Consider the following 224,538-nt stretch of genomic DNA (forward strand, 5'->3'; position numbering starts at 1 on the left):
TCGGCGAAGCCGAGGGCGATGAGGGCGTCGTCAAGGAAGCCGAAGCGGCGCTGAAGACCCTCAAGAAGGAAGTTGCCCGGCGCGAGCTCGAGGCGCTGCTGTCGGGCGAGGCCGATAGTTTCGATTCCTATCTCGAAGTGCATGCCGGCGCCGGTGGCACCGAGAGCCAGGACTGGGCGCAGATGCTGCTTCGCATGTACTCGCGCTGGGCCGAAACTCACGGCTTCAAGGTCGAGATGCTGGAAGAGTCCGAGGGCGAAGAGGCCGGCATCAAGTCCGCGACCATCCAGGTCTCCGGCCACAATGCCTATGGCTGGCTCAAGACCGAGGCCGGCGTGCACCGCCTGGTGCGGATATCGCCGTTCGATTCCAACGCGCGGCGGCACACCTCGTTCTCGTCGGTGGCCGTGTTTCCCGTCATTGACGACACCATCAAGATCGACATCAAGGAATCCGACGTCCGCGTCGACACCATGCGCTCCGGTGGTGCCGGCGGCCAGCACGTCAACAAGACCGAGTCCGCGGTACGGCTGACGCATATCCCGACCGGCGTCGCCGTGGTCTGCCAGGCCGGCCGCTCGCAGCACAAGAACAAGGCGCAGGCCTGGGACATGCTGCGCGCCCGGCTTTATCAGATCGAGCTGAAGCGGCGCGAGGAGAAAGCCGCCGCCGACCAGGCGGCCAAGACCGACATTGGCTGGGGCCACCAGATCCGCTCCTACGTGCTGCAGCCCTACCAGATGGTGAAGGATCTGCGCACGGGTGTGCAGACCTCCGACACATCAGGCGTGCTCGGCGGCGATCTCGACGACTTCATGGCCGCGACCCTGGCGCAGCGCGCCTTCGGCACTCCCGGCGCCGACATCGAGGACGTGGACTGATGCCCCGGATCGCCTTCATCGGGCTTGGGCGGATGGGCCATGGCATGGCCGGGCGCTATCTCGATGCCGGCTTCACGGTGACGCTGTGGAATCGCAGCAAGGCCAAGGCGGAAGACCTGATTGCGCGCGGCGCGCAGTGGGCAACCTCACCTGAAGACGCGGCGATCGACGCCGATGCCGTCGTGACCATGGTCGCCGATGACGAGGCCTCGCGCGCGGTCTGGCTCGGGCCCAAGGGCGCGGCCAAGACGGCGAAGGCCGGCACCATCGCGATCGAATGCTCCACCGTCTCCTATGACCATGCGCGCGAGATGGGCCGCGAAATGAACGCGCGCGGGCTGATCTATATCGACTGCCCCGTGACGGGATTGCCGGATGCGGCAGCCAGCGGAAAGCTGACGCTGCTCGTCGGCGCCGATGCCGCCGATCTCGAACGCGCGCGGCCCTTTCTGACACCGATCGGCTCGACCATCCGCCATTTCGGCGCGGTCGGCGCCGGCACGGTCTACAAGTTGATCAACAATCTGATGGGTGCGATCCAGATCGCCGGCCTCGCCGAGGGGCTTGCCATTGCGGAGCAGGCCGGGCTCGACATGAACCTCGTGCTGGACTCGATCCAGGCTGGCGTTGCCGCGAGCCCGCAGGTGCAGCGTCACTCCAAGCGCATGGTCGCCCGCGATTTTTCCGGCGCGACGTTCACGGCGGCGCTGCGGCACAAGGATGCCGCTTACGCGGTGAAGCTTGCCGAGAGCCTGCTGGCCGACAAGCCGCTGGTCGCGCGCGCCGCCGTTGAGGCCTACGCGCAAGCGAAGGCCGCGATGCCTGACGACGACGAAGGCAAGATGATCGAGCTGGTGTCGCGGCCGAAGAAGCCGTCTTAGCGGATCACATCGACATAGGCAGTTTCGTTCGCCTCGTTCGAGCATCGGTTTTGTAAACCGGTACGTCATCGGAAATCGGGTGGCGCTGTTCGCCGCGTTGTCCTAGGCGGCTGTCTCCCTGCCGACATGAGATGCCATGCCCCCGAATGACAAACGGATCGACGCGCGCGACTGGTCGCTGCTCGCTGTGCTCTCGGTCCTCTGGGGCGGCTCGTTCTTCTTCAATGGCGCGGCGCTGCGGGAATTGCCGCCGCTCACGCTGGTGCTTTTGCGCGTTGCACTCGGATCGGCCATTCTGCTGCCGCTGCTCCGCATGCAGGGCATCAGTTTCCCCCGGGGCATAGCCGGCTGGAAGCCGTTCGTCGCGATTGGGCTCCTCAACAACGTCATCCCGTTCTCGCTGATCGTGATTGGGCAGACTTTCATTCCAGGCGGGCTGGCGTCGATCCTGAATGCCACCACGCCGCTGTTCACGGTGATCGTGATGGCGGCGGCAGGCGAAGAGGCCTTACGGCTGCGCCGCGTGGCCGGCGTAGCCCTGGGGCTTGCCGGCGTGATCATCCTGCGCGGATGGGGCGTTGAAACACGGGCAGGGCAGGGGCTCGGCATCCTGCTCTGCCTCGGCGGCGCCTTCAGCTATGGCTTTGCGGCGCTGGCGGCGCGGCGGCTGTTGAAGGACGCAGCCCCGCTGGGGACGGCAGCATTTCAACTGATGGCTTCCACGGTGATGATGGCGATCGTCGCCGGCGCAATGGAGCAGCCGTGGCGTCTCCCGATGCCGGGCGTGACGACATGGCTCGCGGTGCTTGGCCTTGCCGGCCTGTCGACGGCGCTCGCCTATATCGTCTTCTTCCAGATACTGCGGCGCTCGGGCGCGACCAATGTGATGCTGGTGACGCTGCTCATTCCCGTCACCGCCGTTCTTCTGGGATGGCTTGTGCTGGGCGAGCCGATCTCGATGCGCGAGATCGCGGGCGCTCTTGTCATCGGCAGCGCATTGCTGGTGATCGACGGGCGCCTCGCGAACCTGCTACGGCGCAGCACATAGTTCCGGAGCCGCCGTTTCGCCTCACGGAAAATCGCGGCGCTTGCCAGCCGCAGGCGGCCTTGCGACACTCTCGGCAAAACAAGACTACAATACAGGGGAGAGAACGATGCCGGGTCGTCGCAATAACCTTGCTGCCCTCGCGATTCTTGCTGCCGGCGTGCTCGTCACGACACCGGCCCTGGCGCAGAAAAAATACGATCCCGGCGCCACCGACACAGAAATCAAGCTCGGCAATATCATGCCCTATAGCGGGCCGGCATCGTCCTATGGCGTGATCGGCAAGACCGAGGCCGCGTTCTTCAAGATGATCAACGATCAGGGCGGCATCAACGGGCGCAAGATCAATTTCATCAGCTATGACGACGCCTATTCCCCGCCGAAGGCGATCGAGCAGGCGCGCAAGCTGGTGGAGAGCGACGAGGTGTTGCTGATCTTCCAGCCGCTCGGCACACCCTCGAACTCCGCGATCATGAAATACATGAACGCCAAGAAGGTACCGCAGCTCTTCGTCGCCTCCGGCGGCACCAAGTTCGGCGACCCCAAGAATTTCCCATGGACCATGGGATTTCAGCCGAACTACCAGAGCGAGGGGCGGATCTACGCGAAGTACATCCGTGACAAGTTTCCGAACAGCAAGATCGCGGTGTTCTGGCAGAACGACGACGCCGGCAAGGACCAGTTCAAGGGCCTGAAGGATGGGCTCGGCGACAAGGCCAATATGATCATCGCCGACAAATCCTATGAGGTCAGCGATCCCTCGATCGACTCGCAGATCGTTGCGCTTCACGATTCCGGCGCCGACATCTTCTTCTCATGGGCCGCGCCGAAAGGCTCGGCGCAGGCAATCCGGAAGGTCGGCGAGCTCGGCTGGAAGCCGAAATTTTTTCTCGCCAATACGGCTACGTCGATAGCCTCTGTGCTCAAGCCCGCCGGGCTCGACTATTCCAAGGACATCATCTCGACCGCATATCTGAAGGATCCGACCGACCCGACCTGGGACAAGGATCCCGCGGTCATCGCGTGGCGCACCTTCATGGACAAGTACTATCCCGAAGGGGACAAGACCAACGCCAACAACCTTTACGGCTACGTCCAGGCGGAGGCGATGGCGCAGGTGCTGAAGCAGTGCGGCGACAACCTCACGCGTGACAACGTGATGAAGCAGGCCACGAACCTGAAGGATTTCCACACCGACCTGATGCTGCCCGGCATCATGGTCAACACCTCAGCCGACGATTATTTCCCGATCGAGCAGATGCAGCTGATGCGTTTCAACGGGCAGGCTTGGGAGCTGTTCGGCGACGTCATCACCGGTGAGGTCGGCCACGAGCGCGGACAGTAGTCAACCTCATTTTCGGCGTCCCCCCGCTTATTCGGTGACGAGATCGGCGGCGCGTTTCGCCTTCTTGCCGGTATTCTTGACCGTCTCTTCTCCGACCTTTTCGGCGTTGGCGCGAAGCTCACATTTGGTGCGGATCTCGTCGAGCTCATCATCGGTCAAATGCTCAATCCCGACGAAGGAATTCTGCACCGCGCTCACCCGGATCAACTCGTCGAGCTTCACCTGGATCGCCGCGCTATCGCGATTCTGAGAATTCTGAATCAGGAAGACCATCAGGAACGTCACGATGGTGGTGCCGGTGTTGATCACCAACTGCCATGTGTCGGAGTAATGGAAGATGGGACCGGTGACCGCCCAAACCAGGATGATGCCGGCTGCAATCATGAATGTCAGCGCGCGCCCGGCCGCTTGAGATGTTCGGTTAGCAATATCGCTGAAGAGTTGAGCCGCGCTGTTACGTGGCTGGTCCGCTTTGCCCTTGGCCGGACGAGCTTTCGTATCGGTCTGTTGCATCAAATGCTAACGCAGAGGGAACTCCGAAGTTCCGGCATGTAAACCGGGACGAGGCGAGCGCTCTCTCAACGAGCCTAGCCCGCGCTGAGCCGCACGCCGGCGCGCAGGAATTTCTGCGGATCGACTGCTTCGCCGTCGATGCGGGTTTCGTAGTGCAAATGCGGGCCGGTGGAACGGCCGGTCGAGCCGACGAGACCGACGACCTGGCCGATCTTCACGATCTCGCCGACCCTGACATTGATCTCGGAGAGATGGCCATAGCGGGTCGCAAGGCCATTGCCATGATCGACCTCGATCATACGGCCGTAGCCGCCGGACCAGCCGGCCGAGACGACCTTGCCGTTGGCGGTGACGCGAACGGGATCGCCGCTCGCGGCGCGGAAGTCGAGCCCGGTGTGCATCGCGGGCCGGCCGAGGAACGGATCGCTGCGCACGCCGAAGCCCGACGTGAACTCGACCTCGCCGATGACGGGCTTGCGATAGGGCACCAGTGCGAGCGTGCGATTGAGGCGGTCCATCTCGGCGCGGGTGCTGTTGATGCGATAGAGCTGCTTCTCGAACGGTCCCGAACTGGCCGTGAGCTTCACGGGTACGAAAGGCCCGCCCATTGCCGTGCGCGGCACGGCAGCTTCGAGATTTGCGAGGTTCAGGCCGAGATCGCTGACGACGCCGCGCATCCGGCGCATGCGCGAATCCATGCCTTCCTCGACCGCGTTGAGCGCCGCCATCTGGCGACGCTCGACCTGGTCCAGCGAGGTCGTGAGCCGAACGACGACGTTGTCGAAGCCCTGGTTCTTGGCGAATTGATTGACGGGCGGAGCTGCGAGGGTCGGCGCGCGCGACTCGAGCCGCGCTTCGCGATCCGGCGGCGCCACGAAGATCACGGTGTCGCTGATCGGCGAGGGCTTTGGGGTACCCTGCGTCGTCTGGCTGGCATCGCCACGCTGCTGGCTGGAACGGGGAATCGATCCGGTCACGTCCGGCATGGACCCGAGCGCCGTGGCACGGGACTCCAGCGCCGTCTGGCGCTTCATGATCTGGTCGAGCTTCTGGTCGAACTGCTCCTGGTCGAGCAGCTGCCGACTGGTGGTGCGGTCGACCTTGGCACGGAGCTCGGCGATGCGGTCCTCATAGGCGTATTGCATCTCGGCCTGCCGGGCGATCAGCCGGGTGAGGACGTCGTCGCGGAAGGCGAAATAGGTCGCGGTTGCGGCCGACCAGAGCCCGAGCAACACGACGGTGCCGACCACGATCCAGAACACCACAGGCCCCAGGCGAACCTGCTTGCCGTGATGCACGATGGTGTAGGCGTCGTCGGTGTCCTGAAGGGGAAGCGCGGTTGCCACCGCGGCAGCGCCGCGATGAAAGGCTCGTCCGTGGTCGTGGGGGTGATGTTGGGGGTACTGCGAGAACTGGGCAGAACTTTTCGACATCGGCACTCCCGCGCCGGTCGGATGAGTCCGCACGGCCTAATTGCCGCGGCAATCTGGGCCAGTCATGGTTAATTTTCCGGAAACGGAACCGCTTGAATTTAAAGGATTGGTTAAAGGCTCCTTGCGGCTTCCAGCACCTCGTCGGCGTGGCCGTCGACCCGGACATTGCGCCAGATCCGGGTGATCCTGCCGTCGGCGCCAAGCAGCATCGTGGTACGAAGAACTCCCAGGAAGCTCTTGCCATACATGGACTTTTCGCCCCAGGCGCCGTAGGCCTCCAACATCGCGTGCGTCTCGTCCGAGATAAGGGGCACGCCGAGACCGTGCTTGTCGCGGAACTTCTCCTGAGCCTTTACGGGATCGGCGGAGATACCGAGCACGGCAGTGCCAGCCGTGGCGAAGGCGCCGGTCAGCCGGGTGAAATCGATGGCCTCCCTGGTGCAGCCCGGCGTGTCGGCGCGCGGATGGAAGAACAGGACCAGCTTCTGGCCGGTATAATCCGACAGCGCGACGAGACCGCCACCGTCGCAGGGCAGACGGAAGGCGGGAGCCTTCTGACCCTCGGCCAAGCCGGCCTTCGCCGCCGTTTTGGGCGCGGATGCAGATTTGGAAGAATTTAACCGTTTCGGTGCGGCCTTATGCGATGCTGTCTTTGCTATGGTCCCAGTTGATTTGCTCGCCGGTGTCCGCTGTGTTTTCGGGGACTTGGTTTGAGTCGCAGCCCGCGCTTTCACGGGCGTCTTTTTAGCCGTCGGACTGCCGGAGGGCGTTTTGGACGATTTCTTTTGGGATTTCTTGGACATACGCCTTCCTTTCGTCGCTTTCGGCGGGTCAACCAAAGCGGTATTGCAGCCCTTTTCCGCTATGCCGGAATCGTGCCCTCGGCAGGGCGAGTCTGACGACGCCGGAGTCTGGTTACAAGGAATTCCACGCACCACCCCACTGCTCGTTGAACGCGCTCCCGGGGCGAAATGACGAACAGAAGGAATATTCGAGGTATGGCGGCAATTCCGGCGCAGGAAGCTTCGCTTCCTGTCGACGGTTGCGGCCCCGGCGGCGCTCAATCCCATGACGGGCGCCTGTATCGAGAGGCAATGGCAAGGAATACGTCGCCCCAGGAATACAATCGGGATTTGGATCGGCGCGGCAGCCAACCAGAGTCGCAGCAATGGGACGACGCCGATTGGGATCCGGATCAGGAAGCGGCGGCGGGCTATCGGGCGCGCCGGCTGTTGTCGCGTTCCAATTCGGGCTTCCATCGCTTCGCTGACGGGTTTGGGCCGCTGCGCCGCTGGCTGGGCGGCGGTCGCTGGCTGAAGCGCGTGGCCGTGGTCGTCGGTGCCCTGGTCGTCATCTTCGTCGGCTGTTTCGGCGCGCTGTGGTGGCGGCTCGGCGCCGGGCCCATCAATCTCGACATTGCGACGCCGTGGCTCGCGGCCGCGATCGAGGACAATATCGGTCACGGCAACACCGTGGAGGTCGGCGGCACGCAGATCGAACGGGCCGGGCGGATCCGAATCGCCGTGCGCATCCGCGATATCGTCGTGCGCGACCACGATCACGTCATTGTCGCCACCGCACCGAAGGCCGAGGTGAAGCTGTCGGGTGCAGGCCTGCTGATGGGGCATCTGCGCGCCGAAAGCCTCAACCTCGTCGATGCCGAGCTCGCGATCCGGATCGCGCCTGACGGCACCGTCACTGTGTCGGCCGGCGACACCGCCAAGCCGCTCGCAACCGGCGTCGCCTCCAAGAAAGACGCGGGGCTGCCGCCGACTTTCCCGCGCAACGGTGTGCCACCGCCGCCATTCGCCACCGGGCCTGCGACCCCCGACGCATCGCAAGCCGCGACCCAGGCTACGGCACCGACCGGCATTCTTCAGGGCCTCGATTGGCTCGACAGCCTGAGCATGACCGGCCTCGACGGCCAGAACCTCAACGAGATCGGCCTGAAGAACGGCAATCTGATCGTCGACGACCAGCAGCGCGGCAGCAAATGGACGTTTGAGAACATCACGCTCAGCCTGCGCCGACCGAGCCGTGGCGGCGTCGCGCTCACCCTCGGCGAGGAGGGCGCGCGTCCGTGGTCGCTGCGTGCCACGATCGGCCCCACCGAGAACGGCGTGCGCTCGGTCGATATCCGCGCCGACAAGGTCTCGACCGCCAACATCCTGCTGGCGCTGCGGGTGAAGGACCTCACCTATACCGCCGATCTGCCGCTGACCGGCGAGCTCAAGGGCGAACTCGGCCGCGACGGCGTGCCGACCTTCTTCCGCGGCAAGATCGCGGTCGGTGCGGGCAACATCATCGACACCGATACGCCCGACTATCCGATGGCGATCGACTCGGCCGAGATCAATGTCGAGTGGGACGCCAATCGGCGGGTGCTGGTCGCTCCCTTCAAGGTCCTCTCGGGCGCGAACCGTCTGACGCTTCTGGCTCATGTCGAGCCGCCCAACGGCACCGTCAATGACTGGCAGCTCGGTTTCAGCGGTGGTTCGATCCTGCTCGGCGGCATCGACAACGAGCCGCCGCTGGTCTTCAACCGTATTGCGATTGGCTTCCGCTTCGACACCGACCACAAGAGGCTGCTGTTGACGCAGGCCGACGTCTCCAACGGAGAGATCGGCGTCGCCGGCACCGGTGCCATCGACTATTCGGGCGAGCCGCGGCTGACATTGGGTTTTGCGGGAACGCCGATGTCGGCCTCCGCGCTGAAGCGGATGTGGCCGACGCTTGTCGTTCCCGAGTTGCGCGAATGGGTGATCGAGCGGATCGAGCGTGGAATGCTCCAGCGCATCGAGATCGGCGTTAACTCGCCGACGAAGAATCTTCCGCGCAAGGGCCCACCCATTCCCGACGACGGCCTGTCGGTCAATATCGTGGCGAGCGGAGTCACGGTTCGCCCCGTCGATGGCCTGCCGGTGGTGCACGATGCCGATTTGAAGGCGCGCGTGACCGGCCGCACCGCGACCGTGAATATCGGGCAGGGCATTGCCGATACGCCAGCGGGCCGCAAAGTCACGATTTCCGACTTCGTCTTCGAGGTGCCCGATATGGCGCCCAAGCCGTCGCCGTCGCGGACCCGGTTCCGGGTCGAGGGTCCGGTGCCTGCGGCCGCCGAAATGCTTTCCAACGATCGCTTGAGCGATCTGTCGTCGACCGTCATCGATCCCAATACCAGCAAGGGGACGTTCTCGGCGAACGTCCAGCTTGGGTTGCCGGTGAAGGGTGAGCTGACCAAAGCCGACACCACCTACAGCGTTACGGCCGATCTCAACGGTTTTGCTGCCGACAAGCTGGTGATGAACCAGAAGCTGGAGGCCAACAACCTCAAGATCGTCGCGAGCAACCAGGGCTATCAGGTCAAGGGCGACGTCAAGATCAACGGGCAGGCGGCCTCGCTCGACTACCGCAAGCCGGCCGAGGGCGATGCGGACGTCAAATTGCAGACCACGCTGGACGATGCGGGCCGCGCGCGCCTCGGGTTCGATTTGGGCCCCGCCGTCAGCGGATCGGTGCCGATCAAGCTGTCGGGCAAGATCGCGGGGGGACCCGATCAGACGACGAAGCTCGGCATCGAGGCCGACCTGACCTCGATCAAGCTCGACAACATTTTGCCCGGCTGGGTCAAGCTGCCGGGCAGAGCGGGCAAGGCCAGCTTCAAGGTGGTGCCGACGGCGCAATCGACGCGTCTGGAGGACATCGTCATCGAAGGCGGCGGCGCCTCGATCAAGGGGTCGCTCGAGGTCGATGCCAACGGCGATCTCATGAACGCGAACTTTCCGACCTACGCGCCGTCCGACGGCGACAAGGCGTCGCTGAAGGTGGAGCGCAGCCAGGACGGCGTGGTGAAGGGCACAATGCGCGGCGACGTATTCGACGGCCGCGGTTTCCTGAAGTCGGCGATTTCAGGCAATTCCAAGGACGATTCCAAGAGCAAGACGAAGAACGTCGATTTCGACATGGACGTGAAGCTCGGCGCCGTCATGGGTTTCAACGGCGAGGCGATGCGCAGCGTCGAGGCCAAGATGTCGCGGCGCAACGGTGCGGTCAAAGCCTTCACGCTGAGCGGCAGGATCGGAAAAGACACGCCTGTGGCCGCCGATTTGCGCGGCGGCCGTGCCCAGGGCAATCGCGAGGTGATCTATCTCCAGACCAGCGATGCCGGCAACTTCCTGCGCTTCACGGACACCACCAACAAGGTCTTCGGAGGCCAGATGGTGGTGGCCATGGAGCCGCCGACGTCAGAGCCTACGACACGGGAAGGCCTGATCAACGTGCGCGACTTCTCGGTCAAGGGAATGGATCAACTCGATCGCGTGGCGGCGGGCGCTCCCAACGGTGCGCAGAGCGGCGTAGCCTTCACGGCGATGCGTGCGGAGTTCACGCGGCAGAACGGCGCGCTTACGATCCGCGACGGTGTGGTCAAGGGCCCGATGATCGGCGCCACCATCGAGGGCTCAATCGACTTTCCCGGCAATCAGGTCTGCATGAGCGGCACCTTCGTGCCGATGTATGGCGTCAACAACATTTTCGGCCAGATCCCGTTGTTCGGCATCTTCCTCGGCGGCGGCAACAATGAAGGATTGATCGGCGTGACCTACGAGGTCGTCGGCACGCCGGCCGCGCCCGTGATGCGCGTCAATCCGATTTCGGCGATGGCGCCCGGTCTGTTCCGCAAGATCTTCGAATTCAACACCGGCAAACAGAACTCGCCGTTCGAGGAATTCCCGTCGCAGTCGAACGATGGCTCGACCGGAACGACGCGCCAGCTCTCGAGCGGCTGCACCCTCGCGCGACGATAGCGGTGGTTTGCGCGCGGCCATCCTTCGAGACGCCCGCTCCGCGGGCTCCTCAGGATGAGGTCCTGTTCCACGGATAGACCCTAGGTCCTCATGGTGAGGAGGCCGCGGAGCGGGCGTCTCGAACCACGAGGCCCGTGCGCCGCCTTACGCTGCGCGCACGCCTGCCAGGAAGGTCCCGACTTCGCCGGAGAGCTGCTCGGCCTGCTTGGAGAGGTTTGACGCAGCTGCGAGCACCATGCCTGCGGCATTGCCGGTCTCGTTCGCTGCCGTGCTGACGCCGCCGATATTGGTGGTGACTTCCTGAGTCGCCTCCGCCGTCTGCGAGACGCTGCGGGCGATCTCGGCGGTGGCGGCGCCTTGCTCCTCGATCGCAGCGCCGATCGAGGTGGCGATCCGGCTGACCTCCTCGATGGTGGCGGTGATGCCGCCGATGGCGTCTACCGCTTCCTTGGTCGCGCCCTGGATCTGGGCGATCTTTTCGCCGATCTCGCGGGTGGCTTCCGCGGTCTGGCTCGCCAGCGACTTCACCTCGGAAGCGACGACGGCGAAGCCCCGTCCGGCTTCGCCGGCACGTGCGGCCTCGATGGTCGCGTTGAGCGCGAGCAGGTTGGTCTGTGCCGCGATGCTGGAAATCAGCTCGGCGACATGCTCGATCTGCTGGGCGCCATCGGAGAGCGCGCGCACGATGGTGTCGGTGCGGCGTGCGCTGTCCACAGCGCGGCCGGTGACCACGGCGGATTGCGCGACCTGACGGCTGATCTCGGTGATGGAGGAGGAGAGCTCCTCGGCGGCGGCCGCGACCGTCTGGACGCGCTGGCTGGCTTCGGTGGCAGCCGAGCCCACGACGGCGGCGCGGCGGTTGGTGCCTTCCGCGGTCGATGACATCGACTTGGCGGTAACCTCCAGCTCGCCGGAGCCCGAGGCCATCAGGCCGACGAGCTGGCCGACGGAGGCATCGAAGCGGTCGGCAAGCGAGATCAGCGCGTCACGCTTCTCCTGCTCGCTGCGGGTCTTGGTTGCGATCTGCTCGGCCTCCAGCTTGCGCGCCGTCAGCGCGGTCTGCCTGAGCACTTCGAGGGTCTCGGCCATGCGGCCGATCTCGTCGCCGCGACCGGTCTCCTCCACCGCCGTGTCGATGGCGCCTTCGGAAATTGCCTGCATGCGGTTCTTCTGGCGGTCGAGCGCGCCGAGTACGTCGCGGGCGATCAGCCAGGACAGGGTCGCCATCAGCAGCATCAGGCCGATGCCGATCGCACCCAGCTCCAGCGTCAAGGCTCGCACGTCGGCGTCGATGTCGTCGACATAGAGGCCGTAGCTGATCGTCGCGTTCCAGGGCGCGAATTTGCGCGCGAAAACGGTCTTGCGGACGGGCTCCGTCTGGCCGGGGCGGGGATAGAGATATGAGGTTACGCCGCCCTGAGCAGCCTGATTGCCGGCACTTACGATCGCATCTGCGATGAGGACACCGTTGGAGTCCTTGGCGCCCGTGATCTTGCCTTCGAGCTGCTGGTTCGCACCGTTGATCAGGATCGAGGTGTCGGCGTTATAGACCACCGGATAGCCTTGGCCGCCATTGAAGCTCATGCGGCGGCCGCGCAGATGGAACTGGACCTTCGCTTCGGCCGGCGTCAGCTTGCCGGCGCCGACCTCCTCCTCAAGTGATTGGGCGAGGTTGTGGAGCATATCGACCGCGGTCCGCATCTGCTGGACGCGGTCCTCCAGCATGCGGCTCTTGCTGAGTACGGACGACACCCCGATGATGGCCGTGACCGTGAGCGCCGAAAGACAGACCATGCTGGCGAGCTTGGTGCGGATCTTGAGGTGACTCAGCAGCTTCATCACGGCCTCGACGGAATGGTTATTGTTGCTCGCGTCGGTAGCATGAAATTCTTACCAATCATGAATGGACGCGTGCGACGGCTGCCGCGCAAGCGGCGTCCGCGAGCCGCATGCGCAAACATGCAGGTCGTCAGGCGCTTCTCGGGCGCATGGCGCGTCAACTCGGAGAAGAATTGTGGGGGTCTTTAGTCGCGACCGAATCCGGTGGGAGCGGAAATGAACCGATTCGTTCACCGCCTCATCATGTCGATGCTGCTGGTCGCGGTCCTCGTCCTCGTCTGGAACGTGCTGGGCTCGCGCTGAGATGGCACCCGTAAATGTACTGGTGCCATCCCATTATTTGCGAATCAATCGCTGACGCCCCAGCGCCGCGCGAACGCGGCGCTGGTTGTGCCGCTAGTCCTTGCCCATCGCAGCATCGGCGCTAACCGAGCCGCCGCCGGCGGCCGCGAGGTAGAGGCAGGCGAAGCAGAACAGGATCGCCGCGGTGCCACCATTGAGCAGCGGCAGGAAAACCGGCGTCTCGCCCTTGAACATGTGGCCCATGAAATAAGCGAAGGCCATCTCACCCGAGAGGATGAATGCCGCGAGGCGGGTGAACAGGCCGATCATCAGCAGCGCGCCAAGCACGAGCTCAAGCGTACCGGCTGCGTAGATGAGCGGCGGAATGTTTGCGAAATAGGGAAGCACCGGAAACTTGAACAGCTTGGCGATGCCGTACTGGAGCAACAGAAGTCCAGTCATGAAGCGAAACAGGCTCAAGAGAACCGGTTGAAAGCGAACGAGATAAGGAAAGTTCATTGGTTTGTGCCCTCCATCCAATGCTTGCGACTAGGACCGCATTCAGTTCTGCCCTGCAAGCCGCCCAAGGACAATTTGCGCTGACATTTTTGTCATGTCGGACAAAACACCGCAGCCGGGACGTTCAGCCGTGCGCAATCCGCATTTTTTGCAGCTATTTGCGCCGTGCCCATCCGTAATTTCCCGGTGACGCGAATGCGCTCAAGTTACCTTCGGGAGACCTACCGCCGCAAGGCGGGCACGACCAGGAACGGGATCATCCCGAGCACCACGCTCGCAAGCGCGAAGGCGAGCAGCGCGTTGTAGCCATGGGTCGCGTCATGGATCAGGCCGCCGCTCCAGGAGCCGAAAGCCGAGCCCAGTCCGCTGCCGATCGAGATGGTGCCGTAGATGGTGCCGACGCGCTTGCCCCCGAAGATCTTCATCGCGGTCGCCGTGATCAGCGGTCCACGTGAGCCCATCATGCTGCCGAAGCAGACCACGAATCCCGTGAGCAGGAGGAGATTGGCGGAGTATTGCAACAGCCACAGCAGGAAGATGCCGAGGATCGAGATCGCGTAGCTGAGCAGCACCGACGGCCGGCGTCCGATCAGGCCGTCGAGCGCGGACACGCCGAGCATCCCGAACACCAGCACGACGCCGGAGAAGCCCCAGGCCGTTGCGGCTTGCAACGGTGGAAAGCCGGCATCGATCAGATAGGCCACGATCTGTGCGGCGATCGCATACATGCCGACCGAGGTGAAGAAGAATGTCGAGAACAGTGCCCAGAAGGCGTGATGGCGCATCGCGCTCGGAAGGGTCCAGCCGTGATCGACGAAATCCGGATCGGTCTTCTTCGCGATATGCGGCGAGCCCGAGGCGAACAGCCGCCATGGCAGCAGCATGAGCGGTACCAGCAGGCCGAGCGCGGCGAAGCCGAACAACTGGTAGGTTTCGCGCCAGCCGAGATGATCGATCAAAAGCTGCGAGGCCGGCAGCAGCGCCAGCACGCCGCCACCCATGGCCGAGTAGACCACCGCCATCGCGGTCGGCAGCTTTGGGCCGAACCAGCGGCCGAGCAGGATCGAGTTCGGCACATTGCCGATGAAGGCGACGCCGACGCCGACGCAGAGTCCGATCGAGAGCTGGAATTGCCAGAGCGACTGCGCGTGGCTTGCAATCAGGAAGGCCGAGCCGAGGAGCAGGAGGCCGAGCGCATAGACAATGCGCGGTCCGGAATGATCGAACAGGCGCCCGACCAGCGGCGCAGTCAGTCCACTGACGAGCCAGGTCAGCGAATAGATCGAGACCACCTGGGCGCGATCCCAGCCGAAGTTTTCCGAGATCGGCTTCAGGAAGACGGTGAAGCTTTCGCTGAGGCCGCGTCCGAGCACGGCGAGCGTGAAGCAGAGCGCGAGCACCACGAGCGCGGTGCGCACGACGCCCTGCGGCGTCGCCGTGACGCGTTCCCTGGTTGCTTGCTTGGACTGTTCCTCTGGCGTGTTCTGGTCCATTGCCGATCAGGGAGCGCGCTTCGGCGCGCCCTGACAAGCAGCGAAAAGCTCATACGCCTATGCGGGCCTGAGGAGGATGTGCTTCTTCTTGCCGAAGGACAGCTTGATCACGCCCTCGGGCGTCAGGTTAGCCGTCGACAGCGTCATCTTCTCGTCGGTCACGGGCTCGTCGTTGACGCGCAGGCCGCCGCCCTTGATCTGGCGCCGTGCCTCGCCGTTGGAGGCGACGAGGCCGGCCTTGACGAAGGCGTTGAGCACGCCGAGGCCCGCGTCGAGTTCGCCGCGCGGAATTTCCACGGTCGGCAGGCTCTCGGCCAGCGCGCCTTCCTCGAAGGTGCGGCGCGCGGTCTCGGCCGCATCGTTCGCTGCGTCGCGACCATGCAGCAGCGCGGTCGCCTCGGTCGCGAGCACCTTCTTGGCCTCGTTGATCTCGGAGCCGCCCAGCGCCTCAAGCTTCCTGATCTCGCTCATCGGCAGCGTCGTGAACAGCTTCAGGAATTTGCCGACGTCGGCGTCTTCGGTGTTGCGCCAGTACTGCCAGAAATCATACGGCGAGAACTGGTCGGCGTTGAGCCAGACCGCGCCTTGCGCGGTCTTGCCCATCTTCGCGCCCGACGCCGTCGTGAGCAGCGGCGTCGTCAACGCGAAAAGCTGATGCGTACCCATGCGGCGGCCGAGATCGACGCCCATGATGATGTTGCCCCACTGGTCGGAGCCGCCCATCTGCAAGCTGCAGCCGGTCCGCCTGGCGAGCTCGACGAAGTCGTAGGCCTGGCAGATCATGTAGTTGAATTCGATGAAGCTCATCTCCTGCTCGCGCTCGAGGCGGAGCCGCACGGAATCCATGGTCAGCATGCGGTTGACCGAGAAGTGCCGGCCGACGTCGCGCAGCATCTCGATCCAGTTGAGCTTGGTCAGCCACTCCGCATTGTCGAGCATGATGGCGTCGCTCTTGCCCTCGCCATAGCGCAGCACCTTTGCGAACACGCCGCGGATCGAGGCCTTGTTGGCCTCGATCTCGGCGACGGTGCGGATCGCACGCGTCTCGTCCTTGCCGGAGGGATCGCCGACCATGGTTGTGCCGCCGCCCATCAGCGTGATCGGCTTGTTGCCGGACTGCTGCAGCCAGTGCAGCATCATCATGGTCAGGTAATTGCCGATATGCAGCGAGCGGGCGGTGCAATCGTAACCGACATAAGCCGTCGCCTCGCCCTTGGCGGCGAGGGCGTCCAGCCCCTCGAAATCGGAGCACTGGTGGATGAATCCACGTTCCTGCAGCGTATTGAGGAAATCCGATTTGAATGCGGTCATTTGTCGGCGCGCCTGACAATTCTTGGTTTACTGTTTTGGGAGCAATTTAAGGGTCTTCCGTGGGAACTCGGTTGCTGCCCGCTACTTTGGCCTGTGGCATTATAAGATGTGTCCCTCTGGCACAAGATCGGCATGCCGGGGGGCTCTTGAGGACGCTGATCCATGATGTTGACGGCACTCGGTTTGATGAGCGGCACCTCGCTGGACGGGGTGGATGTTGCGCTGATCGAAACCGACGGAAAGCAGGTGAAGGCGTTCGGGCCGTCCGGCTATCGGCCTTATAGCCCGGCGGAGCGCGACCTGCTGCGCCAGGCGCTGAGCGAGGCCGTGCAGCTGTCGCAACGCGATGCCAGGCCGGGAGTTCTGGCCGAGGCTGAACGTGCAGTGACGCTCGCGCATGCCGAGGCGGTGGCCGCCTTCGTCGCCCAGAACCGGATGAAACCGGAAGACATCGACATCGTCGGCTTCCACGGCCAGACCGTGCTGCACCGCCCCGAGAAGCGGCTGACCGTGCAGATCGGCGATGCGCCGGCGCTGGCCAGGGCGATCCATATCCCGGTGATGCATGATTTCCGCGCCGCCGACGTCGAGGCCGGCGGGCAGGGCGCGCCGTTCGTGCCGGTCTATCACCGCGCGCTCGCCAATTCGCTGGAGCGCGAAGGGCCGATCATCGTGGTCAATATCGGCGGCGTCTCCAACATCACCTATATCGACGGCAACGACACGCTGATTGCGTGCGACACAGGCCCTGGCAACGCGCTGCTCGACGATTTCATGTACCGCACCATGAACCAGGCGTTCGACGCGGACGGAAAGCTCGCCGCGCTCGGCAAGGCGGACGAAGCCTGGATCGCGCGGGCGCTGGAGCTGCCGTTCTTTGCAAGCCCACCGCCGAAATCGCTCGACCGCAACGATTTTGCCGCATTGAAGATCGGCGAGGTGCTGCCGGCCGACGGCGCCGCAACGCTGACCGCCTTCACCGCGGCGGCCATCGCCCGCATCATCCCGCTGCTGCCACGCAGGCCGCGGAGCTGGATCGTCTGCGGCGGCGGCGCCCGCAACCGGACCATGCTCCAGATGCTGCGGGAGCGCGTCGGGTCTGCCGCGGTCGAGGCCGCCGAGACAGTCGGCTGGGCCTCCGACGCCATCGAGGCGCAGGCCTTCGGCTTCCTCGCCGCGCGCGGCCTGAAGGGCCTGCCGCTGTCGTATCCCACTACCACGGGCGTGCCGATGCCGATGACGGGCGGGGTGATCGCGAGGCCTTGAGGCCCAATCCCGCGCACGATGCCGGTCGATGCAAGTGCATTGATCTTGACGAGTGCATGCAAATGCATCTATATTGGATGCAGTTGCATCCAACCGCCGGGATCATTGCCATGACCGCCTCACTCAAACTGATCAGCCACAAGCTTTGCCCCTATGTGCAGCGCGCAGTGATCGCGCTCAACGAGAAGGGCGTGCCGTTCGAGCGGATCGACATCGATCTCGCCAACAAGCCCGACTGGTTCCTGAAGCTGTCGCCGCTGGGCAAAGTGCCGGTGCTGGTTGTGAGGACGGAGAAGGGCGAGGTCGCGCTGTTCGAGAGCAACGTGATCTGCGAGTACATCGAGGAGACGCAAGGCGGGATGAAGCTGCATCCAGAGGATGCCTTGAAGCGTGCCGAGCACCGGGCGTGGATGGAGTTCGGTTCAGCAGTGCTCGGCGACCTCTGGGGCCTGGAGACCACGACCGATCCGGCGACCTTCGAGAGCAAGCGCCAGGCGCTCGTCGCGAAGTTCGCGCGTGTCGAGGGCGCGCTAAGTGCAGGCCCATTCTTCGCCGGCGATGCGTTCAGTCTCATCGATGCGGTATTCGCCCCCGTGTTCCGTTATTTCGACGTGTTCGATGAAGTGACCGAACTGGGCATCTTCAAGGATCTGCCGAAGGTGCGGGCGTGGCGCGCCGAACTGGCCAAGCGTCCTAGCGTCCGTACTGCGGTGGGCGCGGACTATCCGCAATTGCTGCGCGCCTTCCTGGTGCGCCACGACGCGCATCTACTCAAGCTCGCGGCCTGAGCCCACGCCGATGTCGCAGTCCATGGCCTGGCTGATGCTGGTGATCGCAGGCCTCCTCGACGTCGGCTGGGCGATCTCGATGAAATATGCGGAGGGCTACACGCGTGTGGGCTGGAGCATCATCTCGCTCGTGCTGCTCGCAGCCTTCGTTGTCCTGCTCGGGCGTGCCTTGAAGGTGCTCGAGGTCGGCGTCGCCTATTCGGTCTGGACCGGCATCGGCGCCGCCGGCACCTTCGTCATGGGCGTCGTGCTGTTCGGCGAGACCTTGAGCGCGATGAAGCTTGCGGGCATCGCGCTCGTCTTGATGGGAATCGTCGCGCTCAAGCTGGCTTGAGCCGTGCCCCTTAGCGCACGTTGGCGAGGCGCATGTCGAGATAGGCGGTTATGGTTTCCATCAGGGGCTCGAGCTTGGCGTCGAAGAAATGATTGGCGCCGGGGATGACCTGCTGGTCGATCACGATGCCCTTCTGCGTCTTCAGCTTCTCGACTAGCGTGTTGACGTCCTTGGGCGGCACTACCGCGTCCTTCTCGCCATGCACGATGAGCCCTGAGGACGGGCAGGGCGCGAGGAACGAGAAATCGTAGAGGTTGGCGGGCGGTGCGATCGAGATGAAGCCCTCGACCTCGGGGCGGCGCATCAAAAGCTGCATGCCGATCCAGGCGCCGAAGGAGAAGCCGGCAACCCAGCAGGCGCGCGCTTCGGGATTGATGGTCTGCGCCCAGTCGAGCGCCGCGGCCGCGTCCGACAATTCGCCGGTGCCGTGGTCGAACGAGCCCTGGCTGCGGCCGACGCCGCGGAAATTGAACCGCAGCACCGAGAAGCCGCGATGCGCGAACGCGTAGTAGCACTGGTAGATGATCTGATGATTCATCGTGCCGTGGAACTGCGGATGCGGATGCAGGACCATCGCGATCGGCGCGTTCTTCTGCTTGGCCGGATGGTAGCGGCCTTCGAGACGGCCGGCGGGGCCGGTGAAAATAACTTCAGGCATGATGATCTCTTGATTGATCCCTTGAAGACGCTCTTCAACAATCAACCGATTGTGCGGATTTCATCGGCTGCTGGGCCGATCAAGCCGCGAATGGAAGGGTGGAGCGGCGCCCTCGGATGATGCGCGAGCGGCGCGCGGCGAACTGACGCGCGCGTTCTAGCATGAGGCGAGGGTCAAAAAGCAAGCATCTTGAACATCGCCCAATGAGCTCAAGATGTTAGCGTGCCATACCTGCCTCGTCGCGCGATCGGGATTCGGAATCGAGATTGCCAAGTGCTCCATGGGCGCCCATGTCCGGTACCAGCGATGGCGCAACAACCACATCAGTAGGTAATATAATACTCTATGCCGACCCGCGTCTATCTCGACTGGAATGCGACCACGCCGCTTCGCCCCGAGGCGCGAAGCGCAATGCTTGCCGCCTACGAGCTGGTCGGCAATCCGTCCTCGGTTCATGCTGAGGGACGCGAGGCGCGTCGGCTTGTCGAGGAGGCACGGACAACGCTAGCGATGGCCGTGGGAGCGCTGCCGCGGAACGTCGTCTTCACGTCCACGGGAACCGAAGCCAACGCGCTGGCGCTGTCACCGGGCCTTCGGGGGCCGTCTGGCGGGCCTGTCGAGCGGCTCCTGGTCTCGGCCGTCGAGCATGCGTCGGTGCTGGCGGGCGGCCGGTTCCCGGCGGATAAGATCGGTCAGATCCGGGTTACGCGCTCCGGCGTAATGGACCTCGATCATTTGAAGGCGCTGCTCAGCGACGGCCCGCCGGCGCTGGTCTCCGTCATGGCCGCAAATAACGAGACGGGCGCGCTGCAGCCGGTCACCGACGTCGCGGGAATCGTTCACGAGGCCGGCGGCCTCCTGCACGTCGATGCAATCCAGGCGCTTGGAAAAATCCCTTTCGATATCAAGACTATGGGCGCGGACCTTGCGACCCTTTCTGCGCACAAGATCGGCGGCCCCAAGGGGGTCGGCGCGCTGGTCGTGGCCGAGGGCGTGGCCGGACTTGAGCCGGTGCTGCGGGGCGGCGGGCAGGAGCTGAACCGGCGCGCGGGAACCGAGAATGTCGCCGGCATTGCCGGCTTCGGGGCAGCGGTGCGGGTTGCCCTTCAGGCTTTGCCGGAGGATGCGGAGCGGACGGCAACCCTAAGGGATCATTTGGAAAATGGTATTCGCTCCATAGCCGGCGCCAGGGTCTTCTCAGATGATGTCAAGCGGTTGCCCAATACCGTTCTCTTCACGGCTCCCGGTTTGAAAGCCGAGACTGCGGTGATCGGGTTTGACCTCGAAGGTGTCGCGGTGTCCTCGGGCTCTGCCTGTTCCTCAGGCAAGGTGCAGCCGTCCCACGTATTGGCGGCAATGGGGTATGATCCAACCGTCGCCCAGGGAGCGGTGCGTCTCAGTCTGGGCTGGTCCACGGAGCCGGGTGACATCAACAGGGCGTTAGAGGCTTGGCGAAAGCTCGGTAATACCCTACTTAAGGGATAAGCGATGAAACACGGCTTGAACGGTTCTAAGCACGTGCGTCCCGCCAAGAAACATCGTAATAGTCGTCCGAGTTTGATGATCCACCGCGGTCCTTGAAACCGCGAGCGGAGGATAGAATGCCAGCCGTGCAAGAGACGGTCGAGCGCGTGAAGCGCATCGACGTCGATCAGTATCGTTATGGGTTTGAGACCCTGATCGAGTCCGACAAGGCCCCCAAGGGGCTGTCGGAAGAGACCGTCAAGTTCATCTCCGAGAAGAAGAACGAACCCGCCTGGATGCTCCAGTGGCGGCTCGAGGCCTATCGGCGCTGGCTGACCATGACAGAGCCGACCTGGGCGCGCGTCGACTATCCCAAGATCGACTTCCAGGACCTCTATTACTATTCGGCGCCGAAGCCGAAGAAGACGATCACCTCGCTCGACGAGATCGATCCGGAGATCCTCAAGACCTACGAGAAGCTCGGCATTCCCTTGCGGGAAGTCGCCATGCTCGAAGGCGTCGAGCCCAAGCCCGGCGAGGAGGATCCTAACCGGCGCAAGATCGCGGTCGACGCCGTCTTCGATTCGGTCTCGGTTGCGACCACCTTCAAGGCGGAGCTGAAGAAGGCCGGCGTGATCTTCATGCCGATCTCGGAGGCGATCCGCGAGCATCCCGAGCTGGTGCAGAAGTATCTCGGCTCCGTGGTGCCGACCTCGGACAATTTCTATGCGACGCTGAACTCGGCGGTGTTCTCCGACGGCTCGTTCGTCTACGTGCCGCCGGGCGTGCGCTGCCCGATGGAGCTGTCGACGTACTTCCGCATCAACGAGCGCAACACCGGCCAGTTCGAGCGTACGCTGATCATCGCGGACAAGGGCTCCTACGTCTCCTATCTCGAGGGTTGCACCGCGCCGCAGCGCGACGAGAACCAGCTGCACGCGGCCGTGGTCGAGCTCGTCACCCACGACGACGCCGAGATCAAATATTCGACGGTGCAGAACTGGTATCCCGGCAATTCGGAAGGCAAGGGCGGCATCTACAATTTCGTCACCAAGCGTGGCGATTGCCGCGGCAACAATTCCAAGATCTCCTGGACCCAGGTCGAGACCGGTTCGGCGATCACCTGGAAGTACCCGAGCTGCATCCTGCGCGGCGACAATTCGCGTGGTGAGTTCTATTCGATCGCGATCTCGAACGGCTATCAGCAGGTCGACTCGGGCACCAAGATGATCCATCTCGGCAAGAACACGTCGAGCCGCATCATCTCCAAGGGCATCGCCGCCGGCAGGTCGCAGAACACCTATCGCGGCCTCGTCACGGCGCATCGCAAGGCGACCGGCGCCCGCAACTTCACCGCCTGCGATTCGCTGTTGATCGGCGACAAATGCGGCGCGCACACCGTGCCCTACATCGAAGCGAAGAACTCGTCGGCGACATTCGAGCACGAGGCCACCACGTCGAAGATCTCCGAGGACGTGCTGTTCTATTGCATCCAGCGCGGCCTCACCCAGGAAGAAGCTGTCGGCCTCGTCGTCAACGGCTTCGTCAAGGACGTGCTGCAGCAACTGCCGATGGAATTCGCGGTGGAAGCACAGAAGCTGATCTCGATCTCGCTGGAAGGATCGGTCGGCTAGCGCCGGCCTCATCCTGAGGAGGCCGCGTAAGCGGCCGTCGCGAAGGATGGATATGGAAAGATTGTTGGCCTCAATCCTTCGAGACGCGCCTGCGGCGCTCCTCAGGATGAGGAGATAGATGGAAACAAGATAATGGCTTTGCTTGAAGTGAAAGACCTCAAGGTTCGTGTCGAGGAGCGTGAGATCCTCCACGGGCTGACGCTGACCGTGAACGAGGGCGAGATCCACGCGATCATGGGGCCGAACGGCTCCGGCAAGTCGACCCTGTCCCACGTCATCGCCGGCAAGCCGGGCTATGAGGTGACCGACGGCGAGATCCTGTTCAAGGGCGAAGACCTGCTCGCGATGGCGCCCAACGAACGCGCCGCCAAGGGCGTGTTCCTGGCGTTCCAGTATCCGGTCGAGATTCCCGGCGTCTCCACCATGAATTTCCTGCGCACCGCGCTGAACGCGCAGCGCAAGGCGCGCGGCGACAGCGAATATTCGACGCCCGACTTCCTGAAGAAGGTCCGCGAAGTCTCGAAATCGCTGAACATCCCCCAGGACATGCTCAAGCGCGGCGTCAATGTCGGCTTTTCCGGCGGCGAGAAGAAGCGCAACGAGGTGCTGCAGATGGCGCTGTTCGAGCCGAGCCTGTGCATCCTCGACGAGATGGATTCCGGCCTCGACATCGACGCGCTGCGGATTGCGGCCGACGGCGTCAACGCGCTGCATTCGCCCAAGCGCGCGATGGTCGTCATCACCCACTATCAGCGACTGCTGAACTACATCGTGCCTGACGTCGTGCATGTGATGTCGAAGGGCCGTGTCGTGAAGAGCGGTGCTAAGGACCTGGCGCTGGAGCTGGAGTCGTCCGGCTACGCCCAGTACGAGGACGCGTAAGGAATTTTGCGATGAACGTTGCTGTGGCAAAGACCGGAAACGGCCGCGCGGTGAGCGATCTCTTCGCCAGCGCCGAAGGCCGCCTGCCGGGTTCGCCGGCCGTGATCGCGGTGCGCCGCGAGGCGTTCGAGACCTATGAGCGTCTCGGCCTGCCGCACCGCCGGATCGAGGAATGGAAATACACCGATCTACGCGCGCTGGTCGGTGAGGTGTTGCCGCTCGCGGCTGCGCCTGATGCGGCTGCGTTGAAGCGCGCCGCGGATGCGGTGAAGGCGCATGCGATCGCCGGTGCCCGCAAGCTGGTGCTGGTCGATGGCGTGTTCGTGGCCGATCTTTCCGACGTCAAGGCGCTGGCCTCCGAGGCGGGCTTTAAGACATTGCGGGAGACGCTGGAGAAGGATTCCGGTCTGTTGAAGACCGCGGCCATCGATGCTGTGATCGCGCTGAACGCGGCGATGGCGACCGACGGCGTTGTGCTTGATATCGCCGACGGCGCGCAGCTGTCCGCGCCGATCCAGATCATCCACGTCGCGATCGCTGCTTCGGCCTCGACGTTCACCCGCTCGCAGATCGCGGTCGGGAAGGGCGCTCGTGCCACGATCATCGAGAGCTTTGTCGCGGCCGGCGCCAAGGCCTACCAAGTCAACGATGCAGTGCTCGTAAAGGTCGGCGACAACGCCGACGTCGCGCATATCCGCCTGATGGACGATTCGCCTGACGCGGTGAACATCACCTCGCAATTCGTCACGATTGGCGCGAACACGAAGCTCAATTTCTTCAACATGACCACCGGTGCTGCGGTCAGCCGCATGCAGGGCTTCATCACGCTGGCAGGCGAGGGCAGTGAGCTCTCCGTCAACGGCGTGAACCTGTTGCAGAAGACCGAGCATGGCGACACCACGCTGGTGGTCGACCACGCCGTGCCGAATTGCGTGAGCCGCGAGGTCTTCCGCGCCGTGATCGACGATCGCGCCCATTCGGTGTTCCAAGGCCGCATCATCGTTCGTCCCGACGCACAGAAGACCGACGGCAAGATGATGATCCGCGCGCTGCTGCTCTCGGACGAGGCGGAAGCCGACAACAAGCCAGAGCTCGAGATCTTCGCTGACGACGTCTCCTGCGGTCACGGCGCCACCGCCGGCGCGCTCGACGACAGCCTGCTGTTCTATCTGAAGGCGCGCGGCCTGCCGGAGAAGCAGGCCCAGGCGCTGCTGATCCAGGCTTTCGTGGGCGAGGCGATCGAGCAGATCGCCGACGACGATCTGCGCGAACACGTGATCGGCATTGCCGAGCGCTGGCTGGAGCGGCGCCAATGAGCACGCATCCGGCAGTCAAGAACGGCGCCTACGACGTCGCGCGCGTGCGCCAGGATTTTCCGGCGCTGGCCATGCAGATCTACGGCAAGCCGCTGGTCTATCTCGATAACGCCGCCTCGGCACAGAAGCCGAGCGCCGTGCTCGATCGCATGACGCAGGCCTACACCTCCGAATACGCCAACGTGCATCGCGGCCTGCATTACCTCGCCAACGCCGCCACCGAAGCCTATGAGGGCGGCCGCACCAAGGTGGCGCAGTTCATCAATGCGCCGCGGACCGAGGAAGTGATCTTCACCCGCAACGCGACCGAGGCGATCAATCTCGTCGCCTCGTCCTGGGGCGAGCCGAACATCAAAGAAGGCGACGAGATCGTCATTTCGATCATGGAGCACCACTCCAACATCGTGCCCTGGCATTTCCTCAGGGAACGCCGTGGTGCCGTGATCAAATGGACGCCGGTCGACGACGAGGGCAATTTCCTCATCGACGAATTCGAGAAGCTGCTGACGTCGAAGACCAAGCTGGTCGCGATCACGCAGATGTCGAACGCGCTCGGCACCATCGTGCCGATCAAGGACGTCGTGAAGATCGCCCACGCCCGCGGCATTCCCGTCCTGGTCGACGGCAGCCAGGGCGCGGTGCATCTGCCTGTCGACGTCCAGGACCTCGGCTGCGACTTCTACGTTTTCACCGGCCACAAGGTCTACGGTCCGACCGGCATCGGCGTGCTCTGGGCCAAGTACGACCACCTCGTCGCGATGCGCCCGTTCAACGGCGGCGGCGAGATGATCCGCGAGGTCTCGCGTGACGTCGTCACCTACGGCGATCCGCCGCACAAATTCGAGGCCGGCACGCCGGCGATCGTCGAGGCCGTCGGCCTTGGCGCCGCCATCGACTACGTCAATTCGATCGGCAAGGAGCGGATCGCCGCGCACGAGCACGATCTCGTCACCTACGCCCAGGACAAGCTGCGCGAGATCAACTCGCTGCGGCTGATCGGCACCGCGCGGGGCAAGGGCCCGGTGATCTCGTTCGAGCTCAAGGGCGCACACGCCCATGACGTCGCCACCGTGATCGACCGCCAGGGCATCGCGGTGCGCGCCGGCACCCATTGCGTGATGCCGCTTTTAGAGCGGTTCAACGTCACAGCCACATGCCGGGCGTCTTTCGGCATGTATAATACGCGGGAAGAAGTCGATCATCTGGCACAGGCGCTGTTGAAGGCGCGGGATTTGTTCGCATGAGTGACACGGCCGAAATCAAAGCCAATCCGATGGAAACCCAGTCGGCGCTGCCGCCTGAGGAGACCGAGCGCTTGACCACCGAGATCATCGCCGGGCTCAAGACCGTGTTCGATCCGGAAATCCCGGCTGACATCTACGAGCTCGGCCTGATCTACAAGGTCGAGATCAAGGACGATCGCTCGGTCGACGTGCAAATGACGCTGACGACGCCGAACTGTCCGGCCGCCGGCGAGCTGCCGACCATGGTCGAGAACGCGGTCGCCAGCGTTCCCGGCGTCGGCGTGGTCGACGTCAAGGTGATCTGGGAGCCGGCCTGGACGCCCGAGCGCATGAGCGACGAGGCCCGCCTCGTGCTCAACATGTGGTGACGCGTAACCTGCTTTCGATACCTGCTTTCGATCCTTGGCATTGAATTCGCTCGGCAACGGACCACATCATTGACATGACACAGATATCGTCGGGCTCGACACCAGCATCCACTCCGAAGCCGCGGCGGCCCCGCCCGCAGGTGATGCGGCTGACGGACGCTGCTGCCCAGCGCATCAGCGAGCTGACCCAGCGGGCCGATTCCGAGATCGTGGGCCTGCGCGTCGGCGTCAAGAACGGCGGCTGTGCCGGACAGTCCTACACTGTCGAATATGCCCATGATGTCCGCCCGACCGACGAGGTCGTTGAGGACAAGGGTGTCAAGATCCTGGTCGATCCGAAGGCCGTGCTGTTCCTGCTCGGAACCGAGATGGACTACAAGGCCGACAAGATGCAGGCCCAGTTTGTCTTCAACAACCCCAACCAGATCTCCGCCTGCGGCTGCGGCGAGTCGGTCGAGCTGCGCCCGGCGCAGATCGACGGGTAGGCCGGCTCTATCGTCTCACTCCGCCGTCGTCCTGGCGAAAGCCAGGACCCATACCGCGTGATCTCGCGGTGATCGTCGGTGCGAATACCGACGCTGGCACGACCGGCAGTCTTCGCTAAACTCCTTCCTGTGGTAATGGGTCCTGGCTTTCGCCAGGACGACGATAGGGAAACAGTTCGGCCATGGACCGCGAATTCCTGATCGACCTGTTCGCTGATTTCGGCCCCGTCGCCATCCGAAAGATGTTTTCCGGCTACGGCATCTCTGCCGACGGCATCAATTTCGCGCTGTCTCTGCGTGCCGGCCTGTTTTTCCGCGCCGACGAGATGACGATCCCGGACTTTGAAGCGGAAGGCTCAAAGCCGTTCCAATACGCGACCCGCGCCAAGACGGTGCTGGTGAACTCCTACTGGGAGCTGCCGGCCCGCCTGTTCGACGATTCCGCGGAGCTTGCGCAATGGGCGAGGGCGGCTCTCGCCGCCGCCCAGCGCGCCAAGGCGAAGAAGCGGCCCAAGGTCAAGGAGACGCCGAAGAAGGCGGTCAAGAAGCCAGCGAACAAGGTCGCCAAGCCTGCGAAAGCGGCGAAGAAAGTCGGCAAGAAGAGCCCGGTTCGGAAGCGCGCCAAGTGACTGGGGTAAGCTCAGTCAACGGCCTTTGTCAGGCCAACCCTCATGTCTTTGGCGATGTAAACGCAGACATCAGCCAGCACGCTGCGGCGCGCGTCTTCGTCGTCACGCCACCCGGTTGTGCGTCTCGACCGCGAATTCCGGATCGGCCTCGCAGATCACGCGGTTGCGGCCGTTGCGTTTGGCGGCGTAGAGGCAGGCATCCGCCCGTTCGATCAGCGCATCGGTGTCGTCGCCCTGCTTGAGCATGGAGACGCCGACGGAGATGGTGACGCGGCCGAGGATTTCGCCGGTGGACTTCTTTTTCAATTCCTTGGCCATCACCGCGCGGCGAATGTGATCGGCCACCGTGAGGGCCTGGCGCAGCGCTGTGTTGGGCAGCACGACCACGAATTCCTCGCCGCCGTAGCGCGCGGTGATGTCCTGGCCCTTGATGGTCTGCTTCAGCGACAGGCCGACCAGCCGCAGCACCTGATCGCCGGTGAGATGCCCGTAGGAATCGTTGAACGACTTGAAATGATCGATGTCGACCAGCAGCAGCGACAGCGGCTCGCCCGAGGCGAGCGCGCCTTGCACGGCCATGTCGATCATGCGATCGAAATATTTGCGGTTGCCGAGCCCCGTCAGCGGATCGGTCAGGCTCTCGGCGCGGATCGCCTCCAGGCTCTGCTGGAGGTTGCTGATCTCGCTCTTCGAGAGCGTCAACCGGTCTTCCAGCGCCTTGTTGGTCTCGCGCATCTCGCTGGTCGAATGCAGCAGCGTCTCGACGATCGACTTGACCTGCTCGCGGCTCTTGGCCGATGACAGCTTTTCGGTCGCGCCCGACAGGCTGGCATCGTAGGAGCCGGTCATCCCAAGCGCGTCGCCGAGTACCTTCATGACGTCGTCGATCTCGCCGATGACGCGCGCGCCGACCTTGTCGATGCGGTCAGTGGTTTTGATGTGGGAGAGGTAGGTCTCGTAGATCTGATCGAGATCGGCTTCGGTCAGCTTGCCGCTCCGCGCCAGTGTCTCGTTGATGATCTTGTTGAGCGGGGCGTTGTAGCCGGTGGCGTAGACGTACCAGATCTCGTAATTGCGGGGAATTGCCGTCTGCCGCAGCGATCGGATCTGACCGAGCGCTACCTCGGCGAACGCCATCGTGCGTTCGTGTTCGTCGAGCACCTTGACCACGGAACATACCTCACAGCGATCGGCGCGCCGTCGACCGCAGCAATACTTAAATTATGTTCGTAGGCTAACGGACGATCGTGAACGCCCCGTAAATATACGTCCACGAATGCGTCCGAAAAAGTGCGCGCCAGCTTATCTCAACCAAAGCCGGGCGCGCATCGGGCGTCAGGCGCCGGCGGGGGAGCGAACCGGCCGCAGCAGAAAGGCCGGCAGATGCGAGTGGTCGCCCGGCTCGCTGTCGGCCTCGCGTTGGCGGCGCGGCTCGGGACGGCCGATCGACGGCACATGCGACGGATTGGCCTGCTGGCGCGCACCGTCACGCGGCTCGGATGATGGCTTGGCTTCACGAGAAGGCCTGGCTTCACGCGGGGGCCTTGCTTCACGCGAAGGCCTGGCCTCGCGCGCGGGCCTTGCTTCGGACGCGGGTCTTGCCTCGGGAGCGGACCGTGCTTCGGGTGAAGGCTGTGCCTCGCCACGCGCTTCGCGCGGCTCCTGGCTGCGCTCACGATCGCGACCGCGCTGGGGCTTGCCGCGTCCGCCGCGTGAACGTTCACGGCCGCGCTGCTCGCGCGGACGCTCGCTCGTATCGGAAGCATCGGTGCGGACTTCGAAATCGCCTTCGGCGCGCGGAATGCTCTGGCCGATCAGCTTCTCGATCGCGACCATCGACTTCTGGTCGAGCGGCGTGACGAGCGAGATCGCCATGCCGGACCTGCCTGCGCGACCGGTGCGGCCGACGCGGTGGACATAGTCGTCGGGATGGTGGGGGACGTCGAAATTGAAGACGTGGCTGACCTCGGGGATGTCGAGGCCGCGGGCGGCGACGTCGGATGCGACCAGCAGGGGCAGCTCGCCCTTGCGGAACTGTTCGAGTGCCGCGGTGCGGGCCGACTGGTCCATGTCGCCGTGCAGCGCGCCGACGCTGAAGCCGTGCTTTTGCAGCGATTTGTGAACGACGGCGACCTCGCGCTTGCGATTGCAGAAGATGATCGCGTTCTGGAGATCCTTGGCCTCGCGCAGCAGTCGGCGAAGCAGCTCGCGCTTCTCGTGCGCCTCGCGCCCGGCCGGGACCTGACACTGCGTAACGGTGACAGCGGTGGTGGCGGGCTTCGATACCTCGATCTTCTGCGGATTGTGCAGGAAGGTTTCGGTGATGCGCCGGATCTCCGGCGGCATGGTCGCGGTGAAGAACAGGGTCTGCCGCGTGAACGGGACGAGCTTGCAGACGCGCTCGATGTCGGGAATGAAGCCCATGTCCAGCATGCGGTCGGCTTCGTCGATGACGAGCAGCTCGACGCCGGTGAGCAGCAGGCCGCCGCGCTCCGTGTGGTCGAGCAGGCGGCCGGGCGTGGCGATCAGCACGTCGACACCGCGCGTTAGCTTGGCATCCTGGTCGCCGAAGGAAACGCCGCCGATCAGGAGGGCGACGTTGAGTTTCTGGCCCGCGCCGTAGCGGTCGAAGTTTTCCTTCACCTGCGCCGCGAGTTCGCGGGTCGGCTCAAGGATGAGCGTGCGCGGCATGCGCGCCCGGGCGCGGCCCTTTTCGAGAATGGTGAGCATCGGCAGCACGAAGGCCGCGGTCTTGCCGGTGCCGGTCTGGGCGATGCCGAGCACGTCCTTGCGAGCGAGGACGTGAGGGATCGCCTGTTCCTGAATGGGGGTGGGGGTGGTGTAACCGGTAGCCGCCACTGCGGCGAGGACTTTTTCGGATAGTCCGAGATGGGTAAAAGACATTGAGCCTCTGGTCGAAACCGCCGTTCGGAATCGAGGGTAATAAGGCTGTCGCGTTCCACCCCAAAACGGCGCGCTCTCAAAGAAGCTGGGGGTGCTGACTCACGCGAACAAAGCGCCAAGCTCAGGAATCGCTCTTCGATACCGAGCCGCGTCGCCACGGAACATAGGCGGGAATCGGCCAAAGTCAATGGAGCAGCCGCGGGAAGGCCCTAAAAAACCTGAGGTTTTCGCCCAAATAGCGGGCGAGGCTGCGGTTTTCCGCCCAATCCAGCGGTCGGCCGGTGCTCTCCAAACGTCGGCTAACGCCCTTCCGGACCTTGGGCCCGGAAGCCGCCGGGGGGCATCCCATAGGCGGCGTTGAAGACACGGTAATAGGTCGCGAGGCTATCGAAGCCGCAGGCGGTCGCGATGTCGGCGACCAGCCGGTCGGGGGCTTCGCGCATCAGGCGGCGGCTCTGGTTCAGGCGTTCGTCAGTCACGGTTTGAGAGAAACTCCTCGCCGCGCTTTCGAACAGCATATGCAGGTGACGCACGGAGACACCGAGCAGGTCGGCCACCATGGTCGGCGCCAGATTTGGATCTTGCAGGTGACGCGCGATCAGGCGCCGCGCCTGCGAGAGTCGCGCGGTCCGCAGCGCAGCCTGCCCGAGGCGGCTGCCGGGCCGCAGGATGCCGCGCTCGATCAGCGCCAGATGGGCTAAAGCCTGGACGAGGGAAGCGGCATCGGCGGCGCCGTCATCACCCGCGGCGACCTCACCGAGATCGGCAAAGCAGGCGCCCAGCAGGGGCGCCAGGCTGGGATCGTCGAACGTCCGGGGCGCCAGTTCGCGCATGCGCTTGTCCTGCGTGGAGAGGCCGATCACTGGAATCTTCAGGATCCGCAGGTGGAAGCCTCCTGCGCCCAGTGGCGCGGTGCGATAGGGCTGGTCGGTATGGCTGGTGGCGAAGCCGCCATTGGCAATCGTGAAGTCGCTGCCGCGCATGCCGCCGAACCAGCCGCCGCTGCCGAGCTGCTGATAGACGCAGATGCTGTCGCCCGGCGCGTCGGCGATGTCGGTCATGCTGCGCTCGACCGTGTAATGCGAGGCCTTCAGCTCGACGAGGCCGGCTCCGCCAAGCTGGCGTAGCGAGAATTCGCCGAAGAAGTCCGCGCGGCGTTCGCGCTCGAGTTCGGCGGTGACGCCGAACAGGCCCTTGGTGCGCACCTCGCGCCAAAAGTCGAAGCGATCGTGCGGCTCGACCTCATCAGTGCACCAGCGATACACGGCGGCCCCCACTTCCAGCGGAATTGCCCACAAGAATTGACCGAGAAAAAGCAAATTCCGGTGGCATCTACTACCATAGGCTGGACGACAGAACCTGAGTCCTCAGGCTGTTGAACCAGCGCTATGTCTGGGCCGACTATCACATCAGCGACGCGGTTCCCATGAACCGCTGTTCGAGAGAGCCGGCGTGGGCCGTTCTTGAGGGATTTTCGATGACGCGTCGGCTTTTCAGAGTACTGGCAGCGCTTGGCCTCGCGGCGGAGCTCAGCGGTTTCGCGCTTCCTGCCTGTGCCGAAAAGCGCGTTGCGCTCGTCGTCGGCAACAACGACTACAGGAACGTTCCGAAGCTGCTCAAGGCGGTCAACGACGCCCGCACCATGGGCGATACGCTGAAGCAGCTCGGATTTTCGGTGATGGTCGCCGAAAACCAGAGCCGGCAGCAATTTTCGGAGACGCTGCTCGCGTTCGATCGGACGATCGAGCCCGGCGACACCGCGTTCTTCTTCTATGCCGGCCACGGCTTCGAAATCGCAGGCCAGAACTATCTGCTGCCGACGGACGTGCCGGCGGCGACGGAAGGGCAGGAAGAGCTGGTGCGTGACGCCTCTATCCTGGCCGATCGCATCGTCGAGCGGCTCCAGAACAAGAAGGCGCGAACCTCGATCCTGGTGTTCGACGCCTGTCGCAACAACCCGTTCGAGCGCAAGGGCACCCGGGCCGTCTCCGGTGGTGGCGGGCTTGCCCCGATGGTGCAGCTGCCCGAAGGCGTGTTCTCGGTATTCTCGGCGGGACCGCGCCAGACCGCGCTCGACCGCCTCTCCAACGACGACGCCAATCCCAATTCGGTGTTCACGCGCACCTTCGCCAAGGAGCTGCTCCAGCCCGGCGAGAATCTGGTGCAGGTGGCGCAGCGTACGCGCCGTCTCGTCAGCGAGATGGCCGACACCGTCAAGCACAGGCAGGTGCCGGTCTATTTCGATCAGATGGTGGACGACGTCTTCCTCAGCGGCATCGCCAAGGATGCCGCCGCGCGCCCGGCCGATCCACCGGCGCAGAAGCTCGCGGCGCTGCCACCGGTCTCGGTGCCGCGCGTGCCGAAGGAGGAGACCACCAACGCGCCGATCGCGAGCTTCTCGCGCCACAATGGCGGCTGGAGCGTGGTGTTCTCCTTTGCCGATCCGACCCTCGGCGTTTCCTGGCGCATGGCCGGCAATGGCGACTTCCGCGAAACCGGCTTCATCGATACGCTCGACCCGCGTACGCGCAAGAGAATGCCGAACCCGTCGATCGAATTGCCGCCGGACGCGCAGGCCGGGATCATCGAGGTCCGCTATGTCGACCAGTCCGGTGACATGCAGGGGCCGTTCCCGATCAGGTTCGATCCCGAAGCCGCGCTGATCCGCGACCAGCGCAAGATCCTCGACATGACCGCGACGAGCTGGCTGTCATTCCGCGAGTTCAACGGGCTGCTGGTCTACTACACGCACCTCGTCTCCTACCGCTGCGCCATCCGCGAGGTGCGCATCGGCATCGACACCGCCGTTCCGAACCAGGTGTTGAAGATGCCGGGCTGCGACATGCGCGACCCCAGCGCGATCAGCGCCGGCATGCCGCTCTACATGAAGCTCGCGCCGTCAACGCAGTTCATTTCGGTGGAGCTGACCTATCGCGACGGCAGCGTGTCGGAGATCAAGAGCTTCCGCAGCGCGAACCGCAGCAACAACTGAGGTGTGGAGCCGGCCGCGTCCGCCGGAGCTCTTCGCGGCGCATCCTGATGAAGCGCTTGACGGCCTCGATCAAGGGCAGAGGCAGCGGGACGAACGCGCCGATCGATGCCGATCGAGACGATGACGTGGCGCAGCAGGAGCTTGTCTACTCCTCGTACGGATAGCCGTTCTGTTCGATGCGCAGCCGCGCCAGCCCCGGCCTGCGCGGCGAGATCATGATCACGACGAAAAGCACGTTGATCAGGATCCAAACGCCGAGCAGTATGAGGATTGTCTGCATCGCAATTTCCTGAATCAGTCGGAATTGACGGCAAGGCTAACGGCCATTCACAACTGCGGCAAATGAATCTTGCTTGCTGCACTGCACAGAAAGCTTGGCTCATAAATGAGGACCCGGCCGTGAAATCCGATACGTCGCAGCTTCCCCAGGGCTCCTCGGTGAAAGTGCGGTGTTGTATCGTCGGCGGCGGACCGGCGGGCATGATGCTCGGCTATCTCCTCGGGCGCGCCGGCATCGATGTCGTGGTGCTGGAGAAACATGCGGATTTCTTCCGCGACTTCCGCGGCGACACCGTGCATCCCTCGACGCTCGAGGTGATGGACGAGCTCGGGCTGATCGACGGATTCCTGAAGCTGCCGCATCAGCGCTTGGAGAAGATGGACGGCCTGTTCGGCGGTACCCCCGTTCGCATCGCCGATCTCAGCCGCCTCCGCACCAAGTACCCCTTCATCGCCTTCATGCCGCAATGGGATTTCCTGAATTTCCTGCGCGAGGCCGGCCAGCGTTTCGCCTCGCTGAAGGTGATGATGAACACGGAGGCCGTCGATCTGATCCGCCGCGGCGAGACCATCGCCGGCGTGCGGGCGAATACGCCGGACGGCATCGTGGACATCGAAGCCGATCTCACCATCGCCTGTGACGGCCGGCATTCGACCGTGCGGCTGCGTTCCGGCCTCGAGGTCGAGGAGATCGGCGCGCCAATGGACGTCCTATGGTTCCGCGTCGGCCGCAAGGCGAACGAGACCGAGAACGTGTTCGCGCGCGTCGAGCCCGGCAAGATGATGATCACCTTCGATCGCGGCGACTATTGGCAGTGCGCCTATGTCATCGCCAAGGGACAATACGACGCGGTGAAGGCGAGGGGGATTGCAGGCGCTGCTCGATGACGTCGTACGCATGGCGCCGATCCTGAAGAGCGGCATTGGCGATGTGAAGAGCTTCGACGATTTCAAGCTGCTCACCGTCGCGATAAACCGCCTGTCGCGCTGGACGCGGCCGGGCCTGCTTCTCATCGGCGACGCCGCCCATGCGATGTCGCCGGTGGGCGGCGTCGGCGTCAATCTCGCCGTGCAGGATGCGGTCGCGACCGCAAACCTGCTGGCGGACAGGCTGCAACGCGGCTGCCCGTCGGAGGACGAACTCGATGCCGTGCGCCGTCGCCGCGAATTCCCGGTCAAGATGACGCAACGAATGCAGATGGTCGTGCAGAACAACATCATCAGCGGCGCCTTGCAGGGTGGCGACCGGCCGCTGAAAGTGCCGCTGATCGTGCGCCTCATCACCGCGCTGCCGTGGCTCCAGGGCATTCCGGCGCGCCTGATCGCGCTTGGCGTCCGGCCCGAGCACGTGCAGTCGAAGGCGGCGCCGGCAAGCTAGCACAGGGACCCGGTAGGGATAACGCGGCGTTAAATCGCGCTCGGAGCGTTGCCTGCGTGCAACATCGCAAACGGATTGAAGGCGCGCTGCTTGCCAATCCGACGTCTTAACTGTGTTGATTCAAATTTGAGTAAGACCTGCGTGTGAGCGTGCACCCATCAAAGGACACGGGGTGTACCATGCGTAACAAGTTGATTGCCGCCTTCGCCTGCACGACCGCTCTGGTTTCGATCGGCGCCGCTTCCGCCGCCGATCTCGGTGCACGGCCCTACACAAAGGCGCCGGCCTATATGGAGTCGATGTTCAACTGGACCGGCTTCTATGTCGGCGGCCACATCGGCGGCGCATGGACCAACGAGCGGTTCATCAACAACGGGACCGGCGCACCGTTCGGCGATCTGACCCCGGGGCAGGGCTACCGTCAGCGCAACTCCGGCATCTTGGGCGGCGCCCAGATCGGCTACAATTGGCAGGCCAACAACTACGTGTTCGGCATGGAAGGCACGATCTCGGGCCTCGACAACAAGGGCTCGTTCCTGAACACCGCGTTCGGCGCGGGTGACGACGTGTTCTCCTGGCGCGCCAATGTGCTTGCCACCATCGTCGGTCGCGCGGGCTTCGCCGTGCAGAACAACCTGTTCTACATCAAGGGCGGCTATGCCGGCGTGAACAACCGTCTGTCGGTCACCGACACGGTCGGCCCGGCCACCGGCTCTGGCGGTCAGACCCATTGGGCCAACGGCTGGACCGTCGGCGCCGGCTGGGAATACGGCATCACCCGCAACTGGATCGTCGGCCTCGAGTATAACTACGCAGCCTTCGCCAGCCAGACCTATCAACTTGGCGGCACCTCGGGCAATTACAGCTTCGATGCCAAGCCGCGCGACCTCCAGTGGGCCGTCGTGCGCGCCAGCTACAAGTTCGACGCGCCGGTCATCGCCCGCTACTAAGTGGGTCAACGGACGACCAAGCAGCCATAAAAGACGATCACTGCCCAAATTCAAAAGCCCCGGCATTGTCCGGGGCTTCTTTTTTTGTGCAGGTTTATCGCGGACGGCCTACGCCATTACCGAGAACCCGCCATCGACGGGGATCGCGGTGCCGGTGACGAAGTTGGAGGCGGACGAGGCAAGGAACACCGTGATGCCGGCGAAGTCGTCGATGTCGCCCCAACGGGCCGCAGGCGTGCGTGCCAGCACCCGCTCGTGCAATCCCGATACCTGCTGCCGCGCACCGCGGGTCAGGTCAGTGTCGATCCAGCCCGGCAGGATGGCATTGACCTGGATGTTGTCGGGCGCCCATGCATTGGCGCAGGCGCGCGTGTACTGAACGATGCCGCCCTTGCTCGCCGCATAGGCCGTTGCGAAGCTCGCCCCGAAGATCGACATCATCGAGCCGATGTTGATCACCTTGCCGTTGCCGGACGCCTTCAGCGCCGGATAGGCCAGCTTCGAGCACAGGAAGGCGCTGGTGAGATTGGTGTTGATCACCGTATTCCACTCGTCGAGCTCGAGCTCGTGCGGCGGCTTGCGGATGCTCATGCCGGCATTGTTGATGAGGATGTCGATGCGGCCGAGATCCCCGACGACGCGATCGATCATCGCGGCGATGGCCGCCTTGTCGGTGACGTCGGTAGGAACACTGATCGCCTTCACGCCGCGCTGGCTGAGATCGGCGACGGCGGCGGCGGATTTGGATTCGTTGCGTCCGACCACGGCGATGTTGGCGCCGGCATCGGCGAGGCCACGGGCCATGCCGAGCCCGATGCCGCCGTTGCCGCCCGTGACGATCGCGACCTTGCCGCGGAGATCGAACCGACTGGATGTCATGCTGCTATTCCCTGGTTTCTTCTATTGGTTGCTCTGCCAGATCAGCACCAGCCCGAAGCCGGCCATGGCTGCGCCATAGCCGGCCCATTGCAACTGGTTGACCATGAAGCTCGATCGCGGCCACGCGACGGTGCCCGTGCCCTGTCCGATCCAGAGCAGCCCGACGGCAAGGGCAAACAGGCCTGCTACAAGCAGAAATCTGCGCATGCATTCCTCCCCATTGGTCCGCTTCTGTCGTGACGCGGCTTGACGATTGCCGCGGCCCGAAAACTTGGCGGGAGACTAGCCGTAGCCGTGGTTGGGATACAATGGCTGCTGATGCAGGCCGCAGGACAGAAGCATGTCCATACGCAAGATCCGCTGCAGCACCGTACAACGAAAAAGCCCCGGCGATGCCGGGGCTTTGACGTCTGAAGATTAGGTCAGATCAGATCAGTACTTCGCGACGACCGGACCGGTCCAGTTGAAGCGGTAGACCAGCGAGGTCGAAATCGTCTGGTTCCAGCTGTTGGCGCGGATGCTGTTGGCGAGCGGAAGGTTGCCGACATCCGACAGCTCGGTCTGGGTCTTGGCGCCGTAGAAGGCCGAACGATACTCGGTCTTCATGAACCAGCCGGGCGACTGGATGCCGAACATGTTCAGGTTGTTCTCGACGCCGCCACCGATGAACCAGCCGTTACGGTTGTAGCTGCCGAGATGGGTGCCGGTGGGAACACCACCCAGCGTGGTGAAGTTGGTCTGGCCGAAGTGAGCGCCGGAATAACCGCCGTTGACGTAGGAGAGGACGTTCGGCGCGACCAGCCAGCCGAGACGAACACCAGCGGCCCAGGAGTCTTCGAGCTTCTGGCTGCCGGTCCAGCCATTGATCGGATCTTGCACCGTCGCGCGGATGCTGCCGAACTGACCGTCGGCGAACACGCCGGCGACCCAGGTGCCGCTGAACTGCCAGTCGTAGCCGAGACCGACGGTGCCGAACCAGCCCGAACCACCCTGACGCTGGGCGATGGTGAGCGGAAGTGCGCCGACCGTGGTCTGGACGCTCTGGTCAGAGTTCGAGAGGCCGCCACCGCCACCGCCGAAGATGTAGAAGCCGGTCCAGTTGGCGACGGGAGCCGCCATCGGGGCCTTCACGTAGGGGCGGGCGCCAAGGTCAGCGGCCGAGGCCGAACCGGTCATCGCGGCAACCGCGGTCAGTGCGAGCAAAATCTTCTTCATCTTAAAATCCCCAAGCTTTGGTCTGTCCGGCAGGCGCGAGCGCACTGAAGTCCGTGTGATCTGATGTCCCGGACTATACCTGCTTCTCTCCGAAATGCTGTTGCAGGGCAGGCACAGTCGCCGGGAAACGCAGCACGGCAGGGATTTTGAGGGTCGCTGTCGAAATGTAAGATAATCCAGTATTATCAACGTATTGCTTCGAATTTTGCGATTTGTATTTCGGTAACTTCTCGTTAGTGGATCCGGCTTTGTCCGAAACGGAGGCAATCCTGCATCAGCCCGGCTCGGTGAGTCGCTGGCCGAGTCGCGATGCGACGAGGCCGGGAATCAGCGAGTCGAGGTGGACCGTTGGCGGGATGGTCGGGCAGAGATCGTTGGGCAGGGATCGCCAGGAAAGGGCGGTTGTCGTCCCCAAAAACAAAAGAGCCCCGGGCTTCATGCCGGGGCTCTGGATGGGATACGACCGGCAGCGCCTGCGGATCAGACGTCCAGCAAATCGTCATTGGCGAATTCGGCCTTGTCCGAGATGAACGCGAAGCGCGCTTCGGCCTTGGTGCCCATCAGGCGCTCCACCGAATCCGCCGTGGTGTCGCGGTCGTCGGCGAGCAGAACCACTTTCAGCATGGTCCGCTTGGCCGGATCCATGGTGGTTTCCTTGAGCTGCGCTGGCATCATCTCGCCGAGGCCTTTGAAGCGATTGACCTCGACCTTGGCGTTGGCATTGAACTCGCTCTTGATCAGCGCTGCCTTGTGCGCGTCATCGCGGGCGTAGACCGACTTCGTGCCGTTGGTCAGCTTGTAGAGCGGCGGCACGGCGAGGAAGAGATGACCTTCGTCGATCAGCCGCGGCATCTGCCGGTAGAAGAAGGTGATCAGCAGCGAAGCGATGTGGGCACCGTCGACATCGGCGTCGGTCATGATGATGATGCGCTGATAGCGCAGATCCTCTTCGCGATACTGCGCGAGCATCCCGCAGCCGATCGCCTGCACGAGGTCGGCGAGCTGCGTGTTCGCGGTCAGCTTGTCCTTGCCCGCGGACGCGACGTTGAGGATCTTGCCGCGCAGCGGCAGAACGGCCTGGGTCTTGCGGTCGCGCGCCTGCTTGGCGCTGCCGCCGGCCGAGTCTCCTTCGACGATGAAGAGTTCCGAGCCGTCCAGACCGGCATCGCTGCAATCGGCGAGCTTCCCCGGCAGGCGCAGCTTCTTGCCGGCGGTCTTGCGCGCGGTCTCCTTCTCTTGCCGGCGGCGTAGCCGCTCCTCGGCGCGGTCGACCACGAAGTCGAGCAGCCTGTTGGCCTGGTTCGGATTGCCCGACAGCCAATGGTCGAACGGATCCTTCATCGCCTGTTCGACGATGCGCTGCGCTTCGGCGGTGGCGAGACGGTCCTTGGTCTGGCCCTGGAATTCAGGTTCGCGCACGAACACCGAGAGCATCACGGCTGCACCCACCATCACGTCTTCAGACGTAATGGACGACGCGCGCTTGCCCTGGCCGACGCGTTCGGCGTGGTCCTTGAGGCCGCGCAGCAGCGCGCTGCGCAGGCCGGCTTCGTGCGTGCCGCCGTCGGGCGTCGGCACGGTGTTGGTGTAGGAAGACAGGAAGCCGTCGGCATCCGCAGTCCAGGCGACGGCCCATTCGCAGGCGCCATGCGCGCCGTTGCGGCCCGACTTGCCGGAGAAGATGTCGGGATGCACCAGCGTGTCGGCATGGATCGCGGCCGCCAGATAATCCTTGAGGCCACCAGGAAAGTGGAACGTCGCTTCCGCCGGTACGTCGTCGACGCCCTTGAGCAGCTCGGGCGCGCAATTCCAGCGGATCTCGACACCGCCGAACAGATACGCCTTCGAACGCGTCATCTTGAACAGGCGCTGCGGCTTGAACGCTGCTTTTGCACCGAAGATATCGGTGTCCGGCTTGAAGCGCACGCGGGTTCCGCGGCGGTTGTTGATCTTGCCGAGATCCTCGAGCTTGCCCTTCGGGTGCCCGCGCTCGAACGTCATGCGATAGAGTTTCTGGCTGCGCGCGACCTCGACCTCGAGCAGCGAGGAGAGGGCGTTCACCACGGAGATGCCGACGCCGTGCAGGCCGCCCGAGGTCTCGTAGACCTTGGAGTCGAACTTGCCGCCCGAGTGCAGCGTGCACATGATGACTTCGAGCGCCGACTTCTTCGGGAATTTCGGATGCGGATCAATCGGGATGCCGCGGCCGTTGTCCGTGACGGTCAAAAAGCCGTCCGCGCTCAACTCGACTCCGATGAAAGTCGCATGCCCCGCGAGCGCCTCGTCCATCGAGTTGTCGATGACTTCGGCGAAGAGGTGATGGAGCGCCTTCTCGTCGGTGCCGCCGATATACATTCCGGGCCGGCGGCGCACCGGTTCCAGACCTTCGAGGACCTCGATGTCGGCGGCGGTGTAGTCGGCCTCGGCACCGCCCGCGCGCGGGGTCACCTTGGCGGCGCGGGGCTTGGGCTCATCGCCGCCGAAAAAATCGTCTTTTGCTTTGGGCTTCAACTGCTTGGACATATATCTTTATGCGTTTTGAGGGCCGCATGAGCGGCGAATCGGTTGCGCCGACTATGCCACTTCTGACCTGGAAAGGTTATCGCAGGGCGGACCGGGCGGTGGGGTTGGGAGGCAATCCCGGCGATTTTACGCCGCACCCCCATCAATTCCCGGCAATTTGACGTCTCGGTCCGGTCTGGACCGGACTTTGTGACTTGATGTCACACAAGTCCTTGGCTTACCAGTCCTTTTCATCGAGCAGCACCTTCGGGCAGGACGGAAAGGCTATTGTTGAATGGAGCAGTTTGCGCACGGGCTCGCTGATTTCGTGCGCGCTCACCAGACGTGGGCAGCTCCCATCGTATTCATGCTCGCCTTCGGGGAGTCGCTTGCCTTCATCTCGCTGCTGATCCCGGCTTGGGGCGCGTTGGTCGCTATCGGCGCGCTGATTGGCGCGAGTGGCATCAGCTTCTATCCGGTCTGGATCGCCGGTGGCATCGGCGCGGCGCTGGGCGACTGGGTCTCCTACTGGTTCGGCTACCGCTACAAGGAGAAGGTCGCGCAGATGTGGCCGCTCTCGCGCTATCCGGAACTCCTGCCCAGGGGCGAGGCCTTCGTGCGCAGCTGGGGCGTGCCGAGCATCTTCATCGGCCGCTTCTTCGGCCCCTTGCGTGCCTCCGTGCCGCTTGCAGCCGGCATTTTCGAGATGCCCTATTGGAGCTTCCAGGCCGCCAATTTCGTCTCGGCGCTGATCTGGTCGGCGGCGCTCCTGCTGTTCGGCGACGTGATCGCGAAGATCATGGAATGGATCTGGCGCGTGGTGTGACGTCCGAACCTTGACGCGAACCGCAACTGGCCCTATAGCCCCGCGCCATGATCAACGCCGCGACCATTTTGTTCGCCCGTCGCCGCCGCCGCTCTTTAGCGGTTTGGGCGGTCGATCGCGTTTGAGATCATCGTCTTTGCCGCTGGATCCGATCCGCGGCATTCTCCCTCCTGTCAGCGCGATCTGATCCGGCGGCCCCCAAGGAGGCCCAGCAGGAGACAACGATGTACACGCCACCCTTTTTCAAGCCGGACCGCGCCGCGAGCCTGAAATTTGCCGACACGCGCGGCTTCGGCACCATGTGCGCCTTCGACGGCCACAAGCCGGTCGCCTCGCCGCTGCCGTTCTATTTGACCTATGCCGCCGATGGCACGCCGCAGGTCGCCTTTCACGTCGCCCGTCACAATCCGCTGCTAAAGTTTGCGGACGGGACGACCTCCTGGCTGCTCGCGGTCAACGGCCCCGATGCCTACGTCTCCCCGGACTGGTACGTCTCGCCGGATCAGGTGCCGACCTGGCTGTACCAGTCGGTCCACCTGACCGGGCCGGTGCGGTTGTTGTCGGACGGTGAACTGGCAGTGCAGATCGACACGCTCAGCGACAAGTTCGAGAACTGGCTATTGCCGAAGAAGCCGTGGACCTCAGGCAAAATGACGGCGGGCCGGCTTGAGGCGCTGAAGAAGGGGATCGTGGGTCTGATCATGACGGTTGAAGAGGTCGAAGGCAGCTTCAAGCTCAACCAGCACAAGTCCGACGCCGACTATACGGCGATCGCCAACGCGCTTGGCGCGCAAGCCGGTGCCGACGCCAGGGAGATCGCGCAACTGATGCAGGACGTGAGGCCGGAGGCCTTCGCATCCGAAACCAACATGCTCGAAAGGAGCGCGCCATGACCTTTTCTGAAGCCAGCCTCGTTGACACGAAAAATGCCTCGAAGACGGGCGCTGCGACAAAGCCCGCCACCGTCTTCGTTGACGGCGGCTCCGGCACCACCGGCCTCGGCATCAACGAGCGGCTGAAGCTCCAGAACGACGTGGTCGTGAAGACGATTGCCGACGACAAGCGCAAGGATCCCGCGGCCAAGAAGGCGCTGATGGAGGAGGTTGATCTCGTCATCCTCTGTCTGCCTGACGATGCTGCGAGGGAAACGGTTGCGCTCATCGACAGCATGGGGCCGTCGGGCCCGAAGGTGCTGGACGCCTCGACCGCGTACCGGGTCGCACCCGACTGGGCCTATGGCTTTCCGGAACTGACGCCGGACCAGGCTGGCAAGATCAAGGCTGCGAAGAAGGTCTCCAATCCCGGCTGCTATCCGACCGGCGCGATCGCGCTGCTGCGGCCGATCGTCGATGCCGGCCTGCTGCCTGCGGACTATCCCGTCACCGTCAATGCGGTGAGCGGCTATTCCGGTGGCGGCAAGTCGATGATCGCGAGTTTCGAGGACGGCAGCGCGCCGTCCTTCGAACTCTACGGCCTCGGCTTCGAGCACAAGCATCTGCCGGAGATGCAGCTCTACTCGAACCTGACGCGGCGCCCGATCTTCATCCCGTCGGTCGGCAACTACCGGCAGGGCATGCTGGTGTCGGTGCCGCTCCAGCTCGACACGCTGCCTGGCAAGCCCAGCGGCGCCGATCTCCAGGCCGCCCTGGCAAAGCGTTACGCCGGCTCGAAATACGTCTCGGCGATGCCGCTTCAGAACGAGGCGGCCAGGGGCGGCCGGATCGAGCCGGAAGCGCTCAACGAGACCAACATGCTCGAGCTCTACGTCTTCGCCAGCGACCAATACCACCAGGCGGTGCTGGTCGCCCGGCTCGACAATCTCGGCAAGGGCGCATCCGGTGCGGCCGTGCAGAACATGCGGCTGATGCTGGGTCTTGCCGAAGAGTAGCCGATCGCACGTTGCCCGCGAGACCAGTCCGGTGGACGAAGCGACGCCGCAACTTTCTGCTCCGGCAAGACGATCCTGCGACGCCTGAAAGGAAACGTGTGATTAGTTCGAAGAAAATCGGCATTCTCGGCGCCTCCGGTTACACCGGGGCCGATGCGGTGCGTCTGCTGGCGCGGCATCCGAATGCGGAAATCACGGCACTCACCGCCAACACACACGCCGGCAAGGCCATGAGCGAGGTGTTTCCGCATTTCTTCATGCTGGATTTGCCCCAACTCGTGGAATGGGAAAAGGTCGACTGGACCAAGCTCGACGCGGTGTTCTGCGGGCTGCCGCACGGCACCACGCAGCAGATCATCGCGGCCGTGCTGAAGGCCAACCCGAAGATCAAGGTCCTCGACATGTCCGCCGATTTCCGGCTGCGCGACAAGGAAACCTACGCGCAGTGGTACGGCCACGAACATCAGGCGCTCGAGCTGCAGGGCGAAGCCGTCTACGGCCTGACCGAATTCTATCGGGAGAAGATTACCGCGGCGCGGCTGGTCGCCTGTCCCGGCTGCTATCCGACGGCAGCGTTGTTGGCGCTGGTGCCGCTGGCGAAAGCAAAACTGATCGACGTCGATGACATCGTGATCGACGCCAAGTCAGGCGTCACCGGGGCCGGACGCGGCCTTAAGCAGAACACGCTGTTCAGTGAGGCGGGCGAGGGGATTTCGCCGTATTCGGTCGGCACGCACCGGCATGCGCCGGAGATCGAACAAGAGATCGGCGTCGCGGCGGGCGCGAGCGTGACCGTCAATTTCACGCCGCATCTCATACCGATGTCGCGGGGCGAACTCTGCACGTCCTACGTCAAGCTCAACGGCGCGACGCCGGACGATTTGCGGGCCGCCCTCGAGAAAGCCTACGCGAACGAGCCCTTCGTGCATGTCGTCAAGAAGGGCGTGCTGCCGCAGACTCAGAACGTTCGCGGCTCGAACTATGTCCAGATCGGTGTCATCGCCGACCGTATCAAGAACCGCGCCATCGTGATTTCGGTGCTCGATAATCTGGTGAAGGGCTCGGCCGGTCAGGCGATCCAGAACATGAACCTGATGTTCGGATTCCCCGAGACCGCTGGACTGGAGCAGATCGCGCTGTTTCCCTGATCGGAGTGGCCGCCGTGGACGAAGGGACTCTGCAATTCTATCGGAGCAACGCCAAGCCCTATGCGGACTGGGCGAAGGCGCCCTCGACGCGGCTGCGAGGCTTTCTCGCTCTGCTGCCGTCCGGCGGCTCGATCCTCGAGCTCGGCTGTGGCGCCGGCAATCATTCGGCGGTGATGCTGGCCGAAGGTTTCGAGGTGCGCGCCACTGACGGCTCGCCTGAAATGGCCGAAATTGCGTCGCAGCGGCTCGGTCATGCCGTCGAGGCGATGCGGTTCGACCAGCTCGACGCGCACGAGGCCTATGACGGCGTCTGGGCCAGTGCCTGTCTCCTGCACGTGCCGCGCGACGAACTCGCCGGCATCCTGTCGCGAATTCATCGCGCGCTCAGGCCGTCAGGCGTGTTCTACGCCAGCTACAAGATGGGCGAGGGCGACGGCCGGGACAGTCTCGGGCGCTATTACAATTATGCGTCGCCAGAATGGCTCGAGGCGACCTACGCCAGCGCAGGTCCATGGATCACGCTGTCCTCGGACAGGAACGTGATCCAGAGCTTTGACGAGACGCCGGCGAACATGCTCCATCTCGTCGTTCGCAAGGCCTGATCTAAAACGACAAGGCCTGATCTCAAACCACCTTGAAGATCGCGACGGCCATCACGGCCTGCGCGATGAAGCCGACGGTGAAGGCCACCGCCGGGGTCGAGGGAGAACGTCTATGTCCGGGCCTCGGCCTCACCGAAGCGGCTTCGGCCGCGCATGCGCGACCAGCCCGGGCATGACGACTGCGAGGGGCGCTTTTTCAGTACTTCGCGATGATCGGGCCGCCGAATTTGTAGTTGATGCGGGCGGTGATCAAATCGACGTCCTGGCCGATGCGGTCGGTGCGTGAGAACGTGCCGACCGGCGTCAGCGCGCCGTTGGAGGTGAGCGTGACGTCGTGACGGCCCATGAACAGATGGTCGTATTCGAGGCCGACCGACCAGTTCGGGGCGAAGCCGTATTCGATGCCGATGCCGACCGTGCCGCCCCAGCGGGTGTCGTCGGCACGATCGAACTCGGCTCCGGCCAGACCACCCGTTCCGATACCGCGGTAGCGATCGCGGGTGACGGCGGCGCCGCCCTTCAAGTAAAGCAGTGCGCTATTCCAGACGTAGCCGACCTGGCCGGTGAACAGGCCGAAAGCATCGACGCGGGTGCGGTTCGCGACGCCGGCCACGGTGCTGGCGTTCCGGCCCGAGAGATCGGCCCAGTCGCCCTGCGCTTCGAGGCCGAACACGAAGGCGCTGCTCTGCCAGCGATAACCGATCTGGCCGCCGGCGACAGCGCCCGTCGCGTCATGGCAGCCTTCCGCAACGCCGGGCGCGAAACCAACAGTCTGGTCCCAGCAATTGCGTGACGAGCCATAGCCGCCGTTGGCGCCAATGTAGAAGCCGCTCCAATCATAGATCGCCGCGATCATCGGCGGCGCCTTGGTGTAGGGACGGGCGGCGAGATCTGCGGCACTGGCCTGGGTCGCGACGGCTGCGAGCGAGAGGCCGGCGAGCGCGGATGCAATCTTCAAATTCATGTTTGCCCCGAATCATCAATGCGATGGCCAAATATACCTGTGGATGGGGGATCCTTCGTGTCAGCCCAGGGATCGCATCCCTGTTTTTGTCGCACTGTCATCCTTTGGCAACACCGGCGGCCGCGGCAGGGCTTCGAGGATTTCCCCCCCTTTGTTGCCGGCGCTAAGCCATCGGAGATCCGATCAAACCACCTTGAAGATCGCGACGGCGAGCACGGCCTGCGCGATGAAGCCGACGGTGAAGGCCACCGTGCGGAACACCGGGATCCCGAGCGCATAGACGATCAGATGCGCGACGCGCGACCAGAAATAGACGGCACAAGCAAGCACCGTCCATTTCGAGGAGTAGTCGATCGCGTTCAGGATCAGCACCAGCGGCGCGAACAGCACGAGGTTCTCGACGGCGTTGTCATGCGCGAACATCAGGCGGTTCGCCCATTCCGACTGCGGCTTGTCGGTGCGCGAGGGATTGGCCATCGCGCCACCGAGACCGCGAATCTGGCAGCGGTTGATGGTGTAGGGAATCCAGAGGATTCCGGTCAGGACCACCGTCAGTGTCAGCCAGAACAATTCACGCGTCATAACCCGGTCCCCTCATCAATTTCTGCTGCAGGCGTGGAGCTTATACGAAAGCGCGGAAGATTCTGCTATGCGCGAACCCTGACATAGCTGCCGGGCGCGTCCTCGATCGGGGGAAACGCCTCGCTGCCGACCGTGCGGGCCGGGACTTCCTCGGGATCGAGTGCGCCCAGCCATTGCCGCCAGTCCGGCCACCACGAGCCCTTGTGCTCGACCGCGCCCTTCATCCACTCGGTGACGTTAGCGGACTTCGCGTTGTCGTTGGTCCAGTACTGGTATTTGTTCGAGGCGGGCGGATTGACCACGCCGGCGATGTGGCCCGAGCCGGACAGCACGTATTTCACCGGGCCGCCGAAGAACTGGGAGCCGTACAGCACCGATTCCGCCGGTGCGATATGGTCCTCGCGGGTTGCGAGATTGTAGATCGGCACCATGATCTTGGAGAGATCGAGCAAGGTGTTGTCCAGCACCAGCGTGCCGGTCGAGAGCCGGTTCTCAAGGTAGCAATTGCGCAGATAGTACGAATGGTTCGACGCGGTCATGCGCGTCGCGTCCGAATTCCAGTGCAGCAGGTCGAACGCGCTCGGCTGCTGGCCCTTGAGGTAATTGCTGACGACATAGGACCAGATCAAATCGTTGGAGCGCAGCATGTTGAAGGCCATTGCCATCTTCGAGCCTTCGAGCACGCCCGCCGCCTTCATGTCCTGCTCGAGGGATGCGATCTGGTCCTCGTCGACGAACACGAGCAGATCACCGGCATGGGTGAAGTCGACCTGTGCCGCAAAGAACGTCGCGGACGCCACGCGCTGGCGGCGCTTCTCGGCGAGCCAGGCCAGCGTGGTCGCGAGCATGGTGCCGCCGACGCAATAGCCGGCGGTGTGCACCTTCATCTCGCCGGTGACCTTCTCGATCACGTCCATCGCCGTGAGCGGGCCTTCCTTCATGTAGTCTTCCCAGCTCTTGGCACCTAACCGCTTGTCGGGATTGACCCATGAGATCACGAACACGGTGATGCCCTGGTCGACGCACCACTTGATGTAGGATTTCTCCGGCTTGAGATCGAGGATGTAGAACTTGTTGATCCAGGGCGGGATGATCAGGAGCGGCGTGCGCAGCACGTTCTCCGTCGCCGGCGCATACTGGATCAGCTGCATCATCTCATTCTGGTAGATCACCTTGCCCGGCGTCGTCGCCATGTTCACGCCGACGACGAGATTGTCCGGATTGGACTGACGGATCTTCAGCGTGCCCTTGCCGGCGGCGATGTCCTCGGCCAGCATCTTCAGCCCGCGCGCGAGATTTTCGCCACTGCTCGCCACCGTCGCGCGCAGCACTTCCGGATTGGTCAGCACGAAGTTGGAGGGCGAGATCGCGTTGGTGAGCTGCTGGACGTAGAACTCGGCCTTGCGGCGGGTCAGCGGATCGAGCCCTTCGGCGTCGCGCACAAGCTCCTGCGCAAATTTGGTCGTGAGCAGATAGAGCTGCATCAGGAAATCGAAGAACTGGTTCGACTTCCATTCCGGATCGGCAAAGCGCTTGTCGCGCGGCGAGGGCGCGATCGCGGGCGGGGCGTCCTGACCGGCCATGCGGCGCGCCGCCGAGCCCCAGAGGTCGAGATAGTCCTTGGCGAGCTTGGTCTGGAGTGCGGAGGACCGGGACGTATCCGACAGCCAGTATTCGGCGACGGCGGTGAAGGTCTTGACGACCTCGGTAAGCTCCGCCGGCGGACGATCCTGCACCTCGCCGCTCTCGCGCGGCTTCAGGTACGCGGCGAGCGCCTTGCCGCCGCTTTCCATCGCCCGCGCGACATTTATCGCGAAGGCTTCCGCATCAAACTTCATCTCAGGTTTGGGCGTATCGGTGGTGGCCATACTCATGAGCAGAACAGTAACGATTCATTCCGTATTCGTCACCGCGAAGCTCGCATGTTTGGCGTTAAACACTCTCGAAGATGTGTTGCAGTGCGATAAATTTTCTTGGTTCCGTCACAATCGAGCCGCACCGCTCGGCTTGGTGGTCCCGGGGTTGTTTTCTCGCTCGCACCATTTGGGCAGCAATGGTTTGAGCTTGGGCGTGGACTTGGGTAATGTTGCCCGGGGCCGTGCTTTGGGACGAGGTGGGGATTTCCCTGGTGTTGGCGTTGAGGGACCTGCAAAAGTCGCGACGGATCTGTGGCGTGCTGCTGATGGCGGCGCTCGCCCTGGGCGGCTGCTCGAGCCAGCTTGCGGATATGACGCCTTCCGATGCGCAAGCGCATCCCAGGGAGGCCGGTAGCTATCTGCCGGTGCACGATCTGCCGCCGGATCGCGGTCAGGTGGTCATGCCGCCGGATCAACGCGCCAAGATCGAGGCCGAGCTTGCTGCCGCGCGCGACCGCCAGGCGGTTGCCACCAAGGACGCGAAATAGGGCGCCGCAAGGTAATCGCTGGCGCGTCCGCCTCGCCGTGCTAAAAGACCTCAGTTCAGCCGAGAGTCAGGGCGAACGACTTCAGTCACCGTCGTCGATAATTGCTCTAAGTGTTTGATCTTGGGTAATTTTCGCGAGGGAGGTGGGCGCCTTTCCGCATGGCCGTTTATGGCCTGTCGATTCTGTCCTGACCGGTTGCCCGGAGCCGAGAGAGCCATGGAAGAGTTTTACCGCATCCGCCGCCTTCCGCCTTACGTGTTCGAACAGGTCAACCGGGCCAAGGCAGCCGCGCGGAATGCCGGCGCCGACATCATCGACCTCGGCATGGGCAATCCGGACCTGCCGGCGCCAGCGCATGTGCTGGAAAAGCTGAAGGAGACGCTGGGCAAGCCGCGCACCGACCGCTACTCGGCCTCCCGCGGCATCCCCGGACTGCGCCGGGCCCAGGCCGGCTACTACGCCCGCCGTTTCGGCGTGAAGCTCAATCCCGACACCCAGGTGGTGGCGACGCTCGGCTCCAAGGAGGGCTTTGCCAACGTGGCGCAGGCGATCACCGCGCCCGGCGACGTCATCCTTTGTCCGAATCCGAGCTACCCGATTCACGCCTTCGGCTTCCTGATGGCGGGCGGCGTGATCCGCTCGGTGCCCTCGGAGCCGACGCCGCAATTCTTCGAGGCGGTCGAGCGGGCGATCGTGCATTCGATCCCGAAGCCGCTGGCGCTCGTCGTCTGCTATCCTTCGAACCCGACCGCCTATGTCGCGAGCCTCGACTTCTACAAGGACCTGGTTGCATTCGCGAAGAAGCACGAGATCCTGATCCTGTCCGATCTCGCTTATGCCGAGGTCTATTTCGACGAGAACAACCCGCCGCCCTCGGTGCTGCAGGTACCGGGCGCGATGGACGTCGCCGTCGAGTTCACCTCGATGTCGAAGACCTATTCGATGGCTGGCTGGCGCATGGGCTTCGCGGTCGGCAACGAGCGCGTGATTGCGGCACTCGGCCGCGTCAAATCCTATCTCGACTACGGTGCGTTCACGCCGATCCAGGTCGCCGCGACCGCCGCGCTGAACGGACCGGACGATTGCATCAAGGAGATGCGCGACACCTACCGCAAGCGGCGCGACGCGCTGGTGGAATCGTTCGGCCGTGCCGGCTGGGAGATCCCGCCGCCGGAAGCGTCGATGTTCGCCTGGGTGCCGCTGCCGGAAGCCTTCCGCAGCGTCGGCAGCATGCAGTTCGCGACCCTGATGGTGGAGAAATCCGGTGTCGCGGTCTCGCCCGGCGTCGGCTTTGGCGAGCATGGTGAAGGATATGTCCGCATCGCCATGGTGGAAAACGAGCAACGGATCAGGCAGGCCGCGCGCGGCGTGCGCCGCTTCCTTGAAAGCGGCATCGAAACGTTGCACAACGTCGTTCCGCTCGCCACTCGGCGTTAAGTTCTCTTCCGCAGGTTTTCCAAGGCATCATGGTTGCACCCCTGAAAGTGGGCATAGCGGGGCTCGGCACCGTGGGCGCCGAAGTAGTCCGTCTGATTGAAACGCAGGCGCGCGTGCTTGCCGGCCGCAGCGGCCGCGGCATCCGTGTCGTCGCCGTCACCGCGCGCTCGAAGGCGAAGAAGCGCGGCGTCGATCTGCGCGGCATCGAATGGGTCAAGGATCCGCTTGCCCTTGCCACGCATCCCGGCATCGACTGCTTCGTCGAGCTGATGGGTGGCTCCGGCGATCCTGCGCTGTCGGCGGTCGAGGCCGCGCTGAACGCCGGCAAATCCGTCGTCACCGCCAACAAGGCGTTGCTGGCAAAGCACGGCCTCAAGCTGGCAAAGGCCGCCGAAAAGCATGGCGGCGCGCTGAATTTCGAGGCAGCCGTCGGCGCAGCGATCCCTGTCATCAAAACGTTGCGCGAAGGTCTTGCCGGAACCGGCATCAACCGGGTCTACGGCATCCTCAACGGCACCTGCAATTACATCCTGACCCGGATGGAGCAGGAGGGCCTGTCCTTCGCCGAATGCCTGAAGGACGCGCAACGGCTCGGCTATGCCGAGGCCAATCCGTCATTCGACGTCGACGGCCACGACACCGCGCAGAAGCTCGCCATTCTCGCCAGCCTCGCTTTCGGCACGAAAGTTGCTCAAAGCGCGGTCTATGTCGAAGGCATCTCCTCCATCGCGCCGGAAGATCTCCGCGCCGCTGACGATCTCGGTTACCGGCTCAAGCTGCTCGGCGTCGCGGTTCGCACCGCCAAGGGCATCGAGCAGCGCGTGCATCCGACCATGGTTCCGAAATCCTCGTCGATCGCTCAGGTGATGGGTGTCACCAATGCGGTCACGATCGATGGCGAGGGCATCCCGCCGATCACGCTGGTCGGCCCCGGTGCCGGCGGCGCGGCGACCGCATCCGCCGTCGTCGCCGACATCGCCGACGTCGCGCGCGGCATCCGCGCCAATCCGTTCGGCCGGCCGATTTCGCAGCTGCGCGATACCAAGAAGGCGCCGATGGAGCGCCACGAGGGCGGCTACTACATCCGCCTTCTGGCACGCGATTTCCCGGGCACCGCGGCTGCGATCGCAACGCGGCTCGCGGAGCAGAAGATTTCGATCGAGTCGATCGTGCAGCGCCATCCCAATGGCGGCGCTGCGCCGGCAGACGGCAAGGCGGTCCCGGTGCCCGTCATCCTCATCACCTATGCCACGCACGAGGACGCCGTGCGCCGCGCGCTCGCGGCCGTGCAGAAGGACAAGGTGATCAGCGGACGGCCGCAGGTCATCAGGATCGAGAAGAACTGACACGGTTCGAACGAACTGTGGGTGTTACGAGTTGATGCGGCGGAGATGTCCGTCCAAAACTGTTTCGAAGGAGTGAGCCGATGTCGACCCATATTTCAGTCCCGCCGCAAGCGTTGCTCGAGCGCATTCTCACGCTGGAGATCGTGCGTGTGACGGAGCGGGCGGCGGTGTCTTCGGCGCGTCTGCGCGGGCACGGCAACGAGAAGGCGGCCGACCAGGCCGCGGTGGACGCGATGCGGCGCGAGCTCAACAAGCTCCCGATCGAGGGCACCATCGTCATCGGCGAGGGCGAGCGCGACGAGGCGCCGATGCTCTTCATCGGCGAGAAGGTCGGCATGAACGCCGGCCCGCAGGTCGACATCGCCGTCGACCCGCTCGAAGGCACCACGCTGTGCGCCAAGAACATGCCGGGCTCGATCGCCACCATGGCGATGGCCGACGGCGGCACGCTGTTGCACGCCCCCGACGTCTACATGCAGAAGCTCGCGATCGGTCCCGGCTATGACAAGGGCGTCGTCGAACTCGATGCGACGCCGGCCGAAAACGTCCGCCGCCTCGCCAAGGCCAAGGGCGTCAAGCCCGACGGCATCACCGTTCTCGTGCTCGACCGCCCGCGCCATGCCAGCATCATCGAGAGCGTGCGCTCGACCGGCGCCGCCGTGCGCCTGATCACCGACGGCGACGTCGCCGGCGTGATCCACTGCGCCGACCCTGATAACACCGGCGTCGATATGTATCTCGGCACCGGCGGCGCGCCCGAAGGCGTGCTCGCGGCCGTGGCGCTGCGCTGCATCGGCGGCCAGATGCAGTGCCGTCTCATCCTCGACTCCGACGAGAAGCGGGAGCGCGCTGCCAAGATGGGCGTCAACGATCCCAAGATGATCTACGGCATCGAGGACATGGCGCGCGGCGACTGCCTGTTCGCCGCCACCGGCGTCACCACGGGCTCGCTGCTGTCAGGCGTCAAATTCCGCAAGGACGGCGTCATCGAGACCGAAACGGTGGTGATGCGTTCCGTCACCGGCACCGTGCGATACATCAAGGCCGAGCACCGCGAACTGGCGAAGTTCCACTTGGATTAAGTTCGCGATCGTCCGCGCGCGATCGTTCGGCCAGTTCAGCCGGACATCGCTGCGTATGGCACCAGGACGGACGTGATCCATCGCTTGTCCGCTAAGGCCTGCGCGGTGCGGCCGGCATGAACATGAACGCGTCGCACAAGGTCAGAGCGAGTTGGAGCGCTTCTTGAAGCCGGCCAACTTCCTCAGCCCAAGGCTGCAAAAAAGACCTCGCTGACGCAATGTCTCCGCTCGCGAGCGCGCGGCGCGCATTCGTGTCCGCCTCGGCATAGGCGTCGGTCGCGAGCATTTTGGACAGCTCCTGCGACACGCCGCCATCGAGGCTCTCGAGGCGAGTTTCCGAAACGTAGTGATCTGGCCGCAGCTCTATGAGATTTTCCGACTTCGTCGGATCGAAAAGCCCGACCTTGCCCAGCATGATCAGAAGCGGGTGATTTCGGGCGAGAGATGACGGAATGATCTGGTAGGTCTTGACCCTTCCAGCCCGGTCTTGAAGAGAAAAGAGTGAATGACCGGCCCGATCCGAAAGCGCGAATTGCGATGGAGCACCGCAACGTGATGATCGACCTCGGAGTCGGCCTCGAACACGGCACCGCTCTTGGGCCCGGCCTCAATGCCGTTTGCGATCAGGTAGGATGAAAGGCCGGCAACGCGGGCACGGCAGTGACGATGCGGGTGCTTTCTATCACACTGGGCTTCGCGGTTTCCGCCCCCTTCGCAGCAGAGCCCGTCATCGAGACGACCAAGTGCGCACGGTGCTTCCCCAGCGCCTGCAATGCCTCCGGCCATCCCGAGGAGGCCAGTTGCCACGCCGATTGATTGATCGGCGTTGGCGCGCGCATCAAAAGGACTCCCGCCAGATGATCGCCGACGCGGATCAGGAGCAGATCATCGGCTTCCGCATCTGCTGCGGCTGTGCTGATCTCCCAATCCAAGCCTGGATGACGGCGGCGTAGCGTCTCCATCAGGACCTTCTTTTCTGGAAGGCCGGCGTTCTCTAACAAGACAAATGCAACAGGGTTGGTCATGACATACGCTGCACCCCGACTGGTTGAGGCCCGTCACTTTGTTCGTCTTGCGCGTGTTTGGTGCGCCGGACTACCGCTATTGTTGCATGGAAAAGATCATGCTTTAAAGCCCTTCATCTGAGACAAAGCCACCCGGGGCGCGGGAAATCCGCGAAGCGAAGCATGACTACAACATCAGACCTCTCCGTCGTCAAAGCCCTGGTCTTCGACGTGTTCGGCACCGTCGTCGACTGGCGCACCAGCCTGATCACGGATTTCATGTGGTGGGCGAGGGGCCGCGGCATCAGCGCCGACTGGACCGCCTTGGTCGACGGCTGGCGCGGCATGTACATGGCCTCGATGGATGACGTGCGCAAACATCCAGAGCGGGGCTATGTCATGTTAGATGATCTGCATCGCCGCTCGCTGGAGAAGCTGGTCGCGCAATTTTCGATTCCAGGCCTGACCGAAGCCGATCTCGATCACCTCACCAAGGGTTGGCACCGCCTGCACCCGTGGCCGGACAGCGTCGCGGGCCTGACGCGGCTGAAGACGAAATTCGTGATCTCGCCGCTGTCGAACGGCAATGTCGCGCTGCTGACCAACATGGCGAAGTTCGCAGGGCTTCCCTGGGACCTCATCATGTCGGCCGAGCTGTTCGAGCACTACAAGCCCGATCCGGAAACCTATCTCGGTGCCGCGCGGCTGCTGTGCCTCAAGCCGGAAGAGGTGATGATGGTCGCCGCCCACAACGGCGATCTCGCCGCCGCGCAGAAGAACGGGCTGAAGACCGCCTTCGTGGCAAGGCCGACCGAATACGGTCCGTTGCAGAAAGTCGATTTCGAGGCCACCGGCAATTGGGACATCGTCGCCAAGGATTTTGGCGGGATCGCTGACAAGCTCGGGTGCTAGGGCGCGGCCCGGGCGGCGCGTGCGCCACCCGGACCTGATCAATGGATCTACAACGTCATCTGCATCGGTTCGGGATAGTAATGGAATCCCTCACCGGCCTTGGCAACGTGACCATAGCCGGGCCAAGCGAAGTGATAGGACATCACCGGGACCTTGTTCGCCGCGAGCATGGTCAGCAGTTTTACGCGCGACTCGGCCGCCTGCTTCGGGTCCGTGTCGTAGGAGAATTCCATCCGTGGCCGTTCCAGCAGCAGGACGGGATGGTGCGAGAGGTCGCCAAGGAAGGCAAAGGACTTGCCGGCCGACGAGACCATGAAGATGGTGTGGCCGACGGTATGACCGGGCGCCGCGATCGCCTGCACGCCGGGCAGGAATTCCTGGCCGTCCTTGAAGAACACGATGCGGTCGCGGACCGGCAGCAGGTTCTTGCGCGCGTGGACGACGAAATCCTTGGCGTCGCTGCCGAGCTTGCCTTCGTCGGTCCAGAAGTCAAAATCGGTCTGTGAGATGTAGATCTGCGCGTTCGGAAACAGCGGCTTGCCGCCGTCGTCCACGATGCCGCCGATGTGGTCGATATGGGCATGCGAGCAGACCACGGCGTCGATGTCCCCGGGCTTGATGCCTGCCTCGGTCATGCTCTTCTGCTGCCGGCCGGTGGTGGCGCCGAACATCTTGGATGAGCCCATGCCGGTATCGAACAGGATGAGCTTGTCGCCGGTGTTGACGATCGGCGAGTTCTGCTCGAGCACGACATTGTCCGGCGACAGGAAATTGTCGACGAGCATCTTCTTCACCTCTTCCTTGGAGACACCGGTGAAGGTGCCCGAGGGATCGCCGAGCGGAAGCGGTCCATCGGAGACGACGGTGACTTCGGCGTCGCCGAGAACGAAGCGGTGCCAGTAGGGCGTCTGGGTGCCGAGCTTGGGAGCGCGCGCCATCGCGCTGCTGCCAAGCATTGCGCTGGCACCAAGGCCAGCCCCGAGGGTCAACAAGGACCGACGTGAGACATCGATTGTCATGCGTTTCCTCTGCTTTTGTCTTTTGTTTTGCGCAATTGTTTGCGCGTTACATTCGGCCTGCGCCGACACTCGAATGCTGCGCCGGTTCGGACAAGCGAGCAAGCGGAATTGATTTGGCGATGATCGCGGCTCGTTGAAGTTGGATGCGCAATTCCGGCGCACGACAAAAGACATCCGTTGCCGACGAGCCTCGCGTCAGCACGATCCGACCAGTGCCGCCGAATGCAGTCAATGATTGTGTCGCGATTGTGTCTGCTGGTCGCGCGATACTGCGGGACCGCAAGATTTTTTCTACGTCGCGAACGCCGTCTCACGCAAATCTCGGCGCGAGCTCGCTTCCTTCCGTTTCGGCAAAGCCCGCCTGCAAAACCTCTTCGCGCTTGTGGCGCAGATGCGCACGCAGGATGTGGGCGAGGCCGACGCCGTCGCGCCTCTGCAGTGCGTTCAGGATCGCATCGTGCTCCTTCACGGCGACCGCCCAGCGCTCGGGCGTCATCGGCGTGACGTAACGCGCGCGGCGGATGCGCGCGGTCACGGACGTATAAAGCCCCGCGAGCACCGGGTTTCCGGCCGCGGTGACGATGGCTTCGTGGATGGCGCGGTTGCCGCGATAGTACTGAATGAGATCGCCATCGCGATAATGCCGCACCATGTCCCCGTGCGCGGCGGCGATCGCGTCGATCTCGGCGTCCGTGATGCGCTCGCAGGCGAGTTCGCCGGCGAGCGCCTCGAGGCCCTGGCAGACCTCGAACAGGTCGCGCATGTCCTTGTCGGTCAGTTTTGCCGCACGCGAGCCACGATGCGGCAGGAGCTGCACCAGCCCTTCGGCGGCGAGCACCTTGAGCGCCTCGCGTAGCGGCGTGCGCGATATCTGGAGCCGCTCGCACAGCTCGCGCTCGGGAATCCGCGCGCCTGGCGGGATCTCGCCGTCGAGCAGGATGGCCCGGATCCGGCCGACGACGTCCTCATGAAGCATAGGTCTAAAGTCCTTTTGCATTCAAAAATGAAGATATATTCGAAAGATTGCAAGTTCCACCTTGTAAATCGAAGCTTTTGCATTCAAAAATGTAAAAAAGCAGAAGGACATGAGGAAATGGACCAGCAGGTGGGGGCGGAAGACCTCGTTTTCGAGCGCCAGGACGATGTCGGGCGGATCACCTTCAACCGCCCGCAAGCCCGCAACGCCTTCACCTTCGCGATGTATGAGCGGCTTGCCGCGATCTGCGAGGGGGTCAACGCCGATCACGCGATCAAGGTGCTGGTGCTGCGCGGGGCCGGCGACAAGGCGTTTGCCGCGGGCACCGACATCAATCAGTTCCGCGATTTCAAGTCGCCCCAGGACGCGATCGACTACGAGAACCGCATCGATCGGGTGCTGACCACGCTCGAGCAGTGCCGCGTGCCGACGATCGCGGCGATCAACGGGTTCTGCACCGGCGGCGGCGCGGGCATCGCCGCGGCTTGTGACCTCCGCATCGGCACCCAAAGCGCGAAAATCGGCTTTCCCATTGCCCGCACCCTCGGCAATTGCCTGTCGATGTCCAATGTCAGTCGTCTCACCGCGCTGATCGGCGCTGCCCGCGTCAAGGATCTGATCTTCACCGCGCGCCTCGTCGACGCGACGGAGGCCGCCAGTGTCGGGCTGCTCGGCGAGGTCGTCGAGGATCTCGCCGCGCTCGACAGGCGCGCGGACGAGGTTGCCCGGCTCTTGGCCAGCCACGCGCCGCTGACGCTGAACGCGACCAAGCAGGCCGTGGCGCGCCTGCAAAGGCGACTGACGCCGGACGAGGGCGAAGACCTCATCCGGATGTGCTACACGAGCCAGGATTTTCGCGAAGGGCTCGATGCTTTCCTCACCAAGCGCGCGCCGCAATGGCGCGGCCAATAGGACGCCCCGATGCAAAGCGATCGCTCGGAATCAACCTCCGGCCGTTCGGGGCCGCTTGCCGGCCTCAAGGTCATCGATCTCACCCATGTCATGGCAGGGCCGACCTGCACCTTGATGCTGGCAGACATGGGCGCCGACGTCATCAAGATCGAGAAATCGCCGAACGGTGACGACACCCGCCATTCGGTGCCGCCGAAGATCGGCGACGAGGCGGCCTCCTTCCTGATGATGAACCGCAACAAGCGCGGCATCGTGCTGGATCTGAAGACCGATGGCGGCAAGCAGGTGTTGCGGCGGCTGATCGCGGGCGCCGACGTGCTGGTCGAGAACTTTGCGCCGGGCGCCATGGAGCGCCTCGGCTTCGGCTACGAAGACCTGCACAAGCAGCATCCAACGTTGATCTATTGCTCGCTGTCGGGCTTCGGCCGCACCGGACCCTACAAGCACCGCCGCGGCTTCGATCTGGTCGCCCAGGCCATGAGCGGCATTATGAGCTTTACCGGCGAACGTCCCGATGGTCCGCCCGTGAAATGCGGCCCGCCGCTCTCCGACATCACCGCCGGCCTGCTGGCGAGCATGGGCATCCTCGCGGCCTATACGCACCGTCTCAAGACCGGCGAAGGGCAGTGGGTCGAGACCTCGCTCTATGAGGCCGCGCTGGTGCAGACCTATTGGCAGTCGACCATCGCGCTGGCCGCGGGCACTGCACCGCGCGCGATGGGCTCGGCCCATCCGCTCAACGCGCCATATCAGGCGTTCGAGGCCTCGGACGGCTGGCTGGTGGTCGGCGGCGCCAACAAGAAGCACTGGCTGTTGATGCTGGACGCCCTCGGTGCGAGCGAACTCGCCTCCGATCCGCGTTTCATCAACGGCGCCGACCGCATGGCCAATCTGAAGGAGCTCGAAGCGGTGTTGAGTGAGCGCTTCCGCACCCGGACCCGCGCGCACTGGCTCGCTGCGCTGGACGAGAAGGGCGTGCCGTGCGGACCCGTGCACGACATGCTGGAGGCGCTCAGCGATCCGCAGACGCTGGCGCGGGAGATGGTCGTCGAGGTCGAGCATTCCACGCTCGGTCCCGTGAAGACGATCGGCTTGCCGGTCAAGTTTTCGGAGACCCCAGGCAAAGTGCGCACGGGCGCGCCGGTCTACGGTGAGCATACAAGCGAGGTGCTGGTCGAGCACGGGTTCGACCAGAAGCAGATCGAAGCGCTCGAAAAAGAAGGCGCAATCGTGCTGGCATCGGGAAGACGCGAGGAACGCGTCGCCTGACCGGACGTCGAAAACGACAAGAAAAGACAAAAATCAGCTGGAGGAAATCATGGGTCGGACGTCAACACTTTTGCTCTCCGCGGCCGCAACCGTGCTCGCCGGCACGATGCCGGCGCTCTCGGCCTGGCAACCCCAAAAGCCGATCGAGTTCGTTGCGACCGCCGGGCCCGGCGGCGGCACTGACAATCTCGCGCGCGCCGTGCAGAACATCATCACCAAGCACAAGCTGGTGGAGCAGCCGATCGTCGTCGTCAACAAGGGCGGCGGCAGCGGAGCGGAAGGCTATGTCTACGGCAAGGCGTCCGCCGGCGATCCCTACAAGGTGATCTTCGGCACGTCGAATGCCTGGCAGCAGCCGCTCGTCTCCAAGGTCGCTTTCAACTACACCGATCTCACTGCGATCGCGGCGATGGCGCAGGACGAGTTCCTGCTCTGGGTCAAGCAGGACGCGCCCTACAAGACGGCGGGCGACTATCTGAAGGCGGCCGCGGCGGGCGAATTCAAGATGGGCGGCGCGCAGTCAAAGGACACCGATGAGGTCCTGACCCGCATGATCGAGAAGTCCGGTCACATCAAGCTGACCTACATCCCTTTCAAGAGCGGCGCCGAGACGGCCGTGCAACTCGCCGGCGGACACCTCGACTCCCACGTCAACAATCCCAGCGAAAGTCTCGGGCAATGGCGTGGTGGAACGCAACGGCCGCTTTGCGTTTTCAGCCCCAAGCGGCTGCCGCAGGGCGCCAAAGTCACCGCGACCGAAGGCTGGGGCGACGTTCCGACCTGCGTCGAGCAGGGTCTCGACATCAAGCAGTATGAGCAGCCGCGGACAGTGTGGCTCCCCGGCAAGGTCACTCCGGACCAGGCCGCGTTCTATGTCGACCTGATGAAGAAGGTGCAGGCGACACCGGAGTGGAAGGACTACATCGAGAAGAGCTCTCAAATCGACACGTTCTTGACCGGGGACGAGTTCGACAAGTTCATCAAGGAGGACCTCGAGCGGGTCAAGCAAGTCGCAGGCGAGCAGGGCTGGTTGGTCAAGTAGGACGGGATTCTTGCATGGGTGGTGACCACGTGGGCAGGCCTTCCAGCTACATCTCGGCGTTCGTGCCACAAACTCCCCCGTCGTCCCGGCGAAGGCCGGGACCCATACCGCGTGATCTATCGAGAAGGCTTGGTCGTTGTACCGACGTGGATTTGAGCCTTCGTCAAACTCCTCCCTGGGGTCATGGGTCCCGGCCTTCGCCGGGACGACGCTTCACGGCGGGAAGAGCACGCGCGTTATGCACGACCAGCCGTCGCCCGCCGACTGAGCGGGGCCCTCAATGATATCGCGCCGCGCTCTCGAACTTGCGACTGCAATCCTCACCGGCAGCTTTGGTGTGGTCGTCGTCGTTTCCAGCCTCGATAACGGTATCGGCTGGTCGAGCGCGGGCGTGGACGCCGGGACGTTTCCGTTTCTGACCGGGATCATCATCGTGCTCGGGAGCCTCTACAACCTGGTGCGAGGTGTCATGCCGGCCGCGACGCTCGCCAGCGTCCCAATTGCCATCACATCGATCGAGCTGCGCCGGCTTGCCGGCCTGTTCGTGCCGGCCGCGATTTTCGTGGCTGCGATCCCGTTGGCTGGGATGTACGTCGCCTCAGCCCTGTACATATTCGCGGTACTGGCGATCCCCAGACAACAATCCGTGCCACGTGCGCTGACCATGGCGGCGGCGACAGCGCTTGCGCTCTACGTCGTGTTCGAGCGCATGTTCCAGGTGAGCTTGCCGCACGGCGCACTCGCCGCGGCGTTCGGCTTCTGACGGAGAGGCCGATGGACAATCTTGGCGAACTCCTTCACGGCTTCAGCATCGCGATCACGCTGCCGCATCTGGCGCTGATGGTGATCGGCGTGCTGCTCGGCATTCTCGTCGGCGTGTTGCCCGGGCTGGGTGCTCCGAACGGGGTGTCGCTGCTGCTGCCGCTGACCTTCGGCATGCAGCCGGTCTCTGCCATCATCCTGCTCTCCAGCATGTATTGGGGCGCGTTGTTCGGGGGATCCGTGACCTCGATCCTGTTCAACATCCCGGGCGAGCCGTCGTCTGTCGCCACCACCTTCGACGGTTATCCGATGGCGCGCGATGGACGGCCGACGACGGCGCTCGCCACCGCCTTCGGCTCGGCGGCATTCGGCGCGCTGATCGGCGTTATCCTGATCACCTTCCTCGCATCATGGGTGGCGCAGGTCGCACTCGCCTTCGGGCCGGCGGAATATTTCGCGGTCTATTTCCTGGCCTTCGCCAGCTTCGTCGGCATGGGCGGGGCGGCCCCGATCAAGACAGTCGTCGCGCTGGCGATCGGTTTCGCCATTGCCGCCATCGGCATCGACACCGTCTCCGGCAGCGTCCGCCTGACGATGGGCGTCGACGAACTGGTCAAGGGCGTCAACTTTGTCGTCGCGGTGATGGGTCTGTTCGGCATCGGCGAGCTGCTCGTGGCCGTCGAAGAGGAGTTTCATGCCCGCGCGGTCTCGTCGAAGATCGAGTGGCGCGAGGTGTTTCGCGCGATCGGCCGCCTGCCGCGGCATAGCGTGGCGCTGCTGCGCAGCGCTGCCATCGGATGCTGGATGGGAATCACGCCGGGCGGCCCGACGGCGGCATCCTTCATGAGCTACGGCATCGCCCGACGCTTCTCGCGCCGCGGCCGATACTTCGGCACCGGGGAGGTCGAAGGCATCATCTCGCCGGAGACGGCCGATCATGCCGCCGGCACCAGCGCACTTCTGCCCATGCTCTCGCTCGGCATTCCCGGCTCGGCCACTGCGGCCGTCATGATGGGCGGGCTGATGATCTGGGGTCTCAATCCCGGGCCGATGCTGTTCGTCGACCAGAAGGACTTCGTCTGGGGTCTGATTGCGTCGATGTATGTCGGCAATATCGTTGCCGTCGTCCTGGTGCTGCTGACCGTCCCGGTCTTCGCCGCCCTGATGCGGATTCCCTTCGTGATCATCGCGCCGCTGATCGTGATCATCTGCGTCGTCGGCGCCTATTCGGTGTCGAACTCCTATCTCGACGTCGTCATGATGCTCGGCTTCGGGATCGTCGGCTATCTCTTCAAGAAGCTCTTCTATCCGCTGGCGCCGCTCGTGCTCGCGATCGTCATCGGCGACAAGGCCGAGGACGCGTTCCGGCAGTCGATGCTGATGTCCAAGGGATCGCTCGGGATATTCTTCGCCAACAAGCTGGTGACGTGCCTGATCGTGGCCGGCATCGCGCTGTTGCTGCTTCCGCTCGTGCTGCAGCTGCCGCGTCTCTGGCGCAAACCCGCATCCGCTGCGACCGAGACAACGGCCCAAGAGGCAGCTCGAGAGAAGGTGATCATATGACCGCACAGCCGCTCATTGCATTGGCAATGGGAGATCCCGCCGGCATCAGCCCGGAATTGACCGCCAAGCTCGTGGTGCATGACGACATCCGCGCCCGCAGCCGGATCGTCGTGATCGGTGACCGCCGCATCTTCGACGCGGGCGCGCGCGTTGCCGGCGTCAAGCCGGAGCTGACAACAGTGGAGCAGGGGGCGGACTTGCGCGCGGCGAAGGGCGAGACGCTGTTCGTCGATCTCGGCCACCTCGATCCCGGCGACATTCAGCAGGGGATCGCGAGCCTTGCCGGCGGCAGGTTCGCGCTTGCCAACTATAAGCACGCGCTCGAACTCGGCCGCGACGGCCGGGTCGATGCCGTCTGCTTCACCCCGTTCAACAAGCAGGCGATGCGGCTCGCGCGCGCGGAGTATGACGACGAGATCGCGTTCTCCGCGGAAGTGGTCGGGCTCAAAACCCCCGCGAGCGAGTTCAACGTGCTGGACCGGCTCTGGAACGCCCGCGTGACGTCCCACATCCCGCTCAAGGACGTCGCCGCTCGACTGTCCGGAGAACGCATCCATCGCGCGCTCAAGCTGACGGATGCCTGCATGCGCAATGCCGGCTTCGCCCGGCCGCGCATCGCGGTCGCCGGTCTCAATCCGCATGCCGGCGACGGCGGCAATTTCGGCCGTGAGGAGATCGATGTCATCGCCCCCGTGGTCGCGGCCGGCCAGAGCGAGGATATCGCCGTCGCGGGGCCGTTCCCGGCCGACACGGTGTTCCTGCGCGCCAAGGGCGGCGCCTTCGATGCGGTGCTGACCATGTATCACGACCAGGGCCAGATCGCGATGAAGCTGATGGGCTTTGATCGCGGCGTGACGTTGCTCGGCGGCTTTCCGTTCCCGATCTGCACGCCAGCGCACGGCACCGCCTACGACATCGCAGGCCAGGGAATTGCGTCAATCGGCGCCAGCCGCGCCGCGGTGCTGCTCGCGGCAGAGATGGCGGCGCGTCACCTCACTTGATCCGGCACTACTTCGGCAGGGGCATCGTCAGTTCCTTGTCGGCTGTATCCACGACGAACACGGCAAGCAGCTTCGCGGGCTCGGTGTCGCTGGCATTGGCGCTGACGGCATGACGGTCGCCGGGCTTTTCGGAGAAGTTTTCTCCTTTGTGAAAGACCTTGGCGGGACCGTCATTGACCTGGCTGCGGATCGCGCCTTCCAGGACAGTGGCGTAGATGAAAGCCGAGGGTGCGTGGATGTGGGCCGGTGAGGACCCTCCGGGACCATATTCGACCAGCACGCCCTTCATGCTCTTGCCCAGGAGATTGGGCAGCGCCTGGTCGAACACGACCGTTACCTTGGCCGTGGGTGCCGCCGTCTCGGCGGCATGCGCCGCCAGGAATGATGCGGCATAGACAGCGGTTGCGATCAGCAATCTGCGCATGGGAGTTTCCTCAAAGTCTCGCAAGCCAGGTTGCGAGCGGCGTTTTGCCAAGCCGCGCCTCGCCGAGCGGGTTCAGCGATGTGTCGTCGATGGGCGCGCCGTAGTACGTCGCCTTTGGGTCTCCCACCACCAATCGGGTGTCGCCGGACGCCTTCAGGCGCCGTGCGATGAATTCATTGAAGGGCGCCTTCTCAGGTCCTGCGATATCGATCGTGCCGTTGAGCGGCTGGCCCATCGCGACCTCTGCGAGGCGATCGGCCACGTCGTCGGCTGCGATCGGCTGAAACAATGCGGAGGGAACGACGATCCGGCCGTCGGCTGCCCCCATATCGCCGATGGCGCTGAGGAATTCGAAGAACTGGGTGGCGCGGACGATCGAGTAGGGGACCGGAGATGCCTTGACGATGGTCTCCTGCGCCAGCTTGGCACGAAAATAGGCGATGTCGGGCGAGCGCTCGGTCCCGACGATCGAAAGCGCCACATGATGCTTCACGGCGGCGGCAGCCTCAGTCGCGGCGAGGTTTTTGCTCGAACGCTCGAAGAATTCGAGCACGGCGGCAGGCTCCCAGGACGGCGCGTTGGCAACGTCGACGACGACATCCGCGCCCGCCAGCACTGCTGCGAGGCCTTCCCCGGTCACGGCGTTCACGCCTGATTTCGGCGAGGCCGCGACCGCGTCGTGGCCTTGCTGCTTGAGCTTCGCTACGAGCTTGGATCCGATCAATCCAGTCCCGCCGATCACGACGATCTTCATGGCCTGTCTCCTCGGCACGTTGCCGGCGCGAGCGTTTGAGGGTCAACGGCGCGCGCGTCGCGAAAGCGATGAGGCGACTCTTACCGGGGAAATGGGGCAGGCTCTTGCCTGTAAACGGGCTACCTTGTCCAAAAATGCTGAAGACGTCTGTCCGATCGCCGATAGATAAAGCTGCGTATCGAAATAGTCCGACGCGCGGAGCGCACCCCTGACGCCGGCATCCGCCAGCGGCACTAGCTAGATTGCAGCACGTCCTTGTTGGCGTTCGGTCACGGAAGGCATTCGCACCACGCAGCGGAACCCGACATGGCTGGTCGAGGTATCGATCGGCTCGGCGTGCCGCGCAGCCGGGCGATATCGGCGGCAATAGTTCGGCGCGCAGAGGTGCGAGCCGCCCTTGAGGACCTTGCGCGGAATCTGGATGTCGGGGAGGCGAGGGTCGTAACTTGTGTGCTCACCGCCGCCGCGAGGATTATTGGGGATGCAGCAGGGCTTTGCAGCGTCGGCGACGTGTTTTGACGACCACCAGTCTGAGGTCCACTCCCAGACATTGCCGATCATGTCGTTGAGGCCGTAGCCGTTCGGCGGGAAGGCCATGACCGGCGAGGTACGCTCGTACCCATCCTCGCCGAGATTCTGGACGGGGAAGTTGCCCTGCCAGACATTGGCCATGTGCTTACCGCCCGGCATCAGCGCATCGCCCCAGGCGTATTCCTCCGCCTCGAGGCCGCCACGCGCCGCGAACTCCCACTCCGCCTCCGTCGGCAAGTCCTTGCCGGCCCAGTGGGCATACGCTGCCGCATCGCTAAAGGAGACGTGAACGACGGGATGGTCGTCCAGGTCCTTGATATTGCTGCCGGGACCATAGGGATGGCGCCAGTTGGCGCCGCGCAGGAAAGTCCACCACTGGCTCCAGTCGGTGAGATCGGTGATGCGCGGCAGCGGGGAGAACACCAGCGATCCCGCGTAGAGCATCTCCGCCAGCGCGCCTGGATAGTCCTTGGGATCGGGAACGACCTGCGCCTCGGTGACATGGCCGGTTGCGTTGACGAACCGCTTGAACTGCCGGTTAGTCACGGGCGTGCGGTCAATCCAGAAGCCGTCGACAGCGACGCGATGGCTCGGCGCTTCCTCGGGATAATGATGGCCGGAGCCCATGCGAAAGGTTCCGCCGGGAATGAAGACCATCTCGCCGGTCTTCAAATTATCCGGCAACCACTCGCAGTGATCCAGATCCGCTCGCAGCATGGTGGAAGCTCCGATACGCGCATTCCACCTGATGCTACTGCGCCAACTCTGGCAGACTTTGACGATAGCTCTTTGCCCGGCACGTTGGACGCATTGTCTGGTCCCCTGTTTTCTGGTGCTCGGGGGAGAGGCGAATGCTGAATTGCGTCAACATCTCTTTCCTTTGCACGCACGGTTTTCGATCACGCGGCAAATCCATGCCGCGTCCGCTCTGCCATCCGCAGAGCGCGTCCGCTCAATATCGCTAAGGTTGCAAAGGTATCGGAAGATTGGACGGCTGTGATGTGCAGTTTGTGCCAGTCTGTCCGAGCATTTGGTGAGACCTAATGTCCCATGCCGCAAATCCCTCAACGCCGAGGCATTTCAAGACAAATCTTGCGACAAATTCGGCGATGATTTGCCTCAAAACGCGAAGTCTGCTTGTCGCACCAACTTCGCGTTGTGGTGGTATTTCGCTGCTCTCTGCCGCAGAATTGTCGCGCTTCAGTAACAGGGTACAGCCATGGGGCAATTCCTTCTGGTTGATTCGCGCAAGCTGGACGGTTTCGAAGGCCTTCATCAGGCCGTCCACGGCTCGCATGTCGATGTGATGCAGCTCGGCCGCGGTCGGTTGCGCGGAACGTTGTCCCATGTCGGCATCGGCGACTTCTCGCTCAGCATTGGTGCTTTCAACGTCGGCATGCGCACGCAGCGGGTTTCCAGCGACAACAAGCTGATCATCGGGATGCTGCTCGCGGCTGAAGAGCGCGTCGCCCACTGGTCGTTCGACATGCAGCTCAACGATGTGCTCGTCATTCCGCCGCTGCTCGAACATGACGGTGTTTTTCACGGCCGCTCCGCTTACGCCGCCATGCGGTTCGACCTCGACGAGGTCGCGACGCTGTTTGGCGGAGAACCGCGGCTGAGCGATCCCGACACCTGGCGCAGCCGCGGTCATTTCCGCGCGGACCCCGATACCGGCCCGATCGCCTCGCGCCGCCTGGTCCGGGTCATGTCGCACCTGCGCGACAACAAATATGGGCTGACGCCGTCAACTGCCGATTTCTGGAAACGATCGATCGCCGAATGCATGGTTGCCAACGTCGCGTCGTCGCTGCCACCCGACGGCAACGGCTGGCTCCCTTCCGCGCGACGGCTGATCCGCAGGGTCGAGGAGTATCTCGACGACGCCGGCACGCGTCCGGTGCACGTCTCGGAAATTTGCTCGGCGCTGGGCGTATCGCGGCGCACCCTCCACCGCGCCTTTCAGGAGGTGTTCGGCCTCGGCCCGGTCAGCTTCCTCAGGCACAAGCGTCTTTGCGCTGTTCATTCCATCCTGCACCGGAGCGCACCCGGTTCGACCACCGTGACAGCCGTCGCCATGCAGCAGGGCTTTTACGAGCTCGGCCGGTTTTCGCAATATTACCTTGCAATGTTCGGGGAGCGTCCGTCGCAAACGCTCGGAATAGCGACGCTGCGGGCGGGCGACGGCGATATCGCCAGAGCCTAGCGCTCTGAGCCTGGACCGGGCACGACGCCAGGATCGCATGCATGCCGGTGTTTTGCCCGCGTGAAACCACGATAAAAAACCGTCATGAAAACAACCAGATGGCTACTGTGCATGGGGTTGTTTTCACGGTTTTGAGTTGGATAGGCAGGCCGCCTCCAGCTTCACGCCCCGCAGATGATCACGCCATACCAGCCGAGGCCGCGATAGGTCTCGTAGCCCGGCGTGGCGTGGAAGGCGATTAGCGCGCCGGTGCGGTCCTGATGGAAGCCGGAGCGCTGGCCGTCCAGCGCGAGCGGGATGCGCTCGGTGAGAATGCCCTGGCCGTCCGAGGCGGCGATCACGCGAAGACTGGAGTCGACCAGCAGCACGCGCGCCTTGTCGCTGTCGCCGACGCGCACGCCTTGCACGATGGCGCGGGCCTGTGCCTCCCAGTCGAAATGGATGGCGAGCACCCCGATCGGCGCGCCGTTGGCCTGGCCGCCGGCGCGGACGCTGGCGCAATAGGTCGCGACCTGGGCATTGCCGAGCAGCGGCTGGTTCTCGACGTCGCCGGCGACATAGTCGTCGCCGGAGCGCAGGGTCTTCGCCTCGCGAAACCATTTGGTGTGGGCGACATTCTGGCCGACGGCGTGAAAGCGGTCGGCCCGCCCGTTGGCGATGACGTTGCCCTCGAGGTCGCAGAGCCAGAGGTCGAGATAGACGGTGTAGGCCCCCAGGATCACGCCGAGACGCTGCGAAGCATGGGAAACGGCTGCGGTATCGGGCGAGGCGGCGCAATCGACCAAGGCTGAATCGGTCGCCCACCAGCGCACGTCGCAGGTCCGTTCATAGAGGTTGCGGTCGATCAGCTCGATGGCGTTGAGCGACAAATCGACCATGCGCTCGCCGCGCGAGCGCTGGCTCATCCGGTCGATCGAGGAGACGAGATCGCCGGTCCGTTTTGTCAGCTGGCTTTCGAGCTCGCGGGCGATGGTCTCGACCTGCTGGCCGACGCCGCGGACCTCCTGCGCCACCACCGCGAAGCCCGCGCCCTGCGCGCCGGCGCGGGAGCTTTCGATCAGCGCGTTCAGCGCCAGCATCTTCATCTGGTTGGTGATCTGCTGGATCGCCTTGGTCTTGTCGACCGCGATCTGGTTGACCTCCGCCGTGAGGCGGTTGATCAGCGCGGAGATGTCGGAATCATCATCAGCGGGTTCAGTTGCGATCGGCTTGGCTTTGAGACCCAGCGCAGCAGACATCGGGGGCTTCCCTTGGCAATGAGCTGATCTGCAACGAACCCGGAACAATCACTGACAGATCGAATACGAGTCTTTTTCGAAGATTCCGCCTAACGCCTGCTTAATTTGCTGTTTTGCGGAATGCTCAAATGATAGTCAATCCGCGCAGCAAAGCGGCAATCCACCGCTTTGTGCGGCGCAGACATTGCAAATCCCGGGGGATTGCGGGCCAATCATCCGGTCGACCGGGCGATGCAAGACCTCCGGCTCCCAGGTTCCTCAAACCGACCGCAACTCATGACGCCGCCCGCCATCGCCTTGCCCGTCGAAGCGCCCCAGGCGTTCCTGGGAGTGGCGCGCTCGCTCACCGACAAGCTCTGGCGCGACCGGCTGGATGCGCGCGGGGCGGCCAAGGCGCTTGCCATCGTGCAGCGCCACCAGCTGCCGGAGCTGTTGGCGCGGGTGCTGGCAGGCCGCGGTGTCGACAGCGACGCCGTCGCAGATTTCCTCGATCCAACCATCCGCAAGCTTCTGCCGGACCCGTTCACGGTGACGGAGATGGAGGCCGCCGCGAAGCGGATCGCGGATGCCGCTGCGAACGGCGAGAAGGTCGCGATCTTCGGCGACTACGATGTCGACGGCGCGACCTCGGCGGCGCTGTTGACCTGGCATCTGCGCCATTGCGGGCTTGATCCGCTGATCCACATTCCCGACCGCATCTTCGAGGGCTACGGGCCCAACACGGAAGCCGTGCGTGCGCTGGCCGCAAAGGGCGCCACGCTGCTCGTCACCGTCGATTGCGGCACCACCAGCATCGAGCCGCTCGCCGAAGCAAAACGTCTCGGCATGTCGGTCGTCGTGATCGACCATCACCAGGCCGGCACGGAGCTGCCGGAGGTCGACGCGCTGGTCAATCCGAACCGGCTCGACGATCTCTCCGGCCTCGGCCATCTCGCCGCCGTCGGCCTCGTGCTGGTGACGCTGGTCGCGGTCAATCGTGAATTACGCCAGCGCGGCTTCTGGAATGCGGGGATGCCCGAACCGGATCTGCTCGGCATGCTGCATCACGTTGCGCTCGGCACGGTTGCCGATGTCGCGCCGCTGATCGGTCTCAACCGCGCTTTCGTCGCCAAAGGCCTGATCGCGATGCGGCGGCGCGACCATGTCGGCCACACCGCGCTGATGGACGTGGCGCGGCTCAACGGCCCGCCGGAGGCCTGGCATCTCGGTTTCATGCTGGGGCCGCGCATCAATGCCGGCGGCCGCATCGGCCGCGCCGATCTCGGCGTGCGGCTGCTTTTGGAGGGCGACAGCGTCGAGGCCGCGCGGATCGCCGCCGAGCTCGACCGTCTCAACAGCGAGCGCCGAGTCATCGAGCAGGCGGCCGAAGCGCAGGCCGAGGCCGAGGCACTCGCCTCGATCGGGCTCGAGGACAAGATCGGCGTGATCGTGACGGCCTCCGAAGGCTGGCATCCCGGCGTGGTCGGTCTCGTTGCGTCCCGGCTGAAGGAGAAGTTCTCGCGGCCCGCCTTCGCAATCGCGCTGGAGCCCGGCGGCATCGGCACGGGCTCCGGCCGCTCGATTGCCGGCGTCGATATCGGCAAGGCGGTGCGGCAGGCGGTCGCCGACGGCATTCTGCTCAAGGGTGGCGGCCACGCGATGGCTGCCGGCGTCACGCTGCGGAAGGAAAAGCTCGCCGAGTTTCGCGCCTATCTCGAGCATGCGTTGGCGCGCGACGTTGCCGAGGCGCGCCACGTCAACGAGCTCTACATCGACGGCGCGGTCTCCGCGCGCGCGGTGACGACCGAGCTTGCAACGACCCTCAACCGCGCAGGTCCCTTCGGCAGCGGCAATCCGGAAGTGGTGTTGGCGCTGCCGGCGCACCAGCTCGTCTATGCCGACGAGGTGGGACAGGCGCATTTGAGGCTGCGCTTCAAGTCGGGCGACGGCGCCATCGTCAACGGCATCGCGTTCCGTTCGATCGGACAGAAGCTCGGCAACGCGCTCGTTGCCAATCGCGGCCAGCCATTGCATGTCGCGGGATCATTGTCGGTCGATCGCTACCAGGGCGCCGAGCGTGTGCAATTCCGGGTCATCGACGTCGCGCTACCCGACCAGGGACCATCCATGATTAGATAGGAAGACAAAAACAAAAATGGGAGTGAACATGGCAGGGCAGGTTGAGGGTAAAGTGGCGCTGGTGACGGGCGGTGCCTCCGGCATCGGCGAGGCCGTCGTCGAGCTGTTCGCGCGCGAGGGCGCCAGCGTCATCGCCACCGACATCGACGAACTGCGAGGTCCAGAACTCGCCAATCGCATCACCAAGGCCGGCGGCAAGGCGATTTTCCTGGAGCAGGACGTCACCAGCGAAGAGCGCTGGATCGAGATCACAGCCGAGATCGCGAAGCGCTTTGGCCGGCTCGATATTCTCGTCTCCAACGCCGGCATCGGCATTGCCGTGCCCTCGATCGTCGACATGACGCTCAGCGACTGGCGCAAGCAGAACGCGATCAACCTCGACGGCGTGTTCCTCTCGGTCAAGCATTGCCTGCCCTTGATGCGCAAGACCGGCGGCGGCTCAATCGTCATGATGTCCTCGCTTGCGGGCCTGCGCGGCGCGCCCGGGCTGTCGGCCTATTCGGCGACCAAGGGCGGCGTGCGGCTGTTCGCAAAATCGATCGCGATGGAATGCGCGGCCGCCGGCGACGGCATCCGTGTCAACTCCATCCATCCCGGCATCATCGACACGCCGATCTGGGGCAAGATCCCGACCGGCGCGACCGGCAACCACGGCAACGCGCCGATCGATCCCGAGGAGCGTGCGCGCGTGGTCACGCCGCTCGGCCGGGCCGGCCAGGCCGCCGAGATCGCCTCCGGCGTGCTGTATCTGGCCTCCGATGCCTCGCGCTATGTCACCGGCAGCGAGCTCGTCATCGACGGCGGCATGAACGCCGGCGGCGTGGCCCGGCGGCAATAGCCGCCGCGCGGGCTGCGAAGGGCAGGGTGGCGCCCGCAGGGGCTGACGCGCAGGCGCAGCCCCTGTACAACGCGGGCGTCTTCCGACCGACAGAGGTGTCCTTCCGCCATGGCGCACAGCCTTCACTCTTCTTCATCCACGCCAGCAACGTTTCGCTCGAACCGTCCGGATCTCGCGAGCGATGCGATCCGCAGCGCGCGCGAGGATCTTGCCGCCTGCTTCCGCATGGCTGCGCGCAACGGCTTTGAGGAGGGCATCTGCAACCACTTCTCGGCCGTGGTGCCGGGCCATGACGATCTCTTCCTGGTCAACCCTTACGGCTACGCCTTCCGCGAGCTGACCGCGTCAAAGCTGCTGATCTGCGATTTCCACGGCAACGTGCTCGACGGCGAGGGGGTGCCCGAGGCGACCGCGTTCTACATCCATGCCGAGATGCACAAGCGCCTGCCGCGCGCCAAGGTCGCCTTCCACACCCACATGCCCTACGCCACGGCGCTGTCGATGACCGAGGGCGATCCGCTGATCTGGGCTGGCCAGACCGCGCTGAAATTCTACGGTCGCACGGCCGTGGACCGCGACTACAACGGCCTCGCGCTCGATAACCGCGAAGGCGCGCGCATCGCATCGGCCGTTGGGGATGCCGATATCATCTTCATGAAGCATCACGGCGTGATGGTGCTGGCACCGACCATCGCGGAGGCCTGGGACGATCTCTATTATCTCGAACGCGCCGCCGAGGTGCAGGTGCTGGCGATGTCGACCGGGCGACAGGTATTGCCGGTCGATTCCGCCATTGCGGCCGAGACCTACAGGCAGATGCGCGAGGGCGATTCCGAATCCGCGCGGCTGCATCTTGCGGCGATCCGCCGCCAGCTCGATGCGGAGGAGCCGCAATACCGGCATTGAGCCGGCCTATGACCCCTGGCGCAGCTTCGCCAGCACCTTCAGCCCGCCATAGCCGTCCGCAGGCGCGATGCCCGCGCGCTGCTGAAAATCCTTGATCGCCTTCATGGTGTCGTTGCCGACGCGACCGTCGGTGCCGCCGGTGTCGAAGCCGGCCTTAGTCAGGCGCGTCTGCATCTCCTGCACCTCGGCGAGCGTCAGAGCGCGCTCGGAGCCGGGAAACGGCTGGATGAAAGGCGGGCCGCCGAGGCAGCGGTCGCCGAGATGGCAGATCGCCAGCGCATAGTTCATCGAGGGATTGTAGCTCTTCACCGCGTTGAAATTCGGCCCCAGCAGAAACGTCGGCCCGCCCGCAACCGGGGTCCATATCTGCGCGGACGCGGAGGGTTGCGGGAACGGCTGGCCGTCGGCGCGGGTGACGCCGGACGCCTGCCATGCCGCGTAGGTCCGGCTGCCGCTCATCTCACTGGGCGCGCGCACCTCGTAGCCCCAATGCTCGCCGCGGTGCCATTTGCCGCGATTGACGAGATATTTTGCGGTCGAGCCCAGCGCGTCGTCGGGCTTGCCGAACGGCGACACCTTGCCGTCGCCGTCGTAGTCGATGCCGACATTGAGCCAGACTTCCGGCATCCATTGCGAATGTCCCATCGCGCCGGCCCAGGATCCCTGCATTTGCTCCGGCGTGCTCCAGCCCTTGTCGACGATGCGCAGCGCGTTGATCAGCTCGGTCTCCCAATAGGCTTTTCGTCGCGGCTCATTCCAGGCGAGCGCGGCAAGCGAGGGAAATACCGGCGTCATGTGGTTCTGCTGCACCAGCGGATCGCCATAGGCGGACTCGACGCCCCACAGCGCCAGCAGCGTGCCGCGCTCGACGCCGAAATCGCGCTCGATGCGTGCGAGCAGCGCCTCGTTGTTCTTCAGCGCGATCTTGCCGTTGATGATGCGCCAGTCGGAGACGCGGCGGTTGATGTATTGCCAGACCTGCTCATGGAATTCGGGCTGGTTGCGCATCTGCTTGAACACGCTCATGTCGGGTTCGACCCGCGCCATCGCGCGCTGCCAGGTCGCGGCCGAGATGCCCTTGGCCATTGCGCGTGCGCGAAAACCCTCACGCCATTCCTCGAAGCCTGGAGGCGCGGCCAGGATGCGCGTCGGGATTGCGACGAGTGCGGCTGCGCCGAGCGTGGATCGAAGCAGAGCGCGGCGGCTGCGTGAGGCTATGGAATCAGCGTGTTTCATGGAGCCATTCTAGCGGGAAACATGGCGGCTGTGACCTGGTTCCTAGAACTGCAGAAACAGACGCGAGCCTCGCGTTCCCCGGAACAAACTGTCGCACTCCCGCATTTCCCCCGCATCACGATTGAGGAGGAGAAGATGAGGAAATATCTGTTTGCCGCCGCCATGGTCACCGCCATCGCCGCGCCCGCGTTTGCCGACGAAGTCGGCGTTCACGTCGGTCCGGTCGGTGCCGGCGTGACGGTCGGACAGTCTCACGAATATCGTGAGCGGGACCGCGATCGCGACCGCACCACGATCATCAAGGAGCGCGAACCCGCCGACCGCACCACGGTGATCAAGAAGGAAGATGAATTCGGCAATCGCAGCAAGACCGTGATTCATCACGACAACGACTGATAGAGTGGGCCCCGGCCGATCGCCGGGGCCCGCCGTCGCACGCCGTCCGTTCATCAAGAATTCGGGGTGGAATGAAGATACGCGCGCATGCGGAAAGTCATGTCGTCGAGCTCGACGACGGGTCGCAATGGCAGATCTTTCCCGGCGATCTCGCGACCACGCTGAGCTGGAAGCCCGAAACCGATCTGCACCTGGAGCGAAGCGGCGACCGCGTGAGTCCGCATGAGCTGGTGAACGACGCCGATCAAAGCCGCGTCCGGGTGATCGCAGCGGGCGAGACCTGGCCCGGCGGCGAGGTTAAGAAAGTATTGAAGGGCAAATAGGGCGCGCTCGTAGCAAATAGGCCACGCGCCCGAACGGATATCCCCAATTTTGAGCCTGTCGCTTTACGGTCGATTCGCTTCCGTCTGCGCACAATGCGTGGATGCAGGAACTGTTCGACATCATCCGTGCCAATCCCTGGCCTTTCGGCGCCGGGTTGTTCGTCGTCATCCTAATGATCCTTGCGGAGAACTTTGGGCGCGGTATTCAAGGCGACGGCGCCGTCAGTGACTTCTCGGATTCGGACGGTGGCGACTGCGGCGACTAGATCCCGCCAGCGGCAAGCGCGCTTCGCCTAGTCCTCCTGCAAATCGGCCGCGATGCCTGCGAGCCATCGGCGAATGCTTGCTTCGGCCTTGGCGTCGAGCCCGGCGGCAAGGCGCTTCTCCAACGCAATCACCCGTTCCCGGCACGCTTTCAAGAGCGTCGCGCCGCGCGGCGTCAGCGTCCATTGCTGGATGCGGCCGTGGACGGGATGGGGCGTCATCAAAATCGCACCGTCACGTTCGAGATTGCGGATGATGACGCCGACGGTCTGGGGCGTCAGAAAGGTGAGGCGGGCAACGTCGGCGCCCGAGAGGCCCGGATAGGCATTGAGCATGGTCAGCACCGCGAATTGCGGTGAGGTGACACCGAGATCGACCAGCGACCGCTCCATCGTCAGGCGGACAGCGGCGTGGGCCTGGCGCAGCAGATAGCCGAGATAGCCTTGCTCGCCGCGCTTGCCTTCCCCTGGGGCTGGCACGCGCACCGCCGGGGCAGCCGTGGGTGCCTTCCGCCGGAGTTGCGATCTCGTGATGTCGGCCGGCTTGCGCATCATATAAGTGCTCTTATACTGTATCAGTGCTCTTACAATACCACGAGGTGAACGGCAATGTCACACGCCCGCAGCGAATACGAGGATTTCAAGAAGATCGCGCCCGATGCGTATGAGCTGGTGCTGGCCCTGGGCCAGGTGGCGGCCAAGGCCGGCCTCGACAAGCAGCTTCTCGAACTGGTCAAGCTGCGGGCCTCGCAGATCAACGGCTGCGCCTTCTGCCTGCAGCATCACATCCTGCTTTCGGAGCGGATCGGCGTGCCCGTCGACAAACTCAATCTGGTCGTGGTCTGGCGCGAGGCGCCGATCTTTTCCGCGCGCGAACGTGCCGCGCTGGCCTGGGCCGAGGCACTGACCTGCCTGCCCGACGGAGTCGGCGAAGAGGTGTATGCCGAGGCGAGCCGTGAATTCTCCGAGACGGAGCTGACGTACCTGACCTCGGCGGTCGCATCGATCAACGTCTGGAACCGTTTTGGTGCGGCGTTTCACTGGACGCCGGCGACGCGGCCGGTCGCAGCGAATGCGGCGGCATCCTGATTGCCACGAAGGGAGGTTGTCATGACTGCAATGAATTTGGCCGCCACACAACGCCCGGTGCCATCGCGTTCGATGGCGATCGCCGTCGTCGGCGGGCTCGCCTGTGCCCTTGCGATCGGAAAGGCGCTGCCGGTGACGATGGACGCCATATCCGGCGCACTCTCGCCGCTTTGCGCCACCGCCGCCGAAAGCTCGCCGCTGGACAAGGTCGAACCGATCGGCTCCTACGCGCTGCCGAACGTACCGGGCAAGCGCGTCACCATCGTGCGTGTGTTCTATGGTCCCGGCGGGTTTTCGCGGCCGCATCGTCACGCAGGATCCGTCACCGCTTACATCACCAAGGGCGAGATCCGCTCCCAGCTCGGCGGTGGCCCGGTCGAGACGTTTGGCGTCGGCCAGTCCTTCTTCGAGCCGCCCGGCTCGACGCACCTGGTCTCGGCCAATGCCAGCACCACGGAGCCGGCGGAATTGATCGCGGTCTTCGTGGCGGACGAGGGCGCGCAACTCACGACGCTGTTGGAGTAGCTGGCACTCACAATCCGAAGCCGCTTTTGTTCAGGTCGGCTGCGATCGCTTCAGACGTTTCCATAACGGCGAAAGACCGTATGCGACGCCCGGTATCGCAGCTGCGCCGACGAGGAGCCCAACGACGCCTGAGATGGCTGCCTCGACCGACCATTCGACGATGCCGGCGATGGTGGGAAGGAGATGCACGGCAGCCTCCGTCGCGGAATGGACCGTTTGGCCGACCACTGGTGGGCCGTATTGTTCGATGCCGTGCAGGATGATGCCGCCCCCGACCCAGATCATCGCGGCGGTGCCGATGGTGCTCAGTACCGCAAGGAAGGCAGGCATGCCGCGGACGAGCGCACGTCCAAGCAGTCGGATTGCGCCGCCAATGACCGAGGCGCGATCATACCGCGCAAGGGCCAGGCCGACATCGTCCGCCTTCACGATCAGGGCGACCACGCCGTAGACACCGACTGTGATGAAAATGGCGACGAGCGCCAGCACGAGCGCCTGCGTCCAGATGCTGCCCGCGGGGACGGCTGCCAGCGTGATCGCCATGATCTCCGCCGAGAGGATGAAATCCGTCTTGATGGCGCTCGCGACCTTCTCGTCCTCGACCGACCGCGCGTTCAACGCAATCGGCTGGAGCTGAGCTTCTTCGTGGCGCGCATGATGCGGCATCGCGGCTTCGAGTACCTTCTCGACACCCTCGTAGCAGAGAAAGGCTCCGCCCAGCATGAGCAGCGGCGTGACCGCGGCGGGAAGGAAATAACCAAGCAACAGGGCGATCGGCAGCAGGATCAGCAATTTGTTGCGCAGCGACCCAGCCGCAATCTTGCCCACGATCGGCAGTTCGCGTTTCGAGGCAAAGCCGATCACGTAGTTCGGCGTGACGGCTGCATCATCGATGACCACGCCCGCCGCCTTTGCTCCCGCCTTGGCCGTCTGGCCCGCTACATCGTCGAGCGAGGCCGCCGCCACCTTTGCAATCGCCGCGATATCATCGAGAAGACCAATCAGTCCGGCACTCATCAACCCTGTTCCTTCGGCCGCCCGGCATGGGGACGAGCAGCGTCAATTCTCTTCGCCGCTCGATCCTTCGCGCTGGTCCGGCTTGATCACGTCCTCCGGCAGCGCATGCGCCACGGGCTGCGGCGTGCCTGCGATCTCCGGGCCAACCTCGCGGCCGCGGGCGCGGATCAGGCGCTCATAGGCGGAGACCAGCGTGACGTAAGGACTGACCCAAATCCAGCCGTCACGGGTGAACACCTGCACGTCAAAATGCAGGTGCATCGAGGTGCCGGCGGGATGATCGAGATAGTTCGAGACCACGCCGATCTTCTCGCCCTCCGATACGATGCGGCCATTGAGCACGCCATCTGCGTTCAGCGCCTGCGGGTTCATATGCATGTAGCGGAAACGGATGTGCTCGGTCCGGCTGTTGACTTGCAGCGTCACGGCCTGGTCCTTGGAGGCGCGGATGACCTTCGCATCGCGCACGGCGACGACGGCGCGCTGCTTGGGATCGCAGGCTTCGCGGCCTTCACCGGGCGGGGGGCACCCGGCCGCGCGGATGTCCTCGCCCTGATGGCCATAGCCGCCGCCGCATTGCCAGACCTCGAAACTGCGGGATTCGCAGAAATTGTCGCGCCAGGGATAGGCGGTCGTGCTCTCCATCTTGTCGCGCTTGGCATAGGATTGCGAGCGCACGAACGCGGGCGCCTTTTCGAGAGGAAAGCGGATCTGTGCATAGGCCATCACGTCGGGATGGCCGCCCAGCTTGCGATAGCCGGTGTTCGGGATGATGTCGCCGCTCGGCCGGTAGGTGAAGTCCGCAGAACGCCCCGCCGGACGATCGAGAATGTTCGAAGCGATGTCCGTCAGCGACCGCATGCGCTGGCCGCCGGCCACGCGCAGCGCCTTAAGGAAACGCTCGGCGACCGGATGGGCCTCCTTGCAGGCAAGCCGCCGCGGCTTGGCGACGCTGTCGAGGCATTGGATCGAGACCACATAGGGGACGCCGAAACGGGTGAAAGCGTAGCGGACATAGCCTTCCCGGATGAATTTTCGCAGGTCCGGGTAGAGCGTTGCGAGCGGTTTGACCGGCTCGCCCTTGCCGCCCGAGGGGTCGGCAATGTCATAGACGAGCGCCGAACCCGTGATCTGCACCTCGACCGGCCTTGCGAAGACCCGGCTCGGCATGCCGTCTCCGGCGCCAGGCTCGAACGAGAAGGTCGCGCTGTATCCGGCCGGGCCGGCATCGAACATGTCGACGGAATTGAAGTCGGCCTGGTAGCGCGGCAACGCGAGGGTCGCCGGCGCGCCATTGCGCCGTGCTTCGAAATAAGCGGCTGCGTCGAACGGCAGCAGCACGGGCACGGAGCTGCGGGCGATGCCGGTGAAGAATTGCGAGGAGATCGCGTTGAGCTGCACCAGCGCCGGCATCGTGCGCGGATCGTAGCGCGGCACCGAACGACGCGGTGCGAAGATGAAATCGTCCGCGGCCCGGGGATGGGCGTTGATTTCGGTGCGGAGCTGGTCGAGCGCCGCGCGCCAATCGGCGCGCAGGGCTGTGAGGGAGGGGCTGCGGAATTCATCCGCAGCAAGCGGAGAGGCAAGGAGGAGCGAAAGCGACGCCAGAAGTTGCGAGACGAAGCGGAAACTTTTCCCAACCACTGTCTCGCCCCCCGGCGGCACCTGTTGCGCTCGCTTTGGCCCCGTCAGTCCTTGGCGCGCTCGGAGTAGGAGCCGTCTTCGGTCATCACCACGATTCGGGTGCCGACGGCGATGTGCGGCGGCACCGTGGTGCGCACGCCGTTGGACAAAATCGCCGGCTTGTAGGACGAGGAGGCGGTCTGGCCCTTGGTCACAGGCTCGGTCTCGACCACTTCGAGCGTCACGCGCTGCGGCAACGCGATCGACACCACGTTGACGTCGTGCGTCGACAATTTAACCGTCATGCTCTCCTGAAGATAGGCCGCGGCGTCGCCGATGACGTCCTTGGACACCTGGACCTGGTCATAGGTTTCCGGGTTCATGAAGTGGAAACCGTCACCGTCTTCATAGAGATAGGTGAAGTTGCGTTCTTCGATCGTGGCCTTCTCGACCTGGTCGGTGGTCTTGTAGCGCTCGGAGATCTTTACCCCGTCCGAGATTCGGCGCATTTCGATCTGGCTAACCGGGGTGCCCTTGCCGGGATGGATGTTCTCGGCGGTCACGACGACATATAGCTTGCCGTCTTGCTCGATCACGTTGCCCTTGCGAATAGAACTGGCGATGACTCTCAAAGCTTTATTTCCTGCTTGCTTGGCCCGGCTCGGGCCAGGACGTGGTCAAATTGATGGGGGACCTGGGGCCCCAAATCAGACCGCGGCACCCGTTTCGGGCCGCAACATACTGGTTTTGCCGTTGGATGCCAGCATTTTGCTGGCCTGCGGGACGCCCGGTTAATGGCTGGGGACAAGCCGATGTCGCCGTTCTGGTCCCCCTCGCGGCATCTCGACCGCCGGCCCTTCCTGCAGGCCAGGGGAGCAATCACCGGGGCTCTACGGGGGTTTTTCGCCGAGCAGGGCTTCGTCGAGGTCGAAACCTCCGTTCTCCAGGTCTCTCCGGGCAACGAGACCCACCTGCACGCCCCCCGGACGGAGATCATGCGACCCGACGGCAGCCGTGTGAGCCGATATTTGCGGACCTCGCCGGAATTCGCATGCAAGAAGCTGCTGGCGGCCGGGGAGACCCGGATTTTCGAGTTCGCCCGGGTGTTCCGGGACCGCGAGCGCGGCGACCTGCATTTGCCCGAATTCACCATGTTGGAATGGTACCGGGCAGACGCCCCCTATGACGCCATCATGGCCGACTGCGTCGTCCTGATCGCCCGCGCGGCCCAGGCGACCGGGATCGGCACCTTCGCCTTCCGCGGCCGGACCGCCGATCCCTTCGCGGAGCCGGAGCTCGTGACGGTGGCCGGCGCCTTCGAGCAGTTTGCGGGAATCGACCTGCTAGCGACCATTTCCGGCGGCGAGGGCGACCGTGCAGCGCTCGCCCGGGCCGCTGCCGGCAAGGTCCGCGTGGCCGAGGACGACACCTGGTCCGACATCTTCAGCAAGGTCCTGGTCGAGCATGTCGAGCCTCATCTGGGGCAGGGGCGTTTGACCATTCTGTTCGAATACCCATCTCCAGAGGCGGCACTGGCGCGCGTGAAGGCGGGCGATCCCCGCGTTGCCGAGCGGTTCGAGATCTATGCCTGCGGTGTCGAACTCGCCAACGGCTTTGGGGAACTGACCGACGCCGAGGAGCAGCGCAAGCGCTTCACGCAATCCATGGCAGAGAAGCAACGCCGCTACGGCGAAGCCTATCCGCTGGACGAGGACTTTCTGGCCGCGGTCGCGGCGATGCCGGAGGCGAGCGGCGTCGCGCTCGGCTTCGACCGGCTGGTGATGCTGGCCAGCGGCGCATCGCGAATTGATCAGGTGGTGTGGACGCCGCCAGCAAATGAAACGTTAAGCGAAACATGACGAAGAGCAATCTTGCACGGACATTGCGCGAGCCGGCCGAACTAGTGGCCGAGCAGCTGGCGCCCGCCACAGCGCTGCCGGCGCTCGATCGCGTTGCCGCGCGCTATGCGGTTGCGATCACGCCGGCGCTGCTCGATCTGATCGACAGGTCCGATCCCGACGATCCCATCGCGCGGCAATTCGTTCCGACGGCCGCGGAGCTGGTGATGCAGCCGGGCGAGAACGCAGATCCGATCGGCGATCATCCGCACTCGCCGGTTCCCGGGATCGTGCATCGCTATCCCGACCGCGTGCTGTTCAAGCTCGTTCACGTCTGCGCGGTCTATTGCCGCTTCTGCTTCCGCCGCGAGATGGTCGGACCCGGCAAGGAGAACGCGCTCTCGGACGACGCCTATCACGCGGCGATCGACTACATCCGCTCGCACAGCGAGATCTGGGAGGTGATTCTGACCGGGGGCGATCCCCTGATGCTGTCGCCGCGGCGGATGAGCGAGATCATGGCCGATCTGGCCGGCATCGATCACGTCAAGATCATCCGCCTTCACACTCGCGTGCCGGTGGCCGAGCCCGCGCGCATCAGCGACGAGATGGTCGCGGCGCTGAAGGCCGAAGGCGCGACCACCTGGGTGGCGCTGCATGCCAACCATGCGCGCGAACTGACGGGGCCGGCGCGTGCCGCCTGCGCGCGGCTGGTCGATGCCGGAATTCCCATGGTCAGCCAGTCCGTGCTTTTGCGCGGCGTCAATGACAATTCGACCGCTCTGTCGGATTTGATGCGAGCTTTCGTCGAATGCCGGATCAAGCCCTACTACCTGCATCACGGCGATCTCGCGCCCGGCACGGCGCATCTGCGAACGACACTCGCCGAGGGGCAGGATTTGATGCGGCAGCTGCGCGGACGGGTGTCCGGCTTGTGTCAGCCCGACTATGTCATCGACATTCCCGGCGGCGCCGGCAAGTCGCCGGTGGGGCCGAATTACGTGGTGCCGATGCAAAATACCGCACCCGATGCGCGTGATGCAGATCAAGAAACGCGCTATCGTATCGTGGATTATTGCGGCGACGTTCACCTCTATCCGCCCGAGACCTGAGCGGTCGCGATGGAGATGCTGGCTCGAGGAATGGAGGGAGAGACATGAAGAAGATCATGGTGGCAGTATCGCTCGTGGTCTTGCTCGGCGGCGCGGCGGTTGCGCAGACCGGCAGCCCCAAGGGATCGACATCCGGGGGCGCGACCTCTGGATCGACGCCGTTGGCACCCGTGGGCCATCGTCAGCCGCGCGTCGCCGATGTGCCCAACGAGAAGAACCTGAGCGACCCCAACGATCCCCTCAGCAAGGAAAATCAGGCGCTCGACAAGAAGATCAAGAGCATCTGCCGCGGCTGCTAGGCGCCGGAGCAGCGGGCAGGGTGCGACAGCCTCACCCCGCCCGCGATCGTTCGTCAGGCTGAGCGCTCGTGCAGCCCTGCGCGCTTGGCGTTGCGCCGGATCTCGACCGCGTCAGCGAGTTGCTTGAGCACGGTTGCCGTGGTCGCCCAGTCGATGCATCCGTCGGTGATGCTCTGGCCATAGGTGAGCGGCTTGCCCGGCACCACGTCCTGGCGGCCGGCGATGAGATTGCTCTCGACCATCACCCCCATGATGCGGTTCTCACCGCCGGAAATCTGCCCGGCGATGTCGGCCGTCACGAGCGGCTGGTTTTCCGGCTTCTTGCTCGAATTGGCGTGGCTCGCATCCACCATCAAAAGCGGTGCCACGCCGGACTTCGCCAGATCGTTGCAGGCCGCTGCGACGCTTGCCGCATCGTAGTTCGGCGCGCTCCCGCCGCGCAGGATGATGTGACAATCCTCGTTGCCCGCGGTCGAGGCGATCGCGGAGCGGCCGAGCTTGGTCACTGCCATGAAATGATGCGGATTCGACGCCGACTTCACTGCGTCCGCTGCGATGCGCACGTTGCCGTCGGTGCCGTTCTTGAATCCGACCGGGCAGGACAGCCCCGAGGCCAGCTCGCGGTGGATCTGGCTTTCGGTCGTGCGCGCGCCGATCGCGGCCCATGACACGAGGTCCGCAATGTATTGCGGCGTCGTCATGTCGAGGAATTCGGTGCCGGCGGGCAGGCCGAGATTATTCACCGCCGAGAGCACGTTGCGCGCCAGCCGCAGGCCCTTGTTGATGTCGAAGCTGCCATCCAGATCAGGATCGTTGATCAGGCCCTTCCAGCCGACCGTGGTGCGCGGCTTCTCGAAATAGACGCGCATCACGATCTCGAGTTGGTCGGCAAGCTGTTCGCGCAAGCTCGCGAGGCGCTCGGCGTATTCGAGCGCGGCCTTGGGATCATGCACCGAGCAGGGGCCGACCACGACCAGAAGCCGGTCGTCCTGGCCATTGAGGATCGCATGGATGGCGTTGCGTGCCGCCATCACCACACGCGTCGCGGTGAGCGTGCGCGGGACTTCCCGCATCACCTCTTCCGGCGTGCTCAGCTCTTTCAGTTCGCGGATACGAAGATCGTCGGTCGTGCTCAGCACGGCGGGCTCCTGTCATTTTGAGACCCGACCGGCCAATAAAAAAGCCGCCAGGTCTGGCGGCTTGTTCGGACGTTTGCTGCAATGTTTCAGATTGAGCGCGATCCTCCTGCCGCCAGCGAGCTGTCGTAGCTAAAGTACCAAAAATAGCTGGTGACGAGGGTGATCATGGCCAGTCATATAGCGTGCGATCGGCGGGTTGTCACCCCCCAAAGGAGGTGACGGCCACGGGGGCGCCTCAACTGTTGCTTTTGCGTGCCGCCAGCGCCATGCCGATCAGCGTGGCGCCGCCGAACAGCAGGTTGATGCCGACGAGGATGCCGATCGCCCATTCCGCTGAGCTCGGCAGTCCCGTGATCACCATGAACGAGATCGCGATGTCGACGAGGCCCGAGATCAGCAGCCACGACCAGCGGCCACCCGGCTCGCGGCGGTGCTCCAGTGCGTACATGATGGTGGCGATGCCCTCGGCGAGGAAATAGGCGCCGAGCACGATGGTCAGCGTCAGCACGGCCTGCATAGGTCGCGCCAGCAGCAGCATGCCTGCGAGCACGGCGAGCGCGGCCGAAATCAACGACCACCAGAAGCCCGGCGTGCTGCGCGCCCAATAGGTCGCGATCAATCCGCCGATGCCGCTGATCAGGAACATCCAGCCGAGGAAGATCGCAATCGCAAGGCTTGCGAGCGGCGGCAGGATCAGCGCGGCTACGCCGAGCACTGCAAGCAGGATGCCTTCGAACAGGAAGGCCTTCCAATGTGCCTTGACCGTCCGGCTCATGGCGGATTGCAGCCGGGAAAAATCCTCAGGCGATGTCATGGGCGGACTCCGGATCGAGGTGTATGCGTTCAATCTAGTCTAGTACGCCCGCACCGCGCTCGCCATCCCGCGGCTCAGCCGCCGCCGTGCGCCGACGAAAAACCTTCGCCGGTGGTGCGGATGCGGTTGCGGCCAAGAACATAGATCGCGGTAGTGACGATCAGAAGTGCGAGGCCGAGCAGGATCGAGACCAGGCCGATCGGAATCAGGGCCAGCGTCAGATTGCGCTCGGGATTGATGAGCCAGTGATGGATCGAGGTCAGCACGAAGGCAAGACCGAGAAAGCCGACGCCGCCGCCCGCGAGCAGCAGCGCCCACATCCGGCGGAGCTGGCTGAGGCGCTCCCGCGCGACGTCGGTCCGGGGCGCGTGATGGCGCGCGACGCGCCGCACGAGACGGATGGCGAAGGCGATCGAGCTGAAGCCGATCAGCAGGCTCGCGCCGCCCAACCACATCCGCAGCGTCGGATCCAGATCCGGCATGCGCTGGAGTGTGAGCAGGGGGAAGTCGAAGGCCGAATGCAGGGCGAGCGGGCCTGCGAAGATCAGGAGGCGGCTGGAGAGACGGGCCCAGTCGCGATGATGGCGGTTCGCACCCAGCGCCGTGCCGGCGCGCGCGATGGTCAGATAGGCGCCGGCGATAATGCCGAGTGCGCCGTGGAACGGAACGGTCAGCACGCTGCGCAAGGCGGCCAGCGAGCGCCACATCTCGGCGTGCTGGACCAGATAGGCGAGGTTCTCGTAGGCGGCGAAGCCCAGGCCGACCGCGGCGCCATAGACTACGGTGTCCATCGGATTGGCGAAGGTCCGCCGCTTGGTCGAGGCGACCAGCACGATGGCGATCACCTTGACCGCTTCCTCCGGCAGCGCGACGCCGAAGATCGAATGCATGGCCAGCGCCGCCCACGGGTTGTCCGGGGCCGCGACCATCTTGGCGAAAGGGGCGCGGGCCAGGCCCAGCAGCGAAATGCTGGCTGCGCCGAGCAGGAACGCGGTCCAGACCTGGGCCGGCGGTCCCGGGCGTTCCTCGGCGGCAATGACAAGCCACAGCATCAGCAGCGCCGGGGCAATGGCGGCTGTTCCGATCACGGTGGGTAGCGCTTCAATCAGGTACATCGGCGCCGAAAATAGGTTCCCTTGAGCCGCTTATCTACATTCACCGATGCGACCTTGTGTCATGCGCTTGCTGTCGCGTCTCTTAACAAGCGTGACAGCCTGCGTTTATCAGGACGGTCGCCGACGTGTGGAATATGGAGCGGAATCAATTGCATGACAGAACCACTTCGTCGTCCATGACAACGGTCGCGCCCCCGTCATCGGATCGCGATTGGCAAGTCGGATCAAGGCGATGTGCAGGTTTCTTCGATTCACGATGCACGGGTCGCCGAGGCAAGTCCAGAGCCGGGATCGTCCCGTCGGGGCGACGCGCGGCCGGTCGGGCCGGCCTAGTCACGCTTCGTCGCGCGGGAGGATGATGCGACCCGGCGTGTCCGGACCTGCTCGAGTTCCCAGAAGGCGCGTATGAGGCACGTGCCAAGACAGAGCACGATGAGCAACAGCAGGAAGGCTTGGTCGACGGGAGGGATCTGAGTCATGGCAATGATAAAGCAACGCCCATGCCATCTGTTCCTGCCACGGCCCGCACCGTCAGCAACGGCGCCGGTCCGAAGCCCGCTTTGACGGTCTCAATGCCTAGTGAACGGCGGCGGCGCGTCGGGCGCGATGTCGAAGGCGCCGAGATGGAATTCCTCGCCGATGGACGCGTCCGGCTCGGAATGCTGCGCCATCAGCGTGAACGCGGCCTGCGGGTATTGCTTCCAGATATCGAGATCGCCGGCGGTGATGGTGAGCCAGCCGAAGGTGTACATGTAGCGTCCGGGCTCGGTGACCCGGCCGACCCTGTCCCAGGTGATCTTTTCGACCCTGATTTTCTCGACTGCCATTCGGTCCCCCGATCGCAAGTCTGCAGGTGATGCCCGGCACGAGGTGCGGACCTTCAAAAGCTGACCCCGGAATGGGGCTGCGATAGGGCGGCGCGGCCGGGGGATCAGGCCGATTGCAGCATGGGCGAGCGGACGATCAGCCGGACGACGTCATCCCGCGACTGTTTTTCCGCGAATTTGACCGCAAAGCCGTTTTCGAATTTGCGGATCACGCGCCCGACGCAAGCGCCGACCGCAAGCGGAGTTCCCACTGGCGGATCGTATTCGCAGGAGATCGCGACACCGGCCGTGGAGACGTCGATGATGAAGCAGGCATGGGTGCTGCCGTCGGCGAGCGTCAGGAAGGTGTGCGCGACCTGCGGCACGAAGCGTGCGTCATGCCGCAGCTCCTGGATACTGGCGTCCTTCTGCTTCTTCTCGAGCCAGGTCAGCTTTTCCGACATCCAGGCGCGGCGGGCCCGCGTCATGTCGAGCTCCATCAGGAAGCCCAGTTTCAGCGTCGCGCTGATGGTGCATTGGAATTCGCCGAAATCCTGGAAGTAGGAGGTCACGCGCTCGCCGACCTTTCCGACCACGGGAAAGTCGACCATCATGCGGAACGGCGACACGCGGCTGGTTCGGCAGGCGAAGGTGCGCAGCTTGCCCTCGCAATCGTACCAGCGCGGCAGCGAGTAGCTGCCACTCACGGTGACTTGCACGGCACGCTGTCTGAGGAACTCTGCGACGGACATGGGCGCCAATCGTGTTGCGGAGGTTTTCCGTAATTCCACGGTAGCAATCAAATTCTAAGCAAATGATACCGGCGCTCACGAGCAGGGGTAAATTTTTGGTAAATGCGCAGATCGGGATGGGCGGCATAGCGCCGCGATTAGCAGGCCCGCGATCTCACGATTGCGTCATCCGAGCAGCACCAGCAGAGCCAGCACGCCAATGGCCATGACGAGCTTGATCGTCGCGCAGGTCAGGCTGCCGGGTCCGCGCTCAAATCCGAACCACGGCAATGCATGCCGCATGGCGCGCGTTGCGAATGCTTCGACGATGACGAACAAAAGAGCGATTCCGGCGAGGAAGGACCATGATGCCTCTGGCAGCATCCATGCCGCGAGCCACGCGGGGACGGACGGCTTCAGCGACGCCAGCAGCGCGAACCATCCGAACAGCGATACGAAGCCCTTGATGATGTCGGGCCCGACCGTGTCGGGCTCGAGACGGATGCCGATCTTTCCAAGAGCGAGCTCGATGCGCTCGCCATCGGTGAAGAAGAGGAAGGCGCCGAGGTAGAGCGGGACGCGCGACTGAAACAGCAGCGCGATGATGCCGAACAGGACGGCGTAGCCGTAGGCGTCAGCGAAGATGTTGGTGCCGGCCATATGCAACGGCTGCGGCGCAGCCGTCGCCTGGCGCTGCGGAAGCGATCTGGCACGCGCCATGTGCTCCAGCATTCTGGCACGCCGCTCCGGCACGTAAGCTGCCGTACGGTGCATCCATGGCGGCGGCGCCGGCGAGGCAATTCCGGCCTGGTCGTCCGAGGGGGATTTGCGCTGCGTCATGGGGGCCTGCAACCGGTTCCAACAGGACATTGGTCGGAGCCGAGGGGCAGGGAGGTTCATGCGGGGCGGGCCAATTTCGCCGCGTCATCCAAAACGCCCGGATGATGGCGCTCCCTAGCGGAATCGAACCGCTCTCTCCACCGTGAAAGGGTGGCGTCCTAACCGATAGACGAAGGGAGCAAACCCAGGGCCCCGCCGCTTATCGCGGCACGGCCGCTGGCCGCCCGAGTCATGCCCGGCGGCTGCAGCGGGCGAACCTATAATGGCCTTTGGCGCCCTGGGCAAGCCGTTCGGGAACGGTCTTTTGGCACCGGTGGATAGCCTCCGCCCCCGGATCATTCGGGGCGAATTCAACGGTTTCTTAGGTTCCCTGAGCTAGCGCTGGGCTGGGAGAATTTGAGCCGATGCCACCGCCCAAGAAGCGCGCAGCCCGCAAGTCGCTGTCGCAGCATGCCTGGATCACGCTCGAGGGCGGATTCGCGGCGCGGCAATGCCTGGTCCAGGACATCTCCGCCACGGGTGCCAAGATCACGCTGGACGAGGATGCGAGCCAGCTTCCGGGCGTGATCCGGATGGCGTTCGCGCGCGATGCGCGGACCGGGCGGAGTTGCCAGGTGGTCTGGCGCCGCGGCAAATCGGCCGGCATTAAGTTCATCTAAAGCCCCCTGATGGCGCGCGGCGCCGGTCCGGGTTAGAACGGCCCGCATGCGTGCGCCGCTCCTCATCCTGATCTCGTTGCTGACCATGTCCGCGGCCGCGGCAGAGGACTTGCGTCTGCCACCTCCGGAGCGCCCACAGGCCGGCAAGGCCTTGCCGCTGAAGGGTGCCGGCGGAAGCGCGAAAGCGGGCTCCTGCGCCGCCTATGGCCGCGGCTTCCATCTGGTCGAGAGCACCGGCACCTGCGTCAAGATCGGCGGCTCGATCAGCGTCGAGACCACGATCAGGCGCTGAAGCCCCATGCCTCCGGACATCATGCGGCCCGAGATCATCGTCCCGTTCGTGATGTATTGCGCGCTGCTGTGGTGGATCGGCCGCGGCCTGAGCTGGACCGCGCGGCTCGCCACGGCAGCCGTCACCCTCGTGCTGATCGTAGGCGTGCTTCTGTTCGAGCGCGGCTGGCCTTAATAAAAAAAACGCGAAAACAACCCCATGCACAGTAGCCGCCCCCTCCCGGCGGCGCGCGGCGGAATGCCGATTCATCGTGCTCGTAACGGACCTTAAGCCGCGTCACCGCTCACGACATCGGCGGTGCCACAAATTGCGCGAATCCGGGCCGTTTGCCGAGCTCGGCGAGCCAGCGCGTCAGATGCGGCTGCGCGGGCCGGACGATACCCTCGACGCCGAGCCAGCGCCGCGCATAGGCGCCGATCGCGATGTCGGCGAGGGTGAACGCATCGCCGTCCATGAACGGGCGTGTGGAGAGCAGGCGGTCGGCGATGGCCCAGACCTCGGCGGCGGCATCGGCATCCTTCTGCACATGGATCATGTCGCGCTCGGCGGGCGCCGTGCGCACGATGCCCCAGAACACCGGGCGGTCGACCGGCTGCACCATCGACAGCGTCCAGTCGAGCCAGCGGTCGACGCTGGCTCGTAGCTTCGGCGCCTCGGGATAGATCGGCGTGCCGCGCCCGTGCGCGAGGCAGAGATAGCGCATGATCGAATTGGATTCCCACAGCGTGAAATCGCCCTCGACCAGCGTCGGGATCCGCGCATTGGGGTTCATCGCGAGATAGTCGGCCTCGCGGGTCTTGCCGAACGCCATGCCGGCGTCGATGCGCTCGTAAGCCAGGCCGAGCTCGGTAAGGCACCACAGTACTTTCTGCACGTTGACCGAATTGGCGCGGCCCCAGATCGTCAGTTTTTGGTCCGGCACATCATCCTCCCACGCGTTTTTCGTGTCGCAGGTGATAGCGGAATCCGCCGCCGCGAGCGATCCGCGATTGCGGCGAGCCCCTCATGCAAAAGCTCCGCACGCAAAAAGCTCCGCCTGGGGCGGAGCTTTCATTGCAAGGTCAAGCTGGTCAGGCGATCAGCGGCCGAAGAACAGCCACAGCAAGATGATCACCGGGATCGGCACACCCAACATCCACAACAAAATTCCTCGTCCCATCGCGTCCTCCTCCAATTGCATTGTCGAAGAAAGAACGCTTGGGGCAGGGGCTGGTTCCAGCAAAAAGCTCTACCAATGGCCGGTGTTGGGCATCGACGACCACGGCTCCTGCGGCGGCTTCGGTTCGCCCTTCTGCAAGATCTCGATCGAGTGCAGATCCGGCGAGCGGACGAAGGCCATGTTGCCGTCGCGTGGCGGCCGATTGATGGTGACGCCGGCCTTCATCAGCTTCTCGCACGTGGCGTAGATGTCGTCGACCTCATAGGCGAGATGGCCGAAGAAGCGGTCCTCGCCATATTTTTCCTCGTCCCAATTCCAGGTGAGCTCGACCAGCGGCGCGCCACGCGACTGCGGCTGCTTCTTCAGCGCCTCGAGATCGTCCGACGAGCACAGGAAAACCAGCGTGAACCGCCCCTTGTCGTTCTCGATCCGGCGCACTTCCTTCAGCCCCAGCGCATCCTGGTAAAACTTCAGCGCGACATCGAGATTGCGCACGCGCAGCATGGTGTGGAGGTATCGCATGGTTGTTGCTCCCTTGAACGGATGGAGGGTTTTTGGGTCGGCGGGGCCGGCAGAAGGAGGAGATAGCAGGAAATGAAGAGAAGGGGCAGGGGGCGGGCGCACGTGTGCGTGAGGGTGAAGCCGGCTGACCAAGCAGATCAGCCGGCGAATTTCAATGCACATTCACCGCAACCGAGTGCCGCACGCGCGCCACCGGCAACGTGTGCGGGCCGGTCTGCTGCCGCGGCCTATTGCGCCGCGAGGCGCTTTCCAGCCTGCTCGATCGGCGGCATGAAGAGCGATACCGCGGTGCCTTCGGGGTCACGAAACTGGAACGTCTTGTTGCCCCATGGCATCGTTTTCAGCTCATGCACCAGCGTGACCTTGTCTTTTAGGCGCTCATAATCCGCATCGATGTCTTCAACCTGAAACTCGATCACGGCGGTCCGATTGGCGCCGGGCTCGGCACTGTTTTCTTTCCAGAGCGCGACCGTCTCGGCTGCGCCGATTGCCAGGTTGGCGCCCGGCGTCACGATCTTGGCGAACACCGGCGCGAGCCATTCGGCGGAAACTCCGGTGATCATTTCGTAGAACGAAACCATGCTTTTGATGTCGGTGGCGATCAGGCGAGTGGAGGCGAACTTCATGGCATGTCCTTTGGTTGACCGCAGATTTGAGCGGCATCGCGGGGCTCGTCGCACACCGCTGCTGCCACCCTGATGTCAGCAGTCACGACGCCGCGCCGAGCGCGCGAACTAAGGGCATGAATTGCGATGGCAGTGCTCAAGCGCTAGACCACGAGCCCCTTCACGCGAAGCGCCCCACAGCGCGAACCGGGCCGTCAGAACGGTGACGCAAACCGCAGAATTGGCCACCTCACTCACGGGTGGACAGGGTTGTGTAGCCGCTCGCAGATGAACTCCGCGCGGAGATGACGCGACTAACCGCCATGGCCAATATCCTAGGCGAGCTTCTGTTTGCACTTATCCGCTCGATTGTTGCTGGATGGGCGTATGCGCTCTGGGTCAAACTGGCGACGTGGCTCGACCCGAAAATCCAACGGCGTTGGGTGAAGGTTGCCGTAGGAGGCCTCCTGGGCCTGGTAGCCTTTTTTATGATTCCGGTCGTGATAGGGCTGCTGGGTCTTTGAAGACGATGAATTCCGTTCTCATCGTCGCGTTGGCAATCGGCGCGATTGTCTCGACGGTGCTGCTCGTCATGGAGCAGCTCACCGACCAATCCATCGCTGTGATGGCGTGGGAGATGCCGGGCATCTCCGCGGCTTACCTTTTCTGGGGAGCTTTAGGCAGTTCCGTTTTGCTGGGCGTAGCCATTGCCTGGGCCGTGAATGCCATCGTTTACGGGGCGCCCGCCTTCGTCGTCCTTACAGTCGTCAAGCTGGCGATCCGCGGTTTGCCGAAATAACCTGGCAACGACCGTGATGCTGGTATTGGCCTATCCGTCAGGCTGATACGCGACGGGCCGGCGTGGAACAAGCATCGCCGCCAAGCGTAGGTTCTGCATGAGCGAGAACCTGTCCCATCTCATTGAACACTCCGTGCAGATCGCCTGGGATTACCTGGAGCGCACGGGACAAATCAGCGACGCCGCATTTGCCAGCCGCTTTCTCTCGAGGACTGTCGAAGAGATGGTCCGCAAGGGCGAGCGCCGACGCCTCATGCTGAGCAACCGGGCCATCACGGCGTTCGAACGGCTTTCCAACAGAGAGGCTGCATAGATCGGCGGCCGACTTCCGGGCGCCTTCCGGTCATCATAGCGCCCGGTGATCCTGCGATCTCCGGGGCTCCCTGCCTTCTGTTGTTGAACCCCGCCAACGGCGGCAACGACTAATCGGCATGCTTGAAAGCCTGCCCGGCGCGATCGTGGAAATACTCCTGAGTGCCGCGTGGGGCGCCATCATCAGATTCTTCGGCCTGGAAAACCTCGCCGAACTGGCGACGGCTATCTTCGGCCTGGGCTGTATCGTGATCGGCTTCACGGCCTGTTGGCTTGGCCATTGAAGAGGGAACATCGTGAAGGCGATCACACTGCTCGCGGTAGCGGCCATGCTGCTGGTGGAGACCTTCGGGACGAAGGCGAGCGTCGGCGGCTCGATGAGCTTCATGCTGGTCTTCGTGCTCGTGGTGCTGGCTGTCGCGATCTACGAGGCCTGGTCGCACCAGCGCGGCGCGACGGGATGGATCGTCAATTTGTTCGCTTCTCTCCTTGGCGGGCTGGTCGCGGTTGCCCTGATCGGAATGGGCATGGAGGCGTTGCTGCCGCACCTTCACCTCGAAGGTTCGCTCGCGTCGTCGCAGCATCCCCTGAAATATGTCCTGGTCGCAGCCATTGCGATCTGCATGGTGCTGGGATCGTGGATGCCGCTGTGGGCCGTCAACCGGTTTCGTCACTGAAGCGCATCCGGCATAGCGCTCGCTAGCGCTTTGCTTCCTGCTTGCCGCGCCTGATATCCTCGGCCTCGTCCACGAGCTTCAAGGCGGTGCCGTCGTAGCTCAGCTTCAGCCCACGGCCGACGGTCCATATCCATCCCTCCCGAGCGTCCCTGGTCGGCTGGGCGTTGAATTGGTCGGATATCGATTTGACGGCAGCGTCTTCGGGCCCCGGATTGTTCAGCTCCGCATTAACGCGCCAGATGGGATGTTTGGGGCCCACATCGTCGCTAAAAATCGTGACCTTGGCGCCGTCCACTGCGCACTCGAGGACGTAGGAATCGCGAAGCTGACGGCAGCGGTAGCGACGTTGGGTGATGAGCTTGTTGGTCTCGTCGAATGTCATGCCGGGCGAAAAGCCGAGGATGTCGGACTTCTGCACGAGTGCCAGTGACGCAGGCTTCAGAAAGCTCGGCTGGACCGCCACGAGCACGGCGGCAGCAACAACGATCACGCCGGCGACAACAATGGCAATCTTCATCAGCCCCTCGCAAGAAACGTCCGACCATACAACAGCCGGAGCGTTCTACCAGCATCGCGCTGCATGGTTCGACACGTCAGCTATCGTTGGAGGATCGCACCACCGAAAGATCGCATGGTCACATCGCCTGGTCATGAACGTGAAAACCGCCCCTGGCATGACCAGGGGCGGTTTTAGCAAACGGGGTTTTCGAAACGCGAACTAGTGACCGGTGCCGGGCTTCGTCGTCTTCGGCGGCTTGCCGTCTTCGATCCGGCCTTCGTTGCGCAAGTCGCGACCTTCCTGAGCCTTCTTCTGGCTCTCAGGGGACTTGCCGTGTTCGTTCATCTCTTCTTTGATGAACCCGGCGCCTTCCTTCACTTTACCTTCAACGCTCATGACGATCTCCTTGTCCTGGTAATAGGTCAACTCGCGCGAGACCTGACCGTTCCGGTGCGCGCACCTTTGTGAGGAGTGCAGGATTGAGGGGGCACTTTGAAGGGTGCACTTTGTAAGAGTGCACTTGCCGGGAACAGGTTAGTTGTCAGCGCGTACCGATGCGTTGATGTCGCGGGCAGAAACCGGAAAAATGCGCCGCGTCCAACATCCCCATTGCGTCCGGTTGTCACCCGGCAGTGCGTTGGACAACGCGGCTTCGGACGACAGGTTTCCATAAAGACCCGTCATGAAATGGCCGCGCCGCCTTGTGGAAAGCGACGCGGCCAAGAGGCAAGCGGTACAGGAAACTGGCTTACTTCATGTTGCTGCGGGTCTTGGTGCCGCCCTGGTCGCTGCCGGGGCCGGAGCCGCCCTGGCCGGAGGCGTCGGGCTTCACCATTCCGCCCTTGCTCATGCCATCATGGCTCATGCCGGTCGTGCCCTTGGTCATCGTACCCTTGTCCGTGTTGGTCATGCCGGGCTTCTGCATGTTGTCCGACTGCGCGGCGGGGCCGGTCTGGGTCTGGGCAAAGGCAGAGCCGCACATGAGGCCGAGGGCGGCGGTCGCAATGATGAACTTCTTCATCTCAAACTCCTGGTTGGTTGAGTGAGCCAACGGGAGCGCAGAAGCCCAGTTCCTAAAACAGGGTGTTCCGGAGTGCAAAAATTCTCGTGTGCGCGCGAACCGCTATCGACGTCGCTTGAAAGCGCTCTAAGCCGCGATCCGCTGGTCGGCCGGGCCCGTCAGGTGCTTGAGCACTTCCGCATGCTCCAGGTCGGGAACCGCGATGGCGGTGTGGCTGTAGCTCGCATGGGTCCGTGATTTTGCAATCTGGTCCAGGATCTCGCCGCCCTTGATGACGTGGAGGCCCATGCCCTCTCCGGACGGGAAGATCGCGAGCACCACGTCATAGGCCGTGATGACGGCGCGAAGCGCTTCGGCCTTGTCTTCGGCAATTTCGACGAACACGCGAACATCGGCCGCGAGTTCACGCAGCTCGTTAAAATCCAGCACTGTGGGTACTCCAACGCAACGATACTGAGAGGAGCTTGGAGGGGTTAGGTTACCGAAGTCTCAACGGCGCATGCCCCGGTCACAGGTTTCTCGACCACGCGTCCCTCGCGAGACCGATATACGAGCGGGCGTTGCCGCCTGCTCGACAAAGGCCGGCACGGGAAGAGCATCTGGAGCGGGGAGGGACGAAGCGCGCCTCGTACCCCTAAGGGCGTCACACGATGCGCGCGTGACTTATTCGCGCTTTACTTGGCGTACCCCTGGGAGCGGAGCCACGCGATCTTGCGGTCGCCGTTGATCCAGTCGTCGGCATCTGCCTTGCTGGTGAAGCCCTTGATTTCGCGCTGTTCGCTGTCCGGATAATCCGCCAGGATTTTCCAGTCGTTGTCTGCAATGCGGACGGTTTTGAAGGTCACTTTTGTTTTTGCCATGCCGCATTATGCCGGAGATGGCTGGAAAAGAGAACCTGCCTTGTGACGGTCACCCGCGTGGCCCGGGCGCAGGCCTCGGGAGCCGGCCTGATCGGAATTGCGAGGCCGGGTCCCCGGAAAAGGCGAAAGCCCCGCCTGGGGGAAGCGGGGCTCTCTGATGGGGGGTGAAGCTTGGGGACTTCAAAGAGTTAGACGCCTCAGGGAGAAAATGGTTCAACGCGAAAGCGGCGCGGGCTGCGGCATCTTTCCCACGGCGTCCGGCCGCCCACAGAACCCCCTGCTTGCGTTTTGGGCGTCGATGGGTTCTAAGCCCCGTCACTTCATGAAAGTTGGCATGAATCAGAAGCGCGTTGCGCGGTTTGACCGCGTCCTGAGCAAAGCCTGCTCGCGCGCATAGAAGGAAATTCAGACATGGCGAAGATGACCAAGACTCAGTTGATCGATGCAATTGCCGAGGGCACGCAGCTGTCGAAGAACGACGTGAAGTCGGTCATCGAGTACATGGCGACCGTCGGATACAAGGAGCTCAACGAGTCCGGCGAATTCGTCATTCCCGGCTTCGTGAAGATGTCGGTGGTGAACAAGCCGGCGACCGAAGCCCGCATGGGCGTCAATCCCTTCACCAAGGAGCCGATGCAGTTCGCGGCGAAGCCGGCGAGCAAGTCGGTCAAGGCCTCGCCGCTGAAGGTGGCCAAGGACTCCGTCTAAAGGTTCGCGTTTTCGTTGCGGCGGCTGCTTTTCGCGGAGCGCCGCAATGATTGCTTGCTTGTGCTGAACCAATAAGGAACTGTCTTAAGGAACTCTCGGCCGTCGTCGGGCTTTGCTTCCGAAAGGGAGAAATCAAATGACTGGTCTCAGCGAAGTAGAGATTCGAAACCGCGCCTATCACCTCTGGAAGGAGGCCGGCGAGCCCGCGGGCACGATGGACACCTTCTGGTATGAGGCCGAAAAGGAGCTTCTCGCCGAGCGGACCAAGCAAGGCGAAGTCCCGCCCGGGATGACCGACAATTTGCCGGTCTGACGGCGGACAGGGGCGAGCGGGCCGACAGTCTCCAAAGCAGCCACCCGGCGTAACGCCCGGGTGGCTGTTTTGTTGTTCGGGCCACCGCTTGGAGGAAGGCGCATCCGTGGAGGCGCCTCAAAGAAAAACCCCGGACCTGGGGACCGGGGCTCTTCAAGCTGGTCGGCCGCGTCGCGACATGCCGCCAGCACCACTGAATTCGGCTGACAACGCGAGACGGAAAAATTTGTTCCGGTCGTTACTCCGGCGACACGGACACGTCGATGATCGCCGGCGTATCGATCTGGCGCTCGCGCCAGACCACGAGATCGCATTTGGGATTGAGCCACTGATATTCGGACCCGCGCGCCTTCAGATGCGCAAGCGCTGCATCATGCGCGGCGGTCGGGTCCGGCGCTTCGACCATGATCTCCACGGTCTCCTCGATTTGACGAACGACTTCGACGGCGTAATATTTTCTGGTCACGGTCCCTCGCTCCGGAATGACTAACGGGGAGGGTGATGGCGCGTTCCCCAAAAGAAAAACCCCGCGCTTTCGCACGGGGCCTTCTTGGCTGGCGGCGATGGGATTTTCAGCGCCTGGCCGCCGGCCGCATTCTCGAACTTAAGGTTGAAAACCCAAAAAGCAACTGCGCCGGCGCGCGCAAGGCTCCAGGCGATGTGACCAGGGAATTTCGAGAGGAAGGGCTGGACTTTTTGTTCCTATTTTGTTCTAGTGAAGCATCTCTTTTGGTGGCGACCATTCTGTTGGAGGTGTTCATGACCGTCGAGAAACAACGCGAAGTGATCAGACTCTGGAATCAACTCAGGAAGCTCGAGGGCCCGGCCGCGGAAGAGCTCCGCATCCAGATCCTCGAATGCTTTTCGGAGAGGGACGTTTCGGAGAAGAACTTGTCGGCGAAGAACACGGTGAAGCGAGCGGCGTGATGAGCGTCGCGCGACGTCGATGATAACAGGCAATCACGCCTGCCTTCACCGATCGTTAGGAATCGTTTTGCGCTGATTCCTCGACTCCGATTCGTTCCTTGCGAACGAAATGGAGTCGGATGCAGAACAAGCCGTGCCTTCTGTGTCGATGCGGGACACGCCTGTCCTGACCAAGCCGGCGTGATGCTTCGCACAGTCCCGTCTACGCGTCCTCGCTACGAGATCAGGCGAGGAGACGCGACATGGATGCGTGCTGGTTTCTCGAGATGTTCGTCGAGATCGCAAAAGTGTTTTGGTACGACCGGCACCCGCGCTTGCGCAAAGGCAGGCCGTCGGTGCCGCAGGTGCCGCCGCGATCGAAATCCGAGGACGCGAGTTGAGCGCGCGATCGTCGGCGACTGCGCTCGTTTGCGTACGAACGAATTCTTAAGACTTGCTTCGCGCCGATTTCTGCGATTCCGATTCGTTCTTCGAGAACGAAAGGCAGGTGAAGCTGGAACAAAGCCGGATGGCGGATAGCCACAAGCTTCGGCTTCGAGCCTGAGGCGGCTCGCCGGGTTCTAAAGGCGCTTCGCGAACTCCTAACGGAAGCTTGCCGCGAAGCCGATAACCCTATTCGGTTAGGTTAAAAGCGCAATCGCGTTGCGCTTGCCGCTGCTTGCGATAGGTGTCTGGCGAAGACGCGATCCGACTTTGCCAACAAGCAATTTTGCCAAGAACGAATTCATGACACCTTTTTCAGAACCGTCCTTTTATCAGGGCGACCGCCACACCTACCGGCGCGTCGCCATCGTCGGCACGCTGTTTTGTCTGGCTTTCGTGGTGATCAGCTTTTCGCTGCGGCCGCAGCTCGAGGACACGCATGTCGCGGTCAAGGCCGACAGGCTGATGCGCACGGCGGGCCAGCCACCGCACACGAATTAACGGTCGTCGCCGGAGATCTGATGGTCGGCGCAATTGCCTGGGCACGCGGTGCCGTGTGAGGCGAGCGCGACGAAACCGGCATAGCCGGACAGGTTGAGCAGGACTTCGAGCCAAACGGGCATGTCGGCCTCTTTTCTCCTTGAAGGCTACGCCAACGTGCGCGCGAAGCGCATGTTCCCGGACAAGACGGACCGGCGCCTCAAAGCGGCGTGGTGGGGTCGAGCCGGCGGCCGAGAGCGCCTACGGACTCGCTCGACGGCTGTTCCTTCAGGAACTCGGCAATGGCCCGCGCCAGTTCTCCGTCGCTCATCGGCGTCGGCGGCGGGCGCAGCGTACCGACACCGAAACTGCGAACGATCTCGTCGTAATGCTGATCGCCGGATCTGGGAACCAGCCTGCGGATACGGGCCAGCAACGTGGATATCGGCACTTTATCCTCCTAGGCGCTCCCCGCTGGCAGCAATTGTGGAGCATTGCCAATTTGCCGTCCGTGAAACTGAAAACCCCGCCAGCATTGGTGATGCTGACGGGGTCTTCGTGCTGTTGCCTCGACCGGATGGTGGAGGGTTCCGCACTTGAACAAGCAATTCGCGGAACGCGCGCCCGTTCCATGGATGGCCGGATTTATTCCGAGCCCGGTTCCACAGGCTGAGCGCAACCATCGCACCGCGCCAGCGTTGTCTGTGCGAGATACGAAGGAGGAGATTTATGATGAGGAAGACACTGGCAGTTCTGGCTACCGTTGCGGCCGTCGGCGTGACCGCGGTGGCGGCGCCTGCGCCCGCTGAGGCGCGCGGCCGCGGCATCGGTCCGGGCCTCGCGTTCGGCCTCGCCGCCGGCGCCATCACCGCGGGCGCCGTCGCCGCGTCCCATCCTTATGGTTACGGCTACGGCCCGGGGTATGGCTACTACGGTCGCCCCGCCTATGCTTACGGCCCCGGTCCCTACGCCTATTACGGTGATGGACCGTACTACCGCCGCCATTATTACCGTCACTGGTAACGGCTGAACAAACGAAAAGCCCGGAGCAAACGCTCCGGGCTTTTTTCATGCTCGGTGATCTGGTGTCGTTACGGCCAGAGCGAGGGCCGCTCCACCTTGCGCGCGTTGTCGAGCGTCGAGACGAAATACTCGTCACGCTCGCGTTTGAATTTTTCCTGGGTGGCACGGAAGGCGGCGACACGGGCGGCGATCTCTTCGCGTTCGCGGATTTTACGTTGTTCGTCCTCGGTCATGTCAAATCCCCTCTGCACGTGAGTATGTGTCCTAGTGAACTCAAGCACTGCCGCCGCAATCACGTTGAGTCGCGTCAACACATGCATTGGCGCTTCTGATTGGGGCGTCAATGGGGAGGAGGCATTGCAGGATTGTGATAAGCGAGGGTCGGAAAAAATTGCCGACCACGTCGTGCGGGGCAGTGGATAACAGCGTCAACAATCTTGTCGCTTGCACATGTTGCAGCTAGCGCAAAAGCAAATCAGCAAGACCGATCGGCCAAGCTATTCGGCAAAGCAAAACGGGAGGCCGCGTTGATTGCATCGGATCTTCGCAGCGGCATCGAGCGTCTCGGCGACATGATCGCCGAAGCCAAACGGATCGTGCCGTTCACCGGCGCCGGCATCTCGACCGAATGCGGCATCCCCGACTTCCGCTCGCCGGGCGGAATTTGGACGCGCAACCGCCCGATCCCGTTCGACGAGTTCGTCGCCAGCCAGGAGGCGCGCGACGAATCCTGGCGCCGGCGCCTCGCGATGGAGGAGGTCTTTGCGGCGGCCAAGCCCGGCCGCGGCCATCGCGCGCTCGCCTCGCTCTACCGCGCCGGCAAGGTTCCCGGGATCATCACCCAGAATATCGACAATCTGCACCAGGCCTCCGGCGTCGCGAGCGACCACGTGATCGAACTTCACGGCAACACCACGTATGCGCGCTGCATCGGATGCGGTCAGGCCTACCCGCTCGACTGGGTGAAGCGCCAATTCGACGAGGAGGGCGCCGCGCCCAACTGTACCGTATGCGACGAGCCGGTGAAGACCGCCACGATCTCCTTCGGCCAGATGATGCCCGAGGACGAAATGCAGCGCGCGACCGCGCTGTCGCAAGCCTGCGACCTCTTCATCGCGATCGGTTCCTCGCTGGTGGTATGGCCGGCCGCGGGCTTTCCGATGATGGCGAAGAGATCAGGCGCACGTCTGGTGATCGTCAATCGCGAGCCGACCGAGCAGGACGACATCGCCGACCTCGTGATCCGCCAGGACATCGGCGAGACGCTCGGGCCCTTTGTCGGTAATTGAGGCAGCAATTTGATTCGCGGCTATGCAAGCTGTTCATAGGTTCCGCCGAATCTCTTTTTTGTCTATGCGTCGCAACCGGGAGTGTTATCTTTTGAGTCGAAAGATTCGCGTCGCGTCGAGTTGAGAAGATTCTCTAAAGACGCGTGATTCGGCGCCGCCATTCAGGCGGGTTGCATGGCATGTGTGGGGTCCGGGGTTATGGGGTCGTCGGACGGATTTGAGTCCAAGAAGGTCGGAGTTCCCGCGGTGGGCGAACACGGCGGTGGCGGTCGCGACAGCGCACTCAGTCCGTTCACCGGACTTGGTGAGAGCAGCGCCAACCTCGTCGAGGTTCACGGCGTCATCAAATGGTTCGACGCCTCAAAGGGCTACGGCTTCATCGTTCCCGACAATGGCTGGCCCGACGTGCTCCTGCACGTTACCGTGCTTAGGCGCGACGGCTTCCAGACCGCCTACGAGGGCGCCCGCATCGTCGTCGAGTGCATCCAGCGCGCCAAGGGCTACCAGGCGTTTCGCGTCGTCTCGATGGACGAGTCGACTGCGATCCATCCAGCGCAGATGCTGCCGCCGCGCACCCATGTCACGGTCACGGCGACCAGCGGGCTCGAACGGGCCCAGGTCAAATGGTTCAACCGGCTCCGCGGTTTCGGCTTCCTGACCTGCGGCGAGGGCACTCCCGACATCTTCGTGCACATGGAGACGCTGCGCCGCTTCGGCATGACCGAGTTGCGGCCCGGTCAGTATGTCCTGGTTCGCTTCGGACCCGGCTCCAAGGGTATGATGGCGGCCGAGATCCATCCCGAGACGGGATCGCCGGTCTCGTCCCACTGATCCAATTCCCGCAATCGTGAGCAGAGGCGCGCTGGCTGGCTGGCGCGCCTCTGGCTTTTCCGGCGACCGCCACGTAAGGACTGGTCCAGTCCCACGCCTCGAGAGCCATCCATGAATTTCGATCGAAAGGCCGTCTTCGCCGTTGCGAAGGGCTGGCTTGCCGCCATCCTCGTCATCGCCGGCTGTGCCGTCGCGAGCGCGCCGGTCCGCGCCGCCAGCTTCCAGCCGCTCGAGATCGTCACCAAAAACGGAGTGCAGGTGTTCTCGGTCGAGATCGCGACCACCGAGGAGGAGAAGCAGACCGGCCTGATGTACCGCAAGGAACTGGCCGATGGCAAAGGCATGCTGTTCGACTTCAATCCCGAGCAGGAAGTGTCGATGTGGATGAAGAACACCTACGTCTCGCTCGACATGATCTTCATTCGCGCCGACGGCCGCATCCTACGCATCGCCGAAAATACCGAGCCGATGTCGACAAAGATCATCTCATCCAGGGGGCCAGCGCGAGCTGTTCTGGAAGTGGTGGCTGGCACGGCACAAAAATATGGCATCCGCGCCGGCGATCGCGTCGGCCACCCGCTGTTCGGCAGCAAGTAGGCGGGAAGAGGCTATTGGCCCCCTCCTGGCGGTCTTTTGGGAAGGTTGCTCACGCCTTTGGAAGGCTTGCTGGCGCTTTGGGAAGCGTGTATCGACGGGGCTCGCCGGACATTCGGGGTATAGCGCAGCCTGGTAGCGCGGCAGTTTTGGGTACTGCAGGTCGTTGGTTCGAATCCAGCTGCCCCGACCAGTCCCGAGGTGGGCAAGACCCGCGCCTCAGAACAACAGTCAATCTGCGAGGCGCCAGGCGATCTAGGCGAGCGCAGCTCCAGCCGAGCATGGCGATCCCGGCCAAGCGCGTTCCGTGCTGACGCCCGGAGCTGCCAAAGTCCTCCTAACCCTCGGCGCTCATTCCCTGCGCAACGCGACTTCCGCGCGATTTTTCAAGGCATTGGGCGGGTCGGGCGGAGCGGAAATCGTAAAACTTGGTCGAACCTTTAGGCGTCGCCCCAGACATATAGGTGTTGGGGGATTTCAGCGCCCAATGCCTAACGGACGCCGCCAAGCGATGATATTCCGCTTGCGCGGCGTTACGCTTTTCCAACCATCAGTTCGTCGCGTACCAGCCGAACGGAAACGGCACGAACGGCCAGGCCAGCTGATTGTCGTTGGCGACCTTCCGCGGCTCTTGCGCCGGCGTCTTCGCGGGCAGAGTAGGCGGCGTCGATCGCAGCGCCAAGCGCAGACATGCACATTGCAAATTCATCGTGGTGGCCCCCGCCCATCAATCGTTTTCAAAAATTCGCGTCAGCCCGGAAATAACCGCGCGTCCTCAAAACGACGCGCTCATTCTCAAATCGTACACAGTCTAGGAAAATCGGCGACCGCTTTCAACCGGTCTTGCCACACGCTCACAGGAAGTAAGGTTGATCGGTTAGGTTAAGGGCGAGCGGTTGTTGCGGGCGACTTTGTGACTGTTATCAGATCGGTCCGGCTCGCGATGGTCTGCGTGAAATTCGTGCTCACACGGCATCACAGTTCGTCGCAGCGCTCGTATCCTGTGAGTTCTGCATCATGTCTTTCGATCGCAACGTCCGAACCATCGGTCCGCAGGCGAGCTGGACCGAGATCTGGCACCTCTGGACGGTGTTCGTGCCACGCCGCTCGATCAACGGGCAGCTCGTTTACGGCAAGGTCTGGCGCCGCCACGACGGCCGCGACTGGATCTACAAGAAGTTCACCGAGTACGACAGCGAGGCGGCGGCCTAACAGGCCGCGCCGCTTAACCCGAATGCCTCTCGCCCGCGGCCGATCCCGGCGTCTGCACACGCGGCAGCGGCAATTTGAAGTGACGCTTCGCATAAGCGACGATTTCGTTGTCGGAGGGATGATCGGCCGCCTCCACCGCGACAATCCGCTCGGCAATATCGGGCGCGTGTGCGCGAATGTGGCTGGCAAGCTCCGTCTTCCCACTCGCCGGACCGATGATCAGGATTTCGCCGGCATCGGCGAGGGCTTTGGTCACTTCGGCAAGGAACGCCTTGTCGGGCGCGGCATGACCGCTGCCAATCGCGTTGGCCTTGTGATGAAGATGACGCGTCGCCAGCTGTGGATGCAGCGTGATTTCGTCCGAGCCGCTCAGACCGAGATGGAAGATCCGGGCCTGCGAATGGTCGATCCATACCACGGCGTGAAAATGAGAGGGCATGTGCTTGGGCCTTGTCCGAGGGGGAGGGGCGCCGAAAATCGCTGCGGCGGGGTGCGTCGCGGCGACATTAGGCCGGCCTGCGCCGCCTTGGTTGAGGCAGGTCAATCCGATCCCGGGTAAGCCGAAACAGTCCAGGGGACCAGCCGGAGCCTGGAGGCCCAGGCGCCGCCGGCTCAGCCTGCCTTTGCGGCCGCAGGCTTGGGCGGCGGCGGCTTCAGCGGCTTGTCCTGCCTCTTCGACCAGGAGATGTAATAGGCCACCGTCGTCATGATCGCGATGCCGGCGACGCTGACGAAGATCTGCGCGAACAGCGAGCCCGAGCTCATCGACAGCTCGAAATGACCGACGAAGGACAGGAACACTCCGACGCAAAATACGGCGAGCGACTGCTGGCCGCACACGATGATGGGGTCGAACCCTTTCCATTCCAGGCCCGGCCAGTCCTTCGGCACGAAGCGGATCACCAGGATCACGATCACGACGAAGTGGATGAAGCGGTAGGGCGCGAGGTTGGTCTTGTCATTCGGGTTGAACGCCGAGAACAGCCATTCCGGGAACATGCCGCCGAGGACCGGGAAGCGGCCAGCCATGGTCATGACCAGCGCGAACAGCATGTAAGCCAAGCAGAACCAGAGCGTGACCGGTGCGTTGATCAGCGTCATCGAGCGCCGCGCGCCGCCCAGGGCGCACCAGGCGCCGAACACGAACAGCACCTGCCAGCAATACGGGTTGAAGTACCACTGGCCGGCCGGATAGGCGTTCAGGTTCAAGCCGAAATGGCGCGCGGTCAGCCACAGCACGATGGACAATGCCATCGTCAGGTCCGGCTTGCGCAGCATGAACCAAAGCACCGGCGGAAACAGCCCCATCAGCACGATGTAGAGTGGCAGCACGTCGAGATTGAGCGGCTTGAAGCGCAGGAACAGGCCCTGGCGCAGTGTCTCGGTGGCGTTGTCGACCAGGCCGGCGACGTTGAACTCGTTGATCATCTCGGAATCGCCGAAGCGCAGCGCCAGATAGCTGATCGAGGCGATGTAGATCACGAACAGGATGATGTGGGCGACGTAGAGCTGCCAGACCCGCTTGGTCAGCCTCGTGGCGCCGACGAGGAAGCCGCGCTCGAGCATCATCCGCGCATAGACGAAGGAGGCGGTGTAGCCGGAGATGAAGACGAACAGATCGGCGGCGTCGGAAAAGCCGTAATTGCGGGTGGTGATCCAGTTCACCACGTTGTCGGGGATATGGTCGAGGAAGATCGCCCAGTTCGCAATACCGCGAAACAGGTCGAGCCTGAGGTCACGGCCCTTCTCGGGGAGCGTGGCGTTGATGTTCAGGAAGGACATGCGACGGGAGCTTTCGGAGGGGACGGACAGGTGGGCGTCAACGAAGCACGGCGGCCGGGCGAGATCCCGGCGCGGAAGGCGGGTACGCAATTGTCACGATGCAGCATAATGATTATACCCGTCGGCGAGCCATCCCGGGGGGCCGGAATCACCGATCAGTTCCCAAAAGGTGTCTCTATACTATGCCCGCGGTTTCCACCAACTGCTACCGTGACGCATCGAAATCGAACGAAAAGACGAACAAGAGGCCGGACCATCCATGACCGCACGCATTTTCAAGCCCGCCAAGAACGCGATGCAATCCGGCCGGTCGAAGACCAAGGAATGGCAGCTCGACTACGAGCCCGAGCAGCCGCGCGCGGTCGAGCCGCTGATGGGCTGGACCTCGTCCGGCGACATGAAGCAGCAGATCACCCTGCGTTTCCACAGCAAGGAAGAGGCCGTCGCCTATTGCGAGCGCAAGGGCATCGCCTACCAGGTGATCGAGCCGCAGGAGTCGGTGCGCAGGCCTGTGGCCTATTCCGACAATTTCTCGTTCCGCCGCGGCGAGCCCTGGACGCATTGAGGGCGGGCCACGCGTCGAGACCCTCGTCATGCCTGGGCATGCCGTCTTCGCTGAAGCTTCGCCGGCCCAACACCGAATGCCTGGCGAAGCCTTGGCGGAGCCGGGTCCCGGGCGTCCACGTTTTAGCCTCCGCCTGAAAGTCCGCGGATGGCCGGGGCAAGCTCGGCCAAACACGCGGATGCTTCCCATCGTCCTGCCCTTGGCAGGCATTCCGCCCCGTGCTTCGCTGCCTCGCATGAGACGACCATGACGAGGTGGATATGGCGGGGCGTGACCAGCTCGACGGCGTCGATCTGAAAATACTCTCCGAGTTGCAGCAGGACGGGCGGGTTCGCAACAACGAGCTGGCGTTGCGCGTCGGGGTGTCCGGGCCCAACTGCGTGAGGCGGCTGAAATCGCTGTTCAGCCGCGGCGTGATCCGGGCGGTGCGCGCCGTCATCGACGAACGGCTGCTCGGCTACGAGGTGGTGTCGTTCGTCTCGATCCAACTCGGCAGCCAGGCCCAGCCGGTGCTGGCGGCGTTCGAGAGCTCGATCGCCGCGATCCCGCGCATCCAGCAGTGCTGGCGGATCTCGGGCGACACCGACTATCTTCTCAAATGCGTGGCGCCGAGCGTCGAGAGCATGCGCCAGCAGCTCCTGCATTTCGCCGCGATGCCGAACGTGAAGAACGTCCGCAGCTTCCCGGTGCTGGGCGTGGCGAAGGACGTTCCGCTGCCGTTGCAGGAGATCACGGCGGCAGGATAGCTTGGCGGCGACGGGTCCCCAAACGTGGCTCGCACAACGATATCCAAAAATCCGAAGGCGCGGAGATGATTCCCTTACCGGATACAGGTTCGGATAAGGCGGATAAAAAGTGAAGTAACTCACCTAACTGTGACATGTGATTTGGGAAGCCCTGCAATGCGGCCAGCCGTGATTGCCGGTTCGTGGCGCCGGCCTAGATGCGAGGTGTGAACCTCAGCCTGCGTCGCATGCCGAGGCCTCTTTTGTGGGACCCTGAAGCAGGAAAAGACAACATGACCTTGACCTCGAAGACGTTCGTCGCATCCGCTGCGACGCTGTTTGCATCTGCGTTTCTCATGATGACCGCACCGGCTGCCCAGGCAGAGGACTACTGCATCACCAATGGCGCCCAGGCCGCGCATGGCTGCGGCTATCCGACGATGGAGGCCTGCCGGGCCGCGGCCGGCGGCATCGGCGGCTCGTGCTCGCAGAGCGGCGGCGCCAAGACGTCGACCGACGCGCTGGCCTTCCAGCCGAAGCAGACGCAGTCGCGCACCAAGCTTCGCCCGGGCGGCCAGACCAACTCGAACTGATTGAGCCCGGTTCGAAATGGTGCGGCCTCCGAGTTGGATCTCGGAGGCCGCATCAGCATGACAGCCCGCGCGTCAGCGATACCTGCCGCGAAATTCGCGCGGTGAGGCACCGGCCCAGGTGCGGAAGGCGCGGGAAAAGCTCTTCTCGTTGCGGAAGCCCGCGATCTCCGCGATCCGCTTGATCGGGCTACGACCGCGCATCAGCTCCTGCTTGGCGAGCTCGAATTTTGCCTCTTCCTTGAGATCGCGCAGCGAGGTCGCTTCATCGCGCAGGCGCCGATGCATGGTGCGGGTGGAGAGCGCCAGCTCGCTCGCGACATCCTCGGCTCCGAGACTGCGTCCGCGCGCATTGCGGAGCACGCGGCGAACGCGCTCGACCAGGAGCCGGTCGCGCCGATAGGGCAGCACGGTCAGCCGCAGCGCGCCCTTGAGCATGTTGTCGAGGTCCGCCGCGCTCCGGGTGAGCGGCAACGACAGATAATGCTTGTCAAAGGTGATGGAAGCGCGGTCCGCATCGAAGCGGATGTTTCGGCAAAAGATGGTCGGATAGACCGAGACGTGGCCGGGCTTGGGATACGGAAATTCCGCGGCGCGGAGCGCGATCCTGGAATCTACAGCCCAGCAGGAAAACCCCAGGACATAGCGGAGCAGGGTGACCAGGCAGAATTCGCGCAAGGGTCCGAGGTCGGCCAGTTCGCGGATGGACACGACCGCGGTCTCCTCGCCGACGGCGAGATCGAGCAGCACGTCCTCGGTGAACAGACGATGGTGCCGGCACCAGCGCTTGAGCGCGACCTCCAGCGTCGGGGCGGTGATCGAGGCGCGGCACAGCATGCCGTAGGTGCCGAAGGGCAGCCGCCGCGAGAACCAGCCGAGCGCCTCGTCATCGAGTTCGCGCATGGCATGACCCGCCAGCGCCTCGAACTGGCCGGCCGTGACCCGCCCATCCGGAGAATTGACAAGGTCTGGCGTTACCTGACCCCGGCTCAGCGCCTCGGTTGGATCGCGGCCGTAGCGTTCGTAAGCCGCAACGACGCCGCGGACGAAGGCGGCAGGGGTTACGGCACGGCGCGGGATCGCGGTTGCGACTTGAAAAGGCATTGGACATCCTCTGGGAAAATCCTCGCCAAGTTTGGCGGAAAATGCAACCTTTTCGACCGCAGAAGGGCCCCGATGCCGCTAGGTTCGGTCCCCAAAATACGGAGGAATCGCCTTGAATATCCCGAGCATCGATTTCGATCTGGGCGAAGACATCAGCATGCTGCGCGACACGCTGCGCGCCTTCGTGGAGGCGGAGATCGCCCCGCGTGCCGCCGATATCGAAAAAGCCAATCTGTTCCCGGCAGACCTGTGGAAGCGCCTCGGCGACCTCGGCCTGCTCGGCATGACCGCGCCGGAGCAATATGGCGGCTCCAACATGGGCTATCTCGCCCATATCGTCGCGATGGAGGAGATTTCGCGCGGCTCGGCCGCGGTCGGGCTCTCCTACGGCGCCCACTCCAACCTCTGCGTCAACCAGATCCGCCGCAACGGCAATGATGCGCAGCGCGAGCGCTATCTGCCAAAGCTGATCTCCGGCGAATATGTCGGCGCGCTCGCGATGTCCGAGCCCGGGGCCGGCTCCGACGTCGTCTCGATGAAGCTGCGCGCCGACAAGCGCGGCGACCGCTACGTGCTCAACGGCTCGAAGATGTGGATCACCAATGGCGGCGATGCCGACGTGCTGGTGGTCTATGCCAAGACCGATCCGGAAGCGGGCCCGCGCGGCATGACCGCCTTCCTGGTCGAGAAGGGGGCCAAGGGCTTCACCCACGGTCAGCATCTCGACAAGCTCGGCATGCGCGGCTCCAACACCTATCCGCTGTTCTTCGACGAATGCGAGGTGCCGGAGGAGAACGTGCTTGGCAAGGTCGGCGAGGGCGTCAAGGTGCTGATGTCCGGGCTCGACTATGAGCGCACGGTCCTCTCCGGCGGCCCGCTCGGGATCATGGCGGCCTGCATGGACGCGGTGGTGCCCTACATGCACGAGCGCAAGCAGTTCGGGCAGCCAATCGGCGACTTCCAGCTCATGCAGGGCAAGCTTGCCGACATGTACGCGACCTGGCAGGCCACGCGTGCCTATGTCTATGCGGTGGGGCGTGCCTGCGACCGCGGCGATCACGCGCGCAGCTTGCGCAAGGACGCCGCCGCTGCGATCCTTTATTCCGCCGAGAAGGCGACCTGGATGGCGGGCGAGGCGATCCAGGCGCTGGGCGGGGTCGGCTACACATCCGAGTTTCCGGTCGGACGTCTGTGGCGCGATGCAAAGCTCTACGAGATCGGCGCCGGCACCTCGGAGGTCCGGCGCATGCTGATCGGGCGCGAATTGATGGCCGAGACGGCTTAAAACCTTCACGCAATTGGAATCAACATGCCGCTCCATTCCAGCATCGATACGTCTTCATCGGACTTTGCCCGCAATTCCGAGGCCATGCGCACTCTCGTCGCGGATTTGCGCGAAAAGCTGAGCTTGGTCGCGGGCGGCGGCGGCGAGGTCTCGCGCAACCGCCACACGTCGCGCGGCAAGATGCTGGCGCGCGAGCGCGTCGACCTGCTGGTCGATCCCGGCACCGCGTTCATGGAGCTGTCGCCGCTCGCGGCCTATGGCCTCTATGGCGGCGACGTGCATTCGGCGAGCGTCGTCACCGGGGTCGGGCGCATCTCGGGCCGCGAATGCGTGATCGTCGCCAACGATGCCACCATCAAGGGCGGCACCTATTATCCCATGACAGTGAAGAAGCATCTGCGCGCGCAGGACGTGGCGCGGCAGAACAATCTTCCCTGCGTCTACATGGTCGATTCCGGCGGCGCCTTCCTGCCGCTGCAGGACGAGATCTTTCCGGACGAGCGTCACTTTGGCCGCATCTTCTACAACCAGGCGCAGATGTCGTCGCAAGGCATCCCGCAGATCGCCATCGTGATGGGTTCCTGCACGGCCGGCGGCGCCTATGTCCCCGCGATGTCGGACGAGAGCATCATCGTGCGCAACCAAGGCACCATCTTCCTGGGCGGGCCGCCGCTGGTTAAGGCGGCGACGGGCGAGGTGGTGACTGCCGAGGAGCTCGGCGGCGCCGACGTGCATTCGCGGCAATCCGGCGTGACCGATCATTACGCCCAGAACGACGCGCACGCGATCGGCATCGCCCGCCGCATTGTCGGCACGCTGAAGCCGTCCGTGCGACCGAACCTCAACATGCATCCGCCGCGTGATCCCTTGTTTGCGGCGGAGGAGATCTATGGCGTGGTGCCCGTCGACGGGCGCAAGCCGTTCGACGTGCGCGACATCATTGCGCGCGTCGTCGACGGCTCCGAGTTCGACGAGTTCAAGAAGCTCTACGGCACCACGCTGGTCTGCGGCTTCGCCCACATCTGGGGTTTTCCGGTCGGCATCATCGCCAACAACGGCATCCTATTCAGCGAGAGCTCGCTGAAGGGGGCGCATTTCATCGAGCTGTGCTGCCAGCGCGGCATTCCGCTGGTGTTTTTGCAGAACATCACCGGCTTCATGGTCGGCAAGAAGTACGAAGCCGGCGGCATCGCGCGGGACGGCGCCAAGCTGGTGATGGCGGTCGCGACGGCGTCGGTGCCGAAATTCACCGTGGTGATCGGCGGCTCCTACGGCGCCGGCAATTACGGCATGTGCGGCCGCGCCTACTCGCCGCGCTTCCTGTGGATGTGGCCGAACGCCCGCATCTCGGTGATGGGCGGCGAGCAGGCCTCGATGGTGCTGAGCCAGGTCCGCCGCGACAATATCGAGGCGAAGGGCGATAGCTGGTCGAAAGAAGACGAAGATAAATTCCGCGAGCCGATTCGCGCGCAATATGAAAGCCAGGGGCACCCGTATTACGCGACCGCGCGTCTCTGGGACGATGGCGTGATCGACCCGGCCGACACAAGGCTGGTACTCGGCCTCGGCCTCTCGGCGGCGTCGAATGCGCCGATCGAACCGACGAAATTCGGCCTGTTCAGGATGTGATGCGATGGACCGCTCAAAGCTCTACCGCCGTTTTCGCACCCTGCTGATCGCCAACCGCGGCGAGATTGCCTGCCGCGTGATCCGCACCGTGCGCGCCATGGGCCTGCGCACGGTCGCGGTCTATTCCGAGGCCGACCGCGACGCGATGCATGTCGCGCTGGCCGACGAGGCCGTGCTGCTCGGGCCCGCACGCGCCCGCGACAGTTATCTCAATGCCGAACGGCTGATTGAGGCCGCGCGCAAGACCGGCGCGGAGGCGATCCATCCCGGCTACGGCTTCCTGTCGGAGAATGCCGAATTCGCGCAGGCGTGTTTCGACGCGGGCCTGGTCTTCGTCGGGCCGACCGCCGCGATGATGACGGCGATGGGTTCGAAGTCCGGCTCCAAGGCTTTGATGGAAAAGGCCGGCGTACCGCTGGTGCCCGGCTATCACGGCGAGGCCCAGGACGATGCGACGCTGGCGAAGGCTGCCGAGAAGGTCGGTTTCCCCATTCTGGTGAAGGCGTCCGCCGGCGGCGGCGGCCGTGGCATGCGCATCGTTCGCTCCGCGGATGAACTCGCGCCTGCGATCGTCAGCGCGAAGCGCGAGGCCAAGGCCGCGTTCGGCGACGACCGCATGCTGATCGAAAAATACGTCGATAACCCCCGGCATATCGAGGTGCAGGTGATCGGCGACAGCCACGGCAATCTGCTGTCGCTGTTTGAGCGCGAATGCACCCTGCAGCGCCGCCACCAGAAGGTGATCGAGGAAGCGCCGTCGCCGACGCTCAATGCAGCCCAGCGCGACACGGTCTGTGCCGCCGCGCGCAAGGCGGCCGGAGCCGTCAACTATGTCGGCGCCGGCACCATCGAGTTCGTCTCCGACGGCAAGGACGTGTTTTTCATCGAGATGAACACCCGCCTCCAGGTCGAGCATCCCGTGACCGAGCTCATCACTGGGATCGACCTCGTCGAGTGGCAGCTCCGCGTAGCCTTCGGCGAAGCGCTGCCGCTCAAACAAGATGAGATCAAGCTCAACGGCCATGCTGTCGAGGCGCGCGTCTACGCGGAAAACCCGACCAGGAATTTCATGCCGTCGGTCGGAAAGATCTCGACCTGGCGCCTGCCCTCCGAAACCGGGGGCCTGCGCATCGACTCCGGCTATCGGGAAGGCGATACGGTCTCGCCGTACTACGATGCGATGCTGGCAAAGATGATCGCCTGGGCGCCGACGCGGGATGTCGCGATCGAGCGGCTGAACCGCGGCCTGGAAGAGTCCGACGTCCGCGGCATCGTCACCAACATCCCGTTCCTGTCGGCGCTGATGACGCATCCGAAGGTGAGGGCGAACGCAATCGACACCGGTTTCATCGAACGCGAGCTGGCCGTGCTGACGCAGCCCACGCCGGCGCCGAGCGAGCTCGAGCTCTGCGCCGCGGTGGCCGCTGTGATCAACAGCGAACGGCAGGCTGCGAAGGCGGAAGCGAATTCGCCCTGGCAAACCTTTGGCTGGATGCCGGTCGGTCGCCGCCAGCGCAACTTTGCGTTTCGCGCCGGTCATGGTGTTCATCATGGGCCCGAGCAGAAGATCACGCTGAACTATGGCAGCGGACCATCGACGCTGGTGATCGGCGAACGCGAGCTTGCGTTTGCGGTTGCGACCCGCGACGGCGGCTTCGACCTGACGCTTGACGGCGTGAAAACGTCGGTCGCGGCCGTGATCGACGGCCATGAGCTGTATTTGCGCACGCGCAACGGCCGCTTCGATCTGCATTTGGTCGATCCGTTCGGAGGCGAGACCGAGGAGCAGGCCGGTGCGGACAAGATCGCGGCACCGTTGCCGGGCACGGTCGTCGCCGTGCTGGCGGAGGAGGGTGCCAAGCTGGAGAAGGGCGCGCCGATCCTGACGCTGGAAGTGATGAAGATGGAGCAGACGCTGCGCGCGCCCTATGCTGGCGTGCTGAAGTCCATCAAATGCAAGGTCGGCGACATCGTCCAGGAGGGCGTCGAGCTCGCCGTGGTCGAGCCTTCCGGAGAATGAGATGAGCGATCAGGTCCGCATCATCGAAATGGGGCCGCGCGACGGCCTGCAGAACGAGAAGACGGCGGTCAGCGTCGAGGCCCGCATCGCCTTCATCGAGGCGCTGGTCGCCGCCGGCCTCAATACTGTCGAGGTCGGCGCCTTCGTTTCCCCCAAGGCGATCCCGCAGATGGCGAGCTCGGACGCCGTGCTGCGCGGCGTCAACCATTTGACCGGTGCCGAATTCCACGTGCTGTTGCCGAACGAGAAGGGCTATGACGCCGCGCGCGCGGCCGGCGCAAAGATCGTCTCGGTGTTCGCCGCGGCCTCCGAGGGCTTTTCGCGGGCCAACATCAATTGCACGGTGGCGGAGTCCATCGAACGCTTCAAGCCGGTGCTGGCGCGCGCCAAGGCCGATGGCGTCAAGGTCCGCGGCTATATCTCCTGCGTGCTAGGCTGCCCCTTCGACGGCGAGATCAAGCCGAAAGCCGTCGCAGATCTCGCCAACGCGCTGTGGGAGCTCGGCTGCTACGAAATCTCGCTCGGCGACACCATCGGGGTCGGCACGCCCGATAAGGCCAAGGCGATGCTGCGCGCGGTCGGCGCCAACATTCCTGCCCACAAGCTGGCGATGCATTTCCACGACACCTACGGCCAGGCGCTCGCCAACCTCTATGCGGGGATGGAGGAGGGCGTCCGCGTCATCGACGCCGCCGCCGGCGGCCTCGGCGGCTGTCCCTACGCGCCGGGCGCGACCGGCAATGTCGCGACCGAGGACGTCGTCTACATGCTCGAAGGCATGGGCGTCAGGACCGGCGTCGATATGGACCGGTTGCTGGCGGCGACCAACGAGATCAGCGGCCTGCTCGGCAAACCGCCGGTGAGCCGCGTGGCGTCCGCGCTGAACGCGAAGAGGAAGCGAGCGGCTTCGTAGGGTGGGTTAGCGAAGCGTAACCCACCTCTTCGGTTTCTGCGCTGACAGAAGTGGTGGGTTACGCCCTGCGACTGCGCGTTGCGCAGCCGCAGGTCTAACCCACCCTACGAAACGTGCGGTCAGGCCGCCTTCAGCCCGACATCGGGCAGGCGCGGACGGCTCTTGAGGGCCTTCACCATCATCGCCTCGACCTCGGCCTTCTCCTGCGGCAGCAGCGCGAGGCGGGGCGGGCGCGTCAGCGCGGTGCCGCGGCCCATGATGTGCTCGCACAGCTTGATGCACTGGACGAGGTCCGGGCGCGCGTCGAGATGCAAGAGCGGCATGAACCATTCGTAGAGCGGCATCGCCTCGGGATAGCGTCCCGCCTTGGCGAGCCGGAACAGCGTCTCGCCCTCGCGCGGGAAGGCGTTCGACATGCCGGAGACCCACCCCACGGCGCCCATGGCGATGCTCTCGACGATGACGTCGTCGAGGCCGGCGAACAGCACGAAGCGATCGCCGACCATGTTCCTGGTGTCGATGAAGCGCCTTGTGTCACCGGAGGAATCCTTGAAGCAAACGACGGTCTCGACATCGGTGAGCGAAGCCAGGATGTCGGGGGTGACGTCGTTCTTGTAGATCGGCGGATTGTTGTAGAGCATCACCGGCAGGTCCGTCGCGGTGGCGACGGCGCGGAAATGCGCGGCGGTCTCGTGCGGCTTGGACGAATAGACCAGCGCCGGCATCACCATCACGCCGTCGATGCCGACGCGCGCGGCCTCCTTCGCGGTTTCGACCGCGAAGGCCGTGGTGAATTCGGCGATACCGCACAACACGGGCACGCGGCCGGCCGCGACGGACTTCGCCGTCTCCATGATCGCGACCTTCTCCTTGCGCTCCAGCGAGGTGTTCTCGCCGACCGAGCCGCAGACGATCAGGCCGGAGACGCCATCACGGATCAGCCCGTCCATTACCTTCGCGGTCGCGTCGATGTCGAGCGAGAGATCGTCGTGGAATTGCGTGGTGACGGCCGGGAAGACGCCTTCCCAGGAAACGCGGCGGCTCATGGTTTGACTCCAAGTGGATTTTGCCGGCGGGGGCTGGATCCGCCGGGTGTTATGAGGGGGATGGGTGGGGTCAGAGCGTGGCGCCGACCTTGCGCAGCTCGGCGAGGACAGGTGCCTTGGGCAGCCAGATCTTATCGAACTCGGCAATGACAGCTTCGGTATCGCCGGCCGGCACCTGGCGGATCGGGATCGGGGCGTTCTTGAAATTCTCGATCAGCGCGGGCTCGTTGGAGGCCAACTCGTCGATCTGCGCATCCAGCGTCGACTTGACGGTCTTGGCGATCAGCTCGCGGTCGGCGGCGGGGAGCGACTGCCAGACCCGGCCCGAGACCACGGCGGCCATCGGCATGAAGACGGCGTTCATCTGCAGGATCACCTTCGACACCTTGTCGAAGCGCTGGTTCCAGGAGAATTCGAGGTCGGCCTCGAGGCCGTCGACCTGGCCGTTGGCCATCGCGTCGAACACCTGCGGCGTCGGGATCGGCGTTGGCGCGGCGCCGAGCGAGGAATAGAAATCGCGATAGACCGGGGTCGGATTGATGCGCAGCTTCATGCCCCTGATGTCGGCGAGCGTTGTCAGGTCCTTGGACGAGAACACCGCGCGCATGCCGGTGATGCCCCAGCCGAGTCCGATCGTTCCGGTCTCTTGCGGCAGCACCTCGAACAGCTTGATGGCCGCCGGATGCCGCACGAATTTCGCGACTGCTGGCGTCGAGCGGACGATGTAGGGCGCGTTGATCGCAGCGATGTGCGGCACGCGCGAGCCGAGCTCGGCGGCCTGGATGAAGCCCATGTCGAGCGCGCCGGACTGCAATTGCTGCATCATCGCGGGCTCGTTGCCGAGTTGGCCGGAGTGGAACACGGTCAGGGTGAGGCGGCCGTTGGTAGCGGCTTTGAGGTCTTCGCCGAACTTGAGCGCTGCCTTGTTCCAGGAATGGCCGTTGGGCGTAATCAGGCCGAGGCGGAATTCCTTGGCCTGCGCGAGCGCTAGCGAGGGCGCGAACAGCGGCAGGGCGGCGCTGGCGGTGAGAAAATGGCGGCGTGAAAGCGGCATGGTTGGGCTTCCTTCTGGACGGCCTATTTGATGAGGATCAGCGAGAGCGACGGATAGAGCGAGAGCAGCACCAGCAGGACGCAGGAGATGACGAAGAACGGCAGCGTCACCATGAACATCTTGCCGGGCTTGGCGCCGGTGACGGCGGCCGCGACGAAGAAGCAGAGCCCGACCGGCGGCGACAACAGGCCGAGCACGAGGTTGATCACCACGACGACGCCAAAGTGCCGGGGATCGATGTGGTAGACGTCGGTTGCGACCGGCAGCAGGATCGGCACCGTCATGATCAGCCCGGGAATGCCGTCGATCACCGTGCCGATCACCAGCAGGATGACGTTGCAGATCAGCATGAAGCTGATCGGGTCCTTGGCGGCCGTCTGGATCCAGGCGGCGGTTTCCTGCGGCACCTTGCCGAAGATCAGCACCCACGAGAACACCGCCGCGGCGGCCACCAGGAACAGCACGATCGCCGAATAGATCGCGCTGCGCAGCATCATCTGCGGCAGCTGCGAGAATTCGAACTCTCGGGTCCAGAACTTTCCGACCAAGGCTGCGGCAACGGCGCCGACGGCGGCGGATTCCGTCGCGTTGGCGAGACCGCCGAGGATGGTGCCGACGATGACGATCGGGATCAGCAGGGTGGGCGAGGTTCGCAGGATCGTCGCCACGCGCTGCCGCGGCGTCTGATAGTCGGCGCGGGGATAGTTGTAGATGTATCCCATCAGCGCGATGACGACGCAGAACATCACGGTGAGGATGACGCCCGGCACGATGCCGGCGATCAGCATGTCGCTGACCGAGACCTGCGCCAGCACGCTGTAGACCACGAACATCACCGACGGCGGGATGATCGGACCGAGCATGCCGCCATAGGCGGTCAGTCCCGCCGCGAACGTCTTGTCGTAGCCCTTCTTCTCCATCTCCGGCACCATGATCTGGGCCATGATCGCGACCTGTGCAGTCGCAGAACCCAGGATCGAGGAGATGAACATGTTGGCGAGGATGTTGACGTAGGCGAGCCCGCCCTTCAGCGAGCCGACGAACGCCATCGCCATGTCGACGATGCGCCGCGTGATGCCGCCGCCGTTCATGATCTCGCCGATCAGGATGAAGAGCGGAATGGCGATCAGGCCGTAGCTGTCGACGCCGCCGAACAGCTGCAGAGGATAGGACTGGAACAGCACCGGATTGCCGGACGCCGCGATGTAGACGAGGCCCGCGAGGCACAGGCAAAGGCCGATCGGCACGCCGACCAGCATGATTGCGAGGAAGGCTGCTGACGTGACCATCAGTTGACTCCGTCGAGTTCGGAGAGCGCAAAGCCCCTCGGTGGCGTGCGCGGGACCAGCTCGAGATCTTCCAGCAAATTGGCGAGACCATGAACGGTCATCGACACCGCGAAGATCGGCAGCGTCAGATAGAGCACCCAGGTCGGCCAGTTCAGCGTCTGGGTGTGTTCGGTGTAGACGAAGTTGAAGGTTTCCGCCGCGAGCTTGCGGCCGTCGAACCCGGCGCGGGCCAATCCGATCGGATCCATCCAGAGCACGCAGGTGACGATCAGCGCGATGCCGAATACGACGACGAGGCCGGTCGAGATCACCTTGGCTATCTTCTGGCGGCGGGGCGAAAGACGCTCCGTCAGCATCGTGACGGCGAAGTCCAGTCGCAACCGCGTCATGGCGGAGGCGCCGATGAAGGTCAGCCAGACCACGCAATAGACCGCGGATTCATCGATCCAATAGATCGGGAAGTGCGAGTAGCGGGTGACGACGTTCACCAGGATCAAGCCGGTGAGCAGGTACATCAGGCCCATCAATGCAATGCGCTCGACGGCGAGCAGGGCGCTGGAGGCACCGACGACCATGCGTTGAACGCTGAACGCGCGCGTGGCCGGCATCGTCTGCTCGATCATGAAGAGGCCCCATTGCCTGCAAGATTTGTCGTGCGATAGCCGAATGTATAATTTATACATTTTGGCTGTCAAATGGAATTGCGGGCTGCGTGGAAGGCGTGCACGCGCTTTTTGCGGGGACGAGATGACCTCAACATGCAAGACAGGGACCGTTCCGGCCGGCCGAGTCGGAGAGGGACGGAAGATCGGATGAAAGTGCCTCTGAAGCATCGCACCCTGTCGGCTGCGATCGTCGACCAACTCCGGCAGGCAATCCTCGACGGGACCTATCCGGCCGGATCGCAACTGCGCCAGGATGCGCTTGGCGAGGCCTATGGCGTCAGCCGCATCCCCGTGCGCGAGGCCCTGTTTCAGCTCGAAGCGGAGGGCCTGGTGCGGATCGTTCCGCAGAAGGGCGCCATCGTCTCCGAGCTGTCACTGGACGAGATCAATGACGTCTTCGACTTGCGCCGGATCCTGGAGCCGCGGCTGCTGGCGCACTCGGCCCCCCGATTCACTGCAGACGATTTCGACGGCCTCGACGACATCCACAAGAGCTTCGAGAAGGCGATCAAGGCCCGCAACGTCAGCGAATGGGGGCAGCTCAATGCCGACTTCCACATGGCGCTCTATGTCCATGCCCCGCAGCCCCGCACCCGGGCGATCGTGCTGTCACTGCTCCAGACCAGCGACCGCTATACGCGTCTCCAGCTCTCCAACACCAAGGCGATGGGGACCGCCGAGAAGGAGCACGCCCATCTGATCGCACTCTGCCGCGCGGAGAAGGTCGAGGAAGCCTGCCGGTTCCTGGAGCGTCACATCGAGGCCGTGCGCAAGGATCTGTTGCAGGTGGTGGGTGGCGGCGCGATCACGCCGAAGTCGCGGCGGAACGAGAAATCGTAGGGTGGGTTAGCGAAGCGTAACCCACCATCGTCCAGCGAATGCGGGACGAAGTTGGTGGGTTACGCCTCGGGGACTGCGCTTTGCGCAGCTACGGAGCTAACCCGCCCTACCAACGTGTCACCTGCTCCCGTCCGGCCCCATCACCAGGTCCGGCAGCGCGGTGGAGATCCCCGGCACGAAGCACAGCAGCAGCACCGCGACCATCATCAGCAGCACGAACGGCAGCGTGCCCCAGATCACCTCGCGCAAGGGGATGTCGGGCGCGACGTTGCGAATGACGAAGATGTTGAGGCCGACGGGTGGATGGATCAGCCCCATCTCCATCACGATCGTCATGACGACGCCGAACCAGATGATGTCGAAATTGGCGGCGCGTAAGGGCGGCAGGATGATCGGCGCGGTCATCAGGATGATCGAGACCGGCGGCAGGAAGAAGCCGAGCACGACGACCATGACGAGGATCGCGAACAAAAGGCCCCAGCGCGGCAGATGCATCGCGACGACGGATTCGGCGGCAGATTGCGAGATGTGGAGATAGCTCATCACGTAGGAATAGAGCAGCGACATGCCGATGATCATCATCAGCATGGTCGATTCCCGGATCGTCGATTTCAGGATGGGGGCGAGGTCGCTCGGCCGCCACACGCTGTAGATCGCAGCGATCAATGCCAGCGCCAGGAGGCCGCCGAGGCCGGCGGTCTCCGACGGCGTCGCGTAGCCGCCATAGAGCGCGATCATGACGCCGGTGAGCAGCAGCACGAAGGGGATCACGCGCGGCAGCACGCTGAAGCGCTCCGCGAGCGTGTACTCGTCGCGGGCGAGGATCGCAGCTTCCGGGCCGCCGTTCTTGTAGATCGCTTCGGCCGCGGCATATTCCTGGCGGAAGCGGATCACTGCGTAGACGCCGAACAGCGAGACCAGCAGCAGGCCGGGTCCGATGCCGGCGAGGAACAGCCGTCCCAGCGATTTTTCGGCGGCGACCGCAAACAGGATCATCGTGATCGACGGCGGCAGCAGAATGCCGAGCGTGCCGCCGGCGGCGATGATGCCGGCGGCAAAACCGCCGGAATAGCCGCGCTTGCGCATCTCGGGGATGCCGGCCGAGCCGATTGCCGAGCAGGTCGCGGGCGATGAGCCCGCCATCGCCGCAAACAGTGCGCAGGCGAACACGTTGGCGACCCCGAGGCCGCCGGGGACGCGGTGCAGCCAGGCGTGCAGAGCCGAGTAGAGATCCTGGCCCGCGCGCGACTTGCCGATCGCGGCGCCCTTCAGGATGAAGAGCGGGATCGACAGCAGCGTGATCGAGGCCATTTCCTCGTAGACGTTCTGCGTCACCGTATCGAGAGAGGCGGCGGGCATGTAGATGCCCATGAACACGACCGCGACTGCGCCGAGCGCGAACGCGATCGGCATGCCCGAAAACATCACGACCAGCGTCGCGATTCCGTACGCGAGGCCGATACCGAAAACGCTCATGAACGCCTGGCTCCAGCGAAAGGCAGCGCAAGCTGCACGAGAATCTGGACGCAGAGCAGACTCATGCCAAACGCCATCAGCGAATAGGGGATGGCCAGCGGGGGCGACCACATCGAGTTCGAGACCTGGCCATCGACATAGGCTTCATGCGCCAGCGTCCAGGACTTCCAGGCGAAGAAAGCGCAGAACAGAAGCGTCACGGCATCGACCAGCCAGAGTCTGATCCGGTTCGCCAGCGGCGAGAGCAGGCCGACAAAGGCCTCGATGCCGATGTGACCGCGGTTCTGCTGCACGTAGGCGGCGGTCATGAAGGTGGCGCCAACCAGCAGGAACACCGCCGCCTCGTCCTGCCAATAATTGGCGGCCTTGAACAAGGCGCGGCTGAGCACGCTGTAGCTCAGGATGGCGCAGGCGGCGATCAGCGCAATCGCTGCGAACACGACGATGATGCTGTTGAGGATGGCGAGACCGCGATCGATCGCCGCCGCAAGGCCGGTCCTTGCGGCGGCGTTTGCCTGGTCGTCACGATCCGGAAGCGGACCGTGGCTCATGCGGCGACGTCGGTCGCGAGCTTGAGCAGGTTGGCCGAGGTCGCGGTCTTGGCGCCGTAGTCCTTCCAGGCGGTGTCGCGGGCGATGTCACGCCACTTTCCGACGGTCGCGGCATCGAGCGCGGAGACCTTGGCGCCGGCCTTCTCGTAGACCTTGGCGACCTCGACGTCGTCGTCCTGCGCGCCCTTGCGGCCGAAGGCTTCGAGCTCGGTGCCGACCGCGAGCAGGACGTCCTGCTGGTTCTTCGGCAGCTTGTCGAAGATCGCCTTCGACATCATCAGCGGCTCGAGCATGAACCAGTAGGACGCGCCTGCGCCCGAGGTCAGCGATTTCGCGACCTCTTCGAGACGGAACGAGATCAGGCTGGTCGAGGAGGTGATGCCGGCATCGCAGGCACCCGTCTGCATCGCTGCGTAGATTTCGTTCGAGGGCACCGACAGCACCGAGGCGCCGGCGGTCTGGAGCACCATGTCCATCTCGCGCGAGCCGCCGCGCACCTTGAGACCCTTGGCATCTTCGGGGGCCACGATCGGCTTGGAGCGGCTGGCGACGCCGCCGGCCTGCCACACCCAGCTGAGCAGGATGATGCCCTTGTCGGCGAGGAAGTCGGTCAGCGCCTTGCCGACCGGTTCCTTCTTCCAGCGCATGCCCTGGTCGTAGGTGGTGACGAGGCCCGGCATCAGGCCGATATTGGTCTCCGGCAATTCGCCGCCGGCATAGGGCATCGGATAGAGGCTGATGTCGAGCGCGCCCTTCCGCATCGCGGAGAACTGCGCGTTGGTCTTGATCAGCGAAGAGTTCGGATAGATTTCGGCGGCAATGTCGCCATTGCTGCGCTTGGCGACTTCGGCGGCGAACATGCGGCAGAGCCGGTCGCGGAAATCGCCCTTGTCGACGGTGCCGCCGGGGAATTGATGCGAGATCTTCAGCGTGGTCGCGGCATGCGCGGTGCCGGTGCCGAAACGGAGAATGGCGGGTGTGGCGACGGCGGTCGCGATCAGGTGGCGGCGCGTGAGCATGGTGTGATTCCCTTGGACGGTTCTTTGGACGGTTCTTTGGAGGGCTCTTGTTTGCCGTGATTTTGGATTGGTCTTTGGAGACCGTGCTGAGGCCCATCCTAGCCGGTCTTTCAGACAATGTTCTCTCATCTGATAGTTCGAGACCGAATGCCGCGGCAAGTGCCGGCCATGCTGCGTTGCACACTTCTGATTTTCTGCATCCGTCGAACGAAGGACGGCGGCGGGCGCCTGGAAATTTATCAGCCGCCGCGTAACAATGCCCAGTGGCAATCCGTCGAGATCAGATAGCGGCGTCCGTCGCTGACAAACATCATCTCGAAGGGAAGACCAGTCATGACCATTCGTACCCGCATCGCGCTCGGCGTTTCGGCGGCCGTTCTCTCGCTCGGCCTCGCACTGTCGCCGGCCGCCTTTGCCCAAGACAAGATGGGCAAGGATGACGGCATGATGAAAAAGGACACGATGTCCAAGGACGGCATGAAGAAGGACACCATGTCCAAGGACGACGGCATGAAGAAGGACACGATGTCGAAGGACGGGATGAAGAAAGACGACGGGATGATGAAGAAGCACTGATCTTCCATCGTCGAGGCGGCGCTTGCGACAGACAGACGCGCGCCAAAAATCCGGGGGCGGTCACGTAGACCGCCCCCCAGAATATTGTTTCAGTCCAAATTCAATTGAACGTGACTTGCGAGCATTAGACTTGCGAACGTTACTTGCGCTTCGCCTTGCGGGCGGCGTAGCGGGCGTCTCGCTTGGCCTTTTGATCGGCCTCGGCTTCGGCCGCCTTCGCAACGGCTTCTTCGGCTTCGCGGGCGATCCGCGCGGCCTCGAGCGCGGCAGCCTCTTCTTGGAGGCGCTTCTGCTCGGCCTTTTCCGTCTCGCGCGCAGCCTTTGCCTCGGCGCGCTTGGCCGCAAGGGCCTCGCGCTCCGCACGCTTCGCCACAACCGCGGGATCATCCGGCCCCGGCTGCGACTTGAATTTGTTCAAAAGGTTTTTGCGTGCTTCCTGTGCCGCCTTTTGTCGGTCGGAGAAGCCTGGTTCCCTAAATCCACTCATCGGCGAACCTTGTCATCCTCGCTTTCGATCCTACATCACTGCGTGTTGGTACGTCGGCTGGGCATAGCGGGCGCCGCGCGACGCAGATGCGTGTACATCGGCGCGCGTCGTGATGCCACCTATAATCGCAGCCGATCAGGTAGACGAAAATCGCCGCCCCCGACGATCTCTCGTAGCCCCGAAAAACTGCCGAATTGTGATGCCCCTCATAAAGGGGCACCAGGGCGGCGCCTAGCGTCCCGCCCGGTATGAGCCGCGGAGCACGGGCATGACGATCTCAAGACTGAGCCTGAAGGCGCTCGCAATCGCCGTCGCGGTGGCAGCCCTGGCCGGTGCCACGCTGCTCCTCGCCCGTCCGCAGCCGATCGAAAGTGCCGTCCTGGGCGCAGATTGGGAATGCACCCAGACGGCGTTTGTGCTCACGACCTGCGCACCGCGGGTTCAGCAGGCGATCCCGGCGGCCGAAACCTCGCGCAAGGAAGCGATCCGGCCGACCCGGGGGTAACCGGGGGAGCTTGGGCGGGATGTGACGCCACGCCGCAGAGGTGATAAAGCCCGTTCGCCCCGTGATCGGTCAGCCATGTCCAAGTCCGAAGCCAAATCCGAGCCTAAGCCCAAACCGGCCGCTAAGTCCCAATTCCCTCCGAGACCTCAATCCGGTGACAACCGCCGCGGCGCCATCGCCGGCTTGATCATCGCGATCGTGATCCTCTGCGTCGGCTGGTGGCTCGCCCGCGATCTCACCTCCGCGAGCAAGATGCAGGACTGCCTGATGTCCGGGCGAAGCAACTGCAATGTGATCGAACCGGCCCGCTAGAAGCACTCCAGCGCGGCCCGCGCGGACGAAAAAATGTCGTGATCTTAATCATTTGTAACGGGACTTGGCCGACCAAAGCAGGTCAGTCATGTCAGCCGGCATCAGCTCAGCGCGAGCCGAATCGTCTATCGCGCCAGGCGTCACGGCCATTGACGGCAATCGAGAGAGTAGGGGGCAAGCACGCATGAGTGCGTCCAGTCGCATCAAGATCATCATTCCATTGGTTTCGGCGATGTCGTTGCTCGCCATCCCGGCGCAGGCTCAGGAGGCCAGGCCGCCGAGAGACGCCGCGCAGCCATCGGCCGGACCAGGCGCCGGCGCGCCGCCTCAGAACATGCGCAAGGGTCCGCCGCCGCAGCAGGCTGCCCGGCCCGCACCACAGGCCGGCGGCCAGCCTCACGCTGGCGGTCCTGGTCATGCAGGTCCAGGTCCAAATCCCGCTCTCGCAGGTCCTGCGCCGCGCAACGCCGGCGGTCCGCCGCCCGGACGCAATTACGCCAGGGGTCCCGCACCGGCGCGCGATTGGGGCGGACACGCCTATCGCGGCCATCTCGCCTGGGATGGCGGACGGTGGCGCCACGAAGTCCACAACGGCCGCTCCGGCTGGTGGTGGGACGTGGGTGGCGCGCGGTATTATTATCCGCAGCGGATGGAGGGGCCCCCCGCCTACATCTCGGAGGATTATTATGACGACGTGCCGGTGGCCTATGCCCCGCCCGTCGCCTACGAACCACCGCCGCCTCCGCCGCCGGCCGATCCTGGCGCGAGCGCCCTTGGCGGCGCCATCGTCGGCGGCGTGCTGGGCGGCCTGATCTCGGGCAACGCCTCGGGGGCAGCCGCAGGTGCTGTGATCGGCGGTGCCACCGGGGCGATCGCCGGCGCCACGGCTGCTTCGCGCCCCGGCTACTATCTGGCCCAGGGCAACTGCTACTACCGCTATCCGAGCGGCCAGTATGTGCAGGCCGATCCCCGCGCGTGTTACTGAGCACTCCGGACGAGACCTGAAGCGGAGAGGCGGGCCAAGATCCCGCCTCTTTCGTTCTGGCGCTGGCCGTCAGCTGGCCGGGAATTGAAGGGGAATCGCCCCGCGCGTCAGGATACCAGCCAGCCGAAGAACGCGATCGCGGCCCAGACCAGGCCTGCGATCCAGGCCAGCATCACGATGCCGATGGTCGCAAGATATGCGATGCCGAGCGGGTCGGATCTTTCGCGTCGCGTCGGGACGGCAATTTCGGCTGCGGCTTCTTGTGTCATGACGGGAACATCTCCCATGCCTTCTCGCTCTCTTGGAGCGCTGAAGTCTGTTTAGCGGAGACGCCGGGCGCCGGCTGTGACGCACTTCACAGATCGGAGCGCCTCAAGCCCACAATGGGTGCCGGTCGTTCGACAGATGCGTGAGCTGGATCGCGATGCAAATCCGCGAGGGCGGCATTAACCCCGCAATCATACGGACGAAATTGCCACGCGCTTGTCCAGATCGTCCGGCTAGAATTGGCTTCATGTGTACCAAGTACGATCCACAGCATGAAGCCGAGGCGGCAATGAAGCGCGCCGTGGCAGCCGAAGGTCCCGACCGGCAACGTCTCATCGAGCTGGCTCTGGCCTGGCATCAACTCGCCCGCGATCGGCGCGAAGAGCGGACGGACTGAGCCTACGCTCGTACGACAATATCCGTATTCACAGAAAAACCCCGTGCTCGGGGGACAAGCACGGGGTTCTCGAGAGCCGATCGGGGCTGGCAGATCGGCACCACTCGATGTCGAACGCGCCGATCGCAGGTTCGTTCCGCGCCCCCTCAATCCTTTCGTGCGAGATCATGGAGGCCGACCGGGCGAGGGGCTTACCGATGGAACGTCGGTTCCCCGCGGACGTTGAGCTGCTATGACCGATACCGAGTTGCGCGCAGAGTCCTTCGAGATTGCCTGGAAATATCTCGACCAATCCGGCCTGCTTACCGGCGAGCGCAGGGACGCGGCCCGATTCATCCTGAACAGAATCGACCGCATGATGCGGGGTGGCGAACGGCGACGATTGCTGCTGTCCAACGCCGCGATCGACGCCTATCGGCTACGGCCCGTGCTCGTGACGCTCGACGCCTGACGCGAGGCGCCGAAACGCGGCGTTAAGACTCGTTCGGACGACGATTTTCCGATCGCGATTCGTTTCGGGGAACGAAGCGGAGCAGGACCGTGAACAAACTCAAAGTCCGCGAAGGGACTTGCAGGCTCAGGCTGCTTCCGACTTCGGCACCGCGTCGGCATTGACCGAAAGCTTGACGACATCACCTTCGACGGCCCCCACATATTTCGTGTCGATGTAATGATGATGGTCCTTGTGACCTTCCGGGCTGTCCTTCCGCGTCAGCTTGATGCGGTTGCCCTCGACGCGGTCGACGGTGCCGACATGCGCGCCGTCCTTGCCGATGATCTTCATGTGCTCCCTGATATCGCTCATGATGTTCTCCTTGTGCAGTGTCAACGGCGAGGACTGGTCTTCGTTGCAAGGATGAGCGAGACCGACTGTTGGAGCCAATGCGTTCGCCGAACGTTGAAAGGCAGTCGCAATTGCCAAGACCATCCTCATCAGATCCGCATGGAGACCTCCGAGGCCTATCTCGAACGAAAGCACGGGGAAATCGGGCTGCTGAACGATTGCCTGAGACGCCCGCTGCATCTGGCTCGGCCGCAATCGGTCGACGAGGTCGTGGACTGCAAATTTCGGCTCGCCGCCGCGCTACGCGCGGAGAATGCGCTGCAGGACTGGAAGGCAACGGAGACGGCCTGGTCGCATGCGGCGTCTCCCACCAGCGGTCCGTTTTCGTTCAGCTACGATTATCAGCGCGCGGACCTCAAGGTGCGCGGTCCCTCGTTTTATGAGCCCGAGCGGAGCTGCAGGAGCGAGGCGATCTATACCGCCTCCGGCATGGCCGCGATTTCCGCGCTGCTGCTCGCGTCCACACGAATCATAGGCAAGGCAGACATCGTGGTGCTGCCGGGCACCTACGGCGAGACACTGGAGCTGATCGACAGCCTTGTCCCCCATTTGCGGCTTGTTACCGCCAGACTCCCGCTGGGCGAAGCGTTTGCTGCGACAAGCTCGCCGCGTCTTCTCCTGCTGGATTCATGCGCCCCGGCCGGAGCGTTCGAGGCCGCTTTACGTTGCGATGGTTCGGCGCTCGATCTGCTGATTTTCGACACGACATGTTTCGCCGGCAGATCGGGACGCATCCGGCGCGTCCTGAGATGGGCGGCGCGATGGGACATTCCCGTAGTGTTGGTGCGAAGCCACAACAAGCTGGATTCGCTCGGCGTGGAATACGGCCGGCTCGGCTCTGCCGTGTTCGTGCATTGGAGCCGGAAGGACCTCAAGGCAGGCCAGCTGCTGTCTGAAAGCCTGGCGACGGAAACCCGCAATGCGGTCCGGCTTCTCGGTGGCGCGGCGTTGCCGGCGCACTTCCCACCATTCGTGGGCTCAGTGGCCTATTGGGCCCTGACGAAAAGGCGCGTCGCGGCGATCCTGCGCAACGGTCGCCACACGGCGCGATACTTCGCCTCCGAGCTCGCTTCGCTCTCGGCCGAGCTGCATTTCACCCACGGCCTCTATGTCACGCTTCGCGGCAGGCGCGCCCTCGATGAGGCGACCGCGCGGCAGGCGGCCGAGGATATGAGCCGCGACCTTGGCGGCAAAGGCTTCCCCATTCGCCACGCCGGCAGCTTTGGTTTTGATTTCGCGGCGACCGAATGGTTTCGCGACGCGACCACGGATCGGTACAGCGTCCGGGTCGCCGTGCCGGATCTGCCGACCGAGTTGTGGAAGGATCTAGCGGCGGCGATCGCCGAGTGGTGGGCAGCGAATCAGTGAGAACTCGGACCTGGAGAAAAACCGTCCCAGCTTCGACTGAGTTTCGCGACTCCAGGGCAATTGATCGACGCCCGGCCGATCTAGCGCGGCGCCTGAATCAATCGATCGCCAGGCATTCTTCGAGGGCAGGCTTCTGGTGGCTGCGACGCGCCCACGCCTGAATGGCGAAGGCGAGCTGATGCTGACTCACCGCCGCGTTTGCGATGGAAGCCCGCGCCGTCGCGATGGGCTTAGTTATGACGCCGGAGTTCACGACTCCCGCATCGATTGCCAGGAACGATATTGCGACAACCGCCACCGCAGATGCGATAGCCATTCTCGTCAAGTCGGATAGTGGCATCGAAGTCCTTATCGGGCGCACCTCGCCCGGCGGATAGATAGGGTTCGTTTGCCCGGATCAAAGCCCGAAGCGAGGTTTCCCACGCGTTCGTGAAGGGCCGTGGATTCTGCGGATGCGCGTCGTAGACCGGGCTCACGATGAACGTTTGCGACTGAAAATGGCGATCCCGGCAGGAATCGAACCTGCAACCCTCAGAGTAGAAATCTGATGCTCTATCCAGTTGAGCTACGGGACCATCTTGAGCCGCCCTGGTTTGGGGCCGGCTGTTCATCTACCATGCCATTATGAAAAATATCGTCTTTCGCCAAGCCTGAACCGAACCGTTTTCCTCGAAGCCGCGACAAAGCGGAACGGTGGGGTGTCAGGGTGCCGGGTTGAGCGGCAGCGGACTGGACGATGGATCACATCGCCGGGAACGCTGGCCAGCTTCCGGGACACGGCCGCCGGTCGACTGGTCGGGTATTGCTGCGCCATCAGGACGGCGTGCGTAGCGGTAGCTTGATCGGTCTCCTCTGGGCGTGCCTTGTCATGGCGAATGCGACGGTCTGCACCTTTGGTTCCATCGCCTTGAGTCCGTCACCTTTCCGCGCATTTCATGCGACAAGCGGCGTTCGTCCGCGATTTCCGGGAGTCCATCCATGATCGGTCTTGTTCGCGCCGTCACACTCTGCGCCACGCTCGCGTTCGGCCTTAGCGTAGCGCAGGCCGCCGACAAAGCCTTCAAGCGCGACGATCTCGCCGATTCCGCGATCAAGCTGGAGGCGCAGATCAAGGGCGAGGCGGGACCGGTCGCCAAGACCGGCGCGAGCTTGCGCACCGACGCTGACGCCGCCTTCCGGCGCAACGACTATCGCACCGGCCTGTCGGTGCTCGGCCAGATCGCGGCGACCGCACCGGAAGACGCCGGCAACTGGCTGCGCCTGGCGAAAGTCATCTTCCAGATATCGCCGAAGAGCTCGAGCGAGCAGACCTTCCTGCTGGAGCGCGCCTCGACGGCTGCATACATCGCCTACCAGCGCGCGGGTAATGCGGGCGAGGAGGCCGACGCGCTCGCGGTGCTCGGCAAGTCGCTGTCCGAACGCAAGCTGTGGCGGCCGGCGCTGGATGCGCTGCGGCTGTCGCTCGACATGCGCGAGGTCGCCGACGTCCGCGGCCAATATGAGAAGATGCGCGACGAGCACGGGTTTCGGCTGCTCGACTACACCGTCGACTCGGACTCCGCCAGTCCGCGCGCCTGCTTCCAGTTCTCGGAGGAGCTGGCAAAACGCACCGATTTCGCGCCGTACCTCGCGCTGGCGGGCCAGGACAAGCCTGCCCTGTCGGCCGAGGGCAAGCAGCTCTGCGTCGACGGGCTGAAGCATGGCGAGCGGTACAACATCAATTTGCGCGCCGGCTTGCCGTCCACCGTGAAGGAGGGCCTGCCGAAATCGGCCGAGTTCAACGTCTATGTGCGCGACCGCAAGCCCTTCGTGCGCTTCACCAGTCGCGCCTATGTGCTGCCGAGGACGGGCCAGCGCGGCATTCCCGTCGTCAGCGTCAACACGCCAGCCGTTAACATCAATGTGTTCCGGATCGGCGACCGCAATTTGATCAACACCGTGGTCGACAGCGATTTCCAGAAGACGCTGTCGAAATACCAGCTCAGCGATCTCGGCGGCGAACGCGGCGTGAAGGTCTGGACCGGAGAGCTTGCGACCGCGATGACGCTGAACCAGGACGTCACCACCGCATTCCCGGTCGACCAGGCGCTCGGCGAACTCCAGCCCGGCGTCTATGTAATGACGGCCGCGGCCAAGGGGCCGGGCTCGGACGACGACTACCAGCTCGCCACCCAATGGTTCATCGTCTCCGATCTCGGCGTCACCGCCTATTCCGGCAATGACGGTATCCATGTCTTCGTGAATTCGCTGGCCTCGACCGATCCGGTCGGCAAAGCCGAGGTGCGCCTGGTCGCGCGCAACAACGAGATCCTGGCCACCCGCAAGACCGATGAGAGCGGCCATTTGCTGTTCGAGGCGGGGCTTGCGCGCGGCGAGGGCGGCTTGTCGCCGGCGATGCTCACCGTGACCGGCGAGAAGGCCGACTACGCCTTCCTCAGCCTCAAGTCCTCCGCCTTCGATCTTTCGGACCGCGGCGTTTCGGGCAGGGCCGTGCCTGCGGGCGCCGACGCCTTCGTCTATGCCGAGCGTGGCGTCTATCGCTCGAGCGAGACCGTCTATGTCACCGCGCTGCTGCGCGACGGGCAGGGCAACGCCGTCACCGGTGGGCCGATGACCCTGGTGATCGAGCGTCCCGATGGCGTCGAATACCGCCGCGCCGTGCTGGCCGACCAGGGCGCCGGCGGGCGCACCTTGTCTGTGCCGCTCAACTCGGCCGTCCCGACCGGGACCTGGCGGGTGCGCGCCTTCACCGATCCGAAGGGCTCTTCGGTCGGCGAGACCACTTTCATGGTCGAGGACTACGTCCCTGATCGGATCGAATTCGACTTGTCTGCCAAGGACAAGCTGATCAAAGCTAACGCTCCAGTAGAGCTTAAGGCGGACGGGCATTTCCTCTATGGCGCGCCGGCCTCGGGCCTGGCGCTCGAAGGCGATATGCTGGTCGCGCCCGCGTCCGAGCGGCCGGGTTTCGCCGGTTACCAGTTCGGCGTCGCCGACGAGGAGACCACCTCGAACGAGCGCACGCCGCTGGAAAACCTGCCGGAAGCTGACGCCAACGGCGTTGCGACCTTCCCGGTCACGCTCGACAAGCAGCCGGCCTCGACGCGACCGCAGGAGGCGCAGATCTTCGTCCGCATGGTCGAGACTGGCGGCCGCGCCGTGGAGCGTAAGATCGTGCTGCCGGTCGCGCCTGCTGCCGCCATGATCGGCATCAAGCCGCTGTTTGGCGACAAGAACGTCGCCGAGGGCGACAAGGCCGAGTTCGATGTCGTGTTCGTCTCGCCCGAGGGTGAGAGGCTTCGCCGTGACGGCCTGCGCTACGAGCTCCTGAAGATGGAGTCGCGCTACCAATGGTATCGCCAGAGCAATTACTGGGAGTACGAGCCGGTCAAATCGACCTCGCGCGTCTCTGACGGCGACGTGACCGTCGCCGCGGACAAGCCGTCGCGGATTTCGCTGACCCCACAGCCCGGCCGCTATCGGTTGGACGTGAAGTCGAACGACGCCGACGGCCCGGTGACCTCGGTGCAGTTCGACGTCGGCTGGTATTCCGACGGCAGCGCCGACACGCCGGACCTGCTGGAGACCTCGATCGACAAGCCGCAATACGCCTCGGGCGACACGATGACCGTGTCGGTCAATGTCCGCAGCGCCGGCAAGCTGACCGTCAACGTGCTCGGCGATCGCCTGCTGACGACGCAGACCATCGACGTCAAGGAAGGAACCGCGCAGGTGAAGCTCCCGGTCGGCAAGGACTGGGGCACCGGCGCCTATGTGGTGGCGACGCTGCGCCGTCCGCTCGATGCGGCCGCGCAACGCATGCCGGGCCGGGCGATCGGACTGAAATGGTTCGGCATCGACAAGCAGACCCGCACGCTACAAGTGAAGCTGACGCCGCCAGCACTGATCCGGCCGAATGCGATGTTGAAGGTCCCGGTGAAGCTCGATGGGCTCAATCCGGGCGAAGACGCCAAGATCGTCATCGCCGCGGTCGACGTCGGCATCCTCAACCTCACCAATTACAAGCCGCCGGCACCGGACGATTATTATCTCGGCCAGCGCCGCCTGAGCGCGGAGATCCGCGATCTCTATGGGCAACTCATCGACGGCATGTCGGGCACGCGCGGGCAGATCAAGTCCGGCGGCGACGCCGGTGCCGCCGAGCTCCAGGGCTCGCCGCCCGCGCAAAAGCCGCTCGCGCTCTATTCGGGCATCGTCACCGTTGCCGCCGACGGTACCGCCGAAGTGAGCTTCGACATTCCAGAGTTCGCCGGCACCGCGCGCGTAATGACGGTGGCGTGGACCGCGACAAAGCTCGGCCGCGCCAATACGGATGTGGTGATCCGCGATCCTGTCGTGCTGACCACGACCCTGCCGCGCTTCCTGCTCAACGGCGACCACGGCACGGTCAATCTCGAGATCGACAATGTCGAGGGGCAGGCCGGCGATTACGTCATCAACGTGAAGACCGGCGGTCCGGTGAAGATGACCGGCAATCCCGCAACCACGGTCAAGCTTGCCGCCAAACAGCGCAACTCCTTCTCACTCGCCGTCGACGCGACGGCGGCGGGGCAGGCGACGTTCGACGTCGACATCAAGGGACCGAACGGCCTGGCGCTGGCGCGGCACTATGCGCTCGACGTCAAGGCGGCGACGCAAGTCCTGGCGCGGCGCTCGATCCGGACGCTGGCGAAGGGCGAGAGCCTGACGTTGACCTCGGATATGTTCGCCGATCTCGTGCCGGGCACCGGCAGCGTCTCGGTCTCGGCCAGCCTGTCGACTGCGCTCGATGCGGCGACGATCCTCAAAGCGCTCGACCGCTATCCCTATGGCTGCTCGGAGCAGATCACCAGCCGCGCCATGCCGTTGCTCTATGTCAACGAGCTCGCGGCCGGCGCGCATCTGGCCTTGGACACCGAGGTCGACCAGCGTATCCGCGACGCCATCGAGCGGCTCTTGGCGCGCCAGGGCTCGAACGGCTCGTTCGGCCTGTGGTCGGCGGGCGGTGACGATGCCTGGCTCGACGCGTATGTGACGGACTTCTTGACCCGCGCCCGCGAGAAGGGATTTGTGGTGCCGGACGTGCTGTTCAAGACCGCGCTGGATCGTATCCGCAACTCCGTCGTCAACGGCAACGAGCCTGAGAAGGACGGCGGCCGCGATCTCGCTTACGGCCTCTACGTGCTGGCGCGCAATGGCGCTGCTCCGATCGGCGACCTCCGCTATCTCGCCGACACCAAGCTGAGCAACCTCGCGACCCCAATCGCGAAGTCGCAGCTCGCGGCTGCGCTCGCGCTGGTCGGCGACCGCAACCGCGCGGAGCGGGTCTATGGCGCAGCGCTCGACAGTCTCGCGCCAAAACCGGTGCTGGAGTTCGGTCGTACCGACTACGGCTCGCAGCTTCGCGACGCCGCAGCCCTTGTGTCGCTTGCCAGTGAGGGCAATGCCCCGAAAGCGACGCTGACGCAGGCGGTGTCGCGGGTCGAGACTGCGCGCGGGCTGACGCCCTACACCTCCACACAGGAGAATGCGTGGCTGGTGCTGGCGGCGCGCGCGCTCGCCAAGGAGAACCTGTCGATGGAGGTCGACGGCCAGCCGGTCAAGACCGCGCTGTACCGCAGCTACAAGGCCGTGACCTTGGAGGGCAAGCCGTTGAAGATCACCAACACCGGAGATGCGCCGGTGCAGGCGGTGGTCTCGGTGTCGGGTTCGCCGGTGACGCCGGAGCCCGCGGCATCAAACGGCTTCAAGATCGAGCGCAGTTTCTTCACGCTCGACGGCAAGCCTGCCGATATCAGCAAGGTCAAGCAGAACGACCGCTTCGCCGTGGTGCTGAAGATCACCGAGGCCAAGCCCGAGTACGGCCACATCATGGTGTCCGACTATCTGCCGGCCGGCCTGGAGATCGACAATCCAAAACTGGTGTCGTCGGGTGACAGCGGCACGCTGGGCTGGATCGAGGATGGCGAAGAGCCCGAGGATACCGAGTTCCGCGATGACCGCTTCACGGCGGCCGTCGACCGGGCCTCGGATTCCAAGGCGGTCTTCACGGTGGCCTATGTCGTGCGTGTGGTCTCGCCCGGCAAATACGTGCTGCCGCAGGCCTATGTCGAGGACATGTACAATCCCTCGCGCTACGGCCGCACCGGGACGGGCACCGTCGAGGTGCGGGCGGCGAAGTGATGAGCGAGGTGACGCCTCATACTCAGTCGTCATGCCCGGGCAAAAGCGCGAGGCGCGTCTTCGCGCAGATGTCCCGGGCATCCACGGACTTGGTTGCCGCGAGCAAGAATGTGGATGGCCGGGACAGGCCCGGCCATGACGGAGCGAAGGGCAGGGGCTTTCGTGTCCTCTCTGCCGCGGCACTCATGCTCATCCTCGCCATCTCCGGCTTCGTCGCCTGGGTCTATTCCCTCGGCCCGCTGCCTTTCGACGAAGCCCGTCAGGTCTCCACCACCATCGTCGATCGCAACGGCGCGCTGCTGCGCGCCTATGCGATGACGGACGGGCGCTGGCGGCTGCCGGTCGAGACAAAGGCGAACGTTGATCCGACCTATCTCAAACTGCTGCTCGCCTATGAGGACCAGCGCTTCTACGCACACGACGGCATCGACCCGCTGGCGCTGGGGCGCGCTGCGTTTCAGCTTGGAACGCGCGGCCACATCGTCTCGGGCGGCTCGACCATCTCGATGCAGCTCGCACGGCTGATGGAGCCGCGGCGGCTGCGCTCGCTCTACGCAAAGCTGCGGCAGATGGTACGTGCGATCGAGATCGAGCGCAGCTTGAGCAAGGAGCAGATTCTCGATCTCTATCTCGCGCTCGCGCCTTACGGCGGCAACCTCGAGGGTATTCGCGCCGCCTCGATCGCCTATCTCGGCAAGGAGCCGAAGCGGTTGTCGCTGGCTGAAGCCGCGTTGCTGGTCGCGCTGCCGCAATCGCCGGAGACCCGCAGGCTCGATCGCTATCCCGATGCGGCGCGCAGAGCGCGTGACCGCGTGCTCGACCGCATGGTCGAGGAGCAACAGATCAGCCTTGATGATGCGAAGCAGGCCAAAGCCGTTCCCGTACCGAAACTGCGCAAGCCGATGCCGATCCTCGCGCCGCATGCCTCCGATGCGGCGCTCGCGACGGTCAAGGATACGCCCGTCATCAAGCTGACGCTCGATGCCAACCTCCAGAAGGTGCTGGAGCCGCTGGCGCGCGATCGTGCCATTGCGTTGGGCCCAAACATCTCGGTCGGCATCATCGTCGTCGACAATGAGAGCGGCGACGTGCTCGCGCGCGTAGGCTCTGCGGATTATTTCGACGAGGGCCGGGCAGGGCAGGTCGACATGACCCGCGCCATCCGCTCGCCGGGATCGACGCTGAAACCGTTCATCTACGGGCTCGCCTTTGAGGACGGTTTTGTTCATCCCGACAGTCTGATCGACGATCGGCCCGTACGGTTCGGCTCCTACGCGCCGGAAAATTTCGACATGACGTTTCAGGGCACCGTGCCGGTGAAGAAGGCGCTGCAGTTGTCGCTGAACGTGCCCGCGATCGTGCTGCTCGACCGCGTCGGCGCGAGCCGGCTGGCCTCGCGGCTGCGCCAGGCCGGTGGCAATCTGGTGCTGCCCAAGGACGAGGCGCCGGGACTTGCCATGGGCCTTGGCGGCGTAGGCGTCACGCTACAGGACCTCGCTCAGCTCTATGCGGGCTTCGCCCGGCTCGGCACCACCAGGCCGCTGCGCGAGATCATGACCGACAGGGACGACCGCGAGCCGCTGCGGCTACTCGATCAGGTCGCGGCCTGGCAGGTCGGCAATGTGCTGCTCGGCACTCCGCCGCCGGAGAACGCGGCTCACAACCGCATCGCCTTCAAGACCGGCACCTCCTACGGCTACCGCGACGCCTGGTCGATGGGCTTCGACGGGCGCATGACCATCGGCGTCTGGGTCGGCCGCCCCGACGGCGCGCCGGTTCCGGGCCTGATCGGGCGCGTCGCCGCCGCGCCGATCCTGTTCGACGCCTTCGCCCGGACCGGCAAGACGCTCCTCCCGTTGCCGAAGCCACCGAAGGGAACCCTGATTGCCAGCAACGCCAAGCTGCCGTTGCCCTTGAAGCGGTTCCGCCCGGTCGGGGATCTGGTGCGGACTGGAGGCGAACAGGCCCTGCACATCCAGTTCCCGCTGAACGGCTCGCGGATCGACGTCGATCGCTCGGGTGGCGTGGGGGGCGCAGCCATGCCGGTCAAGGTCGCCGGCGGCATCCTGCCCATGACCGTCATGGTTAACGGAACGGCGCAGGGCGAGATCGACGGACGGCGCCAGCGGCTGATCGATCCGCCCGGTCCGGGCTTCGCGCGGCTGACCGTCATCGATGCCACGGGCGCCGCGGACACAGTTGTCATTCGAATTCAATGACACTGCCCCAAGCGGTTGTGGCGATGGCGGTTTCAGCGTAAGCGGAACCGATGGCCGAAACCTACCCAGCACCCCGTTTTGGAGCTCCTCGCGAGCCGAAATCCCCGGTGAATCCGGGCAGCCGGCTCGTGTCCATGTTCGACATCGCCACGGCCAACCACGTCCGCGCCGTTGCCTTCCTGCTGCTGTGCGCGCTGCTGCTCTTCCTGCCGGGCTTCTTCACGATTCCGCCGGTTGACCGCGACGAGGCGCGCTTTGCGCAGGCGACCAAGCAGATGGTCGAGAGCGGCGATTATGTCGACATCCGCTTCCAGGAGGACGTCCGCTACAAGAAGCCGGTCGGCATCTATTGGCTGCAATCGGCCGCGGTCGAGACGGCATCAGCGCTCGGTCTGCCGCGGGCCGAATTGCGCATCTGGGTCTATCGGCTCCCCTCGCTGATCGGCGCGATCGGCGCCGTGCTCATGACCTATTGGGCGGCGCTCGGCTTCGTCACGCGGCGCGCCGCGGTGCTTGCTGCGCTTCTGATGTGCGCCTCCGTGCTGCTCGGCGTCGAGGCGCGGCTTGCGAAGACCGATGCGATGCTGCTGTTCTGCGTGGTCGCCGCGATGGGCGCGATGGCGCGGGCTTATCTGTCCTGGCAGCGCGCCGAGGACGAGACTCATCCGCCGTGGAGCTGGCCCGCGATCTTCTGGACGGCTCTCGCTCTGGGCATCCTGATCAAGGGCCCGCTGATCCTGATGTTCGCAGGCCTGACCATCGTCGCGCTCGCGATCCAGGATCGCGATGCCTCCTGGCTATGGAAGCTGCGCCCGCTCTGGGGCCTGATGTGGATGCTGGTGCTGGTGCTGCCCTGGTTCGTCGCGATCTTCTGGCGCGCGGGCGATGCTTTCTTCGCCGATTCCGTCGGCGGCGACATGCTCAGCAAGTTGGGTGCCCAGGAATCCCACGGCGCGCCGCCCGGACTGTACCTGGTGCTGTTCTGGATCACGTTCTGGCCCGGCGCGCCGCTCGCGGCGATGGCCGCCCCCGCGGTCTGGCGCGCGCGGCGCGAGCCCGGCGCGCAGTTCCTGCTGGCCTGGCTGGTTCCGTCCTGGATCGTGTTCGAGGTGGTGCTGACCAAGCTGCCGCATTACGTGCTGCCGCTGTACCCTGCGATCGCGATCCTCACCGCGGGCGCGCTGGAGCGGCGCGTGCTGTCCTGGTCCTGGCTGATGCGCGGCTCGGCCTGGTGGTTCGCGATCCCCGTGGGCGGCTCGATCATCGCCGTCGTCGGCGCCGTGATGCTGACGCGGCAACCGGCCTTCGTGGCCTGGCCGTTCATCGCGGCCTCGCTGATCTTCGGCCTGTTCGCCTGGTGGCTTCACGACAACAACCACGCCGAGCGCTCCCTGCTCAACGCCCTGGTCGCAGCCCTGATGCTGGCGGTCGTGGTCTACGGCATCGTGCTGCCGTCGCTGACGCCGGTGTTTCCCAGCATCGAGGTCGCACGTGCGCTTCGCAACGTCGCCTGCGTCGGGCCGAAGGCTGCCGCGGCCGGCTATCACGAGCCGAGCCTCGTCTTCCTGACCGGCACGCAGACGCTGCTCACCGACGGTTCGGGCGCGGCGGATTTCCTGCGGCAGGGGAGCTGCCGTTTCGCACTGATCGAGCAGCGTTCGGAGCGCGGCTTCGTGCAGCGCGCCGAGGCGATCGGGCTGCGCTACAAGGTTGGCACGCGCATCGACGGTTATAATTTCTCGCAGGGGCGCGCGATCTCGATCTCGATCTTCCGCTCGGAAGGCACCGAGTAGGATGTCGGCGCCAACCGACATCGCGCCGCGCGCGAGCTATCCCGCGCAATTGCTCGCCCTGTCGAGGCGCGCCCTGGCACAGCTTGTGCGCACGCCCTCGCATTCGCGCCGCGCCGAGGCAGCGCGAAAGCTGGCACGGCATTCGCTGTGGCTCAGTGCGGCAGGTGCAGCCCTGGTCATCGCGCTGATGGTCGTGTTCGACCTGACCGAGATCCAGCTGATGCCGGCGCGCGGCACGCCGGGCCTGTGGCCGATCCGCATCCTCACCGATTTCGGCAAGGATGAGTATGTGCTCTCGGTGCTCGGGGCCGTGCTGGTGGTGCTGGCGCTGGTTGCGGCGGGATTGCACGGCACAAGCCGCGCATTGCTGCTAGGCCTCGGCACGCGACTGCAGTTCATGTTTCTGTCTGTTGCCGTGCCGATATTCGTCGCCGAGATCCTGAAATATCTCATCGGTCGAGGACGTCCGTTCGTCGGCGGCAAGGCCAATCCGTTCAACTTCGTGCCGTTCGAGGGGACGGGGGCCTATGCCAGTCTGCCGTCGGGTCATGCGGTGACAGCGTTCGCGCTGGCGTTTGCGGTCTCGGCGCTATGGCCGCGCCTGCGCGTGTTCATGTTCACTTACGCGATCGTGATCCTGCTGACGCGACTGGTGCTGCTCGCGCACCACCCGAGCGACGTGGTGGCCGGCGCCCTGGTCGGCATGGTCGGCGCCATGGCGGTGCGCTACTGGTTTGCGGCCCGCAGGCTCGGCTTTGCCATCCGTGCCGACGGCACCATTGTGCCTCTTGCAGGGGCGGTCTCGGGCCGCCTCAAAAGGGTTGCCCACGGGGCATCCGCCCCATAAAAGCGGCTGCCTGCCGGGACCGCCGGTTCCCGAGCCGAGCCAAGCCAATTCCAACCACGAGCTTCGATTTGTCGTCCCAGCCCTCGGTTTCCATCGTCGTTCCCGTGCGCAACGAAGCCGACAACATCGTGCCGCTGATCGAGGAGATCGGCGCGGCGCTCGACGGCCGCTGGGCCTATGAGATCATCTACGTCAATGACGGCTCGACCGACGCGACCGGCGAACGGCTCGGCGCGGTCATGAAGCAGCGGGACAATCTGCGCCAGCTGCGCCATGCCAAATCAGGCGGTCAATCCGCGGCCGTGCGCAGCGGCGTGCGTGCGGCACGCGGCGCGATCGTGGCGACGCTCGACGGCGACGGCCAGAACAATCCGGCTTTCCTGCCGGACCTGATCGCGGCGGTCGAGAACGGAAGCAAGGTCGGACTTGCCGCCGGACAACGCGTCGGCCGCAAGGATACCGGCTTCAAGAAATTCCAGTCGCGCGTCGCCAACGGCGTCCGCAACGCGATCCTGAAGGACGGTACGCGCGACACCGGCTGCGGCCTGAAGGCGTTTCGGCGCGAGGTGTTCCTGATGATGCCCTATTTCGACGGGCTGCATCGCTTCCTGCCTGCGCTGGTGCGCCGCGAGGGCTACGAGATCGCCTATGTCGACGTGATCGACCGGCCGCGCCGCTCCGGCGTGTCAAACTACGGTTTCTTCGACCGGCTGTGGATCGGCATCATGGATCTCGTGGGCGTGTGGTGGCTGATCCGCCGCAAGAAGCCGACGCCGGATGTGACTGAGGTGAAGGCATGATCATCCAATACGGTCAGGCGCTGAGCAACTATTTCTACGACGTCTTCGTGGCCAAGTTCGACTTCTGGCTGGCGTTCGGACTCGTCGCGCAGCTGTTCTTCACGGCGCGCTTCCTGGTGCAGTGGATCGCGAGCGAGCGCGCCGGCAACAGCGTGGTGCCGATGGCGTTCTGGTTCTGCTCCATGGGCGGCGGGCTGATGACGCTGGTCTACGGCGTCGTCAAGCGCGAACCTGTCATCATCCTCGGCCAGGCGCTCGCGACCATCATCTATATCCGCAATATCATGCTGATCGTGAAGAACCGCAGCCGCGGCTCGAAGACGCTGGAGCGCTAATCCACGCTAGCGCGGCAGCGCCGACGCCGCGCCTGTTGCGGGCAGGGCGGCGGTCTCCGCCTCGTGCCTGCGATGGGGCTCGCCGGCCGCGTCGAGCACGGGATAGGCGACCGAGCAGATATGCGAGTGGATGCGGCGCAGGTCCCGCAGCACGTCGAGATGCAGCGATGTGGTTTCGATGGTCTCGGGGCGGCCCTCGCGCAGGCGGTCGAGGTGGCGCTCGACGGCAGCAAGCTCGGTGTTGCGTAGCGCCGTTTTCTCCACCAGCAGCTTGCGTGCCTCGTTGGCGTCGCCGGACATGAAGACGCCGAAGGCGATGCGGAGCGAATCCATCGTGCGCTTGTGGAAGGCGGCGAGCTCCTCGGCGCCCTCTGGCGAGAACTGGAAGCGGCGCTTGATCTTCTTGGTCGCGAGCTCGCTCAGGCTCTTGTCGATGATGTCGCCGATGTGTTCCAGATTGATGGCGAAGGAGATGATCTCCATGGCGCGCCGGCCCTCGCTCTCGTCGAGGCTGCCGCGCATGAGTTTGGTCACGTAGAGCTTGATGGCTTCGTCGAGACCGTCGACGATGTTGTCCATCTTCGAGACCTGGTCTACCAGCGCACGGTCGCCGCTCATCATCGCCGCCATCACCTTGCGCAGCATGATCTCGACGAGATCACCCATGCGCAGGGTTTCGCGGCCGGCATCGGCCAGCGCCAGCGACGGCGATTCCAGCGCGGTCTCGTCGAGATAGCGCGGCCGGGCCGGATCGGCCTCCTGAACACGATCGGGCAGGAGTCGGGTCAACAGGCGCGACATGGTGTCGAGCAGGCCGATGAAGATGATGGCCGTGCCGATGTTGAAGGCGATGTGAAACGCCGCCGTCATCCTGGCGAGATCGGGCTGCCAGGCGTGCATGTGTTCGGCGATCTGGCCCAGGAAGGGCAGGACCAGGGCGATCCCGATCACGCGGTTGACGAGATTGCCCACCGGCAGCCGATAGCTGGCGGGATCGTCACGCTTGGCGCCTTCGAACACGGGATTGATGGCACTGCCGAGATTGGCGCCAAGCACCAGCGCGAGCGCGGCGTAAGGCGAGATGAACTGCGAATAGGCGAGGGACATGATCAGCAGCACGCTGGCGACGCTCGAATGGACCGCCCAGGTGACGAGCGCCGCGATCACGATGCACAGAACGGGATCGCCTGTGATGGAGGACATCACGACGCGGACGCCCGGCGCGTTCTCGGCCGGCGCCAATGTGTCGAGCAGGATGTGCAGCGACAGCAGCATCAGTCCGAGACCGATCAAAACACGTCCGATGTCCTTGATGCGCGAGCGCGGACCCGCGCGGAAGGCGACCAGTCCGAGCACGAACAGGACCGGCGCAATTGCGGCGATGTTGAACGACAGCACCTGCACGATCAACGTCGTGCCGACATTGGCGCCGAGCATGATGGCGAGCGCGGTGACCAGGCTGAGCAGGCCCTCGGCTGCAAACGAACTCGTGAGCAGCGCGGTCGCGGTGCTGCTCTGGAGCAGCGCCGTCAGCCCGAGACCGGCGGCAAATGCGTTGAAGCGATTACCAAGCGCCTTGCCGAGCAGCCGTCGCAGGTCCGGGCCAAAGGCACGCAGAATCCCGCTGTGGACCATGTGCAGGCCCCACAGCAACAGCGCCACGCCGCCCATCAGATCGAGCAGTACCAACGTTCCCATGCTCCGAGTCCGGATTGGAGTCGATTGGTGAGGCTAGCGCCAAATGCTTGAGGTTCAAACCATTTGTTGGCGCATCGGCGTTAACGTTTGCGCGGGTTGCTCGTTCCCGCGGCGCGTTGCCTTGTGAGCAGGCTCACATTGCCGCCTTGAGGGCAGCGAAGCCGCGATCGAGATCGGCCTTGAGATCGTCGGTGCTCTCGAGTCCGATGTGCAGACGTAGGGTAGGTCCGCCCGGCGCCCACTTGGTCGCGGTGCGATAGCCGTCGCATTCGAAGGGAATCGCAAGGCTCTCGAAGCCGCCCCAGGAAAAACCCATGCCGAACAGTTTGAGCGTGTTGAGCATGGCATCGACCGCCTTCTGCGGGGCCGGCTTCAGCACGATGCTGAACAGGCCCGAGGCGCCGGTGAAGTCGCGCTTCCAGATCGCATGACCTGGATCGGTCTCGAGCCCGGGATGCAGGACGCGCGCGACTTCGGGTCTGGCCGCGAGCCAGCGCGCCATATCGAGCCCCGAACGATGATGCTGCGCCAACCGCACCGAGAGCGTGCGCAGGCCGCGCAGCGCGAGGAAGACGTCATCAGGGCCGGCACAGACGCCGAGCAGGCGGATGCCTTCGGCGATCTGCGGCCAAGCCTTGGCATTGGCCGAGATGGTGCCGAACATGATGTCTGAATGGCCGCCGATATATTTGGTGGCGGCCTGCATGCTGATGTCGACGCCCTGTTCGAGCGAGCGGTGATAGAGCGGCGTCGCCCAGGTGTTGTCGTCGATGACGAGCGCGCCGTGCGCATGCGCGACCTCGGCGATGGCGCGGATGTCGGGCATCTCGAACGATTGCGAGCCGGGCGCCTCGACCAGCACGGCGCTTGTGTTCGGCTTGAACAGCTTGTCGATGCCGGCGCCGATCATCGGATCGAAGTAGGTGGTCTCGACGCCGTAGCGGGTGAGCATGCCGTTGCAGAAATTGCGCGAGGGCCGATAGACGTTGTCGCAGACCAGGATGTGGTCGCCGGCCTTCAGCACCGAGAGCAGGGTGGTCGAGATCGCCGACAGCCCGGACGGCACGATGCCGACGCCGGCGCATTGCGGCCCCTCCAGCGCCATCAGCGTCTCCTGGAACGCCTTGGTGGTGGGGGAACCATGGCGGCCATAGGTGAACTCGCCGCGATGGGCGTGCAGGTCCTCGGCAGTCGGATAGAGCACGGTCGAGCCGTGGAAGACGGGCGGGTTGACGAACCCCTTCTGCGCCTTGGTGTCGCGGCCGGAGGTGACCAGCCGGGTTTCGGCCTGCTGCTCGGAGGGGTGTGAGGAATCCATGCGTCTGCTTTCAAAACCGCGTTTCCACCGGGCGCGCTGCGCCCGCGGGCTGGCCGAAAGGCCGCTGTCGTTAATAACAGAACACAGAAGAGTCCCGTCAACCCCTTGACCCGGCACGCCAGTCGTTCTGTTATCGCAGGTGCTATTCAGTCGCCGCATGTTGAGGGGCCTGCCGCGACCTTCGATCCATCGCCTGACCGGACCATGCGCCACAGCCGTAACGGCGGGCGCCTTGCGGCGGGGATTAAGGTAGGGCCTCCCGGGATCGGCGGGTGATCAGCAAGGTTTCCAGCATGACTCTTGCAGGGGTGGTCTTGATACGGCTAGCCCTGGCAGAGACGATCGCAAACACAACGTTCCTGACCTTGAGACGACTTTGAAAGGCCCAAAGCCCATGAAACGCGTAACCCTGGCTCTCACTCTCGCTCTCGCCGCCGGCCTGACAGCCCAAGCCGCCGATGCGCAAACGCTCAAGACCGTCAAGGACCGCGGCATGCTGTCCTGCGGCGTCAGCCAGGGCCTGCCCGGCTTCTCCTCGCCGGACGACAAGGGCAACTGGACCGGGCTTGATGTCGACGTCTGCCGCGCGATCGCCGGGGCGATCTTCAACGATCCGACCAAGGTCAAGTACGTGCCTCTCTCCGCCAAGGACCGCTTCACGGCGCTGCAATCCGGCGAAGTCGATGTGCTGTCGCGCAACACGACCTGGACCATTTCGCGCGACACCTCGCTCGGCGCCAACTTCACCGGTGTGACCTATTATGACGGGCAGGGCTTCATGGTGAAGAAGTCGCTCAAGGTGAACTCGGCTCTCGAGCTCAACAGCGCCTCGGTCTGCGTCCAGACCGGCACCACAACCGAGCAGAATCTCGCCGACTACTTCAAGGCCAACAACATGAAGTACGAGGTGATCGCGTTCGGCACCAACGACGAAACGGTCAAGGCCTACGAGGCCGGGCGCTGCGACGTCTTCACCACCGACCAGTCGGGCCTGTACGCCAACCGCCTGAAGCTTGCCAATCCCGGCGATCACATGGTGCTCCCGGAAATCATCTCGAAGGAGCCGCTCGGACCAATGGTGCGCCACGGCGATGACCAATGGTTCGACATCGTGAAATGGACGCTGTTTGCCATGATCACCACCGAAGAGCTCGGCGTGACCGCGAAGAACGTCGACGAGAAGGCGAAACAGGAGAATCCTGAGCTGAAGCGCGTCCTCGGCACCGACGGCAATTTCGGTGAACAGCTCGGCCTGAGCAAGGACTGGGTGGTGCGCATCGTGAAAGCCGTCGGCAATTACGGCGAAGTGTTCGACCGCAACGTCGGCGCGGGCTCGCCGCTTGGTATCAATCGGGGTCTCAACAATCTCTGGAACAAGGGTGGGCTCCAGTACGCGCCGCCGATCCGCTGACCCCGCCTGATCCGCGCTCGCGGCGATGAGCATCGAGGCCCGCAAACCCCCGCGCCAGATCGCACTGAAGATCAGGCGCGTGCTGGGTGGCAAGACAGGCTGGAACGGCATCGCCGTCCAGTTTGCCTTCGCTGCGGTCCTGGGCTGGATTGCCTATGAAATCGTCTCCAACGCCCGTGCCAACCTCGAGAACCAGCACATTGCCGCCGGCTTCGGCTTCCTCGCGAACAACGCCGGTTTCGACGTCAATCAGACGCTGATCTCCTATACCGGCTCGGACACGTTCTTGCGCGTGTTCCTGGTCGGGCTCCTCAATACGCTCGTGGTCTCGGTGGTGGGCATCGTGTTCGCCACCGTGATCGGCTTCATCGTCGCGCTGTGCCGGTTGTCGCCCAACTGGCTGCTCGCGCGCATTGGCGAAATCTATGTCGAGATCATCCGCAACCTGCCGGTGCTGTTCCAGATCCTGTTCTGGTACCTGGCGGTGCTCGCGGCCTTGCCCAATCCACGACAGAGCATTTCGCTGCTCGGCATCGCCTTCGTCAGCAATCGCGGTCTCGTCATTCCCCGCCCGATCGGCGAGAGCGGCTTCGAGGCGTTCCTTGCGGTGCTGGCGTTCGGCATCGTGGGTTCGGTGGCGCTGCGCATCCATGCGCGCCGGGCGCTGTTCCAGCGGGGTCAGGTGATCCGGATCTGGCCCTATGTGCTGGGCCTGCTGTTCGGACTGCCGCTCGTCACCATGCTGGTAGCGGGTCTGCCTTTCAGCTTCGAGTTGCCGCAGCTCAAGGGCTTCAATTTCGCCGGCGGCTCGCGCATCATTCCGGAGTTCGTGGCGCTCACGTTGGCCTTGTCGACCTATACGGCCGCCTTCATCGCCGAGATCGTGCGCGCGGGCATCCTCTCGGTCCACAGCGGACAGATGGAGGCGGGATCGTCGCTGGGCCTGAGCCGCGGCACCACGCTCCGCCTGGTCGTCGTGCCGCAGGCGATGCGCGTCATCGTTCCACCGCTGACCAACCAGTACCTCAATCTCACCAAGAATTCGTCGCTGGCCGTCGCGATCGGCTATCCCGACCTCGTCTCCGTGTTCGCCGGCACGTCGCTGAGCCAGACCGGGCAGGCCATCGAGATCATCGCCATGACGATGGGCGTCTATCTCCTGATCTCGCTGATCACCAGCGCCGTCATGAGCGTCTACGGTTGGCGCATCAGCCGGAGTCTCGGCGCATGAGCGATATCACCTCGTCCAGCTTCGTCCGCCAGGATCTTCTCGATGAGCGTCCCGCGCCGGTGAAGACCACGGGCTTCGTCGGCCTGGTGCGGACGCGCCTGTTCAACTCGCCGACCAACATCCTGCTGACGATCGTCGGCGCCTTGCTGCTGTGGTTCACCATCATTCCTTCCGTCAAATTCCTGATGGTCGACGCAGTCTGGACCGGCAAGGATCGCACGGCCTGCCTCGCCGAGAACGCCGGCTTTGCGGTCGGTGCCTGCTGGCCCTACATCCAGGCCAAGCTGCCGCAACTGATCTACGGCTTCTACCCCGAAGCCGAACGCTGGCGGGTCGATCTCACGCTCGTCCTGTCAGTGGTCCTGTTGGTGCCGTTGCTCATTCCGCGGCTGCCGTCGAAAGCATTGAACGCAGGCCTGTTCTTCTTCGCGTTTCCGGTGGTCGCATTCTTTCTGCTGCATGGCGGCGGCATCAAGGGATTTGGCCTGAGCTGGACCGCTGACCTGCTGCAATTGTTCGATGACAGCATCATCGGCGCCGGGAAGGCTCTGCTCGATCTCGGCAAGGCGTCCTCTGCCGCACCGCTGTTGTGGGTCGTCGGCAATGTCATCGTGCTCGTGGGTACCGCGATCTACTGGCTGATCTTTCCGCTGACCTGGCTGCGTGACCAACTGCAGGGGACGGGCCAGTCGGTCTGGACCGATTTCACCATCACGGCCGCGGTCGTCTCCGTGATCGCCTTCGTTCTTGGCGGCGGCCTCCGCACCGGCGGGCGGGCCCTGACGTCCAGCATCGTCACCTTCGTCGCCATCGCAATCGTGATCAAGCTGATGGGGCTCGATCATGGCGGACTGCCGATCGTGCAGACGAACCTGTGGGGCGGACTTTTGGTGACGCTGGTGGTCTCCGTCACCGGCATAGTCACCTCGCTGCCGATCGGCATTGCGCTGGCGCTTGGCCGCCGCTCGACCATTCCGCTGATCCGGATCTTCTCGATCGCCTTCATCGAGTTCTGGCGCGGCGTGCCGCTGATCACCGTCCTGTTCTTCGCGACCTACATGCTGCCACTGTTCCTGCCGGGCAATTTCACGGTTGATGGTCTTGTGCGCGCGCTGATTGGAATTTCGCTGTTTACGGGCGCCTATCAGGCCGAGAACGTCCGCGGCGGGCTGGCCGCGATCCCGCGCGGGCAGGGCGAGGCGGCCGCGGCATTGGGGCTGTCCTGGTGGAAGACGACCTCGCTGATCGTGCTGCCGCAGGCACTGCGCCACGTCATTCCGAACCTCGTCAACAGCTTTATCTCGCTGTTCAAGGACACTTCGCTGGTCTCGATCGTGGCGCTGTTCGATCTGCTGGGCTCGCTGCGGGCGTCGTTCTCGGATCCGAAATGGTCGTCGCCATCGACCGCGTTCACCGGGTTCGCCTTCGCCGGGATCATCTACTTCATCTTCTGCTTTGGAATGTCACGCTACTCGCTCTTCGTCGAGCACCGCCTCAACGCTCACCGCCGCAACTGATCGAGGCCACCATGTCCGACCCCATCGTCAAGATATCCGGCCTGAACAAATGGTACGGCGAGTTCCACGTGCTGCGCGACATTGACCTTGCGGTCGAGAAGGGCGAGCGCATCGTGATCTGCGGCCCCTCCGGCTCGGGCAAGTCGACGCTGATCCGCTGTATCAACGCGCTCGAGGAGTTTCAGGAAGGCGAGATCGTCGTTGACGGCATCGAACTCGGGCCGAACCTGAAGCACGTCGACGCGGTGCGGCGCGAAGTCGGCATGGTATTCCAGAGCTTCAACCTGTTTCCGCACCTGTCCGTGCTGGACAATTGCACGCTGGCACCGATCTGGGTGCGCAACATTCCCAAGAAGGACGCCGAGGCGGCGGCGATGAAGTTTCTGGAGCGGGTCAAGATTCCGCACCAGGCCAACAAGTTTCCGGGACAGATGTCCGGCGGTCAGCAGCAGCGCGTCGCGATCGCCCGCGCGCTGACGATGAACCCGAAGGTGATGTTGTTCGACGAGCCGACCTCGGCGCTCGACCCCGAAATGGTCAAGGAGGTGTTGGACACCATGGTCGACCTCGCCGACGAGGGCATGACCATGCTGGTGGTCACCCACGAGATGGGCTTTGCCCGCGAGGTCGCCAATCGCGTGGTGTTCATGGACGCGGGCCAGATCATCGAAGCCAACACGCCCAACGAGTTTTTCGCGGCCCCGCAGCACGCCCGCACAAAACTGTTCCTGAGCCAGATACTGCGCTGAGCAACCTGCAATCCGCTGGCGTCGCTGGTCTAACGGACCCGCCAGCTTGGCACCATGCGAATCGGCCAGCCTCTTTTCGGGCCATATCCGGAGAGAGACTTTGCAGAGCAGCGCCGGCGAGCGCGCATTCCAGAACGCGCGATTGCAAAAGAAATTGAAGAAGCAGGCGGACGCGGTCATGTCCGCCGCGGTTCAGGCACTTGGGCAGGGCCGATACGCGGAGGTCGAGACACTCTGCCGCCGGATTCTGACGGAGGTTCCGGATCATTTCGACGCCGCGCACCTGCTCGGCCTGCGCGCGTATGATGGAGGGCGGCTCGAGGAGGCGCAACAATTGCTCGAGCGCGCGACCGTGCTCGACCCGCGGTCGCCCGATGCCTACGGTAATCTCGGGGCAGTGTATTTCACCCTCCAGAAGTTTCAGGACGCTCGCGCATGCCAGGAGAAGGCCATTGCGCTGAAGCCGAATTCTCCGATCGCCTTGACCAATCTCGGCAATACGCTACTGCACATAGGCCTCGCCGAGCAGGCGATCGAGTTGCACGAACGCGCCATTCGACTGAAGCCGGACTATGCCGATGCATTTTGCAATCGTGGCATGGCTGAGCTGATCGAAGGCCAGTTCCAGCGCGCCAAGGAGAGTTTCGATCGCGCCCTCGCGTTTCAGCCGCGTCACGCGGAAGCGATCGCCGGCAAGGGCATGGTATGCATCGAGCTCCGGCACTACGAAGAGGCGGCCGCCGCCATCGCGGCAGGGCTCGCGATCAAGCCGGATTCACCGAAGATTCTGGCGCAGCGCGGACGGCTCAATCTCGATCTGTCACGGCTGGAGCATGCGCTCGCGGACTTCGATGCGGCGCTGGCGCTTTCGCCAAGGCTCGAAGTGGCCTTGCAGGGAAAGGCGCAAGTCAACATTCTCAAAGGCAACACGGCCGAGGCGATTGCGGCGGTCGAGACCCTGCTGGAGGAAAATCCGCGGTCCGACATCGGGATTGCGCTCCTGGCTTCGTGCTATGCGAGCCAGGGAGACATCGCGAGGGCGCTCGAACATCTCGATGCGGGGCTGGCAATCGCGCCTGATTATGCGGACTTGATCGGGCGCAAGATATTCTTTCTGGACTATCTCCCCGACGCCGGTTTCGCGGTCCAGCAGGCCGCGCGAAAACAATGGTGGGAAGCGGTCGGCGCCAGATTGCCGCGAAGGGCGTTGTCGCCCCGCACGCTCGATCCGGACAAGCGGATATTGATCGGATATGTCGCTTCCGAGTTCAGGAACCACTCGGCAGCGTTCGCTCTGTTGCCGGTGCTGCGCCACCATGATCACGCCAGGTTCGAGATCGTCTGCTATTCGTGTTCGCCGTTACAAGATCAGATAACGGACGAATTCAAGTCGATGGCGGACGGCTGGGTCGATGCCTGGCAGCTTTCGGACGACGAGCTGGCCGATCGCATTCAGGCCGACAAGGTCGATATCCTGATCGACGTGTCCGGGCACACGACGGGCAACAGGCTCCATGTCTTCGCTCGCAAGCCGGCCCCGATCCAGGTCTCAGGGTTTGGTCACGCCACGGGCACGGGCCTTCAGACCATGGACCATGTGCTCGCGGATCCGATCTTCATTCCGCAATCGGCGCGCCATCTGCTGGCTGAGAAGGTCTACGACCTGCCGTGCCTGATCACGATCGATCCCATTTTGGATCTACCTGCATCGGAGCCACCCATGCTCCGCAACGGTCATGTGACCTTCGGCGTGTTCAACCGCATCTACAAGATCTCGGACGAGGCCATCCGCGTGTGGTCGAAAGTGATGCGCGAGGTGACCGGTTCGAAGATCATCATCAAGCATACCCTGCTTGACGATCCCATGCTGCGCGACAATTTGATCGCGCGGTTCGTGGCACAGGGCGTTGCCGAGGAGAATGTCACCTGCCTGGGCTCGTCGCCGCGCCACGAGCATCTGCTGGCGTTTGCGAACGTCGACATATCGCTCGACACGTTCCCGCAAAACGGCGGCGTCAGCACCTGGGAATCGCTCTATGCGGGCGTTCCGGTCGTGGCCAAGCTCGGCAACGGCGCCTCATCGCGTGCCGGCGGTTCGATCGTGGCTGCGGTCGGTCTCGACGACTGGGTCGCCGAGGATGACGAGGGCTATGCCGCGATCGCCTGCAAATATGCGGCGCAGCCTGCGCATCTGGCGAAGTTGCGCGCGGAGTTGCCCGCTCGGATCGTAGCGTCCCCCGCCGGCAATGTCGAAATTTACACGGCCAGGGTCGAGGCGGGTTATCGCCAGTTCTGGCGCGACTATTGCGCCGCGGCTGCCGAAGGCAGCGGGGTTGCGTAGGGGACCCGCAGCGCCGGGCCGCTGAGCCCCGGGACATCCCGGGGTGTCACCGCGCCAGCTGACCGGCAGGTCGGGCTCGCGAATCAGCTAGACTCGCTCCGGGCCATCCTCCGGAGAGACACCTTGCAGAGCAGCGGCGGCGGCGCGCGCGCATTCCAGAACGCGCGATTGCAGAAGAAATTGATGAAGCAGGCGGACGCCGTCCTCTCCGCCGCGGCCACCGCCTATGGCCAGGGCCGATATGCCGAGACCGAAGCACTCTGCCGGGATATCCTGAAGGCGCTGCCCGATCATGTCGATGCTATGCACCTGCTCGGCATGTGCGCGCATGACGGCCGCCGCCTGTCGGAGGCGCAACAGCTGCTCGAGCGCGTGATTGCACTCGATCCGCGCTTGCATGATGCTCACAACAACCTCGCCACCGTGCATTTCGACCTCGGCCATTACGAGGAGGCGCGGCGGTGCCAGGAGAGGGCCATCGCGCTAAAGCCGAATTTTGCGGTCGCGCTGACCAACCTCGGCAACACGCTGATGCATCTGGGGCGGTACGAACAGGCGCTCGAGTTGCATGAGCGCGCCATCAAGATCAAGCCGGATTATGCCGATGCATTCTGCAATCGCGGCATGGTCGAAATTGTGCTTGGACAGATCATGCGCGCCAAGGAAAGCTTCGACCGCGCCCTGCTGTTTCAGCCCCGTCACGCCGAGGCTATCGTCGGCAGCGGCATGGTCAGCATGGAGCTGCGGCACCACGACGAGGCGGCCGCCAAGTTTGCCATGGCGCTCGCGATCAAGCCCGGCTCGCCGAGGATCGTGGCCCAACGCGGGCGGCTCAGTTACGAGTTGCAGCGCCTGGAGCCAGCGCTTGCGGATTTCGAGGCGGCGCTTGCGATCTCGCCCAAGCTCGAGCTGGCGCTGCGCGGCAAGGCCCAGACCTGCCTCGTCATGGGAAAGACCGCGCAAGCGATGGCGGCCGCAGCGGCCCTGATCGAGCAAAATCCGCGCTCCGAGATGGGGCTGGCGCTGATGGGCTTCTCGTATTCGAACCAGGGGGACATGGACGCCGCGATCGAATATCTCGATCGCGCGCTGGCGCTCCGGCCGGATTATGGGGATGCGATCAGAGGAAAGATCTTCCTGGAGGACTATCGCGCCGAGGCCGATTTCGTGGTCCAGCAGGCGGTGCGAAAATCCTGGTGGGACCAGATCGGCTCCAAGCAGCCGCGAAGGGAGCTGCCGAAGCGGCCGCTGGATCCGGAAAAGCGGATCGTGGTCGGCTACGTCGCTGCCGAATTCCGACAGCACTCCGCGGGGCTCACTTTGCTGCCGGTGCTGCGCCATCATGATCACACCAAATTTGAAATCATCTGCTACTACTCTTGGCCGGGCGCGGACGAGTACACCGCCATGTTCAAATCATTGGCGGACGTCTGGGTCGATGCGTGGGGGCTTTCGGATGACGAGCTCGCCGATCGTATCCAGGCGGACAATGTCGACATCCTGATCGACGTTTCGGGCCACACGACCGGCAACAGACTGCAGTGTTTCGCGCGTAAGCCGGCCCCGATCCAGGCCACTGGCTTCGGACACGCGACGGGCACAGGCATGCCGCTTATGGACTACGTGCTCGCGGATCCCATTTTCATTCCGCCGTCGGTTCGGCATTTGTTTGCCGAGAAAATCCACGATCTGCCCTGCCTGATCACGATTGAACCAGTCTCCGATCTGCAGCCTTCAGAGCTGCCGATGCTCCGCAACGGCTACGTCACTTTCGGCGTGTTCAACCGCATCTACAAGATATCGGATGATGCGATCCGGGTGTGGTCGCGCATCATGCAGGAGCTGCCGGGATCGAAGATCATCCTCAAGCATGGTCTGCTCGATGATCCCCTGCTACGCGATAGCCTGATCGCGCGTTTCCTGGCGCAGGGCGTTGTCGAAGAGAGCATCACCTGCCTCGGCACCACCTCGCGCGACGAGCATCTGGCGGCTTTCGCCCAGGTCGATATTTCCTTCGACACGTTCCCGCAAAATGGCGGCATCAGCACCTGGGAATCTCTCTACAAGGGCGTTCCCGTCGTGGCCAAGCTCGGCATCGGGGCCTCTTCGCGTGCCGGCGCCTCTATCGTGACTGCCGTCGGTCTCGGCGACTGGGTGGCCGAGGATGACGATGGCTATGTCGAGATCGCCCGCAGGTTTGCGTCACAGCCGGAACATCTGGCGAAATTGCGCGCGGAATTGCCGGCCCGGATCGCGGCTTCGCCCGCCGGCAATGTCGAGACCTACACGCGTGAGCTCGAGGCGGGTTATCGAAAGTTCTGGCGCGACTATTGTGCCGCCGCCTCGAATGACGCCGACATTGCGTAGGCGAGGCCTGCGTTGGGCACCGGCTTCTTCCGGAGATCGCCGGGCCGCCTAAACCGGCGGCTCTGGCCGCGAATCAGCTAGAATCGTCCCGGGCATCCTCCGGAGAGAATCCTTGCAGAGCAGCGGCGCCGGCGCCCGCGCGTTCCAGAACGCGCGGTTGCAGAAGAAATTGAAGAAGCAGGCGGACGCGATCATTTCGAGCGCGAATACGGCCTATGGCCAGGGCCGGTATGCGGAGACCGAGGCGCTCTGCCGCCAGATCCTGAATGAACTTCCGGAGCATTTCAGCGCCTTGCACCTGCTTGGCTTGGGCGCATTCGCGAGCCGACAGTTCGAGGTAGCGAAACAGGCACTCAAATATGCCGTAACGGTCGACCCACGCTCGGCACAGGCATTTTCCGATTTGGGAGCCACGCATTTCGCACTTGGGGAATATGAGGACGCGCGTACGTCCCTGGAGAAGGCCATCGCGTTGAAGCCGAGCTTCCCGATGGCCTTGGCCAACCTCGGCAATACCTTTTTGCACCTGGAGCGCGTCGAGCAGGCTATCGAAATGTACGATCGCGCGATCGGGCTGAAGCCCGATCATGCCGATGCGCTCTGCAATCGCGGCTTGGCAGAGCTTGCGCTGCGCCAGCTTGATCGCGCCAAACAGAGCTTCGAGCGCGCACTGTTGTTTCAGCCGCGAAACGTGGAGGCGCTCGTCGGCAAAGGTTTGGTCAATCTCGAGCTCAAGAACTTCGACGAGGCCAAAGGCGCACTGGAGGCGGCGCTCGCGCTCAGGCCGGGTTCGGCGAAGATCCTGGCGAACCGTGGACGGCTCAATCTTGAGACGTCGCGGCTGGAACAGGCGGCGGCGGATTTTGACGCGGCCCTTACGCTTGCGCCCAAACTCGAGGTGGCCTTGCAGGGGAAGGCACAAGTCGCGCTCGCCATGGGAAATACGGCGCAAGCGATTCTGGCGTGCACCACGTTGCTGGAGGCATATCCACGCTCCGCGATCGCGATGGCGCTGCTGAGCGCTTGTTTTGCAAACCAGGGAGAGATCGCATCGGCGATCGAGCTTCTCGATGCGGCGCTGGCCATTGTGCCGGATGCATCCTTGATCGGGCGGAAGATCTTTTTTCTCGACTATCTCTCCGACGCCGATTTCGCGGTTCAGCAGGCCGCACGAAAGCAGTGGTGGGATGCGATCGGCTCGAAGTTGCCGCGTAGGACTCTTGCCCCCCGGCAGCTCGATCCCGACAGGCGGATCGTGGTTGGCTATGTTGCTGCCGAGTTTTGGTACCACTCGGCGGCGTTCACCCTGTTGCCGGTGCTCAGTCGTCACGATCACGCCAAATTCGAGATCATCTGCTATTCGTGCGCGCCGGTAAGAGATGAGATGACCGCCGCATTCAGGTCCTCGGCGGACGTCTGGGTCGACGCCTGGCAAATGTCGGACGACGAGCTGGCCGATCGCATTCAGGCCGACAAGGTCGATATCCTGATCGACGTGTCCGGGCACACGACGGGCAACAGGCTCCATGTCTTCGCTCGTAAGCCGGCCCCGATCCAGGTCTCAGGGTTTGGTCACGCCACGGGCACGGGCCTTCAGACCATGGACCATGTGCTCGCGGATCCGATCTTCATTCCGCAATCGGCGCGCCATCTGCTGGCTGAGAAGGTCTACGACCTGCCGTGCCTGATCACGATCGATCCTATTTTGGATGTGCCTGCATCGGAGCCGCCCATGCTCCGCAACGGTCATGTGACCTTCGGCGTGTTCAACCGCATCTACAAGATCTCGGACGAGGCCATCCGCGTGTGGTCGAAAGTGATGCGTGAGGTGACCGGTTCGAAGATCATCATCAAGCATACCCTGCTTGACGATCCCATGCTGCGCGACAATCTGGTCGCGCGGTTCGTGGCGCAGGGCGTTGCCGAGGAGAATGTCACCTGCCTGGGCTCGTCGCCGCGCCACGAGCATCTGCTGGCGTTTGCGAACGTCGACATATCGCTCGACACGTTCCCGCAAAACGGCGGCGTCAGCACCTGGGAATCGCTCTATGCGGGCGTTCCGGTCGTCGCCAAGCTCGGCAACGGCGCCTCATCGCGTGCCGGCGCTTCGATCGTGGCTGCGGTCGGCCTCGACGACTGGGTCGCCGAGGATGACGAGGGCTATGCCGCGATCGCCTGTAAATATGCGGCGCAGCCGGCGCATCTGGCGAAGTTGCGCAGCGAGTTGCCCGCTCGGATCGCAGCGTCCCCCGCCGGCAATGTCGAAATCTACACGGCCGGGGTCGAGGCGGGTTATCGCCAGTTCTGGCGCGACTATTGTGCTGCGGCCTCGGAAGGCGGCGAGGGCGCCTGACTCTGCCTGCCGGGCGAACGCCCCAAATTGCGAAGGTCTCGGGTTAGTCGTCCGGAAACCATGCGGCGCCGCGCGACCGTGCCGGTTCATGGCTCCGAAAGCTATTTCTGGGCATATGGCGCCAAAATGGGTGCGCCAATGCTCGGTTTCGTCTTCGGCTTGAACGCCCGGCTCGGGCGATTGCATTTCTTCCTCGCCACGGTCGCGCTTGCGATCGTGATGACGGCGATCTGCTTTGCAATCGCAATGGCCGTGCTGAACAACACCTCGCCCGGCGCGATCCGGCCTGAAGACCTCACCGGCAGCTGGGCGATGATCGCCGCCATCGTCTTCTTCGGAGTAGCGACCTTCACGCTGCAATCGATGCGTATCCGCGACATCGGCTGGGACCCGGTCTGCGTGGTGCCTGCCTGGTTCGCGCTCATGATCGTCGACCATGTCGTCGCGGGCCGTTTTCCGGCTTGGGCGATCGGGCAGGAGCACCAGGCAACGGCAGTCGGCGCGCTCGTCAACCTCGCGCTGATGCTCGCGCTCATGTTCTGGCCGAGTGGCGACAGCGATGGCTCCTACGGCGCTCCCCTCCCGCCGCGCACGCGCGCGATCAAGCCTTCGCTATCGAACGAGCGTCTCGCACGGGTGTCGCAGGGATCGTCTCGCTCGAACTGGAGCTAGACGGCCGGCTTCCGGAATGTTCTAGACGAACGGCAGCTTGATGTTGCTGCGCTTCTCCAGCCATTCCGGCACCGGAAGGCTCTTGGCGCGCATGAAGTCGGCGTTGAACAGCTTCGACTGGTAACGGCTGCCGGAATCGCAGAGCACGGTGACGATCGTCTTGCCGGGCCCGAGCTGTTTTGCGAGACGCATCGCGCCGGCAACGTTGATGCCGGTCGAGCCGCCCAGGCACAGGCCTTCGTGCTGGAGTAGTTCGTAGATCACCGTGACCGCTTCGGCATCGGGAATGAGATAGGCGTCATCGACCTTCGCGCTCTCGACGATTGCGGTCGCCCGGTTGAGGCCGATGCCCTCGGTGATCGAGCCGCCCGGCGTCGCCTTGGCATCGCCCGTTCTGAAGTATTCATACATGCCGGCGCCGTGCGGGTCGGCGCAGGCGATCCTGACGTCCTTGTTCTTCTCTTTCAGGAAGCGGCTGGTGCCGGCCAGCGTGCCGCCGCTGCCGACAGAGCAGACGAAACCGTCGATCTTGCCGCCGGTCTGCTCCCAGATCTCGGGACCTGTGGACTCGTAATGCGCCTTCGCATTGTCGAGGTTGTTCCACTGGTCGGCGAACAGCACGCCGTTCGGCTCCGTCTTGCGCAGCTCGTCGGCAAGACGACGGCCGACATGCTGGTAGTTGTTCGGATTGGAATAGGGCAGTGCCGGTGATTCCAGCAGCTCGGCGCCGCACAGCTTCAGAAAATCCTTCTTCTCCTGGCTCTGCGTCTCCGGAATCACGATCAGCGTGCGGTAGCCGCGCGCGCTGGCCACGACCGCAAGGCCGATGCCGGTATTGCCGGCGGTCGATTCCACGACGAGACCGCCGGGCTTGAGCTCGCCGCGCTTCTCGGCCTCCAGGATCATCCATTTGCCGGCGCGATCCTTCACCGACTGGCCGGGATTCATGAACTCGGCCTTGCCCAGGATAGTGCAGCCGGTGAGTTCGGACGCGCGCTTGAGCTTGATCAGCGGGGTGTTGCCGATGGCTTCGACAACGTCGTTGTTGATGGTCATGTCAGGGGAAATCACTGGCAAAGGGGTTGATCAGGTTGGCCAGAACCTAGTGCTTGGGCGGTCAAAGGGGAAGGCTTTTGCGCTGCGGCGAAACCGGCGAAAATGCCCGTAAGCAGTGAATTTTAGGAGGTGAGATTGCCGATGCTGCTGCTGTGCTATGCCGCGGCATATCGGTAGGAGGATGTGGCCGGCCTCTACCAAAACATGGAAGATAAGGATCGTCGCCAGCACACCTTCCATTGGATGGGCGGCGTCCCATTGGACGAGAGGCGTCGCCTTCGAAGAGAACGCCTATTCGTTTCGACGATGGACGACCTCGCGAGAGTGGCCCGCCCCGGTTTCAAGACCGGACTGAAGCCGCATCGCGAGCGGCGCAGGCGGATTGAAGTGGACTGGCGTTGGTGTGGCGGCAATATCACATGAAATCTTGGTAAGCTTGAACGCACTCTGGAATGGCCCTGAAATTCAAAAAGTGCCTGCAGGACAGCATCATTTTGTATTTTCGCAGATCTAAGATCGTCCTGCTTTGGCGGGTATCTCGCAACTGCGGGACTGTCCCGCAGTTGCGCACCCGGCTAGGATGGGCGTCAGGTTCCGCAGAAAGCATCACCGCCGTGAACGAGTTGTCCAAAGCCTTCCGACGGCCGCGCCGCGAATCGGTTACTCCGGCTGCGCGGTGGCGGCTCGATCTGCCCGGCGGGGGGTGTGTGTGACACAGGATGTTCCTGCGATCGCCGTGCGGCGGTCTCCAGGCGCCACGACCCGGACGCGACGAGCGGCGCGCTGGCTTGCGGTCGCTGGCCTCGCCGCCGGCTCGGGCGCTTGCGTTTTGACGCAAGATCTTCCTGATCCGGCGCTGGACGTTCCCACCCAGTACAAATATGCGGGCAGGGCGGATGCGCCGCCGTCGCTGGATTGGTGGCGCAGCTTCCGCTCCGCGGAGCTCACACAGCTGATGGAAGAGGCGCACACCGTCAACCTCGACATTGCCGCCGCCGTCTCGCGCATCGTCCAAGCCGACGCCCAGGCGCGGCAGGCGGGTGCGGCGCTGCTGCCGAGCTTGTCTGGTACCGGGCAGGAGGCCTATTCACGCACCTCCGGCTCCTCCGCCTCGGGGCTCACCAATGGCGGCCGCGAGGTCGTCAACTACCAGGCTTCGCTGAGCGCGAGCTACCAGCTTGATTTCTGGGGTCAGAATCGGGACGCCTTGCAAACGGCGGAAGAGACGGCAAATGCCAACCGCTTCGATCGCGACGTCGTTACGCTGACGACGCTTGCAGGCGTCGCCAACGCGTATTTCCAGGTGCTGGCCTCACAGGATCGCATCAGGACCTCACAGCGCAACATCGCGAGCGCGCAACGCATCCTCGACGCCGTCAGGGAACGGCGCAAGGCTGGCACCGGCACCGATCTCGACGTCGCGCAGCAGGAGAGCGTGCTCGCAAACCAGAAGGCACTGGTGCCGCCGCTGCGCCAGACGCTCGATCAGAACGTCAATGCGCTTGCAGTCCTGGTGTCGCGGCCGCCGGAGAGCGTGCGCGTGCTCGGCGGCTCGCTGAACCGGATCGCGATTCCCCGCGTGACGCCCGGGCTGCCGTCGGAGCTCCTGACGCAGCGGCCCGACATTCGCCGGCAGGAGGCCCAGCTCGCCTCCGCGACCGCGAACGTCGGCAATGCCCGCGCGCAATTCTTTCCGACCATCCAGCTGACCGGCAATGGCGGCTATCAGAGCTCGGCCCTGGTTTCGCTGTTCCAGCCGCATGCGGCATTCTTCCAGCTGGTCGGCAGCGCGACGCAGCCGATCTTCGACGGCGGCAAGATCCTCGGCAATTTCGAATTTGCCAAGGCGCGTCAGGACGAATTGCTACAGACCTACCGCAAGACCATCATCCAATCGTTCACCGACGTCGACAACGCGCTGTTCTCGATCAAGCAGACCACGATCAAGCTGCAATTGCAGCGAGACGTCCTGACCGCCTCGCGCCGCGCGTTCGATCTCTCCGAGCAGCAATTGCGCGCCGGCACCGCCGACATCGTCACCGTGCTCAACACCCAACTGACCCTGTTCCAGGCGGAAGACGCGCTGTCACAGGCGCAACTTGCCCGCCTTCTTGCTATCGTCAGCCTGTATCAGGCGCTCGGCGGCGGCTGGGAGCCGAGGATGGAGAAACCGGTCAATGCTCTTTAAGCCGGATGCGAAGCAGGGCGCGAAGGAGGGAGCGGCGAAGAAGTCGCGCGGGCGCGGTTTCGTCATGACCCTGATCACGCTGGCGATCCTCGGCGGGCTCGGCTACTACGGCTGGACCACCTGGCACCAGCAGCCGCAGCAGGCCAACGGCCGCAATCAGCGGCCCGATCTTCCGGTCCCGGTGCTGGCGGCGACGCCGCGCGTTCAGGACGTTCCGGTCTATCTCGACGGCGTCGGCGCGATCCGCGCGCTCAACACCGTGACCGTCCGTTCGCAGGTCGACGGCAAGCTGATCGCGGTCAACTTCACCGAGGGGCAGGACGTCAAGAAGGGTGACGTGGTCGGCGAGATCGACCCGGCGCTCTACCAGGCGACGTACGATCAAGCCGTCGCCAAGAAGGCGCAGGACCAGGCCCAGCTCGCCAACCAGCGTATCGACCTCACGCGCTACGAGCAGCTCGCGGCGTCCAATGCCGGATCCAAGCAGCAGGCCGACACCCAGCGCGCGCTGGTCGCGCAGACCGAGGCCCTGGTGAAGGCGGACCAGGCCGCGATCGACAATGCGGCGGCGACGCTGAGCTACACCAAGATCGTGGCGCCGATCTCGGGCCGCGCCGGCCTGCGCCAGGTCGATCAGGGCAACATCATCCACGCCTCCGACACCACCGGTCTCGTGGTGATCACGCAATTGCAGCCGATCGCGGTGTGGTTCAGTCTGCCGCAGCAGCAGATCATGCGGGTCAACGCCGCCGCGTCGAAAGGCACGCTCGCGGTCGACGTGTTCGGCAATGACGGCCTCACCGTGATCGACACCGGCAAGCTCACCGGCATCGACAACCAGGTCGACCAGACCACCGGAACGCTCAGGCTCAAGGCCGAATTCCCCAACGCCAATTACCAGCTTTGGCCGGGCCAGTTCGTCAATGTCCGTCTCAAGGTCGAGACCTTGACGCAGGCGCTGGTGGTCCCGACCTCGGCCGTGCAGCGCGGCCCGATCGGCACCTTCAGCTATGTCATCGGCGAGGACAATGTGGTTGCGGCCAAGCCGGTGACGGTGACGCAGCAGAACGAGCATGACGCCGTCATAGCCAGCGGCCTGTCGGCGACCGACAAGGTCGTCACGACGGGCTTTGCCAATCTGTCAGACGGCTCCAAGGTGGTCATCGGCCGCGACGACCAGACGCCGTCGGCCGATCTCGCGCCGCGCAAGCGCTCGCGCGGGCCGGATGGTCAGAAGAAGGATGGCGCAAAAGACGGCCAGAAAGACGGGCAGGGCAAGGACGGCGAGTTCCGCGCCAAGCGGAAGAGCAGCGAAGGCGACCAGAAGGGCCAGACCGGACCGGCACCAGGACCTCCGTCAAGTCCTGGAGCATCGGGAAGTGGAGCCAAGCAGCCATGATCCCGACAACAGCCGCCTGAGCGGCAGGCGAATCTCATGGGCGTCTCCGAACCCTTCATCCGACGGCCGATAGCGACCTCGTTGCTCGGCATCGCGCTTCTGATCGGCGGGCTGCTCGGCTATTTCGCGCTGCCGGTGTCTGCGCTGCCGCAGGTCGATTTCCCGACCGTGCAGGTGACGACGCAATTGCCCGGCGCGAGCCCCGACGTGATCGCCTCGCTGATCACTGCGCCGCTGGAGCGGCAACTCGGCCAGATCCCGTCACTGTCGGCGATGAACTCGACGAGTTCGTTCGGCGTCAGCCAGATCTCGCTCCAGTTCGATCTCAACCGCGACATCGACGGTGCGACCCAGGACGTCCAGGCCGCGATCAATGCCGCGGCCGGCGTGCTGCCCAAGACGCTGCCTTATCCGCCGACCTACGCCAAGGTGAACCCGGCCGATGCGCCGGTGATGACGTTGGCGCTGCGCTCCGACACGATCTCGTTGCGCGCGATGAGCGACATCGCCGACACGCTTCTGGCGCAGCGGCTGAGCCAGATTTCCGGCGTCGGACGCGTCTCGGTGCTGGGCGGGTTGAAGCCGGCTGTCCGCATCCAGGCGGATCTGGCGCGGTTAGCTGCCTATGGCATCGCCATGGAGGACCTAAGAACCGCGATTGCCAATGCCAACGTCTCGGGGCCGAAGGGCTCGCTCGACGGCGCGCAGCAATCCTACATCATCGCCGCCAACGACCAGATCGCCGCCGCCGACGCCTACAAGCCTGTCATCATCGCCTACCGCAACGGCTCGCCGGTCACGATTGGCGACGTCGCCCAGATCGTCGACGGCCTCGAGAACGATCGCACCGGCGGCTGGTACCAGGGCTCGCCCGCCGTCATCATCGACATCCAGCGTCAGCCCGGCGCCAATGTCATCGACGTCGTCAGCCAGATCCGCGCGGAGATCCCCAAGGTCCAGCGCGCTATTCCGGCCGGCGTGAACCTCACCATCGTCTCCGACCGCACCGTCACCATCCGTGCCTCGGTCCGCGACGTGCAGTTCACGCTGATCCTGAGCGTCGTGCTGGTGACGCTGGTGGTGCTGCTGTTCCTGCGTTCGCTGCGCGCCACGCTGATTGCCGGCGTGGCGCTGCCGCTGTCGCTGATCACAAGCTTCGGCATCATGTATTTCGCCGGCTTCAGCCTCGACAATCTGTCGCTGATGGCGCTCACCATCGGCACCGGCTTTGTCGTCGACGACGCCATCGTGATGATCGAGAACATTGTCCGCCACATGGAAAACGGCGACAGCGCGATGGAGGCTTCGCTGAAGGGCGCCAGCGAGATCGGCTTCACCGTGATCTCGCTGACGGTGTCGCTGATCGCGGTGTTCATCCCGTTGTTGTTCATGTCGGGCCTTGTGGGCCGCATGTTCCGCGAATTCGCGCTGACGCTGACGATCGCGGTCGTGACCTCGGCCGTGGTCTCGCTGACGCTGACGCCGATGATGTGCTCGCGTCTGCTGAAGCATGCCCATGAAGAGCTGTCAGTGCCGGGGCTTGCCGCCGTCAGCCGCTTCATCGACCGCACCGTCGAGTTCTATCACCGCACGCTGCTCTGGGTGCTAGAGCGCCAGCGGGCGACCCTGGTCGTGACCTTCGCCACGCTGATTGCGACCCTGGCGCTCTACGTCGTCGCGCCAAAGGGCTTCCTGCCGCTGCAGGATACCGCCTCGATCACGGCGGTGACGGAAGCCGGTCCGGACGTGTCGTTCGCGGAGATGCAGAAGCGGCAGGCCGCGGCGGCCGACGCCATCAAGGCCGACCCCGATGTGACCGGCGTGGTCTCGGTGATCGGGGCAGGGTCGGTCAACCCGACCACCAATGTCGGCCGTCTCGTCATGACGCTGAAACCTCGCGGCGAGCGGCGCGACGATGTGAGCGTGGTTATCACCCGGCTGAAGGAGAGGGTGTCGGGCATCCCCGGCATGACCGTCTATTTCCAGCCGGTGCAGGACGTGCAGATCTCGACCCAGTCGAGCCGCTCGCAATACCAGTACACGCTGACCGGCACCGACGCCGTCCTGGTGTCGGAATGGGCGCGCAAGCTGGTCGCGGAGATGCGGCACGATCCGCTCTTCCGCGACGTCTCCTCGGAGGCGCAGGAAGGCGGTCTGCGGGCGCAGCTCACGGTCGACCGCACCCGGGCCGGCCAACTCGGCGTCAGCCTCCAGGGCATCACCGACACTCTCAACGACGCTTTCGCGCAGCGCCAGATCTCGACCATCTACGGCCAGGCCAACCAGTACCGCGTGGTGCTGGAAGCGCTGCCGATGTACCAGCGCGATCCCTCGATCCTGTCGAAGCTCTATCTGCCGGGCGCGGCGAGCGCGACCGCCGGCGCGCCTAACGCACAGGTGCCGCTCTCCGCCGTGGCGACGCTGACCCGCACCACCGCGCCGCTCGCGATTTCGCACCAGGCGCAATTCCCGTCGATCTCGCTCAGCTTCAACCTCGCGCCGGGCGCGGCGCTTGGCGACGCCGTCGAGGCCGTGAAGACCATCGAGACCCGGATCGAGATGCCCAACAGCATCGTCGGCGTCTATGCCGGCGACGCCGCCGAATTTTCCAAGGCTCTCGCCGGCCAGCCCTGGCTGCTGCTGGCGGCGGTGATCACGATCTATATCGTGCTCGGCGTGCTCTACGAGAGCTACATCCATCCGATCACGATCCTCTCGACGCTGCCTTCGGCCGGCGTCGGCGCGATCCTCGCGCTGATGCTGTGCGGGCAGGACCTCTCGGTGATCGGTCTGATCGGCATCATCCTATTGATGGGCATCGTCAAGAAGAACGCGATCATGATGATCGACTTCGCGCTCGAGGCGGAGCGCCGGCAGGGGATGTCGCCGAACGAGGCGATCGTACAGGCGTGTCTCCTGCGCTTCCGCCCGATCATGATGACGACGCTGGCCGCGCTGTTCGGCGCGCTGCCGCTGGCGATCGAGAGCGGCACCGGCGCCGAGCTGCGCTTCCCACTCGGCATCTCCATCATCGGCGGCCTGCTGCTCAGCCAATTGCTCACGCTCTACACCACCCCGGTGATCTACCTCGCGCTCGACCGCATCAACCGCCGCCTCGAGCAGGCGCTGCCGCCGGCGGAATCCGGCGGGCCGCCCGTGGCGGGCGCGACCGAGGGGATGCAGTGATGGCATCGATCTCGGAGCCCTTCATCCGCCGCCCGGTCGCGACCACGCTGCTGTCGATCGGGTTGTTCCTGCTGGGTATCGTGGCCTACGAGTTTCTCCCCGTCGCCTCGGTCCCGAACGTCGATTTCCCCGCCATCTTCGTTTCCGCCAGCCGTCCCGGCGCCGACCCGTCCGTGATGGCCGCGACCGTGGCCTCGCCATTGGAGCGTAGGCTCGGCGAGATCGCGGGCATCAACCAGATCACCTCGACCTCGTCGCTCGGCACGACCAACATCCAGCTCCAGTTCGACATCGGCCGCAACATCGACAAGGCCGCGCGCGACGTGCAGGCGGCGATCAACGCGTCGCTGGTCGATCTGCCGAGCGATTTGCCGACGCTGCCGCGCTTTCGCAAGGCGAACACTGCCGGCGCTCCCGTGTTCGTTCTGGCGCTGACCTCGAAGACGCTGTCGGCGAGCGCGATCTACGACGTCGCCGATACGGTTCTGGCGCAGCGCATCTCGCAGGTGCCGGGCGTCGGCGACGTCACGGTTTCCGGTGCCGATCAGCCGGCGGTGCGGGTGCAGCTCAACCCCGTTGCGCTGTCCAACGCCGGCATCGCCACCGACGACGTGCGGACCGCGATCATCAACGCCAACCCGCTCGGTCCGGTCGGCATCTTCAACGGCGAGCGCCAGAGCGAAACCCTATCGCTCAACAAGCAGATGCGGACGGCGAAGGAGTTCCGCGATATCGTCATCAAGAGCTCGAACGGCAATTTCGTCCGGCTGGCCGACGTCGCCGACATCGAGGACGGCGTCCGTAACGCGCGCTCCATCGCCTGGTTCAACAAGCAGCCGGCGGTGCTGATCCAGATCACCAAGCAGGGCGACGCCAACGTCATCGACACCGTCGACCGGGTCAAGGCGCTGATCCCGGCGCTGAAGCAATGGATCCCCGCTGGCGTCGACATCTCCACTTTGGTCGATCGCACCAGCACGATCCGCGCCAGCGTGCTCGACATGCAGTGGACCTTGCTCGCGACCGCCATCCTCGTGATGGTCGTCGTGTTCGTATTCCTGCGGCGACTGACGCCGACGATCGCGGCCGGAATCTCCGTGCCGCTGGCGCTGGCGGGGACCTGCGCCGGCATGTGGGTCGCGGGCTTCTCGATCGACAATCTGTCGCTGATGGCGCTGGCGATCTCCGTCGGCTTCGTGGTCGACGACGCCATCGTCATGATCGAGAACATGTACCGCAATCTCGAGCACGGCATGCGGCCGCTCCAGGCGGCATTGGACGGGGCCCGGCAGATCGGCTTCACCGTGGTGTCGATCAGCCTGTCGCTGATCGCGGCCTTCACGCCGCTGATCTTCATGGACGGCATCGTCGGCCGGCTGCTGCGCGAGTTCTCGCTGACGCTGACCTTCGCGATCCTGGTCTCGACCCTGGTGTCGCTCACGGTGACGCCGATGATCTGCGCCCATTACATCCGGCAGACCACGTCCGGCACGGCGACCCTGTTCGACCGGATCATCGAAGGCTCGCTGTCGCGCATCGTCGCTTTCTACACCCGCACCTTGCGCACCGTGCTGGAATATCCGCTGCTGACCCTGCTGGTGTTCTTCGCCACCATTGGGTTGACGGTGACGCTCTACATCAAGATCCCCAAGGGCTATTTCCCGACCGACGATTCCGGCTTCGTCATCGGGGCGACGCGCGCCTCGGCCGACATCTCGTTCCAGTCGATGCTGAGCCTGCAGCAGCGGCTCGCCGACATCGTGATGCAGGATCCGGCCGTGGCCGGCATCGGCTCGACGGTCGGCAGCGGCGGCGGGCCGGGCGGTGCGACCTCCAATCGCGGCACCATGTTCATCAGCCTGAAGCCGCCGGAGGAGCGCGACCACGTCTCGACGCAGGTGGTGATCGACCGTCTCAGGCGGGCGCTGTACCCGGTCCCCGGCATCCGCCTGTTCATGTTCGCTGCCCAGGACGTGCGCGCCGGCGGGCGGCAGAGCGATTCCGACTACCAGTACACGCTGACCAGCACCGACCTTGGCCTGTTGCAGAAGTGGGCGCCGATCGTGGCAAAGCGCATGGAAAGCGTCGAGGGCATCACCGACATCTCCAGCGACCGCGATCCCGGCGGGCTTCAACTGACCTTGTCGATCGACCGCCAGAAGGCCTCGGCGCTCGGCGTCCGCGTCCAGGATATCGACAATGCGCTCAACAACGCCTTCTCACAGCGGCAGATCGGGATCATCTACACCCAGCGCAACCAGTACATGACCGTGCTGGAGATCGATCCGAAATTCCAGGTCGACCCGTCCAACCTCGATCGCATCTATGTTGCCGGCGCGGGCGACGCGCAGGTGCCGCTGTCGGCCGTGGTGCGCGCGACGCGCGGCCTTGCGGCGCTCGCGGTCTTTCATTCGCAATCGTTCCCATCGACCACGGTGTCGTTCAATCTGTTGCCGGATGTGCAGATCCAGGCCGCAACGCAGAACATCCAGCGCGCGGTCGAGGAGCTGCACATGCCGGAGGGCATTCGCGGCAGTTTTGACGGCAATGCCGGCGATTTCGCCAAGACCAGCGGCCGCCAGCCGCTCCTCATCCTCGGCGCGCTGGTGGCGATGTATATCGTGCTCGGCGTGCTCTATGAGAGCCTCGCCCATCCGCTCACGATCATTTCGACGCTGCCCTCGGCGGGCCTCGGCGCGCTGCTGGCCTTGCAGCTCACCAACACACCACTGACGGTGATCGCCTTCGTCGGCATCATCCTGTTGATCGGCATCGTCAAGAAGAACGGCATCATGATGGTGGATTTTGCGCTCGATGCCGAGCGCCAGCGCGGCCTATCGTCGGCGGAGGCGATCTTCGAGGCCTGCCAGGCGCGTTTCCGGCCGATCCTAATGACGACCATGGCGGCATTGTTCGCCGGCATTCCGCTGGTGGTGGCGACCGGACCCGGCACGGAGCTGCGCCGCCCGCTCGGCATCACCATTATCGGCGGGCTTTTCGTCTCGCAGATCCTGACGCTCTACACCACGCCCGTGATCTACCTGCTGATCGACCGCCTGCGCCGGCGCCGCGAGCCGCACCCGCTGGCTGCGCCCGCGGAATAGGCGGGTTGTTGAACCGCCCTGCAAAGCGTATAGCGGCGACCATGTCGAACCCCACCGCCGCCGTGCCGGCCGATCCGATCCCCGAATGCCCGCACTGCCAGAAGCCGATGCCGCTGTGCATCTGCGACAGCGTCACGCCCATCAAGAACCGGCTCTCGCTCCTGATCCTGCAGCATCCGCAGGAGCAGGACAGGGCGCTCGGCACCGCCCGGCTGCTTGCGAAGCACTTCGCCGGTGCCACGCTGCGGGTCGGCTTGTCCTGGCCGAGCCTGTCCAAGGCGCTGGGGCAACCGATCGAGAACGCCTCGCACTGGGCCGTGCTCTATCTCGGCTCGGCGCACGCCGCCGATCTCGAGGCCGAGGGCGAAATCCTGGCGCTCAACCGCAAAGGTGAGGTCGCGGACAACCAGCGCGCGCGCCTCGGCAAGCTCGAAGGCGTGGTGCTGCTCGACGGCACCTGGAGCCAGGCCAAGGCCCTGTGGTGGCGCAACCCCTGGATGCTGAAATGCCAGCGCGTCATCCTCAACCCGGCCGCCCCATCGCGCTACGGGCGCCTGCGCAAGGAGCCTCGGAAGGACGGACTGTCGACCATCGAGGCCGCGGCGACGATCCTCTCCGTTCTGGAGAAGCGCCCGGACATCGCCGAGACGCTCAATGCCAGTTTTGAACGGATGTTAACCCGCTACCGCGAGGTCCAGGTCGAGATGCCGGAACTGGCTCCGAAGCCGCCGGTGAAGGACCGCCGGCGCGGTGTCCGGCGAGGCAAGCGAGCCTGACTTCGGTCCGGATCATCCGTACGGCCGATTGTCCCGCGAGAGGCGGGCCGATAGAGACCATCGGCCAACAGGCCGCGATCTGCTATCCTGTCGCGCCATCGAAACGCCGGAAGCGGAAGGGGCCGTCGCATTCAGCTTGCAGCCAAGGAGATCCTTGCCCAGGCGGCGCGGTTCGATCGTTGGGGCACGCTCGCCCTGATGGACATTTCGCTGCGCTATCGGCGTACCGTGATCGGCCCGCTCTGGATCACGCTGACGCTCGCTGCGACCATTGCCAGCGTCGGCACGGTCTATGCGGCACTGTTCAGGCAGGACATCGCGAGCTTCCTGCCGCCCTTTGCCGTCGGCCTGATCGTCTGGACGCTGATCGCGACCACGCTCCAGGAAGGTTCCAACATCTTCGTGGCCTCAGGCCATTTGATCAAGGCGGTGCCGGCGCCGCTGATCGTGCATGTGCTCCAGATGATCGCGCGCAACGTCCTCATCTTCGCGCATCATCTGGTGATCGTGGTCCTGCTCTATCTCGTGATGCCGTGGCCGCTGCATGGAAGCATGCTGCTCGCGGTGCCGGGCTTCGCGATCCTGCTCGTCGTGCTGCTGGGCGGCTCGGTCGCGCTCGGCATGCTCTGCGCGCGGTTTCGTGACATCGGCTCGGCGATCGTCAGCGGCCTGCAATTCGTCTTCTTCCTGACGCCGATCATCTGGACCGAGGACAGCGTGCGCGGCACCGCGTTTTATTGGCTGATCCGCGCCAATCCGTTCGCGACGCTGCTCGATCTGGTGCGCAGGCCGCTGCTCTCGCAGCCGACCGATACGGAGCAATGGCTGCTCGGGATCATCTATGCGGCCGTCGTGGCCGTCATCGGCCTCGGGAGCTACGCGAAATACCGCCATCGCGTGGCGTATTGGCTGTGAGGCGCGAGATATGACACCCGCAGCTCATATCGCGCTTCGCAACGTCTCGGTGAGGTTTCCGGTGCTGTCGTTCCGAGACCGCTCGCTGCGCAGCCGGTTCGTCAACGCGATGACACTGCGGCGGACCACGGCGACCCCGCACATCGTCTCCGCGTTGAATGACGTCAGCCTCGACATCCGTGCCGGCGACCGCGTCGCCATCATCGGCGCCAATGGCGCCGGCAAGACCACGCTGCTGCGGGTGCTCGCCGGCATCTACCATCCGACATCCGGCAGCGTGGATGTGCTGGGCCGCTGCCTGCCGCTGTTCGATCTCTCGGCCGGATTCGACGAGGAGGCGACCGGCTACGAGAACATCATGCGGCGTGGCCTCGTGATCGGCGCACGGCGCTCCGAGATCGACGCCAAGCGCGCGGAGATCGCCGCATTCACCGAGCTCGGCGACCGGCTCGACCTGCCGCTGCGCACCTATTCCAGCGGCATGATGCTGCGCCTGATCTTTGCGGTCGCAACCGCCGTCGAGGGCGAGATCGTGCTGCTCGACGAATGGATCGGCGTCGGCGACCAGCAGTTCCGCAAAAAGGCGCGGCAGCGGCTCGACGAGATCGTCGTGCGCGCCGGCATTCTGGTGCTCGCCTCGCATGACATCGAGCTGATCAAGAGCACCTGCAACCGCGCGATCCTGCTGGAGGAGGGGCGGATCGTGGCGACCGGCCCGACCGATGAGATTCTCGGCCAATATCTCGGCGGCGGGAAGGCGTAGCTGCCCGGCCGGGGTTGCCTAAACCCGTGATCCCCTATATTGCTCCGCCCTCGTTGGGGCCACGTGGCGGAGTGGTTACGCGCCGGTCTGCAAAACCGTTTACTCGGGTTCGAGTCCCGACGTGGCCTCCATCACAAGCTCCTGATATCTCAGCAATATTCGATCGTGTCGCGGCTGCCATCGGGCCCGCGTGACGATGCGTGCTGGCCCCGCACACCGGGTTTGCCCGGGCCCGGTGGAAACCCGCCATTCAGCCCGCTGGCATAGTCTTCGCATCTGCGAAGTGATGCATCCCAACGATTGAGCGCTGGAGAGCACGTGAGCGAAATCGTCCGATTTGTCCCGAAATCCGAGCTGGAGCGGGCTCGCCTCATTCGCGAGGCCCGCGCGATCTACGACAGCATCTTTCCCTCGGCCGCACCCGACCGGGCGCCGCTGGAGGGCGAGGACCGCGTCAAGACGTGATCGCGGTCGCGCCGGATTTCGCGGCGTAGGGTCCATAGCAAAACGCCCGCAGGGCGCGGGCGCATCGGCTCACGGTAAAATTGGCTTCAGCAGGCCGCGTACCAGCCGTCCGGGAAAGGCAGCAGGGGCCAGGCGCCCTCATTGTCGTTGGCAGCCTTGGGCTTTGCATAATAGGTCCACGAGCGCGGCACGAAATCCTCCCCCGGCACGAACGCCAGATCTTCATGGACCATGGCGTCCTGGACGGCATCCAGCAGCAAGTTGAATTCGGCTTCGCTCATCACACCCTCCGGACCGCGGATGGCGCAATGTCGCAAAGCCGGCTTGTTTCCCGATTGAGCCGATCGTTCGCATTTTAACGATCAGCCAATCGGGTCCCGATTGGTTAGCGAGTCATGAAAATCCCCTTGGGGATATTAGGTTCCTGCCGGGTGCCCGCAGTGTGAAGGAGGTCACATCTTCCGCTGTTAATTTTCCCTACCCCTTTGCACACCGGCCAAAACAGGTCGGCCAAGACAGGCCGGCGGAAGGCAGATGGGAGACTGGTCATGAAGGCGAGGTTCTTGCGGTTTGCGGGGGTGAAAAGCCGGGCGCGTCGCGCCTCGACGGTCGGGCTGTTCCTGACGCTGTTTGCCTCCGCCGCCCACGCGCAGCAGGGAACGCCCGAGCAGCGCCGGGCCTGTACCCCCGACGTCTACCGGCTCTGCGCCGGCGAAATCCCCAACGTTCGCGCCATCACAGCGTGCCTGCGCCGTAACAGGTCAAGCTTGAGCGAGGCTTGCCGCGCCGTGTTCGATCAGGCCGGCGGCTGCATGCCGGGCCTGTGGGTTTGTGCGCAGCAAGTGGCTCGCGCGGGCTCGCGAATCCGGCATAGTCGGCCTGTGGATAGGCCTGTGGGTATGCTGCGGAGAGGCTGTGGAAGGCAGTGATGTGCTTCGGATGTCGGGCGCAGATGCGTCCTTCGATTGTCATATTTCTGTCAAATGACTTCACCGAATGAGTCTCTGATCGGGCAGATCGGCGTGTAGAGCAGGATCATTTGGTTCTCCCGAATTCGGAATTGGGTGCCGCGAGCATCCCTGACGCGAGAACAGTTTTTGTGCAGCCTCCTGCCCAAATGGCGGGCTCCCTCCATCCAATTTTTTGTACGCCCGCGGACAAGCTTTCCGATCCGCTCTCCTCCTAGGCTCGCTTCCGAGATCTGGAACATGGCCATTGCCATGACAATTCGAAGGAGCTGGAGATGGAGAGACCGGTATTGCCCCAGGCGCGGGGGAACGCGCGTGCATCGCTGTCTTGGCGCAAGGCTGCGCTCGGCGCTGCGGTCACTTTCGGCGCGCTGGCAGCCGCGCCCCTGAGCGTGCAGGCTGCTGCGCCTGCGGCCTGCGCCGCGCTTCAGGACAAATATCCGGACTGGAAGGGCAAGACCCTCGTCAACGCCATCAACCCGCACACGCCGGGTTATGAGACCATCGATCCGAAGGACCCCAGCAAATATATCGGATTCGACATCGATCTCGGCGAAGCCATCGGCGAATGCCTCGGCTTCAAGCTGACCTACAAGCCGGTGACGTTCGCGGCACTCCTGACCACGCTCGCCGCGGGACAAGCCGACATCGTGATTTCCGACATCTACGCCACCAAGGAGCGCGCCAAGGCCGCCGACTTCATCACCTATTCCAAAGTGTTCGACGGCGTGCTGGTCGCCAAGGGCAACCCGAAGGGCATCAACGGCATCAACATGTCGATGTGCGGCGCGGCTGCCGCCGAAAACACCGGCTATGTCGAGGTGCCCCTGATCCAGGCCCTGATGCCCGAGTGCAAGAAGGCCGGCAAGCCGGAGCCGACCGTCCAGCTCTACGACAACAACGCCAACTGCATCCAGGCGATCCTTGCCGGTCGTGCCGACACCTATGTCAACGACGTCAACACCGTCGACAGCGCGGTCAAGGCCTATCCGGACAAGCTGGAGAAGGCGACCGCGGTGACGATCCCGTATTCCGTCGGCATCGCCGTCCCCAAGGACAAGCCGAAATTCCGCGACGCCGTGCTCGCAGCGCTGATCGAGGTGCAGAAGGCCGGCACCCATATGGAGCTTCTGAAGAAGCATGGGCTTGACGTGAACAACTTCAAGGAGCCTGACATTCTGACGGCCGACTGATGTCGCTGTTCCTCCATTACCTGAGCATGCCGTATCTGCTCGAGGGCATCGAGCTCACCCTCGAGGTGACTGCCCTCGGGCTCGGCGGCGGATTGATCCTTGGATTGATCCTCGCCGGCATGCAGCTCTCCCGCTTCTGGCTGCTGGCGGCGATCGCTAGGGCCTACACCGTGATCTTCCGCGGCACGCCGCTGATCCTGCAGATGGTGTTCGCCTACGACGCGCTGCCGCATATCGGCATCAAGCTGCCGGCGGTGCTGGCCGCCGGCCTCGCGCTGGCCTGCAACGAGGCGCCGTTCATCGCCGAGATGCTGCGCGCCGGCGTGCTCGGCGTCGATCGCGGGCAGGTGACGGCCGGCCAGGCGCTCGGCATGACGCCGCGGATCCTGATGTGGCGGGTGATCGCCCCGCAGGCAATCCGGACCATGATCCCGGCCTTCGGCAACGAGGCCGTGAGTGCACTGAAGAATTCCTCGCTCGCCTCCGTGGTCGCGGTCCAGGAGCTGACCTTGCGCTCGACCCAGCTTGCGTCTTCGACCTTCGACTTTTTCTCGATCTTCTTCGCCTCGGGCTTACTGTATCTGGTGCTGACCTTTGCCATCAGCATCATCCAGCTTTTCGTCGAATGGCTGCTTGATCTCGATCGCACCAAGGGTCGCCAGCGCAGGCTCGCCGATTACCTGCCGTGGCGTCGCGTCGACCTCGCCACCAAGCTCGAACTTGCCGCGGTCACCGCGCATGAGCCCGAACCCGTGGCTGCGCAGGCTGTCGACACGCCGCCGCGGGCGCTGACCCGCGAGGAGCGGACCCGGCGTGCGGCGACGATTTCGCGCAACAACATCGCGGTCGAGACCAGGGACCTCACCAAAGCATACGGCGCGCAAAAGGTGCTCGGCGGCCTCGATCTCACCGTGCGCGTCGGCGAGGTCGTCGCGCTGCTCGGGCCCAGCGGCTCCGGCAAGAGCACGCTGCTTCGCTGCATCAATCATCTCGAAAGCTGGGACGCAGGCACGGTGCGCGTCGGCGGCCGCCGCCTCGGTTTTGACGACGACGGCAAGCTGCTGCCGCCGCGCGCGATCGCCAATGAGCGGGCAAGCGTGGGCGTCGGCATGGTGTTCCAGCAATTCAACCTGTTCGCCCATCTCTCGGCGAAGGAGAACATCGCCGGTCCCTTGCGCTGGGTGCACGGCATGACCCGCATCGATGCCGATCGCCGCGCCGCCGAGCTGCTCGACCGGGTCGGGCTGTCGCACCGCGCCGACGCGCTGCCGCGGCATCTCTCCGGCGGCCAGCAGCAGCGCGTCGCGATCGCCCGCGCGCTGGCGCCGAACCCGAGCGTACTGCTGCTGGACGAGCCAACCTCGGCGCTCGATCCCGAGCTCGTCAGCGAGGTGCTGGAGGTGATCCGGCGGCTCGCCATCGATGACGGCCTCACCATGATCATCTCGACGCACCAGATCCGCTTCGCCGACGAGGTCGCCGACCGCGTCGCCTTCCTGAGCGGCGGCACGATCATCGAGGAGGGGCCGGCGCACGAGGTGCTTTCCAATCCCCGCAATCCGCTGACCGCGCGTTTTCTCAGCGTGATGGAAGCCGACAAGACTCCGGAGGCGGTGCGATGAGAGCCGAATCCACAACGTTCAAGACCGCGTTTCCAGAAGAGGCCACCTCATGAAGCATGTCACGCTGCCGGTTTCGCCGAAAACGGTCCACTGGGGATATTTCTCCAAGAAGGTCGCGCCGGCCCTGACGCTGCGCTCGGGCGATCGCGCCACCATCGAGACGCTGACCCACCACGCCAACGACGATTACGAGCGCATGATCCAAGGCGATCCCGGCGCCGAGAGCGTGTTCCAGTGGACGCGCGAGCACAAGGCCGTCGCGCGGCGCGGCTCCGGTCCTGTCGAAGGCCCCTTCATTCGTGGCGCCGGCGAGGGGGTCGGCGTGCATCTCCTCACCGGTCCGGTCGCGATCGAAGGCGCCGAGCCTGGCGATATCCTCGAAGTGCGCATCCTCGATATCAGGCCGCGGCCGAGCTGCAGCGCCTGTCATGCCGGGCGCTGCTTCGGCTCCAACGTCGCCGCGAATTGGGGGTTTCACTATCACGATCTGATCGAGGAGCCGAAGCCGCGGGAGGTCGTCACCATCTTCGAGCTCGACACCTCCGGCGAGCCCTGCGCCAAGGCGGTCTACAACTACGTCTGGACGCCCCAGATCGATCCGGACGGCATCGTGCATCCGACCATCGATTATCCTGGCGTACGCGTCGATCACGCCACCATCAAGAAGCGCGAGAACATCCTCGCAAGCGTCAAGGTGCCGGCACGCCTGCATTTCGGCACCATGGGGCTCGCTCCGTCGGAGGCCGATTTCGTCAGCTCGATCCCGCCGAGCTATACCGGCGGCAACATCGACGACTGGCGCATCGGCAAGGGTGCGCGGATGTTCTATCCCGTCGCGGTCCCCGGCGCCTATTTCTCGGTCGGCGATCCCCATGCCGCGCAAGGCGACAGCGAGCTCGGCGGCACCGCGATCGAGACCTCGCTGACCGGCGATTTCGAGTTCGTCCTGCACAAGAAGGCCGATCTCGCCGGCACCAGCCTCGAAGGTCTCGACCATCCGATGCTGGAGACCGATCAGGCCTGGTCGTTCTACGGCTTCACCTATCCGAACTATCTCGCCGCGCTCGGTGTCGACGCACAAACCGAGATTGCCAACCACTCGAGTCTCGACCGCGCGATGCGCGACGCGTTCCGCAAGCTCAGGAGGTTCCTGATGACCGTGCACGGCCTCAGCGAGGACGAGGCGATCTCGCTGCTGTCGGTTGGCGCCGATTTCGGCGTCACCCAGGTGGTCGACGCCAATTGGGGCGTCCACGGCACGATCCGCAAGAACATCTTCCGGTGCGATTGATGGGCCGTAGCCCGGATGGAGCGCAGCGCAATCCGGGTATGTCACGGCGGACTCAAAAGGCCCCGGATTACGCTTCGCTCCATCCAGGCTACGCATCGTGCTCGACGTTGATATCCCGCTCTAACACTCTGAAGAACAGTTCGTTTCCAGGATGAGCACGTGACCAGCGAACCTCATCTGCGGCCCGTCGCTGCGACGGATGACCGCGTACGTCTGGCACAGAGGTTGCTTCGATCCACTGCAATCTGGGTCGATCCGATGAGCTTCCGTCCCTTCACCAGCGAGTCCTATGCGCAAGGCGACCGCCCCGAAGCCTGGCGGGACGTGCTGGCTGTGGTCGGGCTGCAGCCGGCGGTCGGCCATTCCTTCCTCGACGGGCATGCAACGGCGTCGCATCGCCACGCCGCCGGCGTCGCGCTGACGCGCATGGCAGCCGGCGCCCAGACCATCGGTCCGCTCTCGCAACCAAGCGAAGACCTGCCGATTGCGCTGATGCCGGTCGAAGACGGCATGGTGCTCAAGAGCGCCGCCGGCCATCGCATCGTTCCGGTCGGCCATCTCGTGCTGCTGCCGCGGAGCGGGGACTGGAGCATCGTATTCCAGCGCGACATGCGCGCCGTCGTCCTGTCGGTGACGTCGGAGGCGCTGCATGGACGGCGCTCGGGCAGGCCGCGGCTCGGCGAACCCAGGGTGGTTCCGCCCAGCGGCTTTTCCGACGTCTTCGCGCGCTTGATGGACGCGACCGCGCGCACGCTCGACACGCTGAGCGATTCCGAATGGAATGCGGTCGCGCAGTCGCTCGTGGATCTCCTGCTGACACTCGCCCATCAATTGGCGGCTTCGACGTCCGACGCCGGATCGAGCGCGACGCAGTCGGCGCTCCTGCACCGGATCTGCCAGACCATCGAACGCCGCCTCGACGATCCCGAACTGGTGCCGGCGCGCGTCGCGCAGGCCGAAGGGATTTCGGAGCGCTATCTGCAAAAGCTGTTCGAGACGGTCGGCGACAACTTTACCCACTACGTTCGCGAACGGCGGCTCCAGCGGGCCTGGGCCGATCTGTCTAATCCGTCCGAGGCGCATCGTTCGATCTCGGAGATCGCCTACGCCTATGGCTTTGGCGATTCCGCGCATTTCAGCCGCGCCTTCCGCCATCGCTTCGGACTGCCGCCGCGCGAGTTTCGCCAGCAGGAGGCGGAGCGGGCGACGACGCAGCAGGGGATAACCGGTCAGCGCGGCTGGCCGCAGGATGCGCTGGCGCAGCTTCGCGTGCACCAGGCGAGTGCCGAGGCGCGCGGCAATCTCGCCCGTACCGACATCGATGAGCCGAGAACGGCCGAACGCAAGCATCATCATCTTCCAATCGAAGCCGATCGTGTTCATTGGGGCTATTTCAGTCGCTCGTTACAGCCGCAGCTCGAGATCGCCTCGGGCGATACCATCACCATCGAAACCCTGACGCAGCATGCCTCCGACGATCCTGAGCTGATGATCGCGGGCGATGCCGCCGCCGAAGACGTATTCGGCTGGACCAAGGCGAGGAAGAACGTGGATCGCCGCGGCGCGGGTCCGATGGATGCCAGCATATTCGGGCGCGGCGCCGGCGAAGGCTTTGGCGTGCACATCTGCACCGGGCCCGTGGCGGTGAAGGACGCCCAGCCCGGCGACGTGCTGGAAGTGCGGATCCTCGACATCGTACCGCGCACGAGTCGTCATCCGAACCATTCAGGCCGCGTGTTCGGCTCCTCGGTTGCGGCCTGGTGGGGCTATCATTACGACGAATTTCTGTCAGGGCCGAAGCCGCGCGAGGTCGTGACGATCTACGAAATCTTCGACGACACCGATGCGCCGCACGCCCGCGCGCTGTATTCCTATCGCTGGGAGCCGCAGACCGACCCGTTTGGCGTAGTACATTCCGCTTACGACTATCCCGGCGTTCCCGTCTTGCCCGGCACGGTGAAGCGCCGCCACGCCGTGCTCGACGGCATCCGCATTCCCTTGCGCCCGCATTTCGGCGTGATCGCGGTGGCGCCGCGCGAGGTCGATTTCATCGACTCCGTGCCGCCGTCCTATTTCGGCGGCAATCTCGACAATTGGCGCTTGGGGAAGGGGGCGGCCGTCTATCTTCCGGTCTCCGTCCCCGGCGCATTGCTATCGGTCGGCGATCCCCACGCCACGCAAGGCGACGGCGAATTGAGCGGCACCGCGATCGAATGCTCTATGACCGGGACGTTCGAGGTGATCCTGCACAAGAAGGCCGACCTTGCCGGCCAGCCCTTCGCCGATCTCTCTTATCCCCTGATCGAGACCGAGACCGACTGGGTCCTGACCGGATTCAGCCATCCAAACTACCTCGCTGAGTTCGGCGCTCAGGGCCAAAGCGAGGTCTACGCAAAGTCCTCGCTCGACCTCGCCATGAAGGATGCGTTTCGCAAGATGCGACGCTTCCTGATGAACGTGAAGGGCCTCAGCGAGGACGAGGCGATCGCGCTGATGTCGGCCGCCGTTGACTTCGGCGTCACTCAGGTGGTCGACGGCAATTGGGGCGTGCACGCGATCATCAGCAAGCGCTTGTTCCAAACCTTCCCCTGAAAGACGCGCCGTAACAAGGATACCCCAGTGAAATTCCATATGATCAGCGGCGGCCCGAAGCCGGTCGCGCCCTTCAGCCACGCGGTCGAGACCGACGGTTTTGTCTTCGTCACCGGCCAGATGCCGGACACGCCGCAAACGCCGGGCGTCTTACCTGACGGCATCGTGGCCCAGACCCGCGCGGTGATGGAGAATTTGAAGGTGGTTCTGGCGGGCGTCGATCTCGGTCTCGAACACGTCGTGATGACGCGCATCTATCTCACGCGTTTCAAGGAAGACTACACCGCGATGAACGAGACTTATCGCGGGTTCTTTCCGCCGGACCGCCTGCCGGCCCGCACCTGCGTCGGCGTAACGGGGTTGGCTTACGACGCACTGATCGAGATCGACATGGTGTGCCGGCGGCCCTGAGGTGATGCCGTAGCCCGGATGGAGCGAAGCGCAATCCGTGATTCGTTCTGCGGATACAGAGCCCCGGATTACGCTTCGCTCCATCCGGGCTACGAGACTACAATCCCTTGCGTTGCCTGTCGGGCAAAACACACAAGCTGCCGGTCAATCCACCTTCGCGAAAATATTCCACTTTACCGAAATTCGGCTTTGGCGTATTCATCTCGCCACCTCACCCCAGTCAGAGGGGCGTATCGCGATCGTCACGAAACGCGGGGTGAGCTGCGGTGGACGCTAGTCACATCGGCGCGAAAGGCTTCGCAGGGCGGGAAACCGTGAGCGAAGGCGTCGCGCACACGACCGGTGCGACCAGCGTACGGCAAAACCGTGTCGTCCTGACGCCCGGGGTCTGTGCGTCAAGTCTTGTGGTGATGTGGGCTGCCCGACCGGGCAGGCGCATCAGCCATCCGCAAGGCGACGGGGGCAATAGTGCATCGCTCCCCGGGGAGAGCTCGGCATAAGCCGTAAAACCACTGCGCAGGGAAGGCCGTGTGTTGGGCTTCACCTGTATGCCGCTGTGCAGCCTCTTGTAGCGCAACCTTCGCACAGTGGACCGTGGGTGCCAGCCGGCACCCGGTCTTCCCTGCGCCCTCAGACGGAAGAGGGTGATGAGATGAAGCAAAGCTCGGGCGGAGCATGCCGCGGGGATGCGAAGGTGTGTCTGCAAGTTACGACCTACGTTATGAGAACGTCGAATGCGGCTTGCTCCGTCATTGCGAGCGAAGCGAAGCAATCCAGAATCCCTCCGCGAAGGGGTTCTGGATTGCTTCGCAAGAGCTCCTGGCAATGACGTGGAGAGAGCGGTGCCTCGCAATTAAGTGCCGTGCGATGGGTTCGCAGTATTACCTCAAATTCCAACTCACACGTGCAGGAAGTCTTGATCTCGCGATCTAGGAAGTGATCACGCGCCTTGAACGCAGACCCGAGCCGCCACGACTAATTGCAGAGTGCCCTAAGGATCAGTGGAACGTGATCAAGCCTCTTCTTCCTAAAGCACCAAAATGGTACTTTGGTGCTTTCCATGAACCTGTCATCCCGAAACGCGCCGTCCGCGCTGCGTTACCGGCTTGCCCCTGACCCGGCCGCCAAGGCCGCGTTGGAGGCGACGTTCCAGGCCTATGACCGCATGATGGAGATCCTGGACGAGGTCGCGCGGAGCCATAATGTGGGCTCCAACGTCGTCCTGCTCCACGCCCATGCCTATGAGCCGATCCGCAAACAGACCGCGCTGCCATCGCGGCTGGTAACGCTGGGCCTGCGCGATCGCGCCGACTATCGCGCCGCCAAGGGCCGCCGCCTGCCGCTCGACGACAAGCTCGCCAAGATCAAGGGGCCCACCACCATTTCGATTGCGACCGTGCAAGGGCGCTTCAGCGTGCCCTTCGACTACGCCGGCTATGCCGAGGGCTGGGGGCAGAGCGCGCCCGCGCACCTGATCCGCACCGACGACGGTTTCGAAGTTCACTACGGCGTCACGCCGAACAATCTGCCAGAGGAGGAGAACGCCATGGATACCATCGCTGCCGCTCCCGAGAACTTCCTGTCGCGGGTCGGGCGCCTGATCGCCGGGATTGCCTACGACGCGATCGAGCAGGCGGAAGGCAAGAACAAGCTTGTGGTGGTCGGACAGGCCATCCGCGAAATCGAGCGCGCCGAGGCCGAGGCGCGCGATGCGCTCGCGTCTGCGCGGGCCGAGGAATATCGCCTCAACGCGCGCCGCACCGAGATCGAGCGCGAGATGACCGATCTCGCCGCCAAGATCGAGGGCGCGATCGCGGATAGCCGCGACGATCTCGCCCGCGCCGGCATCGCACGGCAGATGGATCTGGAGGCCCAGTTCGAGGTGCTCTCCCGCGCTATCGACGAGAACAACGAGAAGATCGAGCAGTGCGTGACGTCTCTGCGTGCCGTACTCTCGGCGCTCCAGGATGCCGAACTGCGCCGGGCCGACCTGGAAAAGAGCGAGGCGGCCGCAAGTCACCAGGCCTCGACGTCACCGCGGAAGCCCGGCGGCACCTCGGCGGCGGCAAAGGCGCTGCGTGCGAGCAGGGCGGTGGCGCGCGCCACCGGCGTTCCGGCATCCATCCCGTTCTCGAGCGACATCGACGAGCTCAGCACGTTGCATCGCGACAAGGAGATTGCAGCGAGGCTGGCGCGGTTGAAGTCGCGCTCCTGAGTCCTGTGTCATGAGCGCACTGCTCGAACACGTCATGTCGCCCGAGGTCAGGCCGTTCGCGATCGCGGCGGCCATGATCCTCATTGTCGGCTCGATCGAAGTGGTCTCGATGCTGGTCGGGGCCTCCTTGAGCGAAATGCTCGGCACCACCATCGATTTCGGTCATCCCAGCGACAATGGCGTCCTCAACGCCATCTCCTGGATCAATGTCGGCGGCGTGCCGCTACTGATCTTCCTGCTGTTGCTGCTCGGTGCCTTCTCCATCACCGGCTTCCTGATCCAGGACGTCGCACGGATGGTGGCCGGCCCCTTGCCGGCAACGGTCGCCTCGGTCGGGGCGGTCGTCGTCTCGGTTCCGCTGGTCCGCGCCGCCAGCGGCGCCATCGCGCGGGCCATTCCCAAGGACGAAAGCTATGCTGTCGGCCTCGGCGATCTCGTCGGCCGCGTCGGCGAGGTCGTCGTCGGGCCGCTCGACCAGGGCCCGCCCGGCCGCGTCAGCGTCGCCGACATTCACGGCAACAGGCATTTCGTCTGGGCGGTTGCCGCACCTGCGTCATCGCCTTTGCCGCAGGGAACCACGGTCCTGCTGGTCGATCGCGCCGGCACCCGCTTCGTAGCGGTGAAGGCCGACGATGAACTCAAACCGTCCAAGCCACCTCTAAGCAGCTAGCCAGTCATTTATTGGAGAACATCATGTTCGACATCGCAGTCCCGGCCATGATCGGCGTCGCGCTGATCGTCGTCCTCGGGATCGTCTTCACCATCCTCTACAAGCGCGCCACCCGCGACGAGGCCTTCGTGCGCACCGGCCTCGGCGGCAAGAAGGTCGTGCTCGACGGCGGCGCCATGATCCTGCCGATCTTCCACTCCTATGCCAGCGTCAATCTGAAGACACTGCGGCTGACAGTCGAGCGCAAGGAGCGGGAATCCCTGATCACCAGGGACCGGCTGCGCGTCGACATCGTCGCCGAATTCTACGTGCGCGTTCGCCCCGACGACGAGAGCATCGCGCTGGCGAGCCAGACGCTGGGCGCGCTGACCAACGACGCCGAGGCGCTGCGAAACCAGGTCGAGGCGAAATTCGTCGACGGCCTGCGTTCGGTGGCGGCGACCATGTCCATCCTGGAGCTGCAGGAAAAGCGCAGTGATTTCGTCAAGCACGTGCAGGCAACGGTCGAGTCCGACGTCAAGTCGAACGGGCTCGAACTGGAATCGGTGTCATTGACAAAACTCGACCAGACCGACGTCAAATTCTTCAATCCGGAGAATTTCTTCGACGCTGAAGGTCTCACCCAATTGAAGACGGTCACCGAGACCCGCCGCCGCGACCGCAACGCCATCGTGCGCGACAACGAAGTGGCGATCGCACAAAAGGACCTCGAGGCGCGGCAGCAGACCCTGACGATCGAGCGGACCAAGAAGGAGGCCGAGCTGTCGCAGGAGCGCGACATCGCCAACAAGACCGCGAGCACCCGCGCCGAGGTCGCAACTGCGACGCAAACTGCGCGCCTGACCGAGGAGAATGCCCGCATCGATACCGACCGGGCGGTCGCCGAGAAGGAGGCGGGCGCCAAGCAGGTGAAGGAGACTGCGGTGATTGAATCGGATCTGGCGATCAACAAGCGCAAGACCGACGCGCAGCGCGAGATCCAGATCGCCACCCAGGAGAACGAGATCCAGATCGCGTCCAAGAGCAAGCAGACTTCGGAAGCCGTGACCGAGGCCAAGACGGCCGAAGCGGTCGCCGTCTCCGCGGAAGAAAAAGTCGTGACCGCGCGCGCCGTCGAAGTTGCCGATCGTGCCCGTCTCACCCAGGTGCTCGCGGCCCGCACCGAGGCCGAGCGAAAATCGACCGAGGTGATCGTCGCGGCCGAGGCCGAGAAGAAGGCCTCCCTCGATCGCGCCGAGGCCGTCAAGACACTGGCCACCGCCGAAGCCGAGTCCAACAAGATCAAGGCTGTGGGCGTCAGGAATATCGGTGAGGCCGAAGCTGCCGTCATCACCATGAAGAACGAGGCGCAGAACAAGCTCGGCAGCAACGTCATCGACTTCGAGATCGCCAAGAAGCGGATCGAGATCATGCCCTCGGCGCTGGCCGAGATGGTCAAGCCTATCGCGAACTTGAAGGACGTCCGCATCCTCCACACCGGCGGTGCGTTCGGCGGCAACAGTGCGGGGGGAGGCAATGTCGGCTTCGGCGAAGGCCTTGCCGGTGAGCTGCTCAAGGTGCATGCGCTGCGTCCGATGATCGACGAGATCCTGCGCCAGGGCGGCTTTGCGCCCGGCGACGATCCTGTGAAGACGTTGGTCAACGCGGTTGCCGGAAAGAGCAACGGTGCGGCGGTGCCGGCGACCGCGCCGGAGACAACAAACCCCGCAAATCTATGAATGCCGGTTCATTGCTGCGGAGAATTCGAATCGGTAAGAATTGGCGCGTTGCGCGTCTCACGCCGTGCAACGAGCCGGAGCGCGGATCGATCGCGTCTTGAACCTTTCGATTGCGCCTCCGACGAATCCTTCAAGGCAACGCCATTGGTTGCCGCGGCGCCTGCGCCGATCGACGTCAGGCACCGAAGCCCGTTTCGATCGGGGGAATTTCATATGAAGTATTTTCTGTCTGCACTGATTGCGATCGGACTATCGATGGCCGCCGCGCCGTCGTTCGCGGCTGACGCCCGCAACGTCACCGTCGTCAACGAGACCGGCTATGCCATCAAATTTCTGGGCTTCAACGCCCCGGACGACGGCATGGACGAATGGGACAACGAGCTGGACAAGGTTTTGCAGAACCAGGCGAGCACCTATGTCGAGTTCGACGATGACGACGATGGGTGTGTCTGGAACATCCGCGTCGACTGGCAGAACTACGACGAGACCGTGCTCTGGAAGAACGTCAACCTCTGCAAGTTCACCGCGCTGCGGCTGCGCTACGATTCCGGCACCAAGACCACTTCGTTCGTCGCCGAGTAACTTGACCTGAGGTCAGGCGGAGGAGGGGCCACGCGCCCTTCCTCGCCGCAATGTGCCAGATAGCGAATTGGTCCTTTGCAAGCGCAAGCGGCTTTGTTATACGCAGCCGCGCGCGAACGACGGGTTCGCCCTTTTCCTCGGTAGCTCAGCGGTAGAGCATCCGACTGTTAATCGGATGGTCGCTGGTTCGAATCCAGCCCGGGGAGCCAAATTCCGCTTCATTTCAATGACTTGCGTCCAGACTCTGATCTGGCGTGCGATCTCGTTGCGGCAAATCCTCAACTAGATGTGTACCGTGGCGAGCCTGCATCCCCCGCGGTGACGCCAAAACGACTCAATTGAAATCGAGCTTCCAGAGGCCGGTCCTTTACGGAGCTGATTCCCATGCGAGACATCCTGGTCGACCGTTCCCCGCTGGCTCCCTCCATTCTGCCGGCGGACATCCCCGAACTCAGCGACGACGAATGCCTCGCCTGTCTGGCGCGCGCGGTCGAGACCCACGATTCGGCACGGCTGGATGAAGTCGCCGCATTGATCGGCCGCCTCGCGGTCACGATCGAATAGGTCTCGCCCTCTCGACGTTGCGAGTTGCGGAAGGGCCCGGTTCGCGGGGCCAAAGCCATGTTGCGTTTTCGCAGGGCCTGTTCCAAAGATGCCGCCAACTTTCGTCCGCGGCATCGTCCGCCTTGCAGGGTCCGCAAATGTCCGTTTTCTCGACGGCGCGCCTAAAAATGGTCGATGGCCAGGTGCGCACCAGTGACGTCACCGACCGTCGTGTTCTCGACGCCATGCTTACGGTTCCGCGCGAGGCCTTCGTGCCGGCCAGCCGGCAGGCATTGGCGTATCTCGACCTCGATCTCGACGTCAGCGAGGGCGGCGCCAAGCGGTTCCTGATCAAGCCGCAACTGACCGGCAAGCTGCTCCAGGCCGCCGAGATTGGCGAGGGTGACAACGTGCTGGCCGTCGGATGCGCCACGGGCTATCTCGCTGCGCTGATCGCCAAGCTCGCGCGCCAGGTTACCGCGACGGAATGCGATTCCGCCTTGGCCAAGAAGGCAAATGACGCCTTCGCCGCCCTTGGGCTCGCCAACGTGACCTGCAAGGCAGCGGCCTGCACCGAGGGTGATGCCGCTGCTGGCCCATATGATGTGATTATCCTCAACGGCGCCACCGAGGTGACGCCGGCAGGGCTGCTCGGGCAGCTCAAGGAGGGTGGGCGCCTGTTGGGGGTCTCGGCCGAATCCAGGCCGCCGCGCGCCATGATCGTGACCCATACCCACGGCGAATTCGGCCATCGGGCGCTGTTCGATGCCGCAGCCCCGGTCCTTCCCGGGCTGGAACGGGCGGCCGCCTTCGTCTTCTGACGGCGCGATAGCGGCTTTGGCCCGTTAAAATCCCGTTCTGAATCAGAAGTGTGGCCGGGATGCTGCACGTGAAGAGTTTCCACTGCGAACACCCCTCAGGTAGTTCCGTCGCGCTTGACCGCGTCCTATGTTGCGGCGGGGCAACGACTCCACTCGCAGACGGTAACCCAGCTCGCGGGCACGAGCCGGGCGTTAGAATGAACGGAATTTTTGGATGCATGGGGTGAAGCTCTTCACCGGAGCAGCGGTTTCGGTCCTGCTGCTGGCGCTTGCCGCGCCGACGCCTGCCTTGGCGGATACGATCGAGGCTGCGCTGGTGCGCGCCTATCAGAACAATCCGCAGCTGAACGCGCAACGCGCCCAGGCACGCTCGACCGACGAGAACGTGCCGCAGGCGCTGTCGGGCTACCGCCCCAAGGTCAACGTGACCCTCGGCACTGGATATCAATATCAGGATATCCAGGCGACGCAGAACCCCACACCCCCCAGCCCCAAGTCGATCTCCGGCCTGCTTCAGCCCAACAGCGCCAGCTTGACCGTCAACCAGACGCTCTACAATGGCAATCAGACCGCCAACAGGACGCGCGCGGCGGAGAGCCAAGTCTCGGGATCCCGCGAGGCGTTGCGTGTGCTCGAGCAGACGGTCCTGCTGCAGGCTGCCACGACCTACATGGACTTCCTGCGCGATTCGGCGACTCTCGAAGTTCAGCGCAGCAACGTGCGTGTGCTCGAACAGACGCTCAAGCAAACCCGCGATCGCTTCAATGTCGGCGAAGTGACGCGCACGGACGTGGCGCAATCCGAAGCGCAGCTCGCGGCCGGCAAGACCCAGGCCCTGACTGCCGAATCGAATCTCACGACGACGCGCGCGAATTTTCGCCGGATCATCGGCAACGAGCCGACGAACCTGGCACCGGGCTCGCCGGTCGATCGATTCCTGCCCGCGACGCTCGCCTCCGCCGTCGGTCTCAGCCTGGTGGAGAACCCCAGCGTCACGGCTTCGATGTTCGGGATCGACGTCAACTATCTCCAGGTCAAGATCAACGAGGGCGCGCTGCTGCCGACGGTCACGGTCCAGGCTGGTCTCAGCACGTCGTACCAGCAGACTCTGAATGTCTTCCGAACGAATACGGCGTCCGCCATCGCGACAGCTTCCATACCGATCTATCAGGGCGGCGCAGAATATTCGCTGATCCGGCAATCCAAAGAGAACCTGGCGCAGCAGCGCCTTAATCTCGAAACCACCCGCGATCAAACCCGCGCCAACGTCGTGCAGGCCTGGGGCCAGTTGGAAGCCGGCAAGGCGCAGGTGCAGTCTGCGCAGGCGCAGGTCACGGCCTCCGAGATCGCGCTGAACGGCGTGCGCGAGGAAGCCAAGGCCGGCCAGCGCACCACGCTCGACGTGCTCAACGCGCAGCAGGCGCTGGTCAATGCGCGCGTCGCTCTCGTCACTGCCCAGCATGACCGCGTGGTGGCGTCCTATTCGGTGCTGAACGCGGTCGGCCGTCTCGCGCCGCAAGTCCTCGGCCTCAACACCACGGTCTACGATCCGAGCGTTCACTACCAGCAGGTTCGCGACAGCTGGGCCGGCGTCCGCACGCCAGACGGACGCTAGAGTCCCGTAATCATCCGGTCGGCCTCGCGAATAGCCGAAGCCGACCGGTGCTTTGCTTGCAATCAGCAAAATCCCTGACATAGCCTTGCCAAGAAGATGCGGGCCGATTCGCTCCGCATCCGATGCCGTGTGCGTAAAGCATGAGTGCCGAGGGCAGGGGCGCACCGCTGCACGTTGAGCGGTCATCTGGGGACAAGTCGGGCTGCCGCGACGAAAATGTCGGGCCACCCATCCGGAACCGGCCAATCCTGTCGTGCTTGGTGTAAAACAACGCATGCGAGGGCGTTGATGATGTGGAGTCGGAGATGACGCAGCCTGCAAAGGTCACAGAACCCTCGATGGAGGAGATTCTGGCCTCGATCCGGCGCATCATTGCCGACGATGAGGCCAAGCCGCCGCCGGCGGATGCAGCCAAGCCCGAGAAAGCTGCCGCCCCCGCCGCGCCACCGAAGCCGCAGGCGATCAACGATATTCCGCCATCCAAGGTCGCGCCGCCCAAACCGGCCGCCGAGAAGCCCGCACCGGCTCCGGCCGCAAAGCCGGCGCCGCCGCCGGCCCCCGCACCCGAGGCGGATGCATCCAACAATCAGGACGATATCGACGCGCTCTTGGCAGGGCTCGACACGGCTACGTCTGCGCCCGAAATCCGTGCTCCCGAGCCGGAGCCCGACCCTGAGCCTGACGTGCTGGAATTGACCGACGATATGGCGCTGGCGATGGAGCCGACGCCACCTCCGCCGCCGCCGAGCTTCCGCAAGGTCGAGCCGCGCGACGATCTCGAATTCGCCGAATCGCCGCCGCCGCGTCCGACGCCGGCCCCGGCATCCTATGCGCCGGTGGACTTCGATGCGCCGCCACTGCCACCCCAACAGCCGATCCTGGCGCAATCGACGGTCTCGGCGGTCGAATCCGCCTTCAATTCCCTGGCCCACACGGTGCTCAGCAGCAATGCGCGCACGCTGGAGGATCTGGTCAAGGAGATGCTGCGGCCGATGCTGAAATCCTGGCTGGACGACAATTTGCCCGGCCTCGTCGAACGCATCGTGAAGGCCGAAATCGAGCGGGTATCGCGCGGCGGCAGGTAGATCGGGCCGCAGAGCCCTCATAAAGCCCTGCTTGTGCGCCATATTCGGCCTCCCGACCGGATCGGAAAGCCCCATTGCCGCCTGGCTTTCCTTTGACTTGTCCGTTGACTTGGACCCCGTGCGCGGCTTTCTAACAGCGCCATGATCGAGAAAAATTACCAGCCCGCCGATATCGAAGCCCGCATGTCCGTCGTGTGGGAGGACAGCCTTGCCTTCAAGGCCGGCCGCCCAGACCGCCGCGACGCAGTGCCCTTTACCATCGTGATCCCGCCGCCGAACGTGACGGGCTCGCTGCACATGGGCCACGCGCTCAACAACACGCTCCAGGACATCCTGTGCCGCTTCGAGCGCATGCGCGGCCGCGACGTGCTGTGGCAGCCCGGCACCGACCATGCCGGCATCGCCACCCAGATGGTGGTGGAGCGGCAGCTGATGGAGCGCCAGCAGCCCGGACGCCGCGAGATGGGCCGCGAGAAGTTTCTGGAGCGGGTCTGGCAGTGGAAGGCCGAAAGCGGCGATACCATCATCAACCAGCTCAAACGGCTCGGCGCCTCCTGCGACTGGTCGCGCGAACGCTTCACCATGGACGAGGGCCTGTCCAAGGCCGTGGTCAAGGTGTTCGTCGAGCTGCACCGCGACGGCCTGATCTACAAGGACAAGCGGCTGGTGAACTGGGACACCAAGCTGCTTACCGCGATCTCCGATCTCGAAGTGCAGCAGACCGAGGTCAAGGGTAGCCTCTGGTACCTGCGTTATCCGATCGAGGGCAAGACTTTCAGCCCTGAGGATCCCTCGAGCTTCATCGTCGTTGCCACCACGCGTCCGGAGACCATGCTCGGCGATACCGGCGTCGCCGTGCATCCCGATGACGAGCGCTATCAGAAGCTGGTCGGCAAGAACGTCATCCTGCCGCTGGTCGGCCGCAAGATCCGGATCGTCGCCGACGATTATTCCGATCCGGAGAAGGGCTCGGGCGCGGTCAAGGTAACGCCGGCGCACGACTTCAACGATTTCGAGGTCGGCAATCGCCATGGCCTCGCCCGGATCAGCGTGATCGACAAGGAAGGTTGCGTCGATCTCCTCGACAACGAGGATTATCTGCGCGACCTGCCGGAAGGTGCCTCGCAGTTCGCCGAGGAGTTCAACAAGCTCGATCGCTTTGCAGCGCGCAAGCGCATCGTCGAGCGGCTGGAATCGTTCGGCTTCGTCGAGCGGATCGAGCCCCACACCCACATGGTGCCGCATGGCGACCGCTCCGGCACGGTGATCGAGCCCTATCTCACCGACCAGTGGTATGTCGACGCCAAGACGCTGGCGAAGCCCGCGATGGCCGCAGTGCGTTCGGGCGAAACCACCTTCGTGCCGAAGAACTGGGAAAAAACCTACTTCGAATGGATGGAGAACATCCAGCCCTGGTGCATCTCGCGCCAGCTCTGGTGGGGTCACCAGATTCCGGCCTGGTACGGTCCCGACGGCAAGGTGTTCGTCGCCGAGACCGAGGAGGAGGCCGTCAGCCACGCGCTCGGCTATTACGTCGAGCAGGAAGTCATCACGGTCGAGCAGGGCCGCGAGATGGCGCTCGACCGCAACAAGCGTGAGGGTTTCATCACGCGCGACGAGGACGTGCTCGACACCTGGTTCTCCTCGGCGCTGTGGCCGTTCTCGACCCTCGGCTGGCCCGCGGACGCGCCGGAAGTGCAGCGCTACTACCCGACCAACGCGCTGGTGACCGGCTTCGACATCATCTTCTTCTGGGTCGCCCGCATGATGATGATGGGCCTTCACTTCATGAAGGAGGTGCCGTTCTCGACGATCTACATCCACGCCCTCGTCCGTGACGAGAAGGGCGCCAAGATGTCGAAGTCGAAGGGCAACGTCATCGATCCGCTCAGCTTGATCGACCAATATGGCGCGGACGCACTGCGATTTACGCTGGCGGCGATGGCCGCGCAGGGACGCGACATCAAGCTCGCCACCAGCCGTGTCGAAGGCTACCGCAATTTCGCGACCAAGCTCTGGAATGCATCGCGCTTTGCGGAGATGAACCATTGCGCCGTGACTGAGGGCTTCGAGCCTGCGAAGGTCAAGGAGACGCTGAACCGCTGGATCGCGCATGAGAGCGCGCACACCACGCGCGAGGTGACCGAGGCGATCGAGGCTTATCGCTTCAACGACGCGGCAGGCAGCATCTACCGCTTCGTCTGGAACGTCTATTGCGACTGGTATCTCGAGCTCGCAAAACCCGTGCTGCTCGGTCCCGACAGCCCTGCCAAGGCCGAGAGCCGCGCCATGGTGGCATGGGCGCGCGACGAGATCCTGAAACTGCTGCACCCCTTCATGCCCTTCATCACCGAGGAGCTGTGGGAGGTGACGGCCAAGCGCGACGGTCTGCTCGCGCTGGCACCGTGGCCGCTGAAGCCGGCTACACCGACGCCGGAGCAGCTTGCGATGCTCGCGGCGACGACGGGGCCCACCGATGCGCTCGTCTCGCCGGTTTGGGTGCTGCCGATCTTCGACCATGCCGACTTCACCGATCCCGCGGCCGAGGCCGAGATCGGCTGGGTGATCGACCTCGTCACGCAGATCCGTTCGGTGCGCGCCGAGATGAACATTCCGCCGGCGACCCTGACGGCGCTGGTGCTCGCAGGCGCCTCGTCCGAGACGAAGGAGCGCGCGCCGCGCTGGAGCGACGTCATCAAGCGCATGGCGCGGCTGTCGGATATCGCCTTCGCCGAGCGTGCGCCCGACGGCGCGGTCCAGCTCCTGGTGCGCGGTGAAGTGGCTGCACTGCCGCTGAAGGGCGTGATCGACGTCGCCGCCGAGCGCACGCGTCTCGACAAGGAGATCGGGAAGGCCGACGCCGACATCAAGCGCGCGGAGTCCAAGCTGGCCAACGAGAAATTCGTCGCCAACGCGGCCGAGGAGGTCGTCGAGGAGGAACGCGAAAAGCGCGAGGCCGCACTCGCCCGCAAGGCCAAGCTGCTCGAGGCGCTGGAGCGGCTCAAGCAGGCGTCGTGAAACGCCGGTCATTCCGGGTTCGGCTCTTCGAGCCGTCCCGGAATGACCATCAGCGAGGGAACGGCTTGCTCAGGAATTTCGAGCCCCTGACGCCATAGCGCCAGGGCAGTTCGACGGCCTTGGTGATGCCGATCCGGATTCCGGCCACGACCTCCAGATCCTCCGTCCGCGCATGCAGCGCGATCGGCGGACGGTCCAGCGGCAGGGCATTGTGCGCGATGGTGATGCCGAGCGCTTCGGTCAGCTTGCCCGGGCCCGAGCACAACGCGTGCAAATCCTGAAGATGGCGCCGCCGACGCATCGCAGCCAAGCCGTGGGTCGGCTCCAGCGCGCGGATCAGCACGGCGCTGGCCGAGCCTTCTTCCTCGCAGACGAAGTTCACGCACCAGTGGATGCCGTAGGAGCGGTAGACATAGGCAAAGCCGGGCGGGCCGAACATCACCTGGTTCCGCGGCGTTGGCCCTCGATAGGAGTGCGCCGCCGGCTCGGTATGATGATAGGCCTCGACCTCGACGATGATCCCGCCGACGCCGTCGATCAGCATGGTTGCACCGATCAGGTCGGGCGCGACCTCGTGGACGCTGCGCGCGAAAAAGGCACGCTTCAGGGCTTTGCCGAGCCGGGGAGTAGAGGTCTTTGAGACTGGAGCCATTCGAGGTGAGAATCGCCAGAGAACAGAGCAGGATATTGCCCATATCTGCCATGTTCCCTGAAGCAGGGCGAGCCGGGTTGCGATGCCCGGCCAGACCGATTAGGTAGGACTTGGTCAGACCGGACACCCCATGGTCGTTATTGTCGATACCATCTCGAACCCGTTGCGCCCACGTCACCCCGAAAAGGTGAATCGGCCCGATTCCGCTTCGCCGCCGAAGCCGGACTGGATCCGCGTACGCGCGCCCAACACCCGCGGCTATGCCGAGACCCGCAACATCGTGCGCGCCAATGGCCTGCATACGGTGTGCGAGGAGGCGGGCTGCCCGAATATCGGCGAGTGCTGGGACAAGAAGCACGCGACCTTCATGATCATGGGCGACACCTGCACCCGCGCTTGTGCGTTCTGCAACGTCAAGACCGGCATGCCGAACGCGCTCGACGCGGCCGAGCCGCAGAACGTCGGCGAGGCCGTGGCCAAGCTCGGCCTTGCCCATGTCGTCATCACGTCCGTCGACCGCGACGATCTTGCCGACGGTGGCGCCGAGCATTTCGCCCAGACCATCCGCGCGATCCGCGCTGCATGCCCCTCGACCACGATCGAGATCCTGACGCCCGACTTCCTGCGCAAGGAGGGCGCGCTGGAGGTCGTCGTCGCGGCGAAGCCCGACGTGTTCAACCACAATCTCGAGACCGTGCCGTCGTGCTATCTCACGGTGCGGCCGGGCGCGCGCTATTTCCATTCGATCCGGCTGCTGCAGCGGGTCAAGGAGCTCGATCCCACCATCTTCACCAAGTCCGGCATCATGGTCGGCCTCGGGGAAGAGCGCCACGAGGTGCAGCAGGTGATGGACGATCTGCGTTCGGCCGACGTCGATTTCCTGACCATCGGGCAATATCTCCAGCCGACCCGCAAGCATCACGCCGTGATGCGCTACGTGCCGCCGGACGAGTTTTCGTCCTACGAGAAGGTCGCCTACACCAAGGGCTTCCTGATGGTGTCGGCGAGCCCGCTCACCCGTTCGTCGCATCATGCCGGCGAGGATTTTGCGAAACTGAAGGCCGCGCGGGCAGCAAGCGCCCGCTGAATCGCTATGCCCAATTTTTCGAGCAAGCGCCGTGTCGATCACAGTGCGTCCGAGATGTTTGATCTGGTCGCCGACGTCGAGCGATACCCGGAATTCGTGCCGCTGTGCAGCGCGCTGAAGGTCCGTCAGCGCATGGCGAAACCCGACGGCACCGAGGTGCTGGTCGCGGACATGACGGTGTCGTTCAAGCTGGTCCGGGAATCTTTCACCAGCCGCGTGACGCTCGACCGCGCCAATTTGAAGATCCTGGTCGAATATCTGCAAGGTCCCTTCAGCAATCTGGAAAACCGTTGGACGTTCGAGCCCAAAGGCGAGAGCGTTTGCGATGTCGGCTTCTTCCTTGCCTACGAGTTCAAGAGCCGCATGCTGGCGCTCCTGATGGGCTCGATGTTCGACGCCGCGTTCGCGCGATTTTCCATCGCGTTCGAGAAGCGGGCGGATGCGATCTACGGACGACGGAAGCTGGCGTCGTCGTAGTGGTTGCGGACGGGCACGCTCTCTCCTCCGTCATTGCGAGGAGCCCTTGCGACGAAGCAATCCAGAATCCCTCCGCGGAGAAACTCTGGATTGCTTCGCTGCGCTCGCAATGACGATGGCGGAGGCAGGCGTGCCAAAATTTCAATCCACCGCCTTCACGACATCCGGCGGCTGCGAGGCATAGTACGCCGCGGCCTGCTCGATCTCCTGCGGCGTCATCGCACGCGCGATGTTGCGCATCTGCTGGCTGATGTCGTTGCGGCGCTCGCCTGAGGCGAAGGCCTGCAATTGCGCCTTCATGTAGGCCTCGGACTGGCCTTCGAGCCACGGGCTGCCGGTCTTGTTGTCGAGGCTGCCGTGGCAGGCACCGCAGGGCGCGATGCCGCGCATCGGTGCGCCGTAGATCACGATGTTTGGCTTGGGCAATTGCGGGGTCGGGTGATAGGCCGGCAGCCGTGGCAGGTAAGCGTAATAGTTCGAGAGATCTGCGATCTCCTGGTCCGTCAAATTTACGGCGAACGGCGACATCACGGCATTGGTGCGAGCGCCCGTGCGGAAATCATGCAGCTCCTTGTAGATCACCGCCGCGTACTGGCCGGCGAGATTGGGCGAGTCCGCGCGGCTGACGCCTGTCGGGCCGTGGCAGATCGCGCAACGCTGCGCCAGCGTGGCGCCGCGGCCGATCGCCTCCTGGCTCGGGCGCGACAGCGTGTTCGACGTGAGCACGACCTCCGACATGCGCTTGCTCTGCTCCGGCGCCGTCACGCTTGCCGCGCGTTGCGGCACACCGGCGGCGCTACAGATCGCGTCCCAGACGTTTGCGAACTGAACCCAGGGCTGTGCGAAGGGCAGCACGATGAAGCCCGCAATCGCCGTCACGACGAAGATTGCGGCCGTGATGCCGACACTCGTCTTGAAATGACGATTGGTGAGGGTGAAGAGCTCGCGGGTGCTCATCACTGCGCTCCCACATAGACGGCCGGCACCGAGGTGCCCTCGCTCAGCGCCAGATTCAGGATCGGATAGCCGTAATTGGTGAGGGTGAGGGCGATCATCAGCGCCACCCACAGTGCGTGGGTGTTGAGGGCGACCGGGACCGTTGTGGGCTGGTGCACCGCCAGCGCGAAGCGATAGGGGCCTGCGTCGACCTGCGGCGCACGCATGCCGCGGGCCAGGATCACGATGAACATGATGCCCGACGCCAGCAGGATGAAGCCGCCGATGGCCGAGAGGGTGACCGAAAGTGCCTGCGGGGCGATGGCGGGATCGCCGAAGTCGAAATAGGCCATGCGGCGCGGCATGCCGAGAATGCCGACCCAGTGCCAGGGAAAGGTCGTGACGATCATGCCGATGAACCACAGCCAGAGCTGGGTGCGGATCAGGCGGATATCGATCAGCTCGCGTCCGGTCAGATGCGGCCACAGATCGTAGGCGATCGCAAAATACATGATCACGATGGCGCCGCCGAAGATCAGGTGGAAATGGCCGGTGATCCACTGCGTGTTGTGGATCGACGCGTCGAGCTGATAGCTCATGTTGATGAGGCCGCCGGCGCCGCCGAAGCCGAGCATGACGAAGGAAAATGCGAGGGCCAGCATCATCGGGTTGTCCCAGGGCAGGGCCCCGATCCAGCCGAACATGCCGCGGCCGCCGCGCAGGCGCGCCGCGATCTCGACGGAGGCGCAGATCGTGAACACGGTCAGCAGCGTAGGCAGCGCGACCAGCGCGGTGAAGGCCGAATGAATGAACTTGAAGCCGGCGCCGACCTGCGGATCGGCGAAGGTGTGGTGCATGCCGATCGGCATTGCGACCACCAGGAACAGGATGAAGGAGATCCGCGCCATGCTGTCGGAATAGATACGGCCGCCGATCGCGCGCGGCACGATGGTGTAATAGGCGATGTAGGTCGGCATCAGCCAGAAATAGACGATGGCGTGCAGCGTCCAGGAGAAGAACACGCGGGCAAGGCCGGCATCGATGGTGGCCTTCAGCCCGGCCGCGACAGGAATGATCTGGAGCAGCAGTTCGAGCGCTGCGCCGACCGCAGTCCAGGCCCACAGATACGAGCCCGCGACATTGGCGAACATCGCCAGTGGCACCGGCGCGCCGGGATGGGCCTTGCGCCAGACGCGCAGATTGACCGACATCAGCGCGACCCAGATCCAGGAGCCGACCACGACCAGCACGACGCCGAGATAGTAGAAGACGTTGCCGATCAGCGGCGGGTAGAACGTGTAGAGCACCGACGCGCGGCCCAGCGCGATCGGGACCATCGCCATGATCGCGCCGACCACAATCAGCCAGAATCCGGCCCAGGCCCAACGCACGCCGACAAGACGCTGCTCCAGCGCGGACTCGCTGATGGCGTAGCCGAAGCCCATCGCGACCAGGGTCGGGAAGACGTAGCCCATCACCGTGCCGTGCGCGGTCAGCGAACGGTAATAGAGCTCGGGGTTGGACAGCCAGGTGCCAATCGGGCTGCGGATGAACATCTGCCAGGCGCCGAGCGTGAGCGCGATGCCGAACACGGCGAAGGCCAGCCAGAAATGGGCGAGGATGAGCTTTCTATTGACCAACACAGCTCAGCCTCCCGCCACCCTTCGCGCGGTTCGCGAAGTCCGTCTTGTCGATCACCTTGACCTTGCCCCACATGCCCTCGTGGCCGAAGGAGCAAAACTCCTGGCAGGGCATCAGATAGTCGCCGGTCTTCGTAAAGCGCATGAGCTGTTCGGAGATGTAGCCCGGCACCAGCATGGTGTTGACGTTGGTGCCCTGGATCAGGATGCCATGTACGACGTCGGCGCTGGTGGCGCGCAATGTGATCGGCGTATCCGCGGGCACCACGATGCAGGCCGGCGTGAAGGAATATTGCTGCCCGATCGCGCGCACGGTCACATTGCCGTTGGCTTCCAGCATGCTGCCGAGATTGCTCTCGACGAATTCACCGGTCAGATGCAGCCGCGAGGGATCGGTGGTCTCGACGCGCGGCTGCGGCATGGTCGCGCGATGGATACCGGCGAATGCGGCCAGCAGCGCCATCATCACGACGATGATCACGGCGATAGTGGCCCAGCGCCGCTCGACACGGGCTGCGACCTCGGCGCTGGCGCTACCGTTGCTGTGGGCTCCCTCGACGCTCATTGCAGCGAGCCGCGCGGCAGGAACACGAACAGATAGAAGGCGAACCACATCGCGACCACGCAGGCCGTGGCGATGCCGGCGAGCACGATCGCACCGGACGGGCCTTGCGCCACGACTTCTTCGACGGCCTGGTCGGCGGCGGCTGGGCTGGTCGGCGGATCGGAATTGAACATGGCGGCCCTCAGTTCAGCGGTGCCGAGCGCAGCTCGTTGGCCTCGCGCGCCGAGACCGGCGTGCCGCGATTGCCCCAGGCGGTGCGGATGTAGGAGACGACGGCGGCGACCTCGTTGTCGGAGAGGAGGCCGGCGAAGGGCGGCATGCCGTAAGGCATCGGATTGCCCTTGGTGCCCGGCGGATAGCCGCCATTGAGCACCATGCGGATCGGGTTGACCGCCGACTGCATCTCGATCGATTGGTTGTTGGCAAGCGGCGGCCAGTGCGGCGGTTTGCCCTCGCCCTGCGTGCCATGACAGCTCGCACAATTCTTGTCGTAGACGGTCTTGCCGAGGCTGATCAGAAGGCTGCTTTCGCTGGTGGGCAGTGCCGAGCTCGCGGCCGGCGGAGGCGAGGGCTCCGCGATCCCCTTGAGGTAGACCGCCATCGCCCTGGTGTCCTCGTCGTTGAGATATTGCAGGCTGTTGTGCACGACTTCGGCCATCGGGCCGTAGACCACGCCGCGCATGGAGACGCCGGTCTGGAGCAGATCCGTGATGTCCTTGATGCTCCAGTCGCCGAGCCCGGCCTCACGGTTTGACGTCAGCGAAGGCGCGTACCAGTTCTGCATCGGGATCAGGCCGCCTTTGAACGCGTCCGATTGCGAGGTGCCGCCGAGCGCGTTGATCGGCGAATGGCACATGCCGCAATGGCCGAGGCCCTCGACCAGATAGGCGCCGCGATTCCATTCCGCCGATTTTTTCGGATCGGGCTTGAACTCGCCCTCGCTGAAGAACAGCGTGCGCCAGCCGAGGATGAGTTGGCGGTTGTCGTAAGGGAAACGCAATTCGTGCGGCTTGTTCTTCTGATTCACCGGCGCGATCGAGCGCAGATAGGCGAAGATGGCGTCGCTGTCGGCGCGCGTGACCTTGGTGTAGGATGCAAACGGCATCGCCGGGTAGATCAGCCCGCCGTCCGGGAAACGGCCGCTGTGCATGGTCTTGTAGAAGTCGTCGGCGCTCCACTTGCCGATGCCGGTCTCCGGATCGGGCGTGATGTTGGAGGTGTAGATCGTGCCGAACGGGGTCGGCATGGCACGGCCGCCGGCAAACAGACGGCCTTCCGGCGCGGTGTGGCAGGCGGTGCAGTCGCCCGCACGGGCCAGATATTCGCCGCGCGCGATGATGTCGCCGGTCTTGTCCTGCGCTGCTGCTGCCGTGGTGAACGCGGCGAGGGCGAGCAACTTGACGGACAGGAGCTTGATCGACAATTTGAAGCCCATCATCCGCCTCGTCAGTTGGGCTGGCTACCGCAGCCAAATGGCAGCGCGTAGGTGCCTTTCGGCACGGGGGCTGGGTTGCTCGGGGCAGGCCGCGTCGCAAGCCAGGCTGCGACGGCGGTGACGTCCGCCTCGGTCAGGTGCCCGGCGACGAGCTGCATGCAATCAGGCGATTTCGCGGTGCGGGTGCCATAACGCCAGCCGCCGAGCTGGGCGCTGATATAATTGGCGCGCAAGCCCAGCAGGCCGGGGATGCCCGGCTGCATCCCCGTCAGTCCCGGGCCATGACAGCTCACGCAAGCCGGAATGTTGCGGCCGGCATCGCCGCTGGTGGCGAGCAGCTCACCGTGCGCGAGGACGTCCTTGCTCACTTCGCTCGGCGCGGGCTGTGGCAGCGGCGGGTGCTCGCTGGCAAAATATTCCGCCATCGCCTCCAGATAGGGATCGGGCAGGAACTCCAGCAGATAGTTCATCGGCGGGTATTTGCGCCGGCCGCTGCGGAAGGCGAGCAGCTGGTTGTAGAGATAACCGGCGGGCTTGCCCGCGAGACGCGGAAAATAGACGTCGCTGGTGCCTTCGCCCTTGTTGCCGTGACACGGCGTGCAGGCCTCGACGCGCGCCGCCATTGTATCCGGCGGCTGGTTGACGGTTTGCGCGGTCGCACCGTCGGTTGCGGCCAAGACGGCCATAGTGGCCAAGGCGGTAATGGCGGCAATGGCGACTGCCGGAGCAGTGTAGCGAGCGAACACTCTCGTCGCCCTCCAGGGCTGGGCCGGGTTGATTCCCGGCCACAACGTAGAGCGGCATTATTGCGGCAATATAGTCGGGCGCAAGATGCGAAGGAGCCGATGACGTTTGCTCGCGGTTGCACATTTGCGATCCCGATCGGTTTCGACAAAAATTGCGTGCATTTTGACAAGCAAACACAGGTTTGAAGTCTCGCGACGCATCGCGCCCGAGCTTCGCTTTGTCTCGTACACCCTCTTCCGTCAGAGGGCGCAGGGAAGACCGGGTGCCGGCTGGCACCCACGGTCCGCTGTGCGAAGGTTGCGCTACAGGAGGCTGCACAGCGGCATACAGGTGAAGCCCAACACACGGCCTTCCCTGCGCAGGGGATATGCACAGGCAAAAAAGTCTTGATAGATCAAAGCGCAGCGCCGGTGGTGTCGGCCTAGTGTCAAGATGTGCCGCAAGTACTACACACCTCGCAGGAAGGCCGTACAGGCGCTTTGACCCGCGCCGCGGCGTTTCCCCGTCCCGAGCGAAACAACGCGCTACGCTATCCGGCGTCGTTGAGCCTGGTGATCGCCTCGGCGAGGCTGTCGGCGCGCGGCCCCTTGCAGGCGGCGTCCTGTTGCGCGCGCGTGTGCTGTGGAAGTTCACAGCCTGAAAGCGACCAAGCCACGGCCATCCTGTCGCCGCTTTTGATAACCCGAAAGTTGCCATTTAGGCACAAGACGACTGTTTCGAGTCACTTAGCTTTCAGATGGAAGTTGGGATCGAACCCAATTCTACAGCACAGTTTCGAAGGTCGCGCTTTGCAGCGACAGGGATGGAGAAAATGCAATGAGAAAACTTTTGCAGGCTGTAGTTGGTTTCGCGGCATTAGCCGCAGCGGCTCCCGCATTCGCCGCGGACATGCCCGTCAAGGCGGCGCCTCCGCCGGCGGTCCCGATTTATAGTTGGACCGGCTTCTACATTGGGGCCCACGTCGGGGGCGCGCGGACTGAAACGGACTGGTTCTACCCATGCTCCGCGACGAACCTCCTTATCGCGTCCCCGTGCAATTTGGCGCAGGGAGGCCATAGCGCATCAAGTTGGCTTGCTGGCGGCCAAGTCGGGTTCAACTACCAGGTCGGGCGATTTGTGTGGGGCGTCGAGGCCGACTTCAGCGCAACACGAATGGAGGGAAACAATCTGGATGCCGCGTTTCCGCTCCAAGAATTTCTTCATAGCCGCACGGACTTCATCGGCACTGTGGCACCCCGCGTGGGCGTGGCGTGGGATCGAGTGCTATTTTATGCCAAAGGTGGTGTCGCTTGGGCGCACGATGACTACTGGCTGACGCTTACTCCCAATCAATTATTGGCGGGCCAAACATTTGCGACCGGCGACGCAACGCGGTGGGGTTGGATGGTTGGCGTCGGGATCGAGTACGCGTTCGCGCAAAATTGGTCCGTCAAAGCCGAGTACAACTATATGGATTTCGGAACCGAACGCATCTTCGTCAAGAGCACCGGCATAGAACCCACACAGCCAAATTTCGACGAGGACATCAGGCGAACGATCCAGGTTGCAAAAGTCGGTTTGAACTACAAGTTCGACTGGGGCGGGCCGCTCGTTAGATATTGACAGCATCACGGCCTTGAACTGCGATAGTCCGGGTTGTGTTAAAGCCAGTGCCGCCGAATTGGCGACCGCATGTCTGACACCGACAACTGGTTGCGCGGCATCGAATTCGTCGGCGAGTCGAACTTGTGCCACCTCGACCGAATGCAAAAGGCCGATGTACGCTCCCAATATTCAGAAAGGAACCAATCCGACGCGCCGGCCGGCCGCGTCGCGCTCTCACTACACCGCGAACTCACCACGCAAAACACCGAATGCCTTGGGCCAGGCAATCGCCTGGTGACGTCCTCGGTGCACTGAGATCGGCGAACCCGCCGCCCTCGAAGGCCAGCGCCGGCCTACTTCTCCAGATCGAGTAACAGCGGCGGTGCCCAGGGAAACGGCGCCGGCGGTTGCTCTGGCCTTTTGGCCCGCGCCTTTTCGATGCGATCAAGCTCGCGGACGATGACTGCGAGTTCGCTCTCGATTTCGGACATGCGTTTTTGGCTGATGGGCACGGTGACGCTCCTCGTTTGGGTTGCAGCCACCGCATTTTGCTACCGCAAAAGGATTGCCCCGCATAAGTGTCCCATGGGGCATTGTCCAATGGTGCATCCTTCTCGAAACGGGACACCCGCTCGCCGCGCTCGATCGATCCCAGGAAGCGAACCGCAAGACGCTGACGACATGGCGGGCCGCGACGGCGGCAGCGATGATCGGGTGATGCGAGGTCGGGCGGCGCCATGGCACAAACTGCATAGGCGCCCGCTCGTAGCGGGCGCATCATACTACCCGGTTGGCGTGTATCGGGGGGACACCATGATCAGCTTGACCCGCGTCTTTGACATCGCCGTGCTCGCGTTGGGCACGTTCAACGTCGTGCTGGTGGGATTGCTTATCCTTTCCTTCTGAGGTGCTTGCTGGCCGTCGCGGGTTGGCGAGCAGCCCGCGCTCTGCGCGCCTCAATTCCACCATCCGACTCAGGCTGTGGTTGCATTCGTTGCCGGCGTCTCGTCGTATGCGGCGGTTTTCGATCCCGAACCGGCGCGCGACGAAGCGGAGCCGAAGGCCCGGAGAGAACCCCATCAAACCGGGCCTTTGCGCTCATTAATTTGCGCGAAGCGCACTGCTCCAACGTCATCGCATGATCGTGCCGAAAAGTCGCTTGAGCAGCCATGTTGCCTTCTCGGGTCCAGGTTGAAAAGCCGACTTCGCTGGCTGTTTGGATCGGGTCGGCTTTGGGCCATAAGCCGACGTTATCCGCCGGCCTCGTTTCATAACGAAGAGCCAAAGCCTATCTTGCGGCAAGCCATCCAGAAGCGGTGCAGATCATCGTCCGACGGAGCATCCGAATGGTCCATCCCGGTTTCGATACACTCTTTCTTGAGTGCTCTGTATTGCGGTGATCCGTAGATATAGAGACCTACAAGCGTGGCGAGCGCCAAGACTACACCCATCATGGCGCGCCGCATTAGCCTTCGCTGTCAATCATGAGCTTCCTCGTCGTAGCTTCGTGGAGAACCGTCAGCGCGGACCGCTTATAAGTCTAAAGCGGGATAGGTGGCGGCCTTTTGGATACGGTCCTCAACCCAAATGCAATCACACGGGTAATTGCTGCGATTGAACAGCCACGAATGCTCAGGCGATACCCACTCAACCATCATGATCGGGCCGCCGCTCTTATGCGAACGCGGCGCCGTCGGTCAACGTGTCGAGGGTGATCGACGCAGCTATCCCGCCGCACCCGTCGTGGAGTTGACCGTGAGCGCAAAGGTGAATCCGTCAGATGCCGCGGCAGTCAAGCAACGCGTCCTCGACCATGCGAGCGCGCTGCTTGCGGCGGCCTGAAGAGGGCTTGGTGATCCTGCGCGGGATATCGTAGAAGCGATCCGAACAGGAGAGTCTGAACAGGAGATTTGGCGTAATGGTGGACGACACGAATGTTCGGGCCGGCCAGTGCCATTGCGGCACGGTGCGTTTCGAGGCGACGCTCAGCGACGGCTTCAATTCGATCCGCCGCTGCACCTGCTCCTACTGCCGCATGCGCGGCGCCGTCGTCGTCATGGCGGCAATGGGCGGGATCAAGTTCCTCCAGGGCGAGGATGCGCTCACAAGCTACCGCTTCCATACCGGATCAGCGCAGCACTTCTTCTGCTCCCGCTGCGGAATCTACACGCGCCATCAGCGACGATCCGACCAATCTCTCTATGCCGTCAACGTCGCCTGCCTGGATGGGGTAAGCCCGTTCGATTTCACCGAGGTGCCGGTCATGGATGGCATCAATCACACCAACGACACTGGCCAGCCGACGCGGCGGGCCGGCACGCTCCGCTTCATTCCAGCCGACTGACGGTGGTGGTTGCCTGGCTCAGCCGCGCGGCGACCGCGGCGGCCTGCGCTTGGCCGCATGCCGCCGCGGGGAGCGTGTCACGCGGGGACGGAGGCGGGTTGCGGCGGCGGCGCGTTTCGGCTTGGCCTGGGCTGGGCCGCGGGCGAGATCCATCAGCATGCGCAGCGCCTCGACCACCGAGCGCTGACGCACGGCGGTGCGGCCGATGGCGCCAAAACGATGCTCGCGGTGCACGATGCGGCCGTCGCGCGCGGCAACGGCGAAATGTACGAGGCCAACCGGCTTGCCGGGCGTGGCGCCGCCGGGGCCGGCAATGCCGGTGATGGCGACCGCAAGATCGACTCCGGCACGCTCCAGCGCGCCGACCGCCATGGCGGTTGCGGTCTCCTTGCTGACGGCGCCAAAATTCGCCAGCGTGCCCGCCTCGACCCCCAACATCGCGCGCTTGGCGTCGTTGGAATAGGTGACGAAGCCGCGATCGATGACGTCGGAGGAACCGGGGATGTCGGTCAGCGCGCCGGCAACCAGGCCGCCGGTGCAGGACTCCGCGGTCGCGATCGTCAGCTTGCGCATCCGGCACAGATCGAGCAGCGAGCGGGAGAGGGCGCGTGCGTCGCTGCCGGCCATGGGCCTAGACACTCCAGGGAAGGCGGATGGTGGCGCTCGCGGTGGCCGCGATGCCTTCCTCGCGGCCGGTGAAGCCGAGCCGCTCGCTGGTGGTCGCCTTGACCGCGACGCGGGAGATGTCGACGCCGGAGATCTCGGCGATGCGCGCGCGCATGGTGTCGCGCAAAGGGCCGATCTTCGGCCGCTCGCAGATCATGGTGACCTCGAGATTGGCGATGCGGCCGCCGCGCTGGGAGACGCGCTCGATGGCGTATTTCAAAAACTGGTCGGAGGAGGCGCCCTTCCACTTCGCGTCGCTGGGCGGAAAGTGCGATCCGATGTCGCCGTCGGCGAGCGCGCCGAGGATGGCGTCGACCAGCGCATGCAGGCCGACATCGCCGTCGGAATGGGCCAGAAATCCTTTGGTGTGCGGCACGCGCACGCCGCAGATCATGAGATGGTCGCCCTCGCCGAAAGCATGCACGTCGTAACCCGTGCCGGTTCTGATGTCGCCGAGCAGGCTGGCCAGCCGCGCTTCCTCGCGCACGAAATCCTCGGGAGTGGTGAGCTTCATATTGGCAACATCGCCTTCAAAGGTTGCAACCGTCAATCCCGCCCATTCGGCAATCGCGGCATCATCGGTGAAATCGCTGCGGCCGTCCCTGGCGGCACGACGATGCGCTTCGAGGATGACGTCGAAACGAAAGGATTGCGGCGTCTGTGCGATTCGCAACCGCGCCCGGTCCGGCGTGTCCTCGACATTGCCGTTCTCGCCGGTGATCTTGATGGTGTCGGTGACGGGAACGGCGGGGATGGCTGCGCCGGTGCGGCTGGCGGCATCGATCGCGCGGGTGATCACACCTTCCGAAACGAAGGGGCGCGCGGCGTCATGGATCAGGACGATGTCGGGCTTGTGCCTGGCGAGCGCTTCGAGACCGGCGAGCACCGAGGCCTGCCGGGTCGCGCCGCCATTGACCGACGCCTCGTGGCTGAGCCCTGCGACCGCCGCCGTGAACATGGCGCTGTCGTCGGGGTTCACGACCGGCTGAACCGCGAACACGTCCGGATGACGGCTAAAGGCCTCCATGGCACGATAGATCACGGGTACGCCGCCGATCTCGCGATATTGCTTGGGACCACCGGCGCCTGCGCGCAGGCCGCGTCCGGCCGCGACGAGAACGACTGCGGTGCGCTGTGATTTCGCCATAGGACTCAAATACTCATTTGATGATGAAGAGAGTCGGGGAGTGGGGTGATTGCCGCATGCCTCTAGCACGGCAGGCCCGCAAAAAAAGGGGGTTTCCCCGGATTGTGGGAAACAGCATTTTGCTGCACTGCACTTGAAAGATTTGCAGAACTGTCTAAACTGTAGGCATGACGCTTGACTGCACAAGAATTGTGCGCAAGATAGATCATGGCAGGCGCGATGAGGCGCTGCCAACGCAACGAGACCCCTGTGACCGGCTCGGTAGTATCTGGCTCTAAGCCATTGAAGATAGGCGATATTGATGTCGCCACCCCGGTCTTCCTGGCGCCGATGTCGGGGGTGACTGACTCGCCCGTCCGCCGGCTGGCCGCGGAGTTGGGGGCCGGTCTGGTGGTATCCGAAATGACGGCCAGCGACGAACTCGCCAATGGCCATCGGATGTCCCGGTTGCGCTGCGAAGCCACCGGCATCGGTCCACACGTAGTCCAGCTCGCCGGCTGCGAGACGCATTGGATGGCTGAGGGTGCCCGGATCGCCGAAGCCGAGGGCGCCGACATCATCGACATCAACATGGGCTGTCCGGCCCGTCACGTCACCGGCGGCCAGTCCGGTTCCGCCTTGATGCGCGACCTCGACCACGCCGTCAACCTGATCGAAGCGACGATCGCGGCGGTGAAGGTACCGGTGACGCTGAAGATGCGGCTCGGCTGGGACGACCGCACCCGCAACGCGCCGGAATTGGCGCGGCGGGCGCAGGCGTCAGGCACCAAGCTCGTCACGGTGCACGGCCGCACCCGCTGCCAGTTCTACAAGGGCGAGGCCGATTGGGACGCGATCCGCGCCGTGCGCGAGGCCATCTCCATTCCGCTCGTCGTCAATGGCGACATCACGACTTACGAGAAGGCGCTCGCGGCGTTAGAGGCCTCCGGCGCCGACGCCGTGATGATCGGTCGCGGCGCGCAGGGCCAGCCCTGGCTGCCCGGCCAGATCGGCCGGCGCCTCCAGGGCGGGGCGGCGGAAGCCACGCCGTCGCTCGAGACCCAGCTGCATTATGTCCGCACGCTCTATGAAGGCGTCTGCGCGCTCTACGGCCTGCGCATCGGACTGCGGCACGCGCGAAAACATCTCGGCTGGGCGCTCGACGTCGCGGCCGATGTGAGCCGTGCGCCGGCCGAGAAGCTGAAATCCTGGCGCCAGAAAATCCTCACGTCGGAGGATCCGCGCCTCGTCCACCGGTCACTGCAAGATGCCTTCGACGACTTCGCATGGAGCGCCGCTGCATGAGCTCAGCCGCTGAACATCGTCGGCCCGTTGCGTCCGACAGCGATGCCATCCTGGACGCACTGCCCAATCCCATGCTCATGATCGGGCCGGACGGCAAGATCGTCGCCGCCAACATCGCAACCGAAGCCTTCTTCGATATCTCGACGCAGTTCTTGAAGCGGCAGTCGCTGAAAGAGCTGGTGCCGTTCGGCAGCCCCTTGCTGGCGCTGATCGACCAGGTGCGTTCGACGAACGCACCGGTCAACGAGTACAAGGTCGATCTGGGCACGCCGCGCATGGGCGGAGACCGCCAGGTCGATCTGCACGTTGCCCCTGTCACGGAACGGCCCGGCCATATCGTGGTGATGCTCCAGGAGCGCTCCATCGCCGACAAGATGGATCGCCAGCTCACCCATCGCAGCGCCGCGCGCTCGGTGATCGCGCTCGCCGCGATGCTGGCGCATGAAATCAAGAACCCGCTCTCCGGCATCCGCGGCGCGGCGCAGCTCCTGGAGCAGCAGGCCTCCTCGGAAGACCGCATGCTGACGCGGCTGATCTGCGACGAGGCCGACCGCATCGTGACGCTGGTCGATCGCATGGAGGTGTTCGGCGACGAGCGCCCCGTGGTGCGCGGCCCCGTCAACATCCATTCGGTGCTCGATCACGTCAAACGGCTGGCGCAGTCCGGCTTTGCCCGCAACATCCGCTTCGTCGAGGACTACGATCCCTCGCTGCCGCCGGTGCTGGCAAACCAGGACCAGCTCATCCAGGTGTTCCTCAACCTCGTGAAGAACGCCGCCGAAGCGCTGATCGACGTTCCCGACGGCGAAATCCAGCTCACCACCGCGTTTCGCCCCGGCGTACGCCTGTCAGTCCCCGGTCAAAAATCCCGTGTATCCCTGCCGCTCGAATTCTGCGTGAAGGACAACGGACCAGGCGTGCCGGACGATCTTCTACCCAACCTGTTCGATCCCTTCGTCACCACCAAGCAGACCGGCTCGGGTCTGGGCCTCGCGCTGGTCGCAAAGATCATCGGGGATCACGGGGGCATCATCGAATGCGAATCTCAGCCGCGGAAGACAACCTTCCGCGTGCTGATGCCGATGTATTCCACATCGGTGAAACATGCCGATCAAAGCAGTCGCGACGGCTCTGCCGGGAAGTCGTCGTCTGCGTCACAGGGGGCAAAATGAGGATTAACGATGCCCGCAGGTAGCATTCTCGTTGCTGATGACGACACCGCCATCCGCACGGTTCTCAATCAGGCACTATCGCGCGCCGGCTACGAAGTGCGGCTGACCGGCAATGCCGCGACGCTGTGGCGCTGGGTCAGCCAGGGGGAGGGCGATCTCGTCATCACGGACGTGGTGATGCCCGACGAGAACGCGTTCGACCTGTTGCCGCGGATCAAGAAGATGCGGCCGAATTTGCCGGTCATCGTCATGAGCGCGCAAAACACCTTCATGACGGCGATCCGCGCCTCCGAGCGCGGCGCCTATGAATATCTGCCAAAGCCCTTCGACCTGAAGGAGCTGATCGCCATCGTCGGCCGCGCGCTGGCCGAGCCGAAGGAGAGGGTCTCGGCGCCGAACGAGGACGCCGAGATGGAGGCGATCCCGCTGGTCGGCCGCTCGCCGGCGATGCAGGAAATCTATCGCGTGCTGGCGCGCCTGATGCAGACCGACCTCACCGTGATGATCACGGGCGAGTCCGGTACCGGCAAGGAGCTGGTGGCGCGCGCGCTGCACGACTACGGCAAGCGCCGCAACGGCCCGTTCGTCGCGGTCAACATGGCGGCGATCCCGCGCGACCTGATCGAGTCGGAGCTGTTCGGCCATGAGCGCGGCGCATTCACCGGCGCCAACACTCGCGCCTCCGGCCGGTTCGAGCAGGCCGAGGGCGGCACGCTGTTCCTGGACGAGATCGGCGACATGCCGATGGAGGCGCAGACCCGCCTGCTGCGTGTGCTTCAGCAGGGCGAATACACCACGGTCGGCGGCCGTACCCCGATCAAGACCGACGTGCGCATCGTCGCGGCTTCCAACAAGGATCTGCGCGTCCTGATCCAGCAGGGCCTGTTCCGCGAGGATCTGTTCTTCCGCCTGAACGTCGTGCCGCTGCGGCTGCCGCCCTTGCGCGAGCGCATCGAGGATCTGCCGGATCTCATCCGGCATTTCTTCGCGCTGGCCGAGAAGGACGGACTGCCCCCGAAGAAGCTCGACACGCTGGCGCTGGAGCGGATGAAGCAGCATCGCTGGCCGGGCAACGTGCGCGAGCTCGAGAACCTCGCCCGTCGCCTCGCGGCGCTCTATCCCCAGGACGTGATCACGGGCTCGGTCATCGACGGCGAGCTGGCGCCACCCACGGTCAGCCCGGGTGCCGCAGTCCAGCATGGCGTCGACAATCTCGGCGGCGCGGTGGAAGCTTATCTCTCCTCGCACTTCCAGGGCTTCCCGAACGGCGTGCCGCCGCCGGGTCTCTATCACCGCATCCTGAAGGAGATCGAGGTGCCGCTGCTCACGGCCGCGCTCGCGGCCACCCGTGGCAACCAGATCCGCGCCGCCGATCTGCTCGGCCTCAACCGTAACACGCTGCGGAAGAAGATCCGGGATCTCGATATCCAGGTATATCGGAGCGGGGGCTAGCCCCCCGCAACGGACGGTGGCTCAGCTCCCCCTACCAAAGCGGAGCTGAGCCTGTCCGGATCGCGCTGGCCGTCGTGGCTGGCGCGGTGAGCAGAAGTCCCGATCGGACTGAAATGTTCCGCAGGAACATTCAAATCATCATTCAGCCGCGTGGCGCGGCCACCCCTACCTGACAAATCGGCCTGACACCGGCATCGCGCTGGCGACGTTCGCCGTGGGCTCCTGCACCCCGACACCATTGACCAGCAGGTCGGCTGCCACGATCAGCAGCAGCACGGCCGACACCATCATTGCGAGAAAGAATTTGTGCATGTCGGTCAAGCCGCCGGGGCCGGAATCCGTTCCCGCCCTCCGGCATGTCGCTGTGGATGCGCGGGTCGGTCGCGGCGGGGGCGCCGCGGAATTGTCGCAATTCGGCAACAATGTGGTACGAATACATCAGTATCCGCCCGCGCCGCGGACCCCCCGTTTTCAGCACCCATTGCCGGAATGACCAGCGCAGACACCTCGGCCGCATCCTTTGACACGGCCCCAGCGGAAGAGCCCCGGCGTTGGTCGGCGCGACGCTGGCTGGCGCCGTTCGCCGTGGCGCTGGCCCTGCTGTCGGCCTGCCTGACGTTCCTGGTCCTGACCGGCCTCACGTCGATCGAGCCGACCCCTGCGGTTGTCCGCTCGTTCTATCTGATCAATGCGGGCACGATCCTGCTGCTGGTCGGCATCATCATCCGCGAGCTCTGGCAGCTGATCCTGGCGCGACGGCGGGGCAGAGCGGCGGCGCGCCTCCATGTCCAGATCGTCAGCCTGTTCTCGATCGTGGCGGTGCTGCCGGCGGTGCTGGTCGCCGTCGTCGCCAACGTCACCATCGAACGCGGCCTCGACCGCCTGTTCTCCGGCCCGACCAAGGAAGTGATCCAGAATTCGCTGACGATCGCGCGGGCCTACATGCAGGACCACGCGCAGCTGATCCGGGGCGACATTCTCGGCATGGCCAACGACATCGCCCACGCCCGGCCGCTCTACGACCAGGATCGCCGCTCGTTTCGCGAATTGCTGACGTCCAGCGCCGCCTCGCGCAATCTGCCGGGCGCGATGATCATCGACAAGAACACCAACATTCTCGAATCCGCCGACACCGGCATGCGGCTGGCCTATTCGCCGCCGGCGCCGGACTTCCTCAGCAACGTCAACGAATCCGAACCCGAGATCGCGGTGCTGCCCGATGCGAGCTTCGTCGCCGCGGTGGTCCGCTTGCGTGCCTTCAGCGACACCTTCCTCTACGTCGCGCGGCCGCTCGATCCGAATGTCGTCAACCAGCTCAAGCAGACCGAGGTCAGCGTCGCCGAATACGCCCAGATCGAGTCGCGCCGGCTCGGCATCCAGGTCGCGTTCGCGCTGATGTTCGCGGTGATTGCACTGACCATCCTGATGGCCTCGGTGCTGATCGGCCTCAACTTCGCCAACTCGCTGGTCTCGCCGATCCGGCGGCTGATGAACGCGGCCCAGACGGTATCGACGGGAAATCTCCATGTGAAAGTGCCGGTGCACCAGTCGGAAGGCGACCTCGCCCAGTTGGGTGAGACCTTCAACAAGATGACGGAGGAGTTGCGCAGCCAGCGCGACGAACTCGTCAACGCCAGCGACCTCATCGATAGCCGCCGCCGCTTCATCGAGGCGGTGCTGTCGTCCGCGAGCGCCGGCATCATCGGCGTGGATACCTCAGGCAGCGTCGGCATTCTCAACCGTTCGGCCGAAAAGCTGATCGGGCACTCCGAAGCCGAGACGCTCGGCCACCCGCTCTCCGACGTGCTGCCCGAACTCGAAGAGATGATGAAGACGGCGCGGGAAGGGACCCAGCGCCTGGTGCAGGGGCAGATCACGATCACGCGGGACGGGCAGGAACGCAATCTGTCGGTGCGCGTCAGCGCCGAGAAGACCAGCCAGCCGCACGACAGCTACATCATCACGCTCGACGACATCACCGAGCTGGTCTCGGCGCAGCGAACTTCGGCGTGGGGCGACGTCGCGCGCCGCATCGCGCATGAGATCAAGAATCCGCTGACCCCGATCCAGCTCTCCGCCGAGCGCATTCGCCGCAAATTCGGCAAGGACATCACCGAGGGCAAGGACAAGCAGATCTTCGAACAATGCACCGACACCATCGTACGTCAGGTCGACGATATCCGCCGCATGGTCGACGAGTTCTCGCGCTTTGCGCGGATGCCGAAGCCGGTGATGGAGGGTGAGGACGTCGCTGATGCAGTGCGGCAGGCGGTGTTCCTGATGAAGGTCGCCCACCCCGAGATCGAGATCGAGGCCGAGTTCAAGGAAGACCCGCTGCGCGCGCAGTTCGACCGGCGGCTGATCTCGCAGGCCGTCACGAACATCGTCAAGAACGCCACCGAGGCGATCGAGCAGGTCCCCCTGGAGGAGCTCGGCAAGGGCCGGATCGACGTCATGGTCTCGCGGGAAGGCGAGGACGTATTGATCGACGTCGTCGACAACGGCATCGGCCTGCCCAAGGTGGCGCGCTCGCGCCTCCTCGAGCCCTATGTGACGACACGCGCCAAAGGCACCGGCCTCGGGCTCGCGATCGTCGGTCGCGTGCTGGAAGACCATGGCGGGCGCATCGAACTGAAGGATGCCGCGGACTTCCGCGAGGGCCAGCGTGGCGCCTGGATGCGGATGCGTTTTGCGATCTCCGGGGCTCCCGCGAAAACCGAGGGGGCCGAGGCAGCGACCAGGCCGGCAATCGGCGAAACGGCCACGCCATCCGTCAAGGATCCGGAAACAAAGCAGGCGGCCGTCGAAACCAAAGAGCCGGCTGAAAAGACCAATGATTCAACGAAGATCGAAGCCTCAACAGGCAGCTGAGAAAACAGGCGACCCATGGCAAGTGAAATTCTGATTGTCGATGATGAGGCCGATATTCGGGATCTCGTTGCGGGCATCCTCGAAGACGAGGGCTTCGTGACCCGGACCGCGCGCGACAGCGATACCGCACTCGCCGAGATCGCCAATCGCAGGCCGCATCTGGTCTTCCTCGACATCTGGCTGCAGGGCTCCAAGCTGGATGGCTTGCAGCTGCTGGAGCAGGTCAAGAAGGACAACCCCGATCTGCCGGTCGTGATGATCTCCGGACACGGCAACATCGAGACCGCGGTCGCCGCGATCAAGCGTGGCGCCTACGACTTCATCGAGAAGCCGTTCAAGACCGACCGGCTGATCCTGGTCGCGAACCGTGCACTGGAGAACTCGCGGCTCAAGCGCGAGGTCAAGGAGCTGAAGCAGCTCGCGCCGAGCGCAAGCTCGCTCGTCGGCCGCTCGCCCAGCATGAACCAGCTGCGCCAGACCATCGAGCGTGCGGCCAAGGCCAACAGCCGCATCCTGATCGTCGGTCCCGCCGGTGCCGGCAAGGAACTGACCGCCCGCACGTTGCACACGGCCTCGGGCCGCTCCGACGGCCCCTTCGTCGTCATCAACGCCGCTGCGATCACGCCCGAGCGGATGGAGCACGAGTTGTTCGGCATCGAGCAGTCCAACGGCGAGCACGCGCGCAAGCCCGGCGCTCTCGAAGAGGCCCATGGCGGCACGCTGTTCATCGACGAGATCGCGGACATGCCGCGCGAGACCCAGAACAAAATCTTGCGCGTGCTGGTCGAGCAGTCGTTCCAGCGCGTCGGCGGCAACGGCAAGGTGCAGGTCGATGTCCGCATCATCTCCTCCACCGCGCGCAACCTCGAAGAGGAAATCGCGGCCGGTCATTTCCGCGAGGACCTCTATCACCGACTCTCGGTGGTGCCGATCCGCGTGCCCGCGCTGTCGGAGCGGCGTGAGGACATTCCGGAATTGATCGACTACTTCATGGAGCAGATCTCGGCAGGCAGCGGCCTGCCAAAGCGGCAGATCGGCCAGGACGCGATGGCGGTGCTGCAGTCGCATGTCTGGCCGGGCAATGTGCGCCAGCTCCGCAACAACGTTGAGAGAGTCATGATTCTGGCCGCGGGCGGGCCGGAGGTCATCATCACCGCCGACATGCTGCCGCAGGACGTCGGCTCCATGGTGCCGGCGATGCCGACCAGCAACAATGGCGAGCACATCATGGGCCTGCCGCTGCGCGAAGCGCGCGAAGTGTTCGAGCGCGACTATTTGATTGCACAGATAAGCCGTTTTTCAGGAAATATTTCTCGCACGGCCGAGTTTGTTGGCATGGAACGGTCGGCGCTGCATCGGAAATTGAAGGCGCTGGGCGTCGGCTAACGCCGCGACATCGCGGGGATAGGCGAGGAAAATCATCGATTTCCGTAGTTTTTCGGAGCAATACGGCGTCGGCTGCCGCGTGAAGCGGCTTGCCTAATAAGCTTACCTGTCCTCTAATTGAACCGCTGTCCCTTCGAGGGGGATCTCATGAGGGACGGCAACCGGACGAGGACCCCGAATTTTCAAAAGAGGGCCGCAACCGGCGCAATAAAAAGAAACTCAAAGCGAGAAAAAAACAATGGCGGCAGACCGCGCACAAAACCTGCAGGACACCTTCCTCAATCACGTTCGCAAAACCAAGACGCCACTGACGATCTTTCTGGTCAACGGAGTGAAGCTCCAGGGCATCGTGACCTGGTTCGACAATTTCTGTTTGCTGCTTCGGCGCGACGGTCACTCGCAGCTCGTCTACAAGCATGCGATCTCGACCATCATGCCGGGCGCTCCGATCCAGCTGTTCGAAGGCGGCGAGGATCAGCCGGCTTGAGAGTGATTTGATTGGAACCCCGGAATTTCGACGGGGATGCCGACCGTCCGCGGTCGGCGGGGGGTAAGCAGACGGGGCGGGTGCTTGTCATCGGTCCCTATTTGCGGGTGCGCGCAGGCAATGCCGACGCGCAATCGGAAGCTCATGTCCTGCGTGACGCGGAGGCCCGGCTCGACGAAGCCGCCGGCCTCGCGCGCGCGATCGATCTCGTCGTTGCCGACGCCATCATCGCGCCGATCGGCCAGATCCGCCCCGCGACCTATATCGGCAAGGGCAAGGTCGAGGAGATCGCCGCGCTCGCAAAGAGCCTCGACGTCGAGCTCGTGGTGATGGATTGCGCGCTTGCGCCAATCCAGCAGCGCAATCTCGAGAAGGAGTTGCAGGCAAAGGTGCTCGACCGCACCGGCCTCATCCTGGAAATCTTCGGCCGCCGCGCCAAGACCAAGGAAGGCTCGCTCCAGGTCGAGCTCGCGCATCTCAACTATCAACGTTCGCGCCTGGTGCGCTCATGGACGCATCTCGAACGCCAGCGCGGCGGCTTTGGATTCATGGGCGGTCCCGGCGAGACGCAGATCGAAGCCGACCGCCGCCTGATCCAGGAGCGCATCTCGAAGCTCGAGGGCGAGCTGAAGAAGGTGCAAGCGACGCGGCGCCTGCATCGCGCGGGACGCCAGCGCGTGCCGTACCGCGTCGTGGCGCTGGTCGGCTACACCAATGCCGGCAAGTCGACGCTGTTCAACCGCCTGACCCGCGCCGACGTGCAGGCCGCCGACATGCTGTTCGCCACGCTGGATCCGACCCTGCGCGCGCTCACCCTGCCGCATGGCGGCAAGGCGATGCTGTCGGACACCGTCGGTTTCATCTCCAATTTGCCGACGCAGCTCGTCGCCGCCTTCCGCGCCACGCTGGAAGAGGTGCTGGAGGCCGACGTCATCCTGCATGTGCGCGACATCTCGCACGACGACGCCGAGGCGCAGCAGAGCGACGTCGACGCGGTGCTGCGCCAGCTCGGCATCAATCCCGATGACTCAGGCCGCATCATCGAGGTCTGGAACAAGATCGACCGTTATGGTCCCGAACAGCGCGAAGAACTGTTGAACATCGCCGCGCGCAGGCCGGAGGATCATCCGGCGATGCTGGTGTCCGCCGTGTCGGGCGAGGGTGTCGACGCACTGCTCGCCGCGATCGAGGAGCGCCTCGCTGCCAAGCGCCACACGCTCGATCTCTCCATCGATGCCTCCGACGGCGCCGGCATCAGCTGGCTGCATCGGAATTCCGAGGTGCTGGCGAAAGAACTGCACGATGGCCGTTTTGATATGACGGTACGGGTGGACGAGACCAAGCGGGATATCGTGGTGAACCGGTTTGACGCCGTGCCGCGACTGTCCGCGTAGTTGGTGTCGTCCCGGCGAAGGCCGGGACCCATACCGCGTGATCCATCGAGGCAGGGCGGTCGTCGTACCCACGAACACTTTCACTCCAAGTCTTCGCCAAACTCCTCGCTGTGGTTATGGGTCCCGGCCTTCGCCGGGACGACGGCGGCGTCAGCGGCGGGTTTGCTGGCGTCCGTCTGGTGCCGACTTTGACTCGCCCTTCGCCTCATTCCACAACGCGTCCATCTCCGCGAGCGACGCTTGCTCCAGCGTCCGTCCCTGCGCCTCCAGCGCCCGCTCGATGAACGCAAACCGCCGCTCGAACTTCGCGTTGGTCGCGCGGAGCGCGGCTTCTGGATCGGCATCGACATGGCGGGCGAGGTTGACCAGAGCGAACATCAGGTCGCCGGTCTCTTCCGCCAGGCCCTCGCTGTCGTTGCGGTCGAGGGCGGCCTCGATCTCGTCGGCTTCCTCGCGGATTTTCGCCAGCACCGCGCGCGGATCGTTCCAGTCGAAGCCGACAGTGGAGGCCTTGCGCTGCAGCTCCATGGCGCGCGTCAGTGCGGGCTGGCCGGCCTTCACGCCTGACAGCAGCGATTTGTGCAACGGCGCCTCCTGCGGCGGCCGGCGCGCGGCGCGCTCGGCTTTCTCCTCGGCCTTGATCCGATCCCAGACTTCCTTGACATGAGAGGAGGCGAGATTGCCGTCCTTGTCGGCGAAGACGTGAGGATGGCGCCGGATCATCTTGCGGGTGATGGCCTCGACGACATCGCCAAAAGCGAAAGCCTTCTGCTCCTCGGCCATCTGGGCGTGGAACACCACCTGCAACAGGAGGTCGCCGAGCTCCTCGCAGAGGTCGTCGAGATCGCCGCGGCTGATGGCCTCGACCACCTCATAGGCTTCCTCGATCGTATAGGGCGCGATGGTCGCAAAATTCTGCTCGAGGTCCCAGGGACAGCCGGTCACCGGCGTGCGCAGCGCCGCCATGATCTCGATCAGGCGGGAAATGTCGCGGGAAGGGGTCATTGCGGGGCAGTCTCCTGGCTCCCAAGTCTTATGCCAAAAGCGAGCTCCCGTTCCCAGCGCAGTGCGGCGGAACAGGGTGATTTCCACCGATTGGCGGGCCAGATTGGCGAGCCGCGTGCGCAGTGCTAAAGCGCGGGCCATGAGTGACGCATCTTCATCCGAAACCGCCTTGGTGCTGTTTTCCGGCGGCCAGGATTCCACCACCTGCCTCGCCTGGGCGCTGAACCGTTTTACGCGCGTGGAAACGCTGGGGTTCGATTACGGCCAGCGCCACGCCATCGAGCTTGCCTGCCGCGACCGGCTGTTCGAGGGCATCAAGGGCCTGCGCACGGATTGGGCTTCCAGGCTCGGCGAGAGCCACACGCTGTCGATCCCGACGCTGGCGGCCGTGTCCGAGACGGCGCTGACGCGCGACGTCGCGATCGCGATGGGCGCCGACGGCCTGCCGAACACGTTCGTGCCCGGCCGCAATCTGGTGTTTTTGACTTTCGCCGCGGCGCTGGCCTACCGGCGCGGCATCAGTCACATCGTCGGCGGCATGTGCGAGACCGACTATTCCGGTTATCCCGACTGCCGCGACGACACCATCCGCGCGATGCAGGCCGCGCTGTCGCTCGGCATGGCCCGCAAGTTCGAGCTGCATACGCCGCTGATGTGGATCGACAAGGCCGCGACCTGGAAGCTCGCCCGTGACCTCGGTGGCGACGGGCTGGTCGATCTCATCCGCGAGCAGTCGCACACCTGCTATCTCGGCGAACGCGGCGCGCAGCATGATTGGGGATACGGCTGCGGAGAGTGCCCGGCGTGCAGCCTGCGCGCGAAGGGGTGGCGGGAGTACGTGGCGGGACGGTGAGGCCACACATGCGGTGTCATCACCCGCGAAAACGGGTGATCCAGTACTCCGAGACGATCGTGATAATCGCGAGGCCGCGGCGTACTGCATTCCCCGCCTTCGCGGGGAATGACGGTGTTGGTTGGGGCGAGAATGTACCCAGGCAACACGCAAAGCGACTACGGCACAAAATCCTCCGGCCGCAGCTCGATCGGCTTGCCGTGCGGCGTGCGATCGGCCGCATGGTCCCAGGCGTCGCGGTAGCGATGTAGCGTCTCCGCCGAGGCGACGCCCTTGCGCGCGACGAGGCCCTCCAGCGTGGCGAGCCAATGGAGATAGTAGGTCTCGCCCGTATCGGGATCGCCGGCCGCCTGCGCGCGCTTGATCTCGGAGGCCAGGGCTGCGGCCCATTCGGGCCAGGTGAACACGCCGCGCTCGTGCAGGGTCAGCGCCATCGCGAAGGCGTGCGCCTCCCAGGGCGCACGGAACACCGGGCCGTCATCGTCGCGTGGAATGCTTGGGATCGCGACCGTCGCGGCAGCAGCAGCCGTGCTGCTCATCACGCCGGGTCCAGATACGGCTCGAACGCATCGATCGAGACTTTCGAGGTCGGATCACCGTCCGCACCCCAGAGATCGCGGCCCTCGAACACCACCGTATAGAGCCATTGCGGATTCTCTCCGAGCTCCATCGCCGCCGAATCCGGAAATACGTGGCAGCCATGGTTCAGCTCGACGATGCCGACATGGCCGCGCACGTAGCGCGGCAGGCGGGTGTGGGTCGCCGGATGAATGTTCTTCGCACGGACCTTGTCGCCGATCTTGAATTTCGCCGGCGCCGGGGCAGGACGGGCGAACTTGCCGCGCACCATGATGCGCTCGACCTGGCCGAGATCGAACTTGCCGTGCTTGAGCGCCTTGGCCGGCTGCATCGCGTGGCCGGCGGCGACTTCCTCCCGGGTGAGATAGCCTTTCTCGATCAGCATCTCCTCAAGCCCGAGAAACCATTTCTTGTAATAGGAGCTCGAGAGATAGACGTGGGGCGGGATCATCTCGCGATAGAAGCGCGAAGTGTCGATATTGAAGGCGCCGGCGGCACCCATCGCGCGCACCATGGCGAGAACACGCGACTCCCATTCCTCGTGGAACACCGGCTCGTTCGGCTCGGGCTCAACCTTGCCGAACCCGTCCATGCCGCCCATGTCGTGCACGCCGTTCATGACGGCGCTCCGGGCGCCTTGGGAAAGCCCGTGCCGATCATGGAATCGCGCGTGACCAGCTCGGCGAGCTGCTCCTCGCTCCAGCCTTCGGTGCCCGCGGGGCGCATCGGCAGCACAAGAAAGCGCGTTTCGGCGGTCGAATCCCAGACCCGGATTTCAACGTCCTTTGCGACCTCCACACCGAAATCGGCGAGCACGCCGCGCGGGTCCTTCACTGCGCGGGAGCGATAGGGCGCGGCCTTGTACCAGACCGGCGGCAGCCCCAGCATTTCCCAAGGATAGCAGGAGCACAGCGTGCACACGACCATGTTGTGACGCTGCGGCGTGTTCTCGATCACCACGAGGTGGTCGCCGACGCGGCTGACATGGCCGAGCGTGCCGATCGCCTTCGAGCCGTCCTCCAGCAGCGCCTCCTTGAACGCCGGATCGCTCCAGGCCTTGGCGACGACGCGCGCGCCGTTATGGGGGCCGATCCGGGTCTCATAGGCCTGGATGATGGCGTCGAGCGCGGTCGGCTCGACATAGCCTTTTTCGGTCAGGATCGTCTCAAGCGCGCGCACGCGCAGCTCGGTCTCCGACAACTCGGAATGGTCGTGATCGTGGTGATGATGATGGTCGCTCATGGGGCGAAGATAGTCCCAGAATCCGGGCGTTGTCGAGGCGAAGACTCTGCTAACGTCGCACCATGGGCTGGGCTGTACGAACCGGAATAACCGCCGCAATCGCGGCTCTGGGCGCATTCGCGGGGCAGGATGCGCGCGCCGCGAATGGCGCCTATGCGGTCGATGCCGCCGACATTTCCGAGGTCGGCTCCTGCAAGGTGGAAAGCTGGCTGTCGGCGGCTTCAAACACGGATTTCTCCGCGGTCGCCAATCCCTCGTGTGTCGTCGACCCCTTCAGGCCGATCGAGCTGAGCCTGCAGACCATCCGGGCGCGGAGCGATGGCGACTGGAGCACAACGGTTGCGCCGAAAGCCAAGACGAATTTCGTCCCGACGGGAATAGGCCGGTGGGGATTGTCGGCATATGGCGGCGGATCGTTCGACGCGGCGACCGGCGATGCCCTGTCCGCCTTTGTCGTCATCCCCGCGACCTTCCGCCTGTCGGAGACCATGCGCATCAACGTCAATGGCGGCTGGCTCTGGGATCGCACGGTGGATCGCCATTACCTGACCTACGGCATCGGCTTCGACTGGAAATTCACCGACACCCTCCAATGGACGATCGAGGCGTACGGGCAGGCTGGCGCCTCCGAGGTCGCGAGCGAGGTGCAGCCGCGCTTCCAGACCGGCGTGCGCTACCGGCCGAACGAGATCTTTTCCATCGACGTGATCTACGGCCGCAACATCACCGGCGAAAACGCCAACTGGATCACCATCGGTACCACGTACCGATTTCCTGTCCCCGAGGCGCAGCCCGAGCATCGCCGCACCGGTCATCTCTAGCGGCAAGAACAACAAGAACTGGGAGATTGCGTTGACTGACTTTGTCAAAATCGAGAAAGGCCTCGGGCCGGAGGGACGGATCGCGGTGGTGCGGTTCGACCGCGGCGACGGCATCAACGCGTTGTCGCCGGAGGCGCTGCGCCAGCTCACCGCGGCCGCGCGCAGTTTTGAGGATGATTCCGCAACCTCTGTCGTGGTGCTGACAGGCAGCGCGGCTGCGTTCAGCGCCGGCTTCGACCTCAAGGATGCCGAAGGGCGCTCGCGCAAGGACATGGATCTCGGCACGCTGCGGCGGCATCTCAAGCTCGGGCCGCGCCTGACCCACGCTTGGCAGGAGATGGAGCAGATCACGATCGCCGCCATCGAGGGCTTTTGCGTCGGCGGCGGCGTCGCGCTGGCCGTCGCGCTCGACTTCCGCGTCATGGGACGCGATGCCCATCTTCGCGTGCCCGAGATTGGGCTCGGCATGAACATGAGCTGGCAGAGCATTCCGCGCATACTGCATCTGATCGGCCCGGCTCGCACCAAGCAGGCGGTGATCCTTGCCGATCAGCGCATCAGCGCGGATGAGGCCTATGAGTGGGGCCTGGTCGAACAGGTGGTCGATCCCGGTCATGCGTTCGATGCCGCGATGGAGCTTGCGCGCAAGGTGGCAGCGCAGCCGCCGCTCTCCGTTGCCATGACGAAACTCACGGTCAACCGGCTGGCGCATGCGCTGGATAATCTCGCCAGCCACATGGACGTCGACCAGTTCGCCCTGGCAAGCCTCAGCGAGGACCACAAGGAGGGCGTCGAAGCGTTCCTGACGCGACGCAAACCGAAGTTCAGAGGGCGGTAGAAGCCGGCTCGGGCCATTGATTGCGCCGCGGACAGTCCGTATACGCCGCGCTGGGACAAAATAGGCCCGATCAACGGGCCGGCAGACTATAACGACGATCGAGGGGGGAGGGCCCATGACCGCTAGCTCGCAGGCGCCTGAGGCGAAAGGGTTTCGCTGGAAGCTGATCGCGCCGCTTGCGGTGTGGCTGCTGATCTATCTGTGGCCGGTGCCGGCAGGGCTCAACGTCAATCAGTGGCACTATTTTGCCGTCTTCGCGGCCGTCATCACCGGGCTCATCCTGGAATCGATGCCGGTCGGCGCGGTCGGCCTGATCGGGCTGACGGTTGCTGGCGTCGGCGGTTATATCGATCCCGACCCGACCAAGTCGCTGCGCTGGATGCTGGCGGGCTTCGCCGAGAGCACGGTGTGGCTGATCGTCGGCGCGTTCGTGTTCTCGATCGGCTATCGCAAGAGCCAGCTCGGCCGCCGCATTGCGCTCGTGCTGGTGCATAAGCTCGGCCGCAACACGCTCGGCCTCGGCTATGCGGTGGCGATGTCGGACTTCTTGCTGGCGCCGGCGACACCGTCCAACACTGCCCGCAGCGGCGGCATCGTCTATCCCATCATCAGCAACATCCCGCGCATCTACGGCTCCGAGCCGGGACCGACCGCCGGCAAGATCGGCACCTACGTGATGTGGACCGCGTTCGCGTCGACCGCCGTCACCAGCTCATTGTTTTTCACCGCGCTCGCGCCCAATGCGGCAGCACTCGCCATCGCCAAGAAGACCGTCGGAATCGACGTCAGCTGGGCGCAGTGGTTCATGGGCTTTGCGCCGCTCGGCCTCCTCCTGATGGTGCTGGTTCCGCTGCTCAGCTACGCGGTCTGCCGCCCCGAGGTGAAGAGCAGCCCGGAAATTTCCGAATGGGCATCGAAGGAGCTCGCGGAGATGGGCCCGATGTCGCGCAACGAGTGGATCATGCTTGCCCTGATCTTGCTCGCGATGTTCCTGTGGATCGCGGGCTCGAGCCCGGACATCCGCGTTCCGCTCCTGGGCTCGAATTTCGTCAACGCCACCACCGTCGTGTTCATCGTGATCTCGCTGATGCTGGTAACGGGCGTAATCGAGTTTGCCGATATCGTCGCCGAGAAGGGCGCCTGGGAAGTGTTCTTCTATTTCACCTCGCTGCTGACGCTGGCCTCGGGCCTCAACGAGATCGGCTTCATCAAATGGTTCGCGACCGAATATGCAAAGCCGCTCGCCGGGCTGTCGCCGTCGACCGCGATGCTCCTGCTGGTCGCGCTGTTCTTCTGGATCCACTATTTCTTCTCGAGCATCACCTCGCATGCCGCCGCCGTGCTGCCCGTGGTGCTCGCGGTCGGATCCGGCATCCCCGACCTGCCGGTCACGACGCTTGCCATGCTCTGCATGTATTCGCTCGGCCTGATGGGGGTGATCTCGCCCTACGCGACGGGACCGGCGCCGATGTATTTCGGCAGCGGCTATATTGGCAAGGGTCAGTTCTGGGGCTTTGGGCTGATCTTCGGGGTGCTCTATTTCGCGGGGCTCCTGCTGATCGTATGGCCCTGGTTGCAGGTCCACTGAGCCGGGCGGGAGGCCCATACGACGGCAGATGAATTTTCTTCAGCGGGAAGAAATTTGGAAAACTTCGTCCAAGCCCGCGCGGATATCTGACATTGCCAGAGAGAGCTGAAAGGGCGATGGTGCGTGCTGCGGTGCAGCGCGCTCCAGCCGAGCCCTCATCGCGGTTTCACTCTCCGTCGCTTGATGCGACCGGTTCCCGGATGCCCCAGGGGGCAAGCGGAACTATTGTGCATGAAGGCCGCCTCCATGAACGTCCACCCGTCGCTCGCGATCGGACAGCCGATCGAAAAGCTTGACGCGATCTTACCTGCTGCGACTGCGCCCGCAGCGATGGTCCGCTTCGAAGGCATCTCGAAAACCTATCCGGCCTATCGCGGCAAGCCCGGCGTCAACGCCCTGAGAAACATCGACTTCGCGATCCCGCGCGGTTCGATCACCGGGGTCATCGGTCGCTCCGGCGCCGGCAAATCGAGCCTGGTCCGGCTCATCAACGGGCTGGAGAGGCCGACCACGGGCCGCGTCGTCGTCGATAACAGAGATATCTCGGCGCTCGCGGGCCGGGACTTGCGGCTGGCGCAGCGCTCGATCGGCATGATCTTCCAGCACTTCAATCTGCTGTCCTCACGGACGGCAGCCGCCAACATCGCGCTGCCGCTCGAGATTGCCGGCTGGGCCAAGGCCGATATCCGTGCGCGCGTGGCCGAGCTGCTTACGCTTGTCGGGATCGGCGACAAGCACGACCGCTACCCGTCAGAGCTCTCCGGCGGCCAGAAGCAGCGTGTCGGCATTGCGCGAGCCTTGGCGACGCGGCCGAGCGTGCTGCTGTCGGACGAGGCGACCTCGGCGCTCGATCCGCAGACCACGCGGGCGATCCTCGATCTGCTCGCGAACATCAACCGCGAGCTGGGCGTGACCATCGTGCTGATCACCCACGAGATGTCCGTGGTGCGCCAGCTCGCGGGGGACGTCGTGGTGCTCGATGCCGGCCGCGTCGTCGAGAGCGGCCATGTCGCCGACATCTTCACCCACCCCAAGCATCCGATCACGCAATCCTTCCTGGCCGAAGCGATCGGAGACAGCCTGCCGGTGTCGCTGGCGAGCCGGATCGTTTCGGAGCCGCCTGCGGCCGGACAGGCCGTGATCCGCGTCCAGGTGCGAGGGGCAGGGGCCGGCGACACGCTGGTCGCGCGGCTGGCGCGCGAGCTCGGCCTCGACGTGTCGCTGCTGTCGGCCCGCATCGACGAGATCGGCGGCCAGCATGTGGGCTCGCTGACGCTTGGTATCCCTCTCGGCATGTCCAGCGGCGAAGACGCGACGACGCGCACGCTGGCCTGGCTCTCACAATCCCAATTCCCCGCGGAGCGTCTCGGCTATGTCGCCTGAACTCATCAACCTGATCGTCCAGGCCACAGGCGAGAGCCTGTACATGGTCGGGCTCGCGGCGCTGATCGGCACCGCGTTTGGCCTGCCGCTCGGCGTTTTTCTCGCGACCAGCCGGAAAGGCGAGCTGTTCGCGGCGCCCGTCGTCAATCGCGTGCTCGGCATCGTCGTCAACGCGACGCGGTCCACACCTTTCATCATCCTGGTCGTCGCCATCATCCCGTTCACGCGGCTGGTGGCCGGCACTTCGATCGGATCGACGGCCGCGATCGTGCCGTTGACGATCGCATCGGCGCCGTTCATCGCGCGCCTGGTCGAGGCCGCAATCCGCGAGGTCGATGGCGGCCTGATCGAGACCGCGTCCTCGTTCGGAGCCTCGCCGATGCAGATCGTGCTCAAGGTGCTGATCCCCGAAGCGCTGCCAGGTCTTCTGCTGGCGCTGACGCTCGCGGTGGTCAGCCTGCTCGGCTATTCCGCCATGGTCGGCGCCGTCGGAGGCGGGGGCCTGGGCGATCTCGGCATCCGCTACGGCTATCAGCGCTTCATGCCGGAGATGATGCTCGCCGTCGTCGTCGTGTTGATCGCGCTGGTGCAGCTGGTCCAGAGCGCGGGCGATTATCTCGCGCGCCGGGTCAACCGCCGGCTGCGACATCGCTGACGCCGTTCCAGACATTTCGAACAAGCACTCTCTTGTCGGTCTGGAAGCATTCCAAACTTCGAGACACGACTGAGCGCATTCGTCGCACGCGCTGCGCACGCGTCTGGAGAAATTCTAACGCAGTTCCTATCGCACTCCGAAATCGCCTGCGTTAGGGCGAGGCATCAAAAACGATACCGGCGAAGCCGGCAATGCGTGGGGCCTCGACAGACGTGACCGACTTCCAACTTTGTTCGCGTTCCGACACGCGTCGTCGACAGATACAGATTCTCTTCCTCGGAGCGGCCAGCACGTTTGCTCTCGTCGTTCCCTTCGGTGCCGTGGAGGCGCAGACGCAGATTCCCGCCGTCACCGTCGAAGCTCCGGCTCAGCGCGCCCGGCCTGCGGCGGTCGCTTCATCGCGAAGGTCAGGGGCGACACGCGCCGCGCGCGCCAATCGTCACTCTCCAGCGCAGCAAGCCGCGCCAACCCGCTCGGCATCGTCGAACGGCGCTACGGGTGAACGCGCCAACGGTCCGGTGCGCGGTTTCGTTGCGACGCGCAGCGGCACCGCGACCAAGACCGATACGCCGCTGATCGAAACCCCGCAGTCCGTATCCGTCGTCACGACCGACCAAGTCAGAAATCAGGGCGCGGTCTCGATCGGCGAGGCGTTGCGCTACACCGCCGGCGTCAGCGGCGACGTCAATGGTGGCTCCGACACCCGCTTCGGCGCCCTCCAGATCCGCGGCTTCGACACCACCATGTCGGGCCTCTACGTCGATGGATTGCGGATTCCCTCCAGCAATTACGTGCACTTCAACGGCCTCGATCCCTACGGCGCCGAGCGCCTCGAGGTCCTCAAGGGCCCGTCCTCGGCGATGTACGGCGGCAGCGGCACCGGCGGCATCCTCAACTACGTGACCAAGCTGCCGACGGCCCAGCAGTTTGGCGAGGTCTCGATCTCCGGCGGCAGCTTCAACCGCTATCAGGGCCAATTCGACATGGGCGGCCCCGCCAACAAGGACGGCACCGTGCTGTGGCGCCTGACCGGCGTGGTGCGCGACGGCGAAACCCAGGTCGACTTCACCAAGGACAACCGCGTCTTCATCGCGCCCGCCGTCACCTTCAAGCCGAACGAGGACACCACAATCACGATCCTCGCCAACTACCAGCGCGACCGGGCAGGGTGGGGCCTCCAGTTCCTGCCGGCCTCGGGCACGGTTTGGCCGAACAACGGCCGCACCATCCCGGTCTCGTTCTTCGCGGGCGTGCCGAGCTTCAACGCGTTCAACACCGAGATCGCGACCGCCGGCTACCAGCTCTCGCACAATTTCACCGACAACATCACGTTCCGGCAGAATTTGCGCTACGCCTATCAGCACAACGAGGAGAAGGTGTTTTACGGCGGAGGCTATACCAACGAGGCCGCGGGACAGCTCGCGCGTTTCGGCAGCTATAGCAACTCCTACATCAACTCCTTCGCGGTGGACAATCAGCTTCAGGGCAAGTTCACCACGGGTTTCCTGAGCCACACCACGCTGGTCGGGATCGACTATCGCAACACCAGATTCCGCGACACCGCCTTTGGCGTCACGACGTCCGCGCCCGAGATCAACGTCTTCAACCCGGTCTACAGCTACGACTGGACCATGGGCGCCATGAGCGACGACACCGGCGTCAAGCAGTCGCAGGTCGGCCTGTACGCGCAGGACCAGATCAAGCTTGGCCGGCTCTCGTTCCAATTCAGTGGCCGCCAGGATTTCGTGACGACGCAGGTCGACAGCGGCGTCTTCAATACGTCCGTCTCGAAGGATGCGTCGGCCTTCACCGGCCGCGCCGCGGTGATGTACAATTTCGACAACGGCATCGCGCCCTATTTCAGCTACTCGGAATCATTCCTGCCGGTGCTCGCGACCGGTGTGACCGGACAGCTCCTCAATCCCGAGACCGGCGTGCAGTACGAGGTGGGCGTCAAGTACCAGCCGCTCGGCTGGAACGCGCTGTTCACCTTCGCCGCCTTCGACCTGACGCGCGACAACGTCGTCACCTTTGCGCCTCCGCTCAACATTGCCGAACAGACCGGCCAGGTTAAGTCGCGCGGCCTCGAGCTCGAAGGCACGATGTCGCTCGCCGACGGCTGGAACCTGCGCGCGGCCTATGCCTATGTCGATGCAATGGTCACGCAGGATCCGGTGAATGTCGGCAAGGCGCCGGTCACCGTGCCGCTCAACCGCGCCTCGCTGTGGAACGACTACACGCTTCAGACCGGGCCGCTCGCGGGCCTGCAGTTCGGCGGCGGCGTCCGCTATGTCGGCGCGACCTGGGGCGACGACGCCAACACGTTCAAGGTTGGATCCGCGACCGTGCTGGACGCGCTGCTCGCCTACAGCAGGGACAATTGGCGCCTTTCGCTAAACGTCACCAACCTCGCCGACACCCGCTATGTCGCCGCCTGCTACAGCCTCTCGGGCTGCTTCTACGCGGAGGGACGCAAGGCCATCGGCAAGCTAACCTATCGGTGGTGAGTTCGACGTGAGGACGGTCCGGCAATGGCGGCCGGTCCCGCTTGATGAGAGAAGACGATGAGAGCGATATTCGGCAAGCTGCATCGCTGGGCGGGACTGCTCACGGCCGGATTCCTGTTCTTCTCCGGCATCACCGGGGCGATCATCTCCTGGGATCACGAGATCGACGAGGTTCTGAATAGCCATCTGTTCGATCTCAGCAGCAAAGGCCCGGCGATTCCCTCGATCGATCTCGCGAAGATGATCGAGCAGCGCGATCCCCATGCGCGCGTGGTCTATCTGTTCATGACGCCGGAGGAGGGCCACTCGCTGTGGTTCTTCGTCATGCCGCGGATCGATCCCGCGACCGGCAAGCGCTACGCGCTCGACTACAATCAAATCTTCCTCGACCCCAACACCGGCGCGGAGCTCGGCCGGCGCTATTGGGGCGCGGTGTGGCCGGTGACGCGAGAGAACTTCGTCTCGTTCCTCTACAAGCTGCACTACACCATGCACATCCCGGAATTCTGGGGTAGCGACCGCTGGGGCATGCGCCTGCTCGGAATCATCGCCATCATCTGGACCATCGACTGTTTTGTCGGCTTCTACCTAACGCTGCCCTCGCGCCGGCGCGCCAGGGCGGCACGGGCGCCCCAGGTCGCGCGCCAGCTCGAACGCGGCTTCTGGGCGCGCTGGGCGCCTGCGTGGACCATCAAGACCTCGGGCAGCGCCTACCGGATCAATTTCGACATCCACCGCGCCTTCAGCCTCTGGACCTGGGGCGTACTGTTCATCATCG

General features: G+C 64.2%; 217 protein-coding genes, 5 tRNA genes and 3 pseudogenes (2 of these 225 cut by a window edge). 140 read left to right on the forward strand and 85 right to left on the reverse strand.

All coding sequences use genetic code 11. The annotated features are described in order from the left end of the window. The 4 genes from prfB to C7G41_RS15930 form a co-directional block, all read left to right on the forward strand. Positions 1–881 (forward strand): peptide chain release factor 2 gene (gene prfB, locus C7G41_RS15915; protein WP_106943440.1) (it extends 251 nt beyond the left edge of the window). Within the gene, positions 1–881 belong to an annotated coding region that runs on past the window's edge; the region does not span the whole gene. Next, positions 881–1,762, forward strand: a complete 882-nt coding sequence (locus tag C7G41_RS15920; protein ID WP_106943441.1) for an NAD(P)-dependent oxidoreductase — start codon at positions 881–883, stop codon at positions 1,760–1,762. Before prfB ends, C7G41_RS15920 begins: the two co-directional genes overlap by 1 nt. A gap of 136 nt (positions 1,763–1,898) precedes the next feature. After that, the gene (locus C7G41_RS15925; protein ID WP_106943442.1) at positions 1,899–2,810 is read left to right on the forward strand and encodes a DMT family transporter; all 912 of its coding nucleotides are present in this window, start codon (positions 1,899–1,901) and stop codon (positions 2,808–2,810) included. A 106-nt stretch (positions 2,811–2,916) separates the two neighbouring features. Next, positions 2,917–4,152 (forward strand): ABC transporter substrate-binding protein, encoded by a 1,236-nt coding sequence (locus C7G41_RS15930; RefSeq protein ID WP_106943443.1) that lies wholly within the window; start codon positions 2,917–2,919, stop codon positions 4,150–4,152. A 27-nt stretch (positions 4,153–4,179) separates the two neighbouring features. Here the strand turns inward: C7G41_RS15930 and C7G41_RS15935 are convergent, their stop codons facing one another. The 3 genes from C7G41_RS15935 to C7G41_RS15945 form a co-directional block, all read right to left on the reverse strand. Then, positions 4,180–4,665 carry a low affinity iron permease family protein gene (locus tag C7G41_RS15935; protein ID WP_106943444.1) on the reverse strand — a complete coding sequence of 162 codons (486 nt, stop codon included), beginning with the start codon at positions 4,663–4,665 and terminating at the stop codon, positions 4,180–4,182. A 74-nt stretch (positions 4,666–4,739) separates the two neighbouring features. After that, the gene (locus C7G41_RS15940) at positions 4,740–6,098 is read right to left on the reverse strand and encodes a M23 family metallopeptidase (RefSeq protein ID WP_199198397.1); all 1,359 of its coding nucleotides are present in this window, start codon (positions 6,096–6,098) and stop codon (positions 4,740–4,742) included. Between the two features lie 110 nt (positions 6,099–6,208). Then, positions 6,209–6,901 (reverse strand): peroxiredoxin, encoded by a 693-nt coding sequence (locus C7G41_RS15945; RefSeq protein WP_106943446.1) that lies wholly within the window; start codon positions 6,899–6,901, stop codon positions 6,209–6,211. Between the two features lie 195 nt (positions 6,902–7,096). On the opposite strand from C7G41_RS15945, the gene C7G41_RS15950 reads away from it, so the two are divergent. Further along, positions 7,097–10,903 carry a DUF3971 domain-containing protein gene (locus C7G41_RS15950; protein ID WP_199198398.1) on the forward strand — a complete coding sequence of 1,269 codons (3,807 nt, stop codon included), beginning with the start codon at positions 7,097–7,099 and terminating at the stop codon, positions 10,901–10,903. Between the two features lie 144 nt (positions 10,904–11,047). Here C7G41_RS15950 and C7G41_RS15955 read toward each other — a convergent pair whose 3' ends face one another. The 4 genes from C7G41_RS15955 to tyrS all read right to left on the reverse strand — a co-directional run bounded on the left by C7G41_RS15955 (position 11,048) and on the right by tyrS (position 16,347). Beyond that, on the reverse strand, positions 11,048–12,742 hold the full coding sequence (locus C7G41_RS15955; RefSeq protein ID WP_106943448.1) for a methyl-accepting chemotaxis protein: 1,695 nt from the start codon (positions 12,740–12,742) through the stop codon (positions 11,048–11,050). A gap of 396 nt (positions 12,743–13,138) precedes the next feature. Beyond that, complete coding sequence (locus tag C7G41_RS15960) at positions 13,139–13,543, reverse strand: DoxX family protein (protein WP_106943449.1); 405 nt, start codon at positions 13,541–13,543, stop codon at positions 13,139–13,141. A 221-nt stretch (positions 13,544–13,764) separates the two neighbouring features. Further along, the gene (locus tag C7G41_RS15965) at positions 13,765–15,036 is read right to left on the reverse strand and encodes an MFS transporter (protein ID WP_106943450.1); all 1,272 of its coding nucleotides are present in this window, start codon (positions 15,034–15,036) and stop codon (positions 13,765–13,767) included. A gap of 57 nt (positions 15,037–15,093) precedes the next feature. Further along, a complete protein-coding gene (tyrS, locus tag C7G41_RS15970; RefSeq protein ID WP_106943451.1) occupies positions 15,094–16,347 on the reverse strand; it encodes a tyrosine--tRNA ligase in 1,254 nt (417 codons plus the stop codon). A 162-nt stretch (positions 16,348–16,509) separates the two neighbouring features. Here tyrS and C7G41_RS15975 point away from each other — a divergent pair, with 162 nt between their 5' ends. The 3 genes from C7G41_RS15975 (at position 16,510) to C7G41_RS15985 (ending at position 18,735) form a co-directional block, all read left to right on the forward strand. After that, positions 16,510–17,613 (forward strand): anhydro-N-acetylmuramic acid kinase, encoded by a 1,104-nt coding sequence (locus tag C7G41_RS15975; protein ID WP_106943452.1) that lies wholly within the window; start codon positions 16,510–16,512, stop codon positions 17,611–17,613. Positions 17,614–17,723: 110 nt separating this feature from the next. After that, entirely contained in the window at positions 17,724–18,401 is a 678-nt protein-coding gene (locus tag C7G41_RS15980) for a glutathione S-transferase family protein (protein WP_106943680.1), read from the forward strand. A gap of 10 nt (positions 18,402–18,411) precedes the next feature. After that, positions 18,412–18,735 (forward strand): multidrug efflux SMR transporter, encoded by a 324-nt coding sequence (locus C7G41_RS15985; RefSeq protein ID WP_106943453.1) that lies wholly within the window; start codon positions 18,412–18,414, stop codon positions 18,733–18,735. Between the two features lie 10 nt (positions 18,736–18,745). Here C7G41_RS15985 and C7G41_RS15990 read toward each other — a convergent pair whose 3' ends face one another. Then, positions 18,746–19,393 carry an alpha/beta hydrolase gene (locus tag C7G41_RS15990; protein ID WP_007591562.1) on the reverse strand — a complete coding sequence of 216 codons (648 nt, stop codon included), beginning with the start codon at positions 19,391–19,393 and terminating at the stop codon, positions 18,746–18,748. A gap of 345 nt (positions 19,394–19,738) precedes the next feature. On the opposite strand from C7G41_RS15990, the gene C7G41_RS15995 reads away from it, so the two are divergent. The 8 genes from C7G41_RS15995 (at position 19,739) to C7G41_RS16030 (ending at position 27,415) form a co-directional block, all read left to right on the forward strand. Further along, positions 19,739–20,878, forward strand: a complete 1,140-nt coding sequence (locus C7G41_RS15995) for a cysteine desulfurase family protein (RefSeq protein ID WP_106943454.1) — start codon at positions 19,739–19,741, stop codon at positions 20,876–20,878. Positions 20,879–20,994: 116 nt separating this feature from the next. Continuing rightward, a complete protein-coding gene (gene sufB, locus C7G41_RS16000) occupies positions 20,995–22,491 on the forward strand; it encodes a Fe-S cluster assembly protein SufB (protein WP_007609805.1) in 1,497 nt (498 codons plus the stop codon). Positions 22,492–22,623: 132 nt separating this feature from the next. Next, the gene (gene sufC, locus C7G41_RS16005) at positions 22,624–23,373 is read left to right on the forward strand and encodes a Fe-S cluster assembly ATPase SufC (RefSeq protein ID WP_106943455.1); all 750 of its coding nucleotides are present in this window, start codon (positions 22,624–22,626) and stop codon (positions 23,371–23,373) included. An 11-nt stretch (positions 23,374–23,384) separates the two neighbouring features. Then, complete coding sequence (gene sufD, locus C7G41_RS16010) at positions 23,385–24,689, forward strand: Fe-S cluster assembly protein SufD (RefSeq protein WP_106943456.1); 1,305 nt, start codon at positions 23,385–23,387, stop codon at positions 24,687–24,689. Beyond that, complete coding sequence (locus tag C7G41_RS16015; protein ID WP_106943457.1) at positions 24,686–25,933, forward strand: cysteine desulfurase; 1,248 nt, start codon at positions 24,686–24,688, stop codon at positions 25,931–25,933. The genes sufD and C7G41_RS16015 overlap by 4 nt, the downstream gene beginning before the upstream one ends. Then, positions 25,930–26,301, forward strand: coding sequence for an SUF system Fe-S cluster assembly protein (locus C7G41_RS16020; protein WP_045000007.1), 372 nt, complete (start codon positions 25,930–25,932; stop codon positions 26,299–26,301). The genes C7G41_RS16015 and C7G41_RS16020 overlap by 4 nt, the downstream gene beginning before the upstream one ends. 74 nt (positions 26,302–26,375) lie before the next feature. Then, positions 26,376–26,786: an iron-sulfur cluster assembly accessory protein gene (locus C7G41_RS16025; protein ID WP_007609828.1), complete on the forward strand. Its 411-nt coding sequence runs from the start codon at positions 26,376–26,378 to the stop codon at positions 26,784–26,786. 182 nt (positions 26,787–26,968) lie between these two features. Beyond that, complete coding sequence (locus C7G41_RS16030) at positions 26,969–27,415, forward strand: TfoX/Sxy family protein (protein WP_106943458.1); 447 nt, start codon at positions 26,969–26,971, stop codon at positions 27,413–27,415. A gap of 102 nt (positions 27,416–27,517) precedes the next feature. On the opposite strand, the gene C7G41_RS16035 is transcribed toward C7G41_RS16030, so the two are convergent. The 3 genes from C7G41_RS16035 to C7G41_RS16045 all read right to left on the reverse strand — a co-directional run bounded on the left by C7G41_RS16035 (position 27,518) and on the right by C7G41_RS16045 (position 31,584). After that, entirely contained in the window at positions 27,518–28,585 is a 1,068-nt protein-coding gene (locus tag C7G41_RS16035; RefSeq protein ID WP_106943459.1) for a GGDEF domain-containing protein, read from the reverse strand. Positions 28,586–28,750: 165 nt separating this feature from the next. Then, the gene (locus C7G41_RS16040; RefSeq protein ID WP_106943460.1) at positions 28,751–30,319 is read right to left on the reverse strand and encodes a DEAD/DEAH box helicase; all 1,569 of its coding nucleotides are present in this window, start codon (positions 30,317–30,319) and stop codon (positions 28,751–28,753) included. 299 nt (positions 30,320–30,618) lie between these two features. Then, entirely contained in the window at positions 30,619–31,584 is a 966-nt protein-coding gene (locus C7G41_RS16045) for a helix-turn-helix transcriptional regulator (RefSeq protein WP_106943461.1), read from the reverse strand. Positions 31,585–31,796: 212 nt separating this feature from the next. Between C7G41_RS16045 and C7G41_RS16050 the strand changes: the two genes are divergently transcribed. Next, complete coding sequence (locus C7G41_RS16050) at positions 31,797–33,311, forward strand: caspase family protein (protein WP_106943681.1); 1,515 nt, start codon at positions 31,797–31,799, stop codon at positions 33,309–33,311. A gap of 145 nt (positions 33,312–33,456) precedes the next feature. On the opposite strand, the gene C7G41_RS38770 is transcribed toward C7G41_RS16050, so the two are convergent. After that, positions 33,457–33,591 carry a hypothetical protein gene (locus tag C7G41_RS38770; protein ID WP_306768039.1) on the reverse strand — a complete coding sequence of 45 codons (135 nt, stop codon included), beginning with the start codon at positions 33,589–33,591 and terminating at the stop codon, positions 33,457–33,459. A 119-nt stretch (positions 33,592–33,710) separates the two neighbouring features. Here C7G41_RS38770 and C7G41_RS16055 point away from each other — a divergent pair. Together C7G41_RS16055 and C7G41_RS16060 are read left to right on the forward strand one after the other, a co-directional pair. Continuing rightward, a pseudogene (locus tag C7G41_RS16055) lies at positions 33,711–34,968 on the forward strand (FAD-dependent oxidoreductase). Between the two features lie 179 nt (positions 34,969–35,147). Then, the gene (locus tag C7G41_RS16060) at positions 35,148–35,918 is read left to right on the forward strand and encodes an outer membrane protein (protein ID WP_106943462.1); all 771 of its coding nucleotides are present in this window, start codon (positions 35,148–35,150) and stop codon (positions 35,916–35,918) included. Positions 35,919–36,026: 108 nt separating this feature from the next. Here the strand turns inward: C7G41_RS16060 and C7G41_RS16065 are convergent, their stop codons facing one another. The 4 genes from C7G41_RS16065 to parE form a co-directional block, all read right to left on the reverse strand. Then, on the reverse strand, positions 36,027–36,797 hold the full coding sequence (locus C7G41_RS16065) for an SDR family NAD(P)-dependent oxidoreductase (protein WP_106943463.1): 771 nt from the start codon (positions 36,795–36,797) through the stop codon (positions 36,027–36,029). Positions 36,798–36,818: 21 nt separating this feature from the next. Further along, a complete protein-coding gene (locus tag C7G41_RS16070) occupies positions 36,819–37,004 on the reverse strand; it encodes a hypothetical protein (protein WP_007591540.1) in 186 nt (61 codons plus the stop codon). A gap of 225 nt (positions 37,005–37,229) precedes the next feature. Continuing rightward, positions 37,230–38,012, reverse strand: a complete 783-nt coding sequence (locus C7G41_RS16075; protein ID WP_199198399.1) for an outer membrane protein — start codon at positions 38,010–38,012, stop codon at positions 37,230–37,232. 480 nt (positions 38,013–38,492) lie between these two features. Beyond that, positions 38,493–40,535 (reverse strand): DNA topoisomerase IV subunit B, encoded by a 2,043-nt coding sequence (gene parE, locus C7G41_RS16080; protein WP_106943464.1) that lies wholly within the window; start codon positions 40,533–40,535, stop codon positions 38,493–38,495. 274 nt (positions 40,536–40,809) lie between these two features. On the opposite strand from parE, the gene C7G41_RS16085 reads away from it, so the two are divergent. From C7G41_RS16085 to C7G41_RS16105, 5 genes are all read left to right on the forward strand, one after another. Further along, positions 40,810–41,340 carry a DedA family protein gene (locus C7G41_RS16085; protein WP_007609868.1) on the forward strand — a complete coding sequence of 177 codons (531 nt, stop codon included), beginning with the start codon at positions 40,810–40,812 and terminating at the stop codon, positions 41,338–41,340. Positions 41,341–41,564: 224 nt separating this feature from the next. Next, on the forward strand, positions 41,565–42,233 hold the full coding sequence (locus C7G41_RS16090) for an FMN-binding negative transcriptional regulator (RefSeq protein ID WP_106943465.1): 669 nt from the start codon (positions 41,565–41,567) through the stop codon (positions 42,231–42,233). Then, the gene (gene argC / locus C7G41_RS16095) at positions 42,230–43,228 is read left to right on the forward strand and encodes an N-acetyl-gamma-glutamyl-phosphate reductase (protein ID WP_106943466.1); all 999 of its coding nucleotides are present in this window, start codon (positions 42,230–42,232) and stop codon (positions 43,226–43,228) included. The genes C7G41_RS16090 and argC (C7G41_RS16095) overlap by 4 nt, the downstream gene beginning before the upstream one ends. Positions 43,229–43,329: 101 nt before the next feature. Further along, complete coding sequence (gene argC, locus C7G41_RS16100) at positions 43,330–44,376, forward strand: N-acetyl-gamma-glutamyl-phosphate reductase (protein WP_106943683.1); 1,047 nt, start codon at positions 43,330–43,332, stop codon at positions 44,374–44,376. 14 nt (positions 44,377–44,390) lie between these two features. After that, a complete protein-coding gene (locus C7G41_RS16105) occupies positions 44,391–44,978 on the forward strand; it encodes a bifunctional 2-polyprenyl-6-hydroxyphenol methylase/3-demethylubiquinol 3-O-methyltransferase UbiG (protein ID WP_106943684.1) in 588 nt (195 codons plus the stop codon). 196 nt (positions 44,979–45,174) lie between these two features. Here C7G41_RS16105 and C7G41_RS16110 read toward each other — a convergent pair whose 3' ends face one another. The 3 genes from C7G41_RS16110 to C7G41_RS16120 all read right to left on the reverse strand — a co-directional run bounded on the left by C7G41_RS16110 (position 45,175) and on the right by C7G41_RS16120 (position 48,398). Continuing rightward, the gene (locus C7G41_RS16110) at positions 45,175–45,942 is read right to left on the reverse strand and encodes an outer membrane protein (RefSeq protein ID WP_106943467.1); all 768 of its coding nucleotides are present in this window, start codon (positions 45,940–45,942) and stop codon (positions 45,175–45,177) included. A gap of 183 nt (positions 45,943–46,125) precedes the next feature. Further along, positions 46,126–46,524, reverse strand: a complete 399-nt coding sequence (locus tag C7G41_RS16115; RefSeq protein WP_027517739.1) for an MAPEG family protein — start codon at positions 46,522–46,524, stop codon at positions 46,126–46,128. A 65-nt stretch (positions 46,525–46,589) separates the two neighbouring features. Beyond that, on the reverse strand, positions 46,590–48,398 hold the full coding sequence (locus C7G41_RS16120) for an alpha/beta hydrolase (RefSeq protein WP_199198400.1): 1,809 nt from the start codon (positions 48,396–48,398) through the stop codon (positions 46,590–46,592). A gap of 254 nt (positions 48,399–48,652) precedes the next feature. Here C7G41_RS16120 and C7G41_RS16125 point away from each other — a divergent pair, with 254 nt between their 5' ends. The 4 genes from C7G41_RS16125 (at position 48,653) to glpX (ending at position 52,793) form a co-directional block, all read left to right on the forward strand. Beyond that, entirely contained in the window at positions 48,653–48,928 is a 276-nt protein-coding gene (locus C7G41_RS16125; protein WP_106943685.1) for a hypothetical protein, read from the forward strand. 216 nt (positions 48,929–49,144) lie between these two features. Further along, positions 49,145–50,365 carry an LL-diaminopimelate aminotransferase gene (locus tag C7G41_RS16130; RefSeq protein WP_027569882.1) on the forward strand — a complete coding sequence of 407 codons (1,221 nt, stop codon included), beginning with the start codon at positions 49,145–49,147 and terminating at the stop codon, positions 50,363–50,365. A gap of 29 nt (positions 50,366–50,394) precedes the next feature. Further along, complete coding sequence (locus C7G41_RS16135; protein ID WP_106943469.1) at positions 50,395–51,711, forward strand: homoserine dehydrogenase; 1,317 nt, start codon at positions 50,395–50,397, stop codon at positions 51,709–51,711. Between the two features lie 80 nt (positions 51,712–51,791). After that, complete coding sequence (glpX, locus tag C7G41_RS16140) at positions 51,792–52,793, forward strand: class II fructose-bisphosphatase (RefSeq protein ID WP_007609885.1); 1,002 nt, start codon at positions 51,792–51,794, stop codon at positions 52,791–52,793. 91 nt (positions 52,794–52,884) lie between these two features. Here the strand turns inward: glpX and C7G41_RS38290 are convergent, their stop codons facing one another. Genes C7G41_RS38290 through C7G41_RS38300 form a run of 3 tightly spaced genes read right to left on the reverse strand, consistent with a single transcriptional unit; the run spans position 52,885 to position 53,818 of the window. Continuing rightward, positions 52,885–53,208 (reverse strand): hypothetical protein, encoded by a 324-nt coding sequence (locus C7G41_RS38290; protein WP_245446549.1) that lies wholly within the window; start codon positions 53,206–53,208, stop codon positions 52,885–52,887. Between the two features lie 2 nt (positions 53,209–53,210). Further along, positions 53,211–53,378 (reverse strand): hypothetical protein, encoded by a 168-nt coding sequence (locus tag C7G41_RS38295; protein WP_245446551.1) that lies wholly within the window; start codon positions 53,376–53,378, stop codon positions 53,211–53,213. Positions 53,379–53,416: 38 nt separating this feature from the next. Further along, positions 53,417–53,818 carry a hypothetical protein gene (locus tag C7G41_RS38300; protein ID WP_245446552.1) on the reverse strand — a complete coding sequence of 134 codons (402 nt, stop codon included), beginning with the start codon at positions 53,816–53,818 and terminating at the stop codon, positions 53,417–53,419. A gap of 162 nt (positions 53,819–53,980) precedes the next feature. Between C7G41_RS38300 and C7G41_RS16150 the strand changes: the two genes are divergently transcribed. Next, positions 53,981–54,709 (forward strand): haloacid dehalogenase type II, encoded by a 729-nt coding sequence (locus C7G41_RS16150; protein WP_106943470.1) that lies wholly within the window; start codon positions 53,981–53,983, stop codon positions 54,707–54,709. Between the two features lie 47 nt (positions 54,710–54,756). Here C7G41_RS16150 and C7G41_RS16155 read toward each other — a convergent pair whose 3' ends face one another. Both C7G41_RS16155 and C7G41_RS16160 read right to left on the reverse strand, forming a co-directional pair. Beyond that, positions 54,757–55,728 (reverse strand): MBL fold metallo-hydrolase, encoded by a 972-nt coding sequence (locus C7G41_RS16155; protein WP_106943471.1) that lies wholly within the window; start codon positions 55,726–55,728, stop codon positions 54,757–54,759. Between the two features lie 310 nt (positions 55,729–56,038). Then, positions 56,039–56,704, reverse strand: coding sequence for a GntR family transcriptional regulator (locus C7G41_RS16160; protein ID WP_199198401.1), 666 nt, complete (start codon positions 56,702–56,704; stop codon positions 56,039–56,041). A gap of 117 nt (positions 56,705–56,821) precedes the next feature. On the opposite strand from C7G41_RS16160, the gene C7G41_RS16165 reads away from it, so the two are divergent. The 6 genes from C7G41_RS16165 to C7G41_RS16190 all read left to right on the forward strand — a co-directional run bounded on the left by C7G41_RS16165 (position 56,822) and on the right by C7G41_RS16190 (position 63,253). After that, positions 56,822–57,616: an enoyl-CoA hydratase/isomerase family protein gene (locus C7G41_RS16165; protein ID WP_106943473.1), complete on the forward strand. Its 795-nt coding sequence runs from the start codon at positions 56,822–56,824 to the stop codon at positions 57,614–57,616. 9 nt (positions 57,617–57,625) lie between these two features. Continuing rightward, the gene (locus C7G41_RS16170) at positions 57,626–58,885 is read left to right on the forward strand and encodes a CaiB/BaiF CoA-transferase family protein (RefSeq protein ID WP_106943474.1); all 1,260 of its coding nucleotides are present in this window, start codon (positions 57,626–57,628) and stop codon (positions 58,883–58,885) included. A 49-nt stretch (positions 58,886–58,934) separates the two neighbouring features. Continuing rightward, positions 58,935–59,927: a tripartite tricarboxylate transporter substrate binding protein gene (locus C7G41_RS16175; RefSeq protein WP_106943475.1), complete on the forward strand. Its 993-nt coding sequence runs from the start codon at positions 58,935–58,937 to the stop codon at positions 59,925–59,927. A gap of 280 nt (positions 59,928–60,207) precedes the next feature. Further along, positions 60,208–60,690, forward strand: coding sequence for a tripartite tricarboxylate transporter TctB family protein (locus C7G41_RS16180; protein WP_106943476.1), 483 nt, complete (start codon positions 60,208–60,210; stop codon positions 60,688–60,690). An 11-nt stretch (positions 60,691–60,701) separates the two neighbouring features. Continuing rightward, positions 60,702–62,252 (forward strand): tripartite tricarboxylate transporter permease, encoded by a 1,551-nt coding sequence (locus tag C7G41_RS16185; RefSeq protein WP_106943477.1) that lies wholly within the window; start codon positions 60,702–60,704, stop codon positions 62,250–62,252. Beyond that, positions 62,249–63,253 carry a 4-hydroxythreonine-4-phosphate dehydrogenase PdxA gene (locus C7G41_RS16190; RefSeq protein ID WP_106943478.1) on the forward strand — a complete coding sequence of 335 codons (1,005 nt, stop codon included), beginning with the start codon at positions 62,249–62,251 and terminating at the stop codon, positions 63,251–63,253. Before C7G41_RS16185 ends, C7G41_RS16190 begins: the two co-directional genes overlap by 4 nt. A 7-nt stretch (positions 63,254–63,260) precedes the next feature. Here the strand turns inward: C7G41_RS16190 and C7G41_RS16195 are convergent, their stop codons facing one another. From C7G41_RS16195 to C7G41_RS16205, 3 genes are all read right to left on the reverse strand, one after another. Beyond that, positions 63,261–63,677, reverse strand: a complete 417-nt coding sequence (locus C7G41_RS16195; RefSeq protein ID WP_106943479.1) for a cupin domain-containing protein — start codon at positions 63,675–63,677, stop codon at positions 63,261–63,263. Between the two features lie 10 nt (positions 63,678–63,687). Further along, entirely contained in the window at positions 63,688–64,431 is a 744-nt protein-coding gene (locus C7G41_RS16200) for an SDR family oxidoreductase (RefSeq protein ID WP_106943480.1), read from the reverse strand. A gap of 237 nt (positions 64,432–64,668) precedes the next feature. Next, positions 64,669–65,679: a formylglycine-generating enzyme family protein gene (locus C7G41_RS16205; RefSeq protein ID WP_106943481.1), complete on the reverse strand. Its 1,011-nt coding sequence runs from the start codon at positions 65,677–65,679 to the stop codon at positions 64,669–64,671. A 502-nt stretch (positions 65,680–66,181) separates the two neighbouring features. Here C7G41_RS16205 and C7G41_RS16210 point away from each other — a divergent pair. Continuing rightward, complete coding sequence (locus C7G41_RS16210; RefSeq protein ID WP_106943482.1) at positions 66,182–67,168, forward strand: helix-turn-helix domain-containing protein; 987 nt, start codon at positions 66,182–66,184, stop codon at positions 67,166–67,168. Positions 67,169–67,329: 161 nt separating this feature from the next. On the opposite strand, the gene C7G41_RS16215 is transcribed toward C7G41_RS16210, so the two are convergent. Beyond that, positions 67,330–68,406, reverse strand: a complete 1,077-nt coding sequence (locus tag C7G41_RS16215) for a methyl-accepting chemotaxis protein (RefSeq protein WP_106943483.1) — start codon at positions 68,404–68,406, stop codon at positions 67,330–67,332. Positions 68,407–68,682: 276 nt separating this feature from the next. On the opposite strand from C7G41_RS16215, the gene recJ reads away from it, so the two are divergent. From recJ to C7G41_RS16230, 3 genes are all read left to right on the forward strand, one after another. Then, positions 68,683–70,524: a single-stranded-DNA-specific exonuclease RecJ gene (gene recJ, locus C7G41_RS16220; protein ID WP_106943484.1), complete on the forward strand. Its 1,842-nt coding sequence runs from the start codon at positions 68,683–68,685 to the stop codon at positions 70,522–70,524. Between the two features lie 28 nt (positions 70,525–70,552). Continuing rightward, complete coding sequence (locus C7G41_RS16225) at positions 70,553–71,362, forward strand: SDR family NAD(P)-dependent oxidoreductase (protein ID WP_199198402.1); 810 nt, start codon at positions 70,553–70,555, stop codon at positions 71,360–71,362. A gap of 108 nt (positions 71,363–71,470) precedes the next feature. Then, positions 71,471–72,268, forward strand: coding sequence for an aldolase (locus tag C7G41_RS16230; protein WP_106943485.1), 798 nt, complete (start codon positions 71,471–71,473; stop codon positions 72,266–72,268). A 6-nt stretch (positions 72,269–72,274) separates the two neighbouring features. On the opposite strand, the gene C7G41_RS16235 is transcribed toward C7G41_RS16230, so the two are convergent. Then, positions 72,275–73,504 (reverse strand): lytic murein transglycosylase, encoded by a 1,230-nt coding sequence (locus C7G41_RS16235; RefSeq protein ID WP_106943486.1) that lies wholly within the window; start codon positions 73,502–73,504, stop codon positions 72,275–72,277. Between the two features lie 135 nt (positions 73,505–73,639). On the opposite strand from C7G41_RS16235, the gene C7G41_RS16240 reads away from it, so the two are divergent. From C7G41_RS16240 to C7G41_RS37825, 3 genes are all read left to right on the forward strand, one after another. After that, on the forward strand, positions 73,640–73,900 hold the full coding sequence (locus C7G41_RS16240; RefSeq protein WP_106943687.1) for a hypothetical protein: 261 nt from the start codon (positions 73,640–73,642) through the stop codon (positions 73,898–73,900). Between the two features lie 71 nt (positions 73,901–73,971). After that, positions 73,972–74,223, forward strand: coding sequence for a hypothetical protein (locus C7G41_RS16245; RefSeq protein WP_106943487.1), 252 nt, complete (start codon positions 73,972–73,974; stop codon positions 74,221–74,223). Between the two features lie 101 nt (positions 74,224–74,324). Beyond that, positions 74,325–74,489, forward strand: coding sequence for a hypothetical protein (locus C7G41_RS37825; RefSeq protein WP_199198403.1), 165 nt, complete (start codon positions 74,325–74,327; stop codon positions 74,487–74,489). Positions 74,490–74,516: 27 nt separating this feature from the next. Here the strand turns inward: C7G41_RS37825 and C7G41_RS16250 are convergent, their stop codons facing one another. After that, the gene (locus C7G41_RS16250) at positions 74,517–75,041 is read right to left on the reverse strand and encodes a MarR family winged helix-turn-helix transcriptional regulator (RefSeq protein WP_106943488.1); all 525 of its coding nucleotides are present in this window, start codon (positions 75,039–75,041) and stop codon (positions 74,517–74,519) included. A 54-nt stretch (positions 75,042–75,095) separates the two neighbouring features. On the opposite strand from C7G41_RS16250, the gene C7G41_RS16255 reads away from it, so the two are divergent. Both C7G41_RS16255 and C7G41_RS16260 read left to right on the forward strand, forming a co-directional pair. After that, the gene (locus C7G41_RS16255) at positions 75,096–75,575 is read left to right on the forward strand and encodes a carboxymuconolactone decarboxylase family protein (protein ID WP_106943489.1); all 480 of its coding nucleotides are present in this window, start codon (positions 75,096–75,098) and stop codon (positions 75,573–75,575) included. Positions 75,576–75,596: 21 nt separating this feature from the next. Beyond that, positions 75,597–76,100 (forward strand): cupin domain-containing protein, encoded by a 504-nt coding sequence (locus C7G41_RS16260; protein ID WP_106943490.1) that lies wholly within the window; start codon positions 75,597–75,599, stop codon positions 76,098–76,100. A gap of 30 nt (positions 76,101–76,130) precedes the next feature. Here the strand turns inward: C7G41_RS16260 and C7G41_RS16265 are convergent, their stop codons facing one another. Genes C7G41_RS16265 through efp form a run of 3 tightly spaced genes read right to left on the reverse strand, consistent with a single transcriptional unit; the run spans position 76,131 to position 79,372 of the window. Beyond that, positions 76,131–77,117 (reverse strand): DUF808 domain-containing protein, encoded by a 987-nt coding sequence (locus tag C7G41_RS16265; RefSeq protein ID WP_106943491.1) that lies wholly within the window; start codon positions 77,115–77,117, stop codon positions 76,131–76,133. A gap of 42 nt (positions 77,118–77,159) precedes the next feature. Continuing rightward, the gene (locus C7G41_RS16270) at positions 77,160–78,782 is read right to left on the reverse strand and encodes a peptidoglycan DD-metalloendopeptidase family protein (protein WP_106943492.1); all 1,623 of its coding nucleotides are present in this window, start codon (positions 78,780–78,782) and stop codon (positions 77,160–77,162) included. A gap of 23 nt (positions 78,783–78,805) precedes the next feature. Next, positions 78,806–79,372, reverse strand: coding sequence for an elongation factor P (gene efp / locus C7G41_RS16275; RefSeq protein WP_027569909.1), 567 nt, complete (start codon positions 79,370–79,372; stop codon positions 78,806–78,808). Between the two features lie 162 nt (positions 79,373–79,534). Between efp and epmA the strand changes: the two genes are divergently transcribed. From epmA to C7G41_RS16290, 3 genes are read left to right on the forward strand one after another with little or no spacing between them, the layout of a single operon-like run. Further along, positions 79,535–80,599 carry an EF-P lysine aminoacylase EpmA gene (gene epmA / locus C7G41_RS16280; RefSeq protein ID WP_106943493.1) on the forward strand — a complete coding sequence of 355 codons (1,065 nt, stop codon included), beginning with the start codon at positions 79,535–79,537 and terminating at the stop codon, positions 80,597–80,599. Continuing rightward, positions 80,596–81,690 carry a lysine-2,3-aminomutase-like protein gene (locus C7G41_RS16285; protein WP_106943494.1) on the forward strand — a complete coding sequence of 365 codons (1,095 nt, stop codon included), beginning with the start codon at positions 80,596–80,598 and terminating at the stop codon, positions 81,688–81,690. Before epmA ends, C7G41_RS16285 begins: the two co-directional genes overlap by 4 nt. 44 nt (positions 81,691–81,734) lie before the next feature. Beyond that, positions 81,735–81,989, forward strand: coding sequence for a hypothetical protein (locus C7G41_RS16290; RefSeq protein ID WP_106943495.1), 255 nt, complete (start codon positions 81,735–81,737; stop codon positions 81,987–81,989). Between the two features lie 53 nt (positions 81,990–82,042). Here the strand turns inward: C7G41_RS16290 and C7G41_RS16295 are convergent, their stop codons facing one another. From C7G41_RS16295 to C7G41_RS16325, 7 genes are all read right to left on the reverse strand, one after another. Beyond that, on the reverse strand, positions 82,043–83,128 hold the full coding sequence (locus C7G41_RS16295; protein WP_106943496.1) for a 3-deoxy-7-phosphoheptulonate synthase: 1,086 nt from the start codon (positions 83,126–83,128) through the stop codon (positions 82,043–82,045). A 235-nt stretch (positions 83,129–83,363) separates the two neighbouring features. Then, positions 83,364–83,942: an HdeD family acid-resistance protein gene (locus C7G41_RS16300; protein ID WP_007591421.1), complete on the reverse strand. Its 579-nt coding sequence runs from the start codon at positions 83,940–83,942 to the stop codon at positions 83,364–83,366. Positions 83,943–84,016: 74 nt separating this feature from the next. Beyond that, positions 84,017–85,057, reverse strand: coding sequence for a PrsW family glutamic-type intramembrane protease (locus C7G41_RS16305; RefSeq protein WP_106943497.1), 1,041 nt, complete (start codon positions 85,055–85,057; stop codon positions 84,017–84,019). A 569-nt stretch (positions 85,058–85,626) separates the two neighbouring features. Next, positions 85,627–85,884 (reverse strand): hypothetical protein, encoded by a 258-nt coding sequence (locus tag C7G41_RS16310; protein WP_106943498.1) that lies wholly within the window; start codon positions 85,882–85,884, stop codon positions 85,627–85,629. A gap of 104 nt (positions 85,885–85,988) precedes the next feature. Next, a complete protein-coding gene (locus C7G41_RS16315; RefSeq protein WP_199198404.1) occupies positions 85,989–86,615 on the reverse strand; it encodes a PilZ domain-containing protein in 627 nt (208 codons plus the stop codon). 165 nt (positions 86,616–86,780) lie between these two features. After that, positions 86,781–87,434, reverse strand: coding sequence for a hypothetical protein (locus tag C7G41_RS16320; protein WP_106943500.1), 654 nt, complete (start codon positions 87,432–87,434; stop codon positions 86,781–86,783). Positions 87,435–87,539: 105 nt separating this feature from the next. Next, positions 87,540–87,614: transfer RNA gene (locus C7G41_RS16325), tRNA-Glu, on the reverse strand. Between the two features lie 224 nt (positions 87,615–87,838). Here C7G41_RS16325 and C7G41_RS16330 point away from each other — a divergent pair. Genes C7G41_RS16330 through C7G41_RS16340 form a run of 3 tightly spaced genes read left to right on the forward strand, consistent with a single transcriptional unit; the run spans position 87,839 to position 88,559 of the window. Then, on the forward strand, positions 87,839–88,093 hold the full coding sequence (locus C7G41_RS16330; RefSeq protein ID WP_007610106.1) for a PilZ domain-containing protein: 255 nt from the start codon (positions 87,839–87,841) through the stop codon (positions 88,091–88,093). Between the two features lie 46 nt (positions 88,094–88,139). Continuing rightward, complete coding sequence (locus C7G41_RS16335; RefSeq protein WP_106943501.1) at positions 88,140–88,385, forward strand: hypothetical protein; 246 nt, start codon at positions 88,140–88,142, stop codon at positions 88,383–88,385. A gap of 6 nt (positions 88,386–88,391) precedes the next feature. Continuing rightward, on the forward strand, positions 88,392–88,559 hold the full coding sequence (locus C7G41_RS16340; protein ID WP_106943502.1) for a hypothetical protein: 168 nt from the start codon (positions 88,392–88,394) through the stop codon (positions 88,557–88,559). Between the two features lie 109 nt (positions 88,560–88,668). Here C7G41_RS16340 and C7G41_RS16345 read toward each other — a convergent pair whose 3' ends face one another. The 3 genes from C7G41_RS16345 to C7G41_RS16355 form a co-directional block, all read right to left on the reverse strand. Then, positions 88,669–89,307 (reverse strand): glutathione S-transferase family protein, encoded by a 639-nt coding sequence (locus tag C7G41_RS16345; protein WP_106943503.1) that lies wholly within the window; start codon positions 89,305–89,307, stop codon positions 88,669–88,671. Positions 89,308–89,613: 306 nt separating this feature from the next. Beyond that, on the reverse strand, positions 89,614–90,066 hold the full coding sequence (locus C7G41_RS16350; protein WP_106943504.1) for a VOC family protein: 453 nt from the start codon (positions 90,064–90,066) through the stop codon (positions 89,614–89,616). A gap of 227 nt (positions 90,067–90,293) precedes the next feature. Beyond that, positions 90,294–90,692, reverse strand: a complete 399-nt coding sequence (locus C7G41_RS16355; RefSeq protein WP_106943505.1) for a VOC family protein — start codon at positions 90,690–90,692, stop codon at positions 90,294–90,296. Positions 90,693–90,994: 302 nt separating this feature from the next. Between C7G41_RS16355 and C7G41_RS16360 the strand changes: the two genes are divergently transcribed. The 5 genes from C7G41_RS16360 (at position 90,995) to C7G41_RS16375 (ending at position 92,459) form a co-directional block, all read left to right on the forward strand. After that, a complete protein-coding gene (locus C7G41_RS16360) occupies positions 90,995–91,195 on the forward strand; it encodes a hypothetical protein (RefSeq protein ID WP_106943506.1) in 201 nt (66 codons plus the stop codon). A 5-nt stretch (positions 91,196–91,200) separates the two neighbouring features. Then, a complete protein-coding gene (locus C7G41_RS16365; protein ID WP_106943688.1) occupies positions 91,201–91,470 on the forward strand; it encodes a hypothetical protein in 270 nt (89 codons plus the stop codon). Positions 91,471–91,567: 97 nt separating this feature from the next. Beyond that, positions 91,568–91,783: a hypothetical protein gene (locus tag C7G41_RS16370; RefSeq protein ID WP_106943507.1), complete on the forward strand. Its 216-nt coding sequence runs from the start codon at positions 91,568–91,570 to the stop codon at positions 91,781–91,783. A 118-nt stretch (positions 91,784–91,901) separates the two neighbouring features. Continuing rightward, positions 91,902–92,066 carry a hypothetical protein gene (locus C7G41_RS37380; protein ID WP_158268012.1) on the forward strand — a complete coding sequence of 55 codons (165 nt, stop codon included), beginning with the start codon at positions 91,902–91,904 and terminating at the stop codon, positions 92,064–92,066. A 12-nt stretch (positions 92,067–92,078) separates the two neighbouring features. Beyond that, positions 92,079–92,459 carry a hypothetical protein gene (locus C7G41_RS16375; RefSeq protein ID WP_106943508.1) on the forward strand — a complete coding sequence of 127 codons (381 nt, stop codon included), beginning with the start codon at positions 92,079–92,081 and terminating at the stop codon, positions 92,457–92,459. Between the two features lie 22 nt (positions 92,460–92,481). Here C7G41_RS16375 and C7G41_RS16380 read toward each other — a convergent pair whose 3' ends face one another. From C7G41_RS16380 to C7G41_RS16400, 5 genes are all read right to left on the reverse strand, one after another. Then, the gene (locus tag C7G41_RS16380; protein ID WP_106943509.1) at positions 92,482–92,976 is read right to left on the reverse strand and encodes a hypothetical protein; all 495 of its coding nucleotides are present in this window, start codon (positions 92,974–92,976) and stop codon (positions 92,482–92,484) included. Between the two features lie 201 nt (positions 92,977–93,177). Beyond that, the gene (locus C7G41_RS16385; RefSeq protein ID WP_035962874.1) at positions 93,178–93,384 is read right to left on the reverse strand and encodes a hypothetical protein; all 207 of its coding nucleotides are present in this window, start codon (positions 93,382–93,384) and stop codon (positions 93,178–93,180) included. Between the two features lie 322 nt (positions 93,385–93,706). Further along, positions 93,707–93,979: a hypothetical protein gene (locus C7G41_RS16390; RefSeq protein WP_106943510.1), complete on the reverse strand. Its 273-nt coding sequence runs from the start codon at positions 93,977–93,979 to the stop codon at positions 93,707–93,709. Positions 93,980–94,105: 126 nt separating this feature from the next. After that, positions 94,106–94,408 carry a hypothetical protein gene (locus tag C7G41_RS16395; RefSeq protein ID WP_007610128.1) on the reverse strand — a complete coding sequence of 101 codons (303 nt, stop codon included), beginning with the start codon at positions 94,406–94,408 and terminating at the stop codon, positions 94,106–94,108. Positions 94,409–94,653: 245 nt separating this feature from the next. After that, positions 94,654–94,839 carry a hypothetical protein gene (locus C7G41_RS16400; RefSeq protein WP_007591378.1) on the reverse strand — a complete coding sequence of 62 codons (186 nt, stop codon included), beginning with the start codon at positions 94,837–94,839 and terminating at the stop codon, positions 94,654–94,656. Positions 94,840–95,250: 411 nt separating this feature from the next. On the opposite strand from C7G41_RS16400, the gene C7G41_RS16405 reads away from it, so the two are divergent. Then, complete coding sequence (locus C7G41_RS16405) at positions 95,251–95,547, forward strand: HU family DNA-binding protein (protein WP_007591377.1); 297 nt, start codon at positions 95,251–95,253, stop codon at positions 95,545–95,547. A gap of 136 nt (positions 95,548–95,683) precedes the next feature. Further along, positions 95,684–95,860, forward strand: a complete 177-nt coding sequence (locus C7G41_RS16410) for a DUF2934 domain-containing protein (RefSeq protein WP_106943511.1) — start codon at positions 95,684–95,686, stop codon at positions 95,858–95,860. A 238-nt stretch (positions 95,861–96,098) separates the two neighbouring features. Here C7G41_RS16410 and C7G41_RS16415 read toward each other — a convergent pair whose 3' ends face one another. Further along, positions 96,099–96,326: a hypothetical protein gene (locus tag C7G41_RS16415; RefSeq protein WP_106943512.1), complete on the reverse strand. Its 228-nt coding sequence runs from the start codon at positions 96,324–96,326 to the stop codon at positions 96,099–96,101. Between the two features lie 35 nt (positions 96,327–96,361). Here C7G41_RS16415 and C7G41_RS36950 point away from each other — a divergent pair, with 35 nt between their 5' ends. The 3 genes from C7G41_RS36950 to C7G41_RS16425 all read left to right on the forward strand — a co-directional run bounded on the left by C7G41_RS36950 (position 96,362) and on the right by C7G41_RS16425 (position 97,711). Beyond that, a complete protein-coding gene (locus tag C7G41_RS36950; protein ID WP_146159769.1) occupies positions 96,362–96,787 on the forward strand; it encodes a hypothetical protein in 426 nt (141 codons plus the stop codon). Positions 96,788–97,029: 242 nt separating this feature from the next. Continuing rightward, positions 97,030–97,167, forward strand: a complete 138-nt coding sequence (locus tag C7G41_RS37830; RefSeq protein WP_199198405.1) for a hypothetical protein — start codon at positions 97,030–97,032, stop codon at positions 97,165–97,167. 346 nt (positions 97,168–97,513) lie between these two features. Further along, a complete protein-coding gene (locus C7G41_RS16425) occupies positions 97,514–97,711 on the forward strand; it encodes a hypothetical protein (protein WP_106943689.1) in 198 nt (65 codons plus the stop codon). Here the strand turns inward: C7G41_RS16425 and C7G41_RS38775 are convergent. After that, the gene (locus C7G41_RS38775; RefSeq protein ID WP_106943514.1) at positions 97,708–97,833 is read right to left on the reverse strand and encodes a hypothetical protein; all 126 of its coding nucleotides are present in this window, start codon (positions 97,831–97,833) and stop codon (positions 97,708–97,710) included. The two genes, C7G41_RS16425 and C7G41_RS38775, sit on opposite strands and share 4 nt — an antisense overlap. A gap of 77 nt (positions 97,834–97,910) precedes the next feature. Next, positions 97,911–98,141: a hypothetical protein gene (locus C7G41_RS16435; protein ID WP_026233438.1), complete on the reverse strand. Its 231-nt coding sequence runs from the start codon at positions 98,139–98,141 to the stop codon at positions 97,911–97,913. 281 nt (positions 98,142–98,422) lie between these two features. Here C7G41_RS16435 and C7G41_RS16440 point away from each other — a divergent pair, with 281 nt between their 5' ends. Continuing rightward, positions 98,423–98,713, forward strand: a complete 291-nt coding sequence (locus C7G41_RS16440; RefSeq protein WP_106943690.1) for a hypothetical protein — start codon at positions 98,423–98,425, stop codon at positions 98,711–98,713. A 68-nt stretch (positions 98,714–98,781) separates the two neighbouring features. On the opposite strand, the gene C7G41_RS37835 is transcribed toward C7G41_RS16440, so the two are convergent. After that, entirely contained in the window at positions 98,782–98,946 is a 165-nt protein-coding gene (locus C7G41_RS37835) for a hypothetical protein (protein ID WP_007610153.1), read from the reverse strand. Between the two features lie 294 nt (positions 98,947–99,240). On the opposite strand from C7G41_RS37835, the gene C7G41_RS16445 reads away from it, so the two are divergent. From C7G41_RS16445 to C7G41_RS16465, 5 genes are all read left to right on the forward strand, one after another. Further along, complete coding sequence (locus C7G41_RS16445; protein WP_199198406.1) at positions 99,241–100,002, forward strand: NAD-dependent protein deacetylase; 762 nt, start codon at positions 99,241–99,243, stop codon at positions 100,000–100,002. A 198-nt stretch (positions 100,003–100,200) separates the two neighbouring features. Beyond that, on the forward strand, positions 100,201–100,833 hold the full coding sequence (locus C7G41_RS16450; protein WP_018457757.1) for a cold-shock protein: 633 nt from the start codon (positions 100,201–100,203) through the stop codon (positions 100,831–100,833). 111 nt (positions 100,834–100,944) lie between these two features. Further along, positions 100,945–101,430: a DUF192 domain-containing protein gene (locus C7G41_RS16455; protein WP_007591354.1), complete on the forward strand. Its 486-nt coding sequence runs from the start codon at positions 100,945–100,947 to the stop codon at positions 101,428–101,430. Between the two features lie 113 nt (positions 101,431–101,543). Then, positions 101,544–101,620 (forward strand) — tRNA-Pro (locus C7G41_RS16460). An 824-nt stretch (positions 101,621–102,444) separates the two neighbouring features. Further along, positions 102,445–102,639 (forward strand): hypothetical protein, encoded by a 195-nt coding sequence (locus C7G41_RS16465; protein ID WP_007591350.1) that lies wholly within the window; start codon positions 102,445–102,447, stop codon positions 102,637–102,639. Positions 102,640–102,652: 13 nt separating this feature from the next. Here C7G41_RS16465 and C7G41_RS16470 read toward each other — a convergent pair whose 3' ends face one another. Then, the gene (locus C7G41_RS16470) at positions 102,653–103,078 is read right to left on the reverse strand and encodes a translational machinery protein (protein ID WP_199198407.1); all 426 of its coding nucleotides are present in this window, start codon (positions 103,076–103,078) and stop codon (positions 102,653–102,655) included. A 173-nt stretch (positions 103,079–103,251) separates the two neighbouring features. Beyond that, on the reverse strand, positions 103,252–104,421 hold the full coding sequence (locus C7G41_RS16475; RefSeq protein WP_106943515.1) for an OpgC domain-containing protein: 1,170 nt from the start codon (positions 104,419–104,421) through the stop codon (positions 103,252–103,254). A gap of 259 nt (positions 104,422–104,680) precedes the next feature. Here C7G41_RS16475 and C7G41_RS16480 point away from each other — a divergent pair, with 259 nt between their 5' ends. The 3 genes from C7G41_RS16480 to C7G41_RS16490 all read left to right on the forward strand — a co-directional run bounded on the left by C7G41_RS16480 (position 104,681) and on the right by C7G41_RS16490 (position 106,304). Further along, on the forward strand, positions 104,681–104,986 hold the full coding sequence (locus tag C7G41_RS16480) for an ETC complex I subunit (protein WP_106943516.1): 306 nt from the start codon (positions 104,681–104,683) through the stop codon (positions 104,984–104,986). 260 nt (positions 104,987–105,246) lie between these two features. After that, positions 105,247–105,732, forward strand: coding sequence for an Lrp/AsnC family transcriptional regulator (locus C7G41_RS16485; RefSeq protein ID WP_106943517.1), 486 nt, complete (start codon positions 105,247–105,249; stop codon positions 105,730–105,732). 272 nt (positions 105,733–106,004) lie between these two features. Further along, a complete protein-coding gene (locus tag C7G41_RS16490) occupies positions 106,005–106,304 on the forward strand; it encodes a DUF3551 domain-containing protein (RefSeq protein ID WP_106943518.1) in 300 nt (99 codons plus the stop codon). 72 nt (positions 106,305–106,376) lie between these two features. Here the strand turns inward: C7G41_RS16490 and C7G41_RS16495 are convergent, their stop codons facing one another. After that, entirely contained in the window at positions 106,377–107,405 is a 1,029-nt protein-coding gene (locus tag C7G41_RS16495; RefSeq protein WP_106943519.1) for an AraC family transcriptional regulator, read from the reverse strand. 112 nt (positions 107,406–107,517) lie between these two features. Here C7G41_RS16495 and C7G41_RS16500 point away from each other — a divergent pair, with 112 nt between their 5' ends. Genes C7G41_RS16500 through C7G41_RS16515 form a run of 4 tightly spaced genes read left to right on the forward strand, consistent with a single transcriptional unit; the run spans position 107,518 to position 113,252 of the window. Beyond that, a complete protein-coding gene (locus tag C7G41_RS16500; RefSeq protein ID WP_199198408.1) occupies positions 107,518–108,690 on the forward strand; it encodes an isovaleryl-CoA dehydrogenase in 1,173 nt (390 codons plus the stop codon). Positions 108,691–108,714: 24 nt separating this feature from the next. Further along, entirely contained in the window at positions 108,715–110,319 is a 1,605-nt protein-coding gene (locus tag C7G41_RS16505; RefSeq protein WP_106943520.1) for a carboxyl transferase domain-containing protein, read from the forward strand. A gap of 4 nt (positions 110,320–110,323) precedes the next feature. After that, a complete protein-coding gene (locus C7G41_RS16510) occupies positions 110,324–112,339 on the forward strand; it encodes an acetyl/propionyl/methylcrotonyl-CoA carboxylase subunit alpha (protein ID WP_199198409.1) in 2,016 nt (671 codons plus the stop codon). Between the two features lies 1 nt (position 112,340). Continuing rightward, positions 112,341–113,252, forward strand: coding sequence for a hydroxymethylglutaryl-CoA lyase (locus tag C7G41_RS16515; protein ID WP_106943522.1), 912 nt, complete (start codon positions 112,341–112,343; stop codon positions 113,250–113,252). A gap of 119 nt (positions 113,253–113,371) precedes the next feature. Here C7G41_RS16515 and C7G41_RS16520 read toward each other — a convergent pair whose 3' ends face one another. The 4 genes from C7G41_RS16520 to C7G41_RS16535 all read right to left on the reverse strand — a co-directional run bounded on the left by C7G41_RS16520 (position 113,372) and on the right by C7G41_RS16535 (position 117,249). Further along, a complete protein-coding gene (locus C7G41_RS16520; RefSeq protein WP_106943523.1) occupies positions 113,372–114,298 on the reverse strand; it encodes a dihydrodipicolinate synthase family protein in 927 nt (308 codons plus the stop codon). A gap of 70 nt (positions 114,299–114,368) precedes the next feature. After that, positions 114,369–115,352: a TRAP transporter substrate-binding protein gene (locus C7G41_RS16525; protein ID WP_106943524.1), complete on the reverse strand. Its 984-nt coding sequence runs from the start codon at positions 115,350–115,352 to the stop codon at positions 114,369–114,371. A 23-nt stretch (positions 115,353–115,375) separates the two neighbouring features. Continuing rightward, on the reverse strand, positions 115,376–116,641 hold the full coding sequence (locus tag C7G41_RS16530; RefSeq protein ID WP_106943525.1) for a TRAP transporter large permease: 1,266 nt from the start codon (positions 116,639–116,641) through the stop codon (positions 115,376–115,378). Beyond that, on the reverse strand, positions 116,641–117,249 hold the full coding sequence (locus C7G41_RS16535; RefSeq protein WP_199198440.1) for a TRAP transporter small permease: 609 nt from the start codon (positions 117,247–117,249) through the stop codon (positions 116,641–116,643). Before C7G41_RS16535 ends, C7G41_RS16530 begins: the two co-directional genes overlap by 1 nt. A gap of 204 nt (positions 117,250–117,453) precedes the next feature. Between C7G41_RS16535 and C7G41_RS16540 the strand changes: the two genes are divergently transcribed. Beyond that, positions 117,454–118,146 carry a GntR family transcriptional regulator gene (locus tag C7G41_RS16540; RefSeq protein ID WP_199198410.1) on the forward strand — a complete coding sequence of 231 codons (693 nt, stop codon included), beginning with the start codon at positions 117,454–117,456 and terminating at the stop codon, positions 118,144–118,146. A 117-nt stretch (positions 118,147–118,263) separates the two neighbouring features. Here the strand turns inward: C7G41_RS16540 and C7G41_RS16545 are convergent, their stop codons facing one another. From C7G41_RS16545 to dctP, 3 genes are read right to left on the reverse strand one after another with little or no spacing between them, the layout of a single operon-like run. Further along, on the reverse strand, positions 118,264–119,622 hold the full coding sequence (locus C7G41_RS16545; protein ID WP_106943528.1) for a TRAP transporter large permease: 1,359 nt from the start codon (positions 119,620–119,622) through the stop codon (positions 118,264–118,266). Then, positions 119,619–120,173 (reverse strand): TRAP transporter small permease, encoded by a 555-nt coding sequence (locus C7G41_RS16550; protein ID WP_106943529.1) that lies wholly within the window; start codon positions 120,171–120,173, stop codon positions 119,619–119,621. Before C7G41_RS16550 ends, C7G41_RS16545 begins: the two co-directional genes overlap by 4 nt. Continuing rightward, positions 120,170–121,192, reverse strand: a complete 1,023-nt coding sequence (dctP, locus tag C7G41_RS16555; protein WP_106943530.1) for a TRAP transporter substrate-binding protein DctP — start codon at positions 121,190–121,192, stop codon at positions 120,170–120,172. The genes C7G41_RS16550 and dctP overlap by 4 nt, the downstream gene beginning before the upstream one ends. A gap of 333 nt (positions 121,193–121,525) precedes the next feature. Between dctP and C7G41_RS16560 the strand changes: the two genes are divergently transcribed. Beyond that, entirely contained in the window at positions 121,526–121,768 is a 243-nt protein-coding gene (locus tag C7G41_RS16560) for a pentapeptide MXKDX repeat protein (RefSeq protein ID WP_007591301.1), read from the forward strand. 139 nt (positions 121,769–121,907) lie between these two features. Here the strand turns inward: C7G41_RS16560 and C7G41_RS16565 are convergent, their stop codons facing one another. Further along, positions 121,908–122,255, reverse strand: coding sequence for a DUF6481 family protein (locus tag C7G41_RS16565; RefSeq protein ID WP_007591299.1), 348 nt, complete (start codon positions 122,253–122,255; stop codon positions 121,908–121,910). Between the two features lie 268 nt (positions 122,256–122,523). Between C7G41_RS16565 and C7G41_RS16570 the strand changes: the two genes are divergently transcribed. The 3 genes from C7G41_RS16570 to C7G41_RS16580 all read left to right on the forward strand — a co-directional run bounded on the left by C7G41_RS16570 (position 122,524) and on the right by C7G41_RS16580 (position 124,057). Next, the gene (locus C7G41_RS16570; protein WP_106943531.1) at positions 122,524–122,760 is read left to right on the forward strand and encodes a hypothetical protein; all 237 of its coding nucleotides are present in this window, start codon (positions 122,524–122,526) and stop codon (positions 122,758–122,760) included. 75 nt (positions 122,761–122,835) lie between these two features. Next, a complete protein-coding gene (locus tag C7G41_RS16575; protein ID WP_106943532.1) occupies positions 122,836–123,072 on the forward strand; it encodes a DUF2273 domain-containing protein in 237 nt (78 codons plus the stop codon). Between the two features lie 184 nt (positions 123,073–123,256). Continuing rightward, a complete protein-coding gene (locus C7G41_RS16580; protein ID WP_199198411.1) occupies positions 123,257–124,057 on the forward strand; it encodes a hypothetical protein in 801 nt (266 codons plus the stop codon). Positions 124,058–124,164: 107 nt separating this feature from the next. Here the strand turns inward: C7G41_RS16580 and C7G41_RS37840 are convergent, their stop codons facing one another. Continuing rightward, positions 124,165–124,326: a hypothetical protein gene (locus C7G41_RS37840; protein ID WP_199198412.1), complete on the reverse strand. Its 162-nt coding sequence runs from the start codon at positions 124,324–124,326 to the stop codon at positions 124,165–124,167. A gap of 140 nt (positions 124,327–124,466) precedes the next feature. On the opposite strand from C7G41_RS37840, the gene C7G41_RS36955 reads away from it, so the two are divergent. Both C7G41_RS36955 and C7G41_RS16585 read left to right on the forward strand, forming a co-directional pair. Further along, complete coding sequence (locus C7G41_RS36955) at positions 124,467–124,721, forward strand: hypothetical protein (protein ID WP_146159770.1); 255 nt, start codon at positions 124,467–124,469, stop codon at positions 124,719–124,721. 232 nt (positions 124,722–124,953) lie between these two features. Next, entirely contained in the window at positions 124,954–125,172 is a 219-nt protein-coding gene (locus C7G41_RS16585; RefSeq protein WP_106943534.1) for a hypothetical protein, read from the forward strand. Positions 125,173–125,298: 126 nt separating this feature from the next. Here C7G41_RS16585 and C7G41_RS16590 read toward each other — a convergent pair whose 3' ends face one another. Then, on the reverse strand, positions 125,299–125,526 hold the full coding sequence (locus C7G41_RS16590) for a DUF2171 domain-containing protein (RefSeq protein ID WP_106943694.1): 228 nt from the start codon (positions 125,524–125,526) through the stop codon (positions 125,299–125,301). Between the two features lie 138 nt (positions 125,527–125,664). On the opposite strand from C7G41_RS16590, the gene C7G41_RS16595 reads away from it, so the two are divergent. Continuing rightward, positions 125,665–126,933, forward strand: coding sequence for a hypothetical protein (locus tag C7G41_RS16595; RefSeq protein WP_106943535.1), 1,269 nt, complete (start codon positions 125,665–125,667; stop codon positions 126,931–126,933). 498 nt (positions 126,934–127,431) lie between these two features. Here the strand turns inward: C7G41_RS16595 and C7G41_RS16605 are convergent. Further along, positions 127,432–127,508 (reverse strand) — tRNA-Arg (locus C7G41_RS16605). 403 nt (positions 127,509–127,911) lie between these two features. Between C7G41_RS16605 and C7G41_RS16610 the strand changes: the two genes are divergently transcribed. The 6 genes from C7G41_RS16610 (at position 127,912) to C7G41_RS16635 (ending at position 139,110) form a co-directional block, all read left to right on the forward strand. Next, complete coding sequence (locus C7G41_RS16610) at positions 127,912–133,116, forward strand: alpha-2-macroglobulin (protein ID WP_106943537.1); 5,205 nt, start codon at positions 127,912–127,914, stop codon at positions 133,114–133,116. Positions 133,117–133,184: 68 nt separating this feature from the next. Next, entirely contained in the window at positions 133,185–135,335 is a 2,151-nt protein-coding gene (pbpC, locus tag C7G41_RS16615) for a penicillin-binding protein 1C (protein ID WP_245446554.1), read from the forward strand. Between the two features lie 50 nt (positions 135,336–135,385). Continuing rightward, on the forward strand, positions 135,386–137,128 hold the full coding sequence (locus tag C7G41_RS16620) for a glycosyltransferase family 39 protein (RefSeq protein WP_106943538.1): 1,743 nt from the start codon (positions 135,386–135,388) through the stop codon (positions 137,126–137,128). Position 137,129: 1 nt separating this feature from the next. Next, positions 137,130–137,975, forward strand: coding sequence for a phosphatase PAP2 family protein (locus tag C7G41_RS16625; RefSeq protein ID WP_106943539.1), 846 nt, complete (start codon positions 137,130–137,132; stop codon positions 137,973–137,975). Between the two features lie 68 nt (positions 137,976–138,043). After that, positions 138,044–138,775, forward strand: a complete 732-nt coding sequence (locus C7G41_RS16630) for a glycosyltransferase family 2 protein (RefSeq protein ID WP_106943540.1) — start codon at positions 138,044–138,046, stop codon at positions 138,773–138,775. Beyond that, complete coding sequence (locus C7G41_RS16635; protein ID WP_106943541.1) at positions 138,772–139,110, forward strand: lipid-A-disaccharide synthase N-terminal domain-containing protein; 339 nt, start codon at positions 138,772–138,774, stop codon at positions 139,108–139,110. Before C7G41_RS16630 ends, C7G41_RS16635 begins: the two co-directional genes overlap by 4 nt. Before the next feature lie 6 nt (positions 139,111–139,116). Here C7G41_RS16635 and C7G41_RS16640 read toward each other — a convergent pair whose 3' ends face one another. Both C7G41_RS16640 and metC read right to left on the reverse strand, forming a co-directional pair. Continuing rightward, the gene (locus C7G41_RS16640) at positions 139,117–140,808 is read right to left on the reverse strand and encodes a Na/Pi cotransporter family protein (protein ID WP_106943542.1); all 1,692 of its coding nucleotides are present in this window, start codon (positions 140,806–140,808) and stop codon (positions 139,117–139,119) included. Between the two features lie 133 nt (positions 140,809–140,941). Further along, a complete protein-coding gene (gene metC, locus C7G41_RS16645) occupies positions 140,942–142,126 on the reverse strand; it encodes a cystathionine beta-lyase (protein ID WP_106943543.1) in 1,185 nt (394 codons plus the stop codon). 394 nt (positions 142,127–142,520) lie between these two features. On the opposite strand from metC, the gene C7G41_RS16650 reads away from it, so the two are divergent. The 8 genes from C7G41_RS16650 to C7G41_RS16685 all read left to right on the forward strand — a co-directional run bounded on the left by C7G41_RS16650 (position 142,521) and on the right by C7G41_RS16685 (position 154,767). Further along, positions 142,521–143,537 carry an amino acid ABC transporter substrate-binding protein gene (locus C7G41_RS16650; protein ID WP_106943544.1) on the forward strand — a complete coding sequence of 339 codons (1,017 nt, stop codon included), beginning with the start codon at positions 142,521–142,523 and terminating at the stop codon, positions 143,535–143,537. Between the two features lie 25 nt (positions 143,538–143,562). Further along, positions 143,563–144,768 carry an amino acid ABC transporter permease gene (locus C7G41_RS16655; RefSeq protein WP_106943545.1) on the forward strand — a complete coding sequence of 402 codons (1,206 nt, stop codon included), beginning with the start codon at positions 143,563–143,565 and terminating at the stop codon, positions 144,766–144,768. Further along, a complete protein-coding gene (locus C7G41_RS16660; protein WP_106943546.1) occupies positions 144,765–146,285 on the forward strand; it encodes an amino acid ABC transporter permease in 1,521 nt (506 codons plus the stop codon). Before C7G41_RS16655 ends, C7G41_RS16660 begins: the two co-directional genes overlap by 4 nt. Positions 146,286–146,296: 11 nt before the next feature. Beyond that, the gene (locus C7G41_RS16665; RefSeq protein ID WP_106943547.1) at positions 146,297–147,034 is read left to right on the forward strand and encodes an amino acid ABC transporter ATP-binding protein; all 738 of its coding nucleotides are present in this window, start codon (positions 146,297–146,299) and stop codon (positions 147,032–147,034) included. 100 nt (positions 147,035–147,134) lie between these two features. Next, complete coding sequence (locus tag C7G41_RS16670) at positions 147,135–149,375, forward strand: tetratricopeptide repeat protein (protein ID WP_199198413.1); 2,241 nt, start codon at positions 147,135–147,137, stop codon at positions 149,373–149,375. Positions 149,376–149,498: 123 nt separating this feature from the next. Continuing rightward, positions 149,499–151,742, forward strand: coding sequence for a glycosyltransferase family 41 protein (locus C7G41_RS16675; protein WP_199198414.1), 2,244 nt, complete (start codon positions 149,499–149,501; stop codon positions 151,740–151,742). Positions 151,743–151,854: 112 nt separating this feature from the next. Continuing rightward, a complete protein-coding gene (locus C7G41_RS16680; protein ID WP_199198415.1) occupies positions 151,855–154,095 on the forward strand; it encodes a tetratricopeptide repeat protein in 2,241 nt (746 codons plus the stop codon). 138 nt (positions 154,096–154,233) lie between these two features. Beyond that, a complete protein-coding gene (locus tag C7G41_RS16685) occupies positions 154,234–154,767 on the forward strand; it encodes a DUF805 domain-containing protein (protein WP_106943699.1) in 534 nt (177 codons plus the stop codon). Positions 154,768–154,788: 21 nt separating this feature from the next. Here C7G41_RS16685 and C7G41_RS16690 read toward each other — a convergent pair whose 3' ends face one another. Next, on the reverse strand, positions 154,789–155,823 hold the full coding sequence (locus C7G41_RS16690) for a cysteine synthase A (protein WP_106943548.1): 1,035 nt from the start codon (positions 155,821–155,823) through the stop codon (positions 154,789–154,791). Positions 155,824–156,526: 703 nt separating this feature from the next. On the opposite strand from C7G41_RS16690, the gene C7G41_RS16695 reads away from it, so the two are divergent. The 9 genes and pseudogenes from C7G41_RS16695 to C7G41_RS37845 all read left to right on the forward strand — a co-directional run bounded on the left by C7G41_RS16695 (position 156,527) and on the right by C7G41_RS37845 (position 168,619). After that, on the forward strand, positions 156,527–158,011 hold the full coding sequence (locus C7G41_RS16695; protein WP_106943549.1) for an efflux transporter outer membrane subunit: 1,485 nt from the start codon (positions 156,527–156,529) through the stop codon (positions 158,009–158,011). After that, positions 158,001–159,410 (forward strand): efflux RND transporter periplasmic adaptor subunit, encoded by a 1,410-nt coding sequence (locus C7G41_RS16700; RefSeq protein ID WP_106943550.1) that lies wholly within the window; start codon positions 158,001–158,003, stop codon positions 159,408–159,410. The genes C7G41_RS16695 and C7G41_RS16700 overlap by 11 nt, the downstream gene beginning before the upstream one ends. A gap of 36 nt (positions 159,411–159,446) precedes the next feature. Next, the gene (locus C7G41_RS16705) at positions 159,447–162,596 is read left to right on the forward strand and encodes an efflux RND transporter permease subunit (protein WP_106943551.1); all 3,150 of its coding nucleotides are present in this window, start codon (positions 159,447–159,449) and stop codon (positions 162,594–162,596) included. Next, positions 162,596–165,700, forward strand: coding sequence for an efflux RND transporter permease subunit (locus C7G41_RS16710; protein ID WP_106943552.1), 3,105 nt, complete (start codon positions 162,596–162,598; stop codon positions 165,698–165,700). Before C7G41_RS16705 ends, C7G41_RS16710 begins: the two co-directional genes overlap by 1 nt. A gap of 41 nt (positions 165,701–165,741) precedes the next feature. Then, a complete protein-coding gene (locus C7G41_RS16715) occupies positions 165,742–166,476 on the forward strand; it encodes a tRNA-uridine aminocarboxypropyltransferase (RefSeq protein ID WP_106943553.1) in 735 nt (244 codons plus the stop codon). Between the two features lie 198 nt (positions 166,477–166,674). Next, positions 166,675–167,391, forward strand: a complete 717-nt coding sequence (locus C7G41_RS16720) for an ABC transporter permease (RefSeq protein WP_245446556.1) — start codon at positions 166,675–166,677, stop codon at positions 167,389–167,391. 166 nt (positions 167,392–167,557) lie between these two features. After that, positions 167,558–168,154: pseudogene (locus C7G41_RS16725) on the forward strand (ABC transporter ATP-binding protein); the annotation flags it as partial. A gap of 57 nt (positions 168,155–168,211) precedes the next feature. Then, positions 168,212–168,285: transfer RNA gene (locus C7G41_RS16730), tRNA-Cys, on the forward strand. A 187-nt stretch (positions 168,286–168,472) separates the two neighbouring features. Continuing rightward, the gene (locus C7G41_RS37845) at positions 168,473–168,619 is read left to right on the forward strand and encodes a hypothetical protein (protein WP_199198416.1); all 147 of its coding nucleotides are present in this window, start codon (positions 168,473–168,475) and stop codon (positions 168,617–168,619) included. 86 nt (positions 168,620–168,705) lie between these two features. On the opposite strand, the gene C7G41_RS16740 is transcribed toward C7G41_RS37845, so the two are convergent. After that, positions 168,706–168,900, reverse strand: coding sequence for a hypothetical protein (locus C7G41_RS16740; RefSeq protein ID WP_007591187.1), 195 nt, complete (start codon positions 168,898–168,900; stop codon positions 168,706–168,708). A gap of 267 nt (positions 168,901–169,167) precedes the next feature. Between C7G41_RS16740 and C7G41_RS38780 the strand changes: the two are divergent. From C7G41_RS38780 to C7G41_RS16840, 16 genes and pseudogenes are all read left to right on the forward strand, one after another. Beyond that, positions 169,168–169,428, forward strand: a pseudogene (locus C7G41_RS38780) (hypothetical protein); the annotation flags it as partial. A gap of 434 nt (positions 169,429–169,862) precedes the next feature. Then, positions 169,863–170,780 carry an ABC transporter substrate-binding protein gene (locus tag C7G41_RS16755; protein WP_106943557.1) on the forward strand — a complete coding sequence of 306 codons (918 nt, stop codon included), beginning with the start codon at positions 169,863–169,865 and terminating at the stop codon, positions 170,778–170,780. Beyond that, complete coding sequence (locus tag C7G41_RS16760) at positions 170,780–172,402, forward strand: amino acid ABC transporter permease/ATP-binding protein (protein WP_106943558.1); 1,623 nt, start codon at positions 170,780–170,782, stop codon at positions 172,400–172,402. Before C7G41_RS16755 ends, C7G41_RS16760 begins: the two co-directional genes overlap by 1 nt. Before the next feature lie 49 nt (positions 172,403–172,451). Beyond that, a complete protein-coding gene (locus C7G41_RS16765) occupies positions 172,452–173,693 on the forward strand; it encodes an acetamidase/formamidase family protein (RefSeq protein WP_106943559.1) in 1,242 nt (413 codons plus the stop codon). 258 nt (positions 173,694–173,951) lie between these two features. Further along, a complete protein-coding gene (locus C7G41_RS16770) occupies positions 173,952–176,285 on the forward strand; it encodes an acetamidase/formamidase family protein (protein WP_199198441.1) in 2,334 nt (777 codons plus the stop codon). A 27-nt stretch (positions 176,286–176,312) separates the two neighbouring features. Continuing rightward, positions 176,313–176,696: a RidA family protein gene (locus C7G41_RS16775; RefSeq protein ID WP_106943561.1), complete on the forward strand. Its 384-nt coding sequence runs from the start codon at positions 176,313–176,315 to the stop codon at positions 176,694–176,696. A 1,051-nt stretch (positions 176,697–177,747) separates the two neighbouring features. Further along, the gene (locus tag C7G41_RS16795; RefSeq protein ID WP_106943700.1) at positions 177,748–178,911 is read left to right on the forward strand and encodes a PspA/IM30 family protein; all 1,164 of its coding nucleotides are present in this window, start codon (positions 177,748–177,750) and stop codon (positions 178,909–178,911) included. A 10-nt stretch (positions 178,912–178,921) separates the two neighbouring features. Then, a complete protein-coding gene (locus C7G41_RS16800) occupies positions 178,922–179,581 on the forward strand; it encodes an OB-fold-containig protein (protein WP_106943563.1) in 660 nt (219 codons plus the stop codon). Between the two features lie 23 nt (positions 179,582–179,604). Next, entirely contained in the window at positions 179,605–181,299 is a 1,695-nt protein-coding gene (locus C7G41_RS16805) for a flotillin family protein (protein ID WP_106943701.1), read from the forward strand. 213 nt (positions 181,300–181,512) lie between these two features. Further along, positions 181,513–181,881: a hypothetical protein gene (locus C7G41_RS16810; protein WP_106943564.1), complete on the forward strand. Its 369-nt coding sequence runs from the start codon at positions 181,513–181,515 to the stop codon at positions 181,879–181,881. A 134-nt stretch (positions 181,882–182,015) separates the two neighbouring features. Further along, positions 182,016–182,090: transfer RNA gene (locus C7G41_RS16815), tRNA-Asn, on the forward strand. A 175-nt stretch (positions 182,091–182,265) separates the two neighbouring features. Next, the gene (locus C7G41_RS16820; protein WP_106943565.1) at positions 182,266–182,445 is read left to right on the forward strand and encodes a hypothetical protein; all 180 of its coding nucleotides are present in this window, start codon (positions 182,266–182,268) and stop codon (positions 182,443–182,445) included. A 137-nt stretch (positions 182,446–182,582) separates the two neighbouring features. Then, positions 182,583–183,245, forward strand: coding sequence for a protein-L-isoaspartate O-methyltransferase (locus tag C7G41_RS16825; protein ID WP_199198417.1), 663 nt, complete (start codon positions 182,583–182,585; stop codon positions 183,243–183,245). A gap of 214 nt (positions 183,246–183,459) precedes the next feature. Then, complete coding sequence (locus C7G41_RS16830) at positions 183,460–184,860, forward strand: TolC family outer membrane protein (RefSeq protein ID WP_106943566.1); 1,401 nt, start codon at positions 183,460–183,462, stop codon at positions 184,858–184,860. 305 nt (positions 184,861–185,165) lie between these two features. Beyond that, on the forward strand, positions 185,166–185,945 hold the full coding sequence (locus C7G41_RS16835) for a PopZ family protein (protein WP_199198418.1): 780 nt from the start codon (positions 185,166–185,168) through the stop codon (positions 185,943–185,945). Positions 185,946–186,086: 141 nt separating this feature from the next. Then, entirely contained in the window at positions 186,087–188,963 is a 2,877-nt protein-coding gene (locus C7G41_RS16840; protein WP_106943568.1) for a valine--tRNA ligase, read from the forward strand. A gap of 49 nt (positions 188,964–189,012) precedes the next feature. On the opposite strand, the gene C7G41_RS16845 is transcribed toward C7G41_RS16840, so the two are convergent. After that, positions 189,013–189,615 (reverse strand): DNA-3-methyladenine glycosylase, encoded by a 603-nt coding sequence (locus C7G41_RS16845; RefSeq protein WP_106943569.1) that lies wholly within the window; start codon positions 189,613–189,615, stop codon positions 189,013–189,015. A gap of 130 nt (positions 189,616–189,745) precedes the next feature. Here C7G41_RS16845 and lipA point away from each other — a divergent pair, with 130 nt between their 5' ends. Further along, positions 189,746–190,702, forward strand: coding sequence for a lipoyl synthase (gene lipA / locus C7G41_RS16850; RefSeq protein ID WP_106943570.1), 957 nt, complete (start codon positions 189,746–189,748; stop codon positions 190,700–190,702). A 6-nt stretch (positions 190,703–190,708) separates the two neighbouring features. Continuing rightward, positions 190,709–191,179 (forward strand): type II toxin-antitoxin system RatA family toxin, encoded by a 471-nt coding sequence (locus C7G41_RS16855; RefSeq protein ID WP_007591145.1) that lies wholly within the window; start codon positions 190,709–190,711, stop codon positions 191,177–191,179. A 141-nt stretch (positions 191,180–191,320) separates the two neighbouring features. On the opposite strand, the gene C7G41_RS16860 is transcribed toward C7G41_RS16855, so the two are convergent. Genes C7G41_RS16860 through C7G41_RS16880 form a run of 6 tightly spaced genes read right to left on the reverse strand, consistent with a single transcriptional unit; the run spans position 191,321 to position 196,441 of the window. Further along, a complete protein-coding gene (locus tag C7G41_RS16860) occupies positions 191,321–192,136 on the reverse strand; it encodes a cytochrome c (protein ID WP_199198419.1) in 816 nt (271 codons plus the stop codon). Beyond that, positions 192,136–193,758 carry a b(o/a)3-type cytochrome-c oxidase subunit 1 gene (locus C7G41_RS16865; RefSeq protein ID WP_106943572.1) on the reverse strand — a complete coding sequence of 541 codons (1,623 nt, stop codon included), beginning with the start codon at positions 193,756–193,758 and terminating at the stop codon, positions 192,136–192,138. The genes C7G41_RS16860 and C7G41_RS16865 overlap by 1 nt, the downstream gene beginning before the upstream one ends. Continuing rightward, on the reverse strand, positions 193,745–194,320 hold the full coding sequence (locus C7G41_RS16870) for a cytochrome C oxidase subunit II (protein ID WP_106943573.1): 576 nt from the start codon (positions 194,318–194,320) through the stop codon (positions 193,745–193,747). The genes C7G41_RS16865 and C7G41_RS16870 overlap by 14 nt, the downstream gene beginning before the upstream one ends. Beyond that, positions 194,317–194,493: a hypothetical protein gene (locus C7G41_RS37850; RefSeq protein WP_181769924.1), complete on the reverse strand. Its 177-nt coding sequence runs from the start codon at positions 194,491–194,493 to the stop codon at positions 194,317–194,319. Before C7G41_RS37850 ends, C7G41_RS16870 begins: the two co-directional genes overlap by 4 nt. An 8-nt stretch (positions 194,494–194,501) precedes the next feature. Then, the gene (locus tag C7G41_RS16875) at positions 194,502–195,758 is read right to left on the reverse strand and encodes a cytochrome c (protein WP_106943574.1); all 1,257 of its coding nucleotides are present in this window, start codon (positions 195,756–195,758) and stop codon (positions 194,502–194,504) included. Between the two features lie 8 nt (positions 195,759–195,766). Then, positions 195,767–196,441 (reverse strand): c-type cytochrome, encoded by a 675-nt coding sequence (locus tag C7G41_RS16880; protein WP_106943575.1) that lies wholly within the window; start codon positions 196,439–196,441, stop codon positions 195,767–195,769. 877 nt (positions 196,442–197,318) lie between these two features. Between C7G41_RS16880 and C7G41_RS16885 the strand changes: the two genes are divergently transcribed. Both C7G41_RS16885 and C7G41_RS16890 read left to right on the forward strand, forming a co-directional pair. Further along, positions 197,319–198,104, forward strand: coding sequence for an outer membrane protein (locus C7G41_RS16885; RefSeq protein WP_106943576.1), 786 nt, complete (start codon positions 197,319–197,321; stop codon positions 198,102–198,104). 69 nt (positions 198,105–198,173) lie between these two features. Next, on the forward strand, positions 198,174–198,401 hold the full coding sequence (locus tag C7G41_RS16890; RefSeq protein WP_106943577.1) for a hypothetical protein: 228 nt from the start codon (positions 198,174–198,176) through the stop codon (positions 198,399–198,401). A gap of 38 nt (positions 198,402–198,439) precedes the next feature. Here the strand turns inward: C7G41_RS16890 and C7G41_RS37390 are convergent, their stop codons facing one another. Continuing rightward, positions 198,440–198,598, reverse strand: coding sequence for a hypothetical protein (locus C7G41_RS37390; protein ID WP_158268014.1), 159 nt, complete (start codon positions 198,596–198,598; stop codon positions 198,440–198,442). A gap of 1,406 nt (positions 198,599–200,004) precedes the next feature. On the opposite strand from C7G41_RS37390, the gene C7G41_RS16910 reads away from it, so the two are divergent. Beyond that, positions 200,005–200,430, forward strand: a complete 426-nt coding sequence (locus C7G41_RS16910) for a GFA family protein (RefSeq protein ID WP_106943580.1) — start codon at positions 200,005–200,007, stop codon at positions 200,428–200,430. An 18-nt stretch (positions 200,431–200,448) separates the two neighbouring features. Here C7G41_RS16910 and C7G41_RS16915 read toward each other — a convergent pair whose 3' ends face one another. Then, positions 200,449–201,057 carry a CinA family protein gene (locus tag C7G41_RS16915; protein ID WP_106943581.1) on the reverse strand — a complete coding sequence of 203 codons (609 nt, stop codon included), beginning with the start codon at positions 201,055–201,057 and terminating at the stop codon, positions 200,449–200,451. A gap of 4 nt (positions 201,058–201,061) precedes the next feature. Beyond that, positions 201,062–202,243 carry a bifunctional 2-C-methyl-D-erythritol 4-phosphate cytidylyltransferase/2-C-methyl-D-erythritol 2,4-cyclodiphosphate synthase gene (locus C7G41_RS16920; protein WP_106943582.1) on the reverse strand — a complete coding sequence of 394 codons (1,182 nt, stop codon included), beginning with the start codon at positions 202,241–202,243 and terminating at the stop codon, positions 201,062–201,064. Between the two features lie 282 nt (positions 202,244–202,525). Here C7G41_RS16920 and dusB point away from each other — a divergent pair, with 282 nt between their 5' ends. Genes dusB through ntrC form a run of 3 tightly spaced genes read left to right on the forward strand, consistent with a single transcriptional unit; the run spans position 202,526 to position 206,151 of the window. Continuing rightward, positions 202,526–203,527 (forward strand): tRNA dihydrouridine synthase DusB, encoded by a 1,002-nt coding sequence (gene dusB / locus C7G41_RS16925; protein ID WP_199198420.1) that lies wholly within the window; start codon positions 202,526–202,528, stop codon positions 203,525–203,527. Beyond that, positions 203,524–204,699, forward strand: coding sequence for a nitrogen regulation protein NR(II) (locus C7G41_RS16930; protein ID WP_106943704.1), 1,176 nt, complete (start codon positions 203,524–203,526; stop codon positions 204,697–204,699). The genes dusB and C7G41_RS16930 overlap by 4 nt, the downstream gene beginning before the upstream one ends. Positions 204,700–204,708: 9 nt before the next feature. Beyond that, complete coding sequence (ntrC, locus tag C7G41_RS16935) at positions 204,709–206,151, forward strand: nitrogen regulation protein NR(I) (protein ID WP_106943583.1); 1,443 nt, start codon at positions 204,709–204,711, stop codon at positions 206,149–206,151. Between the two features lie 165 nt (positions 206,152–206,316). On the opposite strand, the gene C7G41_RS37395 is transcribed toward ntrC, so the two are convergent. Beyond that, positions 206,317–206,463, reverse strand: coding sequence for a hypothetical protein (locus C7G41_RS37395; RefSeq protein ID WP_158268015.1), 147 nt, complete (start codon positions 206,461–206,463; stop codon positions 206,317–206,319). A gap of 177 nt (positions 206,464–206,640) precedes the next feature. Here C7G41_RS37395 and C7G41_RS16940 point away from each other — a divergent pair, with 177 nt between their 5' ends. The 4 genes from C7G41_RS16940 (at position 206,641) to hflX (ending at position 212,289) form a co-directional block, all read left to right on the forward strand. Then, positions 206,641–209,022, forward strand: a complete 2,382-nt coding sequence (locus C7G41_RS16940; protein ID WP_106943584.1) for a PAS domain-containing sensor histidine kinase — start codon at positions 206,641–206,643, stop codon at positions 209,020–209,022. A gap of 15 nt (positions 209,023–209,037) precedes the next feature. Beyond that, positions 209,038–210,408: a sigma-54 dependent transcriptional regulator gene (locus C7G41_RS16945; protein WP_106943585.1), complete on the forward strand. Its 1,371-nt coding sequence runs from the start codon at positions 209,038–209,040 to the stop codon at positions 210,406–210,408. A gap of 238 nt (positions 210,409–210,646) precedes the next feature. After that, the gene (gene hfq / locus C7G41_RS16950) at positions 210,647–210,895 is read left to right on the forward strand and encodes an RNA chaperone Hfq (protein WP_007591126.1); all 249 of its coding nucleotides are present in this window, start codon (positions 210,647–210,649) and stop codon (positions 210,893–210,895) included. Between the two features lie 11 nt (positions 210,896–210,906). After that, positions 210,907–212,289, forward strand: coding sequence for a GTPase HflX (hflX, locus tag C7G41_RS16955; protein ID WP_199198421.1), 1,383 nt, complete (start codon positions 210,907–210,909; stop codon positions 212,287–212,289). 150 nt (positions 212,290–212,439) lie between these two features. Here the strand turns inward: hflX and mazG are convergent, their stop codons facing one another. Further along, a complete protein-coding gene (mazG, locus tag C7G41_RS16960) occupies positions 212,440–213,294 on the reverse strand; it encodes a nucleoside triphosphate pyrophosphohydrolase (protein ID WP_106943586.1) in 855 nt (284 codons plus the stop codon). 139 nt (positions 213,295–213,433) lie between these two features. Here mazG and queC point away from each other — a divergent pair, with 139 nt between their 5' ends. Beyond that, on the forward strand, positions 213,434–214,147 hold the full coding sequence (gene queC / locus C7G41_RS16965; RefSeq protein WP_106943587.1) for a 7-cyano-7-deazaguanine synthase QueC: 714 nt from the start codon (positions 213,434–213,436) through the stop codon (positions 214,145–214,147). A gap of 158 nt (positions 214,148–214,305) precedes the next feature. Here queC and C7G41_RS16970 read toward each other — a convergent pair whose 3' ends face one another. From C7G41_RS16970 to nthA, 3 genes are read right to left on the reverse strand one after another with little or no spacing between them, the layout of a single operon-like run. After that, positions 214,306–214,686 (reverse strand): nitrile hydratase accessory protein, encoded by a 381-nt coding sequence (locus C7G41_RS16970; RefSeq protein ID WP_199198422.1) that lies wholly within the window; start codon positions 214,684–214,686, stop codon positions 214,306–214,308. Beyond that, positions 214,686–215,345: a nitrile hydratase subunit beta gene (gene nthB, locus C7G41_RS16975; protein ID WP_106943589.1), complete on the reverse strand. Its 660-nt coding sequence runs from the start codon at positions 215,343–215,345 to the stop codon at positions 214,686–214,688. The genes C7G41_RS16970 and nthB overlap by 1 nt, the downstream gene beginning before the upstream one ends. Then, complete coding sequence (gene nthA / locus C7G41_RS16980; RefSeq protein ID WP_106943590.1) at positions 215,342–215,968, reverse strand: nitrile hydratase subunit alpha; 627 nt, start codon at positions 215,966–215,968, stop codon at positions 215,342–215,344. Before nthA ends, nthB begins: the two co-directional genes overlap by 4 nt. A 62-nt stretch (positions 215,969–216,030) precedes the next feature. Here nthA and C7G41_RS16985 point away from each other — a divergent pair, with 62 nt between their 5' ends. The 7 genes from C7G41_RS16985 to fsrB all read left to right on the forward strand — a co-directional run. Further along, the gene (locus tag C7G41_RS16985) at positions 216,031–216,789 is read left to right on the forward strand and encodes a hypothetical protein (RefSeq protein ID WP_106943591.1); all 759 of its coding nucleotides are present in this window, start codon (positions 216,031–216,033) and stop codon (positions 216,787–216,789) included. A 31-nt stretch (positions 216,790–216,820) separates the two neighbouring features. Continuing rightward, a complete protein-coding gene (locus C7G41_RS16990) occupies positions 216,821–217,627 on the forward strand; it encodes an enoyl-CoA hydratase/isomerase family protein (protein ID WP_106943592.1) in 807 nt (268 codons plus the stop codon). Positions 217,628–217,742: 115 nt separating this feature from the next. Continuing rightward, entirely contained in the window at positions 217,743–219,215 is a 1,473-nt protein-coding gene (locus tag C7G41_RS16995; protein WP_106943593.1) for a DASS family sodium-coupled anion symporter, read from the forward strand. Positions 219,216–219,446: 231 nt separating this feature from the next. Continuing rightward, positions 219,447–220,598, forward strand: coding sequence for a methionine ABC transporter ATP-binding protein (locus tag C7G41_RS17000; protein ID WP_199198423.1), 1,152 nt, complete (start codon positions 219,447–219,449; stop codon positions 220,596–220,598). After that, entirely contained in the window at positions 220,588–221,253 is a 666-nt protein-coding gene (locus C7G41_RS17005) for a methionine ABC transporter permease (protein WP_106943594.1), read from the forward strand. Before C7G41_RS17000 ends, C7G41_RS17005 begins: the two co-directional genes overlap by 11 nt. Before the next feature lie 518 nt (positions 221,254–221,771). Then, entirely contained in the window at positions 221,772–223,760 is a 1,989-nt protein-coding gene (locus tag C7G41_RS17010; protein ID WP_199198424.1) for a TonB-dependent siderophore receptor, read from the forward strand. A 57-nt stretch (positions 223,761–223,817) separates the two neighbouring features. After that, on the forward strand, positions 223,818–224,538 hold the 5' portion of the coding sequence (gene fsrB, locus C7G41_RS17015; protein ID WP_106943596.1) for a siderophore utilization protein FsrB. The gene runs 569 nt beyond the window's last position; the window shows 721 of its 1,290 coding nt (coding positions 1–721); the start codon lies at positions 223,818–223,820; its stop codon lies beyond the right edge, outside the window.

This window comes from Bradyrhizobium sp. MOS002, assembly GCF_003020115.1.
GTDB lineage: Bacteria > Pseudomonadota > Alphaproteobacteria > Rhizobiales > Xanthobacteraceae > Bradyrhizobium.

Excerpts from the sequence above, each read along its gene's own strand:
- C7G41_RS16315 (WP_199198404.1), bottom strand. The coding sequence starts at position 86,615 with ATGTCCGTCGCAGAGTTCCTCAGACAGCGTGCCGTGCAAGTCACCGTG.
- C7G41_RS16205 (WP_106943481.1), bottom strand. The coding sequence starts at position 65,679 with ATGCTGCGAGCGGATCTGGATCACTGCGAGTGGTTGCCGGATAATTTG.
- C7G41_RS16535 (WP_199198440.1), bottom strand. The coding sequence starts at position 117,249 with ATGCCGGCCACGCGCGCGTTCAGCGTTCAACGCATGGTCGTCGGTGCC.
- C7G41_RS37840 (WP_199198412.1), bottom strand. The coding sequence starts at position 124,326 with ATGACACAAGAAGCCGCAGCCGAAATTGCCGTCCCGACGCGACGCGAA.
- C7G41_RS16360 (WP_106943506.1), top strand. The coding sequence starts at position 90,995 with ATGGCCAATATCCTAGGCGAGCTTCTGTTTGCACTTATCCGCTCGATT.
- C7G41_RS16575 (WP_106943532.1), top strand. The coding sequence starts at position 122,836 with ATGTCCAAGTCCGAAGCCAAATCCGAGCCTAAGCCCAAACCGGCCGCT.
- C7G41_RS17005 (WP_106943594.1), top strand. The coding sequence starts at position 220,588 with ATGTCGCCTGAACTCATCAACCTGATCGTCCAGGCCACAGGCGAGAGC.
- C7G41_RS16700 (WP_106943550.1), top strand. The coding sequence starts at position 158,001 with ATGCTCTTTAAGCCGGATGCGAAGCAGGGCGCGAAGGAGGGAGCGGCG.
- mazG (WP_106943586.1), bottom strand. The coding sequence starts at position 213,294 with ATGACCCCTTCCCGCGACATTTCCCGCCTGATCGAGATCATGGCGGCG.
- C7G41_RS16115 (WP_027517739.1), bottom strand. The coding sequence starts at position 46,524 with ATGACGCGTGAATTGTTCTGGCTGACACTGACGGTGGTCCTGACCGGA.
- C7G41_RS16130 (WP_027569882.1), top strand. The coding sequence starts at position 49,145 with ATGGAAGAGTTTTACCGCATCCGCCGCCTTCCGCCTTACGTGTTCGAA.
- C7G41_RS16450 (WP_018457757.1), top strand. The coding sequence starts at position 100,201 with ATGGGGTCGTCGGACGGATTTGAGTCCAAGAAGGTCGGAGTTCCCGCG.
- C7G41_RS16715 (WP_106943553.1), top strand. The coding sequence starts at position 165,742 with ATGTCGAACCCCACCGCCGCCGTGCCGGCCGATCCGATCCCCGAATGC.
- C7G41_RS16165 (WP_106943473.1), top strand. The coding sequence starts at position 56,822 with ATGGACCAGCAGGTGGGGGCGGAAGACCTCGTTTTCGAGCGCCAGGAC.
- C7G41_RS16465 (WP_007591350.1), top strand. The coding sequence starts at position 102,445 with ATGTCTTTCGATCGCAACGTCCGAACCATCGGTCCGCAGGCGAGCTGG.
- C7G41_RS37395 (WP_158268015.1), bottom strand. The coding sequence starts at position 206,463 with ATGCACAAATTCTTTCTCGCAATGATGGTGTCGGCCGTGCTGCTGCTG.
- C7G41_RS16330 (WP_007610106.1), top strand. The coding sequence starts at position 87,839 with ATGCCACCGCCCAAGAAGCGCGCAGCCCGCAAGTCGCTGTCGCAGCAT.
- C7G41_RS16305 (WP_106943497.1), bottom strand. The coding sequence starts at position 85,057 with ATGTACCTGATTGAAGCGCTACCCACCGTGATCGGAACAGCCGCCATT.
- C7G41_RS15985 (WP_106943453.1), top strand. The coding sequence starts at position 18,412 with ATGTCGCAGTCCATGGCCTGGCTGATGCTGGTGATCGCAGGCCTCCTC.
- C7G41_RS16770 (WP_199198441.1), top strand. The coding sequence starts at position 173,952 with ATGAGCTTCCGTCCCTTCACCAGCGAGTCCTATGCGCAAGGCGACCGC.
- C7G41_RS16930 (WP_106943704.1), top strand. The coding sequence starts at position 203,524 with ATGAGCTCAGCCGCTGAACATCGTCGGCCCGTTGCGTCCGACAGCGAT.
- C7G41_RS16655 (WP_106943545.1), top strand. The coding sequence starts at position 143,563 with ATGAGCATCGAGGCCCGCAAACCCCCGCGCCAGATCGCACTGAAGATC.
- C7G41_RS16090 (WP_106943465.1), top strand. The coding sequence starts at position 41,565 with ATGTACACGCCACCCTTTTTCAAGCCGGACCGCGCCGCGAGCCTGAAA.
- C7G41_RS16545 (WP_106943528.1), bottom strand. The coding sequence starts at position 119,622 with ATGAGCGTTTTCGGTATCGGCCTCGCGTACGGAATCGCGACGCTGGTC.
- C7G41_RS16170 (WP_106943474.1), top strand. The coding sequence starts at position 57,626 with ATGCAAAGCGATCGCTCGGAATCAACCTCCGGCCGTTCGGGGCCGCTT.
- C7G41_RS16200 (WP_106943480.1), bottom strand. The coding sequence starts at position 64,431 with ATGAAGATCGTCGTGATCGGCGGGACTGGATTGATCGGATCCAAGCTC.
- dctP (WP_106943530.1), bottom strand. The coding sequence starts at position 121,192 with ATGCTCACGCGCCGCCACCTGATCGCGACCGCCGTCGCCACACCCGCC.
- C7G41_RS16560 (WP_007591301.1), top strand. The coding sequence starts at position 121,526 with ATGACCATTCGTACCCGCATCGCGCTCGGCGTTTCGGCGGCCGTTCTC.
- C7G41_RS16625 (WP_106943539.1), top strand. The coding sequence starts at position 137,130 with ATGTCGGCGCCAACCGACATCGCGCCGCGCGCGAGCTATCCCGCGCAA.
- C7G41_RS16255 (WP_106943489.1), top strand. The coding sequence starts at position 75,096 with ATGTCACACGCCCGCAGCGAATACGAGGATTTCAAGAAGATCGCGCCC.
- C7G41_RS16885 (WP_106943576.1), top strand. The coding sequence starts at position 197,319 with ATGAGAAAACTTTTGCAGGCTGTAGTTGGTTTCGCGGCATTAGCCGCA.
- C7G41_RS16065 (WP_106943463.1), bottom strand. The coding sequence starts at position 36,797 with ATGACATCCAGTCGGTTCGATCTCCGCGGCAAGGTCGCGATCGTCACG.
- C7G41_RS15965 (WP_106943450.1), bottom strand. The coding sequence starts at position 15,036 with ATGGACCAGAACACGCCAGAGGAACAGTCCAAGCAAGCAACCAGGGAA.
- C7G41_RS16840 (WP_106943568.1), top strand. The coding sequence starts at position 186,087 with ATGATCGAGAAAAATTACCAGCCCGCCGATATCGAAGCCCGCATGTCC.
- C7G41_RS15980 (WP_106943680.1), top strand. The coding sequence starts at position 17,724 with ATGACCGCCTCACTCAAACTGATCAGCCACAAGCTTTGCCCCTATGTG.
- C7G41_RS16355 (WP_106943505.1), bottom strand. The coding sequence starts at position 90,692 with ATGAAGTTCGCCTCCACTCGCCTGATCGCCACCGACATCAAAAGCATG.
- epmA (WP_106943493.1), top strand. The coding sequence starts at position 79,535 with ATGGCTGGGGACAAGCCGATGTCGCCGTTCTGGTCCCCCTCGCGGCAT.
- pbpC (WP_245446554.1), top strand. The coding sequence starts at position 133,185 with ATGTCCCGGGCATCCACGGACTTGGTTGCCGCGAGCAAGAATGTGGAT.
- C7G41_RS16870 (WP_106943573.1), bottom strand. The coding sequence starts at position 194,320 with ATGAGCGTCGAGGGAGCCCACAGCAACGGTAGCGCCAGCGCCGAGGTC.
- C7G41_RS16515 (WP_106943522.1), top strand. The coding sequence starts at position 112,341 with ATGAGCGATCAGGTCCGCATCATCGAAATGGGGCCGCGCGACGGCCTG.
- metC (WP_106943543.1), bottom strand. The coding sequence starts at position 142,126 with ATGGATTCCTCACACCCCTCCGAGCAGCAGGCCGAAACCCGGCTGGTC.
- sufC (WP_106943455.1), top strand. The coding sequence starts at position 22,624 with ATGGCTTTGCTTGAAGTGAAAGACCTCAAGGTTCGTGTCGAGGAGCGT.
- sufB (WP_007609805.1), top strand. The coding sequence starts at position 20,995 with ATGCCAGCCGTGCAAGAGACGGTCGAGCGCGTGAAGCGCATCGACGTC.
- C7G41_RS36950 (WP_146159769.1), top strand. The coding sequence starts at position 96,362 with ATGGCGCGTTCCCCAAAAGAAAAACCCCGCGCTTTCGCACGGGGCCTT.
- C7G41_RS16240 (WP_106943687.1), top strand. The coding sequence starts at position 73,640 with ATGAGGAAATATCTGTTTGCCGCCGCCATGGTCACCGCCATCGCCGCG.
- C7G41_RS16180 (WP_106943476.1), top strand. The coding sequence starts at position 60,208 with ATGATATCGCGCCGCGCTCTCGAACTTGCGACTGCAATCCTCACCGGC.
- C7G41_RS16940 (WP_106943584.1), top strand. The coding sequence starts at position 206,641 with ATGACCAGCGCAGACACCTCGGCCGCATCCTTTGACACGGCCCCAGCG.
- C7G41_RS16830 (WP_106943566.1), top strand. The coding sequence starts at position 183,460 with ATGCATGGGGTGAAGCTCTTCACCGGAGCAGCGGTTTCGGTCCTGCTG.
- C7G41_RS38300 (WP_245446552.1), bottom strand. The coding sequence starts at position 53,818 with ATGACCAACCCTGTTGCATTTGTCTTGTTAGAGAACGCCGGCCTTCCA.
- C7G41_RS16310 (WP_106943498.1), bottom strand. The coding sequence starts at position 85,884 with ATGGCAGTCGAGAAAATCAGGGTCGAAAAGATCACCTGGGACAGGGTC.
- C7G41_RS37830 (WP_199198405.1), top strand. The coding sequence starts at position 97,030 with ATGGATGCGTGCTGGTTTCTCGAGATGTTCGTCGAGATCGCAAAAGTG.
- C7G41_RS16800 (WP_106943563.1), top strand. The coding sequence starts at position 178,922 with ATGAGCGCACTGCTCGAACACGTCATGTCGCCCGAGGTCAGGCCGTTC.
- tyrS (WP_106943451.1), bottom strand. The coding sequence starts at position 16,347 with ATGACCGCATTCAAATCGGATTTCCTCAATACGCTGCAGGAACGTGGA.
- C7G41_RS16475 (WP_106943515.1), bottom strand. The coding sequence starts at position 104,421 with ATGTCCTTCCTGAACATCAACGCCACGCTCCCCGAGAAGGGCCGTGAC.
- C7G41_RS16190 (WP_106943478.1), top strand. The coding sequence starts at position 62,249 with ATGACCGCACAGCCGCTCATTGCATTGGCAATGGGAGATCCCGCCGGC.
- C7G41_RS16300 (WP_007591421.1), bottom strand. The coding sequence starts at position 83,942 with ATGACATCGCCTGAGGATTTTTCCCGGCTGCAATCCGCCATGAGCCGG.
- C7G41_RS16705 (WP_106943551.1), top strand. The coding sequence starts at position 159,447 with ATGGGCGTCTCCGAACCCTTCATCCGACGGCCGATAGCGACCTCGTTG.
- C7G41_RS16530 (WP_106943525.1), bottom strand. The coding sequence starts at position 116,641 with ATGGTCACGTCAGCAGCCTTCCTCGCAATCATGCTGGTCGGCGTGCCG.
- C7G41_RS16890 (WP_106943577.1), top strand. The coding sequence starts at position 198,174 with ATGTCTGACACCGACAACTGGTTGCGCGGCATCGAATTCGTCGGCGAG.
- C7G41_RS16365 (WP_106943688.1), top strand. The coding sequence starts at position 91,201 with ATGAATTCCGTTCTCATCGTCGCGTTGGCAATCGGCGCGATTGTCTCG.
- C7G41_RS16440 (WP_106943690.1), top strand. The coding sequence starts at position 98,423 with ATGAGGAAGACACTGGCAGTTCTGGCTACCGTTGCGGCCGTCGGCGTG.
- C7G41_RS16620 (WP_106943538.1), top strand. The coding sequence starts at position 135,386 with ATGGCCGAAACCTACCCAGCACCCCGTTTTGGAGCTCCTCGCGAGCCG.
- C7G41_RS16710 (WP_106943552.1), top strand. The coding sequence starts at position 162,596 with ATGGCATCGATCTCGGAGCCCTTCATCCGCCGCCCGGTCGCGACCACG.
- C7G41_RS17000 (WP_199198423.1), top strand. The coding sequence starts at position 219,447 with ATGAAGGCCGCCTCCATGAACGTCCACCCGTCGCTCGCGATCGGACAG.
- C7G41_RS16075 (WP_199198399.1), bottom strand. The coding sequence starts at position 38,012 with ATGAAGAAGATTTTGCTCGCACTGACCGCGGTTGCCGCGATGACCGGT.
- C7G41_RS16210 (WP_106943482.1), top strand. The coding sequence starts at position 66,182 with ATGGGGCAATTCCTTCTGGTTGATTCGCGCAAGCTGGACGGTTTCGAA.
- lipA (WP_106943570.1), top strand. The coding sequence starts at position 189,746 with ATGGTCGTTATTGTCGATACCATCTCGAACCCGTTGCGCCCACGTCAC.
- nthB (WP_106943589.1), bottom strand. The coding sequence starts at position 215,345 with ATGAACGGCGTGCACGACATGGGCGGCATGGACGGGTTCGGCAAGGTT.
- C7G41_RS16340 (WP_106943502.1), top strand. The coding sequence starts at position 88,392 with ATGCCTCCGGACATCATGCGGCCCGAGATCATCGTCCCGTTCGTGATG.
- parE (WP_106943464.1), bottom strand. The coding sequence starts at position 40,535 with ATGTCCAAGCAGTTGAAGCCCAAAGCAAAAGACGATTTTTTCGGCGGC.
- C7G41_RS16860 (WP_199198419.1), bottom strand. The coding sequence starts at position 192,136 with ATGAGCACCCGCGAGCTCTTCACCCTCACCAATCGTCATTTCAAGACG.
- C7G41_RS16970 (WP_199198422.1), bottom strand. The coding sequence starts at position 214,686 with ATGAGCAGCACGGCTGCTGCTGCCGCGACGGTCGCGATCCCAAGCATT.
- C7G41_RS16825 (WP_199198417.1), top strand. The coding sequence starts at position 182,583 with ATGTCCGTTTTCTCGACGGCGCGCCTAAAAATGGTCGATGGCCAGGTG.
- C7G41_RS15930 (WP_106943443.1), top strand. The coding sequence starts at position 2,917 with ATGCCGGGTCGTCGCAATAACCTTGCTGCCCTCGCGATTCTTGCTGCC.
- C7G41_RS16195 (WP_106943479.1), bottom strand. The coding sequence starts at position 63,677 with ATGCGCAGATTGCTGATCGCAACCGCTGTCTATGCCGCATCATTCCTG.
- C7G41_RS16525 (WP_106943524.1), bottom strand. The coding sequence starts at position 115,352 with ATGCCGCTTTCACGCCGCCATTTTCTCACCGCCAGCGCCGCCCTGCCG.
- C7G41_RS16585 (WP_106943534.1), top strand. The coding sequence starts at position 124,954 with ATGACCGATACCGAGTTGCGCGCAGAGTCCTTCGAGATTGCCTGGAAA.
- C7G41_RS16765 (WP_106943559.1), top strand. The coding sequence starts at position 172,452 with ATGAAGCATGTCACGCTGCCGGTTTCGCCGAAAACGGTCCACTGGGGA.
- glpX (WP_007609885.1), top strand. The coding sequence starts at position 51,792 with ATGTCGACCCATATTTCAGTCCCGCCGCAAGCGTTGCTCGAGCGCATT.
- queC (WP_106943587.1), top strand. The coding sequence starts at position 213,434 with ATGAGTGACGCATCTTCATCCGAAACCGCCTTGGTGCTGTTTTCCGGC.
- C7G41_RS16690 (WP_106943548.1), bottom strand. The coding sequence starts at position 155,823 with ATGACCATCAACAACGACGTTGTCGAAGCCATCGGCAACACCCCGCTG.
- C7G41_RS15925 (WP_106943442.1), top strand. The coding sequence starts at position 1,899 with ATGCCCCCGAATGACAAACGGATCGACGCGCGCGACTGGTCGCTGCTC.
- sufD (WP_106943456.1), top strand. The coding sequence starts at position 23,385 with ATGAACGTTGCTGTGGCAAAGACCGGAAACGGCCGCGCGGTGAGCGAT.
- C7G41_RS37380 (WP_158268012.1), top strand. The coding sequence starts at position 91,902 with ATGCTTGAAAGCCTGCCCGGCGCGATCGTGGAAATACTCCTGAGTGCC.
- C7G41_RS16805 (WP_106943701.1), top strand. The coding sequence starts at position 179,605 with ATGTTCGACATCGCAGTCCCGGCCATGATCGGCGTCGCGCTGATCGTC.
- C7G41_RS15990 (WP_007591562.1), bottom strand. The coding sequence starts at position 19,393 with ATGCCTGAAGTTATTTTCACCGGCCCCGCCGGCCGTCTCGAAGGCCGC.
- C7G41_RS16155 (WP_106943471.1), bottom strand. The coding sequence starts at position 55,728 with ATGACAATCGATGTCTCACGTCGGTCCTTGTTGACCCTCGGGGCTGGC.
- C7G41_RS15935 (WP_106943444.1), bottom strand. The coding sequence starts at position 4,665 with ATGCAACAGACCGATACGAAAGCTCGTCCGGCCAAGGGCAAAGCGGAC.
- C7G41_RS16540 (WP_199198410.1), top strand. The coding sequence starts at position 117,454 with ATGAAAGTGCCTCTGAAGCATCGCACCCTGTCGGCTGCGATCGTCGAC.
- C7G41_RS16580 (WP_199198411.1), top strand. The coding sequence starts at position 123,257 with ATGAGTGCGTCCAGTCGCATCAAGATCATCATTCCATTGGTTTCGGCG.
- C7G41_RS16175 (WP_106943475.1), top strand. The coding sequence starts at position 58,935 with ATGGGTCGGACGTCAACACTTTTGCTCTCCGCGGCCGCAACCGTGCTC.
- C7G41_RS16405 (WP_007591377.1), top strand. The coding sequence starts at position 95,251 with ATGGCGAAGATGACCAAGACTCAGTTGATCGATGCAATTGCCGAGGGC.
- C7G41_RS15960 (WP_106943449.1), bottom strand. The coding sequence starts at position 13,543 with ATGAACTTTCCTTATCTCGTTCGCTTTCAACCGGTTCTCTTGAGCCTG.
- C7G41_RS15955 (WP_106943448.1), bottom strand. The coding sequence starts at position 12,742 with ATGAAGCTGCTGAGTCACCTCAAGATCCGCACCAAGCTCGCCAGCATG.
- C7G41_RS16335 (WP_106943501.1), top strand. The coding sequence starts at position 88,140 with ATGCGTGCGCCGCTCCTCATCCTGATCTCGTTGCTGACCATGTCCGCG.
- C7G41_RS16660 (WP_106943546.1), top strand. The coding sequence starts at position 144,765 with ATGAGCGATATCACCTCGTCCAGCTTCGTCCGCCAGGATCTTCTCGAT.
- C7G41_RS16290 (WP_106943495.1), top strand. The coding sequence starts at position 81,735 with ATGAAGAAGATCATGGTGGCAGTATCGCTCGTGGTCTTGCTCGGCGGC.
- C7G41_RS16040 (WP_106943460.1), bottom strand. The coding sequence starts at position 30,319 with ATGTCTTTTACCCATCTCGGACTATCCGAAAAAGTCCTCGCCGCAGTG.
- recJ (WP_106943484.1), top strand. The coding sequence starts at position 68,683 with ATGACGCCGCCCGCCATCGCCTTGCCCGTCGAAGCGCCCCAGGCGTTC.
- C7G41_RS16160 (WP_199198401.1), bottom strand. The coding sequence starts at position 56,704 with ATGCTTCATGAGGACGTCGTCGGCCGGATCCGGGCCATCCTGCTCGAC.
- C7G41_RS37850 (WP_181769924.1), bottom strand. The coding sequence starts at position 194,493 with ATGTTCAATTCCGATCCGCCGACCAGCCCAGCCGCCGCCGACCAGGCC.
- C7G41_RS16150 (WP_106943470.1), top strand. The coding sequence starts at position 53,981 with ATGACTACAACATCAGACCTCTCCGTCGTCAAAGCCCTGGTCTTCGAC.
- C7G41_RS38290 (WP_245446549.1), bottom strand. The coding sequence starts at position 53,208 with ATGCTGGGCAAGGTCGGGCTTTTCGATCCGACGAAGTCGGAAAATCTC.
- C7G41_RS16070 (WP_007591540.1), bottom strand. The coding sequence starts at position 37,004 with ATGCGCAGATTTCTGCTTGTAGCAGGCCTGTTTGCCCTTGCCGTCGGG.
- C7G41_RS16350 (WP_106943504.1), bottom strand. The coding sequence starts at position 90,066 with ATGCGATACCTCCACACCATGCTGCGCGTGCGCAATCTCGATGTCGCG.
- C7G41_RS16510 (WP_199198409.1), top strand. The coding sequence starts at position 110,324 with ATGGACCGCTCAAAGCTCTACCGCCGTTTTCGCACCCTGCTGATCGCC.
- C7G41_RS16590 (WP_106943694.1), bottom strand. The coding sequence starts at position 125,526 with ATGAGCGATATCAGGGAGCACATGAAGATCATCGGCAAGGACGGCGCG.
- C7G41_RS16495 (WP_106943519.1), bottom strand. The coding sequence starts at position 107,405 with ATGCCTTTTCAAGTCGCAACCGCGATCCCGCGCCGTGCCGTAACCCCT.
- C7G41_RS16755 (WP_106943557.1), top strand. The coding sequence starts at position 169,863 with ATGGAGAGACCGGTATTGCCCCAGGCGCGGGGGAACGCGCGTGCATCG.
- C7G41_RS16060 (WP_106943462.1), top strand. The coding sequence starts at position 35,148 with ATGCGTAACAAGTTGATTGCCGCCTTCGCCTGCACGACCGCTCTGGTT.
- C7G41_RS16455 (WP_007591354.1), top strand. The coding sequence starts at position 100,945 with ATGAATTTCGATCGAAAGGCCGTCTTCGCCGTTGCGAAGGGCTGGCTT.
- C7G41_RS16915 (WP_106943581.1), bottom strand. The coding sequence starts at position 201,057 with ATGGCCGGCAGCGACGCACGCGCCCTCTCCCGCTCGCTGCTCGATCTG.
- C7G41_RS15975 (WP_106943452.1), top strand. The coding sequence starts at position 16,510 with ATGATGTTGACGGCACTCGGTTTGATGAGCGGCACCTCGCTGGACGGG.
- C7G41_RS16380 (WP_106943509.1), bottom strand. The coding sequence starts at position 92,976 with ATGAAGATTGCCATTGTTGTCGCCGGCGTGATCGTTGTTGCTGCCGCC.
- C7G41_RS16820 (WP_106943565.1), top strand. The coding sequence starts at position 182,266 with ATGCGAGACATCCTGGTCGACCGTTCCCCGCTGGCTCCCTCCATTCTG.
- C7G41_RS38770 (WP_306768039.1), bottom strand. The coding sequence starts at position 33,591 with ATGCAGACAATCCTCATACTGCTCGGCGTTTGGATCCTGATCAACGTG.
- C7G41_RS16520 (WP_106943523.1), bottom strand. The coding sequence starts at position 114,298 with ATGAGCCGCCGCGTTTCCTGGGAAGGCGTCTTCCCGGCCGTCACCACG.
- C7G41_RS16760 (WP_106943558.1), top strand. The coding sequence starts at position 170,780 with ATGTCGCTGTTCCTCCATTACCTGAGCATGCCGTATCTGCTCGAGGGC.
- C7G41_RS16110 (WP_106943467.1), bottom strand. The coding sequence starts at position 45,942 with ATGAATTTGAAGATTGCATCCGCGCTCGCCGGCCTCTCGCTCGCAGCC.
- C7G41_RS16320 (WP_106943500.1), bottom strand. The coding sequence starts at position 87,434 with ATGACGCAGCGCAAATCCCCCTCGGACGACCAGGCCGGAATTGCCTCG.
- C7G41_RS16265 (WP_106943491.1), bottom strand. The coding sequence starts at position 77,117 with ATGAGTGCCGGACTGATTGGTCTTCTCGATGATATCGCGGCGATTGCA.
- C7G41_RS16875 (WP_106943574.1), bottom strand. The coding sequence starts at position 195,758 with ATGATGGGCTTCAAATTGTCGATCAAGCTCCTGTCCGTCAAGTTGCTC.
- C7G41_RS16480 (WP_106943516.1), top strand. The coding sequence starts at position 104,681 with ATGACCGCACGCATTTTCAAGCCCGCCAAGAACGCGATGCAATCCGGC.
- C7G41_RS16185 (WP_106943477.1), top strand. The coding sequence starts at position 60,702 with ATGGACAATCTTGGCGAACTCCTTCACGGCTTCAGCATCGCGATCACG.
- C7G41_RS16425 (WP_106943689.1), top strand. The coding sequence starts at position 97,514 with ATGACACCTTTTTCAGAACCGTCCTTTTATCAGGGCGACCGCCACACC.
- argC (WP_106943466.1), top strand. The coding sequence starts at position 42,230 with ATGACCTTTTCTGAAGCCAGCCTCGTTGACACGAAAAATGCCTCGAAG.
- C7G41_RS16650 (WP_106943544.1), top strand. The coding sequence starts at position 142,521 with ATGAAACGCGTAACCCTGGCTCTCACTCTCGCTCTCGCCGCCGGCCTG.
- C7G41_RS16945 (WP_106943585.1), top strand. The coding sequence starts at position 209,038 with ATGGCAAGTGAAATTCTGATTGTCGATGATGAGGCCGATATTCGGGAT.
- C7G41_RS15945 (WP_106943446.1), bottom strand. The coding sequence starts at position 6,901 with ATGTCCAAGAAATCCCAAAAGAAATCGTCCAAAACGCCCTCCGGCAGT.
- C7G41_RS16490 (WP_106943518.1), top strand. The coding sequence starts at position 106,005 with ATGACCTTGACCTCGAAGACGTTCGTCGCATCCGCTGCGACGCTGTTT.
- C7G41_RS16470 (WP_199198407.1), bottom strand. The coding sequence starts at position 103,078 with ATGCCCTCTCATTTTCACGCCGTGGTATGGATCGACCATTCGCAGGCC.
- C7G41_RS15940 (WP_199198397.1), bottom strand. The coding sequence starts at position 6,098 with ATGTCGAAAAGTTCTGCCCAGTTCTCGCAGTACCCCCAACATCACCCC.
- C7G41_RS16245 (WP_106943487.1), top strand. The coding sequence starts at position 73,972 with ATGAAGATACGCGCGCATGCGGAAAGTCATGTCGTCGAGCTCGACGAC.
- C7G41_RS16685 (WP_106943699.1), top strand. The coding sequence starts at position 154,234 with ATGCTCGGTTTCGTCTTCGGCTTGAACGCCCGGCTCGGGCGATTGCAT.
- C7G41_RS16400 (WP_007591378.1), bottom strand. The coding sequence starts at position 94,839 with ATGGCAAAAACAAAAGTGACCTTCAAAACCGTCCGCATTGCAGACAAC.
- C7G41_RS16635 (WP_106943541.1), top strand. The coding sequence starts at position 138,772 with ATGATCATCCAATACGGTCAGGCGCTGAGCAACTATTTCTACGACGTC.
- C7G41_RS16640 (WP_106943542.1), bottom strand. The coding sequence starts at position 140,808 with ATGGGAACGTTGGTACTGCTCGATCTGATGGGCGGCGTGGCGCTGTTG.
- C7G41_RS16215 (WP_106943483.1), bottom strand. The coding sequence starts at position 68,406 with ATGTCTGCTGCGCTGGGTCTCAAAGCCAAGCCGATCGCAACTGAACCC.
- C7G41_RS37825 (WP_199198403.1), top strand. The coding sequence starts at position 74,325 with ATGCAGGAACTGTTCGACATCATCCGTGCCAATCCCTGGCCTTTCGGC.
- C7G41_RS16390 (WP_106943510.1), bottom strand. The coding sequence starts at position 93,979 with ATGAAGAAGTTCATCATTGCGACCGCCGCCCTCGGCCTCATGTGCGGC.
- C7G41_RS16030 (WP_106943458.1), top strand. The coding sequence starts at position 26,969 with ATGGACCGCGAATTCCTGATCGACCTGTTCGCTGATTTCGGCCCCGTC.
- C7G41_RS16595 (WP_106943535.1), top strand. The coding sequence starts at position 125,665 with ATGGAGACCTCCGAGGCCTATCTCGAACGAAAGCACGGGGAAATCGGG.
- C7G41_RS16485 (WP_106943517.1), top strand. The coding sequence starts at position 105,247 with ATGGCGGGGCGTGACCAGCTCGACGGCGTCGATCTGAAAATACTCTCC.
- C7G41_RS16810 (WP_106943564.1), top strand. The coding sequence starts at position 181,513 with ATGAAGTATTTTCTGTCTGCACTGATTGCGATCGGACTATCGATGGCC.
- C7G41_RS16120 (WP_199198400.1), bottom strand. The coding sequence starts at position 48,398 with ATGAGTATGGCCACCACCGATACGCCCAAACCTGAGATGAAGTTTGAT.
- C7G41_RS16410 (WP_106943511.1), top strand. The coding sequence starts at position 95,684 with ATGACTGGTCTCAGCGAAGTAGAGATTCGAAACCGCGCCTATCACCTC.
- C7G41_RS16050 (WP_106943681.1), top strand. The coding sequence starts at position 31,797 with ATGACGCGTCGGCTTTTCAGAGTACTGGCAGCGCTTGGCCTCGCGGCG.
- ntrC (WP_106943583.1), top strand. The coding sequence starts at position 204,709 with ATGCCCGCAGGTAGCATTCTCGTTGCTGATGACGACACCGCCATCCGC.
- C7G41_RS38775 (WP_106943514.1), bottom strand. The coding sequence starts at position 97,833 with ATGCCCGTTTGGCTCGAAGTCCTGCTCAACCTGTCCGGCTATGCCGGT.
- C7G41_RS16235 (WP_106943486.1), bottom strand. The coding sequence starts at position 73,504 with ATGAAACACGCTGATTCCATAGCCTCACGCAGCCGCCGCGCTCTGCTT.
- C7G41_RS16570 (WP_106943531.1), top strand. The coding sequence starts at position 122,524 with ATGACGATCTCAAGACTGAGCCTGAAGGCGCTCGCAATCGCCGTCGCG.
- C7G41_RS16250 (WP_106943488.1), bottom strand. The coding sequence starts at position 75,041 with ATGATGCGCAAGCCGGCCGACATCACGAGATCGCAACTCCGGCGGAAG.
- C7G41_RS16505 (WP_106943520.1), top strand. The coding sequence starts at position 108,715 with ATGCCGCTCCATTCCAGCATCGATACGTCTTCATCGGACTTTGCCCGC.
- C7G41_RS16015 (WP_106943457.1), top strand. The coding sequence starts at position 24,686 with ATGAGCACGCATCCGGCAGTCAAGAACGGCGCCTACGACGTCGCGCGC.
- C7G41_RS16835 (WP_199198418.1), top strand. The coding sequence starts at position 185,166 with ATGACGCAGCCTGCAAAGGTCACAGAACCCTCGATGGAGGAGATTCTG.
- C7G41_RS16720 (WP_245446556.1), top strand. The coding sequence starts at position 166,675 with ATGGACATTTCGCTGCGCTATCGGCGTACCGTGATCGGCCCGCTCTGG.
- C7G41_RS16020 (WP_045000007.1), top strand. The coding sequence starts at position 25,930 with ATGAGTGACACGGCCGAAATCAAAGCCAATCCGATGGAAACCCAGTCG.
- hfq (WP_007591126.1), top strand. The coding sequence starts at position 210,647 with ATGGCGGCAGACCGCGCACAAAACCTGCAGGACACCTTCCTCAATCAC.
- C7G41_RS16135 (WP_106943469.1), top strand. The coding sequence starts at position 50,395 with ATGGTTGCACCCCTGAAAGTGGGCATAGCGGGGCTCGGCACCGTGGGC.
- C7G41_RS16565 (WP_007591299.1), bottom strand. The coding sequence starts at position 122,255 with ATGAGTGGATTTAGGGAACCAGGCTTCTCCGACCGACAAAAGGCGGCA.
- C7G41_RS16985 (WP_106943591.1), top strand. The coding sequence starts at position 216,031 with ATGGGCTGGGCTGTACGAACCGGAATAACCGCCGCAATCGCGGCTCTG.
- C7G41_RS16260 (WP_106943490.1), top strand. The coding sequence starts at position 75,597 with ATGACTGCAATGAATTTGGCCGCCACACAACGCCCGGTGCCATCGCGT.
- C7G41_RS16285 (WP_106943494.1), top strand. The coding sequence starts at position 80,596 with ATGACGAAGAGCAATCTTGCACGGACATTGCGCGAGCCGGCCGAACTA.
- C7G41_RS16845 (WP_106943569.1), bottom strand. The coding sequence starts at position 189,615 with ATGGCTCCAGTCTCAAAGACCTCTACTCCCCGGCTCGGCAAAGCCCTG.
- C7G41_RS16610 (WP_106943537.1), top strand. The coding sequence starts at position 127,912 with ATGATCGGTCTTGTTCGCGCCGTCACACTCTGCGCCACGCTCGCGTTC.
- C7G41_RS15950 (WP_199198398.1), top strand. The coding sequence starts at position 7,097 with ATGGCGGCAATTCCGGCGCAGGAAGCTTCGCTTCCTGTCGACGGTTGC.
- C7G41_RS16995 (WP_106943593.1), top strand. The coding sequence starts at position 217,743 with ATGACCGCTAGCTCGCAGGCGCCTGAGGCGAAAGGGTTTCGCTGGAAG.
- C7G41_RS16920 (WP_106943582.1), bottom strand. The coding sequence starts at position 202,243 with ATGGCGAAATCACAGCGCACCGCAGTCGTTCTCGTCGCGGCCGGACGC.
- C7G41_RS16665 (WP_106943547.1), top strand. The coding sequence starts at position 146,297 with ATGTCCGACCCCATCGTCAAGATATCCGGCCTGAACAAATGGTACGGC.
- C7G41_RS16085 (WP_007609868.1), top strand. The coding sequence starts at position 40,810 with ATGGAGCAGTTTGCGCACGGGCTCGCTGATTTCGTGCGCGCTCACCAG.
- C7G41_RS16880 (WP_106943575.1), bottom strand. The coding sequence starts at position 196,441 with ATGGCCGTCTTGGCCGCAACCGACGGTGCGACCGCGCAAACCGTCAAC.
- C7G41_RS16025 (WP_007609828.1), top strand. The coding sequence starts at position 26,376 with ATGACACAGATATCGTCGGGCTCGACACCAGCATCCACTCCGAAGCCG.
- C7G41_RS16230 (WP_106943485.1), top strand. The coding sequence starts at position 71,471 with ATGGCGCACAGCCTTCACTCTTCTTCATCCACGCCAGCAACGTTTCGC.
- C7G41_RS16370 (WP_106943507.1), top strand. The coding sequence starts at position 91,568 with ATGAGCGAGAACCTGTCCCATCTCATTGAACACTCCGTGCAGATCGCC.
- nthA (WP_106943590.1), bottom strand. The coding sequence starts at position 215,968 with ATGAGCGACCATCATCATCACCACGATCACGACCATTCCGAGTTGTCG.
- C7G41_RS16910 (WP_106943580.1), top strand. The coding sequence starts at position 200,005 with ATGGTGGACGACACGAATGTTCGGGCCGGCCAGTGCCATTGCGGCACG.
- C7G41_RS16855 (WP_007591145.1), top strand. The coding sequence starts at position 190,709 with ATGCCCAATTTTTCGAGCAAGCGCCGTGTCGATCACAGTGCGTCCGAG.
- C7G41_RS16740 (WP_007591187.1), bottom strand. The coding sequence starts at position 168,900 with ATGAGCGAAGCCGAATTCAACTTGCTGCTGGATGCCGTCCAGGACGCC.
- C7G41_RS16550 (WP_106943529.1), bottom strand. The coding sequence starts at position 120,173 with ATGAGCCACGGTCCGCTTCCGGATCGTGACGACCAGGCAAACGCCGCC.
- C7G41_RS15920 (WP_106943441.1), top strand. The coding sequence starts at position 881 with ATGCCCCGGATCGCCTTCATCGGGCTTGGGCGGATGGGCCATGGCATG.
- C7G41_RS16225 (WP_199198402.1), top strand. The coding sequence starts at position 70,553 with ATGGCAGGGCAGGTTGAGGGTAAAGTGGCGCTGGTGACGGGCGGTGCC.
- C7G41_RS15995 (WP_106943454.1), top strand. The coding sequence starts at position 19,739 with ATGCCGACCCGCGTCTATCTCGACTGGAATGCGACCACGCCGCTTCGC.
- C7G41_RS37835 (WP_007610153.1), bottom strand. The coding sequence starts at position 98,946 with ATGACCGAGGACGAACAACGTAAAATCCGCGAACGCGAAGAGATCGCC.